The 230686-nt window shown below is 38.2% G+C and carries 194 protein-coding genes and 3 tRNA genes (1 of these 197 running past the window's edge); 101 read left to right on the forward strand and 96 right to left on the reverse strand.

The genetic code is table 11. The features are described 5' to 3' along the window. A protein-coding gene (locus ACE01N_RS08230) for a DEAD/DEAH box helicase (protein WP_380586965.1) crosses the window boundary here: on the forward strand, positions 1-1916 show its 3' portion. Its footprint begins 1063 nt before the window's first position; 1916 of the gene's 2979 nt are visible here — the last part of the coding sequence; its start codon lies off the left edge, out of view; its stop codon occupies positions 1914-1916. 133 nt (positions 1917-2049) lie between these two features. On the opposite strand, the gene ACE01N_RS08235 is transcribed toward ACE01N_RS08230, so the two are convergent. Further along, a tRNA-Pro gene (locus ACE01N_RS08235) sits at positions 2050-2128 on the reverse strand. A 261-nt stretch (positions 2129-2389) separates the two neighbouring features. On the opposite strand from ACE01N_RS08235, the gene ACE01N_RS08240 reads away from it, so the two are divergent. The 3 genes from ACE01N_RS08240 (at position 2390) to ACE01N_RS08250 (ending at position 5491) form a co-directional block, all read left to right on the forward strand. Beyond that, entirely contained in the window at positions 2390-3910 is a 1521-nt protein-coding gene (locus ACE01N_RS08240) for a sensor histidine kinase (RefSeq protein WP_380586968.1), read from the forward strand. Positions 3911-3912: 2 nt separating this feature from the next. After that, positions 3913-4602 (forward strand): response regulator transcription factor RprY, encoded by a 690-nt coding sequence (rprY, locus tag ACE01N_RS08245; protein ID WP_380586971.1) that lies wholly within the window; start codon positions 3913-3915, stop codon positions 4600-4602. Positions 4603-4828: 226 nt separating this feature from the next. After that, entirely contained in the window at positions 4829-5491 is a 663-nt protein-coding gene (locus tag ACE01N_RS08250; protein WP_380586974.1) for a LysE family translocator, read from the forward strand. Positions 5492-5493: 2 nt separating this feature from the next. Here the strand turns inward: ACE01N_RS08250 and xerD are convergent, their stop codons facing one another. Beyond that, positions 5494-6387 carry a site-specific tyrosine recombinase XerD gene (gene xerD, locus ACE01N_RS08255; RefSeq protein ID WP_380586977.1) on the reverse strand — a complete coding sequence of 298 codons (894 nt, stop codon included), beginning with the start codon at positions 6385-6387 and terminating at the stop codon, positions 5494-5496. 130 nt (positions 6388-6517) lie between these two features. Here xerD and aroQ point away from each other — a divergent pair, with 130 nt between their 5' ends. The 3 genes from aroQ to ACE01N_RS08270 all read left to right on the forward strand — a co-directional run bounded on the left by aroQ (position 6518) and on the right by ACE01N_RS08270 (position 9533). Continuing rightward, complete coding sequence (gene aroQ, locus ACE01N_RS08260) at positions 6518-6940, forward strand: type II 3-dehydroquinate dehydratase (RefSeq protein ID WP_380586980.1); 423 nt, start codon at positions 6518-6520, stop codon at positions 6938-6940. A gap of 27 nt (positions 6941-6967) precedes the next feature. Continuing rightward, complete coding sequence (gene pyk, locus ACE01N_RS08265; RefSeq protein ID WP_375728989.1) at positions 6968-8395, forward strand: pyruvate kinase; 1428 nt, start codon at positions 6968-6970, stop codon at positions 8393-8395. A 64-nt stretch (positions 8396-8459) separates the two neighbouring features. Beyond that, positions 8460-9533 (forward strand): NUDIX domain-containing protein, encoded by a 1074-nt coding sequence (locus ACE01N_RS08270; RefSeq protein WP_380586983.1) that lies wholly within the window; start codon positions 8460-8462, stop codon positions 9531-9533. A gap of 3 nt (positions 9534-9536) precedes the next feature. Here the strand turns inward: ACE01N_RS08270 and ACE01N_RS08275 are convergent, their stop codons facing one another. From ACE01N_RS08275 to ACE01N_RS08310, 8 genes are read right to left on the reverse strand one after another with little or no spacing between them, the layout of a single operon-like run. Next, complete coding sequence (locus ACE01N_RS08275; protein ID WP_380586986.1) at positions 9537-10751, reverse strand: DUF4857 domain-containing protein; 1215 nt, start codon at positions 10749-10751, stop codon at positions 9537-9539. After that, entirely contained in the window at positions 10748-11416 is a 669-nt protein-coding gene (locus ACE01N_RS08280; RefSeq protein ID WP_380586989.1) for a hypothetical protein, read from the reverse strand. The genes ACE01N_RS08275 and ACE01N_RS08280 overlap by 4 nt, the downstream gene beginning before the upstream one ends. Then, positions 11413-12135 carry an ABC transporter ATP-binding protein gene (locus ACE01N_RS08285; protein ID WP_380586992.1) on the reverse strand — a complete coding sequence of 241 codons (723 nt, stop codon included), beginning with the start codon at positions 12133-12135 and terminating at the stop codon, positions 11413-11415. Before ACE01N_RS08285 ends, ACE01N_RS08280 begins: the two co-directional genes overlap by 4 nt. Beyond that, positions 12136-13584 (reverse strand): DUF6850 family outer membrane beta-barrel protein, encoded by a 1449-nt coding sequence (locus ACE01N_RS08290; protein ID WP_380586994.1) that lies wholly within the window; start codon positions 13582-13584, stop codon positions 12136-12138. Further along, entirely contained in the window at positions 13577-14773 is a 1197-nt protein-coding gene (locus ACE01N_RS08295; RefSeq protein ID WP_380586997.1) for a DUF4876 domain-containing protein, read from the reverse strand. Before ACE01N_RS08295 ends, ACE01N_RS08290 begins: the two co-directional genes overlap by 8 nt. Next, positions 14770-17472: a carboxypeptidase-like regulatory domain-containing protein gene (locus ACE01N_RS08300; RefSeq protein ID WP_380587000.1), complete on the reverse strand. Its 2703-nt coding sequence runs from the start codon at positions 17470-17472 to the stop codon at positions 14770-14772. Before ACE01N_RS08300 ends, ACE01N_RS08295 begins: the two co-directional genes overlap by 4 nt. Positions 17473-17477: 5 nt before the next feature. Then, the gene (locus ACE01N_RS08305; RefSeq protein WP_380587003.1) at positions 17478-18812 is read right to left on the reverse strand and encodes a T9SS type A sorting domain-containing protein; all 1335 of its coding nucleotides are present in this window, start codon (positions 18810-18812) and stop codon (positions 17478-17480) included. 9 nt (positions 18813-18821) lie between these two features. Next, a complete protein-coding gene (locus ACE01N_RS08310) occupies positions 18822-19235 on the reverse strand; it encodes a hypothetical protein (RefSeq protein ID WP_380587006.1) in 414 nt (137 codons plus the stop codon). Between the two features lie 153 nt (positions 19236-19388). On the opposite strand from ACE01N_RS08310, the gene ACE01N_RS08315 reads away from it, so the two are divergent. Next, positions 19389-20927 carry a YifB family Mg chelatase-like AAA ATPase gene (locus ACE01N_RS08315; RefSeq protein ID WP_380587009.1) on the forward strand — a complete coding sequence of 513 codons (1539 nt, stop codon included), beginning with the start codon at positions 19389-19391 and terminating at the stop codon, positions 20925-20927. A 454-nt stretch (positions 20928-21381) separates the two neighbouring features. On the opposite strand, the gene ACE01N_RS08320 is transcribed toward ACE01N_RS08315, so the two are convergent. Beyond that, complete coding sequence (locus tag ACE01N_RS08320) at positions 21382-23058, reverse strand: hypothetical protein (RefSeq protein ID WP_380587011.1); 1677 nt, start codon at positions 23056-23058, stop codon at positions 21382-21384. A gap of 577 nt (positions 23059-23635) precedes the next feature. Between ACE01N_RS08320 and ACE01N_RS08325 the strand changes: the two genes are divergently transcribed. Then, positions 23636-25771, forward strand: a complete 2136-nt coding sequence (locus ACE01N_RS08325) for a YCF48-related protein (RefSeq protein WP_380587014.1) — start codon at positions 23636-23638, stop codon at positions 25769-25771. 160 nt (positions 25772-25931) lie between these two features. Here the strand turns inward: ACE01N_RS08325 and ACE01N_RS08330 are convergent, their stop codons facing one another. Both ACE01N_RS08330 and sfsA read right to left on the reverse strand, forming a co-directional pair. Next, complete coding sequence (locus ACE01N_RS08330; protein WP_380587017.1) at positions 25932-26237, reverse strand: MTH1187 family thiamine-binding protein; 306 nt, start codon at positions 26235-26237, stop codon at positions 25932-25934. A 15-nt stretch (positions 26238-26252) separates the two neighbouring features. Beyond that, the gene (gene sfsA / locus ACE01N_RS08335) at positions 26253-26969 is read right to left on the reverse strand and encodes a DNA/RNA nuclease SfsA (RefSeq protein WP_380587022.1); all 717 of its coding nucleotides are present in this window, start codon (positions 26967-26969) and stop codon (positions 26253-26255) included. 75 nt (positions 26970-27044) lie between these two features. Here sfsA and ACE01N_RS08340 point away from each other — a divergent pair, with 75 nt between their 5' ends. Next, complete coding sequence (locus tag ACE01N_RS08340) at positions 27045-27461, forward strand: DUF6565 domain-containing protein (protein WP_380587025.1); 417 nt, start codon at positions 27045-27047, stop codon at positions 27459-27461. After that, a complete protein-coding gene (locus tag ACE01N_RS08345; RefSeq protein ID WP_380587029.1) occupies positions 27442-27951 on the forward strand; it encodes a paraquat-inducible protein A in 510 nt (169 codons plus the stop codon). Before ACE01N_RS08340 ends, ACE01N_RS08345 begins: the two co-directional genes overlap by 20 nt. Positions 27952-28467: 516 nt before the next feature. Here the strand turns inward: ACE01N_RS08345 and radC are convergent. The 7 genes from radC to ACE01N_RS08380 form a co-directional block, all read right to left on the reverse strand. Continuing rightward, a complete protein-coding gene (radC, locus tag ACE01N_RS08350; protein WP_375729006.1) occupies positions 28468-29160 on the reverse strand; it encodes a RadC family protein in 693 nt (230 codons plus the stop codon). Between the two features lie 105 nt (positions 29161-29265). Continuing rightward, positions 29266-29517, reverse strand: coding sequence for a 30S ribosomal protein S20 (gene rpsT, locus ACE01N_RS08355; RefSeq protein WP_375729007.1), 252 nt, complete (start codon positions 29515-29517; stop codon positions 29266-29268). Positions 29518-29544: 27 nt separating this feature from the next. After that, positions 29545-29616 (reverse strand) — tRNA-Glu (locus ACE01N_RS08360). Between the two features lie 154 nt (positions 29617-29770). After that, entirely contained in the window at positions 29771-30748 is a 978-nt protein-coding gene (locus tag ACE01N_RS08365) for a dihydroorotate dehydrogenase-like protein (RefSeq protein WP_380587034.1), read from the reverse strand. A gap of 56 nt (positions 30749-30804) precedes the next feature. Continuing rightward, positions 30805-31479, reverse strand: coding sequence for a YggS family pyridoxal phosphate-dependent enzyme (locus ACE01N_RS08370; protein ID WP_380587037.1), 675 nt, complete (start codon positions 31477-31479; stop codon positions 30805-30807). Positions 31480-31592: 113 nt separating this feature from the next. Continuing rightward, positions 31593-32336, reverse strand: a complete 744-nt coding sequence (locus ACE01N_RS08375) for a porin family protein (RefSeq protein ID WP_375729010.1) — start codon at positions 32334-32336, stop codon at positions 31593-31595. Positions 32337-32385: 49 nt separating this feature from the next. Beyond that, complete coding sequence (locus ACE01N_RS08380) at positions 32386-35160, reverse strand: alpha/beta hydrolase family protein (protein ID WP_380587041.1); 2775 nt, start codon at positions 35158-35160, stop codon at positions 32386-32388. A 104-nt stretch (positions 35161-35264) separates the two neighbouring features. Between ACE01N_RS08380 and ACE01N_RS08385 the strand changes: the two genes are divergently transcribed. The 4 genes from ACE01N_RS08385 to ACE01N_RS08400 all read left to right on the forward strand — a co-directional run bounded on the left by ACE01N_RS08385 (position 35265) and on the right by ACE01N_RS08400 (position 40810). After that, positions 35265-36518 carry a DUF2130 domain-containing protein gene (locus tag ACE01N_RS08385; RefSeq protein WP_380587044.1) on the forward strand — a complete coding sequence of 418 codons (1254 nt, stop codon included), beginning with the start codon at positions 35265-35267 and terminating at the stop codon, positions 36516-36518. A gap of 8 nt (positions 36519-36526) precedes the next feature. Then, on the forward strand, positions 36527-37702 hold the full coding sequence (locus tag ACE01N_RS08390) for an MFS transporter (RefSeq protein ID WP_380587047.1): 1176 nt from the start codon (positions 36527-36529) through the stop codon (positions 37700-37702). Positions 37703-38406: 704 nt separating this feature from the next. After that, on the forward strand, positions 38407-39330 hold the full coding sequence (locus ACE01N_RS08395) for a class I SAM-dependent methyltransferase (RefSeq protein WP_380587050.1): 924 nt from the start codon (positions 38407-38409) through the stop codon (positions 39328-39330). A 154-nt stretch (positions 39331-39484) separates the two neighbouring features. Beyond that, positions 39485-40810, forward strand: coding sequence for a sensor histidine kinase (locus ACE01N_RS08400; protein WP_380587053.1), 1326 nt, complete (start codon positions 39485-39487; stop codon positions 40808-40810). Here ACE01N_RS08400 and ispE read toward each other — a convergent pair. Beyond that, entirely contained in the window at positions 40805-41611 is an 807-nt protein-coding gene (gene ispE / locus ACE01N_RS08405; protein WP_380587056.1) for a 4-(cytidine 5'-diphospho)-2-C-methyl-D-erythritol kinase, read from the reverse strand. The two genes, ACE01N_RS08400 and ispE, sit on opposite strands and share 6 nt — an antisense overlap. Positions 41612-41873: 262 nt before the next feature. On the opposite strand from ispE, the gene dnaB reads away from it, so the two are divergent. Further along, a complete protein-coding gene (gene dnaB / locus ACE01N_RS08410) occupies positions 41874-43403 on the forward strand; it encodes a replicative DNA helicase (RefSeq protein WP_375729017.1) in 1530 nt (509 codons plus the stop codon). Between the two features lie 39 nt (positions 43404-43442). Beyond that, on the forward strand, positions 43443-44123 hold the full coding sequence (locus ACE01N_RS08415; RefSeq protein ID WP_380587061.1) for a cell division ATP-binding protein FtsE: 681 nt from the start codon (positions 43443-43445) through the stop codon (positions 44121-44123). On the opposite strand, the gene ACE01N_RS08420 is transcribed toward ACE01N_RS08415, so the two are convergent. Beyond that, positions 44124-44345, reverse strand: a complete 222-nt coding sequence (locus tag ACE01N_RS08420; protein WP_375729019.1) for a DUF3820 family protein — start codon at positions 44343-44345, stop codon at positions 44124-44126. Next, positions 44329-45270, reverse strand: coding sequence for a tRNA (adenosine(37)-N6)-dimethylallyltransferase MiaA (gene miaA / locus ACE01N_RS08425; protein ID WP_375729020.1), 942 nt, complete (start codon positions 45268-45270; stop codon positions 44329-44331). Before miaA ends, ACE01N_RS08420 begins: the two co-directional genes overlap by 17 nt. A gap of 106 nt (positions 45271-45376) precedes the next feature. Here miaA and ACE01N_RS08430 point away from each other — a divergent pair, with 106 nt between their 5' ends. After that, complete coding sequence (locus ACE01N_RS08430; RefSeq protein ID WP_380587066.1) at positions 45377-45937, forward strand: Yip1 family protein; 561 nt, start codon at positions 45377-45379, stop codon at positions 45935-45937. Further along, a complete protein-coding gene (smpB, locus tag ACE01N_RS08435; RefSeq protein WP_375729022.1) occupies positions 45937-46395 on the forward strand; it encodes an SsrA-binding protein SmpB in 459 nt (152 codons plus the stop codon). Before ACE01N_RS08430 ends, smpB begins: the two co-directional genes overlap by 1 nt. Positions 46396-46494: 99 nt before the next feature. Here the strand turns inward: smpB and ACE01N_RS08440 are convergent, their stop codons facing one another. After that, positions 46495-47100, reverse strand: coding sequence for an L-threonylcarbamoyladenylate synthase (locus tag ACE01N_RS08440; protein ID WP_380587070.1), 606 nt, complete (start codon positions 47098-47100; stop codon positions 46495-46497). Between the two features lie 133 nt (positions 47101-47233). On the opposite strand from ACE01N_RS08440, the gene cmk reads away from it, so the two are divergent. From cmk to recN, 4 genes are all read left to right on the forward strand, one after another. Continuing rightward, complete coding sequence (gene cmk / locus ACE01N_RS08445; RefSeq protein ID WP_380587073.1) at positions 47234-47932, forward strand: (d)CMP kinase; 699 nt, start codon at positions 47234-47236, stop codon at positions 47930-47932. Then, positions 47922-48833, forward strand: coding sequence for a 4-hydroxy-3-methylbut-2-enyl diphosphate reductase (locus ACE01N_RS08450; protein WP_380587076.1), 912 nt, complete (start codon positions 47922-47924; stop codon positions 48831-48833). The genes cmk and ACE01N_RS08450 overlap by 11 nt, the downstream gene beginning before the upstream one ends. 173 nt (positions 48834-49006) lie before the next feature. Then, positions 49007-49900, forward strand: coding sequence for a type IX secretion system protein PorD (porD, locus tag ACE01N_RS08455; protein WP_375729026.1), 894 nt, complete (start codon positions 49007-49009; stop codon positions 49898-49900). Positions 49901-49910: 10 nt separating this feature from the next. Further along, positions 49911-51569 (forward strand): DNA repair protein RecN, encoded by a 1659-nt coding sequence (recN, locus tag ACE01N_RS08460; RefSeq protein ID WP_380587080.1) that lies wholly within the window; start codon positions 49911-49913, stop codon positions 51567-51569. Here the strand turns inward: recN and ACE01N_RS08465 are convergent. From ACE01N_RS08465 to ACE01N_RS08505, 9 genes are all read right to left on the reverse strand, one after another. Further along, positions 51566-52435 carry a cation diffusion facilitator family transporter gene (locus ACE01N_RS08465; RefSeq protein WP_375729028.1) on the reverse strand — a complete coding sequence of 290 codons (870 nt, stop codon included), beginning with the start codon at positions 52433-52435 and terminating at the stop codon, positions 51566-51568. The genes recN and ACE01N_RS08465 overlap by 4 nt on opposite strands. A 10-nt stretch (positions 52436-52445) precedes the next feature. Then, the gene (locus ACE01N_RS08470; RefSeq protein ID WP_380587084.1) at positions 52446-53009 is read right to left on the reverse strand and encodes a manganese efflux pump MntP; all 564 of its coding nucleotides are present in this window, start codon (positions 53007-53009) and stop codon (positions 52446-52448) included. A 50-nt stretch (positions 53010-53059) separates the two neighbouring features. Continuing rightward, complete coding sequence (locus tag ACE01N_RS08475) at positions 53060-53917, reverse strand: YitT family protein (RefSeq protein ID WP_380587087.1); 858 nt, start codon at positions 53915-53917, stop codon at positions 53060-53062. 147 nt (positions 53918-54064) lie between these two features. Beyond that, the gene (locus tag ACE01N_RS08480) at positions 54065-54454 is read right to left on the reverse strand and encodes a DUF3859 domain-containing protein (protein ID WP_380587090.1); all 390 of its coding nucleotides are present in this window, start codon (positions 54452-54454) and stop codon (positions 54065-54067) included. An 8-nt stretch (positions 54455-54462) separates the two neighbouring features. After that, complete coding sequence (locus ACE01N_RS08485) at positions 54463-55101, reverse strand: porin family protein (protein WP_375729032.1); 639 nt, start codon at positions 55099-55101, stop codon at positions 54463-54465. Then, positions 55094-55783 carry an SIR2 family NAD-dependent protein deacylase gene (locus tag ACE01N_RS08490; protein ID WP_380587094.1) on the reverse strand — a complete coding sequence of 230 codons (690 nt, stop codon included), beginning with the start codon at positions 55781-55783 and terminating at the stop codon, positions 55094-55096. Before ACE01N_RS08490 ends, ACE01N_RS08485 begins: the two co-directional genes overlap by 8 nt. 88 nt (positions 55784-55871) lie before the next feature. Further along, on the reverse strand, positions 55872-56999 hold the full coding sequence (locus tag ACE01N_RS08495; protein WP_380587097.1) for a DegT/DnrJ/EryC1/StrS family aminotransferase: 1128 nt from the start codon (positions 56997-56999) through the stop codon (positions 55872-55874). A gap of 109 nt (positions 57000-57108) precedes the next feature. Further along, entirely contained in the window at positions 57109-57702 is a 594-nt protein-coding gene (locus tag ACE01N_RS08500) for an RNA polymerase sigma factor (RefSeq protein WP_375729035.1), read from the reverse strand. Further along, positions 57693-58838 (reverse strand): glycosyltransferase, encoded by a 1146-nt coding sequence (locus ACE01N_RS08505; protein ID WP_375729036.1) that lies wholly within the window; start codon positions 58836-58838, stop codon positions 57693-57695. Before ACE01N_RS08505 ends, ACE01N_RS08500 begins: the two co-directional genes overlap by 10 nt. 115 nt (positions 58839-58953) lie before the next feature. Here ACE01N_RS08505 and ACE01N_RS08510 point away from each other — a divergent pair, with 115 nt between their 5' ends. The 4 genes from ACE01N_RS08510 (at position 58954) to ACE01N_RS08525 (ending at position 62221) form a co-directional block, all read left to right on the forward strand. Then, positions 58954-59844 (forward strand): DMT family transporter, encoded by an 891-nt coding sequence (locus tag ACE01N_RS08510; RefSeq protein WP_380587102.1) that lies wholly within the window; start codon positions 58954-58956, stop codon positions 59842-59844. A gap of 67 nt (positions 59845-59911) precedes the next feature. Beyond that, positions 59912-60406 carry a flavodoxin gene (locus tag ACE01N_RS08515; RefSeq protein WP_380587104.1) on the forward strand — a complete coding sequence of 165 codons (495 nt, stop codon included), beginning with the start codon at positions 59912-59914 and terminating at the stop codon, positions 60404-60406. Between the two features lie 47 nt (positions 60407-60453). Further along, complete coding sequence (locus ACE01N_RS08520; RefSeq protein WP_380587106.1) at positions 60454-61266, forward strand: mechanosensitive ion channel family protein; 813 nt, start codon at positions 60454-60456, stop codon at positions 61264-61266. A gap of 115 nt (positions 61267-61381) precedes the next feature. Beyond that, positions 61382-62221, forward strand: coding sequence for a mechanosensitive ion channel family protein (locus tag ACE01N_RS08525; RefSeq protein ID WP_375729040.1), 840 nt, complete (start codon positions 61382-61384; stop codon positions 62219-62221). 77 nt (positions 62222-62298) lie between these two features. Here ACE01N_RS08525 and creD read toward each other — a convergent pair whose 3' ends face one another. The 5 genes from creD to ACE01N_RS08550 form a co-directional block, all read right to left on the reverse strand. Continuing rightward, positions 62299-63594 carry a cell envelope integrity protein CreD gene (gene creD, locus ACE01N_RS08530; RefSeq protein WP_380587110.1) on the reverse strand — a complete coding sequence of 432 codons (1296 nt, stop codon included), beginning with the start codon at positions 63592-63594 and terminating at the stop codon, positions 62299-62301. A gap of 52 nt (positions 63595-63646) precedes the next feature. Continuing rightward, positions 63647-63940 carry a winged helix-turn-helix domain-containing protein gene (locus ACE01N_RS08535; RefSeq protein ID WP_380587113.1) on the reverse strand — a complete coding sequence of 98 codons (294 nt, stop codon included), beginning with the start codon at positions 63938-63940 and terminating at the stop codon, positions 63647-63649. Continuing rightward, positions 63940-64563 (reverse strand): hypothetical protein, encoded by a 624-nt coding sequence (locus ACE01N_RS08540; RefSeq protein ID WP_375729043.1) that lies wholly within the window; start codon positions 64561-64563, stop codon positions 63940-63942. Before ACE01N_RS08540 ends, ACE01N_RS08535 begins: the two co-directional genes overlap by 1 nt. A 404-nt stretch (positions 64564-64967) precedes the next feature. Continuing rightward, the gene (locus tag ACE01N_RS08545) at positions 64968-65459 is read right to left on the reverse strand and encodes a hypothetical protein (RefSeq protein ID WP_380587116.1); all 492 of its coding nucleotides are present in this window, start codon (positions 65457-65459) and stop codon (positions 64968-64970) included. A 3-nt stretch (positions 65460-65462) separates the two neighbouring features. Further along, positions 65463-66167 carry an SAM-dependent methyltransferase gene (locus ACE01N_RS08550; RefSeq protein ID WP_380587119.1) on the reverse strand — a complete coding sequence of 235 codons (705 nt, stop codon included), beginning with the start codon at positions 66165-66167 and terminating at the stop codon, positions 65463-65465. 100 nt (positions 66168-66267) lie between these two features. On the opposite strand from ACE01N_RS08550, the gene ACE01N_RS08555 reads away from it, so the two are divergent. After that, positions 66268-67284: a polysaccharide deacetylase family protein gene (locus ACE01N_RS08555; RefSeq protein WP_380587122.1), complete on the forward strand. Its 1017-nt coding sequence runs from the start codon at positions 66268-66270 to the stop codon at positions 67282-67284. On the opposite strand, the gene ACE01N_RS08560 is transcribed toward ACE01N_RS08555, so the two are convergent. Next, positions 67281-67667 (reverse strand): DUF302 domain-containing protein, encoded by a 387-nt coding sequence (locus ACE01N_RS08560; RefSeq protein ID WP_375729047.1) that lies wholly within the window; start codon positions 67665-67667, stop codon positions 67281-67283. The two genes, ACE01N_RS08555 and ACE01N_RS08560, sit on opposite strands and share 4 nt — an antisense overlap. Before the next feature lie 185 nt (positions 67668-67852). On the opposite strand from ACE01N_RS08560, the gene ACE01N_RS08565 reads away from it, so the two are divergent. The 4 genes from ACE01N_RS08565 (at position 67853) to ACE01N_RS08580 (ending at position 71656) form a co-directional block, all read left to right on the forward strand. Continuing rightward, positions 67853-68548 carry a response regulator transcription factor gene (locus ACE01N_RS08565; RefSeq protein ID WP_375729048.1) on the forward strand — a complete coding sequence of 232 codons (696 nt, stop codon included), beginning with the start codon at positions 67853-67855 and terminating at the stop codon, positions 68546-68548. Between the two features lies 1 nt (position 68549). Further along, positions 68550-70049: a sensor histidine kinase gene (locus ACE01N_RS08570; protein WP_380587126.1), complete on the forward strand. Its 1500-nt coding sequence runs from the start codon at positions 68550-68552 to the stop codon at positions 70047-70049. A gap of 119 nt (positions 70050-70168) precedes the next feature. Further along, the gene (locus ACE01N_RS08575; protein ID WP_380587129.1) at positions 70169-71200 is read left to right on the forward strand and encodes a hypothetical protein; all 1032 of its coding nucleotides are present in this window, start codon (positions 70169-70171) and stop codon (positions 71198-71200) included. 54 nt (positions 71201-71254) lie between these two features. Beyond that, positions 71255-71656, forward strand: a complete 402-nt coding sequence (locus tag ACE01N_RS08580) for a hypothetical protein (RefSeq protein WP_375729051.1) — start codon at positions 71255-71257, stop codon at positions 71654-71656. Between the two features lie 10 nt (positions 71657-71666). On the opposite strand, the gene ACE01N_RS08585 is transcribed toward ACE01N_RS08580, so the two are convergent. Continuing rightward, entirely contained in the window at positions 71667-71840 is a 174-nt protein-coding gene (locus ACE01N_RS08585; protein ID WP_380587133.1) for a hypothetical protein, read from the reverse strand. 368 nt (positions 71841-72208) lie between these two features. Here ACE01N_RS08585 and ACE01N_RS08590 point away from each other — a divergent pair, with 368 nt between their 5' ends. The 5 genes from ACE01N_RS08590 to ACE01N_RS08610 all read left to right on the forward strand — a co-directional run bounded on the left by ACE01N_RS08590 (position 72209) and on the right by ACE01N_RS08610 (position 78819). After that, positions 72209-74656, forward strand: a complete 2448-nt coding sequence (locus ACE01N_RS08590) for a plasma-membrane proton-efflux P-type ATPase (protein WP_380587136.1) — start codon at positions 72209-72211, stop codon at positions 74654-74656. Between the two features lie 128 nt (positions 74657-74784). Further along, positions 74785-75747: a T9SS type A sorting domain-containing protein gene (locus ACE01N_RS08595; protein ID WP_380587139.1), complete on the forward strand. Its 963-nt coding sequence runs from the start codon at positions 74785-74787 to the stop codon at positions 75745-75747. An 88-nt stretch (positions 75748-75835) separates the two neighbouring features. Beyond that, positions 75836-76606: a subclass B1 metallo-beta-lactamase gene (gene bla, locus ACE01N_RS08600; protein ID WP_380587142.1), complete on the forward strand. Its 771-nt coding sequence runs from the start codon at positions 75836-75838 to the stop codon at positions 76604-76606. A gap of 37 nt (positions 76607-76643) precedes the next feature. Then, positions 76644-77576: a hypothetical protein gene (locus ACE01N_RS08605; protein ID WP_380587145.1), complete on the forward strand. Its 933-nt coding sequence runs from the start codon at positions 76644-76646 to the stop codon at positions 77574-77576. A 16-nt stretch (positions 77577-77592) separates the two neighbouring features. Next, positions 77593-78819 (forward strand): ATP-binding cassette domain-containing protein, encoded by a 1227-nt coding sequence (locus ACE01N_RS08610; protein WP_380587148.1) that lies wholly within the window; start codon positions 77593-77595, stop codon positions 78817-78819. An 11-nt stretch (positions 78820-78830) separates the two neighbouring features. Here ACE01N_RS08610 and ACE01N_RS08615 read toward each other — a convergent pair whose 3' ends face one another. Beyond that, positions 78831-79373, reverse strand: coding sequence for a 2'-5' RNA ligase family protein (locus tag ACE01N_RS08615; protein WP_380587151.1), 543 nt, complete (start codon positions 79371-79373; stop codon positions 78831-78833). Next, on the reverse strand, positions 79373-80131 hold the full coding sequence (locus ACE01N_RS08620; protein WP_380587154.1) for a DUF6920 family protein: 759 nt from the start codon (positions 80129-80131) through the stop codon (positions 79373-79375). Before ACE01N_RS08620 ends, ACE01N_RS08615 begins: the two co-directional genes overlap by 1 nt. A 267-nt stretch (positions 80132-80398) precedes the next feature. On the opposite strand from ACE01N_RS08620, the gene ACE01N_RS08625 reads away from it, so the two are divergent. From ACE01N_RS08625 to ACE01N_RS08640, 4 genes are all read left to right on the forward strand, one after another. Further along, complete coding sequence (locus ACE01N_RS08625; RefSeq protein WP_380587157.1) at positions 80399-81106, forward strand: SIMPL domain-containing protein; 708 nt, start codon at positions 80399-80401, stop codon at positions 81104-81106. A 91-nt stretch (positions 81107-81197) separates the two neighbouring features. After that, positions 81198-82805, forward strand: coding sequence for a carboxyl transferase domain-containing protein (locus tag ACE01N_RS08630; protein WP_380587160.1), 1608 nt, complete (start codon positions 81198-81200; stop codon positions 82803-82805). A gap of 86 nt (positions 82806-82891) precedes the next feature. Next, positions 82892-83689 (forward strand): enoyl-CoA hydratase-related protein, encoded by a 798-nt coding sequence (locus tag ACE01N_RS08635; RefSeq protein WP_380587163.1) that lies wholly within the window; start codon positions 82892-82894, stop codon positions 83687-83689. 19 nt (positions 83690-83708) lie between these two features. Next, complete coding sequence (locus tag ACE01N_RS08640) at positions 83709-85664, forward strand: ATP-binding protein (RefSeq protein WP_380587166.1); 1956 nt, start codon at positions 83709-83711, stop codon at positions 85662-85664. A 53-nt stretch (positions 85665-85717) separates the two neighbouring features. Here ACE01N_RS08640 and ACE01N_RS08645 read toward each other — a convergent pair whose 3' ends face one another. Beyond that, on the reverse strand, positions 85718-86479 hold the full coding sequence (locus ACE01N_RS08645) for a hypothetical protein (protein WP_380587169.1): 762 nt from the start codon (positions 86477-86479) through the stop codon (positions 85718-85720). 163 nt (positions 86480-86642) lie between these two features. Next, entirely contained in the window at positions 86643-88031 is a 1389-nt protein-coding gene (locus ACE01N_RS08650; RefSeq protein ID WP_380587172.1) for a YdeI/OmpD-associated family protein, read from the reverse strand. A gap of 191 nt (positions 88032-88222) precedes the next feature. On the opposite strand from ACE01N_RS08650, the gene ACE01N_RS08655 reads away from it, so the two are divergent. The 9 genes from ACE01N_RS08655 (at position 88223) to ACE01N_RS08695 (ending at position 99400) form a co-directional block, all read left to right on the forward strand. Further along, positions 88223-88822, forward strand: a complete 600-nt coding sequence (locus tag ACE01N_RS08655) for a TetR/AcrR family transcriptional regulator (protein WP_380587175.1) — start codon at positions 88223-88225, stop codon at positions 88820-88822. A 2-nt stretch (positions 88823-88824) separates the two neighbouring features. Next, the gene (locus ACE01N_RS08660) at positions 88825-90105 is read left to right on the forward strand and encodes a TolC family protein (RefSeq protein ID WP_380587178.1); all 1281 of its coding nucleotides are present in this window, start codon (positions 88825-88827) and stop codon (positions 90103-90105) included. Positions 90106-90107: 2 nt separating this feature from the next. Then, entirely contained in the window at positions 90108-91010 is a 903-nt protein-coding gene (locus tag ACE01N_RS08665) for an HlyD family secretion protein (RefSeq protein WP_380587181.1), read from the forward strand. Positions 91011-91073: 63 nt separating this feature from the next. Next, positions 91074-91979 (forward strand): ABC transporter ATP-binding protein, encoded by a 906-nt coding sequence (locus ACE01N_RS08670; RefSeq protein ID WP_380587184.1) that lies wholly within the window; start codon positions 91074-91076, stop codon positions 91977-91979. After that, complete coding sequence (locus tag ACE01N_RS08675; RefSeq protein WP_380587187.1) at positions 91972-92718, forward strand: ABC transporter ATP-binding protein; 747 nt, start codon at positions 91972-91974, stop codon at positions 92716-92718. Before ACE01N_RS08670 ends, ACE01N_RS08675 begins: the two co-directional genes overlap by 8 nt. A 115-nt stretch (positions 92719-92833) precedes the next feature. Further along, entirely contained in the window at positions 92834-93940 is a 1107-nt protein-coding gene (locus tag ACE01N_RS08680) for an ABC transporter permease (protein ID WP_380587190.1), read from the forward strand. Beyond that, on the forward strand, positions 93940-95055 hold the full coding sequence (locus tag ACE01N_RS08685) for an ABC transporter permease (RefSeq protein WP_380587193.1): 1116 nt from the start codon (positions 93940-93942) through the stop codon (positions 95053-95055). Before ACE01N_RS08680 ends, ACE01N_RS08685 begins: the two co-directional genes overlap by 1 nt. A 353-nt stretch (positions 95056-95408) precedes the next feature. After that, positions 95409-97490, forward strand: coding sequence for an AAA family ATPase (locus ACE01N_RS08690; protein ID WP_380587196.1), 2082 nt, complete (start codon positions 95409-95411; stop codon positions 97488-97490). Continuing rightward, the gene (locus ACE01N_RS08695; RefSeq protein ID WP_380587199.1) at positions 97472-99400 is read left to right on the forward strand and encodes a UvrD-helicase domain-containing protein; all 1929 of its coding nucleotides are present in this window, start codon (positions 97472-97474) and stop codon (positions 99398-99400) included. Before ACE01N_RS08690 ends, ACE01N_RS08695 begins: the two co-directional genes overlap by 19 nt. A 216-nt stretch (positions 99401-99616) precedes the next feature. On the opposite strand, the gene ACE01N_RS08700 is transcribed toward ACE01N_RS08695, so the two are convergent. Beyond that, on the reverse strand, positions 99617-100504 hold the full coding sequence (locus ACE01N_RS08700; RefSeq protein ID WP_380587202.1) for a LytR/AlgR family response regulator transcription factor: 888 nt from the start codon (positions 100502-100504) through the stop codon (positions 99617-99619). A 145-nt stretch (positions 100505-100649) separates the two neighbouring features. Here ACE01N_RS08700 and ACE01N_RS08705 point away from each other — a divergent pair, with 145 nt between their 5' ends. Further along, positions 100650-101783 (forward strand): DUF6051 family protein, encoded by a 1134-nt coding sequence (locus tag ACE01N_RS08705; protein ID WP_380587205.1) that lies wholly within the window; start codon positions 100650-100652, stop codon positions 101781-101783. Between the two features lie 43 nt (positions 101784-101826). On the opposite strand, the gene ACE01N_RS08710 is transcribed toward ACE01N_RS08705, so the two are convergent. Then, complete coding sequence (locus ACE01N_RS08710) at positions 101827-102828, reverse strand: glycoside hydrolase family 43 protein (protein ID WP_380587208.1); 1002 nt, start codon at positions 102826-102828, stop codon at positions 101827-101829. A gap of 689 nt (positions 102829-103517) precedes the next feature. Between ACE01N_RS08710 and ileS the strand changes: the two genes are divergently transcribed. The 9 genes from ileS to ACE01N_RS08755 all read left to right on the forward strand — a co-directional run bounded on the left by ileS (position 103518) and on the right by ACE01N_RS08755 (position 111884). Then, the gene (gene ileS / locus ACE01N_RS08715; protein ID WP_380587211.1) at positions 103518-106955 is read left to right on the forward strand and encodes an isoleucine--tRNA ligase; all 3438 of its coding nucleotides are present in this window, start codon (positions 103518-103520) and stop codon (positions 106953-106955) included. Positions 106956-106996: 41 nt separating this feature from the next. After that, a complete protein-coding gene (locus ACE01N_RS08720; RefSeq protein WP_380587213.1) occupies positions 106997-107371 on the forward strand; it encodes a TraR/DksA family transcriptional regulator in 375 nt (124 codons plus the stop codon). Positions 107372-107444: 73 nt separating this feature from the next. Further along, positions 107445-107999: a signal peptidase II gene (locus tag ACE01N_RS08725; RefSeq protein WP_380587216.1), complete on the forward strand. Its 555-nt coding sequence runs from the start codon at positions 107445-107447 to the stop codon at positions 107997-107999. Beyond that, a complete protein-coding gene (locus ACE01N_RS08730) occupies positions 107999-108850 on the forward strand; it encodes a DUF4296 domain-containing protein (protein ID WP_380587219.1) in 852 nt (283 codons plus the stop codon). Before ACE01N_RS08725 ends, ACE01N_RS08730 begins: the two co-directional genes overlap by 1 nt. Continuing rightward, positions 108847-109359 (forward strand): hypothetical protein, encoded by a 513-nt coding sequence (locus tag ACE01N_RS08735; RefSeq protein WP_380587222.1) that lies wholly within the window; start codon positions 108847-108849, stop codon positions 109357-109359. Before ACE01N_RS08730 ends, ACE01N_RS08735 begins: the two co-directional genes overlap by 4 nt. 349 nt (positions 109360-109708) lie before the next feature. Continuing rightward, positions 109709-110014 carry a nucleotidyltransferase family protein gene (locus ACE01N_RS08740; RefSeq protein ID WP_380587225.1) on the forward strand — a complete coding sequence of 102 codons (306 nt, stop codon included), beginning with the start codon at positions 109709-109711 and terminating at the stop codon, positions 110012-110014. Continuing rightward, positions 110004-110336, forward strand: coding sequence for a HepT-like ribonuclease domain-containing protein (locus tag ACE01N_RS08745; RefSeq protein WP_380587228.1), 333 nt, complete (start codon positions 110004-110006; stop codon positions 110334-110336). The genes ACE01N_RS08740 and ACE01N_RS08745 overlap by 11 nt, the downstream gene beginning before the upstream one ends. Before the next feature lie 295 nt (positions 110337-110631). Continuing rightward, complete coding sequence (locus tag ACE01N_RS08750; protein ID WP_380587231.1) at positions 110632-111033, forward strand: GFA family protein; 402 nt, start codon at positions 110632-110634, stop codon at positions 111031-111033. Between the two features lie 80 nt (positions 111034-111113). Beyond that, a complete protein-coding gene (locus ACE01N_RS08755) occupies positions 111114-111884 on the forward strand; it encodes a hypothetical protein (protein WP_380587234.1) in 771 nt (256 codons plus the stop codon). 135 nt (positions 111885-112019) lie between these two features. On the opposite strand, the gene rocD is transcribed toward ACE01N_RS08755, so the two are convergent. Further along, complete coding sequence (gene rocD / locus ACE01N_RS08760) at positions 112020-113228, reverse strand: ornithine--oxo-acid transaminase (protein ID WP_380587237.1); 1209 nt, start codon at positions 113226-113228, stop codon at positions 112020-112022. 368 nt (positions 113229-113596) lie between these two features. Between rocD and ACE01N_RS08765 the strand changes: the two genes are divergently transcribed. The 6 genes from ACE01N_RS08765 to nspC all read left to right on the forward strand — a co-directional run bounded on the left by ACE01N_RS08765 (position 113597) and on the right by nspC (position 120357). Continuing rightward, positions 113597-114829, forward strand: a complete 1233-nt coding sequence (locus tag ACE01N_RS08765; protein WP_380587240.1) for a hypothetical protein — start codon at positions 113597-113599, stop codon at positions 114827-114829. A gap of 9 nt (positions 114830-114838) precedes the next feature. After that, entirely contained in the window at positions 114839-116065 is a 1227-nt protein-coding gene (locus tag ACE01N_RS08770; protein ID WP_375729091.1) for a quaternary amine ABC transporter ATP-binding protein, read from the forward strand. Further along, a complete protein-coding gene (locus tag ACE01N_RS08775) occupies positions 116062-116877 on the forward strand; it encodes an ABC transporter permease (protein ID WP_375729092.1) in 816 nt (271 codons plus the stop codon). Before ACE01N_RS08770 ends, ACE01N_RS08775 begins: the two co-directional genes overlap by 4 nt. 10 nt (positions 116878-116887) lie before the next feature. Beyond that, complete coding sequence (locus ACE01N_RS08780; RefSeq protein WP_380587245.1) at positions 116888-117754, forward strand: glycine betaine ABC transporter substrate-binding protein; 867 nt, start codon at positions 116888-116890, stop codon at positions 117752-117754. A 215-nt stretch (positions 117755-117969) separates the two neighbouring features. Continuing rightward, positions 117970-119160 carry a saccharopine dehydrogenase family protein gene (locus ACE01N_RS08785; protein ID WP_380587248.1) on the forward strand — a complete coding sequence of 397 codons (1191 nt, stop codon included), beginning with the start codon at positions 117970-117972 and terminating at the stop codon, positions 119158-119160. A 57-nt stretch (positions 119161-119217) separates the two neighbouring features. After that, positions 119218-120357 (forward strand): carboxynorspermidine decarboxylase, encoded by a 1140-nt coding sequence (gene nspC, locus ACE01N_RS08790; RefSeq protein WP_380587251.1) that lies wholly within the window; start codon positions 119218-119220, stop codon positions 120355-120357. Positions 120358-120460: 103 nt separating this feature from the next. On the opposite strand, the gene ACE01N_RS08795 is transcribed toward nspC, so the two are convergent. The 11 genes from ACE01N_RS08795 to atpB all read right to left on the reverse strand — a co-directional run bounded on the left by ACE01N_RS08795 (position 120461) and on the right by atpB (position 130775). After that, the gene (locus ACE01N_RS08795; RefSeq protein WP_380587255.1) at positions 120461-121279 is read right to left on the reverse strand and encodes an ABC transporter permease; all 819 of its coding nucleotides are present in this window, start codon (positions 121277-121279) and stop codon (positions 120461-120463) included. Continuing rightward, on the reverse strand, positions 121276-121869 hold the full coding sequence (locus ACE01N_RS08800; RefSeq protein WP_380587258.1) for an ABC transporter ATP-binding protein: 594 nt from the start codon (positions 121867-121869) through the stop codon (positions 121276-121278). The genes ACE01N_RS08795 and ACE01N_RS08800 overlap by 4 nt, the downstream gene beginning before the upstream one ends. A 97-nt stretch (positions 121870-121966) precedes the next feature. Further along, positions 121967-123244 (reverse strand): hypothetical protein, encoded by a 1278-nt coding sequence (locus tag ACE01N_RS08805; RefSeq protein ID WP_380587261.1) that lies wholly within the window; start codon positions 123242-123244, stop codon positions 121967-121969. 44 nt (positions 123245-123288) lie between these two features. Next, positions 123289-124518 (reverse strand): Kelch repeat-containing protein, encoded by a 1230-nt coding sequence (locus ACE01N_RS08810; RefSeq protein WP_380587264.1) that lies wholly within the window; start codon positions 124516-124518, stop codon positions 123289-123291. A 2-nt stretch (positions 124519-124520) separates the two neighbouring features. Further along, positions 124521-125651, reverse strand: a complete 1131-nt coding sequence (locus tag ACE01N_RS08815; RefSeq protein ID WP_380587267.1) for an outer membrane beta-barrel protein — start codon at positions 125649-125651, stop codon at positions 124521-124523. Between the two features lie 287 nt (positions 125652-125938). After that, the gene (gene atpG / locus ACE01N_RS08820; protein ID WP_380587270.1) at positions 125939-126811 is read right to left on the reverse strand and encodes an ATP synthase F1 subunit gamma; all 873 of its coding nucleotides are present in this window, start codon (positions 126809-126811) and stop codon (positions 125939-125941) included. 3 nt (positions 126812-126814) lie between these two features. Further along, complete coding sequence (gene atpA, locus ACE01N_RS08825) at positions 126815-128404, reverse strand: F0F1 ATP synthase subunit alpha (protein WP_380587273.1); 1590 nt, start codon at positions 128402-128404, stop codon at positions 126815-126817. Between the two features lie 16 nt (positions 128405-128420). Next, entirely contained in the window at positions 128421-128960 is a 540-nt protein-coding gene (atpH, locus tag ACE01N_RS08830; RefSeq protein WP_380587276.1) for an ATP synthase F1 subunit delta, read from the reverse strand. 2 nt (positions 128961-128962) lie between these two features. After that, positions 128963-129457 (reverse strand): F0F1 ATP synthase subunit B, encoded by a 495-nt coding sequence (gene atpF / locus ACE01N_RS08835; RefSeq protein WP_375729107.1) that lies wholly within the window; start codon positions 129455-129457, stop codon positions 128963-128965. 3 nt (positions 129458-129460) lie between these two features. Further along, positions 129461-129670: an ATP synthase F0 subunit C gene (atpE, locus tag ACE01N_RS08840; protein ID WP_375718714.1), complete on the reverse strand. Its 210-nt coding sequence runs from the start codon at positions 129668-129670 to the stop codon at positions 129461-129463. Positions 129671-129701: 31 nt separating this feature from the next. After that, positions 129702-130775 (reverse strand): F0F1 ATP synthase subunit A, encoded by a 1074-nt coding sequence (gene atpB / locus ACE01N_RS08845; protein WP_380587281.1) that lies wholly within the window; start codon positions 130773-130775, stop codon positions 129702-129704. A gap of 202 nt (positions 130776-130977) precedes the next feature. Between atpB and omp85 the strand changes: the two genes are divergently transcribed. Then, a complete protein-coding gene (omp85, locus tag ACE01N_RS08850; RefSeq protein WP_380587284.1) occupies positions 130978-132318 on the forward strand; it encodes an Omp85 family outer membrane protein in 1341 nt (446 codons plus the stop codon). 67 nt (positions 132319-132385) lie between these two features. Here omp85 and ACE01N_RS08855 read toward each other — a convergent pair whose 3' ends face one another. From ACE01N_RS08855 to ACE01N_RS08870, 4 genes are read right to left on the reverse strand one after another with little or no spacing between them, the layout of a single operon-like run. Then, a complete protein-coding gene (locus tag ACE01N_RS08855; RefSeq protein ID WP_380587287.1) occupies positions 132386-133354 on the reverse strand; it encodes a DUF4340 domain-containing protein in 969 nt (322 codons plus the stop codon). Next, entirely contained in the window at positions 133347-134861 is a 1515-nt protein-coding gene (locus ACE01N_RS08860; RefSeq protein WP_380587290.1) for a GldG family protein, read from the reverse strand. Before ACE01N_RS08860 ends, ACE01N_RS08855 begins: the two co-directional genes overlap by 8 nt. 13 nt (positions 134862-134874) lie before the next feature. Continuing rightward, a complete protein-coding gene (locus tag ACE01N_RS08865) occupies positions 134875-135597 on the reverse strand; it encodes an ABC transporter permease (RefSeq protein ID WP_375729112.1) in 723 nt (240 codons plus the stop codon). 21 nt (positions 135598-135618) lie between these two features. Beyond that, positions 135619-136548, reverse strand: coding sequence for an ATP-binding cassette domain-containing protein (locus ACE01N_RS08870; protein WP_380587294.1), 930 nt, complete (start codon positions 136546-136548; stop codon positions 135619-135621). Positions 136549-136705: 157 nt separating this feature from the next. On the opposite strand from ACE01N_RS08870, the gene ACE01N_RS08875 reads away from it, so the two are divergent. Then, positions 136706-137332: a class I SAM-dependent methyltransferase gene (locus ACE01N_RS08875; protein ID WP_380587296.1), complete on the forward strand. Its 627-nt coding sequence runs from the start codon at positions 136706-136708 to the stop codon at positions 137330-137332. A gap of 70 nt (positions 137333-137402) precedes the next feature. Here ACE01N_RS08875 and ACE01N_RS08880 read toward each other — a convergent pair whose 3' ends face one another. The 3 genes from ACE01N_RS08880 to ACE01N_RS08890 are packed head-to-tail and all read right to left on the reverse strand — an operon-like array spanning position 137403 to position 138512. Beyond that, the gene (locus ACE01N_RS08880) at positions 137403-137792 is read right to left on the reverse strand and encodes a NifB/NifX family molybdenum-iron cluster-binding protein (RefSeq protein ID WP_380587299.1); all 390 of its coding nucleotides are present in this window, start codon (positions 137790-137792) and stop codon (positions 137403-137405) included. Positions 137793-137799: 7 nt separating this feature from the next. Further along, complete coding sequence (locus ACE01N_RS08885) at positions 137800-138102, reverse strand: NifB/NifX family molybdenum-iron cluster-binding protein (RefSeq protein ID WP_380587301.1); 303 nt, start codon at positions 138100-138102, stop codon at positions 137800-137802. Then, positions 138099-138512: a DUF134 domain-containing protein gene (locus tag ACE01N_RS08890; protein WP_380587304.1), complete on the reverse strand. Its 414-nt coding sequence runs from the start codon at positions 138510-138512 to the stop codon at positions 138099-138101. The genes ACE01N_RS08885 and ACE01N_RS08890 overlap by 4 nt, the downstream gene beginning before the upstream one ends. A gap of 155 nt (positions 138513-138667) precedes the next feature. On the opposite strand from ACE01N_RS08890, the gene ACE01N_RS08895 reads away from it, so the two are divergent. The 3 genes from ACE01N_RS08895 (at position 138668) to ACE01N_RS08905 (ending at position 143996) form a co-directional block, all read left to right on the forward strand. Beyond that, positions 138668-141853 (forward strand): MBG domain-containing protein, encoded by a 3186-nt coding sequence (locus ACE01N_RS08895; protein ID WP_380587308.1) that lies wholly within the window; start codon positions 138668-138670, stop codon positions 141851-141853. 258 nt (positions 141854-142111) lie between these two features. Then, a complete protein-coding gene (locus ACE01N_RS08900; RefSeq protein ID WP_380587311.1) occupies positions 142112-143011 on the forward strand; it encodes a hypothetical protein in 900 nt (299 codons plus the stop codon). A gap of 97 nt (positions 143012-143108) precedes the next feature. Beyond that, complete coding sequence (locus tag ACE01N_RS08905; protein ID WP_380587314.1) at positions 143109-143996, forward strand: diacylglycerol/lipid kinase family protein; 888 nt, start codon at positions 143109-143111, stop codon at positions 143994-143996. Between the two features lies 1 nt (position 143997). Here the strand turns inward: ACE01N_RS08905 and ACE01N_RS08910 are convergent, their stop codons facing one another. The 9 genes from ACE01N_RS08910 to ACE01N_RS08950 form a co-directional block, all read right to left on the reverse strand. Next, positions 143998-144981 (reverse strand): tocopherol cyclase family protein, encoded by a 984-nt coding sequence (locus tag ACE01N_RS08910; RefSeq protein WP_380587317.1) that lies wholly within the window; start codon positions 144979-144981, stop codon positions 143998-144000. 78 nt (positions 144982-145059) lie between these two features. Beyond that, on the reverse strand, positions 145060-146109 hold the full coding sequence (locus ACE01N_RS08915) for a mechanosensitive ion channel family protein (RefSeq protein ID WP_380587320.1): 1050 nt from the start codon (positions 146107-146109) through the stop codon (positions 145060-145062). A gap of 29 nt (positions 146110-146138) precedes the next feature. After that, positions 146139-146987, reverse strand: coding sequence for a DUF6263 family protein (locus ACE01N_RS08920; protein WP_380587329.1), 849 nt, complete (start codon positions 146985-146987; stop codon positions 146139-146141). 88 nt (positions 146988-147075) lie between these two features. Further along, positions 147076-148071 carry a recombinase RecA gene (gene recA, locus ACE01N_RS08925; protein WP_380587336.1) on the reverse strand — a complete coding sequence of 332 codons (996 nt, stop codon included), beginning with the start codon at positions 148069-148071 and terminating at the stop codon, positions 147076-147078. Between the two features lie 146 nt (positions 148072-148217). After that, positions 148218-148685: a thioredoxin-dependent thiol peroxidase gene (gene bcp, locus ACE01N_RS08930; protein WP_380587339.1), complete on the reverse strand. Its 468-nt coding sequence runs from the start codon at positions 148683-148685 to the stop codon at positions 148218-148220. Between the two features lie 52 nt (positions 148686-148737). Further along, entirely contained in the window at positions 148738-149223 is a 486-nt protein-coding gene (gene msrA, locus ACE01N_RS08935; protein WP_380587342.1) for a peptide-methionine (S)-S-oxide reductase MsrA, read from the reverse strand. Between the two features lie 8 nt (positions 149224-149231). Next, positions 149232-149615: a methionine-R-sulfoxide reductase gene (locus tag ACE01N_RS08940; protein ID WP_380587345.1), complete on the reverse strand. Its 384-nt coding sequence runs from the start codon at positions 149613-149615 to the stop codon at positions 149232-149234. A 330-nt stretch (positions 149616-149945) separates the two neighbouring features. Continuing rightward, positions 149946-151226, reverse strand: a complete 1281-nt coding sequence (locus tag ACE01N_RS08945) for a sensor histidine kinase (protein WP_380587348.1) — start codon at positions 151224-151226, stop codon at positions 149946-149948. A gap of 243 nt (positions 151227-151469) precedes the next feature. Further along, positions 151470-153248, reverse strand: a complete 1779-nt coding sequence (locus tag ACE01N_RS08950) for a T9SS type A sorting domain-containing protein (RefSeq protein ID WP_380587352.1) — start codon at positions 153246-153248, stop codon at positions 151470-151472. Positions 153249-153454: 206 nt separating this feature from the next. On the opposite strand from ACE01N_RS08950, the gene ACE01N_RS08955 reads away from it, so the two are divergent. The 3 genes from ACE01N_RS08955 to ACE01N_RS08965 all read left to right on the forward strand — a co-directional run bounded on the left by ACE01N_RS08955 (position 153455) and on the right by ACE01N_RS08965 (position 158533). Further along, entirely contained in the window at positions 153455-155293 is a 1839-nt protein-coding gene (locus ACE01N_RS08955) for a DUF3857 domain-containing protein (RefSeq protein WP_380587355.1), read from the forward strand. A gap of 3 nt (positions 155294-155296) precedes the next feature. Continuing rightward, positions 155297-157261, forward strand: a complete 1965-nt coding sequence (locus ACE01N_RS08960) for a DUF3857 domain-containing protein (protein ID WP_380587358.1) — start codon at positions 155297-155299, stop codon at positions 157259-157261. 174 nt (positions 157262-157435) lie between these two features. Next, a complete protein-coding gene (locus ACE01N_RS08965) occupies positions 157436-158533 on the forward strand; it encodes a fatty acid desaturase family protein (protein WP_380587361.1) in 1098 nt (365 codons plus the stop codon). A gap of 31 nt (positions 158534-158564) precedes the next feature. Here the strand turns inward: ACE01N_RS08965 and ACE01N_RS08970 are convergent, their stop codons facing one another. Continuing rightward, positions 158565-159248 carry a hypothetical protein gene (locus ACE01N_RS08970; protein WP_380587364.1) on the reverse strand — a complete coding sequence of 228 codons (684 nt, stop codon included), beginning with the start codon at positions 159246-159248 and terminating at the stop codon, positions 158565-158567. Positions 159249-159371: 123 nt separating this feature from the next. Here ACE01N_RS08970 and ACE01N_RS08975 point away from each other — a divergent pair, with 123 nt between their 5' ends. The 3 genes from ACE01N_RS08975 to ACE01N_RS08985 all read left to right on the forward strand — a co-directional run bounded on the left by ACE01N_RS08975 (position 159372) and on the right by ACE01N_RS08985 (position 163842). Beyond that, positions 159372-160277: a response regulator transcription factor gene (locus tag ACE01N_RS08975; protein ID WP_380587367.1), complete on the forward strand. Its 906-nt coding sequence runs from the start codon at positions 159372-159374 to the stop codon at positions 160275-160277. Between the two features lie 71 nt (positions 160278-160348). Continuing rightward, entirely contained in the window at positions 160349-161338 is a 990-nt protein-coding gene (locus tag ACE01N_RS08980; protein WP_380587370.1) for a tRNA dihydrouridine synthase, read from the forward strand. 74 nt (positions 161339-161412) lie between these two features. Continuing rightward, positions 161413-163842, forward strand: a complete 2430-nt coding sequence (locus ACE01N_RS08985) for a DUF5916 domain-containing protein (protein WP_380587373.1) — start codon at positions 161413-161415, stop codon at positions 163840-163842. Here the strand turns inward: ACE01N_RS08985 and ACE01N_RS08990 are convergent. Continuing rightward, positions 163839-164012: a hypothetical protein gene (locus ACE01N_RS08990; RefSeq protein ID WP_380587376.1), complete on the reverse strand. Its 174-nt coding sequence runs from the start codon at positions 164010-164012 to the stop codon at positions 163839-163841. The genes ACE01N_RS08985 and ACE01N_RS08990 overlap by 4 nt on opposite strands. A gap of 6 nt (positions 164013-164018) precedes the next feature. Then, positions 164019-165056 carry an endonuclease/exonuclease/phosphatase family protein gene (locus tag ACE01N_RS08995; protein WP_380587379.1) on the reverse strand — a complete coding sequence of 346 codons (1038 nt, stop codon included), beginning with the start codon at positions 165054-165056 and terminating at the stop codon, positions 164019-164021. A 141-nt stretch (positions 165057-165197) separates the two neighbouring features. Here ACE01N_RS08995 and ACE01N_RS09000 point away from each other — a divergent pair, with 141 nt between their 5' ends. From ACE01N_RS09000 to ACE01N_RS09010, 3 genes are read left to right on the forward strand one after another with little or no spacing between them, the layout of a single operon-like run. After that, positions 165198-167942, forward strand: coding sequence for a hypothetical protein (locus ACE01N_RS09000; protein ID WP_380587382.1), 2745 nt, complete (start codon positions 165198-165200; stop codon positions 167940-167942). A gap of 46 nt (positions 167943-167988) precedes the next feature. Then, positions 167989-169710: a DUF5689 domain-containing protein gene (locus ACE01N_RS09005; protein ID WP_380587385.1), complete on the forward strand. Its 1722-nt coding sequence runs from the start codon at positions 167989-167991 to the stop codon at positions 169708-169710. Between the two features lies 1 nt (position 169711). Next, positions 169712-170740, forward strand: a complete 1029-nt coding sequence (locus ACE01N_RS09010) for an endonuclease I family protein (protein WP_380587388.1) — start codon at positions 169712-169714, stop codon at positions 170738-170740. 103 nt (positions 170741-170843) lie between these two features. On the opposite strand, the gene ACE01N_RS09015 is transcribed toward ACE01N_RS09010, so the two are convergent. From ACE01N_RS09015 to ACE01N_RS09025, 3 genes are read right to left on the reverse strand one after another with little or no spacing between them, the layout of a single operon-like run. Continuing rightward, the gene (locus ACE01N_RS09015) at positions 170844-171617 is read right to left on the reverse strand and encodes a TlpA family protein disulfide reductase (protein WP_380587391.1); all 774 of its coding nucleotides are present in this window, start codon (positions 171615-171617) and stop codon (positions 170844-170846) included. A 19-nt stretch (positions 171618-171636) separates the two neighbouring features. Continuing rightward, positions 171637-173133 carry a DUF6029 family protein gene (locus ACE01N_RS09020; protein WP_380587394.1) on the reverse strand — a complete coding sequence of 499 codons (1497 nt, stop codon included), beginning with the start codon at positions 173131-173133 and terminating at the stop codon, positions 171637-171639. A gap of 1 nt (position 173134) precedes the next feature. Further along, positions 173135-173608, reverse strand: a complete 474-nt coding sequence (locus tag ACE01N_RS09025; RefSeq protein WP_380587397.1) for a TlpA disulfide reductase family protein — start codon at positions 173606-173608, stop codon at positions 173135-173137. Positions 173609-173790: 182 nt separating this feature from the next. Here ACE01N_RS09025 and uvrA point away from each other — a divergent pair, with 182 nt between their 5' ends. The 3 genes from uvrA (at position 173791) to ACE01N_RS09040 (ending at position 177663) form a co-directional block, all read left to right on the forward strand. Beyond that, positions 173791-176589, forward strand: coding sequence for an excinuclease ABC subunit UvrA (uvrA, locus tag ACE01N_RS09030; protein WP_438826946.1), 2799 nt, complete (start codon positions 173791-173793; stop codon positions 176587-176589). A 183-nt stretch (positions 176590-176772) separates the two neighbouring features. Continuing rightward, positions 176773-176848: transfer RNA gene (locus ACE01N_RS09035), tRNA-Lys, on the forward strand. 218 nt (positions 176849-177066) lie between these two features. Then, on the forward strand, positions 177067-177663 hold the full coding sequence (locus ACE01N_RS09040; protein ID WP_380587403.1) for a hypothetical protein: 597 nt from the start codon (positions 177067-177069) through the stop codon (positions 177661-177663). 142 nt (positions 177664-177805) lie between these two features. Here ACE01N_RS09040 and ACE01N_RS09045 read toward each other — a convergent pair whose 3' ends face one another. The 7 genes from ACE01N_RS09045 to ACE01N_RS09075 form a co-directional block, all read right to left on the reverse strand. Further along, positions 177806-179602 (reverse strand): glycoside hydrolase family 2 protein, encoded by a 1797-nt coding sequence (locus ACE01N_RS09045; RefSeq protein WP_380587406.1) that lies wholly within the window; start codon positions 179600-179602, stop codon positions 177806-177808. Positions 179603-179935: 333 nt separating this feature from the next. Next, positions 179936-180730, reverse strand: coding sequence for a hypothetical protein (locus tag ACE01N_RS09050; protein WP_380587409.1), 795 nt, complete (start codon positions 180728-180730; stop codon positions 179936-179938). A gap of 5 nt (positions 180731-180735) precedes the next feature. Next, the gene (locus ACE01N_RS09055) at positions 180736-181650 is read right to left on the reverse strand and encodes a hypothetical protein (protein ID WP_380587412.1); all 915 of its coding nucleotides are present in this window, start codon (positions 181648-181650) and stop codon (positions 180736-180738) included. Positions 181651-181695: 45 nt separating this feature from the next. Further along, the gene (locus ACE01N_RS09060; RefSeq protein WP_380587415.1) at positions 181696-182652 is read right to left on the reverse strand and encodes a hypothetical protein; all 957 of its coding nucleotides are present in this window, start codon (positions 182650-182652) and stop codon (positions 181696-181698) included. A 214-nt stretch (positions 182653-182866) separates the two neighbouring features. After that, on the reverse strand, positions 182867-183514 hold the full coding sequence (locus ACE01N_RS09065; protein WP_380587418.1) for a response regulator: 648 nt from the start codon (positions 183512-183514) through the stop codon (positions 182867-182869). 64 nt (positions 183515-183578) lie between these two features. Beyond that, positions 183579-185480, reverse strand: a complete 1902-nt coding sequence (locus ACE01N_RS09070) for a tetratricopeptide repeat-containing sensor histidine kinase (RefSeq protein ID WP_380587421.1) — start codon at positions 185478-185480, stop codon at positions 183579-183581. A 227-nt stretch (positions 185481-185707) separates the two neighbouring features. After that, positions 185708-187645, reverse strand: a complete 1938-nt coding sequence (locus ACE01N_RS09075) for a tetratricopeptide repeat-containing sensor histidine kinase (RefSeq protein WP_380587424.1) — start codon at positions 187643-187645, stop codon at positions 185708-185710. A 176-nt stretch (positions 187646-187821) separates the two neighbouring features. Here ACE01N_RS09075 and ACE01N_RS09080 point away from each other — a divergent pair, with 176 nt between their 5' ends. From ACE01N_RS09080 to ACE01N_RS09095, 4 genes are all read left to right on the forward strand, one after another. After that, positions 187822-190011, forward strand: a complete 2190-nt coding sequence (locus ACE01N_RS09080) for a CotH kinase family protein (protein WP_380587427.1) — start codon at positions 187822-187824, stop codon at positions 190009-190011. Between the two features lie 295 nt (positions 190012-190306). Then, entirely contained in the window at positions 190307-191161 is an 855-nt protein-coding gene (locus ACE01N_RS09085) for an SDR family oxidoreductase (protein ID WP_380587430.1), read from the forward strand. A gap of 465 nt (positions 191162-191626) precedes the next feature. Beyond that, positions 191627-194899, forward strand: coding sequence for a S41 family peptidase (locus ACE01N_RS09090; protein WP_380587433.1), 3273 nt, complete (start codon positions 191627-191629; stop codon positions 194897-194899). 211 nt (positions 194900-195110) lie between these two features. Beyond that, positions 195111-196151 (forward strand): serine hydrolase domain-containing protein, encoded by a 1041-nt coding sequence (locus ACE01N_RS09095; RefSeq protein WP_380587436.1) that lies wholly within the window; start codon positions 195111-195113, stop codon positions 196149-196151. A 577-nt stretch (positions 196152-196728) separates the two neighbouring features. Here the strand turns inward: ACE01N_RS09095 and ACE01N_RS09100 are convergent. The 6 genes from ACE01N_RS09100 to ACE01N_RS09125 all read right to left on the reverse strand — a co-directional run bounded on the left by ACE01N_RS09100 (position 196729) and on the right by ACE01N_RS09125 (position 207287). After that, positions 196729-197382 carry an HAD family hydrolase gene (locus ACE01N_RS09100; protein WP_380587439.1) on the reverse strand — a complete coding sequence of 218 codons (654 nt, stop codon included), beginning with the start codon at positions 197380-197382 and terminating at the stop codon, positions 196729-196731. Between the two features lie 4 nt (positions 197383-197386). Then, a complete protein-coding gene (locus ACE01N_RS09105; RefSeq protein ID WP_380587442.1) occupies positions 197387-198319 on the reverse strand; it encodes a diacylglycerol/lipid kinase family protein in 933 nt (310 codons plus the stop codon). A 2-nt stretch (positions 198320-198321) separates the two neighbouring features. Then, positions 198322-199047 (reverse strand): lysophospholipid acyltransferase family protein, encoded by a 726-nt coding sequence (locus ACE01N_RS09110; RefSeq protein ID WP_380587445.1) that lies wholly within the window; start codon positions 199045-199047, stop codon positions 198322-198324. 262 nt (positions 199048-199309) lie between these two features. Beyond that, complete coding sequence (locus ACE01N_RS09115) at positions 199310-203803, reverse strand: right-handed parallel beta-helix repeat-containing protein (protein ID WP_380587448.1); 4494 nt, start codon at positions 203801-203803, stop codon at positions 199310-199312. Positions 203804-204256: 453 nt separating this feature from the next. Next, positions 204257-206272 (reverse strand): polysaccharide lyase family protein, encoded by a 2016-nt coding sequence (locus ACE01N_RS09120; RefSeq protein WP_380587451.1) that lies wholly within the window; start codon positions 206270-206272, stop codon positions 204257-204259. Between the two features lie 13 nt (positions 206273-206285). After that, the gene (locus ACE01N_RS09125) at positions 206286-207287 is read right to left on the reverse strand and encodes a pectinesterase family protein (RefSeq protein WP_380587454.1); all 1002 of its coding nucleotides are present in this window, start codon (positions 207285-207287) and stop codon (positions 206286-206288) included. A gap of 180 nt (positions 207288-207467) precedes the next feature. On the opposite strand from ACE01N_RS09125, the gene ACE01N_RS09130 reads away from it, so the two are divergent. Then, entirely contained in the window at positions 207468-207914 is a 447-nt protein-coding gene (locus tag ACE01N_RS09130; protein ID WP_380587457.1) for a hypothetical protein, read from the forward strand. Here the strand turns inward: ACE01N_RS09130 and ACE01N_RS09135 are convergent. Further along, positions 207907-208953 (reverse strand): agmatine deiminase family protein, encoded by a 1047-nt coding sequence (locus ACE01N_RS09135; RefSeq protein ID WP_380587460.1) that lies wholly within the window; start codon positions 208951-208953, stop codon positions 207907-207909. The two genes, ACE01N_RS09130 and ACE01N_RS09135, sit on opposite strands and share 8 nt — an antisense overlap. Before the next feature lie 142 nt (positions 208954-209095). Here ACE01N_RS09135 and ACE01N_RS09140 point away from each other — a divergent pair, with 142 nt between their 5' ends. Continuing rightward, positions 209096-210028: a ketopantoate reductase family protein gene (locus ACE01N_RS09140; RefSeq protein ID WP_380587463.1), complete on the forward strand. Its 933-nt coding sequence runs from the start codon at positions 209096-209098 to the stop codon at positions 210026-210028. 149 nt (positions 210029-210177) lie between these two features. Here the strand turns inward: ACE01N_RS09140 and ACE01N_RS09145 are convergent, their stop codons facing one another. After that, positions 210178-210834, reverse strand: a complete 657-nt coding sequence (locus ACE01N_RS09145; RefSeq protein ID WP_380587466.1) for a DUF2202 domain-containing protein — start codon at positions 210832-210834, stop codon at positions 210178-210180. A gap of 224 nt (positions 210835-211058) precedes the next feature. Here ACE01N_RS09145 and ACE01N_RS09150 point away from each other — a divergent pair, with 224 nt between their 5' ends. The 7 genes from ACE01N_RS09150 to ACE01N_RS09180 all read left to right on the forward strand — a co-directional run bounded on the left by ACE01N_RS09150 (position 211059) and on the right by ACE01N_RS09180 (position 220789). Continuing rightward, entirely contained in the window at positions 211059-212522 is a 1464-nt protein-coding gene (locus tag ACE01N_RS09150) for an aminotransferase class V-fold PLP-dependent enzyme (RefSeq protein WP_380587469.1), read from the forward strand. A gap of 104 nt (positions 212523-212626) precedes the next feature. Continuing rightward, the gene (locus ACE01N_RS09155; RefSeq protein WP_380587472.1) at positions 212627-214291 is read left to right on the forward strand and encodes a thiol protease/hemagglutinin PrtT; all 1665 of its coding nucleotides are present in this window, start codon (positions 212627-212629) and stop codon (positions 214289-214291) included. Between the two features lie 90 nt (positions 214292-214381). Then, the gene (locus ACE01N_RS09160) at positions 214382-215623 is read left to right on the forward strand and encodes a T9SS type A sorting domain-containing protein (protein ID WP_380587475.1); all 1242 of its coding nucleotides are present in this window, start codon (positions 214382-214384) and stop codon (positions 215621-215623) included. Positions 215624-215808: 185 nt separating this feature from the next. Next, positions 215809-216147, forward strand: coding sequence for a 30S ribosome-binding factor RbfA (gene rbfA / locus ACE01N_RS09165; protein ID WP_375729197.1), 339 nt, complete (start codon positions 215809-215811; stop codon positions 216145-216147). Between the two features lie 2 nt (positions 216148-216149). Then, positions 216150-216971: a class I SAM-dependent methyltransferase gene (locus tag ACE01N_RS09170; RefSeq protein ID WP_380587479.1), complete on the forward strand. Its 822-nt coding sequence runs from the start codon at positions 216150-216152 to the stop codon at positions 216969-216971. Continuing rightward, positions 216971-218188: an FtsX-like permease family protein gene (locus tag ACE01N_RS09175; RefSeq protein WP_380587482.1), complete on the forward strand. Its 1218-nt coding sequence runs from the start codon at positions 216971-216973 to the stop codon at positions 218186-218188. Before ACE01N_RS09170 ends, ACE01N_RS09175 begins: the two co-directional genes overlap by 1 nt. 123 nt (positions 218189-218311) lie before the next feature. Continuing rightward, positions 218312-220789 carry an endonuclease MutS2 gene (locus ACE01N_RS09180; RefSeq protein ID WP_380587485.1) on the forward strand — a complete coding sequence of 826 codons (2478 nt, stop codon included), beginning with the start codon at positions 218312-218314 and terminating at the stop codon, positions 220787-220789. Positions 220790-220988: 199 nt separating this feature from the next. Here the strand turns inward: ACE01N_RS09180 and ACE01N_RS09185 are convergent, their stop codons facing one another. Next, positions 220989-223499: a DUF3160 domain-containing protein gene (locus tag ACE01N_RS09185; RefSeq protein ID WP_380587487.1), complete on the reverse strand. Its 2511-nt coding sequence runs from the start codon at positions 223497-223499 to the stop codon at positions 220989-220991. A 393-nt stretch (positions 223500-223892) separates the two neighbouring features. On the opposite strand from ACE01N_RS09185, the gene ACE01N_RS09190 reads away from it, so the two are divergent. From ACE01N_RS09190 to ACE01N_RS09210, 5 genes are read left to right on the forward strand one after another with little or no spacing between them, the layout of a single operon-like run. Beyond that, on the forward strand, positions 223893-224510 hold the full coding sequence (locus ACE01N_RS09190; RefSeq protein WP_380587489.1) for a TetR/AcrR family transcriptional regulator: 618 nt from the start codon (positions 223893-223895) through the stop codon (positions 224508-224510). A 17-nt stretch (positions 224511-224527) separates the two neighbouring features. Then, positions 224528-225949, forward strand: a complete 1422-nt coding sequence (locus tag ACE01N_RS09195; protein WP_380587492.1) for a TolC family protein — start codon at positions 224528-224530, stop codon at positions 225947-225949. 22 nt (positions 225950-225971) lie between these two features. Next, positions 225972-227066, forward strand: coding sequence for an efflux RND transporter periplasmic adaptor subunit (locus tag ACE01N_RS09200; RefSeq protein WP_380587495.1), 1095 nt, complete (start codon positions 225972-225974; stop codon positions 227064-227066). A gap of 24 nt (positions 227067-227090) precedes the next feature. Continuing rightward, positions 227091-230234 carry an efflux RND transporter permease subunit gene (locus ACE01N_RS09205; protein WP_380587498.1) on the forward strand — a complete coding sequence of 1048 codons (3144 nt, stop codon included), beginning with the start codon at positions 227091-227093 and terminating at the stop codon, positions 230232-230234. Between the two features lie 13 nt (positions 230235-230247). Next, positions 230248-230556: a PG0541 family transporter-associated protein gene (locus ACE01N_RS09210; RefSeq protein ID WP_380587501.1), complete on the forward strand. Its 309-nt coding sequence runs from the start codon at positions 230248-230250 to the stop codon at positions 230554-230556. Positions 230557-230686 lie beyond the last annotated feature (130 nt).

Consider the following 230686-nt stretch of genomic DNA (forward strand, 5'->3'; position numbering starts at 1 on the left):
TTGGTTTTGAAATTGACCAGAGCCACTATAAAACCACATTTTATACCGGGAATATTGATTTGACGATGGATATGTCGGATACCATTGACTGGTTTGAATTGTACGGGACTGTAAAACTTGGAGGTTATACCATTCCGTTTATCAGGTTTAAAAAGCATATTTTAACCGGCACACGCGAGTATCAGCTACCAGATGGTGAGGTTGTGGTTTTACCGACAGAATGGTTTACACGCTATCAGGAGATTTTTAAGTTTAGCAAAGAGAAAGAGGATAAAATAGTTCTGGATAAAATCCATTTTAATCTGCTACAGAATCGTGATGTAAGGCAGGTTGACCGGGAGGTACTTGAGGATGTATATTCACACCGGCCCGATATTAATATTCCGGTTCCAGAAAGTCTTAATGCCACATTAAGAAGCTATCAGAAAGAAGGATACTCATGGTTAATGCACCTGCGAAAAAATGGGTTTGGAGGCTGTCTGGCAGATGATATGGGACTGGGAAAAACATTGCAGGCCTTAACCGTATTGCAATACATATATGAAGGTAGCTTTGGAACCAAAAAGAGAAGGGTTGTCAACAGGATCATTGATGATACCAAACCGAAGGAACAACTCAATCTTTTTGATCAGAACCTGAATGATGAGCCTGAAACAGAAGCTGAAGCACACCGGTTACCGGCCAGCATTATTGTAATGCCTAAGTCGCTGCTTCATAACTGGCAGAACGAGATAAAGAAATTCTGTCCGGGTATGTTGGTGTATACTTACACAGGTAATAAGCGGTTGAGGTCGATGGATATCTGGAAAATATTCCGTCATTTTAATGTGATCCTGACATCTTATGGCGTTGTCCGTAATGACCTTGAATTTCTTAAAACGTACCAGTATCATTACCTGATTCTGGATGAAAGTCATTTTATTAAAAATCCGTCATCCAAAATATACCGGGCGGTGAATCAGCTTGATGCGAAACACCGTTTAGCCATTACGGGAACACCCATTGAAAATTCGCTGCAGGATCTGTGGGCACAGTTTAATTTTATCAATCCCGGGTTGCTGGGATCACAGAATTATTTCAGGAATCATTTTGTAATTCCTATCACAAAAAATAAGGACGAGAAACGTGAAGAGCGTTTACAGAAAATTATTCAGCCTTTTATTTTGCGTCGAACCAAACATCAGGTTGCAAAGGATTTACCACCGTTGCATGAGCAGGTTTTATATTGTGCGATGACGGATGATCAGAAAAAATTATATGAGAAAGAAAAATCGGGAATACGCAATAATCTGCTACAAAATATTGAGAGCGCCGGAGTTGACAAAACCCGCTTACTGGCACTTCAGGGACTTATGCGGTTGCGTTTGCTGGCCAATCATCCGGTTCTTGTAAACAAAGAATATGAGGGAGATTCCGGTAAATATGACCGGATCAAACGAAACCTGAAAAACCTGAAAGCTGAGAAACATAAGGTGTTGGTTTTTTCGTCGTTTGTAAAACATCTGAAGATACTGGAAAAGTATTTTATTAAAAAGGAATGGAAATACAGCATGTTAACGGGCGCTACAGAAAACCGGGAACAGGTGATTGATGCATTTATGAATGATCCTGATAACCATGTATTTCTGATCAGTCTGAAAGCAGGTGGTGTCGGTTTGAACCTCACCGAAGCTGATTACGTATTTATTATTGATCCGTGGTGGAACCCGGCGGCAGAAATGCAGGCAGTAAACCGTGCGCACCGGATTGGTCAGGATAAGCATGTGATGGTTTACCGGTTTATTACCAGCGATTCCATTGAAGAAAAGATCAGCAAACTGCAGGAAAAGAAAAGCGAACTGGCCAGTACATTTATCAATACCAATAATCCCTTCCAGAACCTTTCTCAGAAAGAAATTGACGAGTTGTTTAAATAAAGCTGTGATTTATAAATTGGAACACTGTCTTAAGAATAAGCAGGGATGACGAAATACATATTTAAAGATACAGGTTTGTAACAAACAAAATGAAAAAGGGACTAACTATAATAGTTAATCCCTTGATATTCAATGGTCGGGATGACTGGATTCGAACCAGCGACCCCACGCCCCCCAGACGTGTACTCTAAACCGGACTGAGCTACATCCCGCTGCTATTAAAAAAGAACGTTTTTCTTTTTATGAGCCGCAAATATAGCAAAATCATTTTTTTGTTTACATTTTTTGGTTTTTTAATTTTTCACCTAACATGTATTTAGTCAGTTATGTGGATTTAACATTATCTCAAAATGTTAAAAATCAAATAATTAATGATTTTAACAGATTATAACATTTTGATTATTAGCAAGTTGTGCCTGTTAAACTTTGTTAATACATATTGCAATGCAAAGGCAAGATGTATATTTGTGTCCATGAAGAGATTTTACATATGGATTTTAGCATCTGTGGTGGCGATCTGTTTTATCGGGTTGCTGTTTATTCAGTTTGTCTTTGTAACCCGTATGGTTCATGAGCGTAACGATCTTTTCAACCAGATAGTAAATAATTGCATTACCAGGGTAATTCAGACATTGGAAACGGAGGAGATGCTGGCAGAAGATACTGTTAGCGAAGCTAATCCAGTCCTTGGAAACGGGCAGATTTCCATTAATATTCAATCAGAACGGTTTAATTACGAGATTAAAAAGGAAAATGGTGAGCCTAAGGTGGTCGGGACGTATGAAAAATCGGTACAAAATCTGTCAAATAAACCACAGTTAAATCTTAATTCAAATAAACCTGAAACATTTGCTTCAAGGCAGATGCAACTTAATGAGAAGATAAACGGCAGGGTGAAACAGAAGCGGGACAGGTTAACGCATATTCAAAAACTACTTGACATTGAGGACCGGCCTGTTATAGACCGTATAAATTTAAGTAAGTTAAAAAGTGAATTAAATAATGAGTTTTATGATAATGGGATTTATTTACCGTTTTTTGTAACTGTAGTCAATAATGAAGGAGATACGGTGTATACAGATGATCCTTCATCTGTAAAAAATATTAATGCTGTCTATAAAAGACATTTGTTCCCCAATGACATTCACCCTAAAGCTCATTTTGTTTCCGTTTATTTTCCTACAAAAAAGAGCTATATATTCCAGTCTATGCGATTGGCTACACCTACGCTCATCTTTGCCACAATTCTTATTTTGTCTATCGCATTAATGATCTATATTCTTTTTAAGCAGAAAAAACTGTCGGAAATAAAGAATGACTTTATAAATAATATGACCCACGAATTTAAAACACCTATTTCAACTATTTCTTTGGCGTCGCAGATGTTAAAAGATACAGGTGTTTCAAAGACTCCTCAAAGTCTTACACATATATCAAGGGTCATACATGATGAAACCAAACGCTTAGGTTTTCAGGTGGAAAAGGTCTTGCAGATGGCAATATTTGACAAGGACAAAAGCCGTTTGAAGCTAAACGAATACGATATAAATGAGTTGATCCATTCCGTGGTAACTAACTTTTCGCTGAAAGTTGAAAGTAAAAATGGTCATATTGAAGAAAAACTTGAAGCTGAACAAAGTTATTTAGCAGTAGATGAACTACATTTTACCAATGTTATTTTTAACTTACTCGATAATGCATTAAAGTATTGTCACAGAGAGCCTCAACTGGAAATTAGAACGTGGAATGAAAAACAAAAGCTCTACATAAGTGTTAAAGATAATGGTATAGGTATTAAGAAAGAAAATTTGAAACGCGTATTCGAGAAATTTTATCGTGTGCCGACCGGAAATGTTCATAATGTGAAGGGATTCGGACTTGGACTGGCATACGTGAAAAAGATTATCGATGACCATAACGGAACAATTCGCGTTGAAAGTGAAGTAAACACAGGTACAACATTCATAATTTGTTTACCCTTAAATAACCCATAGTGATGGAAGAAAAATTCAAAATTCTATTAGCCGAAGACGACGAAAATCTTGGCATGTTATTACGGGAGTATCTCATGGCAAAAGGTTTCGAGACCGTCTTAAAACCGGATGGTGAAGCTGCATATGATGCTTTTATGAAGCAAAAATATGATCTTTGCATTTTAGATGTGATGATGCCTAAAAAGGACGGGTTCTCTCTGGCACAGGATATACGAGTACTGAATTCCGAAATTCCGATTATCTTTTTAACAGCAAAATCGCTTAAAGAAGATATCCTGGAAGGTTTTAAAATAGGTGCAGATGATTATCTGACTAAACCTTTCAGTATGGAGGAATTACTCTTCAGGATTGAAGCGATTCTTAGAAGAACTTCAGGAGTAAAACAAAAAGAGCAGCAAACTTATCAGCTCGGTAAGTTTTCATTCGATACACAAAAACAAACGCTGTCAGACGAAAGCAGTACAGTTAAACTTACTACAAAAGAATCTGAGCTGCTTAAGCTTTTGTGTTCACATGCGAATGATGTTCTGGAAAGGAATTATGCATTAAAGAAAATCTGGATTGATGATAATTACTTCAATGCCCGAAGCATGGATGTTTATATTACGAAACTAAGAAAGCATCTTAAAGATGAACCGGGAGTTGAAATCATCAATATTCACGGAAAAGGTTATAAGCTGATTATTGGCTGATAATTTTTTGAATAAAATCGGGACTGTTCATAAAGCATTCTTCGAATTGTTGAGAGCGCAACAAAATGCGAACTACAGAGCATATTCGTAAATGTCTTTTGGAGCAGTCTTTTTTATGCATACCTTTTGATCTATATCTTAGAGGCCTAAAAAAAATACTAGAAAAAGAGTCTGAAATTTGTGCCAATGTTTTAGTACGTATTTAATTTTTTTGATCTTTGCGGCCATGTTGTTTGAAAAATTTTATGACGGTATACTTATAGGGCTTTTAGCATCTGTTCCGTTGGGGCCGATTGGCGTCTTAATTATACAACGTACTATGAATAAAGGGCGGCATTCGGGATTAGCTTCCGGAATTGGGGCTGCTTTTTCTGATATGATCTACGCTATCATTGCTGGTTTCAGTATTTCTTATATCATTGATTTTGTGAAAGAACAACAAAGCTGGATTCAACTTTTTGGAAGTCTGGTGATGATAGTATTCGGGTATTTTACCTTCAGATCCAATCCTGCTGTTCAGCTACGTAAGGCGCAAAAGCAATCGGGAACAGGAACCTATGTTCAGGATATGATTACCACTTTCGGACTTACAATTTCCAATCCTCTGTTGATTTTTGTGTTTATTGGCGTTTTTGCCGGATTTAAAGTAATGCAGGGCGGAGGTATGGCAGAACGGTTAATTGTGATCCCGGGAATTTTTTCCGGTGCTATTTTATGGTGGTTTTCATTGTCTTTTATCGTAAGTCTGTTCCGAAAAAAAATCAACCTGCGGGGGCTGTGGCGTTTAAACAGGATAACAGGCCTTATTATTATAGCTCTTTCAGTGATTAGCCTGGTATACGCTATTCTTGAACTGACTGGAGTATTATTACCGGAAATTGTAGTTTGATCCTATTTTCGGGGATGAAATTCCTCTATTGTGCTTTTCAGGGTTTCCTTGTTTAAATGGGTGTAAATTTCCGTGGTCAGAATGGATGAATGCCCCAGCATTTCCTGTATAACCCTTAAGTTAGCCCCGTTTTCCAAAAGATCAGTGGCAAAGGAATGTCGGAATGTATGAGGTGAAACCGTTTTATGTATGCCTGCCATTTCAGCCAGATTTTTTATAATGGTAAAAATCATCACTCGCGTAAGCTGCTTCCCGCGGCGATTAAGAAAAACAAAATCTTCATGACCTTTTTCAATATCCAGATGAACACGGTCAGTCCGGAGATAGAGCATAATTTCATTCAGTGCCCTTTTATTTATGGGGACCAATCTTTGTTTATCTCCTTTTCCAATAACCCGGATAAACATCTCATCAAAATAGATTTCCGATATTTTTAGATTGATCAGCTCCGAAACACGCAATCCGCAGCCATAAAGTGTTTCTAATATGGCTTTATTGCGTTGTCCTTCCTGCTTTGAAAGATCAATGGCTGCAATCATACTATCTATTTCGTCCAGGCTCAGTACATCCGGTAATTTTCTACCTGTTTTAGGTCCCTCGATTAACGCTGTAGGGTTATCATCTATTACCTTTTCAAGAACCAGAAACTTATAAAAGGATTTGATTCCGGAAATAATGCGTGCCTGCGTGCGGGGTGATATTCCAAGGTCCGCGAGTGATTCAATGAAAAGACTCAGATCTTTGTATGAAAGTTTTGAGGGTAACAGGTTGGCATCTTCACAAAACAGTGTCAGCTTCTGGAGATCGGCCATATATGCCATAACAGAATTCTCAGACAAGGACTTTTCAAGCCTGAGATACATTTTAAAGTTCCTTAAAATAATCTCTTCTTTCAATACAAATAAATTTGATCTAAAATAATGATATTTCTTAATTTATTCAATCTGTAATCTATTTGTTGTACAAATTCAGAATATTTGCATTACTTTTGCAGAGCAGATAAGCTAAATTTATAAAATATTATAAATGAGGATATTAATAATAAACGGACCGAATTTAAACCTGTTGGGAGTCAGAGAAAAGAATATCTATGGCAACCAGAATTTCGAAGTTTATTTTGAAAAAATTAAGCAAAAATTCAAAGAATTCGATCTGAGTTATTTCCAATCAAATTCTGAAGGGGAATTAATCGATAAATTGCATGAGGTAGGGTTTACTTACGATGGGATCGTATTAAATGCCGGCGCTTATACGCACACTTCGGTTGCTATTGCAGATGCAATTTCAGCTATTAATTCACCTGTTATAGAAGTCCATATCAGTAACATTGCCAAACGGGAATCCTTCAGACATCATTCTTTTATAGCACCGGTCTGCTACGGTTCTATAAGTGGATTTGGTCTCGATTCCTACCGGCTGGCTCTTGAAAGTTTTAAAAGCAGAGACTAACAGTATCAGAAATTCCATTATTATATTATGAAGCATACAAAAATTGTAGCGACGATCTCAGATCTTCGTTGTGACGTAGAATTTGTACGTTCGTTGTACGAATCAGGAATGAATGTAGTAAGAATGAATACCGCTCATATGGATCATGAGGGTATTAACAGAGTTATTACAAATGTGAGAGAGGTATCTGATGATATTGCTATCCTAATGGATACAAAAGGTCCCGAGATAAGGACAACTGTACTGGATAAGTCGCTCGAAATTTCTTTGGGACAAAAGTTAAAACTAAAAGGTGCGCCGGGAGTAAAAAGTTCACCGGAATGTATTTGTGTATCTTATGATAAAATTGTTGAAGATGTATCTGTAGGCAGTAATATTTTAATTGACGACGGTGAAATAGATTTAAAAGTTGTTGGTAAAGATGAGGAATATTTATATTGTGAAGCACTGAATAATGGAGAATTAGGCAGCCGCAAAAGTGTTAATGTTCCGGGCGTAAGGATTAATCTTCCTTCTTTAACAGAAAAGGATATCAGTAATATCGGTTTTGCAATAGAAAAGGATATTGATTTTATAGCACATTCATTTGTTCGATCTGCCCAGGATGTTCATGATATCCAGAAATTGCTTGATGCCAAAAACAGTAAGATCAAAATTATTGCCAAAATTGAAAACCAGGAAGGTGTTGAAAACATTCACGAAATTCTTGGTGTGGTGTATGGTGTAATGGTGGCTCGTGGTGATCTGGGAATTGAAATAGCACAGGAGAAAATTCCTGGAATACAGCGTCATCTGATAAGAGAATGTGTTTTGGCAAAGAAACCGGTTATCGTTGCTACACAAATGTTGCATAGCATGATAAAATATCCGCGCCCAACCAGGGCTGAAGTTACGGATATTGCGAATGCAATTTATTACAGAACCGATGCTTTAATGTTAAGCGGGGAAACAGCATATGGTCAGTTTCCAGTGGAGGCCGTAAAAACCATGGCGCGTATTGCAGAAGAGGCCGAGAAGACAAAAATGGCAGCAAATGATATTCGTATTCCTTTTTCTCACGATGATCATGATGTTACTGCATTCCTGAGTAAACAGGCTGTAAAAGCCGCATCCAGGGTAAATACAAAAGCTGTACTTACCGATAGCTCAACAGGGAGGACAGCACGTATACTGGCAGCATTCAGAGGTAGAAACCCGGTTTATGCACAATGTTACAATAAACGTACAATGCGTGAACTGGCCCTTTCGTATGGCGTTTTTGCCAGCTACCTGCCGGCCGATGAAAACAGTAAGGAATATATCTGTTCCTTTGTAAAGGATCTTATTGGAAAGAAACTGATAACTGAAAAGGATCTTGTTCTTTATCTTGGGGGAAGTGTTGGTATAGGTGGTGGAACATTTATTGAATTATTTGAAGCTGGTAAGCCCCTGCAGTCTCAAAAAAGCGATAAATAAGAAAAATCAGAACAAAAGGCACTGTTTATTGTTTTTCAAAATGAAAAAGATGAATAATTAGCAGATGCTGAATCTTAAAAGTTTACTGATAAAATTTTTGCCCGGGTTTATTCCCATTATATTGTTTGTAGTTGCAGACAGTATATGGGGAATAAAGACGGGGCTTTATGTTGCAGTAGCTTTTGGTGTGTTACAGTTTGTGTATGTACTGGTAAGGCATCACAAAACAGACTTCTTTATCCTGGCCGATACTTTGTTACTCATCATTCTTGGTGTTATTTCTCTGATGCTTCATAATGATGCATACTTTAAGTTAAAGCCCGCAATGATAGAAACGATATTTGCGGTTTTAATCGGAATATCTGTCTTTTCAAAACATAATATTATGATGCAGATGTCTCAAAGGTATCTGCGTGATGTGAAGTTGACAGAGGGACAGATGAAAGAGTTTAAAGCTAACCTCAGAGTTACCTTTTATATTTTTCTTATTCATATTTTAATGGTCATTTACTCTGCTTATTTTATGAGTGAAGAAGCCTGGGCTTTTGTAAGCAGTATATTACTGTATCTTTTATTTGGTGGCTATTTACTGTTTCAGGTTATCAGGTATCGTATTATTAGAAACAGGATGAAGTTGGTGGAATGGTTGCCTATGGTAGATGCCAAAGGTGGCGTAAAGGGTAAGATCCCGAGATCAGAATGTCATGGAAAGGAGAAAATCATGCATCCGGTAGTACATCTTCACATCATCAAAAACCGTTCAGTTTTTTTACAAAAACGACCTTATGATAAGCTTATTCAACCAGGGAAATGGGATACTGCAGTTGGAGGACATTTAAATTACGGTGAAGATATAGAACAGGGATTGCGAAGGGAAGCATTTGAAGAAATTGGACTTAAAGATTTTACACCTCGTTTTTTGGTCAAATACGTTTGGGAAACTGACATGGAAAAGGAGTTGGTCTATTGTTTTATTTGTAATGACCATGAAAATATTTCAATAAACAGGGAAGAGGTTGATGATGGTAAATTCTGGCCGATTAATCAAATCCGGGAGAATATGGGAAAAGAAGTATTTACGCCTAATTTTGAAAAGGAATTCGAATTCCTTGAATGTATTTATTTTGGTTCGGAATAATGCTTAATTTTTCCGGATAACCAAGAATGTAATAAAGGCAGGCAGACCCGCAATCAGGGTAATTAGTGCGGCTATGTACGGCTTTTCTTTCTTTCTGATAAAAAAGAACATGACAGCCATTATAAGATTAAACAACAGAAATGTTAGGCCGTCTGATATTTCAAAATGTGGCTTGATTACCTGGTTTTTTCTGAAATTAACAGTGATCCTTACCGGAATAATGAAGTCTTTGAATGCATCATATGTTTGGAATTTTTTCGGGCTTCTTTTGTACTGAAACGATCTGAACGTCTTATAGTTATCATTGATAACATTAAGCCGTACTTCCCGGTCATTCTGAAAAAGAAAGGTTTTGTTGAACTGGTTGCCAAAAATAAGTAGTTCATCCACGGCCGGATTATAACCATTAATATCCGTTTTTATAACGGTATTCGTGGTACCCAGATGAAGGTATATTTCATTTTGTTGACTAACGATTACAGCCAGGATTTCCATGTTTACAGGGTCAGTACAAAAAATAAACTTAACGGTCATGTCTTTGGGAAGTGGAATGATTTCAGTAACCGCTTCTCCTCTGACCATCTTTAGGTTAAACAGATGATTCTGTGCGTCAAGCAAATAATACCCGTTATCAAAATTCTTTTGTACCCGGATATCACCAAAAATACGTTTGGCAGGAAAAACAAATCCGGATTTCACCAGGCTGTTTGTGAATTTTCCGGACTTCCCGGTATCTTCTTCTCCTGTATAAACATCAATAAACTTTATTCCATGTTTAAAACTGAAGAAATCGCCCGGAATACTATAATGTGTTGCGTCATCAGTATTTTCAAACATTGGCAGTAGAACGGGTTGTACCTCATCTGCTATTCCCTTCTGCAGCCTGAAAAAATAACTGTGTCTTTTAAGATTGCTTATAATCAAAGGTTCACCCTTAATTGAATCGGGCAATGTTCCATCTTTTTTAAGTTTTCTGTAATAAAAAACCGGTAGTCGGCTGTAGTAAGTTTCCCTACTGATTTGCTGCCCATCGGCAGTTGAGTATAGAGTTGTTGGTCCATGTTTCTTATTCAAAAGGAATTCATCTCTATACGTGCTGTATGTAATTAGTATATTTTCTGGCAGAGGTCTGAGTATCAGATCAAACAGCAAAGGAATTAAAAACATCAGAGTCAGGATGGAAATAATTATGACAATATTTTTACTTAATCTGATCATTGTTTTCCTTTTCTTAAGCGGTTGAGCGTAAAATAGGGTATAGTATAAGACAGCAAGACATATGCTAATATTACAAAATTCAGTTGATGCGTTGTAAAATTTTCAGTTTGCCATAGCGACACACTAATAGCGGTGAATCCAAGTGAAGAAAGAAAAATCCTGTATATCCATCCTGGTTCAAAAAGTACAGTTGTTATCCAGGTGTAAGTTAGATAACCTGACAGTATCCAGGTAATAATATTGGCTAAGGATGCCTGAACCAAAAGAATAGGTAGAAAATGATTACTTATTATGAAGAATGCAGAAATCAGGAGAATAGTGAATCCGGTGTAAATAAGGTAGCCATAACCGGTCATTAGCGCAAAAAGTTTTATTTCATTCGCAGGTAACAGCAGGGTCAGTCTGTATTTATGGTTGTTAATTTCAGGTACAAACTGAAAAAGCGCAAGTATAAGAGCAAAAATTGCCGGCATAAAGTGTAATGGGTTTTGGTACATTTTATTATTTATGGCGATTAAATAGATATTCTTAATAAACTGCTGACCGGAAAATTTAGCGTTGAGTATCTGAAACCAAATAAATAAAAATAATATAACCATTAACACCCCAACAATGATAAACCATTTGGTTTTTAACCATTCTTTATAGAAAATACTCTGTATCATATCTTATCTATAAAAAGGTTAACAAAAATATCTTCCAGGTTCGATCCCAGATTTTTATGTTGATTTTTAAACTCCTGTAACAATAAAGGAGGCATAAAATCATGAAATCCAAGAATTGCTACATCGTCTACCAGCTTTTCCATATCCTGAATAATATGGGATGTTGCCAGTACAGTTTTTCGGTTTGACCGGGCATATTCAGACAGGTCGTTGATAAACATTTGCCTGTAAACCGGATCAAGGCCCATGGAAAAATCATCGAGAATAAGCAGGTCCGGATTTTGTGCCATAATAATGGCAAGTGCTACTTTTGAGCGTTGCCCACGGGACATCGTGCTAATTTTTTGCTTCATTCCGATTTTAGCATTGGTTATATAGCTGATATACAGACCAGAATTCCATTTTGGATAAAACCTGGAGTAAAATTTTTCTGCTTCATTTACATTCATAAATGTGTACTGTATATGGCCTTCTATCAAATAACCGGTTCTTCTTTTGCTTAGAACAGATTGTCTGTTATAAGGTTCTCCGAATATAAATGCTGAACCTGAGTTTGTTTCCAGAAATCCGGTCAGGATATTAATAAGCGTTGATTTTCCAACACCATTCGGCCCCAATAATCCAAGTATTTTTCCTTGCTGAAGTGAAAATGAAACATTGTTCAACACTTGTTTTGTGCCGTAACCAAAGGACAGATTATGTACTTCAATAACATTCATCTAAAAATCAAGTTGTAATGATATTTCAACTACAGAACGCATGCTTTGACCGTTCTCAGGTATTATAAACTTACTGTTTAAACCAATATAGCCGGCTCCCCCAGATCCAAACAGTTTATGATATTTCCCAAATGTACCATTAAATCTTAAAATTCCGGCATTGCCGTTAAAATATTGAATCTCTTTATGGTAAACGTAGTCAGCAGCTATGCCATCCAGAATATCATTTTCGGATAACGTAAACAGCTGTTTTGAAAAACCGGCTTCAAGAGAAAACATATTTTTTGAACATTGTTGTTCAAATGATAATAGAAGAAAAGGACTGAGCAGTTTATAACTGTATTTGTATACATTAATAATACCTGCATATTTTTCCTTATGTATTAAGGATTCTAATCCACTATTTACACTGAAGCTGCTTTGACCTTGTTTGAAATTCAGGGTATAAGCAAACTTTTGAAACCTGTCGTTTTGCTGGTATTTATAAACCGTTCCGTAAATTTCCCAGTATTCACTGACAATAAGACTGTCATTGAACTTTCTTTTAATGTATTCCTTTCCGGTTTTATTTTGCCCTGTAAATGTGTAGGACAGAGTATGTGTAAATCGGTTGTCTATTAAGCTTATATTTGGTTCTAATGAGAATACTGATGATTTTATCGATGCCTCAGGGATTAAAACACTCCAGCTTATATTGCTTTGGTTTACTTTCGAATTATTTTGGTGGACTCCAACTTTCAACATTGCCTGGATACGCTTTCCTGTATATGCTATATCGCCGTCCATCCCCATTTTTCTCTGCGTTATTTCTCCTGTATAAGAGTCGTAGTCAAAAACATTTTCAGTAAGTCCCAGACCAAGCAATTGATAGATCTCAACAGGGTATAAACCCATTATCTGCATATTAATTTCATTACCCGAATTAATGAAGAATGGTTCAAGGCACAGCTTTAACTGATAGAAACTAATATTAATAACTGGTTTAAGATCCAGGATATATCCGGTAATTTTAAATCGGGGATCGATTTTGCTGTATCTAATTGAATTGGTATATGAAATACGAGCTCCTAAATTTATATTTTTTGTCAGATCATGATAATACCCGCCATAAAAGCTTATGTTGTTATTGTAAAAAGACTTTTTACTCTTCTCGAAAAGGAGATATGGATAAACATCAGGAATGTAATAGGGGCAGTAAGTATTTTTTTGTTCTATACTCTGATAAGATAGACCTCCTTCAAGCTTTATATCTTTAAACAATTGAAATCCGCTATAAAATATGCCATAACGATTTTCATATTCCGGTTCATTCCAGTTAAAATATTCTCCGCTACTGAACCGGGAAAAAAGATTGAGGTGCGAATTAAAGGTTGATACGGAATCCGCCTGGCCAAACAAATGTCCTGTTAGAAAAATGTGAAATAATATGATGGTTCTTATCTTATTCATTCAAACCCGGATTAGGAACCTGATGATTTAAAAAATCATAGGTGGAATTATTCGTATCCCTGAATATTTTCCGTCCATCAACATCAGAAACCAGTTTTCTTGATATGCATGTTCCACTACCTGAAGCCCCATTATAGATAAACCCGGCATCGAGTGACTCGGGAAACCGTTTGAAAGCTTCAGAATTTTCATTTTCCAGCACATCAATAGCATCAATAATCCAGCTATTGGGTATATACACAACGTATCGAATACGTCCGTTCGGATAGGTTATTTTTTCTTTGTGATCTGTGATAAATGCTTCAATATTGTCTGTTTTGGGATCAAGTATCATTAAACCTCCACCAAATCTGACATAAAACGTAATGTCCTGACTAGGTGTCTTCGTAAATAATTCGAGCAGATTCTCTGCCGGAGAATCCAAATCCGGTTTGTCCTCGTAAATGACATAGAATTCGAAATTGGCATCTGAGAGGTCTACCGGAGAATTGATGTTTCCATTGGGATCAGTTTTATGATTAATGGCATCGCGCGCGATAACGACACTTTTGCCCGGTGAAAGAAGGTTTTGGCTTGTTGTTTCAGGAATCTGCCACAGCATATCCACAACCACGCTGTCTTTAACGTTGCTCCATGGATTAAAACCATAACCTACTGATTCATGTTTTGCAATAATAATACCACTGATGTCAACGGTCCTGTTGCTGTTATTATACAGCTCAAGATACTGATCAGCATAATAAAGATTACCTGAAGTACTGCGGGAACCGGAATAATAGAATTCACGAATTATCAGATCACTCTTGAATGCAGGAACTACTATAAGTGTGTCTTCTGTAGATTCGAGTACTGAAATGATTTTATTTGCATTAAGTACGAGAGAATCGCTAAAATGTTCCTGCGATATCATCTCTGCCTGCTCCGGCGATATTGTAACACTTGTAGATAAACTATAAAAACCCGGATCAAGATTTTCGAATACCAGCTTGCCATCCGAGCTAGCATAGACCGTAATAGATACATCTTTCTGAAGGTGTCTGAGTTTAACCGGAATATTAGCAACAGCAACTGATCCGAACTGGTCATTAAAATTAACCTGCAGGGACAGTGAAACAGGATTTCTGTCAAATTCATCATTACAGCTTATTAACCACAAGGTGATGAGCGTTATGTAAATTAATTTTTTCATTTTATTATGTAAGATAATTCAAATCCAAAATATAAAGGTGTATTAACCCGAATCAGGCTGTTGCTTATTTTCTGCTCAACCAACGGTCTGTTGTTAAATATATTATTGGCCAGAAAAGACACCTTAAGCTTTTGTCTGATCTCTTTTGATAATTTCATATTGATCTGTGAAATAACCGGAAATGATTCCTTTAAATAATGCGATTCCGAAGGCGTTTGAATATAACTTGCAAAATACGGATCGCGTAGCATTTCATTTGTAAAATCAGAGATGTTGCCTTCGCGGTCTATCAGGGCAACCGGTATTTCTATTGTTCTCAAAGGCAGATACGAATATAACCAAATGGTTTGAACAGAAACTGAGAATATAAGCTGAACCCTGGGAATGTGGGTTATAAACCTTAAGTTAGAAGATAACCTCTCTGATAATTTACCTCGACTCCCATTGTAAATTCCTATGTAGTCAAACTGAGAGCTTGTACCGTAATAGGGCATATCATATACGGTTCCGGAATTAGTTATGGTTTTAGTTCTGAACCATGCTCCGGTTAAATTAATATAGGTCTGAACCGGTTCAATTTTGTCTGTTTTTACACTGTATTCAATTCCTTCTTTCAGGGTATATACTCCGTTTTCTGGGTAGTAATATTTATTATAGAAATTAGTAATAGTATAACTCAAATTTTGATCTTCAGGAAGAAGTCTGGTATCTACAGTTTGTCCCGGATCATACACCCGGTAAGTTGAATTGATATAGTTAGGAGCAATGAAAATACCATCAGAATGCACCTCCTTAAATGCCGTAATTACAGCGTGTAAAATATGATTATTAAATGTGATCCCAACTTCTGCTTTCTTGCTTTTTGCAGGAAGAAGATCCGGATTTTGAGTGGATAGTTTTTGGGTCGTAAAAACGAGGTAACTGTTATCGGGATTTGACGTGTTGTATTGATTGTAACTGATCATATCAAACCAGGCATTGTCAGGGTGCAGGTACTTGAGAATGGGAATTTTGTACTGTACACCATATCCTACATGAATGGCTAACCAGGCATTTTTGTTTATTAAATATTTATATGATGCATTCAGTCGTGGTTCGGGAAAGGTTTTAAACCCTACGCCATGAGAACTATAAAACGTTTGTCTTAGTCCCAGTTGTGCATCTATTCTGTGACGACCTTCTGTCTTATTAATGGTTTCTTCAAGATAAACCGCACCATGGTATAAAGCCGGTATTTCTGAAAAATTTTGTTTTCGTGGTGTAAATTCAGGTCTTACAGGAGGATATTTACCTTTATATTCAAAACCTTTCCCCAGGTTTTGCTCAAAATTTAAATCAGTTCCTAATAAAGCACAGGTGTTTACTGTTGCTATGGATCTGCTGAATCTGATATTTGAATTTAAACCTAGAGAGAAAGGGATTCCATTGAAACTGTATTTTGACAAAAAATCAAAAGGAATAATACGGCCTATATTTTCACCGTTTGTTGTACTCGTTGAAATTGCAGTTGCTTCGCGATATGTAAGATATTCCTGTATCCTCATCAACTCCCTGTCAATTCCTGATTTAATTGAAATGTCAAAATGATTCATAAATTTATCTGAATTCCATAACTGGTATTTCAGAATAGCTCTTAACCCTGAATTATCTTCAGTATAACTTTCATTATCAACAATCAGATCACGATCACTTCTTTTCTTGTCCAGTGTGTAGTAGCCTGAAATTTTGCTCGTTAAAAGTTGGTTTCCTTTAAACATATGTCGTGATCCAATTGCAATATTTAATCGTTTATAGTGTGATAACGGTATGCGTACATCTTCAGTTGATGATGTATAAGAAATGTTACCACCTACCGTATTGTTTGCATTTAACTTAAATCCTTTGGAGTATCCTGCACTTGTAATATTGGGGTTGTATTTTAATTTTGCCTTAGAATTCAGAGAATAAATATTCGTTTTTATTTCAACTACAGCATTCGTTAAATCACCATATTGTGCTGCAGGAATACCTTTGATAATATTTACAGACTCGATGTTATCGGTAGAAAGGGCCCGCAAGTCATTTCCTTTGTCAAACGGGAATTCCCTCATATTTATAAAGGATACTCCCGCGTATCTATTGGCTGTAGTCATAGTCTGCATCTTTGCATTTGTCGAAATCTGCATTCCGTCTATAATTAATGCAGTCCCCAAAGAGCTGGTGTTATTGTAATCGATTTCCCGGATCAGGGGAGCATTAAATTTTGAAAGATCAGGATTTTCGGTAATATTTCCGGGTAAAAGTTGAAAGACATCTTTTAGCCCCGCCGGTTGTAAATACGAAAGGGCAGTTTCACCAATATAGGTACTGTTTTCTGTTATGGAATTTTCTTCTCCTGAAACAGTAACCGTTTGTAAATTATACGATTCCTTTTTGAGCGCAATACTATCTGCAGCCTGTTTTGCAAAAATCTCAACAGTTTTATAACCGATATAAGATATAACTATTCGCGAAGAATCAGAGAAAGTGCTGATTGTAAATTTACCATGCTGGTCAGTGATCACCATAAAATAGTCATCCGCATTTATCACGGTTGAGAATGGGAGTGGCTTTTTTGTTTCCGCATCCGTAACTGTGCCGGACACACTCTTTATCTGGGCTGTTACGGTTATATAAATAACAGAAAACAATATGCCCAGAAATAACCTGCCTGGCCGCATTGAAACTACTGAATAATTAGCTTATGGACCGAGATACGATTGTCAATATCGGTAGTTCTGAAGATATAAATGCCACGACTTAAGGCATTCAAATCAACGGTTGTACTTCCGGAATATATAAAATCACTGATCAATACCTTACCATTCAGATTATACACATCATATTTTGCCTGCACTTTTGAATTTACAGTGAAAATATTGTAACCGGTCCTTAACACATTTATATCACTGTTATAAATTGCATGATGATATGAATCAGGAAGATCCATATCTGTAATATTCATTGTAAAAACAAAATCACTTGCCAGTGCATAAATTGAATCCCCAAGAATACCTCCGGCATCAAAAATAGTTTCACCTGGAGAATATGCATCCCAGTTTTGTCCCCAGTCTGTTGTTAAAGCAGTTTTCGAAACGGATCCTACAGCCAGTATGTTTTGCTGTCCCAGATAGAACAGATCGTTGCATCCTACCGAACTGAGCTTGGAAAAGCTGTCGTCTTCACGGAAATAATCATAAATACCATCACTTGTTGTTGCTATCAGATAATGATTATTGTCAGCCTCAACGATGTTATATACATAAAAATTTGCGTCGTTTTCATTAGCCGTTACCAAACCTGCAGTTATGTCTACCCATTTGCCATTTTGAGTTGTGTATAATGTTTTATTGCCTCCCAGAAATCCAATAGTATCCTTAAAAAATATCGATTTGATACTTGTTCCCTCAAAGTCTGAGTTAAAGATATTCTTCCAGCTTTCACCAAAATCAGAAGATGTGAAAAATGCACTGTGTTTATTTTGTTCTGTTCCATTTGTTTCGACCCAGTTAGCGTAGGTATAGATATTCTTTTTGCCATCCATGGCAACATTAATAATATCAATGGAATAAGAACTATCTGCAAATGCATCTGTTGCCGGAATATTGGATGCATCGCTAATGGCAGCATAATTGAAGATATTCCAGTTTGTCCCTTTGTCGTACGAAATCAGTAACATAGAATTGACATAATCTTCCGGTTTTGCATCGTCCGTAAGTTTAATCCTTTTCAGGCAGGTGAGAAGAGTATCACCGTATACAGCCAGATCATAATAGTCTAAAGCCTCAGGATCAAATTTACCAATGGAGTCGGGAAGGTTAACATCATGCCAACTCTGCCCGCCATCTGTTGTTTGTTTAATTACTGAATTTAATCCCACAATAACTGCTGTATTTTCATCTACAACTACCATTTTTTGCAGGTTGGATCCATCCGCAATTTTTTTTTGGTTCCAGGTAACTTGTCCGCTAATGGTGTTTAAGGCTAAAACACTAACCAGAATAAATAATGATAAACGCATAGTACTAATTTATAATTCAAGGAGTAATTTATGTTGGTTTAAAAAATCTTTTGCATCGGTTTCTGTTTTAAAAATATCCTGTGGCGCATCAAACCATATCTCATCTTTTTCAATACCAATTTTATAACAGTTAAACTGGTCAAAAAGAGATACTTTCTCAAGTGCTTTACATCTTACACCTCTTAAAGAAACATCTAAAATTTCACAATGAACAGGTTTTCCAAACATTGCCTTTCCACCTTTAGCGTATACAACAAGCCCCCAGGCATCCACACCTTTTTTTAACCATTCAGGATTTGTTTTGACGATCGGATCATTTAAAATAATAAACCGTTCATCGTTATTTACCGCTTCCGTTTTTTGACATGACGTATTGGTAAATACAATGACAATGAAGAAAATATATAATGTTAAAAATTTCATTCTTTGTTTAAAAAAAGTAAAAATATAAAAAATGGCCAGTTCATGCCAATAGAACACTTATAAATAAGCAAAGGACTCCTGTTTTAACATTTGATTTGCAAAACAGCGCAGAAATTTGTTTTTTTATAATACCGAAACACTTAAAACTAAACCATGCTCGTAAAAACTTATGCCTCTGCTGTTATTGGTATTGATGCGAAAACAATCACCATTGAAGTTAATGTTTCAAAAGGAATAAAATTTTTTCTGGTTGGTCTGCCGGACAGTGCTGTGAAAGAAAGTCATGAACGCATTGTATCTGCCGTAAATGAAATAGAACTTAAGTTACCCAGAAAACAGATTATTGTAAATATGGCACCAGCCGATATTCGTAAGGAAGGTGCCGCTTACGACCTTCCGCTCGCCATTGGTATTCTAGCCGCATCTGAGTACATCAATTCCGACAGACTGGAAGAATATGTAATGATGGGAGAGTTGTCACTTGACGGACGGTTAAAGCCAATAAAGGGTGTTTTGCCCATGGCTATAACAACGCGTCATGAAGGATTTAAAGGGATTATTGTGCCTGTGGAAAATGTGAAAGAAGCCGCAGTAGTTGACGGGATAGAGGTTTACGGTATGGAAACTCTGAAACAGGTGGTGGATTTTGTAAATGGTGAGTTTGATCCTGATCCTGTTAAGGTTAATACACGGGAAGAGTTTTTCCAGCATCTTGGAACAGGCGAGCTGGATTTTTCTGATGTGCGCGGACAGGAAAATGTAAAAAGGGCTTTGGAAGTTGCAGCTGCCGGTGGGCATAATATAATTCTGGTTGGACCTCCTGGTTCCGGAAAGTCCATGTTGTCCAAACGAATTCCATCTATTCTGCCACCGTTTACATTGCGGGAAGCGCTTGAGACGACCAAGATACATTCTGTTGCCGGCAGGTTGGATTCGGGTACGTCTTTAATGACTACACGGCCATTTCGCTCACCTCATCATACAATTTCAAACATTGCACTGGTCGGAGGTGGAACCTATCCACAGCCGGGTGAAATATCACTGGCACACAACGGCGTATTGTTTTTGGATGAGATACCAGAGTTTCAGCGTACGGTACTTGAAGTGATGCGGCAGCCACTGGAGGATCGTAAAATTTCCATTTCACGGGCAAAATTTTCAGTGGAATATCCAGCCAGTTTTATGCTGGTAGCTTCTATGAATCCATGTCCATGTGGGTATCACAACCATCCGGAACGGGAGTGCGTATGCGGACCCGGAGCTGTTCAACGCTACCTCAGCCGCATTTCGGGCCCCTTGCTTGACAGAATAGATATACACATTGAAGTGGTTCCGGTATCGTTTGATAAAATGGCTGATAAACGGCCATCGGAACACAGCGCATTAATACGGGAACGGGTGATGAAGGCAAGACAGATTCAGGATGAACGTTTTAAGGATAAAAAAGATGTGCACTGCAATGCGCAAATGAGTTCTAAAATGATCCGTAAATACGTGGAACTGGACGAAGCAAGCCTTGCCATGCTGAAAAATGCCATGGAAAAACTCGATCTTTCTGCCAGAGCATACGATCGTATTTTAAAAGTTTCCCGGACCATTGCTGATTTAGCCGGTTCAGAAAATGTACTGGCAGAACACATTGCCGAAGCCATTCAATACCGTAACCTTGACCGGGACAGCTGGAGTGAATAATTTCTCTCTTCGTATAAAACCTTTTCCAAAGTTTTTACCTTTGTAAAAGCTAGCTTTCAAAATAGTGGAAACCGGACTTGACGGTACTATTGTTCGGCGTAGCGTTTTACGCTACATCTTTAAATCGTTAATGTTTATCAGCCATACCTTCATCGTGGGTATTCGCTTTGCTATAAAGCCTGACATTGCATTTCATGAGTAATTGGTCAGGTTTTCAGTCTGTATTTGTCGTTGAACAAATTGTAATTGGTTTACAGTGTAAAAGCCGTAATGTTTTAACGTGTTTTGTATCCAGTCCGACGGACTGAATACACTAACCCGGTACACCGTACCGGGAAGTAGCCAAAGCGCAGCATTAGCCTGAAGGTCTGAAGTGAGATCAGATTAAATTTTTTTATAGATGTTGTATTAACCACAAATCATGTGAATATTATTTATTTATAATGCGGCATACCTAAAATGTCCTTTTAAAGAATAAAATGCTTCGATCTGAAGTGTTAACTGCAATTAGTCTTCCCTGATTATCGATAACAATGCCATTGGATGATAACTGGTTTTCACCAATTTTTGCAAGAATTTTACCCTCAGCATTAATCTTATAAATACCGTTTGATGTACCCATATATATATATTCACCTTCCTTTATCATATAATTTACTCTAAAACCAAAATCCCAGGTTTTAATAAAAACACAATCGGAAGTATACCATTTAACAACATTGTCATCCGAAACAAGTAATTTATTATTATAGCATAATATGCCCCGGGGATAAGTAAAAAGATAGTCTCCCACACCTTTGGAACCCCATGAATGCACCTGATTATAGTTATTATCGAATTTGAACACTCTGTTCATATTAATATTGGATACATAAATATTTCCATTCTGGTCTATATCAGCGTCGTTAAATGTTCCACTATTTTCGAGCCATTTATGAATAATTTCACCCTTTCGGTTTAAAAGAGTCATATTTTTATAAGTGTCAGCAACAATAAGGTTGCTGTCCTTTGTCCATACCATTCCTCTGGGTTCGTCTAATGTGGCAAATATTTTGATAAAATTTCCATCTTTATCAAAGATTTGAATCCTTTCATTTCCTCCATCCGATACATAGATATTATCGTTTTTATCTACGACAATGTCATAGTGAAAGTTAAAATTACCTTCTTCACTTCCTCTTTCACCTATACTTTTGATTAGCTGCCATTTTTCATAAACATATCCATTTCTTATTTCTGAAAAGTTAGTATAACCAACTCTTTTATTATATGCCTTCAATTTATAGAAACAATCAATTCCTGGTTGTAATTCAGAATCTTCAAAAAGCAATTCCGTATCGGTTGAATCTATAATTTCAAACATTAAGGTATCGGAGATGGATTTATATAAATAATATTTTTCGGCTCCCTTTATTTTTTCCCAGTTAAGAATTATGGAACTTGTACTGTTGTTTACAGTTAGATCAAATGAATGTATTTCCTTGTCAAATGGACTTTTGAAACCACTCGCAACTTCACTGAATTCACTAAATTCCTTTTCTGAATTATAAATTCTGATTTTGTAGAATGTGTCATCAAAATTCTCACAATCAAAATCTTCATAGTATTTATTTTGTGTTTCTCCAATTTTTATATAATTATTAGTAGTTATATTATATTTATAGATTTCAAAAGTATTGTTAGCAGGTTCAGAATTCCATGTAATTTTAATTCTGTCCACATAGTCTCCTTTACTGGCAATTACTTCAATTGGACGGGATAAAGTTGCGGTATAGTTTTTAATAATATAGCCATAATCATATTCACTGAACTTGCTATAACTTCTATCGGAATTGAATACTCTCACCCTGTAATAGAATTTTCTGTCAGGTTCTTTTATTGTGGTATCAGAAAAAAAATTGTCCGAAAGCTCTTTAAACATGATATAATCCTTATTCAAACTATCATATCTGAAAATCTGATAGTTTTTTGCTTCCTCGACTATATTCCAACTAATATTAATTTTATTCGTGAATTCTCCTTTCGTCACATTAAAATTTGAAGGTATCTCTAAATTTGGCAGATACTCATCTTCTTTACATGAAGTAAGGATGGCAATAAAACAGATAATTAAAATTTCAATTTTTTTCATTAGGACTTTTTTTAAAATAATTATATAAAGTGTAAAATCAACAAACCAAAACAAATATATAGTTTTTATAAAAACTATAAGTACCATATTTAAGATTTGTTGAACTTGCGTCTTCGGATATCTTATTACCCGGATATCTTCATTCGGTACAGGTTCTATCTTCGTCTATAAGTAATCTTAATTATTTTCGCGTAGCTTCTCGTACTTAGTATTTTTGTTTCTTCCAGTCATCCTATGTTTTGCATAATACTTTTTGTGAAATTCCTTCGTTCGTCAATCGACGGATACTTCCTTTTTAGAAATCTTAGATTTTTGATGTATTCTTAGATAGTATGGAAAGATTTAAATTTGAGATATTAATATAAACTCAAAAAGAAAACCGGTAAGTAAACTATTCCTCTGGTTAAGCGATAGTCCAATCTCCATAATTAAGTTTTACCGGTCTTTCAAGAAATAAAAAACTATATAAAAATTTAGTCTTTTGCAATAAAGGTTTTTAGGATTATTTCAAATTCCTATGATGACATTTTAAGTGTTTTCCGATGTCATATAAATTATGATAGTAAAACTATTAATTATGGCATCACATAAAATTATCAAACACAGATTGTTATTGATATCTGCCCTGGTGTTTATGCTTGTTTCAAACGTGGTATTGGCACAATGGAGATATCAAAATCCTAAGCCTCAGGGCAACACGCTTAATTCGGTATTTTTTACGGATGAAAATACCGGTTACGCCGTTGGTTCAATCGGTATTATTATGAAAACAACAGATAGTGGTGTAAACTGGGACTATCAGATGAGTGGAGTGTACAGCGCTCTTACTTCAGTTTTCTTTACGGATGAAAATACCGGCTATGCGGTTGGAGCTGATGGAAATATAGTGAGTACAAAGGATGGTGGATCAACCTGGGTGAAATACGATGGTTACGGCGACTGGTTATTTGCTGTGTTTTTTGTGAATAATGATATTGGTTTTGCTGCCGGAGAAAACGGTACCTGCAAAAAGACTACCGATGGAGGCTTAAGCTGGAATGCAGTGAATATTAGCCAGGGAGGAACAGTGTATGACCTGTTCTTCACCAATGCTCAAACCGGGTATGCCGTAGGTGTAGCCGGTCTTGTTAGTCCGCATGGTTTTATTTATAAAACTGAAGATGGCGGTGCAACCTGGGTCGCACAAACAGAAGATGGCAGCCGGCTTAACTCAGTATGTTTTACAGATGATAATACCGGATATGCTGTAGGTTTGGGAGGAAGAATATTAAAAACCGCGGATGGCGGTGAAACATGGCTTGAGAAGGGAGGCAGCACAACATCAACGTTTTCAACCATAGGCTTTACGGATAAAAACACAGGTTTTGCCGTTGGTGGAGGTCAGGTGTTTAAAACGAATGATGCCGGAGAAAGCTGGTTTGAAGTTACAAATCAGGTTGGAGGTAATTCTGCTTCTTTCGTAAATAATGCAGGTTATGTGGTAGGTTCGTACGGAAGTGTGTATAAAACCAAAGATGCCGGATCAACCTGGCTGAAAGCATACAACAGTGTTACGTATTATGACATCAGTTCGATACACTTTTATAATAACGTCGGTTATGCAGTAGGAGAGGAAAATACCATTCTGCACACTACAGACGGAGGCGAAGAGTGGATCAAACAGTCAGTCCCCGTCCATTCAGATTTGAACGCTGTTTTTACCGTTGATGAAAATAATGCCTGTGCCGTTGCTGGTGCAGGTAAAATATTCACCACATCGAACGGAGGAGATGAATGGGTATGGCAAAACAGCAACACGTCAGAATGGCTCACATCTGTTTATTTTATTGATAGCGATAATGGTTTTGCAACCGGCAACAACGGAACCTTAATGAAAACTACGAACAAAGGAGCCGATTGGGAACAGATAGCGCTGGAAACAACAAATGATTTGAACTCTGTGTTCTTTGCAGACAAGACTAATGGCTTTATTGCAGGTGATGACGGCACACTACTTAAAACGTCTGATGGTGGGATCAGCTGGGTCTCACAAAACAGTGGAACAGACGCCACACTTCGTTCAGTTTATTTTACTGATCCGGTTTCAGGTTATGCTGCGGGAGATGATGGAACCGTGCTTAAAACAACAGATGGTGGTGTTACCTGGCGCAGTTGCTCAGATGGCATTAGCGAATTTGTATCCTTCTATTCGGTTTATTTTACAGATGCAGGAATCGGATATGCCGGTGGGTTCGATTATAGGGATGGAAATTTTATTGGCACCCTTTTTACAACAAATGATGGTGGGAACAACTGGCAGGAAATAATACTGGGATTCAGTGGCTGGATAAATTCCATCTGTTTTAGTGATAATAAAACAGGTTATATTGCGGGGAGAAACGGGGTTATTCTTAAAACTACAAATGGTGGAGGAATAACCTTAGCGAATATAATACCGGATGGGGAAAATACCAGTTTGTTTCCAGAACCGAACTATCCTAATCCCTTCAGTTCAGAAACCAGAATCACTTACAGAAATCCTGAGACCGGTCCTGTATCGCTGAAAGTGTTTGATGCCTCAGGCAAAGAAATTTCTGTTTTAGTGAATCAGAAAAAATCGGCAGGATTGTATGAGATAAGTTTTAATGCCGCCGATTTGGATGACGGAGTTTATTTTTACCAGATCAAAACAGCCGGTTTTACTGAAACGCGTAAAATGGTATTACAAAAATGATGATTTAGAAGTTGAAATAGTGATAAATCAGAGTCAGCGTTACCTGGCATTACGGAATTAGCTTCAATCATCAGATTGATGTGCATTGCCAAACTGTAACCGGTTAGGCGTACAGCCTGATATTGTATTATAAAATCTGAAATATATAACTTGAAATAGATTATACCTCACCGATTTTATCGCGAATAGATTGCATCTTTTTTTTCATCCGACCAGGTTCACCCTTGCGAATGTCAAATTTCAATGATGAATAAATACGGTTGCAATCCGGCTCCAGTTGGTCGTAGCAGGTTTTGATCATAACCAGTGCTTCATCCATTGTTTCAGTTTCAATTACTGTTCCCATAGGTGTAAGCTCATAGGTCGCTCCACTGTCCCTTATCACCTTTAGTAAACGACTCACATAATGACTCACACTTTCCCCCTTATCGGTTGGGAACATCGCAAATTCAAGTAACACACTCATTTTAGTATATTTTTATTAAACATTTTCTGTTATTTCCGGCTCAAGAATATAATGTAAAATTTTATGACTCACGATTTCCTCCGGGGTCACTTTAACCTGTAGCGGAATAATCTCAACACCTTTCTTGTGTGCCTCAACAAGTTTCCGGGCATAGTCAGGATCAATATCCCGCGCCGGTTCAAAATGATTCACATCCAGGCGCTGTATGATGTAAAGCATCACGGCTCGCATACCGTTTTCTTTTACATCCATTAATGTCTGAAGATGTTTTAAGCCTCTTGTGGTAACCGCATCCGGAAATTTAGCAATTCCGTCTTCGTTCAATGTTACATTTTTGACCTCAATAAAACAGGTTTCACCTTCTTTTTCAGTCATGATGTCAAACCGGCTGTCCTTGTATTTCACTTCTCTTTTTACAGATGTATATCCGGTTAATCCTGCAATGCGGTCTGCACCGATCTCCTCAAAGGCGAATTTGTTTGGGTTCATGGTGTTGATCCCGACCCAGTCACCATTAATTTGTATCATTTCCCAGGTAAACTTTGTTTTTCTGTTCGGATCTTTTGCCGGTGAAAGATAAACATCGGCGCCAGCTTCCAGACAACTCTTCATGGTTCCTGAATTGGTGCAGTGAGCAGTTATGATTTCGCCGTTTTCGAGTTTTACATCAGCAAGAAAACGTTTATACCGTTTTATGAGTGTACCTTTGATTAATCTGGTTTCAAATTTCATTTTATAGTAATTCGGTGTAACTTTATAAAGGATTTTTACGTTCTAAAAATACTGTTTAACTTAAGATTAAAACGAATGAAGACCTCTAAAGTTTTTTTTGTCATCAGTGTTATGCTTATTTCTGTACTGAATAGTTGTTCGTTTGAGCCGCGATCCAAAGATGCCTATCTTGCCCTGTTCAACAGTTTTGTTGAAAATGTGGGAGAGTCGTATAAAGACTATACGGATGAAGTGTGGGAGAAAAAGGATAAACAGTTCAATAAATTTACGGACGAATGGTATTTAACGTTTAAGGAGGAACTGGACGTAAAAGAACAAATTACCGTAAAAAAACTGGCCATAAAATATGCACTCTATCGCAATGGAAATGACCTGAAAGGAGGGCTGGAAGAAGGACTTAAAGCGTTGAAGGAGATTGGCGAGGAATTTTTGAAGATTCTTGATTCAGATTCAACAGACGATAAAACAAAGATTGAAATATCGATTGAATAGCAATGGAAAGCCTGATTTAAGGTGGTACCTTGCTGCTATGTTGTTAATGCTGGCAGTATTTTTCTTTTATCTGGGACTTTCACTGCCCATTATGTCGACCAAAAAGCAGCTGATTATTTCTTTTGGTTATACCGAAACAACATTATGGGACTCAATTGTATACTTCTGGCATGGGAAAGAATATTTTCTGGCTTCTGTTATTTTCTTTTTTACTATTGTGTTTCCCATTGTTAAATTTATTCATCTGGGAGCTTCTCTCTTTTATCCGCCTTTTAAAAAAATGAAGTTGTTTAATCTTTCACACTATATTTCTGATAAATGGAGCATGCTTGACGTATTTATTATCGCATTGGTTATTTTTCATATTAAAATGAATTCGCAGGTTGTTGTGACCAGTCTGAAGCCGGGAACCACATTTTTAGCTCTTTCTATCATTTTAAGAATGTTGTCTAATGAGCTGGGCATTAAGCGCATTATAAAAGAAACCTGAATAATACGCTGTGCAATTATATACACATTTTTAGAACTTTTTTCATTCTTCAAGAATCATCCTTTCAGAACGAAGGGAGTTTGATTTTATGTACCAGCCTGATTTTTTATTGTTGAATCCTGATGTATTTATTATCAATTTAAGATTAATTAATCTTCTTCAAATCACCTGATTATACGAATAAATGCGATTTAATTATTAATTATAAGTAAAATAAATGCATTAAAAATTAGGATTTAGTATTAATATAATGTAAATTTGTTTTGTGATTGCTTAATTTAATATTAAAAAACAATTGTTATGAAGACGGTCAACGCTATTAAACAAAAACTCTATAGAGCTTTCATAGGGTTTGGCGAGCTGATTATCAGAGTTAAAGGTTACCGGTATGAGTAACCATTAACTAAATGTTCTGTTTTGCAGGTTCTTTTCTTAGTAATCTCAAAATGGATTTGTTAAGTTAAAAAAAGGTGCCTTTTCAGACACCTTTTTTTATGTCTATAACTGGAGTATGTTTTAAATTATTCCCTCATCAGCCATGCTGTAATACGAGCTTTCGCAAATAATCAGGTGATCCAGTACCGAAATGTCAAGTACTTCTCCTGCCTTTTTTAACTTTTTTGTAATCTGAATATCAGCATCGCTTGGAGAATTATTTCCTGATGGATGATTATGACAAAGGATGACACTGCTGGCCAGTACTTCCAATCCAGGCTTAAATACAAGTCGTGGATCGATTACAGTTCCGCTTACACCGCCCTGGCTTAGCCTTCGTTTCGAGATTATTTTATTAGACCGGTTCATGTACAGTACCCAGAATTCCTCATGGTTTAAATCTGCCATAACGGGCTGAAACAGTTTGTACACATCTTTACTTGACGTGATTTTTTCCGTTTGGCTTACTTCGTGCAGATTTCTTCTTTTGCCCAGTTCCAGAGCAGCGACTATTGTTATTGCCTTCGCAGGTCCTATGCCTTTAAATTTTTTTACAAGCTCATCCACACTGAGCTTTCCAAGTTTAGGAAGATTGTTGTTCGCTTCGGCCAGAATTTTTCTTGAAAGTTCTACCGCAGATTCTTTCCTGGTACCGGAACCTATTAGAATGGCAAGTAGTTCGGCATCGGAGAGGGCAGAGGATCCTTTATAAAGCATCTTTTCGCGTGGACGATCCTCCAGTGCCCAGTTTTTAATGGTGATGTTGGAGCTCATTTTAGTTTGGTTTGGGTATTTATCAAACCAAATTTAAGAAATCTTAGGGCACAAAAAAAGCCTTTCAAATATTTGAAAGGCTTTAAAATATCTTTAAAGCGGTCCTTAAAGAGCGTTCACGTGTTTTGTTAAACTCGATTTTAAGTTACCTGCTTTGTTTTTGTGGATCAGGTTCTTTTTAGCAAGCTTATCAAGCATTGAAGAAACTTTAGGTAACAACTCTGCAGCTTCAGTTTTGTCAGTAATGCTTCTCAACTTGCGAACTGCGTTACGCGCAGTTTTTGCATAATATCTGTTATGCAATCTTCTTGCCTGTGTCTGACGAATTCTTTTTAATGCTGATTTGTGATGTGCCATTAATCTGTTCTTTAATCTTTTAATTTGTAGCCCGTAGGGGAATCGAACCCCTGTTTCAAGAATGAAAATCTTGCGTCCTAACCCCTAGACGAACGGGCCAACATGTGTTTTTTTGCAAACTTTTTTCTCGTTTGCGGCTGCAAATATAGACTGTTATTTTAATCGCACCAAATATTTTTTTAAAAAAATATGAAAATTATTCCGGTGTGTTAAGAACAGATTGATTTACAGCAAAATTCAATACTGAAATTCTCTATTTATGCGATGAATAGTACTTCATGAACTGTACACGCTCGTAAAATGCAGGGTCCTCACTATTGCTGTAGTTCAGTTTCCCTCTGAAATCTTTCAGGGTATTAAATCCCTTTTGATTCATCCATTCTTCAAGTGCAGTGGTCATCTGTGAAACAATACCATTTCCGTTCTTATAAAGAGCTGAACAAACCTGTACGGTTTGAGCACCGGCCAGAATAAGTTTTATGACGCTGTCCCAGTCATGAACACCAGTGGATGCTGAAATATCGATATGGTCTGTCTGCCCTGATGTAATGGCAACCCAACGTAATGTATTGTGAAGGTCGCTTGGAACACTAAATATATCTGAAGCGGTAAGTTCCAGTTTATCAATGTTTATATCAGGCTGATAGAACCTGTTGAAGAGAACTACCCCTTCTGCGCCTTCTCCTTTCAATCTGTCTACCACTTTTACAATATTATTGAAATAGTAGCTTATTTTAACCGATACCGGGATGCTGACTACTTTTTTAACCTTACGTACTATTTCATAGTGTTTGTCATCGAATGATGAATCATCCTTTAAAGATGCGTTCATGATAAACACATTCAATTCGAGCGCATCAGCTCCTGCTTCTTCAATGCGTTTTGCAAAATCCACCCATTCACCACCCGAATAGCAATTAATGCTTGCGATAACAGGAATGCTAGTCTGTTCGGAACATTCCCGTACCAGCTTCAAATAGTTTTCAAGATTTTCTGACCGCACATAATTTTTTACATAATCATATGCTTCAGGATAATCCTGACTTTGGTCCATGGCGTTGCCCGCATTCATATTAATCTGTTCTTCGAACAACGATTTTAATACCACTGCTCCAATGCCTGCTTTCTCAAGTTCCAATACTTTTTCTACGGAGTTGGTGAGGCCGGAACTACTAGCAATAAGTGGGTTCTCAAGCTCAAGGCCTAAATAAGAAGTCTTTAAACTTATCATCTGATATAATGAATTTTATAAAGCAAATATAACTATTCTTGGCTGTGTACCAAAAATCATTTTTTATACTCCCGTTCGCCAAATATAGAACTGCCGATCCTAACCATGTTGCTCCCGTTTTTTACCGCAAGTTCATAGTCTCCCGACATGCCCATGGAAAGGATTGTAAAGTCCGGATCGTTGCTGAAAAATTCGTGCTTTAATGTACTGAAAAAGCTTTGCAGGGATTTAAATTCCCGGTTAATCTGATTTTCATCTTCAACGTATGAAGCCATTCCCATCAGCCCATTAATTTTTACATTCTGAAGCGCTTTAAATTCGTCTGATCTAAGAATGTCGTTGATTTCATCTTTTGATAAGCCAAATTTTGTCTCTTCTTCAGCAATTTTAAGTTGAAGCAAACAGGAAATGATTCTGTTGTTCTTTTCACCTTCTCTATTTATTGTATGTAATAATTTAAAGCTGTCAACACCATGAATTAAATATACAAAAGGGGCTATGAATTTAACCTTATTGGTTTGAAGGTGTCCTATAAAATGCCAGTGAATATCTTTGGGCAGGTGGTCATGTTTTTCCGTCAGATCCTGTACCTTGTTTTCACCAAAATCAAGATGTCCGGTAGCATATGCTTCCATAATCATGTTTTCGGGTTTGGTTTTTGAAACAGCTACCAATGTTACATTTTCTGACAGTGTGGATTTTATCGTTTTAATATTCTCAGCAACCTGCATACAATTAAATTTTACTACAAAAATATAAACCTGCAATGAAATATCGAAAATTAATGCAGTTATAGTTCTTCCGAGGATGGTATAAAAAAAGCCTCCGAAGAGGCTTGAATATTTTAAAAGAATTTAAAGCCGACTGAAAACATCAGCATATTGGTTTTTTGAACAAAGTCGAGTTTGGTTATATCGTTCAGTCCATATTCATATCTTACATCCACATAAAAATTTGCGATATCAAGGCCTGCGCCAACCTGCCAGTTCCAGTTTGCGGTTTCCAGCTCCTGAGCCAGATCAAACCCGTCTTCAAATGGTTTATTAATGGAAACACCTTTCGATTCAATGGTTTGATCTGTTGATACATTAAATTTTGGTGTCAGGTCGATTTTTTCATTTAATATAATGGAAGCTGATGGTCCTGTAAACAGGTTCAGTTTTAAAACTTTAAGGTCAAGCGCTTTTATTCCGAACAATACGGGAATATCCAATGTGGACAATTGTATGCCCTGTGTAACTGCAGTTAAAACAGTTGCATTTTCGGTGCCGGTATTCACCTGGGTATCCACAACGTCCAGGTTCATTTTACCGTTACGAACCACAAAGTTTGCTTCTGGTTGTAAAAAGAGCCGCTTCATTTTGAGCCTCGCAAATAAGCCGATACTTAATCCATTGGACGCATCCTGTATAAATTCACTACCGCTGTATGTAAGCTTTTCGTTACCATAGTATATATTCTGTACTTTGTCAATTGTAAACGTTGATGAAGTAATTCCACCTTTTATGCCCAGATCCAGAGGAGATTCAGCAACCATGCTACTTATAAGAAATACAAGTAATACTCCTGACGAAATTATTCTTTTCATATCTGACTTTCTGTTATTTTGTGCAATATTATTAAATATATGATTAATATTAAAACCCTTTCATTAAATCTTTGTCAACTGCCTTTACACCGTTGATCATCCAGTCAGGAGCCTCTTCGTCCTTCAGATAATGATCAAAAAACTGTTTCATCCTCGTCGACAGATCCATTCTGTTACCCCAGCTGGATGGCTTCAGATTATGTGGTTCGTTATTGTAAGACAGCATCCACACCGGTTTATCCAAACGTCGTAACGCAACAAAATATTCTATTCCCTGATACCATGGAACGGCTCCGTCATTGTCGTTATGCATAATTAATAACGGAGTTTTAACTTTATTCGCATAAAAAAGTGGAGAATTTTCTATGTAAAGCAGCGGTTTTTCCCACAGTGTTCCACCAATCCGGCTTTGGGTATGTTCATACTGAAACATCCTGCTCAATCCGGAACCCCATCTTATTCCACCATAAGCACTGGTCATATTGCTTACCGGGGCGCCCGCCATTGCTGCTGCAAACATATTGGTTTGGGTCACCAGGTAAGCAGTCTGATAACCTCCCCAACTTTGTCCCTGAAGTGCCATATGGTCGGCATCTACCCAATTATGCCTATCAATAAGACTTTCAACTCCACTTACAATGCATTCATATGCGCTTTGACCCGGATAGCCAATTCTGTACTTTATGTCGGGAACAAAAACAAGGTACCCATTGCTGGTATAAAGTGTTTTATTGATGGTTGAATAACTCGGGTATATCGAGTTGAACCTGTTGAGATTATCCGCGTTGCGTTCATAAAAGTAAACCATCATTGGATATTTTTTTTCGGGATCAAAGTTTTCGGGTTTATAAAGCAGACCTTCAAGTTCGTCACCATTGAAAGAACACCATTTTACAAGCTCTACGGTATTCCATATAAAATCATTTTTTTGAGGATTTGCATCCGATATTTTTTTGTTAAAAGTCATCTCCCGGTTACAAACCCATAAATCGGGGTATTCATTACAGTCTTGTCTTGTATAGTACATACGGTCAGAATCGTCTGCTTTTACGGGATTGCTGTAATATTTGGCGTCAAAAAATATGTTAACTGGTCCGCTGTGAGCTTGTAGATCCAAATTTGCATAACCTGAATCCTTGGTTTTTTCATCAAAGACTTTCAGGAGTTGTTTCTGTCCCGGGTCCATGTAGTCATGATCCTTATCCAGATCAATAAATCTGTAACTTGTTTTTGATTCCCTGCCGTTAGTTAGGTTGATCGGATCAGTTTTGCCTTTAGGGTCAACCTGCCAGATGTCATATCGATCGTACAAATAGATGTATGCATCATTTTTGCTCCAGCCTCCAATGCCATAATTTCCCGGATCAAAGGGAATATCATTCTCCTCGTTAACCAGCATGGTTGAGATGCTTTTATTAAGAATGTGCGATTTTCCTTTTCTGATATCGATGATATAATAGTTGCTATCAGAAGGCTGAAAGTATACCGCATAATTTTCGTCCGGAGAAATATTGACTCGATCTTTGGCTTTTACTAAAAGTTTACGTTCCCCCGTATTTATATCCGATAGATAATAATCGTTAATGAATTTACCGGTCCAGTTGCTTGCACGCAGATAAGGATCTGCCGTATATAATAATGCATATTTTTTGTCCCATTTTGTACTGTATCGCACATATTTAAGGTTTTTATCTGCCAGTTGAACCACCTTATTTTTATCTACCAGATAAACAGCAGCATAAGTCCTGTTTTTATCACGTTTAAGATTTAATTTTTGCCGGGGTTGTAGCTCCAGATCATTCCATGACCAGATATCCAAACTAACCTTTTCGCCGTTTAACAGCGTATCCTTAGGTTCCTGAACAGGTTTTGGTGCTGATCCGAAATATAACCTTTCGCCACTTTCTGAGAAGGAAAGTCCGGAATGTTCTGAAGGTGCCCAGCCTGTTGGTAAGGCCTTGGAAAGTGTATCTGCTATGATACTTACCTTATTGTCTTTGATTGAATAAAATTCCAGTTGCCACGTTTTAATTTTAAGGGTATCGGTGGAACTTAGCCAGGCCATTTGCTCCCCGTCATCATCCGTTGTCAGTTTAGTCACTTTACCTGTAATTGTATTTACGGTATGCTTTTGCCGTGTTTTCGGATCAAAATAATGCACGGATGAAGTTGTGACGGAATCTTCTTTTTCAACGGCATAAGCAAGTATATTTCCCGCTTTTGACCAGTGAAAATCCGTAACATTTCGTATCAGGATAGTATCCAGAGTTGAACCGTTAAAAATGACCAGGTTATTTCCTCCCTTTGGCAGCTTAGGTTTTTTAGTCTTAAGAGAGTCGGCTATTGTAGTATCTTCAGGAGGTAAATACTTTTCTTCAGTAGTAAATGCCACCCAGTTTCCATTTTTTTCTGGGATGTCAAAATTCTTCAGTTTTGGAAATTTAACCATTGAATCTTTTGCGAAAAGGTAAATGCCAAGAGAATCTTTTGGCTGTTTAGCCTTAGGTTTCTCCATTTTTTTTGCCTCACGTTCCTGTTGAAGAGATGGTTCAATTTTAAAGGCAGCTAGATTTGCATCTCCACTGAATTTCAGGCCGGTAGATAGATGAAATGTATCTGGTTTATCTTTATTTACATCGTAAACGATGGTTCTGGAATCACCCTTTCCTGGTTTAAGCCGGTAGGCAATTTTATTACCACTATTTGAAAGTTTTATTTCAGTTATAGAATTCCAGTTGTTAAAATCTGAAATCTGAACGGGTCTTTTTTGAGAAAATGAAAATGTTGAAATCAGTAAAAAAAAGAGTATAAAATGTTTTTTCATTTGAGTATGTGTTAAGTATCGTGCTAAAATACAAAAATCATGCAAAACTTCAGGTTGGTTTTATCAATGTCTTCCGTTATCTTTGGTTTTCAAAGAAAGAATCCATGGATAAAAAGAGTGAAAATCAGGTTTCCTGCCCCAATTGTGGATATGCGATTGATGTAAATGCAATTCTGTACAGGCAGATGGAAGAGGATTTTAAACATAGGTACCAGAATTATTTAAGTGAAGAACGGAAGAAATTCAAAAAACTTCAGGATGATGTTGAAAACGAACGCAAACTGATTGAGGAACAAAAGGAAAATATAGAGAGAAAGGTTAGCGAGGATGTAAAGAATAAGTTGAAAAGTGAACGGGAAAAACTGGAAGCAGAACTTAAAAAGTCACTGAAGGAGGAACAGGAAGAGGTTTTTGAATCCATGCGTAAAGAATTGCTTGAGAAAAGCGAAAAGGTAAAGGATTTGAATAAAAAACAGGCAGAAATTGAAAAACTGAAGCGGGAGAAGGAAGAACTGCGAGATGTTGTGGAGGCGGAAGCTCAGAAAAAGATAAATGAAGAAATTGCAAAGGAAAGGGAGCGGCTTGAAAAAATGGCCATTGAAAAAAGTGAGCTTCGGTTGAAAGAAAAGGACACACTTATCAATCAGTTGAAAGAGCAGGTGGATGAGATGAAGCGCAAAGCTGAACAGGGATCTATGCAGATGCAGGGTGAGGTTCAGGAATTGGCAATCGAAGAGTTTTTGCGGGAACAGTTTCCACTGGATACAATTGAAGAAGTTCGAAAAGGTGTCCGGGGCGCGGATTGTAAACAGATTGTAAATACCCGTTCGCATCAGAATTGTGGCGTGATTTATTACGAGAGTAAGCGAACCAAGGATTTTCAGCCTGCGTGGATAGAAAAATTCAGGAACGACATGCGGGATATGAATGCCAATATTGGTGTAATTGTAACCGAGGCCATGCCAAAGGATATGGACCGGATGGGTATGAAGGACGGAATATGGATTTGTAATTATGTAGAATTTAAAGGCCTTTGTGCGGTATTACGCGAATCATTGGTGCAACTTAGTCAGGCCGTGGCATCGCAGGAAAACAAGGGTGATAAGATGGTGATGCTATATGATTATCTTACCAGTAATGAATTCCGGTTGCAGATTGAAGCTATTGTTGAAGGATTTACTGAAATGCAAAACGATCTGGACAGAGAGCGCAGGGCTATGGAAGGAGCCTGGAAGAGAAGAGAAAAACAAATTCAGAAAGTATTACTGAATACCAACCATATGTATCATTCCGTAAGAGGTATTGCAGGAAATGCTATTGCTCCGGTTCAGGCGCTGGAAATGCCTGAGGAAGAATAAGTTTAAGTATGAATCAATCAGTTTTAAAAGACTCCAGGCTTTATATAATTTTCGGGATCACCTTGTTCGGTGTCTCAGGTGTGGCAAGTTTAGCCCCGGCATTTCCGGTTATCATGGAACAGTTTGGTTTGAATGAAACACAGGTCGGATACCTGATTACTGTTTTTACCGTACCCGGAATAGTTTTAACACCTGTAATGGGTATTCTTGCAGATCGTTACGGACGTAAGACAATTCTGATCCCTTCTATGGCATTGTTTGGTATAGGCGGTTTTCTGTGTGCCTTTCAGGAAACTTATCAGATGCTTCTGGTTATGCGTTTTATTCAGGGCGTGGGAGCTTCAGCTTTGGGATCCTTAAATGTTACGTTAATTGGGGATCTTTTTGAAGGCAAAAGAAGAGGGGAAGTGATGGGACTTAATGCCAGCGTTCTGAGTATTGGTACGGCCTCTTTTCCCGCAATTGGGGGCGCATTGGCAGCGATTGACTGGCGTACTATTTTTTATATTCCTGCATTGATAATTCCGCTTATTGCTATCGTTTATTTTAACCTGAATGTACCTGCCTTAAAAGGAAAGGTGAAGTTCAGGGACTATCTTACCCGTGTATGGAATACCATTAACCGGAAAATTGTCTGGGGACTGTTTATTTCAAATATTCTTGCTTTCGTAGTACTATATGGCGCTTACCTTACATTTTTGCCATTAATGGTTAAGGAAAGATTTGATGTAGGTACTCTGACCATCGGAGGTATTATGTCGCTGATGTCAATCACCACGGCATTAACTTCGTCTCAATATTCCAGGATTGTTGAAAAATTTACAACATACAAAATGTTGTATGCTAGTTCGGTTTTATATGCGATAAGCCTGTCAGTTTATGCGTTTGCCGACTCGTGGCCGCTTCTTATCCTGGCAACAATTTTGTTTGGTCTGGCACATGGAAGTTTTATTCCTAACGTGCAAACAATGTTAGTCGGATTGGCACCATTATCTGAAAGGGCAGCATTTATGTCAGTAAATGGCATGGTACTCCGGATTGGTCAATCCATAGGTCCCGTTTTTGCTGCTTTCTTTTTTATCGGCGGCCATTTTAGTTATGTATTTTTAGTCAGTGCTTTTTTGGCATTATCAATTTTCGTATTTGTGAAATTTATGGTACTTCCAGAGCCTCAAAAAACTTAGAGTATCTCTGAGAATTCGTAGGAACCGGATTTTTTTAAGACCAGTTTGTATGTTTTAACAGCATTATTTGCTGTATTATGCACCTGAAAACAGCTGACTGATACTTTTTTTCAAAAAAAAAATCCCAAAAAATTATTGGCCATTGAATTTTGTATTTAAATCAATTCTTAATTCACTAAAATTGAAAATAGTTTCATAAGAATAAGTGTTCTGAATGCCTTTTTTAATGCACTTTTCAACCTAAAAGGGTTTATTGCAGTATGTTTTAAGTGTCAAGTATACAGTTGTTTAAGTGGTGTGTCATATAGCTGGTTTTTGATTCAGAATAGGGAATAAATGTTAAATTTTTCAAGTATTCGGTATCCTTTTTTATTCTAAATAAGAAAAGAAAAGGTCGCAAAATATTCAATTTGAATTTGTTATGTAGATATAAAGTAAGTAGTATATGTTAAAAATTTTAGCAAATTGCTTTATTTTTCAAATAAATATTTCAATATTTGTAACTGTTCATAACGCGTTAATTAATGTATAACCCCAAAATTTGTTATGTCCATAATTAAAGCCGTTGAATAATTGGAACAGGTAATATAACCTTAGATATTTAGCAACATTATTGATTTTAAATGTCATTATTAATCGCTTGTGATTATTGTATTATGAAAGGCAAATTAAATTACATATATAACCCTCAATTCTAATTCCCCATGGATGCAAAAATACTATCTCAATCGGTAACAAAGTCTCAGTTGATGGAGCAAGTGGAGTCTATATCCAGAAAAACTATTACGGAAGGTGACTTTAAATTAATTGATAAGCTTATTACGAGGATTGGTAATGCAGTTCGAAGTAATGATCTGGATAAATCTGATTTAGCATATTTAAGTAGGTCATTTGGCGAAGAGTTCTTGTATAATACTATTCAGGGATATGGACTAAGAAAACCTCAGGGGTATGCAGGAGATTATTTAATGATTGATAAAATATATACCTATCATCATTCAGATATTGAGAAATACAAAGTTTGGGATGAATACTTTCATTCTCAGTCCGCTCCTAAAGCTGTAAGAAACAGAAAGAAATATTTCAAGTCAAAGTTAAAACATAAGTTAAGCATGTCAACGGGAAAAATTGATCTGCTTAATGTTGCCAGTGGCCCTGCACGTGATATTTTGGAATTATATCAGGAAATTGATTCTCCAAATCAGCTTCACACAACGTGTGTGGAAATTGATGAGAATGCTATAAAGTATGCAAGTAATTTGGTAAATGGTTATTCAAAAAACATCGAATTTGTAAAAGCAAATGTGCTTAGATACAGGACTGAAAAGAAATTCGATGTTGTATGGTCAGCAGGATTATTTGATTATTTCAATGAAAAAGCATTTATAATGGTTCTATCCAGGTTCAAGGATTTTGTTAAGCCTGGTGGTGAAATAATAATTGGAAATTTTAATGAAAGACATAATCCAAGTCGTGATTATATGGAAATTATGGGTGAATGGTTCTTGCAACATAGAACTGATGAAGAATTGGTAACCCTGGCAATGAAGGCAGGATTTGATTTTACTCAAATTAACATTGGGCGTGAGCCGGAGAATGTTAATCTTTTTATGCATATTAAGTGCTAATATTCTTAATTTAAGTTTTTTACATCATATTAAGCTTGATTATTTAACAATAGTCAAGCTTTTTCTATTGAATTTTAACCTATAATTAACTTTTTTGTGATTTTTTGGTCCGTATTATTAAATTTTGTTTAAATTTGGGGAATAAAATTTTACAATGTCAGGATCACTAGAAAGGAAGCCTAAAATAATGAATGGCATAGACCTTAAAGATATAAGAATTGGTCTTATGTCAGCTTTATTTATTTATGGACTTTTTGGAATCCTTGATCCGTTTATGATGCCAATAAACTATAAATCAGCATGGTTTATTAGATATGTAATTATATTACCCGCAATAGTACTTGTTTGGATTTACACATACCACAAAAGTTTTACGAAAAGAACTAATGAAAAGTTATTACTACTCCTCTTGGCTGGCCAACTGGGAATAATTTCAATGATTGCCGTTTCTGAACCAGGAGAAATGTCCTTTTGGGGATATTATGCAGGATCTATATTAGTCTTTCTCTGGGCTGGATTTGTATTTAAATTTTCATTCATTTATTCAACTATCGTATTTTTTGTTGTAGTTTTTTCTTACGACTTTGTTGCTGTTTTTGATCAACATTTACTAAGTCACGGATTACATTCAGAAGAATTTACCTGGTTTTTGGGAAATAATTTCTTTCTAATTAGCTCTGGCATTCTCGCTGTAATTGGTTCAAACAGATTACAGCAATCAAATATGAAAATAGAAGAGGAGAATCTTAAATATAAACTTGCAAAGGAAAAAGCGGAAGAAAGTGATCGTTTGAAATCGGCATTTTTGGCTAATATGAGTCATGAAATACGGACCCCGCTGAACGCCATACTTGGATTTTCTCATTTACTAAAGGATGAGGAAGCTGACGAGGAGGAAATAAAGCAGTTTCTTGGATTAATAAATAATTCAGGGAATAATCTGTTACGAATCATTAACGATATTATTGATATCTCCAAAATTGAAGCTGGTCAGCTCAGTGTAACCAAGTCGCGTTTTAATGTAAACGAAGTTCTGCGGAATGTATCGCAAAAGTATCAGAGTCTGGATATTTATAGTGCAAGTGGGAATATTGATTTTATAATCAATACACCTGCTAAAAATGATGATTTGCAGATACGAAGTGATATTCAACGCTTGGAACAAGTATTGGATAACCTGATTAACAATGCCTTTAAATTTACCAAACAAGGCAGTATTGAAGTGGGATATAAGGTGAAATCCAAAGATGGCTCAGGTTATCTTGAATTTTACGTTAAAGATACAGGAAAAGGCATTCCTGATGATAAGCAATACATTATTTTTGAGCGGTTCAGACAAGTTGAAGAAGACATATATCACGAAGGTGCAGGATTAGGTTTAAGCATATGTAAAGGTATTTTAAAGCTGCTTGAAGGTGATATATGGTTTGAATCGAAAGAAAACAAGGGAACAGCTTTTTACTTTACGCTGCCTTTATAACAAACAGGAAAAATAAAACATATTCCTGAACTCATTTTCAATATCAACTTCCTTTTCAAACAAACCGTAGAATGTTGAGCCGCTGCCCGACATTGAAGCGTAAAGTGCTCCGTTGGCATACAATTTCTCCTTAATAACTTTAAATTCAGGAAATGATTTAAAAACAGTTGTTTCAAAATCGTTTTTAAGTTCATACTTCCATGTACTTAAAGGTTGTTCCAGTATTTCAGAAATTTTCTTTTTGGGTCTGGAAGGTACAATGTTTTTATATGCCAATGGTGTGGGAACACCAACATCCGGTTTTACCAACACCAGAAAATAATCCTTCAAACTAAAATCTACAGGTTCAATTATATCGCCAATGCCTGAAACCATAGCCGGTTTATTGTATATAAAAAAAGGACAGTCGGCTCCAATCCTGGCTGATAGTTCTGCGAGCTGAGTTTCGCCAATATTTAAATTAAATAAGCGGTTTAAACCATTGAGACAGTAGGAGGCATCGGATGATCCACCACCTAAACCACCACCAAAGGGAATAGACTTGTGTAAATGTATGGCGACAAATGGTAGCCTGAAATTATTATTAAGCAGATGATATGCTTTAAGAACCAGATTTTCTGAAGGATCAGAATCCAGTTTTATACCTGATTCTGTGAATTTGAATGCATCGGCAGGTGTTATTTCAAGCCTGTCAGTTAGCGGAACCGGATAGAAAAGTGACTCCAGATTATGATAGCCATCCGGACGTTTTTCAATAATATCCAGTCCGATATTTATTTTGGCATTGGGGTGCAGAATCATTGGATCAGTTTTAAACAAAAATAACTATACAAAATGAATTATTTTCACTTTAGCTGCAATTACGGAAGGCAGTATATATATATTCACAATTTATAAACAAATATGGATCCCTTATGTTTTTGACTCATAGCCCAATAAAGAAGTCGTCAACAAACTGAGATTTCGAATCTGATTTCTGCATTGTGTTTATTAAATTTGACGTCAGTTTCTACCTGGGGAAACCTATTAATTTATATAACTTCTACGTATAAACAGGAATATTATGGCTCAGAAAAACACGAGGTCTGCACAATACAAACCGACAGTCCCGGCAAATGAATTTGGGAAACTGCCACCACAGGCGATAGAACTTGAAGAGGCAGTTCTGGGAGCGCTAATGCTTGAAAAAAGTGCGTATCCTGCTGTTGGGGATATATTAAGAACAGACTCGTTTTATAAAGAAGCCCATCAAATTATTTATTCTGCGGTTGTTGATTTGTTCTCAAAAGAAGAACCGATCGACTTGCTTACTGTAACTGAGCAACTAAAAAAGAAAGGTCAGCTGGAGGAAATTGGTGGTCCTGTGTATATATCTCAGTTGACCACAAAGGTAGCCTCAGCAGCTCACATTGAATACCATGCAAGGATCATCGCTCAAAAATATCTGCAACGTGAACTGATTCGTGTTTCAACTGAAATTCAGAACAATGCTTACGATGAGAGTCTGGATGTGGATGAATTGCTTGAAAGTGCTGAAAACAGCATTTTTGAAATTTCCCAGGTTGGCGTTAAAAATGAAACAACACAGATCAATCCGATTATTGAAGAGGCAATTCATAATATTGAGGAAGCATCAAAACAGAAAGAAGGATTGAGTGGTGTGCCGTCAGGTTTCCGGAAACTGGATAAAATTACATCCGGTTGGCAAAATTCAGATCTTATTATCCTGGCTGCCCGTCCTGCGATGGGGAAAACAGCATTTATATTATCCATGACCCGAAATATTGCACTTGATTTTGATCGTCCAATAGCAATTTTCTCTCTTGAGATGTCGAATGTACAGTTGGTTAACCGACTTATTTCAAGTGAATGCGAAATTGAAGGGGAGAAAATTAAGAACGGTCGCCTGAGCCATGAAGAATGGGATCATTTGAATCATAAGATAAAAAATCTTCAGGATGCGCCTATTTTTGTGGATGATACTCCCGGGTTGTCAATATTTGAGCTCAGGGCTAAGTGTCGTCGCCTGAAGCAAAAACATAACATCTCAGCAATTTTTATCGATTACCTTCAGTTGATGAATGCCAAAGACATGAAACCGGGGAGCAGGGAGCAGGAGGTGAGTTTAATATCGCGTTCATTAAAAGGATTGGCCAAGGAACTGAATGTACCTATCGTGGCACTTTCGCAGTTGAACCGTGGTGTAGAAGGACGAACAGGTTACGAAGGTAAAAGACCTCAGCTGGCTGACCTTCGCGAATCCGGAGCAATAGAACAGGATGCAGATATGGTATTATTCATTCATCGTCCTGAATACTATGGTATAACGGAAGATCCGGACGGAAATGATTTAATTGGTGTAGCTGAAGTTATCATAGCAAAACATCGTAATGGTGCCACCGGTACGGTACAGATCAGGTTCAGAAAAGAGTTGGCTAAGTTCATTGATCCGGAAGATGATTTTACCGGTAACTATCCGGGAGCAGGAGAGCCAATTACACTCAGTTCAAAAATGAACAGCTATGAAGATGAGTTTAATTCACAATCAAACGATTTTAACAGGTCCGGAGGAGGAGATTCCCGTCCGTTTTAATTCGCTGTAAATTTTAGTATCTTCGGAAAAAATTTTTCTATGGATAACGAAGAAGTTGTCATACGGTTGCAGGATGCAGAAATAAGTCACAGGGAACTCGTAGTTCTGAAAAATGTAAACCTTGAGGTTAAAAAAGGTGAGTTTATCTATTTAACAGGTAAAACCGGAACCGGAAAAAGCAGCCTTTTACGTACACTTTATGCCGATATTCCACTTTTGAATGGAGAAGGAGAAGTAGCAGGCTACGACCTGAAAAAACTTAAGAACAGAGAAATTCCTTATTTGCGTAGAAAAATAGGCATTGTTTTTCAGGATTTTCAATTATTGTATGATCGCAACGTAAGTGCCAACCTGGAATTTGTTCTGAAAGCTACCAACTGGAAGGATAAAAAGAAAATTGAAAACAGGATAAACGAAGTACTGGATCATGTAGGGATGAAGAATAAAGGGTATAAAAAGCCACATGAATTATCGGGTGGTGAGCAACAACGCATTGCCATTGCAAGAGCACTTTTAAATAAACCGGAACTTATCCTGGCGGATGAACCAACAGGTAACCTTGATTTTGAAACTTCGACCCAAATTATGAAAATACTGAAGCAAATCAGGGATGAAGGCACCACAATACTAATGGCGACGCATAACTCCAGCCTGCTTGAAGTATTCCCCGGAAGGGTAATTAATTTTCAGGAAAGTATCCTGGTCGATAATGCTGGATGATCATCTTCTGATAAGAGGGCGTATTAAACCTTCGAGACCATTGACTTTAATTTCATACATTTCTTTAAGCATATCACCAAGTTTACCTTCAGGGAATCCCTTTTGGCGGAACCAAACCAGATAAGGCTCCGGAAGATCAACCAGGAACCTGTTTTTATATTTTCCGAAAGGCATGCGCGTATTAGCCAGTTTAACCAGATGATCTTTATCGAACAGTTCCATAAAAAAGTGATTTAACTTTTTCAATTTTTTCATTCAGTGGCTGGTTTACATCAATCCAGTGAATTTTAAAGCCACGTCTTTCCATGCCCCTGAACCAGGTCATTTGTCGCTTTGCAAACTGATGTATGGCTATTTCAAGCGATTCAAACATTTCATCATATGTAAGCTCACCAATAAGATACTGGGTGACAAACTTGTATTCCAAACCGTAATAAATTAAATCTTCGGGAGTAATGCCTTTTTCAAGCAAGGCCTTTACTTCGTCTATCATCCCTTCTTCGAGGCGGGTCTTAAGCCTTGCCGTAATTTTTTTTCTTCTCAGTTCCCTGTTGATTGAAACTCCGATCAGTAAAGAATTTATCTCAGGATAATCAGTGTCATCAATTTGATTAGTGGAATAGTATTCCGCAATCTCGATAGCCCGGATTGCTCTTCGTTTAGTATCTGTATCGGTGCTGTTATGTAATGACTTATAGCTTTTTAATATATCCTCCAGTTCGTGCAATGTCTTTTGTTCCAAAGCTGATCTCAGTTTCGGGTTTTGCGGTACATTAACAAGTTTATATCCTTTTAATACAGCCTCTATATACAAACCGGTTCCGCCACACAACAGCGGGAGTTTTTCTCTACCGGAAATATCTTCGAATGCCGAAACAAAATCGCGCTGATATTCATATACATTATACTTGTATCCCGCATCTACGATATCAATCAGATGATAAGGAATTGTTGTGCCGTCCAATGAATATTCCACCAGATCTTTGCCAGTTCCAATATCCATTCCTCGGTAAAGCTGGCGGCTGTCTCCGCTAATGATCTCTGCATTCAGTTCTTTGGCCAAAGCGACAGCAAAACCTGTTTTCCCGGAAGCTGTAGGGCCGATTACCGTAAGCAGATTATATGTTGAATCCGGGTTCTTATTCATATTCCGGGTCAAAATAACAAAGAAAAAAGTAATATTAGTTAACAGTTCACTTTAATTTGCAGGCCATGTATAAAAATGTTTAATTTTGCGCTCATAAACGCATTGTATGAGTTACAAATCCTTATTTAACCGCTTAAAAAATATAATCATTTCTCCTTCTGCGGAATGGAAAGAAATTCAAAAGGATGAGCTGACCGGTCTGAATGTTGTACATCAGTTTGCATTACCGTTAATTGCTTTGTCTGCTATTGCTGCTTTTATTGGAACTGCAATATATTTAGAGGGATTTAATGTGGAGGAATCGCTGAAAAAAGCGTTGCTCGTTTTTGTGAGTCTCTTTGCCAGTATATATGTCAGCATGGGGGCGATTTATTTTCTGATGCCTAAATTTAATCTTACACAGGACAGGAACAATGTGTTTCGCTTTGTTGCCTATTCATCTGCAGTAATCTTTGCCATAAAATTTGTTACAGAGCTGTTTCCTGAACTTTTCTTTCTGAAGATACTCAACTTATATACAGCTTATATTATCTGGGAAGGTGTGACGCCTATATTTAACGTAGATGAAAAAGATAAAGCCAGTTTTGTGGTGTTTTGTTCATTTGTGATCATTGCAGGAAACTATGCTGTTTTTAGCTTATTGCGTATTTTAATGCCTGGATTTTAATGGAAAAAAAGCAGAATAATATTAATATTAAGAACAAGCGGGCAACGTTTGATTATGAGCTGATAGAAAAGTTTACAGCTGGAATCGTTCTGACCGGAACCGAAATTAAATCGATTCGTAACGGCAAAGCAAGCCTTGTCGATTCTTATTGTTATTTTGCAAATGGTGAGTTATGGATTAAGTCAATGAATATTTCGGAATATTTTTATGGATCCTATAATAATCACAATACCACACGCGACCGTAAATTATTGCTTCAGAAAAAAGAATTGCGTAAACTGGACCGGAAAATCAAGGAATCCGGGCTTACCATTATTCCTGTGCGACTGTTCATTAATGAGAAGGGATACGCAAAACTTCAGATAGCACTTGCAAAAGGTAAAAAGGAATACGATAAGCGTCAGACCCTAAAGGAAAAAGATGACAAGCGGCATATGGATCGTTTTATGAAAAGGTGAGTTTAGATACAAGAACCAGGACGTAGGATTTAAGATTTTGGACTTAGACATAGATTAGTTGGAAATTGGTTTTAATTGATTACTCTAATTTTTCACTCTTCAGACGATTTCTCCGGCACCTTCTCTGATGACTTCAGGTTCGGGCAGTGTGCAATCAATTACAGTAGATGGAGTATTGTTGCCATAACCACCATCAATGACCAAGTTCACCAGATTTTCGAATTTTTCATGAATAAGTTCAGGATCGGTTATGTATTCCTGTACCACATCATCGGAATGGATGGATGTTGCAACCAGGGGCACGCCTAAAAGCGATGTAATCTCTTTAACTATATTGTTATCAGGAACACGGATCCCAATACTTTTCTTTTTGCTTCTGAATAACTTGGGAACATTATTATTTGCTTCAAGAATAAACGTAAAAGGTCCCGGAAGATTATTTCGCATCAGTTTAAATACCGGGTTGGAAATAGGTTTTGTAAACTGGGATAATTGACTCAGATCACTACACAGCAAGGAGAGATTGTATGATTTATTACGTTTAAGCTGATGAATTTTATCAATGCCTTTGGGGTTGTTTAAAGAACAGCAGAAAGCATATATTGTGTCAGTCGGGACGATGATGACTCCATTATTCCGGAGTATCTCCACAACCTCTTCAACCTGTTTATGGTTGGTATCTTTTTCGTATAGTTTTATTAACATTACTGTTCTTTTATGTGAAAATACTATAAATATGCCACTTTAAGCCATTTGTGGATAAATTTTGTTTAACTAATTCCAAATTCAGAAAAAAGTACAGTTCAAAGTTTTTTATATTTGTTACAAATTAACGATCGTGAGTAAAAGAATAATTATTGCAATTGACGGATATTCATCTTGCGGCAAGAGTACGCTTGCCAAAGACCTGGCAAAGGAGTTAGGTTATGTATATGTTGATACCGGTGCAATGTACCGTGCCGTAACTTACTATTGCCTTGAAAACCATATTATTCAGGATGATAATTTACATGCTGAAAGTCTGAAATTTGCTATGCACGATATTCAGGTCGGGTTTCGTTATGATCCTTTGCATAATGAAAATATTACCTTGTTAAATGGTAAGGATGTGGAGAAAGAAATTCGTTCAATGGAAGTGTCAAAGTATGTCAGTCAGGTAAGTGCCTTAAAATTTGTAAGAGAAGAAATGGTACAGCTGCAGCGTCAGATTGGAAAAGAGAAGGGCATTGTTATGGATGGCAGGGATATCGGGACGGTTGTTTTTCCTAAGGCTGAGCTTAAGATTTTTCTGGTAGCTAAACCGGAGATCAGAGCTAAGAGACGGTTTGATGAATTAAAATCAAAAGATTATGATGTAAGTTTCAAGGAAATACTTGAAAACATAAACCACAGAGATCAGTATGATACCAGCAGAAAGGAAAGCCCTTTACGAAAGGCGCTTGATGCAATTGAGCTGGATAACAGTATGCTGAATCAGAGTCAGCAACTTGACAAAGTGCTTTCCATTGCGCGAAAAAGAATAGCTGATGGCATATAAGATTGAAATTGATGGCGGGTCGGGTTTTTGTTTTGGAGTTGTCAATGCCATTAAAAAAGCTGAAGATGTACTGACCAGGGGAGAAGAACTGTATTGTCTGGGAGACATAGTACATAACAGCATGGAAGTGGAGCGACTCGAAAAACTTGGTCTGAAAACCATTGATTACAATACCTTCAAAACGTTGAAAAATGTTACGGTTTTGTTACGTGCGCACGGTGAACCACCGTCAACTTACGAAACAGCACAAAACAACAACATTACCCTTATTGATGCAACATGTCCTGTTGTGCTACAGCTTCAAAAACGCGTTAAAAAAGGGTTCGAATCGGCAAAGCAGGACAACGGACTTGTAGTTATTTACGGAAAAAAGGGACATGCTGAGGTTAACGGATTGGTAGGGCAGACTGATGATGAGGCCGTTGTTGTGGAAAATGAGGATGATCTGGATGGGTTGAACTTTAATCAACCGATTTATTTGTACTCGCAGACTACCAAACAGGAGGAAGGACTTCTTTCTGTTGAACAAGAAATACTAAACCGTCTGGGAGACAATGGCGTGTTGGAAATGCATAACTCTATTTGTAAACAGGTGTCAAGACGTGTTCCCGGCATTAAACAGTTTGCGAAGAAAAACGATTTAATTTTATTTGTCAGCGGTAAAAAAAGTTCAAACGGTAAAATGCTTTTCGAGGCTTGTAAATCAACTAATCCTGATTCTTATTTTATTTCATCTGTGGATGAACTGGATTACAGCTGGTTGAAAGCGAAGCATAATATAGGCATTTGTGGTGCCACATCCACCCCCAGATGGTTAATGGACGAAGTGGCCGAAAAAGTTAAAGAGCATTTGGATTTACATCAGATGCAGACTGCAGGACACAAGACACAAGATAGTTGATGGTTTAGTTTTCTGTGTTTTGGTAGAAGATGATCGGTTCACAATTTACATCTAATGGTTTCGGTATTAATTACTGAGCAACTTAAAAGGTTTGACTTATAAATTGATTATTTTTGTTCTGAAATAATTCAGATTATCGTTCGTTTTAGTACAGAACGTAAAAGACATAATAGATGAGGAATCTGGTAATTATAGTATTTTTATTAATCTTTGGCACGATGCGGGCTCAGGAGTTTAACTGTAAAGTTTCTGTGACACACCGTTCCATTCAAAGCACCAATGTCGCCATATTTGAGAACATGGAGAAAACCATAAGTGAGTTTATGAATAACCGCAAATGGACTAATGATGAGTTTAAACCGAAAGAAAGGATTGACTGTAATTTTCTGATCAATCTGACCGATATGCAGAATAACGAGAATTTCTCCGGCACACTTACTATTCAGGCACGTCGTCCGGTATATAATTCTTCGTACAATACCCTGATGTTTAATTATATTGACAAGAATTTTGCATTTTCGTTTGTGGAGTTTGATCCGCTCATATTCAATGAGAACACTTTTGATAATAACCTGACAGCTGTATTGGCATATTATGCATATATCATACTTGGAATGGATTATGATTCATTCGCTCCGATGGGTGGGCAACAGTTTTTCCAGGTATCTGAGCACATCGTCAATAATGCTCAGAATGCATCGCAATCAGGTTGGAAGGCCATGGAAAGCAGGACGAACAGGTACTGGTTGATTGAGCAACTGCTGCACGATGATTTTAAACCCTTCAGGATGTTTATATATAACTATCACAGAAAGGGGCTTGATCTCATGGCTGATAATCCTGTAGAAGGTCTGGAAAACATAAAAAAGGCTATTCCAACTTTACAGGACCCGTACAGAAAACAACCTACGGCAATACTGTTCCAGATTTTTGCCGATACCAAATATGAAGAATTTATAAATCTGTTTAAGCCGCATGATGCGGCTACCCGAAGTGAGATTGGTACTATTTTAAAGATTATCGATCCACAGCATATTCAGGATTATGACAGGATGATTTCAGGTTAAACCATACTTTATGCTCAGATCTTTATCGATTCGTAATTTTGCGTTGATCCAAAACCTGAATATCGGGTTTCACAATGGAATGTCAGTAATTACCGGCGAAACCGGTGCCGGTAAATCCATTATGCTGGGCGCTTTAAATATGATCCTTGGTCAGCGGGCCGATTTGTCTGCCATCCTTACCAAGGATGAAAAATGTGTAGTGGAAGCTCAGTTCAGTATTGAGGGCTACGGGCTTGAACCTTTTTTTAAGCAAAACGATCTTGATTTTGATAATCAAACCATTATACGAAGGGAAATTACTCCTGCCGGAAAGTCCCGTGCATTTGTAAACGATACGCCGGTAACGCTTGATATTTTAAAGTTGCTTACAGAATCACTTATTGATATTCATTCGCAACATGAGAACCTGTTGTTAAACGACAGTGGCTTTCAGCTTCAGATCATTGACGGTATGGCTCAGAATACAGCGGTTTATAATGCTTATCAGCAGGCATATCAGTTGTGGTTCAGGCTAAAAAGGGAGTTACAGGAACTAAAAGAAACGGCAGATAAGGCTGCGGCAGATAAGGACTATTTTCAGTTTCAGTTTGATCAGCTGGCAGAGGCCGTATTAACAGATAAAGATGAGCAGGAAATTCTGGAAGCAGAACTGGAAGCACTGACGCATGCTGAAGAAATCAAAATGGCACTCTCACAAATTTCCGGTTCAATTGACGATGAAACTAACGGAGCACTTAACCTTTTGACTGAGGCCCGCAATGCAGCACATAAAATCGGTACATATCTTTCGCTGGCTGAAGAGCTGGAAAAGAGACTGGAAAGTGTGATTATTGAGTTGAAAGATATTGCGGGTGAAGCAGAACTGAAGGCCAATGATATTGAATACCTGCCTGAACGTATTGAAGAGATTACAGACCGGCTGAACCTTTTAAACGATTTGCAGCATAAACACAGGGTTGGAAGCGTTGAGGAGCTGATACTGCTGAAAGAGGAACTGGAGACAAAGCTAACGAATATTTCGGGGTATGAGTATGCGATACTGGATAAGGAGAAGGATGTGAATAAGGCATTTACTACTCTTGAAAAAGTGGCAGGTGAACTGTCCGGATCGCGAAAAAAAGTGCTCCCCCAGCTCGAAAAAAAATCTTCGGAGCTGTTGCAGGAACTGGGAATGCCGAATGGTATGTTAAAGGTTCAGCACGAAACGGTGTCTGCTTTTACCCAGACAGGAAAGGACCGGATAACCTTTCTGTTTTCCTCCAATAAAAAACATGAACCTCAGCCACTTTCAAAAATTGCGTCGGGTGGTGAAAAATCGCGTCTGATGCTGGCTTTAAAAAGTCTGCTCTCTTCCAGCAAAGCACTTCCAACAATTATTTTCGATGAAATTGATGCCGGTATCTCCGGAGGAATTGCTGCCAAAATGGGGAAAATTATGCAACGGATGGGAGAGGCGATGCAGGTTGTTACCATTACCCATTTGCCACAGATTGCAGCCTGTGGATCGCACCATTACAAGGTCTTCAAGTTGGATGGTGACAAGCCTTCCTCTAATGTGGTGGAATTACAGCAGGATGAAAGGTTACATGAAATTGCAACGTTGCTGAGCTCAGAAAATGTTACTGAAACAGCCCTGAATAATGCCCGCGAGCTGATGGAAAATAATTAATCCTGACCGTTGGCTTTACACGGTTCAGGATGTATGGTGGCTTCCATATTCATTTCTTTCCGCACATCCTTTTCAATTTTCAGTGTTATATCATGTGCCTGGTGCAGTGTCATTTCAGGATTCATGCGAATATGAAACGTAATTTCAGAATGCCTTCCGTATTTATGAATGTGAATGTGGTGAACTGTATCGCTTTCTATATACCGGTCGCAAATGGACTTAAGTATTTTTAATGTCCTGTTATCCGGTTCATCACCTAATATCCTGTTAGCACTGTCATTGATTATTTCAATAGCTGCATATAAAATGAGTAAAGCTACTGCAATACTTAAAACAGCATCGGCCCACCAGAAATGTTTACCTAAGAATATACCTGCTAAAACCACAAGCGAAGAGAAGGCATCGCTGCGATGATGCCACCCATCTGCTTTTACACTTCGGGATTCCGTCTTTTTAAAGATCCGGAATGCGTACTGTGCCATTCCTTCCTTCGAAATTATGGAAATAATAGTTACAATAATAGCAACAATACCGAAGTTGGCAGCCTCTCTGTTTTTAAAGCGCGATATTCCTTCCATAAAGAACTCCCAGGCTACAGCCGCCAGCAGGGCTCCAATTAATAAGGCGATGACCAGTTCGGCTCTCCCGTGGCCAAACGGGTGCTCTTTATCGGCAGGTTTTTCAGATAGTTTAGCTCCGAATAAAACCAGAATTGAACTGAAAGAATCAGATAACGTATGCCAGGCATCAGCAATCAATGCAGCTGATGAGGATACGATCCCTGCCCATAACTTTATGCCAAACAGTATAATATTACCGAATACTGATACCCAGCCTTCACGCTGATTGAGTTTTTCCGGAGTCATAATAGATTGTTTAATAAAGTATTGTGTGTTCAATTAAAATTTTAACACCAATGCCAATCAGGACGATTCCACCAATAATTTCAAATGGCAATTTACGGCTTTTTGAAAATCTGGCACCTGTAAATATACCAATTAATGACATAAAAAAGGTGGTAATAGCTATTATTGTAGATGCATTAAAGGGAGCGGAGTTTAGCAGGATTGCAAAGCTTACACCAATGGCAAGAGCGTCAATACTAGTGGCAATGGATAAGCCAAGGATCACATTTAATTTTGAAGGGCAGAAGTTACGTTGTTCTTCATGTTTGGTTCCTTCGTAAATCATTTTAATGCCAAGAAACAGAAGTAATCCGAAAGCTATCCAGTGATCCACAGCTTCAATATGTTCCCTGAAGCTTAATCCAAGGTAGTAACCGATCAATGTCATGCCGCCCTGGAATAGTCCCATGAAAAATGCTGTAATAAAGAAATCCTTCAGGATGATTTTGCGGTGAATTACGCCACAGGATACCGATACTGCAAAGCTGTCCATTGAAAGACCGAAGGCAATAATTATGAGTGTGGCTAAATTCATTTTTGCAAATAAACTGCAAAAATAAGCCTTAGGTCTTAATTACAAAAAAATCAGGCTTTAATTGATTCAAAACCTTCACCGAAAACACCCATTACCGACCCCTGACTGATAAACGCAGTAGGATCAATGTCTTTTACGATCCTGAAAACTTCAAGCGCTTCAGGTTTACGAACTACCACCATCACAATTTTGCGTTCTTCTTTTGAGTACCATCCGGTTGCGTCGATAACGGTAACGCCGCGGTTCATATCGGCATTGATCCGGTCGGCAATCTGCTCATATTTGGTCGAGAATATCATAAACTGAACTGATTGTTTCACACCACTGATAACCAGATCGATGGTGTAAGAAGCTATGGCCATTGCGGTTAATCCATAAACTATGGTCTCAATTTTTTTAAATACAAAGTAGGATGAGCCAATAATTATGACATCGCAAAACAGAATGACTTTTCCTGGACTTGTATGTCTGTATTTGTTATAGATTGACGCGATGATGTCGGTTCCTCCTGTACTGCCACCTCCTGAGAAAACCATTCCGGTCCCTATGCCCGAAAGAATACCTCCAATTACGCATGCCATAAAAGGTTCCTGTACCGCCGGTTCATGAATATAATGCTGAAATAATGCTAGAAAGCCGGTTAGAACCGCAACACCATAGATGGTTTTTAAGCCATAGCCCGGCCCCAGTATTTTAAAAGCCAGAATAAGTAATAATACGTTAACCAACAGGTATGTAAGAGCAACAGGAATTCCTGTAGAAAAATAAATAATTGTTCCAACACCGGCAATTCCACCACCGGTGATATCAGATGGAATAAGAAAAGCCGTCCATCCTATTGAGAATATAAAAAGACCAAAAGTGATGGATATATAAGGCCACAATCTTGTTTGCATTAAACGACTCATAGCTTCAAAAAATTTTTTGCAAAAGTATAACTACGAATCAGAGAAAATACATGAATTTAATCAGGTTTTTATACTGTTTTTATAATGTATGATGTATATGTATAGTTCATTTAAGGTGCATGTTATAAGGTGATTAGCCTGTGTGTTTTAATTTTTTACGACATACAGAGTTTTTTGCGCTACCATTTTGCCTTCCCAGGTAGTCGTTAATGTCCATTTACCCGTTTTATCACCTACCGGTTCCCAGATTGTATCACCCAGAAAGAATTCCCAGTCGTTACTGTTAACATAGTGTTCGCCACGGAAAGGTGCTGCTGTTTTTCCTGATTCATCTTTAAAAGGTGGATGGTCAATTTCAAAGTCCAGTTTTATACCTTTGCCCCGTTTTATTTTAAGCAGATACCCGAATTCAATATCAAGTTCAGCGGGTATTTTGTCCGTGATTTTCAGGATTTTTGGAATATCTCTTGAATTACGGTCCCATTTGGAATAGATTCCATAACTATAAATTTCGAATATTGGTTTCTGCTTTGGCATTGAAACGCTTAGTTCCTGATATCTATGGAATACATCAGGGTTAGTTCCAGTGTTTTATTAAATAAACTCCCGGGATTTATCCACGGATTTGTTCCTACTGCGTTTGTCAGGTCTGCTATAGGAAAAATATCGTTTGTAAATCTCAGGTTCACAGCTAGTTTGTCGCTGATGTGATAACCGGCTCCGAGAAGAAAGCAAAGTTCTCCATAGAAAAATTCGTCCGCCTGGATGGGGTAGTTCTCTTCGTTTAACTTTGTTCCACCTTCCAGAAAGCTGTAATGAAACAGATAACCAAATCCAAAACCACCTTCTAAAAACCATTTGGTCTGCAGGTTATATTGTAGCATTATAGGAAGTTGAAGATAACTCAGTCGTGTTGTTTCACTGATGATACCCTCTTCCGGTACTGGTAGTTTGGCTTTCCCTTTCTGAATATAACGTAGTTCCCCGTGCATAGAAAAATCTTCAGTAATTGGATAACCAACCCAGCCTCCGAATGTAACGCCGGCTTTGTTGTATCCACCAAGAAAATCACCATCTATCTGGCTGGCCAGGAGACCTGCAATGAGACCACCTTCGAATTTCTGAGCCCTGGTATTGAAGGTTATTACGCTCAATAACGCTATAATAAAAAGTGGTTTATACATATTTCATCAGTTTTTGTTTTAATATTTCTATGCCCGCCGCAGCTTTATCGGCAATTACATCCATACTGTACATCAGACTGGCGGGTTCGGGATCCAACAAAAACAACGGAATGCCTTTAGGCGTATAATGGATCAGACTGGCAGCTGGATATACATTCATGGATGTACCAATAACCGCAAAAAGGTCTGCTTTTTCGCATACAGGTATGGCATCTTCAATGGCTGGGACAGCTTCTCCGAAAAATACAATGTGGGGTCTCAACTGAAACCCTTTTTCACACGTATCACCAATGTGTGTGTCAATATTTTCAGGAGTGACTTCATAAATAAGCGATTCATCTCCCGTTGAACGAATTTTCATCAACTCGCCGTGGAGGTGAAGTACCTGTTTTGATCCGGCTTTTTCATGAAGGTTATCCACGTTTTGAGTGATGATCTGTACATTAAAATATTCCTGCAGATCGGCCAGACCATAATGGGCCGCATTAGGTTTTGCATCCAGTAGTTGTCTCCGGCGCATGTTATAAAAGTTCAGAACAAGTTCAGGATCACGGTCCCATCCCTGCGGACTACAGACTTCCATTACATCGTATTCTTCCCACAAACCTCCCATGTCGCGAAAGGTTCTCAGTCCGCTTTCTGCGCTTATGCCTGCTCCTGTAAGAACTACGAGGTTTTTCATTTTGCTTTTACTTTTTGCCTTTTACCTTTTGCCTTTTACCTTTTGCCTTTTTTGTACATCTTGTGTCCTGATACCTGGTATTTGTGTCTTATCTGAAAAACGCTTTTATGCTCTCTGTAATATACAACAACTGATCTTCAGAAAGTTCAGTGTGCATGGGCAATGAAATAACTTCCTTGCTCAGCTGTTCGCTAACCGGAAAGCTACCTTCATCGTAACGCGGATCGATATAGGCTTTCTGTAAATGCAGCGGAACGGGGTAGTAGACCATCGCAGGGATGTCTTTTTTATTCAGAAAATCTTTCAGCTGATCACGTTTTCCGTTTTTTACACGCATGGTATACTGGTGGAAAACATGTGTAGACAGTTGAGAACGACGAGGTATTTGCAATTCATCAATACCTTCAAGTGCTTTGTCATAATAGGCTGCAGCAGAACTGCGGCGTGATCCGAAATCGTCCAGTTGTTTTAGTTTAACATCCAGAATGGCAGCCTGAATGCCATCCAGACGACTGTTTACCCCAACCATATCGTGATAGTATCGAACCATCATACCATGGTTTGCAATGGCTCTGATTTTTGATGCCAGTTCATCACTATGAGTGAAAACAGCCCCACCGTCGCCATAACAGCCAAGATTTTTTGACGGAAAAAACGAGGTGCAACCAATATCTCCTATTGTGCCCGACTGGCAAACCGAACCGTCCTTACTGAAATAAGTTGATCCGATGGACTGACAGGCATCTTCAACCACATACAGATTATATTTTTTAGCCAACTCCATAATGGCATCCAGATCGGCATTCTGGCCAAACAAATGAACAGGAATGATAGCCTTTGTTTTTTCAGTTATGGCAGATTCAACAGCATCAACGGAAATGTTGTAAGTATCCGGATCTACATCAACCAAAACCGGAGTTAATCCTAATAATGCAATTATCTCTGCCGATGCAATAAATGTAAATGTTGGAGCAATTACTTCGTCACCTGGTTTTAGCCCAAGTGCCATTAATGCTATCTGTAATGCATCGGTTCCGTTAGCACATGCAATCACATGTTTTACCCCCAGAAAATCAGCCAGGTTATTTTCGAATCGTTTTACCGCAGGCCCCTTAACAAATGCCGTGGAATCAATAACTTCCTGAACAGCATTATCAATCTCCTCTTTCATTCTTAAATACTGCGACCGCAGATCAACCATTTCAATTTTTTTCATATCTCAAAACCTCATTATATAATGTCTTAAAACTTAAAACTTTTGCCTTTTAACCTTTACCTTTTACCTTTTGCCTTTTGCCTTTTACCTTTTAACTTTTAACTTGTAATTACTGTTCCTTGTGCTCCTTATATAGTTTAGCCAACGAGTCTTTTGCCCGGTAAAGCTGACTCTTAACAGTTCCCATTGGAAGATTTAGTTTTTCAGCAATTTCTTCGTAAGACAATTCATTATAATACCGTAAACGAATGAGTTCCTGCCAGAACGGTTTCAGCTTTTCGATGAGTTTCTCCAGCTTTTTGTATTCCTGCTGGCGTATCATGTTTTCCTCGGGTCCAGGCTGGTCATCCTGAATCACCGAAGTAGGTTCCATACCTGAGTCATCATTATCTTCAATGGAAAGAATCAGTTTTTTTGATTTTCGCATAAAGTCAATGGTATGGTTTGTGGCAATGCTGAACAACCAGGTGCTAAATGCATAGTCGTTTGAATACTGATCCAGCGACTTAAAAACTTTGCCAAAAACTTCAGCTGTCAGATCTTCCGCATCGCTGTAGTTATTAACCATTTTCAGAAGCGTGAAATAAATGGCATCGTAATAGAAATCCATGAGAGAGGAAAATGCAGCACTGTTACCACCAAGTGCCTTTTTTACGAGCTCCTGATCTCTTACTTTCTGTTTGCTGTCCCGGTTTATTTCCATTTAATCCCTTTGGGGTTTCTCATATTCTTAAATGATAGCCAGGCATTTAATAAAGGCATCACAATGTCGAACAACCAGAAGGTAAACAACAGATGTGGTTGTTTGAGTTTTTTAGCGGATAGATTAATAATTAATCCCTGTACAAGGAATCTTAATCCGAATACTGCAATAACTATCCATGTATAAGGGATAAGGATCAATGCCATTATGAACGTTACATAAAACAGAAATCTGGATCCTATTTCTACTCCTAAACGCCATTTGTCGCCAAACCGGTAATACCTACCTGTTGTAAGGTGTCTGCGTTTTTGAATGATCCAGTCTTTCCAACTGTTTTTTGCTTTTGTCAATACATGCGCGTCAGGAGAAATTTCCACAGCACAATTTGTTTTTGTAGCTACTTTGTTGATAAACAGGTCATCATCACCTGACATAAGTTGAATATAAGGAGAAAATCCTTTTTGACTGAAGAATAAAGATTTTTTATAGGATAAATTTCGTCCTACACCCATGTATGGTTTCTTTGCAAGTGCTGATCCCAAATATTGAATCCCAGTGAACACATTATCGTATCGGATCATTCGGTTTATAAATCCCTTGTCCTTTAATACCGGGCTGTAACCAATCACTACTTCCGTGTTGTCGTTGTAGTTACTCACTACACGTCGTAGCCAGTCCTTGCCGGCAGGCATACAATCTGCATCGGTAAACACAAGTATGTCGTTTTGGGCTGCTTTAATACCAAGCGATAAAGCCATTTTTTTACCGTGTTTAAAAATCGGATCAAAATGAATTCTTGTTGTATACAGGTTGGTATATTTTTTCTTCAGTTGTTCCAGTATATCCCATGTTTCATCTTCCGAGCAGTCATCAACCACTACCACCTGAAAATCGGGATAATCCTGCTCAAGTATGGATGGTAGATATTCCGGAAGATTGTATTGCTCATTCTTAGCTGATATTACCACGGATACAGGAGGTAAATTATTTGCGTTTATATCCTTTGAAAGTTTCGTGAATATAATTCTGCTGTAAAACCATAAATAGTAAAATAACTGGACTAAAAGCGTGAACAGCAGAGTTAAAGCGATTATTTGGCTTATTATCGAAAGTTGAGTAAAATGCTCAATTATCATCTAGGTTGATATTTGAATCAAAAATCATAAAAATTATCCAAACCTACAAATCAATTTATGGAATTGAATTAGCTTTACAGTTAAATTTGTTCATACACAAAAAGCAACCGGTTTGATGGGAAAGGACAAGCATATTACCGATGTTCTACATCTTCATTTTATAGTTGTAATTCTTGGTTTTACCGGTGTTATTGGAAAACTAATTTCACTGCCTGCTATTGAAATGGTATGGTATCGTATGTTGTTTGCGTTTATTGGTTTATTTATTTGGTTAAAGTTTACAGGTAAGCTTGTTGTACCAGACCGTAAAAATCTGGTAAAATATTTGGCGACAGGTTTTATTGTGGCCTTTCATTGGGTTGCCTTTTTCGGATCTATAAAATCATCTACAGTTAGTGTGGCTTTAGCCTGTTTTGCATCAACAGCATTGTTTACCAGTTTGCTGGAACCATTATTCAACAAATCAAAAATCAGTTTTCTTGAGTTTTTTCTGGGATTGATTATTATAGGCGCTATTGTTATCATATTTAAATTTGAATCTGAATACACCTTAGGTATCATGTCGGGATTGGCATCTGCTGTACTCGGAGCCCTGTTTATGGTCCTTAACAAGCGGTTTCAGAAGGAATACAAACCTGTGACCATAACACTTTTTGAAATGGTTGGTGGTTTTATTGCATTATCTGTATTTCTTCCGGTTTATGCTGCCTTTACACCAGTGACGTTAGCATTAAATCTGTCTGATTTGTTTTGGCTGCTTATACTGTCGCTGGTGTGCACGGCGTATGCATTTATGGCTTCAATCCATGTCATGCGATCATTAAGTGCATTTCAGGTTGTTCTGACCATTAATATGGAGCCGGTCTACGGAATTTTTCTGGCTTTTCTTATATTTGGTGAATCCGAATTGATGACACCCGGATTTTACTTTGGAACGGTATTGCTTGTTTTGGCAGTATTTACATATTCTCTGTTAAAAAGAAAGCCTCGGACCGTAAATTTGTGATCGAACAAAATAAGTTAACTACTGTTTTACTTATGATTTAAAAAATTAACAGCAAAACCAAATTTAAATGACAGCATTGTTTTATAGCTATACTGCAAAAAAAAGTTCACAAGTAGCAAAACATATTATTGAAAACTGGGGAAAAGGGCTTGAAGTTGTTGATGTGGATAATGCCAAAGGTGAGGATCTTGCCAAATATGATGCATTGATACTGGGTGTACCAACCTGGTTCGATGGTGAGCTACCCTCGTATTGGGACGAAATGGTTCCTGAAATAGAAAATGCAGACCTGAAAGGGAAAAAAGTTGCAATTTACGGTTTAGGAAATCAAAAGGATTACCCTGAAAACTTTGTTGACGGAATTGGGCTCATGGCTGATATTCTTGTGGGACAAGGAGCTGAAGTAGTTGGACATACTTCTTCTGAAGGGTATGAATTTGAAAGATCGGTATCACACAGAAACGGAGAATTTATAGGATTGGCACTGGATTTTGAGAACCAGGCCGGTTTGTCTGAAGAAAGGATTAAAAACTGGGTGGCACAGTTAAAAATGGAATTCTAGTACAACTAGTATAAACCTCGTCTTATTAACTTAATTTAGATTGAAAAATGGAAAAACTCAATTTTAATCCTGAGAAATTCATGGATATGGTCATGGACTATGCGCCGGATTTGTTGCTGGCAATTGTTGTTCTGATAGTTGGTTTGTGGATCATAAAAGGATTTACAAAACAACTGAAGCGAATTATGGAAAAAAGAAATGTGGATGAGTCGCTTCGTCCGTTTCTAATTTCTTTGATCAGTGCAGTTCTGAAAATTCTGCTTGTTATTTCTGTAATGCAGATGGTAGGTGTTGCCATGACATCGTTTGTCGCTATTCTGGCTGCTGCTGGTCTGGCAATCGGTATGGCCCTTTCAGGTACGCTTCAGAATTTTGCAGGGGGAGTTATGATTTTAATTCTTAAACCTTTTAAGGTAGGTGACTTCATTGAATCTTCAGGTCACGGAGGAGTTGTGAAGGAAATTCAGATCTTTCACACCATTCTTGAAACCCCGGATGGCAGAACAATTATTTTGCCGAATGCTCCTGTTTCCAATGGTGCGTTGGTAAATAAAACTACCAAACCGGTTCGTCGTGTGGATCTTACATTTGGTATAGGCTATGATGATGATATTGACAAGGCCAGAAAAGTTATTCAGGATTATGTCGAGTCTGACAGCCGTGTCCTAAAAGATCCTGCTCATCAGATTCTTGTTTCTGAACTTGCAGACAGTTCTGTGAATTTTGCCGTTCGTCTTTGGGTAAATACAGGAGATTACTGGGCCGTAATGTTCGATACTACAGAAAACATTAAGAAGGCATTTGATAAAAATAAGATATCAATACCTTTCCCTCAGAGAGATGTACATATGGTAAAATAGTAAGAAAAATACATTTGCTTAAAAACGCCCTTTGAATAAGGGCGTTTTTTTATGCCGTGTATATAAGATTCACCGTAATTTTTTATTTTTGACCACAAATAATAATATACACCTTATGCAAAGTGAAGCAATTATGGACGCTGAAAAAATTAAAGACCTGTTGGCGTCATTAATTAAATATGCCACAGAATATGGCTTAAAACTTATTTATGCAGTTATCGTATTGATTATCGGCTGGTGGCTGATAAAATTTGTGATGAAAGCTGTAAAAAAAGGGTTTGAACGAAGAAATCTTGATCTTTCATTGCGTGGGTTTTTGACCAGCCTGATCAGTATCACACTAAAAGTAGTTTTATTCATTACAGTTGCAGGTATGCTGGGGATTGAAATGACATCATTCCTGGCTGTTCTCGGTGCTGCCGGTCTGGCAATCGGTATGGCTCTGAAAGGTACCCTTTCGAATTTTGCAGGTGGTGTTATGATCCTTCTCTTGAAGCCTTTTAAAGTAGGGGAGTACATTACCGGTGGAGGATATTCCGGTACGGTCAGCAGTATCTCAATTTTCAATACCACCTTGCTTACATTTGACAATATCATGGTTACAATTCCGAACGGACAGCTATCGGAAACTGCAACCATGAATTATACCCGCATGGATACCCGCAGAGTGGATATTGAATTTGGGATCAGTTATTCTGATGATATCGATAAGGCCAAAAAGGTAATTTCAGACGTATTGAAAGCAGAAACAAGGATTTTGCCTGAACCGGAATTTGTAATTGCCGTTAAATCATTGGGAGATAGTAGTGTAAATATCACAACACGTTCGTGGGTAAAAACGACAGAATATTGGCTGGTATATTTCGACATTGTTGAGAACGTTAAGAAAGCGCTGGATAAAAACAATATAACCATACCTTTCCCGCAGCGCGATGTGCATCTTTATAATAAATAATAAAAAGTGGCTGCCCCTTTAAACAGGTAAGCATTCTGAGATTCAACATAAGACAGGGACAGCCACGGAGTGAAATATTATTTGTCGTTAATCTTTAATTTTCGTGAGACACCCATTACGGTTGTGAGTATTATGAACAGCCCAATATTACCTGCCAGGTATGCATAATCCTTCAGAGAAAGGAGGATGAAAATAAAGACGTAAAACAAAACAAGAATACCGTTCAGGATTAATGCTACTTTGGGACTGTTTATAAATCCGCGTGTAAAGAACCAGATAGCTGATACGATTAGTACTGCTGAAACCAGGTACGCCGCACTGAATCCTATTTGTTCGCTTAACGCCGTCAGTAAAGAGAAAAACAGGATAAGGGCAAAGGCCACCAGAATGTAATGAAAGAGCTGAATTCTGTTGTGGTAAAACAATTCAGAAAAAATGAGGACCAGAAATGTCAATATAATGAACAACAGGCCGTATTTTACACTTCGCAACGACTTTTGATAATGATCTGCCATCAGTAGAAATTCTATTCCCAGGCTCTGTTGATTCACATTATATGCTTTCCCTTTCCATATCTGCGGGAATGTACGGTTCAGTTCTGTGACTTTCCAGTGTGCATCAAAGCCTTCCTTGGTCACCTCTCTTTTATAAGGCAGAAAATCACCTTTAAATGAAGGATCTGCCCACGGTGATTTTATGGAAATATCAGTGCTTTTGCCAATGGGCAAAAATGAGAGTTCATCAGAGCCGTTTAATTCAAGGTTCATGGTGAAGGCCAGGTTTTCCAAAGATGTATCCACCGGCATTTCGAAGGTAATGCCCGATTTAAAAAGGTCGTGATCCGCTACACCGGGTTTCGGTTCAACTGTTTTGTCATTCACCTTCAGTTTCAGATTCCCTTTTATACCGCGGTTATCACTGATCCCAAACGTAAAATAAGCATCTTTCCACTGAATGTGATATCCGGAAAATGAAGAAAGATCCGGTTGTTTGAAATTACCTGAAAGCTGTAAATCAGATGTGTAGACCACGCTTCTGTAAATGCTCTTTTTACGTAATTCAGGTTTAACCGTCCCGTTTATGTTCAGTTCTTCCGGCAAGAGATGTAGAATATTCGTAACCATCACATTTCCGTCTTTGGTCTGTTCATACGTGTAAACCGGTACATTCAATACCGGACCGGAAATAGTCTGCTGCCCGGACCACATTTGTGTAATCTCCTTTTTGGCCTGATCAGAAAAATGAATTCTGTCGCGAATAACATCTTTTACCATTTCCAGTGGAATAAGCAGGATCAACGTCATAAATCCGAGTACCGCCATTTTTACAGTGAATGTCTGATACCATTTTGTTTTTTCATTTTTGTCTTCCATGATTTATTGTATTAAAAGTACTTTGAAATACAAAGTAATTGATTAAAAAAAATTAGCTTCTAAATAATTTCTCAAGTGCATTAATGTGTGCATTGAAAGCACTAAGTCCTGTTTCTGTTATAAAATAGGTCGTATTTGGTTTCCTGCCGATAAATTTCTTTTTCATGGTAATCATATCTTCTTTTTCAAGTGCTTTCAGGTGACTGGCAAGATTTCCGTCAGTAACATCAAGCAACTCCTTTAAGGTGTTGAAATCAACTGCTTCGTTCACGGTAAGCACAGACATGATTCCTAATCTTACCCTGCTCTCAAATGCTTTATTTAAACCATCAATTAAACTTCCCACTATTTATACTTTTTCCACATTACAAATCCGTAGATAATATGCAAAATGCTGAACCCAAAAATGGCGAAAACAAAACTGTAACCTAAGAAAAACAACGAAATAATTCCTGTTGCTATTTCTGATAATCCCAGATATTTTATTTCACCAAGCGTGTATTTGGATGCATTCAGCAAAGCAAGGCCGTAAAAAATAAGAAGGGACGAAGATACAAACATGGTATCGTTATGATACAACATGGCGAGAATAAATAAACCTCCGGCAATAAGAGGAATAAACAGATTGACCAGCATGCGTTTTGCCGTTCTTGTCCAGAATGATTTGTTTTCTCTTTTTGCTTTATTATATGATACTAACCAGGCTGTACTTAATGCAAGGATCAGAACAACCAATGCATCCAGCAAAAGATAAAATAATTCAGTACGGTTGGTTCCAAATCTGAAATAATCGAAAGAATAATCAAGTCCTCTGGCACCACTGTCCAGAATCATGAAATATGCGACAGCTGCTCCTGCCAGGGCATAAAGTCCCGCAAATATTCCGGATAAACCGCTAAGTGTAAGAAATCTCGATGATTCCTCCATCATCTTTCGTATGATCTGAATGTCGTCCTGTTTGTTTTTCATTGCATAGTACTTTGAGATACAAAGTTAAATATTTTTCTTAAACTGAACTGTTTTTAATGAATTTTAACAAACACAACTGTAGTACAGTTTGAAATCTGGCGCAAAGCAGATATTGCCATCTATTATAAACAGATTTAATTAGGAGCCATTGTTGTCCGGCTAAAAATCAATATTACTTAAAGATTCTTCGCTTCATTTTACTACGCTCAGAATGACAATCTTTTAGGTTCATATGGGGCTGGAGGATGGGTTGGTTTGCGACAGATTCGCAAACCAACCCATCCTCCAGCCCAACAACCAGCAAATGCCTGCCATTCCGAGTGAAGCGAGGAATCTCTAACGCTTTAACCGGACAAAAGTAATCAAGAGTATTAAACTATTAATCGGAGATAATAGCTGTATGTCTATTCTTTCAACAGGTTTTTGCTGTGCTTAAATCCTTTCAGGATAAGTTCATTTATATCTTCCGTTGTGTTAAAGTTATTTCTTGTGCCGCAAAGCCAGAGTTCAGAGAACGGGTCGGAGTCAATAATATGATTCAGGAGTTCCTGGGGTGATGGTGCATGATCAAAGGCTGCATATTCTTCGTATGTATAGGTGGTAAAGGCAGTATTCGGGCCGATTCCCATATTATCCAGCAGGTATCCGTTTTTAAGTTGTGTTGGTAGTGCAGGATCACCATCAAATGTCAGATCTCCAGGCGCCGGATACGATATGATCCTGTCTTTTGAGTCATTTAGCAAAACCGGAACATATTTGCTGTAATCTGCTTTTGTTTTATATACTACCAGTGGAACAGGAACATTCATAATTTGATTGGATTGTTTATCTGTTTTACAAGCCGTAACCATTATGGTTAAAACAATTATCAAAGTTACCTGGATTAATTTCATCATTTTTTATTTACCTAAAACAAAAATAGCAGGTTTTTTGTGCATATCAGGTAGCTTACTTTTCCATTCCGCAATGCGTTTGGTTTTAATAAATTCCTGTGGTGTTGATATATCAACAGCAATACACAGCCTTAGGTCAGGGGAACACATTCTGAGCAGATCTTCAGCCAGTTTCATGTTTCGGTAAGGAGCCTCAATAAATACCTGCGACTGGTTTTCATGCATGATCCGGCGCTCAAGTTCCTTCAGTCTGTTTTGCTTTTCATGGGGTTTAACCGGCAGATAGCCAACAAAAGAAAAATTCTGACCATTCATTCCGGCTGCCATAACAGACATTAAAATGGACGAGGGACCAACCAAAGGAACAACGGTGATGTTTTTTTCATGTGCAAGTGCCACCACATCAGCTCCCGGATCAGCTACTCCCGGACAACCCGCATCGGACATTAGTCCTACATCGTTTCCTTTAAGCAGTGGTTTTATAAGCCGTGATGCTTCCTCTGGTGTGGTATGCTCATTGAGCAAATAAAAGGTGAGTTCATCTATTTCAATGGACTTATCGACGGTTTTTAAAAAGCGGCGCGCACTCCGAAGATCTTCAACAATAAAGTGTTTCAGCGTTTTAATAAGTGCAATGTTTTTTGCTGGTAACACATCTTCTGCTGCAGTGTCTCCCATCAAACTTGGTAATAAATACAGGTGTGACGCCATCTTTTTTAGCTCAAAAATAAAGAATTCGGCGGGATAAAACGATTCAGGATAAAACCGATTTTTCAATAACTGCAAAATATGTATCTTCGGTGAACGGATTATGAAGGATTTTCTTTTAAAACTGGCCCCTGTCTGGCGCCTGAAACCCTTAGGTCTGCTGACCTTATTCACCGGACAAAAACTGGTGATGCCATTTTATCATGCGGTTGAGGATGAGCCAAAGCCGTATCTGAAGCACGCCTATCCGGTTAAATCAGTGAAATCCTTTGAAAAGGATCTTGATGAGATATTGCATCATTTTGAACCCGTTGACACCGAAACTCTGATCAATTGGGTTCAAACTGGAAAGCAACCATCAAAACGTTCTTTCTGGTTATCGTTCGATGACGGATTAAGTAGTTTTTACCATTTTGCTGCGCCGGTTTTAAAACGTAAGGGAATACCGGCTGCGTGTTTTGTGAATACGGCTTTTATAGATAATAAAGATCTGTTTTTCAGGTATAAAGCCAGTTTGGTTATAGAACAAATTAATGGGTTGGAGAATGCTGTGATTAAAAAGATTACGGGAAAGCTGGAGGTAGAAACCGATTTTCAGGTGATAAAAGAGCGTATTGAAAATGTAAAATATGCTGAAAAAAAGGTTTTAGATGATATTGCAGAAATAGCAGGTATAAGTTTCTCCGAATTTCTTAAAACTGAACAACCATATTTAAGTACGGTTCAGATTAAATCATTACTTAAGGATGGTTTTACCATAGGAGCTCATAGTCTGGATCACCCGAAATTTTCAGAGATTCCTATAGAAGAACAGGTAAGACAGACAGGGCAATCTGTGGGAAACCTTGTTAAAGCCTTTGATATAAAGACGCCGTTGTTTTCATTTCCGTTTACAGATGATAAGGTTAGTAAAGCGTATTTCGAAAGGATCAGAAATAATCCCGTATCTCCGGTCCTTACCTTCGGAACAGCCGGATTGAAACGAGATCAAATTTATACAAATCTGCAACGCATTCCGGTGGAACTTGGCCATGCCTCAGCGATGGACATCATAAGAATGGAATACGTATATTACGTACTAAAATCCTTTATCGGAAAAAATACACTGAAACGTTTTTAAACCTTATCCAATACCCGTTTCAATATATCTCCCACTTCGATGGCAAAAGTATTGAGTTTAGCATTGTCTATGGCCTGCATTGATGCTACAGGATTAATAGCTGCAATCTCAGTTTTCTCGTTATCCAGGCGTTGAACGATAAAGTTACATGGTAGCATCGTTCCAAGCTTGTCATCTTCCTGCAGAGCTTCGTAGGCAAATTTGGGATTGCACGCCCCAAGAATTCTGTAGGGCCTGAAATATACATCAAGTTTTTCATGAAACTTTTCCTGCACATCCATTTCTGTCACAATACCGAAGCCCTCAGGCTTAAGTTCAGCTTTAAGCTTTTCAATTGTATCTTCAAATGAATAATCGACTGTTTTTGAATAATAGTAGTTCATAATTTTCTAAAGTTTATCATAAAACCAAGACGTACAATAATATGTTCAGATATTTAACATGTTGTGATGTTAATTAACTTACTCAAAAAACATTCCTGTTTTCATATTATCACGGTTCTTTGATGATTTTGTGATACTTCTGTGATGAACTGTTCCTAACTTTGTTCTGTTTTAGAATAAAAACGATGGATAAAGTACTTATAATAGAGGATGATAAGGATATATCCGAATTGATTTCCATTCATGTAGGAGATATGAATTTTGAGGTGGATAAGGCATACGATGGTAAGGACGGCCTTATGAAAGCCCTGAATAATTCCTATAGATGCATATTGCTCGACATAAGACTTCCATTGATGGATGGTTTCGAGGTTTGTAAGCGCATTCGTCAGGAAAAAATTACGACACCGGTTTTAATGTTGACCTCCAAATCGGAAGAAATAGATAAGGTACTCGGGCTTGAAATTGGCGCTGACGATTATATAACCAAACCGTTCAGTATCAGGGAGCTGATTGCCAGAATAAAAGCTGTGTTGCGCCGCATTGATATGTCTCAAAAGCTAGTTGATGATAATGAACTGGAAATCAGAAGCGGCAACCTCTATATCAATGAATCCATGCGCATTGTTGAAATCAATAAAAAACGCGTGGAACTGAGTCCCAAAGAGTTTGACCTTTTATTGCTTTTGGCATCCAATCCGGGTAAAACATTCTCGCGCATGACCTTACTTAATCAGGTTTGGGGATATGAGTTTGAAGGTTTTGAGCATACGGTGAATTCGCATATCAACAGGTTGCGGTCAAAAATTGAATCCAATCTCAATAAGCCGGAGTACATATTAACAACGTGGGGAGTAGGATATAAATTCAGAGAAAACTAGTATGAGTCAGGAAAGATCACAAACAGATTTGAAAAAGCCCGGAGTATTCAGCCGTTTATTCTGGCAATTGTCCGCCATATTTTTATTTGTGCTTGTGCTTTTTGCAGCCATTGTGCTCTACATTTCCGTTCAAGCGGCAAGAAGTTATTCTGAGGAAGTGAACCAGAAGCTGAACCGGGAGCTGGCATCCAATATGTTGGGTGTAATTCAGCCGCTTGTTGCCAAAGATAGTTTGAATAAAGCAGCATTGGGAGACATTATGCATTCCATGATGGTTATTAATCCCAGTGTTGAAGTTTACATTTTAAATCCGGACGGGAAAATTTTAAGTTATGTGGCTCCCGATAAGGTAGTGAAACTTGAAAATGTATCTCTGGATCCGATCCAAAAATTCCTCACCGATAATTCCAAAGGAATAGTCATGGGTGATGATCCGAGGAATCCGGGAGAATCCAAAATCTTTTCTGCCACACGGATCATTGAAGATAACAAGTTGATAGGCTACATTTATATTGTACTGGCCAGTCAGGAATATGCTTCTGCTTCGCATACCGTGCTTGGAAGTTACATTCTGGGAATTTCAATCAGGTCAATGATCGTTATTTTGCTGATTGCAGCCATGACAGGGCTGATCGCTTTCTGGTTCCTGACTAAAAAACTGAACAATATAACAAAAGGTATTCTGGCATTCAGGTCAGGACATTACGATGCACGGATTGATGTACAGGATAAAAGCGAGCTTGACAGGATTGGTTTGGTTTTTAATGAGATGGCTGATACCATTGAGAAAAATATTGAGGAACTGAAGGGAGTGGATAATCTGCGTAAAGAGTTGATAAGCAATGTGTCTCACGATCTGCGTACGCCTGTAGCGTCCATACAGGGCTATGCGGAAACGTTGTTGCTGAAGCAGGGAAAACTGAAAAAGGAAGATGAGAAAAAATATCTGGAGACCATTGTCAAAAGCAGTGAGCGTTTGAAAAAACTTGTATTTGAATTGTTTGAACTTTCAAAGCTGGAAACCAATCAGATTAAACCCGATTTTGAACCACTGGTGATCGGTGAGCTGGTTTCTGATATTGCAGCAAAATTCAGAATTCTTTCGCAGAAAAAAGGGGTGAGCATCAATACAATTCTATCGAAAGATCTTCCTATGGTGGAAGCTGACATCTCTTTGCTTGAAAGGGCTTTACAAAACCTGATAGATAATGCCATTAAATTCTGTAACGATGGCGATACGATCAATATTGAGGTGAATATGAAGGATGTTGAAAAAGTGCAGGTACGGATTTCAGATTCGGGTCAGGGAATAAAAAATGAGGATATTCCACATATTTTCGATAGATATTATAAAAGTCACGAATATGCTGACAGTACAGGATTAGGGCTTGCCATAGTGAAAAAGATCATGGAGTTACATCATTCGGATATTAAAGTAGTGAGCCAGTATGGGAAGGGAACAACATTTTCATTTAATCTCCCGGTGGCACAAATTGCCTGAGGATTCTTACAGAAGAGATAATTTTATTAAACCAGTTAAATACCCAAAGTTTAGTGAGGGAGTTTGCGGCGGCAGATTCCCTCTTGCATTATAAAAACAGGGCTGCAATCAAAGCTGATATGCAATATTTTATTTCCTTTGTATCTATGCAATTAAAGATCAGACTTTATCATATAATATGCTCGCTATGTATTGTTTCGGGCTTTCAAACGTTTGCTCAGCAGTTAGAGTACGATGTTCAGTTTTATGGATTTGGCGATAACCGCGAGTATGATGGGTATGACAAGGCCATTTCTCAAACGATGCTTGGTGAACGAACCAGTTTTGCATTGGGGACAACGCTGGAAGGGAATAATAGTTTCCGTTTTGGACTGGATCATTTATTTGAATTTGGAAGTGGGCTGAATGAAAAGCTTCCCAAACTGATTGCCTATTATCAGTATGAAGACGACAAAAAGACATTTTATTTTGGTGCTTTTCCACGAATGAACCTTATAGATTTTCCCCTGGCTCTGATTACAGATACGTTTAATTATTACCGTCCTAATATTGACGGGTTTTATGCCGATTACAGATGGAAATGGGGGCATCAGGCAGGATTTGTGGACTGGACCAGTCGTCAGACGGATAATCGGAGGGAAACGTTTATGGCTGCACTTAACGGGGAGATCCGGGGCGGTTCATTCTTCTTTCAGAATTACCTTACGCTGTTTCATTATGCCGGAAAGGGGATCAGGCTGGAAAATGAATTCGTGGAGGATAATCTTGCCCTTGCTTTATATTTAGGATCCGACCTGGATGAATTATTGCCGCTACAAAAGGGATATATCAGGACTGGTGTATTAGAATCAACCTACAGAAACAGAGGTGAAGGAAATACCTTCCAAAAATCCTGGAGTTTTACCGCAGAACTCTATGCCGAAATTAAGTACTTTGCACTAAGAGCAAATATTAGCCAGGGTGACGGACTGCATATAACTAATGGTGACAGGTATTACGACCTAAAAAGCTATCTCAGAACGGATGTAATCTGGAAATTCCTACAGAAAGAACACGTTGAAGGCCACTTTAACCTGTCGTTTCATCTCCTTAATTTCTCCGTTTTGGATCAATCGCAACAACTTGCTTTGGTTTACAGATTTGGGAAATAGGTGATATGCAACCTTTTTTTATTTGACTTCCTCTATTGTACAAAATCAGAATAAATGAAACTGAAAATATTTATGTTGGTCGTTTTGATGGTTTTAATTGCAGCCTGCACAGAAAAGGAGCCAATTGGGAAATGGGGTGATATTATAAAACTTTCAACTAAATCTTTAAATTTTAGTTCTAATGGCGATTCAGCTACTGTAACCACTGAAGGTGACTGGTGGTGGATAACGGATGTAGCTGTTGATACGGTATGGTTTTATCATTTTGATGTGAATCAGGAATATGTAAGCGAATATGTTATTCAGGACAGTTGTTTTTATCTGGAAAGAAAAGACGCACGGAGTCTGTTTATAAAAATTGATCCTAATCCGACAAATTCAAACCGGATAATAAGAATCGGACTGGAAGCAGGTGACTATTTTGATGGGATAACTATTACTCAGGAAGGTAAATAAAACTGAGAACCTATTTGGGTTCCCAGTAACAACGCTTAGGTGATACAATGGCATCATCTGTTTTTAATTCTTTCATAGCCTTATCTATCTCTTTTTTATCCAGACCGGAGGCATCGGCAATTTCCCCGGCTTTTAATGGTTTGCCGGCGGCCTTAAGCACTTCTAAAACTTTTTCTTTGCTCATAACAGTGTTATTGTAATTTAAAATGGAAAGATAAATTTTATTTCATTTTCTCCCAAATTACAAATTGGATTATAGGTATAGCCAGGTCTGTTAAATTTTATTTCCCCGGTAGGTTCTTCGTTTAACGAAGTTTAAAATACGTCCGGTTTGGGATAAAAAAGTATAATTACAGAGATATTCCCGGTTGTGATATGTTGTTTAGTGTGATTATGTAATTGGAATTAAGTATTCATACATTATGACACCATTGAATACATCACAAAAAGCTTACATATTTCAGGTCATTCTTCCCGAAATCAAATTTTTTAACACTATACGGAATAGTAATATTTCACCCTTAATTGTGGTATCTCTAAAATTTGTCCACTATGAAACACTTTGACATTGACGCTTTTAAAAAAATGACCATTGATGAGGTCTGCGAGAATCTGGAAACTGGTCTCAAAGGATTACAGGATGATCAGGTTAAGGAAAGAGAAAAAGAGTTCGGTCCCAATGAACTTGAAGAAAAGAAAGTAAACCCGGTACTAAAATTTTTAGGTTACTTCTGGGGACCCATTCCATGGATGATTGAAGTGGCAGCAGTCCTGTCTGCGGTCATCCATCACTGGGAAGATTTCTGGATCATTTTTATTCTGCTGCTTTTGAATGCACTGGTTGGTTTTTGGCAGGAATATAAAGCAGATGATGCCATTAGTCAGTTAAAGAAAAAACTGGCACTGAACGCCCGCGTATTTAGAAACGGAAAGTGGGGTGAATTAGCTGCAGCAGGTCTGGTGCCGGGAGATATGGTAAGGCTTAGGTTGGGGGATATTATTCCGGCAGACGTAAAGCTGGTTAAAGGCGATTATCTGACAATTGATGAATCTGCGTTGACTGGTGAATCGCTGCCTGTAGAAAAGCATACAAATGATGTGGCTTACTCGGGATCTATAATTCGTCAGGGTGAAATGGATGGCCTGGTAGTGGCTACCGGTCAGAATACGTATTTTGGTAAGACCGCTAAACTTGTAGCTGAGGCTAAAACAATCAGTCATTTCCAAAAAGCAGTCATTAAAATTGGGCATTACCTGATTGTACTGGCTGCCATAATGATCGCCATTATTTTTCTGTTGTCCTTGTACCGTCATGAAAACTTTCTGGATACCTTACAGTTTGCTTTGGTGCTGACCATAGCCGCCATTCCTGTGGCATTGCCTGCAGTGCTGTCTGTGACCATGGCTGTGGGTGCATCTGCGCTGGCTAAAAAGAAAGCCATTGTGAGTAAGTTGGTTGCCATTGAAGAAATGGCTGGAATGGATGTTTTGTGTTCAGACAAAACCGGAACCATAACAAAAAATGAACTGACCCTTTCCGAGGTTAAACCATTGGGGAAATTTAAACAGGAAGATGTGTTGCTGTACGGGATGCTCGCTTCCAGGGAGGAAGATAAGGATCCGATAGATTCGGCCATTATACAGGATGCAAAAGCAGACGCAGCAGTCAACAAACAATATGAAGCTTGTCAGGTCACAGATTTTAAGCCATTTGATCCGGTTATAAAACGTAGCGAAGCCAGTGTGACCAAGTCTGGAAAGGGGAATTTCTCTGTATCAAAAGGGGCGCCGCAGGTTATATTAAGTTTGCTATCTGCAAAATCTTCTGCAGCTATTTCAAAAGCCGTCAATGATCAGATTACTGAATTTGCATTAAAAGGATTCAGAGCACTTGGTGTAGCTGTTAAGGAAGAGAATAGTGACTGGGAATATGTAGGTCTGATACCTTTGTTTGATCCACCACGTGAAGATTCCGCAGAAACCATTGCCATGGCTGAAAAAATGGGTGTGAATGTGAAAATGATTACAGGGGATCACCTTGCCATAGCCAAACAAATCGCTGGTAAAGTCAACCTTGGTGACCATATAAGTGAAGCTACCGAGTTTCTGGATAAACCGGATAAAGAAGCTGTAGAAATTATAGAGAATTCAGATGGATTTGCCCAGGTATTTCCTGAGCATAAATACCGGATTGTAGAATTACTACAGGAACAAAAACATATTGTGGGAATGACAGGTGATGGTGTAAACGATGCTCCGGCGCTTAAAAAGGCGGATGCTGGTCTGGCTGTAGCCGGAGCAACGGATGCCGCTAAATCTGCCGCTGACATTGTGATAACCTCTCCTGGATTATCGGTTCTGATTGATGCCATAAAAGAGAGCCGGAAGATATTCCAGCGCATGAACAGTTATGCGATTTACAGGATTGCTGAAACTATCAGGGTTTTGTTTTTTATCACATTGGCAATCATAGCATTTAATTTTTACCCCATCACTGCTATTATGATTGTGTTGCTGGCATTATTTAACGATGCTCCGATAATGGCCATTGCTTACGACAATGTAAAATATTCCAATGAACCCGAACGATGGAATATGAGGGTCATTTTAAGCATGGCAACGTTTCTGGGTATAATAGGTGTCATCAGTTCATTCGGAATATTTTATATTGGGCAGCAGGTTCTGGATTTAAGCAAGGATCAGATACAGACGTTTGTATTTTTAAAGCTTGCTGTTGCGGGCCATTTAACCATTTTCCTGACCCGGACAAAAGGACCGTTCTGGTCCATTAAGCCAAGTGCAACCATGTTCTGGGCGGCAGTCATTACAAAAATACTCGCCACGTTTGTGGCTGTTTATGGCTGGTTCATTACCCCAATATCATGGACGCTGGCGCTGTACATATGGGGTTATGCCATAGCAGCATTTTTAATTACAGACTTTTTGAAAGTAAGAATATACAAGGTACTGGATCATGAAGATATGATCTTTAAGAAATAGCTCAACCATAGAGTCTTGGTTTTACATTTGGACACGTCCCGGCTGACTCATAGAGCCGGGACTTTTTTATTGCCTTTAGCTGTTATTTTTTATAACTTTATCTAACCTATTATTAATTTATTTGAACCATGAAAAAGATTTTTGTTCTTATAGTTATAGCTGTTGTTATTTTTAATATTCAGGCCCAACGAATTGAGGGTGTTTGGGATATATTGTCGTTTGAAAATAATTATGAGTATCTTAAAATTGATACATCTCAGCAAAATATTTGGCAGATAGGCAAGCCTCAGAAACCATTATTTGATAACGCTTATGATGGAACCAATGCTATAGTAACTGATACCATTAATTCCTACCCTGTAAACAATTACTCATATTTTGATTTAGTATTAGGGGAATTTAATTTCAGTTACCACTTCCGTGAATCAATTGCATTGGAGTTCAAACATAAATACAATACAGATTCCTTATTTGATGGAGGATATTTAACTATTTCGTATGATAATGGAGTATCCTGGACTAATATTTTTAACGATACAGCGGGTTTATACATGGTGACTCCAAACATACTTGAAAATGATTATTATAGTTGTATTACAACTAAACTCAGTAATGATGAAATTGGATTTTCAGGAAATTCGAACGGTTGGTTAACTGTAGATCTGTCATGGTATGTTTTAACCTGTGGACTAAAGAGCACTAGATATAATCCTCAAACGGTTGATACTGTCATTATCCGTTTTAATTTTATCAGTGACAATAATGATACCGGTAAGGAAGGATGGATGATTGATGATATTAAGTTGTATTCAGTTGATGTAGGTGATCAAATTCGAAATCCTGATTTGAATGAAGTAGTAATCGTCTATCCAAATCCATCTTCTGACATCCTTAATATTCGTTTGAAGGCTTTATTCAAAAAGGTACAGGTTGATGTTTATGACCTGACAGGAAAAATGATATTGAACGAAATTTTTAACGATAAAAATGAAGTGGCGCTTTCCGTCAATAACTTATTACCGGGGACTTATATCATAAAAGTAACTCCAGACAATGAAATCTCAGCATTAAAATACTTTGCGGTGCAATAATTGAACATGATTATGTTATTCAATTTGTTGTTTTAGTTATATTTGATTGTTTATCAATATGATTCACTTTATATAACAATTTGTAACTATGAGAAGCTCATTTCTTTTTGTTTTTTTTCTCGCTTATTCTTTTTTTGCAATAAATGCACAGTCAGTACCTGTTTTGAGTGATGCAAAAGGTTTTAACAATAAAACGATAAAAATATCAGACGATGTAAGCCTTATTCAAATATCTGATGATGCTTACATCCATGTTTCTTTTACCGATGTGGAGGGTTATGGCAGGGTAGGAGCCAATGGATTAGTACTAACAGATAAGAGCAGAGCCTTTTTGTTTGATTCTCCCTGGAACGATGCACAAACAGAAATTCTGCTGAATTACCTGAAAGATTCTCTGCATTTAAAAGTAGTCGGTTTTGTTCCTAATCACTGGCATGAAGACTGTATGGGTGGATTAAAGTATATTCAGGATCAGCACATCCTGTCGTATGCAAATGAACAAACCAGGGAAATTTGCCATAAAGAAGGGCTTCCTGTTCCTTTGTTTGGATTCAGGGATTCTTTGGTATTAGCGTTCGGTAGCAAAACAATAAAATGTTTTTACCTTGGTGCTGCTCATTCACTGGATAACATTGTGGTCTGGATTCCTTCGGAACAAATTTTATTCCCCGGATGTATCGTTAAAAGTCTAAATTCCCGAAACCTTGGAAATACAGCTGATGGTGACCTGAAAGTATATCCTGAAACAATCAGAAAACTTCAGAAGCAGTTTCCTGAAGCAAAAATTGTTATTCCCGGACATGGACAATATGGTGGAATGGAATTGATTAAGCATACCCTGGAATTGGCTGTGCAATAAATTTAGCAGATGATTCATTATACATGAAGTATTAATTATGAATAAGATTTTTATTAGGAATGCTTTTATTTTAGAAAGATCTTTAATATTTGGGACTATAATTAACTTTGAAATTGAACGATTTGAAGAAAAGAACGAGTTTTTAATAGATGAAACGATTTGTTATAGCTTTCAAATTAAATTTACTGGATGGGTATTTAGAAAATGGGATATTTCACAGGATATTTCAGATGAAGATTTAATAAAATTAGCTTTCCCATATGTAGTAAAGGAAGTATCTAAAAGACTTAATGAGGATGGTTTAAAAGATGCTGAGATGGTCAAGATCGAATATAATTCTGTAGGAGAAGAATATCCTTATGACCTTTCAAAAATCAAACAAATTATAGGATATGAATTTCTTGTAGAAGAACAAAAACAAGAGAAATTTGATTTAATTGATTACTTAATGCAAGCAGCTTTTCAGCTCCAGGGAAACCATAAAATTATATTAAATACTGAGGATAGTAGAAATTCTTTCATTAGCAATATTTTAACTAATAAAGGTGTAATCTCAAAGGATCAGTCACGATGGGGAAAATCAGAAAGCGGTAAAAAACAAGGTGAGTTAGATATTAAAATTGAGGATGAAAATGGTTTAACGTTATCTGTCTTTGAAGGAATGAATCTAAAAAGTTTAGATAAAGGTAAGATCGAAAGTCATATAAGTAAGATATTTAATTATGACCCCAATGGCCTGAAAAATAACTTTTTGTTTGTGTATTCTGACTCAAATTCATTTTCAATTTTATTCAAAAAGTATTATGAATATTTAAATGAATTATTAATTAGTGGTTATAATTTTAATATTGTTAAAGATGTTTCTAATGAATACTCTAAAGGTGCTGAAATTAAGGTGTTAAGGACGGGGTATGAAAGACAGAATATTACTTGTAATTTATATCATGTACTGATAAATCTAAATTTATAGGCATATTTATAGTTTTATGAACATATCACACGCAGCATTTTATATTTCCAATAACGATAATAAGGAGCAGTTGATAGATAACCTGTTTAACGGGATTATCATAAAGTCTCTTTCAGAATTAAAAGGCGAACTTTTCTCTGATCTTACGCTGAAAAAAATAATTGCAGAGGAAATCAGACACGAACATTTCGGTATTATTCAAAGTCCGAAGAACAGTTTTCAGAAATACTCGGAAGGTGAAAAGAAGAAATTATTGTTGCGGTGGATTATCGATCAGGAGCCTGATTACATCATTGTAGATAATATTTTCGATCATCTGGATGTAGCTTCACAGGAAAGCATTGCAAAAAGGCTTATTGAGTTAAGCCAAACAGTTTTAGTTATTCAGATAGCCAACCGGAAGGATGATATTTTGTCTTTTATTGATAAAATATATGTTGATACTGATGGAACTTTTACAGAATACGACAGATCTGTTATTAATAATCCAGACAGTACCACGTATTTTGTAAACGCTGTTCCACAACCAATCCAAACTTATTCGGATTACGATAATCCTTTGATAGAATTTAAAAACGTCAATGTGTCATACAATGGGCGACCAATCGTAAAAGATATTTGCTGGCGTATCAACACTGGCGACTTTTGGCAACTGAAAGGGCCTAATGGTTCAGGGAAAAGTACCTTGTTGTCATTGATTAATGGCCACAATTCCAAAGCATACGGACAGGATATTACCTTGTTCGGTGTAAAAAAGGGAAGTGGCGAAAGTATCTGGGAAATTCGCAAAAAAATCGGGTACTTTTCGTCGGATATGGCACAGCAGTTTTCCCGAACTGACTCTGTTGAACGCATGATAATTTCTGGCTTTCTGGATTCCATAGGTTTATATGTCAAGCCTACCGATATTCAACGGGAAAGAGCTCAGGAATGGATGAACCTGCTAAAAATGGGGCATCTGAAAAAGACTTATTTTCAGAAACTTTCTTTTGGTCAGCAACGGCTGGTTTTGCTGGCCAGAGCCATGGTTAAACATCCGCCGTTACTTATTCTGGATGAACCTACCGTTGGACTGGATGATGAAAACGTTATGTTATTTAATCAACTGATTAATAAAATTGCAGAGGAGACGTCGACAACCATCTTGTTTGTATCACACCGCAAAGAAGCCGGACTGGTGCCAAGGCAGATTTATGAACTGTTTCCATCTGTAACAGGTTCTGCAGGAAAGCAAACATTGTAGTTTTTTACTTTTCATTTTTCATTAAACCCAAACTCTCTGTAAATATCCCAGAATTTTTCGTTGTGCTTTAGGAGAAATATGCTTTCAATGTTGAACTCAGCATTAAATGTTCGTTTTTCATATTCCGGCCAGGCTTTGTAAAACTGTTTTGCTTCCAGATCACGTGTTGCAAGCGTCATATGAGGCGTGACGTTTTGAGTGACTTCTTTTTGGTCAAAGCTAAGTTTTGTAATCAGTTGCTTTTTAAGTCCTGCATGAAGGTGCTGTAGAGGGGAAGGATTTTCCACATCAATATAGATGACCCTCGGTTTAAAGCATCCAAAATTCTTAAGATGCAGTTTGAATGAAGACTGTTTTGTTGCAAAATTTTTCAAAACTTCTTCCAGTTCATGTTCAAATTCTTCATTTCGTTTAAATGGCATTTGCAAAGTAATATGAGCCGGAGATTTTAAGGCATGTTTTGCATTAAACCGTTGTTGAATCTCCAGTTTCATATTTTTTACTTTTTCCATAAGAATCTCATCCGGTATGACCGCAATAAAATAAAGGTTCATCAGAATTGTTTTGGGATGTTATATTCAATTTTTTTTATGTTAAAACGGGCATAACTGAAGTCTCCTTCTTCCAGGTTCCACGATACCTCGCATGATATCGGTATCAACATACCATTTACTTTCTGATAGTTTTTATAAACCCCTGTCCAGTTATTTAACGTGTCATTGTTGAACCGTTTTGCCTGAAGCTTCGTGATTTCTCCCTTGCTATTAATATGAACCCTGGCATCAACATCTATACCTTCAGAGGTGAATATAATTTTACATTCGGAGTCATTTACTTTTTCCCATGACAGGTTTTTGGAGGGAAGCAATGCTGTTGGATACCACGGAGCCTCAGCAAGCCAGCGCAGTAGTTCACCCTGATTTATTTTCTCATCTTTCTTATTAATGATCCTTATGGTTTGAAAAAGACGGATTTGAAGATTGCCCTGCTTATTAATAAAAAGGTCGGTGGCACTCATAAAAGGAACCTTTCCCCGCCAGACAAAGCCAGGTGGTTCAATGGTAAAGTATTCTTCGCCTTTTATTTTTGACCATTTCTGGTTTGGATTGACTCTGAATTCACCATCATGAATTAACCGGGCGGAGCTGAGGTAGCTTTGGTTTTTAACAAGTACATGTTTGAAATATCGCTGGGCCGGTGTCGGTAAACTATCAAAAAGCCCTGGGGCAATATACGTGTCATGAATAGCCTCCGAGAATGCATAAAGCCTCTTGATATGCCGGCTGAAAGAAGAAAATGGATTGGAAAACATATATCTGTTTTTAGCACTTATAAAGGTAATATTTACCGATATGCATACAAAATCTAAAAAAAATTAAAAACTCTCTTAGCATTTATGGAAATTCTATCTTTATACGTCTTATTAATAAATATTGAATCATAATGAGCATAAATTTTCAGTATACAAAAATGTACGTGCTGTGGATAATTTACATTTTGCATTAGCGAAAAATCCCTGAACGTATTTGTGATCCTGATTTTAGGCTGGATTTATTTATAAATTTAAATTTTTAAACACATGAAAAAACTTGTATTCTTATTCCTCCTGTGCTCCGGTTTTGTACTTAGGGCTCAAAACGGAGAAAAAAACTTTATCGATCAAAATTATATCGAAGTTACGGGCAAAGCTGAACTGGAAGTCATTCCGGACGAAATTTATCTTAAAATACTTATTAACGAGGCAGATACAAAAAGCAAGGTAACACTTGAAGAGAAGGAACAGAAAATGTACGGTGCACTTAAAAAGATTGGAGTGAATGTGGATAAGGATCTGGCCGTGAAGGATTTTGCTAGTAATTTTAATGATCATTGGCTGAAAAAAGATGAGATAAAATCTAGCAAGGAATATCAACTGATTGTGCATGATACCAAAACCCTTAGCCTGGTATTTATTGAACTGGAAAAAATGGATATTTCCAATATTACCATCGATCATGTGGATCATTCGCAAAAAGCAGAATTCCAGAAGCAGGTTAAGATCAATGCCATTAAAGCAGCCCGCGAAAAAGCAGATTATCTGGCAGAAGCGATCAAACAGGATGCCGGCAAAGCCATGTTTATTCAGGAACAGAATTTTACCTATTACAGACCGAATACATTGAATAGTAACATAATGATCCGTGGTGTTTCAAGTGTAAAAAAGGAAGCCCTTCCTGAAATAGAATTTGAAAAGATAAAATTTGAAAGTACGATGCTGGTTCGGTTTGAGTTGAGTAATTCAAAATAATGTATTATTATTCCTTAATAAAAGTTAAAGATCGAACTGACAATTTGTAAACAAAAAGGCGCTGCGCGTGTTTCTTTACTGTATTACAAACGTGGAGAAGCTAACATCACATATTATTTCCGGATCTAAAAGCTTTACCGAAAACACAAAGGCTTTTGAAGTGCTCATGGAGGAGTACAGGACCCGATTAGGTGCAGTACTGCAACGCGATAGCGAAAAACCTGTTATCAGGCACAGAGAACGTGGTAAACTCACAGCACGAGAACGCATAGATCATTTGATTGATCCGCATACCTCTTTTCTTGAGTTTTCAGCATTGGCTGCAAACGGGCAGTACGACGATGGTTTTCCGTCAGCAGGTATCATTACAGGTATTGGTTTGATACGGGATATCGAAACCGTTATTATTGCTAACGATGCAACGGTAAAGGGTGGAACCTATGTAAAAGAGACCATCAAAAAACATATCCGGGCACTGGAAATCGCATTGGCAAATAATTTGCCCGCGGTTTTTCTTGTAGATTCGGGTGGTGTATTTTTGCCGGAACAGATTAATGTTTTTCCTGACCGTGATCATTTCGGACGCATTTTTTATCTGCAATCGCAGCTTTCGTCGAAGCAAATTCCACAGGTGGCCATAGTAATGGGATCGTGTACTGCTGGCGGAGCATATATTCCGGCAATGAGTGATGAATCCATTATTGTGCGGAACCAGGGAACGATTTTTCTCGGAGGTCCTCCTTTGGTAAAAGCGGCTACAGGCGAAGATGTTTCTGCAGAAGATTTGGGTGGAGGCCATGTACATACGTCCGTTTCCGGGGTGGCAGATCACCTGGCAGAAGATGATCTGGATGCGCTGCGTATCTGCAGGGATATCTTTTCAACATTAACTCCTCCAAAGAAACATCAGGTGCGTATGGCAGAAGACGTTTCACCTGCGTATGATCCCTATGAACTTTATGGAATTGTACCAGCCCGCCAGACCAGGCAAATGGAGATGTATGAGGTGATTGCCCGTGTGGTGGATGGGAGTAAGTTTCAGGAATTTAAAGCTAATTACGGTAAAACATTAATAACCGGGTTTGCCAGTATTCACGGATATACGGTAGGTATAGTAGCCAATAATGGCATACTTTTCCCTGAATCTGCATTGAAAGGAACCCACTTTATTGAATTGTGTAATTACCGTAAAATACCTTTGGTGTTCTTCCAGAATATAACGGGGTTCATGATCGGAAAGGATTATGAACATAAAGGGATTGCAAAGGAAGGTGCAAAAATGGTTCATGCAGTGGCAACCAGCAATGTGCCTAAGATAACTGTTATTGTTGGTGGTTCGTATGGAGCCGGAAATTATGCCATGGCTGGTAGGGCATACGATCCTGATTTTCTGTTTATGTGGCCTAATGCGCGTATTGCGGTAATGGGCGGAACACAGGCCGCGAATGTATTGAGTACGGTTAAAGTTCAGCAAATGCAGGCATCAGGAAAACCTGTGGACATAGAAGAACTGGATAAGTTTAAAAAAGAGATAACGGACCGTTATGATCTGGAAAGTTCAGCGTATTTCAGTACATCCCGGTTGTGGGACGATGGAATCATCGATCCTGCGGATACAAGAGATGTGCTTGGCATGGCCATTTCTGCTGCGCTTTGTAAGAAAGTGAAGGATCCGCAGCCCGGAGTATTCCGGTTTTAACAGGTTGTTTGTTGAATGAGAAATTAAGGATGAAACGTTTCTCATGCTGTCTTTTTAAGGTGGAAGTTGATAAAATTTCGTATAAAATGATGAATTATCAAACGATAGAAGTTGAGGAAATTCTGGGAAATCAGGTGGCGCATATCCGGCTGAACCGGACAGATGTGCACAATGCTATGAACCTGCAAATGATTACCGAATTGTTGGAATGCTTCTCTGAGATTGAAAAAAATGAAAGCTTCAGAGGCGTAATTCTTTCCGGTAATGGTGGTTCATTTTGTGCCGGTGCTGATATTAACTGGATGAAAGAATCCGGGCAACAGGACTATGAAACAAGTCTGGAGGACAGTCATCAGTTGGCTGATTTATTTAAAACGATCTATCGTTTTCAGATTCCGGTTATAGCCGTGGTTCATAACAATGTATATGGAGGAGGTTTGGGATTAATGGCGGCCTGTGATGTGGTATATGCTGAAATGGACAGTCAGTTCAGGTTTTCTGAGGTGCGACTGGGGATCACTCCGGCAACCATTATGCCATATATTCTTAAAAAAATTCCGGTTTCAGTTGCTAAATCTAAAGTTTACACGGCCGAAAGGTTCAATGCTTTTGAAGCTTTACGAATTGGTATTGTGGATGAAGTAAAGAAAAAGAGTGAAGGAATTGAAGCCGCTACAGTTTTTATGAGCGAAGTTGTTAAAGGCTCGCCCGTTGGTGTGAATATGTCCAAGGAACTTATCAACGATTTATCGGATGGTGTTTTGGACGATGCCATGATTAACAAAACCTGTGAAATCCTTGTTTCTGCAAAGCAGACAGAAGATGCGTATGAAGGAATGAAAGCATTTTTCGAAAAGCGAACTCCAAACTGGAAGGGGCGCTGAGGTACTAAAACAAGAGCAGATGAAAACGTTTAACAGGATTTTAGTTGCAAACAGGGGCGAAATTGTTGCGCGCATCATGAAGACTGCACACCAGATGGGTACGGAGATTGTGGTGTTATATACCGACGATGATACCGGACATATTTACCTGAAGGAAGCTGATGTGGCTGTACTCCTGGATGGAAAATCGTTGTCAGAAACTTTTTTGAATAAAGAGCGCATTATTGATATTGCTCTGGCCAATGGTGTGGATGCCATCCATCCTGGTTACGGATTTCTGTCTGAAAATGCAGAATTTGCTCAAATGTGTAAGGCTGTTGGGATAACATGGATTGGACCATCACCTAATGTTATCAGGTTGATGGGATACAAAAAAAGTGCGCGGGAATTTGCTGAAAAGTTGGGCATTCCTGTTTTGCATGCCAGATATGGTTCATCTGATGAGCTCGTTAAATATAAGGATGTACTGCAATATCCGGTAATGATCAAAGCCCAGGCTGGTGGTGGTGGAAAGGGAATGCGTGTTGTCAGATCTGCCGGTAATTTTGAAGATGCTTTGCATATCACAGGAAAAGAGGCCGGAATGTTCTTTGGCGATGAGTCGCTCTATGTGGAAGAATTTATTGAAGATGCACGGCATATAGAGGTGCAGGTTTTTGGAGACAATTTCGGAAATGTGATTCATATGCATGAAAGGGAATGTACGGTTCAACGGCGGCATCAAAAAATTATTGAAGAAGCACCGGCTTACGGAATCAGCGATGCGCTGAGGAAGAGTTTACATCAAAATGCCGTAAAACTGGCTAAGGCAGCGAAATACAGAAATGCCGGAACTGTTGAGTTCATTGTAGACCGGCAGGAGAATTTTTACTTTTTGGAAATGAATACACGAATTCAGGTTGAACATCCCGTCACTGAATTTGTTACTAATGTTGATGTTGTTAGAGAACAACTGTTAATTGCTGCGGGTAATGAGTTTGCGTTCACACAGGACGAAATCATATGTAGAGGGCATGCTTTGGAATGCCGGTTGTATGCTGAAGATCCTGAAAAAGGCTTTATGCCTCAAAATGGAACGCTTACTCTCAATGCAGCTCCCGAATTGAAATCCGTAAGGGTCGATGGCTCCTTTGAAAGAACGGCAGTTATGTCATCTGCGTATGATCCCCTGATTGCAAAGGTGATTACAGGTGGACAAAGTCGGTTGGAAGCCATGAGTAATATGATTGGAGCCCTTGAGGATTATAAAATTCAAGGTGTGAAAACCAATAAAGGTTTTCTCACCAATCTTTTAAAATCTCCTGTTTTAATCCAAAATAACATACATACTCAATATTGTGATCTGTTTACAGACAGACATATTGATATGCCTTTGAAACCAGATGAAAGGTTTGGTGTATCATGGTTTTTTCTGAATGCAGGGATACAGACCGGGAATGGATCTGTTTGGTCAAAACTGGGTAACTGGCGCCACCAACAGAAAAATAATATTACTGCAGGCGATCATCTGTATGCTGTTTCCGGCTATAAGGTCAACGAAAAAGAATGGCAGATTACAGTGAATGATAAGACTTATAAATGCAGTTTGGTAAAATTAAACGATTACGAGTTGCATTTTATTTTCAATAATGAGCCGGTAAAAGTTATCTGGTCAAAAAAAACGGAACGGTCATATTTTATTGAAATTGATCATGCCTTATTTTTGGTTCAGCCTCACATAGTAAGGAGAGAATTATCACCTGCCAACGAACAACAGATCAAGGCCAGAAATGTGTTGTCACCATTGCCCGGAAGAGTGATGAGGGTGTATGTAACGCCCGGTGAAAAGGTGGTGAAGGGTAAGGCCATGTTGGTGATAGAATCTATGAAAATAGAGAACCGTATTGTAGCTGATCACGATTCAATCGTAAAGAGCGTGCTGGTTAGTGAAGGGCAACAATTGAACGGAAATGATCTGGTTATTGAGCTGGAATAAAAAATCCCCTGCCAAACAGGCAGAGGATTAAAATCAAAGTATATTGAGAATGACTATTTTTCACGGGCATCGTAATCGTATACCTGGCTTTCGAGTGCTAAGAATACGCCTGATTTACCAGCTCCGGCAGCTCCCGATACCATGCTTTTAAGAAAAGCCTTTCCGCTTTTTCCTTCTCCGCTTTCTTTGGCAGCATTCAAATCCATATTATCCGGTATATTAAAGAAAATAACCAGTGTTGGTTCTCCGTTTAAAACTTCAGATATTGTTGTTGAATTGCCATCAGTATCGCTAAGATTAAATTCAGGGAATGAATAGCCGACCATAAAATCTGATTTTTTAAGTTTCATTTCCTTTTTTTCGGCTTTACCGGTTTTCCCTTTTTTTACGCAGTCCTTGATATGATCAGCTAAAGGTTTTTTATCTGTACAAAGTCTTGACGCAATATCTCCCTGTTTGTCTACATCATAGCCTTGTGCCACACATAGTCCGTTTTTGTCAAACAGCATAAATGCCTCATCGATGTTTTTATCATTCCAAATATTTTTAAGGAACTCCGGTTGTCCATCATAGGTAAACTTAACAGCTCCGGAAAGGCTGGCGGCTGCATTTTGTGTTTCTGTTGCATTCTTTACTGGCGTTAATTCCGGCGTGTAATAAATTTTCAGGTGAGGATACTGTGCCTCGTTAAATGTTGGATTTTTTGCTCCGATACCAATCAGGACTACCTTGGGAGGCATCTTTGAAAGTTTCTGAGCATTTACACTCAATACCAAACTTAATGCAATAACACAAATAGAAAAAAACTTTGTCATAGTGGTTAAATTTTAATTATAAATAATACTTAATTGCAAGTAGTTCGAAAAATAACCATAAATGTTAAAAAATGAAAATTTTTTCCATACTAATAGCTTATATGTGCTGTATAATATTTTTTGTGCGTAGGTTATTTAAGTATTTCTTCTGTGTAAAATAATCCTAAATCATACCGGGTTTTTTGTTTTCTTTCAGCAACTGAAGCGAGGTCTTAATTCGTTTATTTCGTGTGGTATCGGTTTTAGCGGCGGTGATCCAAAGGATATACTGACGTTTGTAGCTGTCTGCCAGGTTAGTGAAATTTGTCCATGCCGGTTCGTGTTGCTTGAAAATGGTTTTGATATGATCCGGAATATCCGGTATCTTCTTTTCCATTTCACTTACTGTGACCTTATTCCAGTCTGGTTGGCCTGTTGCAGGATCAATTGGCAGTGTTTTTAACCCAGATGCTTCAACCATACCTATGTTAAGCATTTTTTCAACACGTTTTATATTTGTAGGCGACCACCTGGAACGAAGATTTCTGGGCGTAAATTTCCGTGTATATATGTCATCATTAACCCGCCTCACAAGGCTGTCAATCCAACCAAAACAGAGGGATTCTTCCACAGCATCATTATATTCGATGTTAGGTTTGCTCGTATGCTTCTTATAAAAAACCATTCTGAATCTATTGCATTTGTCGTGGTTAACCAACAACCATTCCCTGTAGTCCTTTCTTGTTTTAAACCAAAGGAAAATATCGCCTTCAGTTTTTGATTCCGGTACAAAATGTATTTCATTTAGCGTCCTTATAATGTGTTGTCTTAGCTCTGATTCAGCTTCTGAAATTTTTTCGGTATTCAGTTGAAGCTTAGGAAATGTCGATTCAAATTCTTTTAATTCATTCTTAAAAACGACAATATCATGCCAGCGTCCAATAATTCTCCCGAGCGCGTTTACGGTTTCCATATTAATTCCGGGAACAAAAACATGACTGTTGCTCAACCAGGTAAGGGCAAAGTCGATATCTTTCAGGTAGCGTCGGATTTTATGAAGCGGGATTATTGCATCAGGTTTCTCTGTCAGCATTTTAATCTGATCCGATCTTTCATTTAAGCTCTTTAAAATAATTTGAGTAAGAGTGGTGAAATCAGTACTGTTAATGAATGTGCTTATGCTTTGGCAACATTTCTTCAGATCCGTTTCATTAAGGTTTTCAATTTGTGGTTTCAACTCCTTTTCTGCCTCAAAAACTTTCTTCTGCAAAAAGTTATTGAGTTCTGTGATTTCGGTAAGGTTAAATTTTTTAGTCAGTTTGAGATTAACCTTTTGCTCCCGAAGGGAACCTGCTGTTTTGAAAAGGGGAATAAGCTGGTTGTATATGGCCTGTTTATCAATTTGAACAGAGTTTTCGCTCTCCAGTATCTTCAGGATGGATTTTATGGACTTTATGGAAAGACGCAGTTTATGTATGTTTTTATTGCTTTGTTTTTCTTTTGTCAATTCAGAATTTCTGGATAAGAGAACTGTTTGATCATGAAAAAACAAAGCCAGAGAATTTAATGCCATTATAATCCGGTTATGTAATACCGGTTAAATTTACTGGTTTTATTTCTGGAAATCAATAATTTGAAATGAATTCACAGGATTCTGGAAATTCAAAGTTTAACCATTTGGTTAATTTTTAACATTATTTATTTGGTCGGTAAAAAAAATGTATTTTATATTTGCCATATGGTTTAACCAAACAGTTAAATTAAATGGTTAAAAAAGATCAAAATACTGAAAAAAAGATTCTTGATGCTGCTAAAAAAGTTTTTGAAAGCAAGGGTATGTATGGGGCCCGGATGCAGGAGATAGCAGATGAAGCAGGAATTAATAAAGCCCTTTTACACTATTATTTCAGGTCGAAAGAGAAATTGTTTGAAGCCGTTTTTGAGGATGCGTTTACAAATTTCTTTCCAAATCTGGTGGAGATTTTTAATACGGATAAAGACATCAGGGAAAAGTTGGAAATGATTATTGATCATTATTTTAATATGATATCAAAAAATCCTTTTCTGCCTATTTTTCTGATTACTGAAGTCAACCGTGAACCTGAATGTATGAAAAGCAGGTTGCAGAAAATGGGACTTGATATTGAAAAGCTGCTTAAAATTCTTAATGCACTGAGAGATGAAAATATTCTTCCGGATATTGACCCGCGGCAAATAATAGTAAACCTTATTTCGCTTACAATTTTTCCTTACCTGGCAAGGCCTCTTTTAAAACCACTATTATTTGAAAACAATGCGGAAGAAATGAACACCTTTCTGCTTGCGCGAAAAAAAATGATATTACAAATGTTATTAAACCAATAGTCATGTTATTAAAAAGGATTTTTCTGATCTTTTTATTCGTGCCTGCGGCATTACTGGGTCAGCAGGTAACACTGCAGCAATGTTACAGTGACGGGTATTATCATCATCCGTCATATGATAACATGCGTTTGCTGCTTAAAATAGGAGAGTTGGAAAAGGAGAACAGTGGGGTAAGCAATCTGCCTCAGGCCACTCTGAAAGCCAACGTATCCTGGCAAAGCGATGTTACGAGTGTTAATCTTCAGATTCCGGGCGTAACGATTCCAAAACTGGCTCAGGACTGGTATAAACTTTATATCGATGTGACCCAAACCATTTACGACGGTGGTCTGTCTAAAAGTAAGAAAGCTGTCGCCGATGCGAAGACTGAAGCAGATGTGCAGCAGCAGGAGGTTAATCTGTACGCAGTAAAGGGAAATGTAAACCTTGCTTATTTTTCAGCGTTGAACCTTCAAAATCAGATTAAGATACTGAACCTTAAAAAACAAGTGTTGCAGGATCAGAGTAAGGTGGTTGAATCTGCCGTTAAAAACGGTGCAGTAAACAGCAATGAACAGAATAACCTGAAAGCCGAAATGGTTTTGCTGAATCAGCAGATTATTGAACTGGAAAGTCTGCATAAAGCGTCACTGGATAATCTGTCGCTGATAACAGGAAAGACATTCAATGACAAAACAGAATTGGTTTTGCCGGCTGATCCGGTGGCTGACAGCACATCAATTCCGGTGAACCGTCCGGAGCTTGACTTAATAGAGGCGCAGAAGGAACAACTGGATAATCAGAGTGATCTGCTTCAAAATACGCGCAAACCAAGAATATACGGATACGGACAGGCCGGTTACGGTCGTCCGGGGCTGAATATGTTCAATGATAATTTTGCCGACTGGTACATTGTAGGTGTCGGATTGCAGTGGAAAATATATGACTGGAAAGAAACCAGCCGCAAAAAGGAGCAGATTGAACTGCAAAAAGAAATTGCAGATAATCAGAAGGAAAGTTTCCTGTATCAGCTGGATTTGCTGACCCGTTCTAAATGGAATGAAATTGAAAAGCTGAACCGGATCATTGCTACAGATGAAGAACTTGTAACCCTGAGAAAAGATGTGGCTGATAATTCGGCATCACAACTAAAAAACGGCGTGATAAAGTCAGCAGATTATATCCGCGACCTGAACAATTATTTTGTAGCGCAACTAACCAATGAAAATCATCAGGTTGCATTACTAAAGGCCAAGTATGAGTACATAACATTAACCGGAACTGAAAAAGATAATAATAAATAGTGATGAAAAATAGAATACACAATTTGTTTATGCTGTCATGGATGATAGGATTATCCGTGATGCTGGCATCATGTAACGGGGATTCTGACAGAGCTGATGCTTACGGTAACTTTGAAGCAGTGGAGACCATTGTTTCTTCAAAAAGTACAGGTGAAATAATGGCCATGTATCACGACGAAGGAGAAACCGTAAAAGCCGGTGATCTCTTATTGCAGGTTGATACAACGGACCTTGTGCTTCAGATGAAACAACTTTTGGCCCAGAAAAATTCGGTATTGGCAAACCGTGCTCAGGTAAAAGCAAGCATGTCGGTTCTGGAAGAGAATATTTCGGGTGCTGAAACAGAAAAGAACAGGGTGGAGAATCTTTATAAGGATGGCGCTGCAACGCAGAAGCAGAAAGATGATGTGGAAAACAGGATAAACGTGTTGTACAGACAAAGAGGTGTATATAAGGCTAACCTGTTATCTATAGACGAACAGGCTATGGTGTTTGATGCACAAATGAAGGTGCTCGATAAAAAAATAAGCGATTGTACAGTTACTGCTCCTGTTGACGGAACCATACTGGAACGCTATGTGGAAAAAGGTGAACTGGCTGTGGCCGGTAAACCACTGTTTAAGCTTGCAGATATCTCTAACATTAACCTTCGTGTGTATGTTTCAGGTCAGCAGTTGGAAGCCGTAAAGCTGGGCAGAAAGGTTAATGTGAAGATTGATGCCATTGACGGTACAATGAAAAATTATGAGGGTACAGTCATCTGGGTTTCTTCGGAAGCGGAATTCACCCCAAAGGTTGTTCAGACCAAAAAGGAAAGGGTTAAACAGGTATATGCTACAAAAGTGCGGGTCAAAAATGATGGCTCCATAAAAATCGGTATGCCCGGAGAAATGTACTTTCAATGAACAGTTAACAATGAATAATGAAAAATTATTCACTGTTCATTATTCATTTTTCATTGTAAAATTATGATTGAAGTTAAACATATATCAAAATCGTACGGTGAAACAGAGGCACTGAAGGATGTTTCACTGAAGGTGCAGACAGGTGAGCTGTTTGGACTGATAGGTCCGGATGGAGCGGGAAAAACAACCCTGATGCGCATTTTGATGACCTTACTCCTGCCGGATAAGGGAGAAGCTGAAATGATGTTTCACGATGTGGTGCAGGCCCATAAAATAATACGGAATATAGCAGGATATATGCCCGGACGGTTTTCGTTGTACCAGGATTTGACGGTGGAGGAGAACCTTGCATTTTTTGCCACTGTTTTCGGAACTACGATAGAAGAGAATTACGATCTTATCAAGGATATATATGTTCAGATTGAACCATTTAAAACACGTCGTGCGGGTAAATTGTCGGGAGGAATGAAGCAAAAGCTGGCACTGTCCTGTGCATTGATCCATAAACCGGAGGTTTTGATTCTGGATGAGCCTACCACCGGTGTGGATGCGGTTTCCCGTAAGGAATTCTGGGATATGTTAAAACGATTGAAAGCATTGGGCATTACCATTCTGGTGTCAACGCCTTACATGGATGAAGCCGAACAATGTGACAGGATTGCGTTGATTGAAAACGGAACCATACTTGGAACCGATACACCTTCGGGACTTAAACTGGGTTTTAACGGAAAATTATGGCAGTACAGCACACAAAAACTGTATCAGTCATTAAAGCTGATAAGGGAAATTGAACAGGTTGAATCGGTGCATACATTTGGACAGTTCCTGCATCTTACCACTGCCAATGATATGACGGAAGAAAGTCTGGAAGAGGTTTTAAGATCCAGGATTCAAGATGCTTTTTCGGTAAAACGAATGGAGCCCGGAATAGAAGATGTATTCATGCAAAAAATGGCTGAACATGAATAGCGATAATGTGATAGAAGTTAAAAACCTGGTAAAGAAGTTCGGATCATTCGTTGCCAATGATAATCTGACATTCAGCGTAAAACAGGGTGAGGTTTTTGGTTTTCTTGGTGCTAACGGTGCAGGAAAAACGACGGCTATCCGTATACTGTCGGGTTTGTCGAGGCCAACATCCGGCGACGTGATGGTGGCCGGAGTGGATGTTAGCCGCAGACCTGAGCGGGTGAAGCAAAATATCGGGTATATGAGCCAGAAGTTTTCATTGTACGAAGACATGACCATTCATGAGAATATCAGGTTTTATGCCAGTATATACGGAATCAGGGTGAAAGAAAGGAAACAACGCGAAGAAGAACTGATCAGGCGTCTGAACCTTGAGGAGGTAAAAGACCGAAAAATTGCAGATCTGCCTTTGGGCTGGAAACAGAAACTGGCATTTTCTCTGGCCATCTTTCATAAGCCGAAGGTTGTATTTCTGGATGAGCCGACTGGCGGAGTTGATCCGGTAACGAGGCGTCAGTTCTGGGAAATGATATACGAATCGGCTTCACGGGGCATTACTGTATTTGTTACTACGCATTATATGGATGAAGCGGAGTATTGCGACCGGCTTTCTATAATGGTAGATGGTAAAATTGTGGCTCTGGATACACCGCTGAACCTGATGAAACAGTATAGTGCGGCTAATATGGATGAGGTATTTTTAAAACTCGCCCGATTAAGAAAAAACAATGATGAATGATAATGAACAATGAACAATGAACAATTAATGATGAAAAATAATTCATCATTCACTTTTCACTATTCATTAAAAATGAGTCTTATGTCTTGGTTCTTATATCTTAAGTCTTAAATAGATGAAACGTTTTATAGGATTTGTAAAAAAAGAATTTCTGCATATTTTCCGCGATCCACGGACAATGATCATTTTGTTTGGTATTCCCGTGGTTCAGCTGATTCTATTTGGGTTTGTGCTGACAACCGAAATAAAAGATGCTAAAATAGCCATTCTGGATCAGGCACACGATGATGTGAGCACAGCGATCACCAATAAAATAGCGTCCAGTGGTTTTTTTGCCATTGCTGCTGAGCCAGAGAATGACAGCGGTTTTGATGAGTTGTTCAGGAAGGGAATTGTTAAAGCCATTGTGGTATTTGAACCCGGATTTGGTGAGAAAATGGTACACTTCGGGAATGCTCAGATGCAGATCATTTCCGATGCTTCTGAACCCAATACGGCGACGCTTATAACAAATTATATCACTGCCATTGTCAACGATTATATGTCGACAGAGCTGATGAAGGGCAAGGCTGTCACAGGCGTCCAGCCGCAGGTGAGAATGTTGTACAACGAAGAACTGAGTAGCTCCTACATGTTTGTTCCGGGTATTATTGCCGTGATCCTGATGTTGATATCCGCCATGATGACCTCGGTGACCATCGCACGTGAGAAGGAGCTCGGGACCATGGAGATTTTGTTGGCATCACCTTTAAAACCATCTCAAATAGTTTTGGGTAAGGTGTTTCCATATCTGATCCTTTCCATTTTAAACGCGGGTATGATTCTGCTTCTTGGAAACCTGATATTCGGCGTGCCAATAAGAGGGAGCGTTGTATTTATGATGCTGGAGGTCATCCTGTATATTTTGGTCGCCTTAAGTCTGGGTGTACTGATTTCCACTATTGTTGATAAACAGTTGCTGGCTATGATGTTATCCGCATTTGCACTGATGCTGCCAACCATGTTATTATCTGGTTTTATTTTCCCTATTGAAAATATGCCTGTTGTACTACAGTATTTGAGCAGAATATTCCCACCCCGGTGGTTTATTGAGATTATAAGGGCTGTGATGCTGAAAGACGCCGGATTATTAATCGTCTGGAAACAGACAGCCATTCTGATATTCATGATTGCGGTCATACTTGGCGTCAGCGTAAAGAAATTTAAAACACGGTTAGAGTAATGCGTACGGTACTATATATCATTCAGAAAGAGTTTCTGCAGATTCTCAGAAACAAATCCATGTTACCCATCATTTTTATGTTGCCGGTAGTGCAGATGATGATCCTTGTGTTTGCTGCAACATTCGAAATGAAGGAGATAAAGCTACAGATAATTGACAGGGATAATTCCACCTTGTCACGTGAATTGATCTCTGATTTCTCTGGTTCTCCGTTCTTTAAAATCGTGGCGCTTGATCCGGCCGTAAAGGATCAGGAAGCGATGCTGTTGAAGAATCAGGCAAATGCGGTATTGGTGATCCCGAATAATTTTGAGAAGGACTATTACAACTCAATGACCGGAGAAGTGCAACTGCTGGTTGATGCCATAAACGGTACGGCGGCAGAACTGACCTATGCATATTCAGGAAATATATTACAGCGGTATAATACACAAATTGCAGCCAGAGTTCTGCAGGCTGATATGCAAAATACATTACCGATAACCATAAAACCCCGGTTTTGGTATAACGAGGTACTGGACTATAAGTACTATATGGCTCCGGGAATTCTGGTGGTTCTGGTGACCATTATCGGTATGTTTCTGGCTGGTGTTAATCTGGTGCGTGAGCGGGAAATCGGGACCATAGAGCAGATTAATGTCACACCCATAAAAAAGTGGCAGTTTCTGGCTGGTAAACTGATTCCATTCTGGATTATTGGGCTCTTTGATCTCCTGCTCGGTCTGTTTGTTGCCTGGGTGGCATTCAGGATACCGATTAGAGGCAGTATACCGGTATTGTTATTATTTGCCAGTGCTTATCTGTTGTTAATTCTTTCTCTGGGCTTGTTGGTCTCAACTTTAAGTAAAACACAGCAGCAGGTTGCCTTAATGGGCTTTTTCTTTCTGATCGTATTCATTCTGATGAGCGGACTCTTTACTCCGGCAGAAAGCATGCCGCACTGGGCGCAGGTTGTCAATTATCTGAATCCCTTGTTCTATTTTGTAAAGATCATGCGGCATGTGGTGTTAAAAGGTTCGGGTGTGATGGACCTGTGGCAGGATTTGGTAATTCTTACCGGATACGGAACTGTCATGTTATCTGTGGCGGTCAGAAGTTTTAGGAAAACAGCGTAGAATAGACACAAGAATCAAGAACCAAGACATACGCAGGATTTTCTGCGGGATCATTACATGAGTCTGAGCACCCCTTTTTGTTACTTTTGGGCTGATGGGTAAGTCATTATACTTTGCAAACACAAAACTTCCTTAAGTTCTTTCAAAAAAGTCCGGACTTTTTATGCAAAATGTCCTGAGTTTTTAGGTAAAATGTCTGGACTTTTTTGATTCAATTTTTTTGATCTCCTATTTTAAACTTAGTTTCTTTTGTTTATTTCTTATTTAATTGATAGATTTAGAGGTTATTATTAAAGGATCTCATTCCTGTTTGGAATTTCCGAATTAGATGTATTAATGAACCTAATTATGTTATGAATATATTCAAAATTCAGGTCGGGAACTATAGACTATTAAAAGATTTCTCAATTGATATTGAAGAAGAGCTATCTCTGGTTATTGGAAAAAATAACACAGGAAAAACATCACTACTTTTGGTATTAGAAAAGTTTTTGAATTCTCCCAGCAGCTTCAAATTTGATGATTTTAACATCGAATTTAAAAAAGAAATTAAAGACCTCTTGGAAGCTGGTTTAATCGCAGAAGAAGAATACATACCAAAGTCAATAAAACTAAAGATTTTTATCAAATATGGAGAAGATGATGACTTATCCAATATCAGTCGCGTAATGATGGATTTGGATCCTGAAAACAATGTTATTGTTCTTGGATTTGAATTTGCCCTCCATTTTGCAAATTATGAGCGAATGAAAGGCGAGTTAATTGCATTCAATGAAAAGGAAGCACAAAAAAAAGCCGAAGATGAAAATTATAAAGTAAAAAGCACATGTGATTTTATTGAGAGGCATTTGAGTTTTTTTAAGTCCAGAAGATATTCATACGAATACAATAGAACAGAAAATCTAGCTAATGAAGATGTATATGTCGATTTAGATGATGAAAAGATTAGTGTCAAAGACATTATTTCTTTTAAATATATAAGTGCCAGGAGGGACGTAACGAATAAAGAAGCAGATAAAACCCTATCTGGTCAAACTTCTCAAATTTATGAAAGAACGGAAGAAAATGATGAGCAATCAAAAGCTATAGAAGCCTTCAAGGATCAGTTAATTGATACTGATGATAATTTGAGTAATATTTACACAAATCTTTTTGAAGACATCGTAAATAAGGTCGAACTTTTCGGTGGCATAAAACCCAATGAATCTGAAATAAAAATTATTTCCTCACTGCAGCATCGGGAATTATTAAAAGGTAATACTACTGTTATATATAGTCATGACGCTGATAATCAACTGCCGGAATACTACAATGGGCTGGGGTATATGAACCTAATCAGTATGATCTTCGAAATTGAAATTAAGCGGCAGGAATTCAAAGGAGATAAAAACAAAAAGCCATCAGATATTAATTTGCTGTTTATCGAAGAACCGGAAGCCCATACTCATCCTCAAATGCAGTATGTATTTATTAAAAATATAAAAAGCTTACTTAAGGATGGCATAGTAAGAGAGGATGGGCAAAATAGAAAATTACAATATATCATCAGTACCCATTCTTCCCATATAGTTGCCGATAGTGAATTTGATGACATAAAATACCTGAAGAAGATTAGTCTGAACAATGTAATTGCAAAAAACTTAAAAGAACTGAGCCTTGAATACGAAGAAACCCCAAACCAATATCAATTTTTAAAACAATACTTAACAATTAGTAGAGCTGAAATTTTCTTTGCGGATAAAGCTGTTCTCATTGAGGGGGATACTGAGAGAATACTTCTCCCCACAATGATGAAAAAGGTCGATATTGAAGAGACGCAAAGGTTTCTCGAATCTGGGGGAAATGATCCATTCTTGCCCTTATTATCACAAAATATTTCAATTATTGAAGTCGGTGCTTATTCTCAAATATTTGAAAAATTCATAGAATTTTTAGGCATAAAATCGTTAATAATAACCGATTTAGATGCTGTTGATGCTGATGGTGAAAAATGTGAGGTTCAAAATGGAGTCAGTTTTTCAAATACTGCTCTTTCGTTCTTTTTTAATAATAAAACCTTAGATGATCTAAAAGGATATGATCTCAATAGCAAAATACTTAAAAAAGGTAATGGAACTTGGACAAATGATCCAGAGGGTTCCCTGTTAGTTGTTTATCAAACTAATGAAAATGGTTATAATGCGAGAAGCTTTGAGGATTCATTTATCCATCTGAATAAAGCCTTTGTCAATGATAATAAAGATAGTTTCAAGGGACTAAAAAACAGAGAAGATTTTGATGACCCAGTAAAAAACGCTTACGCTCTTGCAAAGAGTTGTATCAAAAAGAAAACTCATTTTGCCTTAGATATTTTGTTTTTTAGCAGTGCCAATCTAAATAACTGGCAAATACCTGAATATATTAAAGAAGGATTGTTATGGTTGAAGGAAGACTAATATTAGAGCCAGAGGTCCAAGAAATATTCAAGCATATCGACAACGGACAAAACTTTCTGTTGAGTGGCGGTGCTGGAAGTGGAAAAACCTATTCTTTGGTTCAGGTTATTAAACAAGTCATAGAAGAAAATCCAACTTCAAAAGTTGCCTGCATGACATATACAAATGCAGCAGTTAAAGAAATTGAAGAACGTGTAAACCACAATAATTTAAATGTCTCAACAATTCATGATTTTCTCTGGGACAATATAAAACACTTTCAGAAAGAGTTAAAAGCAACAATTATTGCCCTTGCTAATGATGAAGCAATTACCAGAATAAAAATTGACGATTTAGAAATAGTTCCAGATGATTATTTTAATAACCTTGAAAACAAGATTCAATACAAAGAATATGTAAGAATAAGAGAGGGGATTATCTCTCATGACGAACTTCTACTTGTTGCAGAGTATATGTTTGAGCATTATTCCAAATTGAGTGATATTATTAAAGATAAGTATCGATTCATATTTATCGATGAATATCAGGACACAAATAAGGCGGTTATAGAATCTTTTTTAACTCACTTTGCCCAAAGTCGGAAGAGAAGTATTATTGGTTTTTTTGGAGATGCGATGCAGTCCATTTATGACGATGGAATTGGAAATTTAGCTACGTATAAAGGTGAGGAAGACGGAAAAGTAAAAGAGGTCAAGAAGGAACAAAACAGAAGGAATCCGCAGCGTGTAATTGATTTAGCGAATAAGCTAAGAACTGACGGAATAAACCAAATACCGTCTGTCGATGAATCTGCTCCAAACATGTTCAATGGTGAGGTAAAAGAGGGAAATGTTTTATTTCTTTATTCAGATAACGATAGTGTTGAAAATATTAAGGTTTATTTGACAGAGAATGAAGGATGGGACTTTAATAATTCAAAAGATACAAAAGAATTAAATCTGACTCATAACCTAATAGCAGATAAAGCAGGTTTTAGAACATTAATGGATGTTTATGATAAGGATCCAGTAATATCATTGAAAAATGATATTCTCGCCAAAATAAAATATAATAAAAAGAATAACCGTCCTAAAATTGAAATATTAGAAACTGATTCATTCGAAACAGTAGTTGATAAGTTTCAGTTAAAAAACAGAAGTAGAGAACTCAAAAAAGATGTTCTAACAAGTGACCCTATAAATGTAACTTATTTTAATATGCTAAAGGATAGGGCATTCTCAGATGTTAAAAAGATATATCTTGATAAAGATTCTTTGCTTGATGATAAAAAGCAGGATGAAGATGATGATAATAAAAAAGGTTCAAGACGTGATGATTTGATTAAACATCTATACAAAGTTCAAAGAAACATCCATTTATATCAGAATAAACAATACAACGAATTTTTGAGAGTTACAGATTATAGAACTAAAGTGAAATCAATAGAGGATAAGAGAAATCTCAGAAACAATATAGAAGAATTAGTTGATGTTGGGGATAAAACAATTGAAACAGTGATTAACGAGGCAAATGAAAAAGGAATCTGTTTAATTGACGAAAGATTGGAACGTTTTGCGAATGAAAAACAATATGTATATGATAGAGTAAAATCCGTTCCTTTCTCTGAATTTCAAAAATTGTATGATTACTTAGAAGGAAAAACTCCGTTTTCAACACAACACAAAACCAAAGGTACTGAGTTCAATAATGTGTTGATGATTCTTGATAATGGTGGATGGCGAAATTATAATTTTGAGAATCTCTTTATAGGAGGAGGTTCTGAAAGCGTTTTGGAACGCTCTCAAAAGATTTTCTACGTGTGTTGTACTAGAGCGAAAGAGAATTTGGCTGTATTCTATTACAATCCTTCAGAAGTGGTCATTGAAAAAGCAATAGAATGGTTTGGCAACGAAAGAGTTATAAGGATTTAGGTATTTTTAAAAAGATAATTTTTCTATCCAAATAAGAATTGTATCTCGCTATGAGATCAGTTGGCACTATAAAATGAGTTTGGTTCGGTCATACGGTCGGGATCTTGTTATAAGTTAATGTTTTTGGCCCTTTGGACTTAGAATTACGTTAGCAAACGAAGTTCATACTCACATTGAAAGTACAAAATCTTGATTCTTGGTTCTTGATTCTTGTATCTAATTCGTAAACCTCCGGATCACATTATCAATATATGTTTTTGAAACGGGAATGCGGATGACAGGTTCAGTATCCAGTTCCAGAAAAACACCTTCTTTTTCTCGTTTTATGGTATTAATCAGCTTCATGTTGATCAGGTAGGAGCGGTGGCACCTGATAAAGATATCTTCAGGAAGTTCTGCTTCAAGTTTCTTTAATGTATTGCGCAGGAGGTAACTTGTAGGTATATTATGTTCGTTGTAATAGACCTTTACATAGTTGTCTGCAGATTCAATGTAAAGTAAATCGCTTTGTTTTACTGACAATCTTAATGTTCCGCGTTCATCTTTAAATGATACCAGGTTACCGGCATCCAGACTAAAATTACCGCTTTCAAGCTGTTCCAGTTTATGCTTTTTGTCGTGCCATGAGAAATAGAGCCATAAAACAGAATAAGGCAGCAGCAAAACAAGGGCAGTATTCTCAATGGACAGTTTCAGCATATCCATAAAAAACCGTTCATCTTTCAGGATGAGGCTCTCGAATAATGCATAAAATAAAGCCATACAGAAGACTTCTACTGCCACCCATGCAAGGTAGCTCCACAATTTTATAGGATGCCTTTTTGAATAATGGTACATGATGATCCGGCTCACCACAACAACGAGTACACCGGTGAGTATAATCAGACTGGAATAGGCCAGGAGTCCCCATTTTCCTGCATTAAACCAGTATTCAACACCGAATGGGGCATAGATATTAATGAACACCAAGGCAAAAAGTGCTGTAAACAGAATGAGTTTAACAATATTTTGTTTCAGAACTAAATAGCGGGGTATGGGTTGGTTCAAATCTGCCATCACTGTAAATTGAACTACAAAAATAGATAATCCTGCCTGATATTCCATTTTTAATATAAATCAGCCTTAAAATTTTACCCCAACATAGCCAATTTTACCCCCAAATATGACTTTTTGTCCCAGTATAAGGGTGTCTGTAACATTTTTTTTCTGATGACGGAAATCTTCTTTTGATTTGCACAAAACTCAGGAAATGGACTATAACGAAATACAATATGTAACGCGTTCTGCCCGGATGAACAATGCAGCGGCAATGCCCATTCCGGGAACTTCTCTCTCCTTTACGGAACGTGATTTTATATCTGCCCGTCGGGAATTATTCAGTATCGACCAGTCAGACAATTTTTATAACATTTCTGACGGGCAGATTCCTGAAAACGATCGGTTCACATATCCTGTTATTAAGCATAAGGATCAGGCCGATGGTGTTATCGTTTTATTACACGGACTGAATGAACGTGACTGGGATAAGTATATGTCCTGGGCTTATGTGCTGGCAGAGAATACAGGTAAGGATGTGATCCTGTTTCCCATCAGTTTTCATATGGGCCGGTCACCTAAAGAATGGATCAACCCCAGAAGCCTCATGGAAAAGCTGGAATCCAGAAAGCAGAAGTTTAGTGATGTGAAAATGGCGTCTTTTGCAAACCTGGCGTTGAGCGAAAGGCTGACATCCCATCCAGAACGGTTTATGCTGTCGGGTTATCAGAGTGCCATGGATATACTGAAACTGGTATCGGACATAAAATCAGGCAATGATCCGTTATTCCATTCCGGTACGGATATTGACTTTTTCAGCTACAGCATTGGAGCATTTCTGTCTCAGATTTTATTTTTGAGCAATCCGAATGGTATATTCGATGCATCAAAACTATTTATGTTTTGTGGAGGTTCGGTGTTTAATCAAATGGATGGTGTTTCAAAATACATTATGGACAGTGTGGCATTTGACCGGGTCATAAATTATTACGGAGAAGCCATAGATGAAAACAGGAGTGAAAATAAGTCTGTCCGGCAGATTTTAAAGAATACACAACTGGGCGAAAGCTTTTACAGCATGACCAGTCTGGATCGGTTGAACCGGATCAAAAAGGATGTCTTTTCAAAAATACGCGATCAGATTCAGGTACTGGGTTTGTTGAAAGATAAGGTAATTCCGTCAGAATCAATCAAAAAAACATTGAAGGGCTGCCGGATGTCTTTCCTGAATCCGGACTATAATTATACACACGAAAATCCGTTTCCGGTGGTTAAAAATCAAAATTCCGGAATCATCAACAGAACATTCAATATCGTAATGGAGCAGGCTGCAGGTTTCCTGGCATAGTTGTAAGGACTGCTACCTTTAATATTTTTTCCAAAAATTTGGTTTAATCTCCCGTTTTCTGCATAAAGTCAGGGAAGCCACTTCTTGTCCAGCGAATAGGTCTTGCCCGCATAGCACGGTTCGGATCGGATAATTCGTGTCCCTGAATCTGTTTGTAATCACGGGCATGATAGATCATTACATCCGTTTTACTATCTTCAGCTACCGTGAAACAGTTATGACCCGGGCCATATCGTTTCAGGTCTTCGTTTGTAAAAAATACAGGGCCCGGAGATTTATGCCAGTTAGATTCATCCAGCAGATCTGCATTTTCATCAATCCACAATAATCCCATGCAATAGTTGTCGTTTGTAGCGCTTGCAGAATAGCTGACAAAGATCTTCCCGTTTCTTTTAATCACTGCAGGTCCTTCGTTTACATGGTATTTTACACGTTCCCAGTCAAATTCAGGTTCAGTAATTACAACTTCGGGACCCGTCAGGGTGGTCGGATTTTTCATTTCTGAAATCAGCAGACCGGTGTTATCTCCCTGCCTCACACTTTGCGCCCAGATCAGGTAATTTTTACCTTTGTGCTCAAATGTTGTGGCATCCAGTGAAAATGATTCTCTTTGGGTTTTAATCTGTCCTTCTTCCTTCCATTCACCGGTAGTCGGATCATTGGACGCATTGGATAAAGCCCACATTCTTATATTCCAGATATGTTCCGCTTCTCCTGCAGCAAAATATATATACCATTTCCCGTCAATACGATGTAATTCCGGAGCCCAGATATGATGTCCCATTACACCGGTTTTATGTTTGCGCCAGATGACTTTTTCTTCTGCATCTTTTAGTCCGTTTATAGTGTTTGCTTTCCGAATAATGATCCGGTCATATTCCGGTACGGTGGCGGTCATATAATAGGTGCCATCATCAGCTTTAAAGACCCACGGATCAGCCCGTTCTTCGGCAATTGGGTTATTATACTTAATATTTTGTGCATAAATCTGCATCGAAAACATTACTGTCAATGTTATTGTGCTGAGCATCTTAAGGAAATTCATATTCAATCGTTTTTTTATACAGTGAGCCAAAATACAAAACTTACGCCAAATATAATACCCGGTAACCACATAAAAGTATTTTTAAAGGTTCGTCAGAGATTTTCTGTTTAGGCAAAAACAAAAAATTTGACCTGTTTTCAGATTTTCGTCCACGCCTTCAGCGTGGGTATTCGCTTCGCTCATCAGCCTGACATACAATGTCAGGCTGGAATCGGTAAGGCTTTCAGCCTTGGATCTAACTTGCATGGTTGTTAAGTTTCAGTCCAACAAACTGGCAGTAAAAATCTGGAGCAACGCACCGAGGTAAAAGGTCGGAGTTGGAAATCCAATCTGTAAGACTGGAAGTAGTAAACCCGGTACGTAGTGCCGTTTGATGGCAGGCGTGGAGGCTCAGTCTGTAGGACTGACTGAAAACATCCTTAATGTACAATTCCGTTAATCGTAGCGTATACTGTTCAAAATTGTTTGTGTTCAAAACATAAAGAGGAAATTATTCACATAATTTAATGCTAATTTATATCCTTTTAAAGGATTGAAAAATAGCTTTTTAAAGAAATATTTTATGCGGAAAACCATTATGAATTATATTTCTCTTTATCCCGCTATTCAACTGCTTTTCTCCACCAAAGATTTTTACTATATTCGCACTCAATTTTTTTAGAACCGATAAAAGGAGTAGATACTGACATATGAGCAGGAAATTTGCTGAATATAAGGGACTTAATTTGTCAGAGGTTAACAGGGAAGTCCTAAAGGATTGGGATGAAAAAGATGTTTTTCATAAAAGTATGTCAACCCGTGAAGGCAGGCCTACCTTTGTTTTTTATGAAGGGCCTCCTTCGGCTAATGGTATGCCCGGTATTCACCATGTAATTTCGCGAACCATTAAGGACATTTTTTGCCGTTATAAAACACAGCAGGGATTTCTTGTGAAACGTAAGGCTGGTTGGGATACACACGGGCTTCCGGTGGAGTTGAGTGTGGAAAAAAGCCTTGGGATCACCAAGGAAGATATCGGTAAAACCATTACAGTAGAGGAATACAATAATACCTGCCGCAAAGAGGTGATGAAATACACTAACATGTGGGAGGACCTTACTCATAAAATGGGATATTGGGTCAATATGGATGACCCGTACATTACTTACGACAACCGCTACATCGAAACGTTATGGTGGTTGCTGAAAGAGATGTATAAGAAAGGTCTGCTGTACAAGGGATACACCATTCAACCTTATTCCCCGGCTGCCGGAACCGGGTTAAGTACTCACGAACTGAACCAGCCGGGATGTTACCGCGATGTGAAGGATACAACCTGCACGGCTCAGTTTAAGGTGATTCGTGATGAGGCATCCGATTTTCTCTTTAAAGATGTGGATGGTGATTTGTTTTTCCTGGCTTGGACGACTACACCCTGGACACTTCCATCCAATACTGCATTGGCTGTTGGACCCAAAATTGAATACGTTAAAGTAAAAACATACAATCCTTACAGCAGTGAACCGCTTACGGTAATCCTGGCCAAGGATTTGGTAAAGGCTTATTTTTCACCGGAAGGTACAGAACTTGATTTCGATGCATACAAAGAAGGAGATAAGAAGATTCCTTATGTTATACTGGATCATTACAAAGGAACAGAACTGACCGGCGTATCTTACGAACAACTTATTCCGTTTGTAAAGCCTGAAAAGGAAGCATTTAAAGTTATTCCGGGCGATTATGTAACCACCGAAGATGGTACAGGTATCGTACACATTGCACCAACCTTTGGTGCGGATGACGACCGGGTGGCCAAACAGGCCGGTATTCCGCCACTTATCCTGATAGACAAAGACGGTATGCGTCAGCCTATGGTGGATAAGACCGGTAAATTCTATAAGCTGGAAGATCTGGATACTGCGTTTGTGGATCAGTACGTGGATAAAGCGTTCTATGGTGAGTATGCCGGACGTTTTGTGAAAAATGCATACGATGAATCCATTCCTGAAGATGCGGCATCGCTGGATGTGGATTTGGCCGTTATGCTGAAGCTGAATAACAAAGCTTTCAAGATAGAGAAACACGTGCATAATTATCCGCATTGCTGGCGTACTGATAAACCGGTGCTTTACTATCCATTGGATAGCTGGTTTATAAAAACAACAGCTGTGCGTGAGCGGATGATGGAACTGAATAAAACCATCAACTGGAAGCCGGAATCAACAGGTACTGGTCGTTTTGGAAAATGGCTGGAAAACCTGGTGGACTGGAACCTGTCACGTTCGCGTTACTGGGGAACACCATTGCCCATCTGGAGGACGGAAGATGCTTCGGAAGAGCTGTGTATCGGCTCCGTGGAAGAATTGTACAATGAAATAGAAAAGTCTGTGAAGGCAGGCCTGATGCCAGCCAATCCGTTCGCCGGTTTTGAAGTTGGCAATAACGCAAAAGACAATTACGAAAAAATAGATTTGCACCGCCATGTAGTGGATGATATTGTGCTGGTTTCACCATCTGGAAAACCGATGCAGCGCGAATCTGACCTGATAGATGTGTGGTTCGATTCAGGTGCCATGCCATATGCGCAGCAGCACTATCCTTTTGAACACAAAGACGAATTCAGTCAGCTTTATCCGGCAGATTTTATTGCCGAAGGTGTGGATCAAACCCGCGGATGGTTTTTTACTCTGCATGCCATAGCTACCATGTTATTCGATTCGGTGGCTTATAAAAATATTATATCCAATGGACTGGTACTCGACAAAAACGGCAATAAGATGTCGAAACGTTTGGGTAATGGTGTAGATCCGTTCGAAGTGCTGGAAGGGCAGGGAGCCGATCCTTTACGCTGGTATATGGTAACCAATGCTCAGCCCTGGGATAACCTGAAGTTCGATATGGAAGGTGTGGAAGAGGTGAAGCGTAAATTCTTCGGAACGCTTTATAACACCTATTCTTTCTTTTCGTTATATGCCAATGTGGATGGATTTTCGCACAAAGAGGAAGATATTCCTGTGGAAGAGCGTCCTGAAATTGATCGTTGGATCATTTCGTTGCTGAATTCATTGGTTAAAGAAGTTCGTGATCATTATGAAAATTATGAACCAACCCGTGCGGGGCGTGCCATCCAGGAGTTTGTGACGGAAAACCTGAGCAACTGGTATGTTCGTCTGAACCGGAAACGGTATTGGGGTGGTGATTATGATAAGGATAAAATCGCAGCCTATCAGACTTTATATAAGTGTCTGGATACAATCGCAAAAATTTCGGCACCTGTTGCTCCGTTCTTTATGGACAGGCTGTTCCTTGATTTAAATAAGGTAACTGGTCTGGATAACTCGGAGTCGGTTCATTTAACCATATTCCCGGAATACGATGAAGCACTGATCGATAAAGAACTGGAAGAGCGTATGGCGATTGCGCAGACGGTTTCATCTATGGTGCTTGGTTTAAGGCGCAAGGTGAATATTAAGGTGCGTCAGCCGCTGAATAAACTGATGTTACCTGTTCTGGACAGTTCGTTTGTGGATCAGTTTGAAAAAATAAAGGACCTGGTGCTGAACGAGGTGAATGTAAAAGAAGTGGAATACCTTCATGAAACGGCCGGAATTCTGGTGAAAAAGATAAAACCAAATTTTAAAACACTGGGACCAAAATTTGGAAAACAGATGAAGCAAATTTCTGCATGCATTAATGGAATGAGCCAGGAAGATATTGCTGAGTTTGAAAAGAACGCAGGAAAGAACATTGAAATTGAAGGTCAAAGTATAGAACTGACAATGGCTGATGTGGAGATTCTGAGTGAAGATATTCCGGGATGGTTGGTTGCAACCGAAGGAAAATATACCGTGGCTCTTGACGTTACAGTTACTGAGGAATTGAAACAGGAAGGCATTGCGCGTGAGTTTGTAAACCGTATTCAAAATATCAGAAAAGAGTCGGGACTGGAGGTTACAGATAAGATTAACCTGTACATTGGTAGTCATTCTGAGATTGATGCCGCGGTTAATGCTCATAAACAATATATTGCCTCCCAAACACTGGCTACCAGTGTGGAATTGGTCCCCTCTGAAACCCTTAAAGACGCACGGGAAGTAGAGATAGATAAAGGAGTTGAGACAGTGATTAAAATTGAGAAACAACTTTGATTTTAACAAAATAAATTATACTTTGGTGAAAATTTAATCTTATGGCTGAAAAAACTAGATACACGGACGAGGAACTTGCTGAATTTAAGCAGATTATCCTTGAAAAACTGGAGAAAGCTAAAAGAGATTATGATCTTTTAAAGGCCAACATTACTCACAGTGATGATAATGATACCCAGGATACCTCTCCAACGTTTAAGGTGCTTGAAGAAGGTGCGGCTGTATTAAGTAAGGAAGAGTCCGGAAGACTCGCACAGCGCCAGTTAAAATTCATTCAGCATCTTGAAGCTGCATTGGTCAGAATAGAAAATAAAACATATGGAATTTGCCGTGTAACCGGCAAGCTGATTCCAAAAGAAAGATTACGCGCTGTTCCGCATGCTACGCTGTCTATCGAAGCCAAACAGGGACAGTAAATACACAATGAAATAGTATTAATTGATATTTGGAGGGTCGCTATGACCCTTCATTTTTTGTAAAAAAGAAACAATGTCAAAAAAAGGGTGGATTTCAATTTCTCTCATTTTGCTTATCCTGGTGTTCGACCAGATTATTAAAATTGTTGTTAAGACCCAACCGCTTTCCTGGATTCATACCTTACCATTTATCGATTATACCGAAAATAACGGTATGGCGTTCGGCATTGAACTGCCGGGGAAGGGAGGCAAGTATTTTCTTACTATTTTCCGGTTGATCGCGAGCGTAGTCATCGCAGTTTTCCTGGTAAAAATGGTTCGCAAAGATGTGAAGACCGGCATTATTGTAGGCTTTTCTTTGATTCTTGCCGGTGCATTGGGGAATATTATTGACAGCGTATTCTATGGTGTAATTTTTGGCTATGCGCCGATTTTACACGGCAGGGTGGTTGATATGTTTCATTTTAACCTTTTCCACTTCTTCTGGCCCAAATGGATACCATATTTTGGCGGTAAGTATTTTGAATTCTTCGCGCCCATATTTAATGTGGCGGACTCTTCTATAACAGTAGGTATTGGATACATGTTAATTTTTCAGCGGCGTTTCTTTAAGGAAAATAAGCTTTAATGAACCGTGTATTTCTGCACATATTGTTGCTGTTGATTCTTATTCCCGGATGTAAAAAAAATACGTATATCATTCCGCAGGATGAATTGGTTGAGATTCTTTCTGATATCCATTATGCCGAGGGCATAACGAATACCAGCATGCGCCAGTTCCTGACCACCCAGGACCGCAGTAAGGCTATTGAACGTGTTATTGAAGCTAACGGTATTGAACGGGCAAGGTTCGATTCTACCATGCATTATTATGCGCTGCATACGCGTAAGTACGAAGTGTTGTATGATAAGGTCATTCAGGAATTAATGATACGTGAATCCAGGGTGAAGGCCGGACAATTTGATAGGAGCTATATTTATAAAACCATGAATCTTATGAAGGATTATCCTGAAGATTCTGTATTGCGCGATTCTGTTCTGAAGGAATTCTGGTGGGGTGACCGTAAGGTGGTGGTGGACGAAGTTACCAGTTGGAAAGGTGATTATGATAAGGTCTATCTGGATTCTGTTCCACATAAGGGCTTTGTTCTAAAAGCGGATATAAGACTTTTTCCAAATGATTCGTCACTAAATCCGCGAACTGTTTTTCAGGTAGAATACCTGACAGATTCTGTTACGGGTGATTCCATTTTGTCGGATACCTGTTTTCTGTACCGGGATTCACTGGTGTCCTGTAATCTATACCTCCATACGTCTGATTCTCTTCCCCTGCATAAACTGAATATCATGTTTCTGGATCAGGATTCGACCTTAGTCAGAAAAAATGCCATTCTCAACAATATAAGGCTTTATGAATTAGCTGATCCGGATGATCCCGCCCTTCAGCTCCCGGAAAAATTCATAAAACAGCAGCCATGAATCTGGAACACCGAATTCTTTCGCATAAAATATTTACAGGACAGGAAGTTATTAAAAAAGGCATTATCAGGTATATGCCGGATAAGATTATTACGGCTGTTGAACCAACGCATTTAAAACATGCAGAAAGTGCCAGAACGCAGTTCTACAGCGGCATTATTGTTCCTGAAATATACAATCAGCCTTTTGATGCCGTTAAGCTGAAGGAAATTCTTCATGAAAATATGGATCCAAACGAATTTGAGGTGATTGATGCATCCGGTTTAGGATACACAAAGCTACTACAGCTACTACAGCAACTTCAGGCAGAATATAATCTTTATGGGAGAGATTTTCTTGAATTCTGGAATAAGATCTCTGTGAGTGCTGCCCAACAAAATGGTGAGGATTATTCAATAAAGCCGGGAAACCGAATCAGAATTGTGAATCTTCGTGGTCTTGATCCTGAAAGTTATGCAAGTTCTGCACATTCCAAAATTATCCCAATAGAACGTAATTTATTGCTGTAATTATCGTCCCACTTATTCAAAAGGGGGTGCCAATGGTATGCGATTGGCAGGGGATTTTAGTTCCGTTACTCATTCGACGATCCGAAGTTCATCGAATGAGTAATATTAGGAATATTCTCCTGAAATACTTACATTTAATCCGCTAAAATTGAACCGGCCCTGTTCTGAAAAGAACAAGCTTGATGAAAATATTCTGTTAGTGAAAAATCTGATTTTTATGAAAACAATGCAGAAATAACTTCAATTATGGAGATATACAAATGTTGTAACCAATTGCATGAAAGACTTAAACCATAACCATATTGCTAATATCCATTTAGATTGCTAAGTTTGTATAAATTGAAAAACGATGAATAGACTACTCAAAGAAAATATGGATAATATCAAAGCATTATGTATTACACATAATGTAAGTAGTCTTTTTGCATTTGGTTCTGTATGTACTGACAAATTTAATGATGATAGCGACATTGATCTTTTGATTTCTTTCAAACCAATGGATTACGGTGACTATGCTGATTCATATTTCGAATTGGCTGATAAGTTTGAAACAATCTTAAAAAGACCTGTTGATTTGATTACAGACAAATCACTTTCAAATCCTTACTTCATAGAATCGATTAACAAGACAAAGACCTTGATTTATGGAGCTTGAAATTAAAAAGTACTTATTTGATATTAAAGAATCTATTGATTCGATTGAGAGTTATCTTGGAGGAAAAAGAGATTTTGCCATTTATATGTCTGACAAAATGTTGAGACGAGCAATCGAAAGAGAGTTCGAAATTATTGGTGAAGCGATGACAAAACTCGATCGACTGGATAACACACTTGAAATTTCAAGTAAAAGACAAATTATTAGCATGAGAAATCGAGTCATTCACGGATATGATAAAATTGATCATGAAATTATTTGGGGAACAATTGTGAGACACTTACCTATTCTAAAGAAAGAAATTCAAGAATTAATCAAATAAAAAACAACTGATTACAACACACGGTATTAGTGCATGCGATTTTGTTTTAACCAGCAAATCCACATTCCGTATGCCGTCGTTTTCGGCTTGACAGTCTCCACTTCGTGGGACAGTCAACCGCACGACACTATACCGCGGGAACGTTGCGCTTAATTAAAGTAAGCGAACTGCTATTTATCCTGAACTTAACTAAAGGAGAGATTAAAGAGTGTTAATTAGAAAAAATACGAAGTTTAGATAATGTGGGGGAAAGGATTTCTACTAAATTCGTAATTCTAAAAAAGTGATTTATTAAATGGAATACCTGGGATCGTGTTTGTGCAAAGGCATTAAGTTTAAAGTTACAGGTGATTTTGAGAGTTTTTATTTGTGCCATTGCAGATATTGCAGGAAAGATACCGGCTCTGCTCATGCCGCAAATTTATTTTCGTCAACCGCAAAACTGGAATGGATAAAAACGGAAACCAAAATCAAAACATTTCAACCTCCCAAAAGCAATCATGTGAAAGCCTTTTGTACAAATTGTGGATCAGCATTGCCCAATTTACAAATGGACGGTAAATTGTTAGTCGTTCCGGCAGGATGTTTAGATACTAAACTGGAAAAACGGCCTGATGCACATATTTTTGTCTCAAATAAAGCAAGCTGGGATGAGTCGCTGGAAAAAATAAATAAATTTGACCGGTTTCCTGAATAATCTGGAAATTATAAGACTAATGTTGGCTTACACTTAAAACAGGCCAGATGCGTTTATTCATTTATTTAATTATTACTAATATGAAACCAATACTTTTTATTCCCTTTTTATTTATCCTGTTATCCTGTAGTAATAAAGACAATTTTTATGTTGGAACATGGGACCTCAACAAAGAAAACGGGGTTAGTACCGTAACTTTTTCCGAAAACAAAAAATTGAACTGGGATATAATTGGGACGAGAGTCATGGATAATATGGATTTTGAAGCAGTTAAGTTAGCCCCAAATGAATATAGTATAACATCCTTGTCAGGTGATGTTCCTGTAAAACTAACTCTGCAACGACTGAGTAAAAATCAATGCATTGGATGTAATTATAAAAGTTATGTTGATGAGAATATGATTGATGAAGTTTTCATTGCCAGAAAGAATCAACATCCTATGGAGCCCATCCCGAAACCAGATCAGGAAGTTATTATTTTACCCGAAGATTACGCAGGAGATTTTTTTATTGTTTATCAGTATTTGACAGATAAACAGACAGAAGAAATAAAAATTGATGATAAAGGAATAGGAATTAATCAGGGTAAACCGGATCTGAAACAGTTGTTTAATGCTAACAGGATTTTCAGGTTCGAAGGTCAGAAAACGAATATTACCATTGCCAATCCAAATAATTATGGGAACTCCTTAAATACAAATATCGACAGTTTATTTAATGATGAAGACGTCGTAATTATACAGAAAGGATTTAATCAGTCCGGAAGAGCTGAATGGAATAAAGAACATGAAGAGGATGTAAAAAACGCTTCAAATATTGAATATTTTGAGGTTAAACGGATAAAAAAGTAAATTACAGTGAAAAATGTTATGCGTCTTGATTCTTGTGTCTTGATACTTGTATCTGACATTAAAAAACAGTTGTCCGAATAAAAATGCATATCCGCTACTTTACACATCTTATCCGGACAGCCGTTCGTTAAAATATCACAATTGCTGTATTGTATTTTTTATGATGGTTATGGCTTCGTCAAGCTGATCTTTTGTAATAACCAGCGGTGGTGCAAACCGGATGATATGCTCATGCGTCGGTTTTGCTATCAGCCCGTTTTCTTTAAGTGCCAAACAAACATCCCAGGCTGTCTTACCATTAGTTGGCTTGATCACAATAGCATTCAGCAGACCTTTACCGCGAACCAATTCAATAAACGGAGAATCAATTTTTCTCAATTCTTCCCTGAAATACTCTCCAAGCACTTCCGCATTTTCAGCCAGCTTTTCGTTCTGAATGACCTCAAGGGCAGCTATAGCAACCTTGGCGGCTACCGGGTTTCCTCCGTAAGTTGACCCATGTTCGCCGGGTTTGATTGTCAGCATGATGTCATCATCGGCAAGGACACACGATACCGGATAAGTACCTCCTGAAAGCGCTTTTCCCAGAATGAGAATGTCCGGACGAACGCCTTCGTGATCACACGCCAGCATTTTTCCGGTTCGTGCCAAACCAGTCTGAACCTCGTCAGCAATGAACAACACATTGTTGGCTTTACACATTTCGTAGGCAGTTTTCAAATAGCCATCGTCCGGCACATACACACCCGCTTCACCCTGAATAGGTTCAACCAGAAAGCCAGCTACATTAGGTTGTGATAATGCTTCCTTAAGTGCGTTAATATCATTGTATTTAACTACCTTGAATCCTGGTGTATAAGGTCCGAATCCTTTGTAGGAATCCGGATCCGTTGACATGGAAATAATGGTGATGGTACGGCCGTGGAAGTTCCCTTCGCATACCACTATTACGGCTTCGTTTTCTGGAATCTGCTTAACGTTATATGCCCATTTACGGCAAAGCTTAAGGGCTGTTTCGTCGGCTTCAGCTCCCGAATTCATGGGAAGCACTTTATCGTATCCAAAGAGTTTGGTCACGTATTCCTCAAATTCTCCCAGCACATTGTTGTAAAAGGCCCTGGATGTCAGTGCGAGTTTTTTGGACTGCTCCACAAGTGCATTAACAATTGATGGATGGCAATGTCCCTGGTTAACAGCAGAATATGCTGACAAAAAGTCGAAATAACGCTTTCCTTCCACATCCCAGACAAATACGCCCTCTCCGCGTTCCAGTACCACAGGCAGGGGATGATAGTTGTGTGCACCGTACGTATCTTCGCGATCAATATAATATTGTGTATTCATAGTAAATGATTTTCCGGTCAAATTATCACTTTACCCCAAAATACTAAATGACAATAATCATAATCAAGATATCTACTGGGATTATTTCAAAATATTGGCGAAATACACAATACAGGATTAGTCACAGTGAACTTTGCTTTTAGCCATAAGTATCACTACCTTTGCATTTCGACAAAAGATTTTGTGTTATCGGGTTAGCTGAAAAACAAAATACCGTAAAAATCATGCTGCTGCATTCGCTGGCAGATGGACTTCCTGGTTTTTATTTTTAATTGTGAATAAAGGTTTTAACTGGAAGGTTATTGTCTAATTTACATTCATTTGACCGAATTAATCCGGATCAATTCATTTTTAATTTAATATACATTATGCAAAAGTCTACAAGTAGAACTTATTTATTTATTTTTTTAATTGTGTTTTCAGCGCTCAATTCCGCCAGAGCGCAGGATGAGAAAGAGAATTATGTGAAATTCGGTGGGGCATTACGATTTAATATTTTTAGTAAAAGCTGGGTGTCGAATCAGACACAGCCTGAAGCAACTCTGGATACGTGGAGATTAAATGTTAAAGCACGTACAGCGGGTATAGACCTGAATTTTGAATACCGTTTTTATCCTACGTTTGGTACACATTTTATGAAACAGGGTTGGCTCGGATATGGCTTATCCGACGACGTCTATGTGAAATTGGGTGTATCACAGGTTCCCTTTGGTATCACCACTTATGCATCGCATTCATGGTGGTTTCAGGCGCCATACTATGTTGGCCTCGAAGACGATTACGATATGGGGCTGAAGTTTGATATTTCAAGCATCGAAAATCTGGATCTTGCCGTGGCATATTTTCGTCAGTCAGAACCGGAAGGGCCTGTATATGGTGGTGATGTCACCTTTGGAAACTCCGGTGCAGGGCGATATTCGTACGATCTGGTACCCTCGGACGGAGCATCAAACCGTGAACTGGATCAGTTTAACCTGAGAGCCGCTTACCATCTTTGTGATGGATTGGAGATTGGTGTTTCGGGACAGACCGGTGGCATATACAACAGCGTTTTAAACAAGCGAAAAATGTCTACCGCTTTTGCCGCTCATGTAGTGGCCGATGTGGCTGGTTTCAATTTCAAAGGAGAGATTGTCTCATATAACTACAATGCATTCGCTGATGATGGTTCTGAACTGGAAACGGTTACCATGGGAGCTTATGGATTCCCTTATGAGGTTGCTACAAAGGCTAATATGTATGTTGCTGGTCTGGCTTATTCAATTCCTGTTAAGTTAGGTCCTGTAAGCAATATTCAGGCTTATGTGGATTACACATACGTGGATAAGGCAAATAAAAATTTTACGGATGCACAGCATCTGATTCCCGGCTTTTTAATTACAGCAGGAAATATATACACATACGTTGATTTTGCACTTGGGAAGAACCAACCATGGCTGACCCCAACCTTCGGAACCGGATTTGGAGAAGGGCAGACATACAGCGACGATCCGGCTTCAAAATATTATACCAGCGATCCAACTGCGCAGGGAACACCTGTACCTATGGATCAGCTTGACTGGGAACTTAGGTTCAACATTAATATTGGATATTATTTTTAATCTGTTAACATGATAAAAGTTAAAATAGAGGATCTGTCTTTGATTTTCGGAAAACGAAAAAAAGAAGCATTGAGCTTGTTGAAACAAGGTGCTTCAAAGCAGGAAATCCTTGAAAAAACCAACTGCACGATGGCAGTAAAAAATGCTAACCTTGAAATAAAGGAGGCAGAGGTATTTGTGATCATGGGATTGTCCGGAAGTGGTAAATCAACATTACTGCGTTGCATTAACCGGCTTATCAATCCCACCGCTGGTGATATCTGGGTCAATGACAATAACATCACCCGGTCGTCGGACAAGGAACTTCTTGAAATACGCAGAAAGGAGTTTGCAATGGTGTTTCAGCACTTTGGACTTTTGCCGCACAGAACGGTAATGAGTAACGTGGCTTTTGGCCTTGAATTACAGGGCGTGGATAAAGATACAAGAAACAAAAAGGCTCTTGATACGATAAAGCTTGTTGGTCTGGAAGGCTATGAAGATATGAAGGTAAGTGAACTCTCGGGAGGTATGCAACAACGTGTCGGACTGGCCAGAGGTTTAGCGAACGATCCTGAGGTATTGCTGATGGATGAGGCTTTTTCTGCACTGGATCCTCTCATAAGGGCTCAAATGCAGGATGAATTGTTGATCCTTCAGGAAAAGATGAAAAAGACCATCATCTTTATTACACACGATCTTGACGAGGCTATAAAAATAGGAGACAGGATTGCGATAATGAAAGATGGAGAGATTGTTCAGGTTGGTACATCTGAAGAGATTCTTACAGATCCGGCTAACGATTATGTCCGTGATTTTGTGGAAAACGTGGACCGTGGTAAGATTATTACGGCTGGTTCTGTTATGTTCCGAAAACCTACAATCGCCAGTATGCACAGGGACGGACCTGAAGTTGTCATAAAAAAGATGCGGGACAAAGGTCTGGATTCTATTCCTGTAGTAAGAACAAACCGAACTTTCGTTGGGGTCGTTACAATTCAGGATGCCTTGAAATGTAAAAAAGAAGGGAAAAAATCTATTGAATCTGTAGTAAATGCCGATGTCCCTTCTGTTAATGAGGATGCAACAGTAGAGGATATGTTGCCATTGGTAACTGAATCGGTTCACTCCATACCCGTGGTTGATGAGGAAAATCATTTGCTGGGGGTCGTAACGCATACATCCATCCTTGTGGAAGTAACAGGTAAAGATAAGAAGGAAATACAGGAAATCATTCAAAACGCAATTGACTTATGATTCATATAGGTGACTACATAGAAAAGATAATTAACTGGATGACAGATAACTTTTCGGGTTTGTTTGATGGAATAAACACCGGAATGTCGTCTATCATCAGCGGTATTGAATCGTTCTGGTTATGGGTACCTTTCTGGGTAACCATACTCGTATTTTCAGGATATGCATTCTGGAAAGTAAACAAGGGAACAGGTGCACTAACATTGCTGGGATTCCTGCTTATTTACTATATGGGATTTTGGGATGAGACCATGGAAACATTCTCGCTGGTTCTGGCATCTGCCATAGTTGCATTGGTTATCGGTATACCTCTTGGTATCTGGAGTGCCAAAAGCAATACGGCAAACAGTATTATACGACCCGTTCTGGACTTTATGCAGACCATGCCAGCCTTTGTATATTTAATTCCTGCGGTCTTGTTTTTTGGTCTGGGAACTGTACCCGGAGCATTTGCGACCATTATTTTCGCCATGCCTCCGGTTGTAAGATTAACCTCGCTCGGTATTAAGCAGGTTCCGGGAGATATTGTAGAGGCTACACGGGCATTTGGTGCGACACCTCGTCAACTTATGTTTAAGGTTCAACTGCCACTGGCCATGCCAACGATTCTTGCAGGCGTGAATCAAACCATAATGATGGCATTATCCATGGTGGTGATAGCAAGTATGATCGGTGCCAAGGGATTGGGTGAAATCGTACTTCAGGGAATCAGTCAGCTCAGAATAGGACTTGGTTTCGAAAGTGGTCTGGCGGTCGTGCTGTTAGCCATTATATTAGACAGGATAACACAAAATTTTGGAAAACAGAAATAAATAGAAAAGTATGAAAAGTTTAAAGATTATCAGTGTTTTTGCAGCATCGTTGATGCTGTTTTCTTGCGGAAACAAGAAGAAGGATTCCGCGAGCGAATCAAAAGGAGAAGTTAAAATTGCCATGGTAAACTGGATTGAATGCATTGCAGACACGTACCTGGCAGAAGCAGTACTTGAGGAGAAAGGGTACGAGGTGGAAGTTGTCAATGCAGATGTGGCACCTGTTTTTGCTGCTGTTGCAAAAGGTGATGCAGATCTGTTTATGGAGGTATGGCTGCCGGCAACTCATAAACCATACATGGAGAAATTTGGAGATAAACTGGAAAAAGTAGGAACCATTTATAAAGAAGGTAAAGTAGGACTTGTTGTACCTACATATGTTACCATTAGTTCTATAGACGAATTAAATGCGAACAAAGGCAAATTCAATGGTCAGATTATCGGTATTAATCCCGGAGCTGGTATCATGAAAACCACAGAGAAAGCAATTAAAGATTATAATCTTGACTTTGAACTTGTCGCTTCATCCGAAGCCGGTATGCTGGCATCATTGAAAAAGGCGTACGATAAAAAGGAATGGATTGCCGTTACAGGTTGGAAACCTCACACAAAATTTGCTAAGTGGGATCTTAAGTTTCTGGATGATCCTAAAGGTGTATACGGACAGGCAGAGACCATTTCTATTTATGCAACAAAAGGATGGTCTGCTAAACATCCTGACCTGGCTACCTTCTTTAGCAACTTTAAAATGAACGATGCAAATCTCGGTACTTTAATGGTTGCCATGGAAGAGAATCCCGGCAAAGAGGTAGAAGCTGCCAAAGCCTGGTACCAAGACCACAAAGAACTTGTGGATGGTTGGTTCAAGGCTAACTAAGAGAAATTGAAATTTTCCATATTAGGGCATTTACGGATATACCTGTCTCTTGAATCATATAAAGACAGCTGTGTATTGGTAAATGCCTTTTTATCTCTAAAAAACTGAGAAATGGGGTGGAAAAAGTAAATTTTTATTTTTAATATTTGCACTTGTAAATTAACTTACAGGTAAATTGGTGTAATAATCACAAAAACAACATCTTAAATTTAAAAATGGGTAAAGTATTAATTATTGGTGCAGGTGGAGTAGGAACTGTAGTGGCTCACAAGGTTGCTCAGAATCCTGAAGTATTTACGGAGGTAATGCTCGCTTCACGAACCGTTTCTAAATGTGATGCTATTAACGAGGCATGCGGTGGTACATTTAAAACTGCTCAGGTAGACGCTGATAATGTAGGCGAGCTGGTAAACCTGATGAATAATTTTAAACCTGATCTGGTCATTAATGTGGCTTTGCCATACCAGGATCTTCCAATTATGGATGCATGTCTTGAAGCAGGTGTAAACTACCTCGATACAGCCAACTATGAACCCAAGGATGAAGCAAAATTTGAGTATTCATGGCAATGGGCTTATCAGGATAAATTTAAGGAGAAAGGCCTGACCGCAATTCTGGGCTGTGGCTTTGATCCGGGCGTAACCAGCATTTTTACGGCATATGCAGCTAAACATCATTTTGATTCCATTGAATATCTCGATATAGTGGATTGTAATGCAGGTGATCATGGTAAGGCATTTGCTACCAATTTCAATCCTGAGATTAATATCCGGGAGGTAACCCAGAAAGGTAAATACTGGAAAGACGGAAAGTGGGTATTGACAGAACCTCATGAGATCCACCAACCGGTAAACTATCCAAATATCGGACCTAAGGAATCTTACCTCATTTACCATGAAGAACTGGAGTCGTTGGTAAAAAATTTTCCTACCATTAAGCAGGCACGTTTCTGGATGACTTTCGGACAGGAATACCTGACACATTTACGTGTGATCCAGAATATTGGCATGGCCGGTATCGAGCCGATCAAATTTAAAGGTATAGATATTGTTCCTTTGGAGTTTTTAAAAGCGGTTCTTCCTGATCCGGGTGAACTGGGAGAAAACTACACTGGTGAAACATCAATTGGTTGCCGTATAAAAGGACTGAAAGACGGAAAAGAAAAATCATATTATGTGTATAACAACTGTAGCCACCAGGTAGCTTACGAGGAAACCGGTGCGCAGGGTGTAAGCTATACAACCGGCGTGCCTGCCATGATAGGAGCCATGATGTTCCTGCAGGGAAAATGGAAAAAGCCGGGCGTATTCAATGTAGAAGAATTTGATCCCGATCCGTTTATGGATCAACTCAATAAGCAGGGATTGCCCTGGCATGAGTTGCATGATGTTGATTTAGAACTTTAAAATATATTTAATCAGTGGTGCCCTAAACACCACTGATTTTTTCTTATATCCTTTATTATGACTGACTATTCTTCCATTCCTTCACCGTGTTTTGTACTTGAAGAAACCAAATTCAGGAAAAACCTGCAATTGATTGCGGACATTGCCAAAGCTGCAGATGTGGAGTTTATCCTGGCATTCAAGGCTTTTTCCATGTGGAGCGCTTTTCCAATTGTCAGGGAATATGTAAAAGGTGCTACAGCCAGTTCCGTGTTTGAAGCGCAGCTCTGCTTTGAGGAGATGAAATCATTGGCGCACACCTACTCACCGGTTTATTCCGAAAAGGATATTGATAAAATTCTTGAATTCAGCAGTCACATCACATTTAATTCTGTGGAACAGGTTAAACGTTTTATGCCAAAAGTTAACTCTGCTGATCACAAAATATCCTGTGGGCTGCGTGTAAACCCGGAATACTCTCAGGTGGAAACAGCGCTTTATAATCCCTGTTCTCCCGGTTCGCGGCTTGGTGTTACAGCAGATCAGTTAAAGGACGGTTTACCTGATGGAATTGAAGGTCTTCATTTTCATGCGCTTTGTGAATCCAATTCATTTGATCTTAAAAACACGTTGAATGCGTTGGAGATGAGATTCGGTCATTTGTTTGGCCGGATTAATTGGATCAATATGGGTGGAGGACATCTGGTGTCTCATAAGGATTATGATGCGAATCATCTGATTGAAACCCTGAAGGATTTTAAAGCCCGTACAGGTTTAAAAGTCATTATGGAACCGGGCAGTGCTTTTGCCTGGGAAACCGGTTTTTTGAAAACCACAGTTGAGGATATTGTTGAAAACAAAGGTATCAAAACCGCCATTATTGATGCCTCTTTTACCTGCCATATGCCGGATTGCCTGGAAATGCCATATAAACCCAAAATTCGCGGTGCGTATCATGAACCGGTAAAAGGCAAACCAACGTACAGAATAGGAGGAAACAGCTGCCTTGCCGGCGATTTCATGGGCGACTGGTCATTTGATAAACCATTAATGATAGGGGATACCCTGATTTTTGAAGATATGATTCATTACACCATGGTAAAAACAACCATGTTTAACGGTGTGCCACATCCATCCATTGGCATTATTCACAACGACGATAACTTTGAACTGATCCGGACGTTCAACTACCAGGATTTTAAATCAAGATTATCATAGTTCTGTCTCGCGCTTGCAATACTTGGCATATGTTTACCGTCATTCGTTTGTAATGAGTGTTAAAACAGGAGTGCTATATTTTTAACAGATTGATAGTCTGGTCTTAGTCTGAATGATTTTTCGATGAACGTTTTGAAAAAACTTCATCCGATTTCAGATTATTATATTCATCAAATACAAAGCGTTTTGAAAACATAATGCTTAAAAACAGGTTGATGGAGCAGCCGGTAAAAATGGCCAGCATAATCATGATCTGATACTTGATTGCTATAGCAGGCGAACTTCCGCCAAGTATCTGACCGGTCATCATACCGGGTAAAGATATAAGCCCAATTACGGACATGGTAGCAACCAATGGATTCAACGCCTGTTTTACGGCTTCTGCAACAAAAGGACGTAATGATAATTGTATGCTTCCTGTATTAGTGAGTAAAAACTGGTATAAACCTGCTTTTTCGGAAAGTTCTTTGAAATATGTCCTTAAACCGACAATGTTGTGGCGTAAAGCGTTCCCAATCACCATGCCGGTTATAGGAATAAAATACTGGGCATCAAACACGTAATCCAGTTTAATTACAAAACCCAGAAAAAACGTGTCGATGATTAACAATGATGTCAAGGCTGAAATGAATAAGGGAACAACAAATCGCTTCCAGTTCAGGGATGCTCTTTTAATGGTCGTGAAAACGCCAACAAATATCATAATAAACACCCAGAGTGAATTTAACCAGGCACTGTTTTTATCGAACACCCATTCCAGATATACCGCCACAAGCGAAAGTTGTATAACCATTCTTAAAGCAGCAATCAGGGTGCTTTTTACCAGTTTAATCCGGTAATAGAGCAGAAATGCAATGGGGAGAATCAGGATCAGAAATCCAGCCATTAAACGAAATATATTAATGTCCATCGCTGATTTCATAACTCAAATGTTTTATCTGCGGATTTGATCCATAAAGGATGGTGAGAGGCTGATACTACCGTTGTGTTTTTAAGTTTGCTTATGGTATCAATCAACTGTTGAATGGAAGTTTCATCCAATGCCGCAGTAGGTTCATCCATTAGTATGATTGGTTTATCCAATGCAAGACAAACGGCAATCACCACACGTTGTTTTTGTCCAATGCTTATTTTGTTGAAATCTTTATCCAGCATTTCAGGTTCAAGGCCAAGCTGATCCATAAAATCTAAAATACTGGTGCGCCCTTCTTCTTTCCCCATCATTTTAACCAGCTCAAAGCCATTCTGAACCGGCATATTTACGTTTTGCGGGATCCATGTTATCAGGTTTCGTATAGTTTTGATATTGGATGCTTTCAGGGAGATATCATTAAAATTGATTGTTCCTGAATTGGGAATAACATATCCCTGTAGAAGTTTCAACAGTGTTGACTTTCCTTTGCCTGATGCGCCACTAAAACACAAATGTTCACCATTCGCAACCTTAAAGGACAGATTTGTTAAGACTGGTTTCTCATCAAACTTCACATTTATGTTTTTGCATTCAATCATAAATTAATTCAAATGAATGATTTACAATAAAGATAGTAAATTTTTAAATTTTGTCAGTTTTAGAGTAATCTACAATTATAATGGTTATTATATAAGGTTAAATCTTAAATCCATAACCGAGAAATAACTGTACTGAATTTATTCGCTGGTAGTCTAAAAAGTGTTCTCTTGATATAAATGGAACTCTGTATTCATATTGTCCCTTTATGAAAAAATAGTTTGTATTTTTCATAAAATATCTAAATCCTATACCTGCCATGACCCCCATGTGATAGGTGCTGGATTTTGGTTCTGCAAAAAATTCCGTATATATTGGATGAAAATATTTGTCATGCGTAACTCTGATATAGGATACAGAATATCTGTGATAAAAAATTATTGAATTACTAAGTCCGGTGAAAAGAGTTGGTTGAATTTTTTTATTGAGCGGAATATTATATTCAAGAATCAAAGGTACATTTAAAAAAGAATAATTTGCTGACACATTTGCGGGATACGTTGTCCTAGGTATTATTTTTTCAATTCCATCGGCAGTAACATGATAAAACAGTTCTTCAACAGAGCTAGTATATGTTTTATTAATTTTGGTGTATGAGTATAACAGGCTAATGTTATAATTTATAAGGTGCAATGATGTACTGGGTATAATTCTTAAGTTACAACCTATTGCTGGGGTCTTATTATCAGTGTAATCGTTGGATATTGCGATTTTAATTCTTGAAAAAATACCTCCTATAACTGGCTCAAGATAAATACTGGATTTTACGTTTTTAGTATAGTCAATACATTCATAATCAGTGCAGACTTTATTATGATAATCTTTTGTAAACCTGATTAATGATTTGTTGGAGTAGGGAATAAGAAGTGCTTTTTTTCGTGATTTAGGATCATCTTGAAAAAGAAATGATAGTATTCCTTTATACTTTTCTGAAGGTTTAACTTCCAATCTTCCGTTTGGATAGGTCTTAATCTCATCATTAGATAACTGATACATTTTACCTTCCTTTTCCACATAGTAGTAATTACTGCCTTCATGTTTAATAAAATACAAATCCACGATGCCATCTACTAAGTATTCTAAAAATACATTTTGAGTTGTATCATTTAATGGGATTTGTTTTGAAATAAAGTGTTTTTTACCCGTTATAACATAAGCTTTAATATCGAATGGGTATAGTTCCTGGTTGTTTTTGGAGTCAATATTTCTAAAAATACATTTTTGGCTGTTTTGAATGCTTGTCCCCAGATTAATTGTCCCCGATACAGTATCATTTTCCAGAGTTATTATATATCCAGGAAGAAAGTCTTTTTGTGCGTTTGATCTGAGAACAGTAAGAATACAGAAAAGCGTTAGGAGCAAAATCGTTTGTTTCATTTATAAAAAGTTTTATATAATGTGGTAGGCAAAGATTTGATAGATTAATATACGGGTATTTTTTCTTCAGAGAATTTCCATAGGTTATACCGTCTGTTCCCATAATTATATGCAGTACAATATCCTAAATATCCATAATTTTCTATTGCTATACAGAAAACAAGTTCCTTTGTATGCCTGTATGGGATACTTTCCGTCTTAGTCCAGGATTTTGTGTTAACAGAATATTGCCAAAAGTCGGAAGATGCCTCTGTTTTTGTTGAATTAACATCATAACTAAAACCGTAATACAAATTATCTCCTATCCTGAAACTAACGATATTATCCAGTAGTGTATCAGGGTATGTAGTTTCCATTTGCCATTTGTCTTCTTCCTCTGAAAATTTCCAGATAGATTTATTACGTGTAAATACATATGCGTTATGATTTACTGTTTCAGATGAGAGAATTGAACTTAATACCTGATCATCACTTTTTTTCTCCCAGTTGTCAGAGGATTTTTCATATTGATAAAATGTGTCATTCGATACATAATAGCCTTGGTTATTTAATGCAAATGCAGTAAAGCCATCTTCCCCAGGCATGAAGGGTAATGCGTTTAGTTTAACCCAGTCATTTAAGTCAATGCGGTATTTGTAAAACTCAGAGGAATTATTTTTTATAATATATATTTCCTCATCAATAATAAAAAATGAGGCAGAATGCAAGGTGTGTCCCGGATAGTCTTTCAATCTTTGAATGATACACGTAGCCGGATTAAAAGTATAAAATTCCATACTTGACATTAACAGATATCCCAAGTTGTTTATAGACGTCGTAAAAATGTTTTCATACCCCACAAATGTTGTTTGTAAATAAAAGTCCCATGGAAAATTTTTACATCCCTGGCTATTAAATTCAACGGTTGGTCCTGTAACATCATAAGATAAAGTTTTAGCATATGCTTTAACGTTATAAGTTACATTATTTGATAGCTTATGATCTGCGTTCAGGGAAAAAGCTCCGGAGCCTTTCAATGTGGACTGGAGCATGATAGTATCATACATATTTGAAATGTCTGATCCAACCGGATAAAAAACGAAGCCGTATTCTATAATATCGTCTATTCCGGATTGAAGTACCTCCCCGTTAAAGGTAACACCGTTTGAGCTAATGTTAGTGACATCCAGTGTTTGAATCGCAGGATACGGCTTTTTTACAAATTCTGCATTTTTACTGCAGGAAAAGCAAACGAATGAAACTGTTAGTATGAGATAACGGTAAGCTTTCGACATAATTAAAAATTTATTCCTGTAATGAATTCGAAACTATTTTTACCCAGCAGTGATGCAGAACCAAACGAAAATTCTTTGTTATAACGTACTTCTATAAATATAATCCTCCTATAATTAATATGATATTGAATCCCCCCTCCATATGCAAAACCATAAAGGTTGTCATCCATCAACTTTTCATTTGTTGGAAAGTCAAATTCGATAATACTTCCTGATATCTCAGACTTATAAATCGTAGTTTCATTCTTAAGGTTATTTGAAAGTGACAAACCCGCATTAGCATATGCCTTTATTCTTTTTGTTGGAAGCGTATATCTTAATAATATTGGCAATCTCAGCGTATTTTGCTCAATAAGCATATCATAAATTGTAGATTCTGATTTAGAGGAACCTGAATATGCACTTTGGTAATAGCCTAAACTAAGTAATAAACTGAAATTGCTTTGATTTATGGGTAAATCTGCAAAAAAACCACCATACAAACTGTTTGCAGAGCTTACATTAAAGTTTTTAAATATTTCATCCTCATTGTTTGCATTTAATGTTGGGGATGTTGTGATTCCTCCCAAAAAGAACCCATACTTTAAAAATGGATAATTTGTTATTTTGCATTGATTGTAGCCAGTAAAGAATTTTGATAAAGACTTCTTATTATATTTAACGAGTTTGTAGTTCTCAGAATTTATGTGGCAATCCGAAATTAGATTACCTAACTCGTTTTTATAATCATTCCTTTTTTCATTTGTTTTATAAATACAGTTTAATACAGAATCCCTTTCTGTAAAAAACAACCTGTTATTTGAATCTTTATAGAAGTAAAGGGAGGTTTTCCCATTTACCAGTCTTTCTAAAAATACTCTTTTAACTGAGTCATTTAAATGGATATCTTTTGCTATGTAAACCCGACCATCTTCAAAACCATATTCTTTAACCTGATAAGCTGTGTATTTAATAATATGATTTCCTTCCTTGACCCTACAATACGTAGAATTTATAATATCATTTCCATTTAATAGGTTTATGGCATACGACGCTGAACTATCCGTGATAAAGTAACTGATCTGCGCATTGGCCAATAAGCTTGATATAACTAATAAAAATAGTGTAAATATGTATTTGCTGGTATGTTGCATAAATAAATTAAACGGACAATAATAATTCTTATTCCTAAATTACTATGTCAGTTATGGATGTTTTAATAATGATAGATAGTAATTTCATTCATTATTTACAGGTTTTAGTTGGTACTAAAGTAGAATAATTCTTTTATTACTGCAAGAGCATAAAATATGTTTTTCAACCTTAATAGCAGCCATTTGAGGTGTGTTTTGATATGGATATAAGGATTGAGCAATCCTGCTAGCACAGAAAAAATGTCCTAAGATCATGCAAAAACAGAAACTAAATTTAATGATATAATCTACGAATTCTTCAGGGCTTCTGCGCCACCGGTTATTTCAAGAATTTCGTTGGTAATGGAAGCCTGACGTGCCTTGTTGTAAGTTAATGTAAGATCACGCAATAATGTTTGAGCGTTATCGGTAGCCTGTTGCATTGCCTGCATTCTTGCCGCATGTTCTGAAGTAAAGGAGTTCAACAATACCATATAGGCATGCATCTGTAAAGCTTTAGGAATAATATCGTACAGAATTTCTTCCTTGTTTGGTTCGTAAATATAATCGTGGTTAAGCGTGTCACCGTTTATCTCTTCAGGTTCAACCGGTAAAAAGTTTTCAAAGGTTACATCCAAACGTCCGGCAGATACAAATTTTGTGTAGGCAAAAATAATCTGATAATAAGTGTCATTCAGAAAATCAGATGTGATTTTTTTTGATAAATCATTCAGTGATTCAAACGTAAGATCATCAAACAATTCATCATGAGTTTCAATTGGTTTAATTCCCCTGGTTTTAAGCAGCTTTGATCCTTGTTTGCCAATGGAAATATAGTCAATGCTACTACCTGGAAATTCTGTCCTTACATGCTCAAGAGTAGCTTTTACCAAACCTGAATTAAATGCACCACACAGTCCTCTGTTTGAGGTTACGACTATCACGAGTATATTATCCGATTTTGGTTCATCAACGAGATACGGGAATTTGGTTCTGGTTTCCTCATCATCCAGCAGATGTGCCAGAATTTCTTCCAGTTTATTTGCATACGGACGGGAACTCAGCAAAACATTTTGTGCTTTTTTAAGTTTGGCAGCCGAAACCATCTTCATGGCACTGGTCACCTGCATGGTTGTTTTAACCGTGTTTATCCTACCGCGTATCTCCTTTAAACCAGCCATTTATTATTTTTTATAGCCCTGTGCAACTTCCAGTGCAACAGTTTCAACGGTTTTTACAATGTCATTACCTTTTTCTGAAGGCCATTCACCACCGGCAATTCTGTCCAGAATATCTTTATGTTCCCGTTCCATTGTATCCAGAAAATCTGCTTCAAAGGCTTTCACATCTTTTATAGGAACATCTCTGAGAAGCGCATTCACGCCACAATAGATAATCGCAACCTGTTGTTCGATCCGAAGTGGATGGTATTGCAACTGTTTCAGAATTTCAACGTTCTTGGCTCCTTTATCCAATATACGCATGGTTGCCGGGTCAAGGTCTGATCCAAATTTGGCAAATGCTTCCAGTTCTCGGTACTGTGCCTGATCTATTTTCAGTGTACCCGCAATCTTCTTCATCGGTTTGATCTGTGCATTACCACCAACCCTTGAGACCGAAATACCTACGTTGATAGCCGGACGGATACCCGCATTGAAAAGGTCTGCTTCGAGGAAGATCTGACCGTCGGTAATTGAAATTACGTTAGTTGGAATATAACCTGATACATCACCAGCCTGCGTTTCAATGATGGGAAGTGCTGTTAGCGAACCTCCACCTTTCACAATTGGCTTTAATACGTCCGGCAGGTCATTCATTTGTTTGGCGATATCATCTGAATCAATGATTTTGGCAGCCCTTTCCAGCAGTCTGGAGTGGAGGTAGAATACATCTCCCGGATATGCTTCACGTCCTGGTGGACGACGGAGCAGGAGGGAGACCTCACGATAAGATACCGCCTGTTTTGATAAGTCATCGTAAATAACCAGTGCACTACGACCGGTATCTCTGAAAAACTCACCAATGGTTGCACCGGCAAAAGGTGCATAATATTGTAATGCAGCAGATTCTGATGCTGTTGCAGAAACGATTACAGTATAATCCAGCGCACCATTATCTTCAAGCGTTTTGGCAATATTGGCTACGGTTGAACCCTTTTGTCCAACGGCAACATATATACAGTAAACCGGATTCCCTTTTTCGTAAAACTCTTTCTGATTGATTATCGTATCAATTGCTACAGCTGTTTTACCTGTCTGACGGTCACCGATGATCAACTCACGTTGGCCGCGACCAATTGGGGTCATAGCATCAATTGCCTTGATACCGGTTTGCAATGGTTCTTTTACGGGTTGACGGAAGATAACACCCGGAGCTTTTCGTTCCAGTGGCAGATTGTAGAACGGGCCTTCCAGGGCTCCTTTACCGTCTATAGGTTCACCAAGCGGATTGACAACACGTCCCAACATGGATTCTGTTACGTTAATGGAGGCAATCTTTCCCGTTCTTTTAACGGTATCACCTTCCTTTACATATTCCGCAGATCCCAGAAGTACAACACCTACATTATCTGTCTCCAAGTTCAATACGATGCCCATCATTGATCCGAAATCAACGAGTTCGTTGGCACCGGCATTGTTTAAACCGTAGATACGGGCGATGCCGTCACCGACCTCAAGTACGGTACCTACTTCTTCAAGATCAGATTCATTAGTGAATCCTTCCAGTTGTTTTTTTAGTAATTCAGATATTTCTGACGGTCTGATTTCTGCCATTTCTGCACAATTTTTATCAGCTGTTGATCAGCGACTTTTTAATTTTTGCTAATTTACCACTAATGCTGGCATCCAGTTGAAGGTCGTCCACACGAAGAATAAATCCTCCGATGATTTCCGGATCAACTTTTTCTTCAAACTCAAGTTTGGATCCCATACTCTTTTCCAGTTTCTGATACAGTTTTTTCTTGAAGCCCGGATCAATATCAACTGCTGTTGTTACAGTAGCTTTCCGGATTCCCTTTGCCAGCCTTGCCGATTCGATGTAATGATAAACGATGGTCAGCAACATGCTTTCACGTTCATAATCGAATACAAGGTCGAGAAAACTAAGTGTTAAAGCGTTCAGCTTGCCTTTAAAGAGCGCATGCATTACAGTTTTTTTCTTGGATGGGGTAAGGGTGGTATTTTTAAGAAACTTTCTGAAGTCTTCCGATTCCTGAATAACACGAAGCAACTGCTTCATGTCTTGCAGGATCGCATCCTCAAGCTTCTTTTCCACTGCCAGTTCGTGCAGCGCTTTACAATACCTTACTCTTACTCTGCTGTTATCCATGCTCAGTTAAAATTAGCTTTATCCAGCATTTTATTAATTATCTCTTCATGTTTCTTTTTGGTATCAATTTCTGATTCCAGAATTTTTGATGCCATATCAATAGAGATAACCGCAAGTTGCTGTTTCAGGCTTTCCACAGCCTTTTGTTTTTCAGCTTCGAAATCCTTTTTAGCTGATTCAACAATTTTTTCTGCTTCTTTTTTTGCTTTTACCTTAGCTTCTCTGATTATTTCAACCTGGGTGGCTTTGCCCTCATCAATGAGTTTGAGTTTTTCACTTTTTGCCTCACGTACAATCATTTCCTTGTCCTGCTCAAGAGATGCAAGTTCAATACGTGCCTGTTCTGCCGCTTTTAAACTGTCGTTTATATTAGCTTCACGCGTATGAACTGCTTTTAAGATAGGTTTCCAGGCAAATTTACCCAGTAGAACCATCAGAAGCAGAAAGACGATTGTGGTCCAAAAAATTAACCCTATGCCAGGTGTTATCAGATCCATGGTTTACGAATTCAATAACGCTACTACAACTGCAAATAAAGCCACACCTTCAATAAGTGCTGCAGAAATAATCATCGCTGTCTGGATTTTACCGCTGGCTTCAGGTTGGCGTGCAATACCTTCCATTGCAGAAGAACCAATTTTACCAATTCCATAACCGGCTCCTATCGCTGCCAGTCCGGCTCCAATTGCTGCTAAACTAATTCCGTCCATAATTAAAATTTTAAATATTTAAGTTATATAATTAATGATGTTTTTGTACTGCCATTCCAATGAACAATGCCGAAAGCATTGTAAAAATAAAAGCCTGTAAAAATGCAACCAATATCTCCAGAAGGCTCATGAATAAACCAAATGGAACAGAAACAGATGCAAATACCGTAGACTTAAAAATAAATATAATGGATATTAAGCTTAAAATAATGATATGGCCTGCTGTGATGTTTGCAAATAAACGAACCATCAGGGCAAAAGGTTTGGTGAAAATACCAATGATCTCCACAATAATTAATATTGGTAATACAAATACTGGAACATCGGGAGTTGCAAAGATATGCTTCCAGTAATCCTTGGATCCATTAATATTAGTTATTATGAGTGTAAATAATGCCAGGGTCATCGTTACCGCTATATTCCCGGTAACATTAGATGCCCCGGGGAAAATCGGGATTAGCCCCAAGAGGTTGTTTATAAGGATGAAAAAGAAGACGGAAAGTAAATATACAATATATTTATCCGCATCTTTTTTACTCATGTTCGGTAGCACAATTTCATCTCTGACAAAAAGGATGACCGGTTCAAGAAAACCTGCGAGTCCTTTAGGTGCAGTATTTGGGTTTTTACGGTAAAACCGTGCAACTGAAATAAAGATCCACAATAACAGCAACGAGCTGATCAATATGGCGGCTACATTTCTTGTGATGGAAAAATCCAGCGGTTTTTCATCCAGTTCACCATGATCGGCATGTCCGTTATGCAAAACATATATGGTTTCATGGTGCAATACATATGTTCTGTCTCCTTTGGTCACAGGTTCTTCGCCATGATGGAAATCAGAAGACATAAAAATATCCAGATGTCCGTCATAAAGAAGTATAACCGGTAATGGAATGGCCACATCATGTTCTTCACCTTCCTTATCTTTATAAGACAGAATATGCCAGCTGTGAGAGTCTTTGATGTGATGCATGATCACGTCATTAACATCAAACTCAGCCTCTTCATCCCCTATAGAAAACTCCTCCTGATCAGACGCATAGGTTGTGCTTCCGAAAAGCAGTGATAATAAGATAAAAATGGTGACTTTTAATCTGTTCAATTCTAACAAAGTTTCTAAATATTGACTGAGCAAAAATGCTAAAAAATTCAGTTAATAAAAAATTAAAAACGTAAATTTTTCAGTAATTCAATTCTCCTGATTATACCTGGTTAAATTATTGATTATGCTTTTGTCATGTAGAACAAGAATATTGTCATTTTGTTAATTTAATTATCTTTGAATTGCTAAAAAAAATTAAACAATGAGAAAAAATCTACTGTTAATTCTGGTTACTGTTCTCTTCGTGAGTGTTTTATCAGTAAATGCTCAGGATGAAGAAAATTCTGATTCCAAAGTCAAAAAGGGGTGGAATTTTGGTGCCTTACCTGCCATTACATACAACACGGATCTGGGCTTTCAATATGGAGGTCTTGTAAATTTTTTCAATTATGGTGATGGATCTGAGTATCCGGACTATTTGCATAATATATATCTTGAAGTATCACGTTTTACGAAAGGAAGCGGAATTTACAGACTTTCGTATGATTCGGAATATCTTATTCCAGGCATGCGGGTAACTTCTGACCTCGCTTATCTGCCGGATATGGCATTTAACTTTTTTGGTTTCAACGGATACGAGGCAGTATATAATCAGTCATGGATTGATGATGATCCTCTGAATAGTGCTTATAAAACCAGGATGTTTTATAAAATGCAAAACAATACATTCAGGTTTAAAACCGATCTCCAGTTTCCGCTTTCAGGTAAGAAATTGTTGGGGCTTGTCGGTTTTAATCTACAGCAGTATACTATCTCAACCGTGGATATAGACCGTTTGAATAAAGGTAAGTCAAGTAATCTTCTTCCTGATACTTTAACGCTATATGATGAATATGTGAATTGGGGAATTATTGGGAATGATGAGAAGAATGGAGGTTTTATTCCTTTGTTAAAGGCTGGTCTGGTGTATGACACCAGAGATAATGAACCGAATCCGATGCATGGTATCTGGACAGAGGCATTTATTTTTGGTGCACCAAAATTTCTGGGTGCTGAATCCGGCTTTTTGAAATTTAATATAACGCACCGGCAATATTTTACGCTTATTAAACGGGATCTTTCATTCGCGTATCGTATAAGCTATCAGGGAACTTTGGCAGGAAAGGTACCGTTTTACTACCAATCGCAAATAGAGACTTCTAAGATGAAAGACCAGATTGGCCTTGGAGGAAGTAAAACTTTACGCGGCATACAGCGTGCACGGGTTATTGGCGATGGTTTTGTATATGGGAATGTGGAATTGCGTTGGAAACCGGTTCATTTTAACTGGATTAATCAGAAGTTTTATATCGGACTTAATGCTTTTTCTGATTTTGGTCAGGTGGTGCAGAAAGTTGATGTGGAGAAAAATTTTATGACTTGGAGCATGCCTTTGCCACAGGGTTATTTTGATTTTGGAGCTGAATCACTACACGTAAGTTACGGTCTTGGATTAAGAATCGCCATGAATGAGAATTTTGTGATTGCCGTGGATTTTGGAAAAGCAGTTAATAAGCAGGATGGAAATACAGGTTTATATATCGGATTGGATTATTTGTTTTAATGAGATGTAACGAGTCAAGATACAATATAAAGCATAAAAAAGGCTGCCCTCAGGCAGCCTTTTTCAATCATTTCACATCCGGTCGGGACTGGAACAGCTTATGAAACAGCTTATCCGTTCCGGATTCAAAGTATGTGTTTTTATTTTCTGATGTACTGATTATATGTTTTGAATCTACCGTATAGCCCTTTATCTCTATCGGATTAGTCTTAGATCCACTACCTTCGATCATCATGGTGTAAGTGGGTTGAGATACAACAGAATCATCAAAAAAGTTGTGCGAACTTATGTTCTGAAGGCCACGAAGATACGTCACAACGGATGCCGAATCTGTCGTCTGGCCATTCAGCAACCATGTATTGCCCTGTTTTTCAAGTGTAAAGGAACTGTCAGAAGGAGCCGTTACGGTAATTTTATTCCAGTCGTTAAAATTACTTTTAATGATAACCGGATCACGCATATATTTTATATCGCGGTCAAACAACATTGATAAATAACCGTCTACAGCATAGATTTCCTTGCTATTTCCTGATCTTACAAAGGAGGTCATCGTTCCCTGCTGTTGCCGGTATTGGTTTTGTCCCTGATTTTTTGGCTGGCTATAACTGAATTTACCAATATAAAGATCCGCAAGTTCTTTACCATTCTTGTCATTAATAATGACTCGGGTTGCCAGGGAATCTGATACTTTGTATTCATTCCATTTATCTTTGCTATTTGCTACAATCCGGTCGGCTTTAACAGTGCTGATCTGATTTAGAATTGCATTTATGGCATCTGGTGCGGCATTGTATGATATCCCTTCGCTTTCAAAATTCCAGCGATCATCATTTTTTGTAAACGTGACAGGGACTTCCGGTTTATTTTTTGTGTATAAAATAAACGATCCTATATTGTCCTGATCCACAGCAACAATATTACTGTTAAATGAACTGTTGGTTTTGTCTTTGCTGTCAAAAACTTCAACTGCCAATACTATTAAAAGAAGGATCACAAAGATTCCAAGCAGTTGTTTCAGGTTGAATTTACTAAACATAATCTTCCTCCATTCTTTTAATCCGGCGTATCCGGTTACGTTGAGACCTGAAAATTCCGTAAATCACAATCAACAGAATCGGAAGCAGGAAGTTTAACCACTTCAGCAACGATTTTGTACTGTCATCCACCTGGTCAAGTAAGCGGGCGGTAATTCCTTTAGTACGTAAATCAATTAATCCGGTATCATCGCTTAACCAATCCACTGAATTAACCAGCAGGTTCACGTTGTCTGCATTGATCTGGCGTTGACGTTGTCCATCACCATTAATCGGAAATTCACCATCCGTGAATACTATCATTTTAGATGGTGTATTGCCTGATAGTTTGCCCGAAAAGATACCGCCGATAGGAATATTAGCTTCAGGAAAATCCTTTTCTGACCATTTTTTCTCGATATTAAAATATACCGGTGTTGGTACGGCATTACTTTTATTCCCGGTCATTACAATTGGCGTAAAGGTTACAGTTGAGTCGCCATTGTAGTTTAATGGACTTACAAACTGAAATATTACGGCTTCAAGTCCTGATGTAATCGGATTATCTGCGAATTTATTTACAATAGGGAAATACGGGAATTTTACCTGTGAGCTAAAAGTCATAAAACCGTTGTTCTGCTGAACCGAAATATTTCCACATGTTGCATCGGTAATCATATCTGCCGGAACCTGGATGCCTTTTTTAGCCAGCCATGTTTCAAGACCCGTTGTCTTGGCTTTTCCCATAACAGATTGAAAATCTCCTTCTACACGATCAAACGCAATTAAAAGGTTCCCACCTTTTGCAAGATAGTTATCCAGCATATCGAACTGTGTTTGTTTGATAGAATCTTCGGGACGAACCATAACGAGTGTCTTGTATATAGACAGATCCGTGGAATCAGTCATATTAACCGGTTCAATTTGATAAAGCACATCCAGCTCTTTAACGGCCTGAACCATAGATGATATGGAAGCTTCTCCATGTCCCTGTAAAAATCCAATGACAGGTTTATCGGTCGCAATAAGTTTCTTAATAGAGGTGGAGAGGTCATATTCCATGGCTGAACCCGATTGAATGACCGGGATCACCTCTGTTTGATCCTTATAGGAAACCACAGCTCCCAGGTAGGCTTTTTTCTGTACCGCCTGGTCCTTTTCGCGTTGCTGGATCAGAATAGGTTGAATGCCTTTCTGCATGGCTTCGCGTTCAGTTGCGTCATCTTTGCCGGGATTTTTAAACTCGTACGCTATATTTCCACCGGAACGGTTTACGTATTCAATCAGCATATCCTTAAATTCCTTTCTTACTTTTCCTACTTCAGGAGGAAGGTCCTCCGAAAAATATGCTGTGATTGTAATTGGTTCAGGAATCTCCTTTAAAATATTTTTAGTTGCATCGCTAAGTGTGTAGCGCTTATCGGCAGTAAGGTCCATACGAAAGAAAAACCGGCTTGCCAGAATGTTAATAAGGATAAGCACCCCAAGAATGATCAGCAATGAGTATATAGTTTTACTTTTCTTATTCATGATGCATTTCTTTTTAATTTGTGCTTCGTTTTGCCAACATGGATTCTGCTGCTACCAGACCACCAAATATTAAGGTCAGGAAGTAAATAATATCCTTGCTATCAATGACTCCTCTTGTTATGGATTCGTAATGGGTATTCAAATCCAGATAGTTGAATATCTCAGCTGTCATACCGGATGTCGCACGGGTGAGAAATCCAAAAATAATATGAAACAGAATTCCGATGGCCAGTGCAATCAGGATGGCCACAATCTGGTTATTTGTTAAACTACTTGCAAAAATGCCGATGCTAATATATGCAGCGGACATCAGCAACAATCCAAGATAACCGCTCCATACTTCTCCATGGTCAATTTGTCCCAAATTGGCGACAGTAATATAATATGGTATGGTAAGTGCCAATGTGATGGCTATCAACAAAAATGTGGATAAAAATTTGCCGGCAACAACCTGCCAGTCACTAACATCTTTGGTTAACAGTAGCTCAATTGTACCTGTTTTCTGCTCTTCCGCCAGTAACCGCATAGTTAACATGGGTATAAAAAAGAAGAGCGACCAATAGGCAATATTAAAAAATGCGCCCAAGCTGGCCTGATTGATGAAGAAGATATCTGAACCACTTATCCAGGTGAAGAAGCCTGTAAAACCTAAAAATAGTATGATCATTATATATGCCATGAGAGAATCGAAGAACGACCGCAATTCCCTTTTGGCAATGATCCATATTTTATTCATATCAAAATAGTTTTTTAATTTCTAATTCATGGTTACTTCGCGGAAAACGTCTTCAAGTTTTGTTTCAATCGGTGTCATTTCGGTCAGGATCCAACCTTTTTGGACACACAGATTGAAAATGGCTTTGCGTGAAGACATGTCCGGTTTACTCTGAACTTCGAAGGCCTGATCATTATCTGGTATAAAATCGCATACCTGAACCGAAGAGAGTTCTTTCAATGCCTTGAATACCTCATTTTTATCACCTTCTTCTATCGCAACTTTTATGATTTCATTTCCCTGAGCCTGCTTTCTAAGTGATTCTGCTGTTCCATCGGCAACAATTTTACCATTGTTAATAATCAGAATTCTGTCGCAGGTGGCTTCAACTTCGGCCAGGATATGGGAGCTAAGAATTACGGTTTTTTCTTTTCCTATCTGTTTAATTAATTCCCTGATCTCTACAATCTGATTAGGATCAAGGCCTGTGGTTGGTTCATCAAGAATTAATACGTCCGGATCGTGAATAAGTGCCTGTGCCAGGCCAACACGTTGTCGGTATCCTTTTGACAGTTCCCCGATTTTTTTGTGTTTTTCATGACTCAGGCCACATACACGGATCATTTCCCTGACCCTGTCATTGATACCCGATTTTACCACTCCCTGCAGTTCGGCAACAAATTTCAGATAGTCAATAACGCCCATTTCGAGGTAAAGCGGATTATTTTCAGGCAGATAGCCGATCCGTCTTTTTACTTCGTCAGGTTGTTCATTTACTGAATACCCTCCAACTTTAATAGTACCCTGGTTCGGTGTGAGATAACAGGTGATAGCTTTCATTGTGGTTGTTTTACCTGCGCCGTTTGGCCCAAGGAAACCGAGTACTTCACCTGTGTGAACCTTAAAAGAGATGTTGTCAACTGCTTTTTGGCTACCATATACCTTGGTAACATTTTCAACAGTAATGTCCATAATATCTAAAGGTTTTTTAAACAAAATGCGACCGAAATTATTAAAAATTGAAACTTAATATTTTTGGTTTAACTTAAATTAACTACTTTCAGGCAATAAGCGCTTATTTAAATAATTTTTAGGCTGAGATGCCTTATTTTAGCAGTTATTTAGATTTATGAAATGCAGATTGTGCCACTCAGATACAGAGAAATCTTTTGCGTTTAGGGAACGTGTTTTTTACCAGTGTGTTAACTGTAAATCGGTTCAGGTTGATCCGGATAATCTTCCCTCCGCCGAAGTTGAAAAGGAACGGTATAGTTTGCACAATAATAGTATAGCAAACAAAGGTTATGTGGATTTTCTTATGCCACTTATTGATGCAGTCAGGAGATTTCATACGGTTGAAGAGAAGGGGTTGGATTTTGGTTCGGGACCAGAACCGGTTCTGAGTCAGATTCTTAGAAATGAAGGGTTTTCGGTAGAAGCATACGATCCTGTTTTTCGTAATAATCCTGAGTTATTGGATAATAAATACAATTATTTAGTCTGTTGTGAGGTTATTGAACACTTCCATAATCCCTCGAAGGAGTTTGAGTTATTAAGTAAAATGATGAAATCAGGCGGAGAATTGTATTTTAAAACAAACCTGTTATCCAGGGACATTGATTTTGACTCATGGTGGTATAAAAATGATATCACCCATGTTTTTTTCTATTCTTCTAAAGCACTGGAGTATATACGGGATAACTTTAATTTCTCTGCGTTGCGGATTGAGGAGGAATATTTTATTTTAAAAAAATAAACGGAGAAGCCCTATGCTTCCCCGTTATTTACTCCGGTCATATTTTATTATAGGGTTGGAGTTTAATTATTTAATGGTTACAACTATGTTCATGGTTGTGTCCATGTTCATGATGGTGTTGGTGACTTTCACATCCAATTCCGGAATCAATTAAAAATCCGGCAAGGTAGGCTTTCATAACTTCGTCAGGATTTCCTTTGCATCCGCGAATAACTTCAATACCAGCATTTTTTAGTTTGTTTAAGGCTCCGTCCCCCATATTTCCCGCCAGCATTTTGGTCACGCCCTGCTCGTTCAGTAACTGGGTAAGGTTCGATTTGCATCCACATCCCTGTGGAGAATCCATTTGAGTTTTGGATTCTATTTTACCATCAATAATCTCATAAACAGAGAAAAAATTACACTGTCCAAAGTGATCGTCTATTTTTTCTCCCCTTGTTGGAACTGCTATTTTCATCATCTTTACTTTAGAATTTTAATGCTTCAATTTTTATTTTATTTGTATCCACTATAATCAACTGAATATTTTGTTTTCTGGCTTCTTCCTGTACATGAACTCCAAAATCTCCTGCAACTAATTTTGTTACACCAATTCCTTTAAGGTAATTAATGGCTTGAATGCCTGCATCTTCTACAATCATGTGATACGGATTTGTTACCGTTTCCCGGGTTTTATTCCGGGCATCAATAATCATGAATTTCCGGCATCTCACAAAGTGATCACTGACCCTGTTGTTATATTTATCCGAGACAGATATTGCTGTTTTCATGAAGTCTGTATTGAAAGGTTTGAAACATCAGTGGTCATACATACAGGGCATGGAACAGAAGGATCTTTCTGGGGCAGATTAAAACGCGAGTTACAATTCCTGCATTCATACCAGTCGTCAGCGAAATATGCCTGCCCACCTTCAATCTGTATTTGCCTGGCTTCTGTGAACGATATGGCAATTTTTTTACGGGCGCTGTCATAAATTCTTGTTAATGTTGGTCGCGATACGTCCATTAATTTCGCTGCATCTTCCTGGTTCATCCCTTCGTAGTCCAGTAATCTTATGGCTTCATATTCTTCATGATAGAGTTGAACCGGATCTTTAAGCGCTCCGTAGTATCCAAAAGGATTCATCCCCTTTATGCGGGGTGGGTTACTGATTTTTCGCAATCTTTTTGGTCGGGACATACATTTAATTTTTTACAAATATAATGAACATATGTTCATTACACAATATTTTTGAATATCTTTTTATCTGGCGGAAATTATCTTTTAAATAACTTGATATTAATAATAAATTAATATATATTTGTTATTGGTTTAATTTGAGTTAAATTTAAGTAATGTCGAAGAGACTTTATATTGTGCTTTGTTACCTGGCTTTGTGTGGTCTTTTTAGTGTGACCGCTAAAGCTCTTAATAAATCTGTTTGTTTCACAGGTAATGGTTATATATCTCCAGGAGCATTTTATATAGAATCGAATGTTGCAACCGTGGAATTCTGGACATTTAAGGAAACATGGCAGGTATCAAGCCAGGAAGTGCTTTTATCAAATTTCGAGAATGGAGGGTGGGAGTTTGCAGTTAATAGCACATCGGTAATGCTTAAAGCTTTTCTTGATGGAGTGCAGCAAACCATTTCATTTCCTGTTTTGGGAATGACAGGAGGTTGGCATCATTTTGCAATGACTTTTGACGGAAATTACCTAAGGTTTTATATGGACGGTTATCAACGCGGATATGTTTTTGATTTTAAATCTGTATTGACGAAGCCATTATCCGATACATGGCTTTCAATTGGTTGTGAATCAATGGTCAATGGTGCAACAGGGCAAAATTTTAATGGGGAAGTTGATGAGGTGCGAATATGGAATAAATGTTTATCATCTTCTGATGTTCGGAATTGGATGCACCGGGAAGTTACAGATTCTATAAAACCGGATTATATTCAAAATCTCGTTTTGTATTATCCGTTTAATGAACCTGATATTTATCTGGATAATAACCAAATTTTAAATTCAGTTACCGGATATAATCTTGAATTGTATCAGAATATCATTTCTGACATCAGTTCGGTACCTGTTATTCTTTCGGATGACGAATTGCAGAGTACCCGTGCACTTTGGAGTGCATTTAGTCAGGGTACATATTCTGAACCATCAGGTGGATTAAATCTTGGGATCACTGATTATAATGAATTTGATATTCGGGAAGCTGATATATTTGGTCATGACGGAGGAACAGGAATAATTACAGTTGGAACAAATGATGGGGTTGATCTTCAAGCTAACAGGGTATGGAAAATTATTACAAATCATGATGATGAACACCCTTCCTTGAGATTTCAGATTTTTGATGCAGGAGCTGGTGCACTGTTTTATGACTGCCTTCCTGTAAACAACTATAAATTAATGTATAAATCATCGGTGGAAGATACTTTCATGATTATAGATGAAGCAGATAATATGGAAGGGAATCTGATATTTTTTAACAACATTGATGTAAAAAGTGGCTATTTTACGATTGCAAGAGATAATGATATACCTACGGTAATTTCAGCCACGGAAGTTCTGAATATTTCAACTACTTCTGCGGACTTTGGTGGAGCAGTAGGTTGTGACGGAGGGGCAAACGTATCAGCATTCGGTGTATGTTGGAATACTTCAGGGAGTGCAACGTTGGATGATTCCTATACAATAGACGGAAGCGGAACGGGAGAGTTTACCTCACATCTGGATTCGCTGGAACCTGGTATTGTATATTATATCCGGGCTTATGCCACAAATTCAGAAGGAACGGCTTATGGTGAGGAAATGGTTTTTCAGACCAATAAAATGTACCAAAGTGTAGTATTCCCGGAAATACCTGTGAAAGAATATGGTGCACCTGACTTTGATCCCGGCGCATTTGCCAGTTCAGGGCTCCCGGTTATATATACATCTTCTGACAGCGATGTTGCCACAGTTACTGATGAAGAGAAATTGCATATTACGGGTATCGGATCAACTACTATTTGGGTTTATCAACCCGGAAATGATAACTATAGTCCGTCTTCATATAAAAAAATGATACTGACTGTTAATAAAGCTATCCTCAAGGTATCAGCGGATGACAAAACAATTACTTATGGCGACTCTTTACCGGCACTAACCTATACAATAACAGGCTTTGCCGGTAATGAAGATACATCGGTTTTAACTAGTATGCCTCAAATAAACTCAAATGCTCAGGATATGGCTGATGCAGGAAATTATACCATTTCGACAAGTGGGGGCGAAGCTGAAAATTATACATTTGAACATATAAATGGTACGTTAATCGTTAAGAAAGCAGAACTGGATATAGAGGCACTTGATCAACATATTACTTATGGTGACTCACTACCTGAAGCTCAATACCTTATTTCAGGATTTGTAAATGGAGAGGATACGACAGTATTAGATAGTATTCCGGAAATAAGTTATGTTGCTGCAGAGTTAATCCCGGAGGCCGGAACGTATGAAATTGCTATAACAGGTGGTGGTGCTTTGAATTATGAACTAAATTATAATAATGCAACATTAACTGTTGATAGGGGGCTTCTAAACGTTTCGGCTGAGAATAGTCAGATTGTTTATGGAGACAATATTCCTGAATTAGAGTATGCAATTTCTGGCTTTATTCCCAAAGATACCGTTTATGAACTGGACGTACAGCCTGAAATTACCACCGATGCAAGTCTGTTTAGTGATGCAGGGGTCTATCCAATAACTGTCACCGGAGCCATAGATAAAAACTATGATTTCCGTTATGAAAGTGGGAATCTCACGATCAATAAGGCAGTGATAACCGCTAAGGCAGAGGATACAACTATAGTTTACGGAACTGAGCCGGATAGTTTTTCATATACGGTATTGGGGAAAATTGAAAGTGATCCCAATCCTGTATTTGAATATTCTCCTCAGCTTACAACAGATGCAGGAGATTACTGCAATGTTGGTTCATATAATATATTTATTGGCAGTGGCGTTTCGCAAAATTATGAACCGGAATATATAAATGGTGTACTTACAGTAATAAAAGCCATACCTGAGATCTCAGAACTGCCTGAAACAACTCCCATAGCCGAAGGTCAGTCTTTGATAAGTGCCCAAATACTGGGTGGATTGACTACAACCAATGGATCGTATAAATTTTCAGATCCGGAATATGTACCGGACAGTACCGGGGAGGAAGTAGATATACTTTTTATACCGGAAGATACATTGAATTATACAACGGTTAAAATGAAGGTTGGAATTATTATCTCGACAAAGACATCCGTAATTTTACCCAAAAATAATGCAATGGCTGTTCAACCTAATCCGGTTTTAAGGTGTTTTATGTTATCAAATGTTGAACCGGGAAAAATAGTTCAGATCTTTGACATATACGGAAATTTACGTAAGACTATCTATTGGGAAGGTAACGTTATAGATGTTAGTGAATTTGATCCTGACATATATATGGTATCAACTGAAAATCAAATGATAAAATTTATCAAGCAATAACAATATGTCAGTTGACGTTATAAAACAAAGTTTATACTTGAATGTTGTTTATGATGATAACAGGATGAAAATACTATGAGAATATGACCGGTTTTTGAGATTTAACCTGAAAATTTTCTCGTGAATAGTACGTGAAAAGCAATATTCAGGTGTTTAAATATTTAGAGTTTAAATTATGTAAATTTGTTAAAAAAGCCTACTTTTATATTCATAGTATTTACATTTTGTAAATAATCCAATATAAGTAAATGATGTGTTATGAATTTTAAAGCCAAAACCATTCGATTTCTAGTTGTTTTACTTTTTTTTATATTCATAGGGCTGATATTCAGATTTGCCATTCAACCATTTTTATCAACCTGGGGTTCCTCTGATGAAATTGCTGAAATGGCCTTACCTGGAGATTCTTTAGTAAGTTCACCGTCATATGTTGCAACCAGAACTATTACAATTGCAGCCAAACCATGGGAGATTTATCCATGGCTGGTGCAGATGGGCAAGAAGAAAGCCGGTATGTATGGTTGGGACTGGTTTAATAACGGATTCAAGCAAAGTTCCTATAATATTATTCCTGCATATCAGAAACTTGATACTGGTGATGTTGTTAGGGTCAGAACAGGCCTTGAGATGGAAATACAGGACTTTAAAAAAGATACATTTATTGTTTGGAAGGGGATTAGTAAATCATCCGATGCTTCTGTAACGTGGATGCTTACGCCTTCGGGAAAGCGTGAAACAAAACTGGTTTGCCGCATGCGTATTAAATATCATTATGTTAACCCGGTAACGCTAATCAATTTGGGATATGAAATTGTAGATATGCCCCTGAACCGGGCATCGTTAAAAGGTATTCAGAATCGGGCAGAAGCACTGGGACAGAACAATATGTCAACCGAGATAGCGCGTGCCGTCCTGCTTTTATTTCCGCTCCTTGCGATGTTTATATTTCTTTTAAGGGTTTTCAAAAAGGAAAAATACTGGGAACCTTTGTACATGGTTGGAATTATGCTGGTATTCTTTCTGTTTTTGCTGTATGTATCTTTGCCCATGTGGGTATTGGTAATTGTGGCATTCATTGTATTGCTTACGCTCATTGGTACTGCTGCTGAGAGTGCGGCATTAAAACAGCAACAGTCAACAGAAAATCAAACGACATAGATATTTTATTTATTATAGTTTAAGTGTGATTTATTAAATCACACTTTTTTTTGCTCTTTTTTTCAGATACATTTGTAATTCTGTGATTGTAAACTGTATGCTTGAAAAATCTGACCAATTAAAAACATTATTACTTGTTAATCCTGTTGCAGGCATAAGTAAGAAGAAGAAAGTATTGCATGATTTGAAAACGACATACAGCAACATTGATTATATAATTACAGAATTTCCCGGTCACATTCGTAATATTTTTAAAGAGAATAAGTCAAAATATGACCTTTTTGTTGCCGTTGGGGGCGATGGTACGTTTAATGAACTGATCAGCGAAGCCATTGGAAGTGATAAGCTTGTTGCCGTACTGCCATATGGTTCCGGAAATGGTTTTGCACGGGAGTTTGGTTTTAGTAAAAGTCTGAAGAAACTCCTGAAAGCCATTCATAAAGGGGAGTATTTAGAGGTGGATTCCCTGGATGTGAACGGCAGAATTTCAGTCAATGTTACAGGGACTGGATTTGATTCAAGAATTGCTCATGTTTTTCACAGGATGAAGCGGAGAGGATTCTGGAGTTATTTTTATTCTACACTTAAAACCATTACTTTTTTAAAATCAATTGATGCAGATATTATAACTGACCAAAAAAGCTGTTCAGGAAAATATTTGCTTATTTCTGCTGCCAATAATAAACAATACGGGAACAATGCCATCATTTCACCTAAAGCCAGCCCGTTCGATGGCAAATTCGAATTACTGTTATTCAGGCCTTTTCCCAAGATTCTGTTTCCATATTTTGCAATTCAGGTTTTTTTAGGTTCTCTCCGGCAATCACGATATGTGGAATATATTCAGGGACTTGAACGTGCTGTGATTCATACAGATTTTAATCAGTTTCATATTGATGGTGAAGCTGTTGAAATGGATAGTCCTGTTGAAATTGTGATAAACCCTAAATCACTGAAAGTCTTAAAAACGGATAAATTCAGGTGATTTATAATTTTTGCGTAATCAGTTCAGTAAGTGATTCAACAAAGTCGTATTCTGCATGTTCTCCTTCGGTAGAGAGTATAAGTTCATTGTTAACAAAGTAGTTCAAATGCAGTGTTGAGTCTGCACTTTCAGAAACGTATCTGTTATCGGTTGCAGAAGGTATTTTAATTTTACCTTTATTTCTTGGTATTAATGAAATTTCAATTCGGTGTTTTTCTTTGGTAATCTCAAACAATAATACTTTACCCTGATGATCAAATTTTGTAAATTTGGCTTTAGTGTAAAAACTAACATTTATCAGTTCTCCTTTATGATAAAAATATCCAATATTAGACAACATCTTAGTGAATACAAGGTTAATGGTGGATGCTGTCATAAGGAAAAAAGTATCTGGTAAGGTAAACGTATTACACCCTACATATAGCCAGCTCTCAGGATAATACTTTCCCCATGTTTTTTCAATAAAACCGGTTCCGTTATCAAAATTAAGTGTTTGATCATTTATTGAAATGGATCCATTAATTTTATGCTGCATAGATATTACCGCATAATAAATATGTTGAAATGGTAGAAAACTGAAGTATCCCATCAGGTTTCGTCTCAATCCTTTCGATGGATATTTCTTAAACTCACCAAACCTAATATTGCCAGAGCCTTTTAATCCTTTTTGATCAACTCTGATTTTAATACCCTTTTCAGAAAATGAATTCTCTCCAAAACTGAAGTCCATTTCATATTTTGATGTAATCAATTCAGAAAGGTCATAATATGCCACACAGGTTTCACCTGTAATTCCATTTAGAAACTGAACATAACATCTTTGATTTGAACCAAGTTCCATAACCGGAATGATAACAAGTACGGAATTCCTATCTTCCGAAACAAGCTTGAATAACCAGTTTTCAAAATACTTCCTGTGATTTTTACGCGATTGAAAAAATTCAGGATGGAAAACTTTAGGTAATATTCGCTTGGTTATTTTCATTACACTAAGGGAGCTAAAATTTAGGTTCAACTAATTTAAGCATATTTTAAAAACATTTGCCTCAAAAATAAGTCAAATTTATTTTTTTTCGCTATCTGAACTTTTTTTATTTGCAATTTTGAAATTCGGGAGAAAATCAGGATAATCCTGAGCAATAAAGTTAATAATTTTTTCGCGAAGGAAAACGCGCAGATCCCATGCAGAAGGTGAATCCGAAGCACTGACAAGAATTCTCAATTCCATTGTCCTTTCGGTTGCATCGGTTACCTGTAATACATTAACCTTCCCATCCCATTTGTCAGTTTCCTTAAGTAATTCTGCTATTTTATCCCTTAACTTATCAACCGGAAAACCATAGTCCACATACATGAATACTGTACCAAGTATGTCTGCATCATTTCTGGTCCAGTTCTGAAATGGTTTTTCAATGAAGTAATTGATGGGGACTATTAAACGTCTTTTGTCCCAGATTCTTACAACAACGTAGGTCATCGTAATTTCTTCTATCCATCCCCATTCACCTTCTACTATGACAACGTCATCCAGTCTTATGGGTTGCGTTATAGCAATCTGAAAGCCAGCAAGTACAAGTGATATGGATCGTTGTGCAGCAAATCCGATTATGATTCCGGCCACACCGGCTGAAGCCAGAAGGCTGTAACCAAATTCACGTATTTTGTCGATGCTCATCAATGCGACTGATACAGCAACAACTATGACAATAAAAATCATCAGGTTTTCGAAATACCTGAACTGAGTGTGAATTTTACGGGCTTTCAGGTTGTCTTTGGTTGATATATCATATTTTGTGAGTACAATATATTTTATTCCTTTAATGCTGTTAATCACAAGCCAGCTTATGGAAAAAAGGAACAGAAAAAACATGATTCTTTTCTGATTGACCGGAAGATCCAAATCATTCCAAACCGGTTGCGTAACGTAAAGACCGAGTACAAACCCTAAAAAGAGTACGGGGTCTTTTATGAGCTTTACAATATTCTCCCAGTAGTCATTTTTAGCTTTGCGCGCTATAACGAATAATCTTTTTCTGACAATAAAAGAAATAATCAAGCCCAGAAGAGCTCCTCCGATGGCTATAAATAAAATGGTTAAATCTGTTTGTTCCATAAAATCTGCTTTTTAAATTAAATGGGATTTTATTTGCTGATTTTAAGGTTAGTGATCAGTTCAACTGATTTATCTTCTGATATTTGTTTTATTTCTACTTTGTTTGTTTTTAACCATCCGGTTTTTGAATCTATTTCAATGGAACTATCCGACGATCCCATCAGGTTTAATTTAAATTCCGATCCGGATAAGTTAAGTGTTGTTTTTTGATTTTCTATGTAGTCAGCACTTTTAATTTTAAGTGCATCTCCCACTTCGGTTAGTACATAGTTGGTGGTTATTTTTTGATTTTTTGAGCCAAAATACCTGGAAGCTGTTTGCCAGCCATCGTTAGCCTGTAGTTTGATGTCCGGATATTCAGGGAACAGATAATGAGCAAGTTCTGTAATTCCCTGTTTCGAAAATGTATATAATAAAATTCCTTTCATCGAATGGCTAATATCCATTTCCTGAATAAAAGACTCCAGTCCTTTTTTTACAGACACTTTGCCTTTGGTTGAGATCTCAACAACCATATCCTGATTTATCATTCTTCGAAGCATGCCTGCTTCTTTTGTATTTTCTCGTGTATTAATTCTTGAAATGGACTGCTCACCTGAAAAAAAATCACATACCATCATGGGAATACTGATATTTAGAATGATATTTCCTTCTTTGGTTTTATCTGCTACTTCAACGTGCAGATCAAAGGTGAGATGAATGCGGTTCTTTTCTCCTATTCCCTGGAATATGTAGGTATTGTTTTGTTTCAGATCCAGATGGTATAATACACTCTGACCCGGTTTAAAGTGATATTCCAGGTTATATTTTTTTGCTGAGACAGAACCTGTCATCAGCAGCAAAACCAAAACGGGTATAAGATTAATCAGGTTTTTCATATATACAGAAACTGCCTTACAGGTACAAAGTTCGCATTATTCAATATACTTAACAAACGTTTGTAGGTATAAGACAGTTTCAAAAGCATTATTGCTTTATGAATTCAAGAATTTTTGCCTCCAGCTCATCGCAAAGCTCAGGATTATCAGCCAGAACCTGTTTAACAGCCTCGCGTCCCTGTCCGAGTTTGGTTTCACCGTAACTAAACCATGAACCACTTTTTTTGATGATATCTTTTTCAACGGCAAGATCAAGTACTTCACCTGTTTTTGAAATACCACCACCGTACATCATATCGAATTCAGCCTTACGGAATGGAGGTGCTACTTTATTTTTTACAACTTTGACCCGAATGTGGTTGCCTGAAACTTCCTCTCCATCTTTAATCTGTCCAATGCGACGTATATCCAGGCGAACGGAGGCATAAAACTTCAGGGCATTACCACCGGTTGTTGTTTCCGGGTTTCCAAACATTACCCCGATTTTTTCGCGCAACTGGTTAATAAAAACGCAAACAGTATTTGTTTTATTTATGCTGGCAGTAAGTTTACGCAAAGCCTGTGACATTAACCTCGCCTGAAGTCCCATTTTGCTGTCACCCATATCACCTTCAATTTCAGCCTTTGGTGTAAGTGCAGCAACGGAGTCAATAACGATAATGTCAATGGCAGAGGAACGGATTAACTGGTCGGCAATTTCCAGTGCCTGTTCTCCGTTATCCGGTTGAGAGATTAACAGGTTATCAGTGTCTACACCAAGCTTTTCAGCATAAAAGCGGTCAAAAGCATGTTCCGCATCAATAAATGCTGCAATTCCCCCTTTTTTTTGCGCTTCTGCGATGGCATGAATGGCCAGGGTTGTTTTCCCGGAAGATTCAGGTCCGTAAATTTCCACAATTCTTCCTTTGGGATATCCTCCTACACCAAGTGCGATATCAAGACTTAAAGAACCTGATGAAATACTGGGAACGTCCATTACAGATTGTTCTCCCATTTTCATAATTGTGCCTTTCCCAAAGTCTTTTTCAATTTTAGACATGGTAAGCTGCAATGCCTTAAGTTTTTCCTTATTTGGTTCTGTCATATAATTAAGAGTTTTAATATGCTGATTATCAATTCAGGGCTAAAAAATGCCGAATGGGTGCAAGTTACTACTTTTTTGGTTTGATTGGAAGAATTTGCGAGGAGGGGAAAGGGTATTTATTAAAGTTTTATCAACAAAAAAGGGGATTAAGAAATCCCCAGTTCTGCATAAATTTGTTCGGTGTGTTCTTTTGTTTTTACCTTATCGAAGATTTTGACTATCGTACCGTTTTCATCAATTACATAGGTCTTTCTGAGTACACCCATGTAGCTTTTGCCATACATTTTTTTCTCACCCCATGCATTATATGCCTGTAAAATTTCTTTTTCGGTATCAGAAATCAGTTGAAATTTAAGATCGTATTTGGCAATAAAATTTAAGTGTGATTTTGTACTGTCGGGACTTACACCTACAACCTCAAACCCTTTGCCGGTAAGATCCGAAAGATTATCGTTCAGGTTACATGCTTCCGCAGTACAACCAGAAGTATTATCCTTTGGGTAAAAGTAAAGTATCAGCTTTTTTCCTTTGAAATCTGAAAGTGAAATTTCCTTTCCATCCTGATTGATTCCTTTGAAATCCGGGGCTTTCACGCCTTCTTTTAATTCAGCCATTGTGTTGTATTTTTAGTTTATGTAATTAAAAACGAGATTCGCCTCAAAATGTTTAAAACAGTTTATGATAGCCGTGACAATAGGGAAGTGTTCCTTTGTGGTCGTAATAATCCTGATGATAATCCTCTGCTTCCCAGAACGTTGGTGCAGGTGTAACTTTTGTGGCAATATCGTAACCTTTATTTTTCAGTTCAGTGATGAGTTTTTCTGTAATTTCCTTTTGTTCCTCGTTCAGGTAAAAAACTTCTGAACGATACTGTACTCCAATATCGGGACCTTGCCGGTCTACCTGGGTAGGGTCATGTGTTTCAAAGAATAATTTGCAAATTGTTTCAAAGTTTGTTTTTTCAGGGTCATACCTTACCTGTACTGCCTCGGCGTGACCTGTAGTTCCTGTACAAACCTCTTTGTAATTAGGGTTGTCCACATGGCCACCAACATAGCCAACGGTAGTGGATATAACACCTTTTGCCTTCTGAAGGTAATATTCAACACCCCAGAAACATCCGGCAGCAAAAATTGCGGTTTCCTGTTTCATATCTGATATCAGTGTTTATTTTCAGGTATAAATTTTAATGATATTGAGTTGACACAATGCCGTGTATTTTTGGCAGTAAAGCCTTCGCCAATAAATACGTGACCTAAATGCGCTCCACAATTGGCACATAGTATTTCTGTGCGTCTGCCATCCTTGTCGGTTTGTCTTTCTACAGCTCCGGTAATTTCATCATCAAAACTGGGCCAGCCACAACCGGAATCGAATTTTGTTACAGATTCGTATAAAGGTGCATTGCATTGTTTGCACACATATGTGCCTTTTTCATAAAAATCATAATATGTCCCGGTGAACGGGCGCTCTGTTCCTTTATGAAGAATAACATATTCCTCATCTTTTGAAAGATCGTTATATGAGTTATTCTGTTTATCCATGTGCATTTTATGGTTTGCATAATTACAAAAAAATCTTCATGTTGCCTTCTGACTTTCAACTTTAGCTCTAATTATGCCAGGTAAGTTTTGTGTAAGATTTTTGAACTTAAAGTTAAACCCGGTTTGCAGGTATTTTGTTGTATGCCTTAACCCAATTTAAGATTGTAAAAATGCTGGTTAAACTAAACAAAAGAACAGAAGAAAATTACTAAAGGTGTAATACACCGCAGAGAGTTTGAAAAAATCCTTGAAGGGATTAAATCAAAATTTAACAAGCGCCATAACCGGTTAAAAACGGAACTGATGAAAAAAGGGCTGATTTAATTTATTCTAGTACAGTTTCTCGATCGTAAAAATAAATTTAGTCCCTTTGTTTTTATTGCTTTCAATCCGTATATTCCCACCTAGAAGTTCTACGTAGGATTTTGAAATGGTTAGTCCAAGCCCGGTTCCTCCATATTGTGAACTGATGGTAGCATCTTCCTGTTGAAAACGTTCAAATATTTTATCCAGGGCTTCTTTCTTTATTCCTATACCACTGTCTTTGACAAAAAATTCGATTTCATGTTCCTTAAATGTATATCCAAACGTAATTTCTCCTTTACTGGTAAACTTAATGGCATTGTTTAAAAGGTTGGTCAGTATTTGTCTTAGCTTTAGTTCATCGGTTTTAATGACAATATCTTTATTTGTACTTTCTGTGACCCAATTAATGTTAACATTGCGATTTTTTTGCTTTGAGCGGTAAATCTCAAGCAATTCTGCCATAAGTTTGTTAAGATCAATGAACGAATAATTTAAGGTAACCTGTTTGGTTTCTATAAAGGAAATAGAAAGTACATCATTAATCAGATCAAGCAACTGGAGCGAGCTGTTATAGATTATATCGGTATAGCCCTTTACTGTGTCTATTGGTGTATCAGGATCGTTGATTAGTTCTGCAAAACCACAGATGGCATTTATCGGGGTCCGTAGTTCCTGTGACATATTCTGCAGGAATGCTGTCTTTAGTTTATCATTTTCTTCGGCTTTTTCTTTGGCTTTTACCAGTTCATCTTCCATCCATAAACGTTGAACCAGAATAGCAGCCTGATTAATTAACGGTTCAAGCATAGGTTTATAGGGTGTAAGATCCTTGTCTGAAAGTATCATTAATCCACCGTAATGAATATTTTTTGAAACAAATCCCATTGTATATAGATCCTTTACTTTCAGAATTTTTTCCATGATCCTGCAAATGGTTTTTGGTATTTTTCGGGCTCCCAGAGCATATAAACCACCTTCCAGTTTTTCAATGTGACCACTTCTGAATAGCTTCAGCTCTTCTGGTGTAACAGCCGAAATTGGAACTACGAGTTTTAAAGGATCAAATCCAATCGCTTTTATGAATTTATCAAAAGGCATTTCCAATCCTGCATATGCTTCAACTTTAAATGATTGAGATTCTTCGTATAAAATAGATGTGAATACAATACCAAATCCCAGAATTTCTCTTATTTTTTCGGGTATAACTCTGTAAATTTCAAATTTATCAGTCGTCTGAAGTAATTTAATTTGTAGTTCTGAGATTATTTCAGCAGTTCTGGCATCTACAACATAGTCTTGTCCCATAAAGAAAAATTATGAAAGCGAATCATTAAATTGCTTGTGATTAACAGGATTCCGTTTATACATTAAATAATAGGGGTAAAGATTCCCCAAAATTTGATAAATATCAAATCTAAGGTAAGGTTTTTATAAAAAAAACACTGCATTGCAGTGCTTTTTAGACAAAGTATTTTTTATAAGGATAGCTTTAGATAATTAGAGATGAAAATACGTAGCTATCCGGGAAAATTTATATCAGATATAAATTTATTCATTTAAAAATAGTATGTCTCTGTATACCGGGGTGTTATCTACTGAAATTAAAATAACATATGCACCGGATGGGACATTCAAAAGCAACGTTTTACTTATATCTCCCTTTTGGACAAGTTTGCCGGATAAGCTATAAAGTGCATATTCTCCAGAGGCAAATTCTTCGGAATATTCCAATGAAATCTGTCCGTTAGTGGGATTTGGATATATTCTGGGACTTTGTTGTTGTGTATTTTCTTGAGCCAGATTCAGTCCGCAGTCAGGATATTCAGGATTATGATAGATTAGATTCCCGGATAGGCTGCAACAGGCAAATTCTGTAAAACAGTAGTTTGTTGGAACCGGTTGCCAGTAAAACAATGGATTATAAAGGTCTCCGATTCCTTCAACCCATATTCTGTTAATCAGTCCTGTTAAAGCCGGATTACCGTGCAGGTAAAGTGTTTTTCTAATGCTACCATCCTCATATTCCAAATACTTTGTTGAATCAACATATAAATACACATTTGTATTTGGTTCAACCAATATCGAATCTTCAGCGTTTAATGTAAAATCATATATCAGGAACTTCTCGTTATCGTTGTAATACACCCTTCCGTTTTCTTCGCTATAATAAACATTTGTGTTTCCATATGGATAGAACCGCATAGCATACGGATTATCTTCAAAATTTGATGTGTCAATCTCAAAGCTGGATCTGGTGTATCCGGGTTCTTCACTCAATTCACCGCAATGTGTTACATATGCCCATTCTTTGCCGTCTTCAATGAAGAAGTTATATGGAGGTCTTTCTCCACATTCCGGATAGTCAGAATCCTGATATAGCAAGGAGTCATTTATATGACAGCAGGCCAGCTTGGAATAACTGCCGTCAATAAACAGGCTTTTTTTACTCTCAAATATGCCTCTTAAATCACCTATACCTTCAATCCATTTTGTTACAGGATTTGGCAATAAGGAAGATCCTGAAGGATAAGGTTGCGATATGTCGCTAAGGATCCAGTATCTTCGTCCGGTTTCTTCATCAATTCCTTTTTCATTTACCTCAAAAGGAATACTATCATAACCCAGATATACAATATCTCCGGCTTTGGCAGTGAAATCATACAGCAAAAATTCATTGCAGCCGTCAAAAGCTAAATCAGAGGAGTCAAGCTGATATATTTTGCCGTTTTCTTCGCGGATATATTTCGGAATAGTATCATAAACGTTTCCATCCGATGGTGTTAATAACGATGTGTTTACTTTAAGATAGCTTTTACCGTTCCAGCAGAAGGAGTGTCCATCGCCTTTATCTATGGAATATTTCAACGACTTAAAGAAGGAATTCTCAAGTCCGGGGATTAGATCCATAACATTCCATTTTTTTCCTACCTGAACTAGTGGCCTGTAATCTTCATCGAGGATCTCATAATTTTTACCGTTAAAATTTACAGTTTCGGTTTCTGAATTCTTAATTCCTGCACTTATTCTGATTTTAAACGTGCACATACAGTCACATAGAGCCAATGAAGTATCGCTCATTTGAAGGAATATAGTATCATTTGGTTCTGAATTTATTTTGAGAGAAAATTTAGCACAACATTGCTCGGACCAAAGTATATCCAGAATAACAGAATCCTGATGTGTATAAACGATAACCTGATTGGAATTGTCGTATGAAATGTCACTGCATTTTGCAGTAAAGTTATAGTAATCGGAAAACTGAATCTGGGAAAAAACATTGGTTATGTAAAAAAAAGAAACTGTGAGTAGAACGTAAAAGGATTTCATAATGGTAAATTTTGAGGTAAACGAATCATTATTTATTGATATACTTATTTGCTTGATTAGGGGAACATAACTACGTAAATTTATGAAAATTAGAGCTTGATTTTTGTAATGAATCTATATTGGAGGTTTTGGTTGCATGTACTATGTTAAAATTTTTTAATTTATTTTGAAATAATTACTTTAGTTCCGTTTTAATTGTCTGTTGAATGAAAAATTACTTTTTAATTGTTTGTTTGTTGCTTTCATTGCGTCTGATGGGGTCCGATTCCAATGCTATTCTGCTGAATTATTCAACGAGAGTAGAAGTGAAGGGGACCCGAAGTAATGTGACGAATCATATAAAGATAATGATCCTGAATCGTTCCGGTGATGATTACAGTTTAATAGCAATACCTTATTCGAAATCAAACAAGGCAAAGTTGAACTATGCTTATCTTAAAGACAGCGACGGAAAAGTCTTAAAAAAATTTTCAAACAAGGACTTCTTCTTGCAAAGTGATATATCAGATTTTTCGTTTTTTGAAGATGATTATCTCAAACTCTGTCCGATTAAACATAGCAGCTATCCATACATAATAGAATATGAATATGAAACGAATTCCACTACATATCTTTACCTGGCTTGGTGGACTCCGGTTATGGATGATGAAGTACCAACGGTGTCAGCCAGTCTGGATGTTTATATTCCCCTGGATTATGCGGTTCACTATGTCGCATCACATACTTCAGATTCACTGATTGAAATTACCGGTAAACAAAAGCACTTGAAATGGGAAGCGAGCTATATTCCTGTCAGTAGTGAATATTTTTCCCCTCATAAATCACAGATTTTTCCAAATGTTAAGATTGTGCCTGATAAATTTCACTATATAAAAAAGGGTTCCACAGTCAATTGGTCTTCCTATGGTGAATGGCAAAGCAGCATTCTGGAGGGATTAAATGATTTAAGTCCCACGGAAAAAGTAAGGATTCAGAAGATCATTCGGGATTGTAAAACAGATGAGGAAAAGATAAAGGCATTATACGCCGATATGCAGAATACAAAACGCTATGTTAATATATCACTTGCCACAGGTGGTCTATTACCTCATAGTGCCTCGTATGTGTGTGAAAATGGCTATGGTGACTGTAAAGCTCTGACCAACTATTTTAAGAGTATTTTGGAGCTTGCCGGTATAAAGTCTTACTATACAAAAGTTTACGCAGGACGAAAAATTCGTCCGGTAGACCTTAACTTTGTGTCTCAACAGTTTAATCATATCATTCTGTTTGTTCCGCTTAAAGCCGATACCATTTGGCTGGATTGTACAAGTAAAGGGCCCTTTAATTATTTAGGTTCATTTACTCAAAACCGCTGGGCATTTGTTGTAGATGGATCCAATAGTCATTTTGTTCAAACACCTGCATTTAAGCCTAAAGATGTATTGGAGACCCGAATTGGAAACGTAGAAATTAATTCATCGATGTTATTGGCGGATTTTACCTCAAAATATAAGGGACGAATGTTTGAAATGTTCGATAATATGAGCACTAATTTTACAGATAAGGATGTGGAGGAGTTGATATTTGATAATCTTGCAGATGAAGGATATATGCTTGAAAGCTATTCTCTGAAGCCTGTTGATAAAGAAAATAAGCATGTTGAAATTTCGTACAAAAGCTCCTCTAAGAAAGCGGTAATAAAAAGCAACGATGAATTGCTTGTCAGGCAATTTAAAATATATATTCCAGAAATGGAGGAACCGAAGGAGCGAAAGTTTCCTCTTCAGATTGACTACCCCTATTATAAAATTGACTCTGTTTATTATTTTTATCCTGAAGGTTATGAACTGGGGATGGAAAATGACGATTTTAACATGAGTTCGCCTTATGGTGCGTTCATGTATGAATTCGTTCCCATGAACGACCGGGTACTAATTGTTCGTAATTATAAACTTTATGCAGGAAATTATCCTTTGGATATTTATCCGGAGTTTTATGCGTTTATGGATTCAATTCGGCAATTTGAGAAAAAGAATTTTTTAGTATTTAAGCTTAAACAATAAGAAATGAAAAAAATTATCCTTTTAACACTTGTGGCCTTAACAGCACTGACATTACATGCTGAAAAGATTATTATGGAAATGGGAAGTGTAAGTATGTCTGAATTAAACATTATAAAATATGACAAAGACCCGGATGCTGAAGCACTGAAGATTTTTGATCTGGGGCAGTCCGAGTTTATTCAGGAGGAAGGACAGGGATTTATTTTACGCTTTAGGCGTCAGACAAGGATTAAGATTTTGGACGAGGCAGGGCTTGACTATGCTGAGGTTGAGATACCGGTATTTCGTACACGGGATACATATGAGTCCGTTGAGCAGATTAAAGGAGCTTCATACAGACTTGAGGATGGGCAACTTGTGAAATCCGAACTGGATAAAAAAGATGTACATATAGAAAAAGTAAATGAGTATTGGAGTATGTATAAGTTTGTAATTCCTGATGTAAGAAAAGGTTCAGTTATAGAGTATTCCTATGAGATCTATTCCCCACGAATCTTTTATTTAAAGGATTGGGAGTTTCAGTCCAGGATTCCAACCATGTACAGTGAATATATTACAAAGATGATACCGTTTTATGAATATGTTTATATATTAAAAGGCGCAACATCATTTGATGTGTACGAAAATAATGTGTCTTCATCAGAGAGGTATTTTGCCGGACTTAAATTTAAAGATAATATTTTTAAAGTTGGAATGAGAAATGTACCTGCTTTTCGTGATGAATCATTTATAACAACTAAAAATGATTATATATTATCACTTGATTTTCAGCTTGCCAAGATAAATTTTCCTCAGGGAGGAACCAAAGAAATCATGACAACCTGGGAAAAGATGGTTGAGGAATATGAAAAAGATCCGGAGTTTGGAAAGTTTATTACCAAATGTCAGAAATACGCGTCTAAAATACTGGACATGGACAAGGTGATGGCCATGAATCCGGAAGACAGGTTTGAATATATTGTAGATTATGTTAAATCAGGATACAGTTGGAATGGGTTTATTAGTAGATATGCATCGAAAAAGGTTAAAGAACTGGTTAAAGAAAAAAGAGGAGATGTTGCAGATATAAACCTGTTTCTGACCGGTTTGCTGAGAGCCAGTGGATTTGAGGCATATCCCGTATTTTTAAGTACAAGGGACAACGGTAAAATACACAGCAAATATCCATTTACTGATTTCTTTAATCACCTGGTTGTTTATGTTAAGGACGGTGACCTTTCTTACATGACTGATGGTACTGACTATCTGTGTGATGACCGTAGGATTCCGGAACGCTGTTTAAATGACAAAGGGTTAATTATAAAAAAGGGACCGGTTGAATGGATTAACCTGAATTCAAAGATTGAATCAGAATACCGCAGGAACCTCACTCTGAATGTTGATCCTGATTCAAGTAGTGCAGAGGTCATTATTATAGCGTCGGAATATGAAGCGTTGAGGTTGAGGAAAAAGATTGGCGGAGATGAAGATAAACTAAGAACTTATTATGAAGATGGTTTTGGTAACGATATTGACTCTGTTGTATTTATAAAAAATGCAAAAGAGAGAAATAAACCTTATCTGGCAGCATTTAAAAGTGACATAGAACTAACACAACTCAACGATAAAATTTATGTCGCACCTTTCCTGGCTTTTGCAGGGTCGGATAATCCTTTCAAACAAAAAGAACGAAAGCTACCTATTGATATGGTAAAGATCAGCAGGAATGAGTTTACATCAACCATAAAAATTCCTGATGGGTATGAAGTAGACTTTGAACCCATGAATAAAACCGTTGATAACAGTTTGTTTGAGTTCGATTACTCCATTCAACACGATGATAAAGCAAAGGAACTTAATGTAAAAATGATTTATAAATTTAAAGAGAAGGATTATCCTGCCACAGATTATAATAAGCTTAAATCATACTTTGAGATTATACTTGAAAAAGCGAATGAAAATATTGTGTTGAAAAAGTCAGAGGTGTAATGCTTCGTTTAAAACCTGGTTCATTAAAAATAAATTAGGTTATTTATTGATAAAATTATTCATTTCACAAAACATGCTGCGTTTTGGTGTGTTATAGTTGTGGACAGAGCAAAACTTCACATTTTTTTTTAAGATAAAGTTTTTGTTAGGTTTTAAACTAACACATCATTTTTTATGAGTAACAGCAGAATTAATTATGCAAATCATACTAAAACGGATTTTATTGATGATTTGCGATCACAGGTAAATGAGTATTTTAAAAACAGAAATATTTCAAAATTTGGAAATACAGGGATTAAAATTAAATCGGTTTTAATGATGGTACTCTATGGCGTTCCGTTTGTCTTAATGCTTTCAGGACTAATTACTTCCGTCTGGTTAATGTTATTGTTCTGGGGAATTATGGGAATAGGAATGGCCGGATTGGGTATGGTTCTGATGCATGATGCCAATCACAGAACATATTCTAAAAATCAGAAAATCAATGCATTCTTAGGAAATTCCCTATACCTGTTGGGTGGATTTCCGGCAACATGGAAATTTCAGCATAACACCTTACATCACGGTTATACTAATATTGATGGCTTTGACGGAGATATTCATACAACCGGTTATCTGCGCTTTTCACCTAACCAGCCGCATCATAAAATTCACAGAATTCAGCAATGGTATGCATGGTTTTTCTATACCCTGATGACAATATCATGGATCACAGTAAAAGATTTCCAGCAGCTATGGAACTGGAGAGATAATGAGCTCTTTGTAAAGAGTAATAAATCATATTCAAAGCTCTACAGGGACCTGATCGTTTCAAAAGTACTGTATTATGGTATTGCATTGGCTTTACCGATTATACTAATTCCTTTTGCCTGGTACTGGGTTTTTATTGGATTTTTGGTTATGCATATTGTGGCCGGATTTTCACTTACTATTATTTTTCAAACTGCACATGTGATGCCGACATCATCATTTCCGTTACCTGATGATAGCGGCAATATTGAGAACAGTTGGGCAGTGCATCAGTTGATGACAACAACTGATTATGCACCGAACAGCAGAGTATTTAGCTGGTTAATCGGAGGCTTGAATTTTCAGGTTGTACATCATTTGTTTCCGACGGTAAGCCATGTGCATTATAAAAATCTGTCGGAAATAGTTAAAAAAACAACGCGTAAATATCAACTACCATATCACGTTCAGTCCAGCTTTTTAAAAGCTGTTTACAGCCATTTTCTAATGCTTAGAAAACTTGGTAGAAATGTGTCTGCCTGAACTAAACTGTTTTTAGACGATCAGTAGTTGCTTATTCAAAATCATATTCTTCGGGAAACAGTTCCGGATGCTGGTTTAATGCACCCTGATACATGGTGGCAAAAGCAGCACTAACCCAAATAGAAGCCGGAAATACACCAACTATAAGCATAATAAGTCCGAAAATGATGATGAAAACAGATAGGAAGGCAAGCCCGAAAATGCGCCATCCAAATCCACGGGTAAGTTTCCAGCTGGTTTCAACAGCTTCGATGGCATCCATATTTTTATCCATCACAAGATAGGATACAAAAGCAAGCCGGCACGCTACAACAATACCCGGGATAATCAGCAAAATTGTTGCCATTCCTACCAGCATTGTTTTTAGCAGGTTCGCCAGAACAACATTCCAGTACCGGTCGAACCCCCTAACAATGTCTCTGATTTCAACTTCACCATCTCTTATGGCCTGAATATATATATAGTCGGCGCTGTAATGAAATGCAGGCCTGAGCAGAAAAAAGTAGACTGTTCCCACAATTATTCCAAAGAATTCTATGATAAACGGAATGTTCCAGTTTTCATGTTTGGCTGATGCATTTACCGGTCCGTCAATCAGCATAATTATAATAGAGACCAGAAATAAGGGCAGAAAGTATTGGAGCATTTTTTCCCATCCTTTTGATAAACTAAAGGAAACAGAAGGGTAGTACGATTTATAATCTATAATTTCCATGATTTTTTATTTCAAACTTAGGCTAAATTATGTTTGAGTTTTAACGACCAAAGTAGTGATTTACAAAAAAACTACTTTAGTAGTGTGCTCAATTGTAATATCTTACATACTTTTAGCTCATCAATGAATTATGAGTTACTGATCATATGGTTATTGTTTGTGTTCTGTGCTGCGTTATCAGTTACAGGAGTACTTTTGTTATTCCGGCTGAAACAAAAACATGAGAATGCTGACTTCAGACAGATACATTATGCGATGGTGCTGTTATATACATTCGGATTTTATGTATTGTGGGGAAGGCTATTTATCCGGATCATTTTACCGGAAACAAATTACGCAAACGACTATGATATTATTCAAAATGTGAATCAAGCCTTAGGAATTCCGTTTATGTTTGCTGGTTTTATATTGTTGGTTTATTGGATATTCAGCAATTCGGAGATTAAAAGAGGTACGTTAAAGTTGCTCATAGGTATACTGTTAATTTTAAGTCTTGCCGCTGCGCATTATTATGTGTATCACTATGATTTTTTCAATAATACGGTTCAGATTAACCAGGTATTAATTGCATTATTTGCGCTTTGGACTTCCTTGTCACTCTTATTTTTCTGTAAATGTATTCATTTCAATTTGCGTATAATTAATGCTGCCGGTTATGCATTGGTGGCTATAAGCAATCTGCTTCTGGTTTTTATATTCAGCGATCTGTTGATTGTATCTGTCGTTAACTTGTTCTTTTTCCTGGTAATGACGAGTTTTACAGTAGCCGTTTACTATGGTTTAAATATTAGGGTTGAACCGAAAGTTTCAGGGACATCTTCTGAGAGGATTTTTGCTAAGTTTGGTGTAACCCAACGTGAAAGGGAAGTGATTTGGGAAATTCGGAACGGGCTTACCAATCAGCAGATAGCAGATAAATTGTTCGTTACACTACAGACCGTAAAAGATCATAATTCAAGGATTTATCAGAAACTTGGTGTTAAGAACCGGACGCAACTGGTCAAACTTTTTAACGACGAAAAACACTGAAGCATTTTGTGTTTCAAACCATTCTGTATTTTAGTTGTTGATAATGACCTGAAACCGTATTTTTGCATCCCGTGAATAATTTCTGGAAAGACATAACAAAACCGGTTTTTGCACTGGCTCCAATGGAAGACGTAACCGATACAGCTTTCCGCGAGCTGGTTATGCGTATTTCCGAACCGGGAAAACTGCATATTCTTTTTACTGAGTTTACATCTGTAGACGGTATGAACCATCCTGTTGGACGGGAGAGGGTAGCCGAACGACTTGTGGTAACTGAAAGTGAACGACAGTGGTTGAAAAAAAGTGGTGTAAAACTCGTGGCACAGATCTGGGGTAAGGAACCGGAATTGTTTAACCGGGTCACGAAATACATCACGGAGCATTACAACTTTGACGGGATCGATATCAACATGGGGTGTCCTGTAAAAAATGTGGTGAAGAATGGTGCCTGTTCAGCGCTTATTGATCAACCGACACGGGCACAGGAGATAGTTTTGGCTGCAAAAGAAGCAACAGACCTTCCGGTCAGCGTTAAAACCAGAACCGGAATACGGCAGCATGATACGGAACGTTGGATCACGCAACTTTGTGAGGTAAAACCTGCAGCCATAACCTTGCATGGCCGTACACAAAAAATGATGTCAGAAAAACCGGCAGACTGGAACGAAGTGGCAAAAGGTGCGAAGGTTAGAAATCAGTTGGCGCCGGATATTCCTTTCCTTGGAAACGGTGATGTCTGGAGTTATGAACAGGGCGAAGAATACTGCAAGACCTTTGGCACTGACGGTATTATGATTGGGCGTGGTATTTTTCATAATCCATGGTTTTTCAATCCATCCAAAACAGATACTTCCAAAACAGAAAAACTGGAAGTGTTACTGAAACATGTTGATCTGTATGAAGCAGCTTGGCAGGGGAAACGAAACTTTAATATTCTGAAACGGTTCTTTAAAATTTATGCTAACGGCTTTGATAATGCTTCTGATTTGCGGGCACAATTAATGGTTTGTAATGAACCTGATGAAGTCAGAAAAATCATATTTCCTTTGCTGAATCACTAAGCCAAATTATGATTTATTTTCATCTCGTGTAACAATTTTACAGTGTGTACGTATTTAACTATGAACACACTACAATGAAAAAACTACTTATACTAATCCTCTCATTTTTTTTGGCATTGTCATATGCTGCAAATCCGGTTGATACAACTAAAAGAGTGGAGGCGCATTTAATTGAAAAGCCTTTAAAAATTGATGCGGTTCTGGATGAGGATTGTTACAAACAAGCCGTGCCTGCAACTGACTTTCTTCAACTCATGCCGTTTAACGGCAAGCCTTCCATGCAACCTACAAAGGTTTGGTTCTTTTATGATCAGACAGCAGTTTATCTGGGAGCTATGTTGTACGATTCAGCTCCGGATAGCATTTACAATTACGTGACGGAACGCGATAATATTGGGATGTCAGATTATTTTGGTGTGTATCTTGATCCGTATAACCAGGGACAACTGGCTTATGGATTTTTTATAAATCCAGCCGGTGTACAAACTGATATTAAAGCCATTAAAAAAGAACATGACAATGAGGACGGAAGCTGGGATGCCGTATGGGAGAGTAAAACAAGGATTACGGATAAGGGATGGATTGTGGAAATGAAAATTCCCTATTCGGCTTTACGGTTTCCGGAGCATAATACGGCCGACTGGGGAATGAACATGTTTAGACGAATCCGGCGATTCGACTCCAATAACTCATGGAATTTTGTGGATAGAAATGTCAGCGGTTTTATTCATCAGCAGGGCAGATTAGGGGGTATACAAGATATTAAGCCACCTGTGAGATTATCCTTTTCTCCGTATGCGGCAACCTATCTTGAATTTTCAGGATCAGAAAAACCTCACTTTTTGTACAAAGGTGGCCTTGATCTGAAATATGGCTTAAGTGAAAGTCATACGCTGGATATGATGGTTATTCCGGATTTTGGACAGGTACAGTCTGATGATCAGGAGCTGAATCTGTCTCCATATGAGCTTTATTTTGATGAGCGGCGTCAGTTTTTTAACGAGGGAACCGAGCTGTTTCAACGAGCCGATATTTTTTATTCCCGCAGGATAGGAGCAGCTCCTATTTTTGGAGATAAGGCAGGCGATGTGTTAAAAGAAAACGAAGTTGTAAATTCTTTACCCACCGAAACGCAACTTGTAAATGCGACCAAAATAACCGGACGTTCACCCAAAGGTCTGGCAGTCGGTGTTCTGAATGCGATGTCGTTGCCATCTGATGCTGAAATCCGTGATACGATAACGGGCGGGACAAGAAAAACCCGTGTTCAGCCTTTCACAAATTACAACGTGGTAGTTTTGGATCAGTCGCTAAAAAACAATTCTTACATCAGTTTTATCAATACCAATGTATCCATGGGAGGAAATCCGTTTTATGCCAATGTCAGCGGCACACAGTTCCTTATCCGCGACAAAAGTAAAACCTATGCGGTACAGGGATCAGCAGCGGTAAGCAACCGCCTGGAAGACGGAAAAACACAAACCGGTTTTAAAGCAAAACTGCAGCTTGAGAAAAACAGTGGAAAATGGCAGTATACGCTGTTGCAGAAGGTGATCGATAATAAATTTAATCCTAATGATTTGGGCTATCTGCGTCGCAACAACGAAGTGCATACCGAGCTCATGCTGCAACGTAACATTATTGAGCCATTCTGGATTTTTCGCGAAATGTTTACCCAAACCTGGTATTTTCATTCCAGAATTTACGACCCCTTTGTGCCGGCAGGAAATGAATGGGGCATTTACAATTCTGAGCAGTTTAAAAACTACTATTACATGGAATGGAATACCGGTTATAATTTTAAACACAACGATTATTATGAACCCAGGGTTGATGGTCGCTATTTTACCGAAGCGGGACATGCCTGGTTCAACCTGTTTCTAAGAACCGATAACCGGAAAACATTCACTTTTTGGGGTAGTATAAGTAATAGCAGGTACATAAAAAGCGATAAAAGAGAGATGGGGTATGACGCAGGTGTTAATTTGAAAGCCGGTAAAAGGCTGAACCTGGAATATGAGCTGGAGGTGAATAATATCTGGAATGACAGGGGGTATGTGGGGCAGAGCGAAGATGAGAGCTCTGTCTGGTTCGGGCGGCGCGATGTGGCGGAAATAACAAATACGCTGTCGGCTTCCTATGCGTTCAATAATGAACTGTCCATGCGTTTCAGAGCCCGGCATTACTGGTCATGTGCAAATTATCTGGATTACTATCTACTGAATACTGACGGTTCTCTGTCAGCCGATCCATCTTATTCCGATAATGAAGATGTTAATTTCAATGTCTTTAATATTGATATGTCGCTTCGTTGGGTATTTGCCCCCGGAAGTGAAATGTCTCTGGCCTGGAAGCTTAATTCACTGGATATATGTGATGATCTTATGAAAAGTTATTTTTCAAATCTTGATCATACGCTGAGCCTTTCTCAAACCAACAGTATTTCCCTAAAGGTGCTGTATTATATTGATTATAATACACTGGCTAAAAAGCACTACAACTAAGGATCCAGAGAAGCTTTTATCTCAGAAAGTCTATGTATCAGTGGTAAAATTGGAGCAATGGCTGCAGGGGCACGATAACCAAAGCGGATGTAATGGGATTTATTGTCCATTTTAACTTCAATCCATCTATCACAACCGTCTGAAGAAATATATACCCTTAAACGTTGCACAGAGTCTTACTTAACATATCTTTTCAACAAAATAAATACAGGAAAGTGGTCGCTGTAGCCATTAAGATAAGCTCCTCCCGCATGAGTACGCAATGGATAACCCTTATAGCGTCCTTCCTGTTGTTTCAGGAATTCTTCGTTATAAATAAAAGCCTTCTGAAATTCCAGTGAATTATCTTTGGGCTTGTACAATCCCGGAGAAATAATGATTTGATCAAACAGATTCCACTGATCTCTGTAAGCCAGAGATCCCATTCCCTTATTGAACAAAGTCAGCATAGGATTGTATAGCTGATCATTTTTCAGGTTTTTACTGTCAGTTGTATTCAGATACTTATGCACACTTTCGTTGATGGGATCATCATTGAGGTCACCCATAATTATGATTTTTGCTTCCGGATTATCCTTCATGATACTGTCGGAAATATGCCGTGTAAGAACTGCAGCACTGTCTCGCAAAGGACGACTGGATAGCTCTCCGCCGTAACGCGATGGCCAGTGGTTTACGATGATATTTATTTTTTCATCCAGTAAAAGCCCGCTGATAAGTAACTGATCCCTTGTTTTAAAATTGGGTTTGCTCTTTAAATGATACGGGTAGGGGTGAATATTGGTGGGCATGAAATATTCCGAACGGTACAACAGTGCTACATCAATTCCGCGTCTGTCAGGCGAATTGAAGTGAATGATCTTCCAGTTTTGCTGACTTAACGGTGCTGTATGAATGAGATCTTCAAGTACTTTTCTGTTCTCTATTTCACTGACACCCATAATGACCGGATGGCCATTTTTAACATTATCACCTATTCTTGATATGGCATAAGCCATGTTTTTCAATTTATTCTCGTACTTTTCTTCCGTCCATTTCATTCCGCCTTCTGGAAGGAACTCCTCATCATTGATGGTGGTGTCGTTTACGGTATCAAACAGATTTTCAAGGTTATAAAAACCTATGGAGACACGTTCAATCTTTTTTTGAGCGTTAGCTGACTGAACTGATAAGAAAAATCCTGCAGACAGGATAAGTGTTAAAATCCTAAACATGACTTATATTCGTTTTGTGTGCGATAAAAATAGTTATTTTCGTATGTTTTTTTAAAGATTCAAACAAACAATTTGAAAAAAGGTTGTTATTGTATAATTTAGTTCTCTTTTTTTAGAATACACTACTAATTAAATACACGTATGAGATTTTATTTTTTATTCCTTTCATTTCTCAGTCTGTCAATCCTATCAGCTCAGAACAGGGAGATCTCGGGAAAAGTTATTGACAATGAAAGCAGGCTTCCTGTTGCCTATGCCTTTATCACAATTGATGGAGTAGGCGATGTTGTTGCATCAGAGGATGGAACCTGGCAAATGAAAACAGATCAGGCCGGACAGCTTATTGTCTATGCAGAAGCCAGGGGATATACCCGGAAAACACTTATTCTGCCTGCTGATGAGAATTTTTTACTGATTGAGTTAACCAAAGATGAGTTTGCTGATATTTCCAAAGTGGATATGTCGCAGGTTGTGGTAACCGATGATGAAGATGAACTTGATAACCAGCAGTCAGCAAGTGGCATCCTTACATCTTCAAAGGATGTTTTTGACAAAGTCAGTTCGTATGAATTTGGAGTGATGCGTTTTAATGAACGTGGTCTGGATTCAAGGTATTATAACCTATGGTTTAATGGCGCGCCGATTAATGATATGGAAAGCGGGCGGGCTACCTATGGAATATTTGGCGGCTTGAATGATGCTGTACGTAACCAGGAAGTTGTAGGAGGAATGGCGAATTCCGATTTTGATTTCGGCCAGCTGGGTGGTTCAGGGTATATTTATACATCACCGTTTTTATATCGGACGGGACTAAAGACCACGCTTTCATCAGCCAACAGAAATTATCGTAACAGGGTAATGATGACGTATTCAACCGGAATGTTGAAAGGTAACTGGGCACTGACCGCTTCTTTATCTAAACGTTGGGCTGAAGAAGGATATGTTCCCGGAACATTTTACGATGCCTATGCAGGATTCCTGAGTGTTGGAAAAAGGTTCGGAACTAAACACGATATTACATTTACTGCATTTGCAGCTCCCTCCAGGAGTGGAAGAAATTCGGCCATAACAAAGGAAGCAGCTGAACTGACAGGTACAAACTATTATAATCCATATTGGGGTTACCAGAACGGTGAAAAAAGAAATACAAGGGTTTCTTCCTATTTTGAGCCAACCGGAATACTGAACTATAAATGGCAGATCAGTGATAAAACAAAACTGACTACCGTGCTTTCTTATGCTTGGGCCAAAAATGGTTACAGTGCTTTGAACTGGTTGAGAGGAAAAGATCCCAGACCTGATTATTACCGGTATTTTCCGAGTTATTATAAGGATAATGAGATCAATTATAACATTGTTCGCTCTTACTGGCTAACACAACCGGATGTGACGGGACAGGTTAACTTTCAGAATTTGTACGACATTAACAGACGTGCAACAACTATTTCCGGAGTAAACGGGAATCCCGATGAAACGTTCACTGGTCTGGTTTCAAGTTATATCATAGAGAACAGAGTAACCGAAAAGAATACGGCCTCTGCCAATATGGTTTTAAATCATGAGCTTTCAGAACGTTTAAAACTAAATGCCGGAGCCACTTACAGGTATTACGATGGTCGCCATTACAACGTTGTGGAAGACTTACTGGGAGGAGAATATTTTTATGATATAGACAAGTTTGCGGAACGCGATTTTCCTGATCCGCAAATTGCGTACAACGACCTGAATAATCCAGGACGTTTACTTAAAGTAGGCGACAAATATTCTCACGATTATTCAGCTAATGTAAGAAGCTGGGAAACCTGGGGAGAACTGGCTTATAATTCAATTAGCATTGATGCTTTTCTTTCGGCAAAGTTATCAGGGACTGAATTCTGGCGGACCGGTTATACGCGTAAAGGTTTATTCCCGAATGACTCTTACGGAGACAGCAAACATTCCAGTTTCCTGAATTATGGTATCCATGGTGGAGTGGATTACAAGATAAACGGACGGCATATTTTACGTGCCAATGCTATGTATATGACGCAGGCGCCATATGTAAGAAATGCATTTGTTTCTCCAAGAACCCGAAATCAGATTGTGGACGGGCTGAAAAGTGAGGTCATTTATGGTGGAGAAGCTTCGTATATTTTCCGTCTGCCTTCACTCACAGGTAGGATCACAGGATATTACAACAAGTTCGAGGATAATACAGAAGTTGTGTCCTTTTATCACGATGCTTATCAGAACCTGCTGAATTATATTTTAACAGGCATTGATTCCCGTCATCGTGGCATGGAGTTGGGATTTGAATATACCATTACAGATGGCTTAAAAACCAGTGCAGTGGTTTCTTTAGGTGAATATATCTATACTTCAAGACCTACAATCCAGGCGTATGTAGACAATCAGGCAGCACTTGTGGAAGAAGAATCAGGTGTAGTTTATGCCAAGGGATTTTATGTGCCGGGAACACCGCAGACTGCTGCATCCTGGGGTATGGATTATCGTGGATCCAAAAACTGGTGGGCAGGATTTAATGTCAATTACCTGGCAGACCGCTATCTTGATTTTAATCCGGCCAGAAGAACAACAAATGCGGTTCAGGGCTTGAATTTGAATGATCCGGCCGATTATGCACTCTATCATCAGATAATTGATCAGGAAAGGATTAGTGATGCATATTATACCAATGTCTTTGTTGGAAAATCATGGTATTTGGGTAAATATTACCTGATTGCTTCCCTGAATGTCTCAAATGTATTTAATAATCAGAATATCGTAACGGGAGGTTATGAACAGTACAGATTTGATTATGCAGGAAAAGATCCGAATAAATATCCAAATAAATATTACTATGCTTACGGGCGCAACTATTTTTTAAATGTTAGCCTGAGCTTTTAGTTAAGACATAAGACAAAAGATTTAAGACGCTGAAAATATTAGAACAATGAAAAACTATAAAACACAAATGAAACAGGTTATCTTCATGACATTACTGGCTTTACTGTCATGGTCGTGTATTCACGAGAATTTTGATGAGCCGCCGGTTGCAAAAACTTATGATTTTGAAGCGAATACCACCATTGCTGAACTGAAGGCAATGTACGATGCTGATAAGGATACCAACCAGATTGAAACAGATGTCATATTAAAGGCAACAGTTATTTCCAGTGACGAATCTGGAAATATTTACAAAAAACTTATTCTGCAGGATTCAACCGGTGGAATAGAATTTCAGATTGACCAATATGATCTCTATATAGAATATCCGCTGGGTGCAGAGGTGCTTGTAAAGTGTAAGGGATTGTATATTGGTAATTATGCCGGTGTAATCCAGATGGGGAGTTCTGTTGAAACTTCCGGTAACTTTACAAATATTGTAAGAATGCCTCCCGTTATGCTTCCTGATGTATTTTACCTGACCGGTACATATTCCACGCCGGTTCCTGATACCTTAACCTTAAGTCAGTTATCTGATGAGAATGTCAATACTTTAATTGCATTGAAGGATATGCAGTTTATTGATGGTCAGGCAGGAAATGCAACATATGCAAATGCGGTTGATCCAACAACATCAAGAAATCGCAGCGTGGTTGAAAATAAAACCGGCAGTACTATTTTACTGCGAAATAGTGATTTTTCTTCTTTCGCCGGAGATACTTTACCTGAAGGAAGCGGCGTTCTGGTTGCTGTATATGGTGTATTTAATGCAGATCAGCAGTTATTCATCAGAGATACCAAAGATGTGCAGTTTGATCAGCCTCGCTATACCGGATCTACCGGTGGAGGTGAAGAACAGGGAACCGGAACAAAAGATGATCCGTATAATGTGCAGAAAGCCATCAACAATCAGGGCAGTACTGTTTGGGTTGAAGGTTATATCGTTGGGTGTTTAAATGGGCTTAATACAAGCACTGCGGCGTTTAGTTCTCCATTTGAGGTAAATTCCAATATTTTATTAGCCGACAATCCTGATGAAACAGATGTTAACAATTGTGTGCCAGTACAGTTACCTTTTGGCGATATTCGTACAGCATTGAATCTTTCTGATAATGCAGGCAATCATAAAAAACAGGTGATAGTTAAAGGTGAATTGACAGCATATTTTGGTGTTCCTGGCATTAAAAATGTAAACGGTTACTGGATGGACGGTGCCGGTATTGATCCGGATTATGTACCGGAAGGACAAATCTATAGTCAGACTTTCTCCGGTAATATAGACGCGTTTACGGCGTTTAATGTATCAGGTTCAGCAGAATGGAATTATGGTACATTTGACGGTGGTTGTGCTGTTGCAAATGCATATCAGCAGGGAGCTAATGAGGATTGGCTTGTTTCTCCTGCCATTAATACAGCAGGTTATGCTACCGTGACGATACAGGTGCGTCAGGCAATGAATTATATTAAAACGAATGGATGGGGCGATTGTCAGGTTTTAGTGTCGAATGATTATGATGGGACATCAAGTCCGGATCAGCAGGGAACATGGAATCTGATAGAATTCAATACTAAACCTGCAGGTAGCGACTGGAATTTTGTGGATTCAGAGAATGTTGACATTACTTCGTATTCAGGCGGAAATATCTATGTAGCACTAAAATATTTATCTACTGCAACCGAGGCTGTGACCTGGGAAGTAAGTACTGTATCGGTTAACGGATCGAATTAAAATGCGAAGAATTGTTTTATTGGGGGTATTGCTGGTAGGATTGAGTTGGGTTCAGGCACAAATACCCGCCGGTTATTATGACGGAACTGACGGTTTATACCGTGAAGCTCTGCATAGTAAACTGCATCAGATTATAAAGGGGAATAAGGTTTTTACTTATGGCGATGCCCGGTATATTCTGGATGAAACGGACAGAGATCCGAATAAAAGCAGCAATATCATATTGGTATATGGTGGATACAGTGTAAGCAGCACCTGGGATTACGGGAATACCTGGAATAGAGAACATGTATGGGCCAAGTCGCACGGCGATTTTGGTACCGATGACGGACCCGGATCGGATCTGCATAACCTGAAACCCGCTGACGCTACGATAAACGAGGACCGCTCCAACAAGGATTTCGATGAAGGAGGGTGGCAGGAAAGTGACTATTCTCCTCCTGCAGGTTATTCAACGCCTTATAAAACGGATTGCTATACAACCGATCAGACCTGGGAGCCCCGCGATGAAGTGAAAGGAGACATTGCCAGGATTATTTTTTACATGGATGTGCGCTACGACGGCGATGATGGGTTCCCTGATTTACAGGTCGTGGAAAAAGTGCCTTCGATCACTGCCATTACGCCAAATCAGCCTTATCACGGTAAGTTGAGTACCTTACTGAGGTGGAATGAAGAGGATCCGCCGGACGATTTTGAACGTAACCGGAATGATGTGATCTACAGTTATCAGAATAACCGGAATCCGTTCATAGATCATCCTGAATTTGTGAATGCAATCTGGGGCGAAAATGCCGCTGTTGATCAGTTGGAAAAATCGACCGACAGGGTTTATTATTCAAGAGGTAACGTGGTATGTGAAAATAACAGCATTGAATCCAAATCGTTACAGGTCTTTAATCTGGCAGGAAAACAGATTTATAGTTCCAGTATTGCCGCAGGGAAGACTGCTGATATTCCAACATCGGGATTTCCTGTACTGGTTATTGTAAAGCTGGGTGCTAAAGCAACGAAAGTAGTTATTGATTAAAATTATAAATTCAGGGTGCGACTTAATGTTGCACCCTGATTATTATTTCAAATGGTAAACAATAGTCCCCTCGTTGCAATCAGAGGGAGTAAATAACAACTTTTTATCTTACCGACATCAGTCTGGATTCTGATCTGTCTCCGGATCGGATACGGTAAAAATAAATGCCGGATTTCAACCCATCATTTTTAAATATGACTTTATGGTCACCAGCCGGATAATATGCCTCCGTTAATGTTTTTATATTTTTGCCGGACAAGTCAAACACCTCAATTTTAACATCATTTCCGGTTTCCAGCTGAAAAGGTATTGTAGTGCTTTCCCTGAACGGATTTGGATAGTTCTGTTTCAATGCTTCTGATGTTGTCTCTTTTACTGGTGTTGCCTGATTATTCAATGCTTCCTGTATGGCACTTTTCGTTTGTGTGATAGTGCTGCTGGCACCGGACGTTCCAATATATTTGAATTTACCGTCGGCACCGATAACAATAAGCCTGTCATACGTTGTTTCCCAGCTGCTTGCAACCGGACCACCCTTTAGAAACATGGTCATATCCAGTGAAGTTGAATTTTTAAAATTCTGAACCTGTGCAGCACTTCCGTTCCAGGTATCTATTCCGATGGCTACAAAGTCCGGATTATCCTTAAAAGCTTCAAGGATTTGTGATTTCACCTGTGGTGCAGCACCAATACAGTAGGGACAGGCATAACCGAACATGAATACAAAAACAACCTTCCCGTTGTAATCCGTTAACATGCCGTTACCACCGGTAAGTTTATCCAATGTAAAATTAGGTGCGGTTGATCCGATATCTTTAGCCGGCAGCGATATGCTCACCAGAAAGATAATTGTAAAAAGTAAAGCTAAACGTTTCATAATGTATTAATTTTAAATGTTATAATTTTAATATCCATCGTAATTCAATACCTTTAAAATCCAGCACTTCGTAACAGATTCCTGCGGTGCAGGCGGGACCGCCACGTCGTTCTCCCGCAAAAAGCTGAAGGATGTTTCTGCGGTCAGGCCGGTACGACAGGCTCAATCCCGGGAAAAAGTGACTGGTTTCTATTTCTGCTGTATTGGAACGGTCCGCAGCAACCGGATCATCCGTATATTCCAGGACAAACGTGGCAGAAAATGTGGTTGACATATTTACCGCCAGACTGCCAAACAGATTATGGTACATACTGGCAGCGCTGTTTGGAAATTGCCGCTTCAACCACTGTGCTTCCGATTCGAAGGACAGGCTCCATTCTGAACCCAGATAGTGTGTATAATATATTCCTGTGGTATAGCGTTCCGGTTCAAACCTGATTTCATCTCCGGAATAATCTGCAAATAGCTTTAGTTGGTTCGATTTACATAGTGTAGCATACCATTCCACAAAATATTCAAAGGAACTAAAGTTGTCGTAGAGTTTATTGATGGTTCTGGAATGGTTCACCGTAATTAATTGCTGGTCAGCTGGTGCAAAAAACAGTTCCACCTGATAGCCGCTTTCATTATTCAGATCCGGTACATGGGTGCTTCGGTTCAGTAAACGATAGGAGTGTTCCTTGACTAATGTTGGCGGATCCGAAAAACCGGAACCGATGAAAAAGTTGTGGTAATCCTTTAACTCTGCACTGATCCCGAATCCCGGAATGGAATACGTCACATTAAAATAAGCGCCGTATTGACTGTCCATGGATGTGTTAAAATACGATTGATCCGAACCAACGGCAGATGCATATTCGCCGTAATAACTGATATTTTGCGCAACAGAACCACCGGTATACAGGCTTAGAAAATTTTGGGTCATATCATTGAACACGGAATTCATGACAACAGATCCGAAATAAAACGATTTGTAAAATCCCTGTGCCTCTCCTGCATTTATATAATTTTCCCTACGCTTATCGCTGGTTATGGGCAACTGGTTATTAAGCATTTTCCCTGTCAGGGCTTTTACTGAAAACCACTGATCGGTATAGCCTGCATAAGCACCCAGAAAATCTTTATAAAACCCTTGTTTAACCCGGTAAACCTGATCCTCATAAACGGCATTACTTATTTCATATCCTCTGAAGAGGAGTCCTTTGCCCAACGTTTCGTAATAGTTTCCCAGTTTTATGTCAAGACCACGTCTTCTGTAATTCAGCATAAACTGCGATATCTTTTGGTAATCACCGCTAAGTGAGTCAGGTGAGTAAAACTGTTCAATGCGTAGGCTGGCTTTTAATGGTTTCCAGCGATACTGAAGGCTAAACTGATCATAGAGGGTGTTGAGGTTTTCAGGTTCTGTTCCCGGAATATTGCCATGCTGGTATTCTGCTAAATGATACAGAGACAGCTGTCCGAGCGTTTTCAACGGAAAAGATAACAGCAATATGGGAATAACGAACCTGGCCATCTTACAAATGTTTTTCAATTTCTTCCTTTATTTTTTCCTCGTCACCCGGCGTGAATCCTTCGTGCGTGTAAATCAGTTTTCCTTCAGAATTAAGGATGCAAAGCGTAGGCATCACACTTACGTTCAGTTCATTTTTCAAATCCTCGTCCATATCAAATAGAACAGGATATGTAATTTTAAGAGAACTGAGCAACGGTTTTACTTTTGAATGGTTTCTGGGACTGTCCACACTTATTCCAATTACATTTACACCTTTATTTTTATAGCTTTCATAAATGCTGTTGATCTTTGGCATCGCATTCAGACAAGGCTTACACCAGGTTGCCCAGAAATCGATGATGGTCAGTTTTTCTCCCAGTTGATCCTGAAGATTTACCCACTTATTGTCCGTTGATTTCATTTCTATATCAACGTTTTGAGCCCGTATTTGTGCCGTAAAAAGAAACAGAAACAGGACGATTAACAGTTTGCCCATAAAATATAATTTAGACTGTGTTTAAATAATAGACGTAAGCTGATTGAATTTCTTACAACCAATGGCAATTTTTTTTGAGAGGAAGAGAATATAGTCCTGAAGACGTTTAAACAATAAACCCTTTGGATGTTTTGTACGTTATGAAACCGATCTTAGTTATATTTGTGGTTTATTTCAGGACGATGTCAGAAAACGAAAATCAATACATTCATATAAAGGGAGCAAGGGTTCATAACCTTAAAAACGTTGAAGTTAAAATTCCAAGAAGAAAGCTTATAGTTATTACCGGTTTGTCGGGTTCCGGGAAATCTTCTTTAGCTTTTGATACGTTATATGCAGAAGGGCAGAGGCGTTATGTAGAAAGTTTGTCGTCGTATGCCAGGCAGTTTTTGGGGCGTATGAATAAACCGGAGGTGGATTTCATAAAAGGTATTCCACCGGCTATTGCGATCGAACAAAAGGTGAATACCCGAAATCCAAGATCCACAGTTGGAACCTCAACCGAAATTTACGATTTTATGAAATTATTGTTTGCCCGGATTGGAAAAACATATTCTCCGGTGTCCGGTTCTGAGGTGAAAAAAGATAATGTGGAGGACGTTGTGGATTACCTTATGGCCTTTGATGAAGGCACACGCTTTGCCATCTATTCTCCCCTGATTATACCAAAAGGACGTTCTTATGCCGAACAGCTGGATATCCTGAATAAGCAGGGATACAGTAGAATAGAACGCGGTGGAGAACTTTACAGCATCACTGATGAACTGGAAACTGAAAGCCACAGAACTATTAAATGTTCGGAATGTTTGATCCTGATTGACCGGATGGCTGTGAGCAATGATCAGGATTCTCTGAGCCGTATTCGCGACTCTGTGGAAACTGCATTTTTTGAAGGCAGGAAGAATTGCATTGTAAAGGTATATCAGGGAGATGACATCATTGAAAAACCTTTTTCGCACAGATTTGAAGCCGATGGCATGGAATTTATTGAGCCCACAGAAGAGATGTTCAGCTTTAACAATCCATTGGGTGCCTGTCCCGAATGCGAAGGCTTTGGTAAGGTTATCGGGATTGACGAGGATTTAGTGATCCCCAATAAAAATCTGTCTGTGTATGACGATGCCGTGGTGTGTTGGAAAGGGGAGAAAATGAGTGAGTGGAAAGATGAGTTGGTCTATAATGCTTCAAAGTTCGATTTTCCGGTTCATACACCTGTGTTTAAGTTAACACCAGAACAACGGAAACTGCTTTGGACAGGTAATAAATATTTTCACGGACTGCATAAATTCTTTAAATATCTGGAATCTAAACAGTATAAAATTCAGTATCGCGTGATGCTGGCACGCTACCGGGGAAAGACTACCTGCCCGTCTTGTAATGGCACCAGGCTGCGAAAAGAAGCATCGTATGTTAAGGTTGGCGGTTATGCCATGAACGACCTGGTTAATTTATCCATTCGTGATCTGCATGAGGTGTTTAACAGCATCGAGATTGATGAAAAGGACCGTAAGGTTGCCAAACGCCTGTTACCTGAAATTCAGAACCGTCTGCAGTTTTTGCTGGATGTCGGTTTAGGTTATCTGACCCTGAATCGCTTATCCAATACCTTATCAGGTGGAGAATCTCAGCGCATTAACCTGGCAACATCGCTTGGAAGCAGCCTTGTCGGGTCTATGTATATTCTGGATGAACCATCTATCGGTTTGCATTCACGTGATACCAAACTGTTAATCGGCGTGCTTGAGAAGCTTAAGGAGCTGGGAAATACGGTTATTGTTGTAGAGCACGATGAAGAGATTATTGAAGCCGCAGATTATATTATAGATATTGGTCCGGATGCCGGACGTTTGGGCGGTGAAATCACCTTTCAGGGTGAACCGGATAAATTGACCGGAGTAGATTCCTACACGGCAAAATATATGACGGGAGCCGAGGTTATTCCTGTTCCGGTACATCGCCGGAGGTGGAATAATTTTATCGAAATAAAAGGAGCACTTGAGAATAACCTGAAGGGCATAGATGTAAGGTTTCCATTAGGTGTAATGACTGTGGTGACAGGTGTGAGTGGTTCTGGTAAATCATCGTTGGTCAAAAATATTTTATATCCTGCACTGAAAAAATTGTATGGCGGATCGGCTGATAAAACAGGTGAGCATGCATCCATTGAAGGTGATATTCATATGTTGAAGGATATTGAGTTTGTGGATCAGAATCCCATTGGAAAATCGTCCCGTTCCAACCCGGTAACGTATCTGAAAGCTTACGATGAGATCAGGGCTTTATATGCGTCTCAGAAAGCATCGAAGATTAATGGCTTTAAACCGTCTCATTTTTCATTTAATGTGGATGGCGGACGATGTGATGAATGCCAGGGCGAGGGCGAAATAACAATCGAAATGCAGTTTATGGCTGACATTAATCTGCCTTGTGAAACCTGTGGTGGAAAACGTTTTAAGGAGGAAATTCTTGACGTGAAGTACAACGATTTGTCCATATACGATGTGCTGGAGTTAACCGTTGATGAAGCTATAGATTTTTTCAAATCAGGAAAAGGATCAACCGAAAAGAAAATTGTAAAAAAACTGTTGCCGCTTCAGGAAGTGGGGCTTGGATATATTAAATTGGGACAGTCGTCCAGTACCTTGTCTGGTGGTGAAAGTCAAAGGGTGAAACTTGCTTTCTTCTTATCCAAAGAGAAACCTGATCCAACAATGTTTGTCTTTGATGAACCAACTACAGGCCTGCATTTTCATGATATCAGTAAACTGCTGGAAGCGTTTAATGCCCTGATTCGGAGAGGGCATTCTGTTCTGATTATTGAACACAATATGGAGGTTATAAAATGTGCCGATCACATTATCGATCTTGGTCCCGAAGGCGGTGATATGGGCGGCAGTCTGGTTATAACAGGAACACCTGAAAAAGTAAGTAGGGATGAAATTTCTTATACCGCAAAATTTCTCGCAAAAAAATTGAATTAACAAGATGCTGAAAAGCAGGAATTTAGTTTTGAGTAAGTAAATATTTTCAGAAAAATTGAGAGGATTTATTTGTGAGTAATATGAATTAATATATCTTTGCACCGCCTAACACAAAAAGGGCATTCCGCTTAAAAGCCGTTGTGGCTAAGGAAAGCAAAAAGTGAAGGGTGAAAAAAATGTGTAGACTCAGTAGCTCAGCTGGTAGAGCACATCCCTTTTAAGGATGGGGTCCTGGGTTCGAACCCCAGCTGAGTCACCACACAAAGAGACATTCAAATTTTGGATGTCTCTTTTTTTATGGATTTACCAATGGGGTGAGAAATCTATGCCGACAAAACGAAGTTTTCATCGGTAAGCCTCAGCTGAGTTACGCTAAACAGTGTCTAAAGTAAGTTGAGTTTTGATTTTTTCGTATTTTTGAGAAGTATAAAATGGTTCGGATATTATAGTTAATATAATTCTTTAAAATTTTATCCTATGAAGAAAACTAAACACCTGATTGGAATAATAACCAGTATTTTAATCATAGTTTCTTTAAGTACAAGTATATTGCTTTCATCAATAAATGAATCTTCATTATTAACAGAATATATTTTAAACTTTTGTACTTATTCTAGCTACACTCTAATTTTTGTTCTGCTTAGGAATTTGATTGTTAAGGATTTTAAACATAGGGAATTAAATATTGTAATGATCCTGATAGCGTATTCTTATGGTATCTTTTCAGCATTAAATATCGTTTCCATTTTTATACCCGTTAATACTCTACTTATAATTTTAATGATAGGAGATTCAGTTTTGGTTTTTCTGTTTTATATAATGTTTATTAATAAAATATTTAGAATTGATAAAGCAGAGTTACCCTATATTGAATTTCTTAAAAATTTTGGTTTAATATATTTGGTGATAGTCTTGGGGCAAATAATTATTTCTATGGTAATTGAGTTTTCACAAAGTCATCCTGTGGGTTTTTTAGAATACATGCTTCCGGTTTTTCCGGTATTTTTTTTACTGATGTTTTTTATAAAAATGTATTCCCAAAAAGATGAAGTTGATTATTTTAATAGCCTTTAAGATCAGAATTTGATTTTTCTGCGCAAATCTGCGTACTTTCCGCGAAAATCGGCGAGAACCATTAACTCTAAGGGGTGAACTTAAATCTTTAAAGATTTATGCATGGTTTTTTTCTACCCAGAATCGTAGATATAATGATAATTTATTTGAACTCGTTCTCCTTCTGCTGATAAAACTTCTGCAACACATAAAACGCCTCTTTCTTAATTCCGTTATCCGAGATAATCCCTTTGCGGTTATAGTAATCCTGAATATTGTTAAGAAGGCGTCGGGGAGAGTGGAAGTCCACCAAAATCCATGGACTGGTACCTGAAAATCCTTCTACTTTGTCAAACATTTTCAGGGTTTCTTCGTAAAGTCTCGCCTGGTATTCCTCGCTCCATATTTCAGTTCCGTCACTGTGTTTCCCCTGCAGGGCGCCTGCTCCGAATTCGCTGACGAAAAATGGTTTGTCATATGGGATTTCCCAGTTACGGGTCTTGATATCTTCTATTGAACCGCCATACCAACCCAGGTAACTGTTAAAACTGATAATGTCGACGTACTTATTCATATTGTCTTCCACCTTGCTCAGGTTTTTAGACTGGCCTGTCACTTCCATGGCCATGCTGATGAGTCTGGAATCATCTTTTTTGCGGGCATATTCTGCCAGTCTGGTCAGGAACTGATCGCGGGCATCGCTATGCGGTGTTTCATTCGCAATGGACCAGACGGTGATGGCACAGCGGTTCTTATCACGGTTGATCATATCATCAAGCTGAGTCTGTGCATTGGCATAGGTTCCCGGGTTTTCCCAGTGGATAGTCCAGTAGACCGGAATTTCGGACCATACCATAATCCCCATTTTTTCGGCTTCACGTACCATATGCTCGTTATGCGGATAGTGTGCCAGGCGCACAAAATTGCATCCAAGTTCCTTTGCCCAGCCCAGCAGTACTTTGTCATCATCTGTTGACCAGGCACGGCCGTGTCTGAATGGCGCCTCTTCGTGAATACTAATCCCTCTTAAAAATATTTTCTCACCGTTGAGCAGAATTTCTTTTCCACGGGTTTCAATTTGCCTGAATCCGATCTGATCATTGATTTCTTCTCCATTATATGAAAGGATCACATCGTATAGTTTTGGATTTTCTGGGCTCCATAATTCCGGTTTGGCGTTAATTGAAAAGGTCACGAATCCGTTTTCATCTGTAGAAGCAGCATCCGATATCTTAAGTTCCGGGATATTTATTGCAATATTCTGTCCTGCAACTGCTTTATTCAGCAGCACTTTACCCTTAATTTTGTTATACTTTCCTTTTTCGAGCCGGATAGTATAATCGCGAATAAAAACTTCAGGAACATCAACCAGCATCACTTCCCTGGTGATCCCACCATAATTCCACCAGTCTGCATTTATGGTCGGAACGCCTTCGGGATGGCGCTCATTATTCACCCGGACTACAATGAAGTTGTTACCCTCTTTTACCTTTTCGGTGATGTCAATGTTGAATGGTGTAAAACCTCCAATGTGTTCACCCACTTTCTCACCGTTCAGGTAGACTTTGGCATCGTAATTAACAGCACCAAAATATACATATGTTTTGAACCCTTTTTTAGGGCTGTAAGTGAAATCCTTTTTAAACCATACGCTTCCTTCATAAAAAAACAGTTTTGCATCTCTGGTATTCCAATCCGAGGGAATGACCATTAGCGGGGAAGTATCAAAGTTGTACTCTACAAGGTCGGTTTTACTTTGTGCCTTTTTGTTTTTGAAAAATCCATTGGGATTTTCATTCAGCCGGTAGTCGTAGTAGCCGTTATCAAATGGATCAACAATATATTGCCAGCTTCCATTGAGTGTCTGATAATTCCTTGCGTAAATATTCTGGATCAGTTTGTCCTGTGCAAAATTTGTTAAAGGTATTAAGAGTGCTATTAAAATGATCGCTTTTTTCATTTTACAAATTTTTCTGATTCAACTTCGGATGATTCTTTTTTGTGCAATATACTAAAGGAGCCTGAGAAAATCTTTAAAAATTTTAAATTAAGGGTTAAAACCCTATAGCACATTGTTTTCAGTAACCCCGGTATTGCGCCACCGCCAAAGCTATGGCGACACGCGGTAATGGTGGGATTACTTGTCAAATCCATATTAAAAGACTTTAGTTCTTGTTTTTAAATTGTTATATACCAATATTTTATATTTTAATATCAAGCAAGATAATCTAAAGCTCTAACTTATGGATATTAGTGATTTTATAAAATATTTTTTACTGATATATTAAAAAAGTCAGATTGGAAACCGGAAACCGATCATAAGTTCTAATCTTTGGGTGTTGTTCGGATTATCACCGCGGTTCAACAGAAAGTTGTAATCTATTCCGGTTATAAAACCCCAGCGGGATTGAAGTTCGAGGTTAAGACCTGCAAAATGCGGATTGGGATAATTATCATCGATTTGGGTACCGCCATATTCCAGTTTGGCAGCTCGCCAGAATCCTAAGGAGTAGGAAGCATGAGCCTGAATGAGAAAGTTGCTGTTTATAAGATAATCAAAAAAAGCCGAGGGACCACCGGCAAACCAGTAACCCTGAGGTTCAATCGTTGTCAGGTTGTTGCTTTCCGGATCAAACCGGTAAGAGCTGGTTAAAAAATAATCATTGATATTTCCACCAAATGCCATACAAAACCTGTCTGTTGAAACGACATTCCACCCCAGGCTTAACCAACCCAGTATGCCGGTAGTCAGCCCCGAACTTTCCTGCCTGTAATAGGCCGAACCATCTCCATTGATCTGGTTATTGAGAATCAACAATAAATCGAATAAAAGTTTGTGTTGATAGAGGTATCTGCGTTCACCAGTGCCATAATTTATTTTACGCATATCCAGTTTGCCGGTAAATCCGTTTAGTCTGTGTGCGTTAGCATTTGGTGCTTCGGAGTTCCACAAAAGTGCATATGCAGGTGTTATCAGTAAGTAGGAATCGTAAGCATATTGCTTGTCAAAATACTTGAAGTCGTTTAATGTTTGCGATTTTAGTATGGATGGAATAATTATGCAAAGTATGGCGATCAGCTGCTTCATAATTTTCATTTTACAAAAGTGATCCCGATTCCTGAACTGATGAAATAACCCAGATAGGGTTTTACGCCGGCCTCAAACGTACCACATAATCCAAACATTTTTCCGGTTTTGGATCTTTTGTCAATCTGAAAAAGACGATAACCCAGTCTGAAACCGAGAGGCCCCGATTTGTCATATTGTTTCACTGTTTCTGTTATTTTATTACCATCCAGATCATGAAAACTGTTCACCGGCAAAAACAACAGGTCAATATATACATCGCGACCGATGGAGTTGAACTGAACACCGTATTTGTCTGTATCAATGAATACACTGGTAAGCGTTCGGAAGTTGAAACCCGCGTACAATCCTGCCGAGGTAAATTTAAAGTAGTCAGGCAGAGCATCGGTTTCCAGATAATCAGTGCTGTTCCCGTTGCTTTTTCTGTAAAACCCTCCTCTTACCATTGTTAGTTTTTTCTTATCAGAGGGAATAATCAAAAAGGTTTCAGTCTCAGTATATGAATAAGTAGATTCACCGTGAAGGTTGGTGGAATACGTAGTTCCGCTGTATTCTTTTTTAAGAGTTACCTTGGTATTCTTATTTCTGATTTTGTTTCTGAGCACAAAATATCCTCCAAGTTCAAGTTCCGCATTGGGTGGCATTTTTGCTTCGCCCAGTCTGCCAAGCGCAAACCAGCTATGCCGTCCAATAAACTGAACTCCGACCCTTTCAGGTAACACTTCGTAATGCCCCCAAACCGATGCATTGAAAGACATACCATCGAGGGTATGCTGGAGCACATCAAGCTGGATAAGATCGGTGCTGATACTTAAACGTGGTGTTTGTGGCGGTTCATTCGATAAAACTTTATATGTCACGTTTTGTGCATTTGCGATCATACTGATAAACAGTATGACAAGTACAATTCTTATTTTCATAATTGATGGTTTTATAAGTTAAAGGTTCAGGTTAAGGGTAAATGGTTATAGTTGTGCCTTGATCTCACTCACAATATCTGCCTGAAGCTTCTTAATAATTGATTTAAGCTCATTAACGTATGCTTCAGAATTAGCGGTTACTTCGTAATCGGCAGATCGGGCTAAGCCCAGAAAATCAGACATATCCTTATTGTCCTTACCTTTCACAATACCTTCCGACCATGTTGTGCTGGCCCATACCGGCAGTTTTTTAAAGAAAATTTTACCATACGCACCGCCGGGTGCCATCAGCATGACTTGTGCATTGACAGACATAACCGGCTTGGTTGCCAGGTTTATACTTTTATAACCTTTTCCCCCTTCAAAATTTGCAAAGGCCACATAAAAATGAATGCTGAGAAGATTAAAATTCTCTTTTGTGGCCATATTCTGGTAAAATAAGCCCGAAGTGACAATATTGGATGACGTATACTGATTGGCGTTAGAAGGCGGGAAGGATACATCGCGTGTTACTGCCCAGGCGCCATAGCCAGGAATGGCACCGTCAGTAATTTTCTTCTTGCCTTCGTAAGCCGGATTATCACCTGTTTTACCAATAAATTCGCTATCCTTGATTTTATCCAGACGTTTTTGGGCATAATCTGAAGCAATTGCGTCATCTCCATTGGTAACAATAATTCCGGCTCTTTTCAGGTCTTTTACAAAATCCTGGTAAAGCTCATTCACCATAATCTGATACGTTGCATTGTCAAGACCTGCCAGAGAAACTTCTGAATATACTGCTTTTGTTGCAGATTTTTCGGAGCCTTTCATGGTTGTTGCCTGCGAAACAACATAACTGTTCACAAAGGTTTTGTTTTTCTCCAGTGATTTGGCCGCTTTCCCGGGAATTTTAACTTCCAGTTTGTATTTCTCCGCAAAATCCACTTTGCTCCAGTCTGTTTGGGCAAAAGTGATACCGGATAGTAAAAGTCCGGTACATACTAACATTGTTGATCTCATTTCTTTTGTTTTTGGTTCACAATTAAAATTGAATAATTCTCTATTGTAAAGTTGAGGCAATCAGGCAGGCTATTCAATACGGCATTTGTCGTATTTGAACCTTAAGTAATAAATGAAGAATTTACGATGAACAATGAATAGCGTGTAGCATGTGCTTTAAGATATGAAGGCAATTAGTAGAGGAGGGCAGGAACGAAAAACGGAATCAGTGTCTTCAGATTAAACGCTCTTTGTTGGCAAGATTTACGGCTTCAAGCTTGTTCCGGACCTGTAGTTTTCGGTAAATATTTTCTATGTGTTTGCGCACGGTAGCCGGACTGATAAACAAATTTGCACTGATTTCATTATAATTAAGTCCTCTGCTGAGTTGTTCCAGAACTTCGGTTTCCCGCACACTCAATTCATAGTTTTTCTTTGGAGGTTCTTCGCTGGGTTTTACAGGATTTCGTAATAGCTTTAATGCTTTCAAGGCAATAGACGGAGTCATAGGAGCACCTCCTTCCATGATTTCGACTATGCTGTTATGTATGGTTTCAGCGTCCTCGTCTTTCAATAAATAACCATCGGCGCCGGACTGAATGGATTTAAAAATATTTGCTTCATCATCAAAAACGGTCAGCATGATAATCTTTATCTGAGGATATTTTTCTTTAACGTTTGCCGTAGCTACGATGCCATCCATGCGGGGCATTTGAATATCCATCAAAATGACATCAATATTATGATCCGAATCAAGCTTAGCCAATAAATCATTACCTTCTTTTGCTCTGAATTTAAGGGTAAGGTCGTTGAAGAACGAAATTTTTTCTTGTATGGATTGAGCCAAAAAGTTATTGTCTTCTGCCAGTGCTATTCGAATCATGCTTTCTTTTTTTGCAAAGTTACTTTATGTATGATGACTTCGAAATAAGTCAAACGCCGTATATTCAGGTCTCAAATGTAATGGTGATTTTTGTTCCTTTTGCTTTTTGTGTTTCAATACTGTAAATAAATCCAATATCCGAAATGCGTTGTTCCATATTGCTCAGACCGTTCCCTTCGGTAACAGTTTTGGCATTGAATCCATTTCCGTCATCTTCAATACAAATGCAGTTGGCATCAACAGAAACGGTGATTGTTTCAGCACTGGAATGCTTCACAGCATTATTGATGGCCTCCTGAACTGTTCTGAATATCTGAATGGTTTCATTGGCGGAGAAAATCTTTTGCGATGGTTTTGTTTTCAGGTCAAAGTGAATCAGAGGTTGAGCCATCTTCGCCTGATTTATAAATTCAGCCACACGCGAACACAGTTGATCCATATTTACCTCCCCTGAATTCATGGCCCATATGGTTTCCCGAAGCTGTGTCATTGTATTTTTGGTGAAATGTCCGAGATCTTTGAGCTTCTGCGATCTTCTTTCTTCTGTTTTCAGGTATTTCATATTATCAAGGGTTGAAATCATAAATGTCAACTGTGACCCTATGTTGTCATGAAGATCTCTTGAAATCCTTAATTTTTCTTCCTGTATGCGGTTAATTGTATTCGTTTTTTCGAGCTCAACCTGTTGTACCAGTTGGCGCTGTTTATTTTTTTGATGACTGTAAATAAATCCTGATGAGAGAATAATAATAGCAACCAGTCCGAAAGAACCAATTAACTGAGTATTTTTCTTTTGAACTTTTAGTTTCTGATCTGCCAGTACAATTTTTTGTTCAGCAATCTGGCGTTCTTTTTTCTGCGTTTCATATTTCGTATTCATTTCCTCAATGATCCTGGATTTCTCAATGGAATAAATAGAATCATTCAGTACGTCAGAAATACTATCTTCCATATATGCCATTCTGTAATTTCCGGTAGCACGATAGTAATTGGAAAGGCTTTCATGTGCAAACTTTTTCCTTGAAAGCGAATTTGTTTCTTCTGCCAGTTGAAGTCCGTCAATATAATACTGATAGGCCAGATTCTTTTTGTTTTGCTGCAAATAGGAATTTCCAAGGTTGGAATAAACAATGGCAAGCCCGTGTTTCTCCCCGGTTTTCAGATAAATATTCTTTGCTCTGGTATAATATTCAATGCTTTTACTCAGATTGCCCAAATCCTTGTACATTACACCGTAGTTGATGTATATTCCAGCTTCAAGGTCCAGATAGTTTTTATCCTTTATCATTGTAAGTGATGCATTGTAAAGGGAATCTGATAGTGTATAATTGCCCAGTTCCCGATTGAAGATTCCATAATTCACATTTGCCTTTGCCAGCCCCAGAGTATCTTTCATTTCTTTGGCAATGGAAATGGCCTGTAAAAAGTATTGTTCAGCCTTTTCTGCCTGTCCCAGACTGCGAAAAATATCCGCTATGTTATTGGCAATCATACCGGTTTGCTGAAGCAGATTGTTACGTTCTGTTATTTCCATCGCTTTAAGATAATATGGAATTGCTTCATCCATTTTCCCTAAATCATACAGACAATTGCCAATTTTACTGTAGCTGGAAACCAGACTGTATTCATTTCCGTGATTCAAGCGGATCTTAAGCGCTTTTTGATTGTATTCAAGTGAAGTTTCGTAATTGCTTGTGGCGTAATATGCTATGGCCAGTGCATTGTAAGCCTCTGCAATTATTAGTGAATCACCAAATGATTCAGCTGCGTCAAGACACCTTTGGGCGTATTCCAGTGACAGTTTTGTATCGTAAAAACCAGAATAATAACTTATATCAGACAAAAGCATTATTTTTTCTTTTCCTGTCGCCTGCTCTGACTGCATTATTAAGCTATCAATATCTGGTGCCTGTGAAAACAAGGTTATGCAGCTAAACCATAAAAATGTAAGTAAGATTTTTTTCATCATTAAGAAATTGAATCAGTCCACTTTTTTAGTTCATCTCGTTGTTATATATAATGTTAAAGGATGTAAAAATGTTTAAATCATTAGGATAATTATTAAGACCAACAATAAGATAAGTTTTTATTAAGCCTGTATGTTATTTAACTGCGTGCAGAATTTAGCCGCATCTTTGCAGGATATTCTCTGGTGGTAATTCAATGGAATAAATACAGAACACTGGTTTTTTGTCAGGCAGGTATGTTAAACCAAAATTCGGATCCTTCGCCAGGTTTACTTTTTACGTGAATTGTGCCGCCATGCATTTCAATAAATTCTCTGCACAGGATAAGCCCTAATCCCGTGCCTCTTTCATTTTTAGTGCCTGCCGTACTTTCAATATCCTGTCCGCTAAAAATCATGGTTAGTGTTTCGGTTTTAATGCCAATACCATGGTCTTTTATGGAAACTTTTACATGATCTGGCATCTGTTGCGCTCTCATTTCAACTTTTTCGCCAGTATATGAAAACTTCAGGGCATTGTTTAACAGATTTGCGATAACTATTTGAAGTAGGTTTTTGTCAGCTTTTATAATAAGATTATTCTCTGTTACAATATCTACAGTGATGTTTTTATAGTTGGCCAAATTTTCAAACATTGCATTTACTTCGTGAAGCAAAACAGACAAATCAAAATTCCTTTTATACGGGACAATTCTTTTTTGTTGCGAGCGTGCCCAGCTCAAAAGGTTTGAGATCAACTGAAATGTCCGTTCTGATGTTTGCTGAATAATCTGACCATGGTTCATCGCATTTTCAACGTCATTCTTTTTCAGGTTCTCGATAAGCAACCCCGAAGATCCAATGAGTATATTAAAGGGACTTATCATATCGTGCGAAATGATAGAAAATATTTTATCCTTTGTATCGTTCGATTTGATAATTTCAGAGCTAAGTCTTGATATTTTCTGATTTCTGAAAAAAAGGATTACCGAAAAAATAATAAGGATAATAATAAAAATTATTGCGTATATCTGAACCTTCTTTTTCATTTTTAAAGTTTCGGTAGCCGAGTTCAGTTGACTGGTTATCAGATAACGATCTCTTATATCATTCAATGTTGCATATTGAAGTGCCGTAAAAAGGGAATCATAAACTTCAACATAATTCTCATAATCTTCGGTAGCTTTTCTATACTGGTTCTGTTGCTGATAAAATTGCCCTCTGGTTTTATACACGCTAAGTATATCTCTACTTATACCTGAAATTTTAGCGTTTTGCAGTGCTTTATTAAGGAAGTTTTCTCCTTCAGTTATATTTCCAGATAAAGCCAGTGCTTTTGCCATACCGAGTTGGCTGTTAATTATCCCGGATAGATTATTTCGTGATTTACATAAATCAAGTGCTGTATGGTAAAAATATATTGCGGAATCAATATTGTCAATTTCAAGGTATATTTTGCCAATTCCCTGCATGGAATACGCCATGAAATTAATATTATTCAGTTCTCTGTTTTTTTCGAGGGAAAGACTGTAATTATAGAGTGCGTCATCTTTTTTATCCATTAAAAATAAGGTATGCCCAAGCTCAAGATAGGCAGAAGCAATGCCAATTGAATCGTTCAGTTTTTTGCGGATATTTATAGCTTTATTGAAATAATTAAGAGATGTAGCATATTCCCCCTTCACCCGGTTTAGTTCCCCCATATTAATATAACTGTATGCAATACCACGCTCATTTTTAGTTTTTTGAAAAAGATCCATTGATTTTTGAGTGTATTCAAGGGCTAGCGGAACATTACCGGTGATGTAAAATGCATCACCAAGGTTATTAAATAAATAGGCAATTTCTTCAGAATCATTTGCTTTAATGCAATAAGGCAGACCGAGATCATAGTAATAAATAGCTTTGGAAATATCAAACTTATAATGCTGGTAGATGACCCCGATATAGTTGTATAGTTTTCCTAATTCTTTTGTGTAGCCTTCTTCTTTTGCTATTTTAATGCCTTCCATGCCATATTCAATAGCTTTGTCAGTCTGTTTTTCTCGGTTCTGCCAGCATTGGGTCGCCAGTGAATTTACCTGCTCCCGCTTTGACATAGAATTAAAGCTGTTAGTTTCGCCACTAATTTTCAGTGAAAGAAGCAACAGCATACCGGTGAAAAAACAAGTATATAAACGAATCATAATCAGAAAAATATTCGAGATAAAGATAAAAATTTAGATGTAAACAGTGCATTCATACAATAGTTAATTGATTATAGTTTTTGATCGTTAGTCTGTTTTATTTTAAGAGTTAGGTAATTTCTATACAAATAGTGAAATCAGTATATTTAACATGTTCTGTTTTCTATATTTGTGGTATGAAACCTTATATTTTAGTACTACTTGCAATTTTATTTAGTGTAATTCCCGCTTTTCCTCAGGTTGATCATTATGAGACCATTATTTATGCTGAAGATACATGGCATTATTTTGTAGGCATTTCTGAACCTGCTGCAACCTGGAATACTGTTGATTTTGATGATTCATCATGGGAGCTGGGAAATGGCGGCATTGGTTATGGTGACAATGATGATAATACTGTGATAGCTTCAACCATTTCTTTCTACATGAGAAAATCATTTGAAATTGCTGATAAATCTATTATTGAAACAGCAGTTTTGAATATGGATTATGATGATGCTTTTGTAGCATATTTAAATGGAACCGAAATTGCACGATCGGGAATTGACGGTACACCACCAGCCTTTAATCAAACAGGTTCCAGTCATGAAGCCATAATGAAAGATGGAAATGCGCCTGAAGAATTTGTGATCAACGCTGATATTTTAAACGCAGTATTGAACGAAGGCACCAATGTGCTGGCTATTCAGGTTCATAATACAACAGCAACATCATCAGATATGAGTGCAATTCCGTTTTTGTTGGTAGGAGTTAATATTCAGGATCAAACCTATGGTACAACACCCAACTGGTTCACTGAGCCGACGATCTTTACATCCTCAAATTTACCTGTTGTTGTTATAACTACCGAAAATGGCGTAACAATTCCTGATGAACCCAAGGTGACAGCAAATATGAAAATCGTCAGTCACACCGATGGATCACGAAATAATGTGAGCGATACCGGAAATGAATATGATGGCATTACAGGTATTGAGATTCGTGGTGCAGCCTCTTCCGGTTATCCGCAGAAGCCTTACGGCATTGAAACGCGACTTGCAGACGGTTCCAATAATAATGTGAAGATTTTTGATATGCCTAAGGAAAATGACTGGATCTTACTGGCAAACTATAATGATAAAGTGTTCGTGCGCAATACGCTGGCTTTTAAACTGTTTCGAGAGATGGGACATTATGCGCCAAGAACAAAATTCTGTGAGGTGAGCATTAATGGTATGTATGATGGGATATACATTTTTACGGAGCGTATAAAGCGTGATGATGGAAGGGTGGATATTGCCAAACTGGATGCAGATGACAACGCGGGAGATAGTATTACCGGAGGTTATATTTTTAAAGTAGATTATTTTTCCGATGAGGATAGCTGGGTGGGCGATTATTCACCGGTTGGCAATCCGGGTGCCACCGTTCATTATGTCTATCACGATCCGGAATATGATGAAATAACTGTCGAACAGAAAGCTTATATCCAGGCATTTGTAAGTTCGATGGAATCGGTGTTATACGGAAATAATTTTGCTGATCCAAAAACCGGTTATTCCAGTTACCTGGACGTAAATTCCTTTATTGACTATTTTATCATGGGAGAGCTTACACGGAATGTGGATGCTTATAAAAAGAGTAAATACTATTATAAGGATAAGGACAGTAAAGATGGCCTGATCCATTCCGGACCGGTATGGGATTATGACTGGGCCTGGAAAAATCTGATTGACGGCTGTACCTTGTTCAATGCCACGGATGGTTCAGGATGGGCATACCAGATTGGAAGCATCTGTCATCCAAGACCAACCCCGGCAGGCTGGATTGAACGACTGATGCAGGATCCTGATTTTAAGCAGGATGCCGCAAACCGGTACTGGTATCTCCGTAAAAATATTTTGAGTGAAGATTACCTGTATCATTATATCGACTCTGTTGCTTTGCTGGTTGATGAAGCACAGCAACGGCATTATAAACGCTGGCCAATTCTTGGCATAAATGTAGGATCACCGGAGTCGGATTATCAGCCAACTACTTTTGCCGGTGAGATCATCAAATTTAAGAATTGGATTGGAACACGTCTTAACTGGTTGGATACTAATATGCCGGAAGCGACCAATACTGTAAATCAGGGACTTGTTGTAAACGATTTTATTTTACGGGTTTTCCCAAACCCGGCATCTGGCTGGCTTTATGTAGAATCGGATCAGGCTATACAAAAAGTTGAGATTTGTTCCATGAACGGGGTAATCATTGGTGATTTTCCTGTCAATAATCCTTATTCAGTAAAATGTAAATTAGATGATTTTTCGTCAGGTGTGTATTTAATTAAAATATTCACGGAGGGAAACGGGGTGGCTTACCGAAGGGTGATAGTGGATTAAGGGCGTTCTCAATTTCCACATAACCAGCTCAAAAGGAGCGACATCATGGTAGAAAAACTATAATTCAACTAAAAATGGCCACACAGTGCAATGCAGTTTCCTGAAAAAACTTGTCGCCATAGCTGAATGGCTGATTAGTTAAAAAAAAAGAAAAGGACAGAATGCAGTCTATGGTATAGATATTATTTGATTAATGCGATATCCCATATTACTTAGTGTGTTAATGATTACTAAAAGTAATTAAAGCCGTAATCCAAAGTTCCTTCATAATTGTATTCATAAGAAAATATTAATCATGAAAACTGCAATCACAGGAGCGACTGGTCAGTTGGGGCGCAAAGTTATTGAGCAACTGAAAAAAAGAACGCCGTCGGACGATATCGTAGCATTGGTTAGGAATACAGATAAAGCTTCGGATTTGGGTGTTGAAGCACGTGAGTTCAATTATGATAACCCGGAGAGTTTAGTGGATCAACTTAAAGGTATTGATAACCTTTTATTGATATCTGCCAGTGAAATTGGGAAACGTGTTAAGCAACACACCAACGTAATAAATGCAGCAAAAAAAGCCGGTGTTAAATGGATTGTGTACACCAGTCTTTTACGGGCAGATACATCAACAATTAATCTGGCAGGCGAACATGTGGCGACAGAAAAGGGCATTATGGATTCAGGAATATCTTACACTATTTTGCGTCATGGATGGTACACGGAAAATTATACCGGTTCTCTTGGCAATGCGTTGGCAGCAGGAACTTTGATCGGTAGTGCAGGCGACGGAAAAATTTCATCAGCCACACGCGAAGACTTTGCTGAAGCAGCTGCTATCGTTTTAACCAATGAAGAAAATAAAGGTAAGATTTTTGAATTTGCGGGTGATGATTCCTACACTTTATCTGATTTAGCGGAGGAAGTTTCAAAACAATCGGGGAGAAGTATTCCATATAGCAACTTACCGGAAGATGAATATGCTCAAGTATTGAACCAGGCAGGCTTACCACAGGGTATTTCTGATGCTATCGCAAACTGGGATGTGAGTGCATCGCATGGTGATCTTTACGATGAGTCGCACCAGCTTTCAACCGTTCTTGGCAGACCAACAACGCCGCTTTCTCAGGCAGTGAAAGAGGCTCTGACTGATATGAAATAATAAAGTCTTAAAAAACCTTTCTTCCGCCAGGGAGAGAGGTTTTTTGAGTACATAAAAAAAGTTTCTGCAGATGACGTAGAAATAACTCCGAAGGAGTGGCACTATGATAGAAAAGTTTCAGCAAAATTAAAACCTGGCCGTGCACTTCAACACAACTTCCTGAAAAGGCTCTTGTCGGCCATATCAGCATAGTATATTAGATTTTATAATAATTTTGTTGATACTTTTTGATATAATACGGAGCCTTATTCAAGGCAATAAGTGACGTCAAATTTTCCCTCTTTATCCAAAAGTTTAATTAGCAGCAGATAACCAAATTCCTACAAGTTGTCCGAACCGGGGCAAGTCAGGTAATATGTTTACCCATATTTCAACAAATCATCATTTCCCTATGTTATATCATGTAACATTTACACATATTTCCCGTAATTTTAGAATGTAATCATCACTAACACATACATACAAATGAGAAAATTAATCACATTACTTTTTCTGCTTGCCGTTTATGGTATAGCAGACGCACAGATCAGTGCAAGTTTAATGCAGTATCCTGATGTATCTGATACTCAGGTTTGTTTTGTTTATGGCGATGACGTATGGGTTGCGCCAAAGGCGGGTGGTACGGCAACACGTTTAAGTTCGCCTGAAGGACCTGAACGGTATCCTAAATTTTCACCCGATGGCAGTATGATCGCTTATACAGCTAATTATCAGGGCAACAGCGACGTATATGTCATTCCGGTGAAAGGAGGTATTCCCGAACGTTTGACCTACCATGGCATGGGTGATGTTGTACTGGGCTGGACACCGGATGGGAAATCCGTATTATTTGCTTCATCGCGTGAAAGTGGAAGGCAGAGGTTTGCCCAGTTTTTTACCATTCCTGTTGCAGGTGGATCGCCGACAAAACTGCCCGTTCCTTATGGGTTTTATGCGTCGTTTTCACCCGATGGAAAGAAACTGGCCTTTACAGATATCTCAAGGGTGAACCGGAACTGGAAACGTTACCGTGGTGGCATGGCGCCTGATATCACCGTGTTCGATCTGACAACGTATGCATCAGAAAATATTACCAACAACGATGCCAACGATGAGTTGCCGATGTGGGTAGGAAACATCATTTATTACATGTCTGATGCCGGACCAAATGAAAAGAATAACATCTGGAAATATGATCTGACAACGAAGAAAAATACACAGTTAACCCATTTCAAGGATTACGATATTACCTTTCCGGGAAACAGCAAAACAGATATTGTGTTTGAGGCAGGAGGGAAGCTCTATCTCTACAATATGGCTTCAGAGAAATCGGAAGAACTTAACATCAATGTTGTTTCGGATCAAATCAGCTTGATTCCTCAACTGAAAAAGGCGGATAAATATATTCAGTCAGCTACTGTTTCACCCGATGGAAACAGGGTAGTGGTAATGGCAAGGGGAGAATTGTTTGATGTACCTGCTACCGAAGGCTTTGTTTCTGACCTGACTCAGACACCTGGTGTAGCTGAACGCAATCCAGCCTGGTCACCTGATGGAAACACGCTGGCTTACTGGAGCGATGCATCAGGAGAATACCAGTTGATGTTGCGTGACATGACGGGTAATAGTGAACCCAAAACGGTGACCAGTTTTGCAAATGGTTTCCGTTATGATATTTTCTGGTCGCCGGACAGTAAAAAACTGGCGTTTGTGGATCAGGCCATGAATATGTGTTACTATGATGTGGCCTCTGGAAAAGTAGTAAAATTCGATAAGGGTAAATATATGTACGAAGGTAATCTGCGCGGTTTCCGTGTTTCGTGGTCACCCGACAGCAAATGGATTACTTATTCACGGAGTGTTGATACCCGCTTACTAACGGCCATTTTTGTATACGACATCGAAAACAAAAAGGTATCGCAGCTTACATCCGGATATTATTCCGATGCAAGTCCTGTATTCAGTACTGATGGGAAATACTTATTCTTCAGTACCAACAGGTCTTTCGATCCGGTATATTCCGATCTGGATAATACATTTATCTATCCGAATTCTACTAAAATTGCCGTTGCTACGTTGACGACCGACGGTGAATCGTTGCTGGCTCCTAAAAACGATGTTGCCAAAGCCGATGAGAAAGATGCTAAAAAGGATGACAAAGCTGAAAAGCAGAAAAAAGATAAGAAAGGCGATAAGGAGGAAGAAAAGGAAGATAAGGTTGAGCCTGTAAAAATAGACATGGATGGATTTGAACAGCGTGCGGAAATGCTTGATATTAAACCGGGTAATTTGGGCCGGCTGGCAGCCGCAGAAGGAAAGTTGTTATTTGTTCGCTATCCGAATGCGGGATCAGCCGAAGGAGAAAAACCAGAGTTGAAATATTACGATATCAAGGAGAGGGAGGTAAAGACGATTGTTCCAATGGTGTCTCAGTATACGGTAACGGCAGATGGCAAAAAGATTCTTGTTATGCAGAATGGTAAAATGGCCGTGATCGGTGTGGGACCGGATCAGAAGATTGAAAAAACTGTTCCAACACAGGATATGGCCATGGAAGTTATACCTAAGGAGGAATGGAAGCAGATCTTCAACGATGTATGGCGCATTGAACGCGATTACTTCTACGATCCTAACATGCACGGTGTCGACTGGAATTACATGAAGACACATTATGGAAAGCTTGTGGATCAGGCCAATTCAAGAAATGATGTGAACATTATCATCGGCGATCTGATTGCAGAGCTGAATGCGTCGCATACGTACAATGGCGGTGGTGATATGGACAGGGCATCTCAGATTAATGTTGGCTATCTGGGGGCAGATATGAAAGTTGAAAACGGAGCATTCCGTATTCATAAAATTATTAAGGGTGCTCCCTGGGATATCGAAGTGCATTCGCCATTGGATGAGCCTGGAACAGGTGTTAAAGAAGGCGATTATATCCTGGCCGTTAACGGACAGAAAATGGATGTCACCAAGCCCATTTCGGCTGCATTTCAGGGACTGGCAGACGCAACTGTCCAGCTGACAGTTAACAATGAACCTAATATGAAAGAGGCGAAAAAAGTGGTGGTGAAACTAATGAATGATGAAACCCGCCTGCGCCATCTGGCCTGGATAGAAAGCAACCGCGAGAAAGTGGATAAGGCTACAAATGGCAAAATCGGGTATGTGTATGTGCGCAGTACCGGTGTTGACGGTCAGAATGAGTTGATCAGGCAGTATTATGGTCAAATCGCTAAAGAAGGATTTATTATTGACGAACGCTTTAACAGTGGTGGACAAATTCCGGATCGTTTTGTAGAGCTGCTGAACCGGAAACCTCTGGCATTCTTTGCCGTAAGAGATGGTAAGGACTGGCAATGGCCACCGGCTGCCAACTACGGACCTAAAGTAATGTTGATTAATGGCTTCAGTGGTTCAGGTGGTGATGCCTTTCCGGATTATTTCCGCAAAAGTGGCCTGGGTCCGCTTATCGGAACACGCACATGGGGTGGTTTAATTGGTATCAGTGGGGCACCAACCCTGATCGATAATGGTAGCATTACGGTACCGACATTCCGTATGTACGATCCGGATGGTAAATGGTTTAAAGAGGGCCATGGCGTTGATCCTGATATTAAAGTGCCGCAGGACTATCAGAAACTGGCAAAAGGTGACGATGAACAACTGGATGTTGCTATTAAGGAAGTCATGAAAGAACTGAACAGCCCGGACAGCTTTAAAATGCCTGAACGTCCGGCATACGAAAAACGATAAAGTTCTTTAAAATTAATGTCAGTTCGATATAAGAATATAATTGGGCTGTAACAGTTTATAGCTGTAAAAATCCCCCGTCATGACATTTCGGTCATGACGGGGGATTTCGAAACCTGCAATTCGTAGGTAACAGTCCTCCTTGCCTGAAAGGAGGTGTCCCGATTTTTCGGGACGGAGGATTTTTCACTATTGTGATCTGAATCTTTAACCAATGAAAAAGAAAAAAAGCATTCTTATTATCAGAATAGCACTGGCAGTTGGTACCATTGTCTCTATGTTTTTTGTTCCCTGGATTTTGGTAAGACTCCTTATAACACCAATACCTGACACAGTGCAGGAGCAAATGAATGATGCTGTTAATGAATACGGATTTGATGGTATGATTGTCTATGTGGATGAGGCAGGTAGGGAACCTGCCTTTTACGCTGCAGGATGGAAGGACCGGGAGAATAAGATTCCGGCCGATCCGCATGCCTTATTTAAGATTGCCAGCGTCGGTAAGTTATATGAGGCCGTTGCGATCACCAAACTGGTACGCAATGGTAGTTTGTCCCTTGATAGCACGCTTGCTTTTTATATGCCCGAACTGGTGGGAAGGATTGAAAATGCAGATAAGATAACTTTAAGAATGATGGTGGAGCATCGCAGTGGCATACCGAATTTCACAAACACTTCGAACTTTTGGATCGACCCACCCAAAAACAGCAAGGAAGCGCTTGAACGCGTATTTGATTTACCAGCTAGTTTTGAACCGGGTGAAGGTTATGAATATTCAAATACGAATTATTTGCTTATCTCTGAAATCATAGAAAGGGTATCCGGACTAAGTAACTTTCAGTACATCAGGGAGAAAATTCTTGATCGTCTTGGACTAACACATACATTTGGCTCAATTCATGATGTGAATATGGATGATGTGATGAGTGGCTATTATGTTGGCGTTAGCGAGGATATAAAGGCAGTTGATTATGGTTCAATGGTTGCAACAGCAGAAGATGTGGGTATATTTCTGAGGGCATTAAACGATGGCTCATTATTTGATGAAGGTGAACAGGACATCTATTCCTCTATATACAAATACGGACATACTGGTTTAATTCCGGGCTACCAAAGTATTGCAAAATACCATAAAGACATTGATGCTGTAGTCATTCAGTTTGTAAATACAACAAATTTTGATGGATACGAATGGTCCCTGGCAGAAATTGTCTACAGGCGTATTGTTAAAATTGTGAGAAAATCCCTGCCATAAAAAACCACATACGGTAAAAAAAATCAGCGCTTCCAGTAAAAGTTTTACCCGTCCTGTTTAAATTTTGGGGTTTCCGGAAAAGTGTATAAGGCATCCTGTTAGCTGCTTTTTGCTTCCTGCCGGAAAATTTTTGTTTCCTGTTCATCGTGGAAGAGCTGATTGTGTCACAGGATGGGACACAAGGCCGCAGGAAGGCTCATAATGCCGCAGGATACTGAATTTCATTTCGTTCCGTATTTTCCCTGCGAGCCATAGCCGTCATCACTTCATTTAGGATATTGATTAAATTACTTTAATCGTGCGTTGGCCGCTGAAAAGGGTGCGGATTAAAGCGGAGGAAATCTTGCTAATAAAATGATACGGGTAAGTTGTTGCGGTTCTTTGCAGCAAGCATTTTTGAATACTTTTGATGCGACAAAAGTATTAACTGGGTGAATTCCGATTGCAATGAGGAAGAGGGTGTTAAAACCCTTAAAATAGTTTGTAATAGTTAAATTCAGGTGTCGGATACTGAGCCAGTCGAAGTACGGTGTTAAACCTCGTTTTTTCAAAATATTCTTATATGATCAATGGCATTCTATTCAATCACCCTCCATTTATTATCTCGGGAAAGTTTTAATAAGCGGCTGTCAGGCTGAACACATACCGGATTCCCCACAACATTGAGGGCAAACCTGTCGGACCATGAGTCGCCGTAAAACCAAACGTCCGGTAATTCTACCTTGTACCGCTGGCAATATTCCCTGATCTGTTTTTCCTTTTCATCTTCTATACATACAGGGCCATTGGGCTTCCCCGTATAATGTCCGTTTTCAACTTCCGGATCAGAACAGATATAATCGTCGAATTTTAGATACTCAGCAATTGGTTTTACAATGAAGGTCAGTGCTGCTGAAAGCATGACAATTCTGCCTCCGCTTTTGCGGTGCGTCTGGATCTCTTCCATTATTTCAGGGCGAATAAAAGAAATAAGTTGTTCATCGACTACTTTGTCTGTAAATTCCTGCATAAACTTCGCTTCTGTGCCCTTTAGCCATTTTATCATAGACAGGGAGGAACGCCTGCTGCTTTTTATTTTTAGTTTGTGTAAGACGGAGAGCCAGTAGGCTTTCAATAAATCGCCACGCGACATTATCCCATTCCGGTAACATTCCTTAACCAGAATTCTGCCACTGTTTACAGTCAGAATGGTTTCATCAAGATCAAAGAAAGCGATATAATTTTTATGCATTCACCTAATTGTTTGAATCCGTGAAAAAATGGTTTCCATGAGGATTATAGATAATATTTACTTTCCCAGGCAAAATATCAATTTCAAAACGGGTATCGAAAAACAGTTCACCATCCAGATGATATGCTGATTTCTTATTAACCTCAATAACCATTTTATCGGTTGTATAACAGGTCACCTTTTTGTGATCCAAATGCCTTCCTTTGGGAACTTTCAATAGTATATTTAAACGTTCAGGGAGACTAACCTTTCCAACCATGCAAACATCTAATAACCCGTCGTTTGCAAGTGCTTTAGGGGTAATGAGATAACCTCCGGCAAATCTTCTGCCAATTGCAATGGTATTCATAAAACCAAGTGTTTCATGCATTTCACCATTGGTTGACGTTTTAAAGATCCGTTCTTTATAAAACAGCAGATTTTTTAAAATGTGCCATACGTAAAGGTTTTTACTTCTTTCTTTGACCTGATCCGGAGTGATATAATTTTCAGAGGCAACCTGAGCATCAAATCCAAGTCCCATGCCATTAAAGAACATATTTCCGTTACAACGGCCCACATCCATTTTTTTTGTATTTGCTTCGAAGAAAATATCCCAGTCATTTTCCGTAAAATTCTCGTTTTGACCAATAATCTGAGCAAAATCGTTACCCGTTCCGGCCGGTATCAATCCTATAATAACGTCTGGAAAATTAGTTACTGCACTTCCAACTTCATTAAAAGTTCCGTCACCTCCAACTGCCACAATTATATTAAAGCCTTTTTCAGCAAGTTCTTTAACCAATTTTTTTGCATGGTTTTTCCTTTCTGTTCTGACCAGTTTTGCTTCAATATTTCTTTTTTTCAGCTGGGCCATTAGGTCCTTTTCGACTTCGAGAGAATGTCCGTTTCCGGCCACAGGATTTATAATAAATGCCCATTGATTAGAAATTTCCACAGTTATGCAGTTTTATACGTTGGTAATACTGATTCAATGCGCGACTGAACCAGGTTAGTTATTTCAGTGTCGCTTAATTCTTTTAATTCAGAATAAAGCAGAGGTTTGTGAATTTTAACGGTTAACCTTACTCTGTATCTGAAATAAAAACGGTTTTTGGGTTTGAATTCAAAAAAACCGATAAGGCTAACGGGTAATATGTCCCTTTCACTGGCTTTTAGAACATGCAAAAAACCTTTTCTGAATTTATTGAGTTCTCCGGTGATGGTTCGTGTTCCTTCGGGGAAAATTGCCACGGTGTGATCATGCGTATGACTAATCAACTTACCAACCATTTCTTTGGTATTCCTCAAATCGGTTGTTCTCATGGGAACATAATTTATTCCACGCAACAGAGTTCCGAAAACCGGTATTTTCACAAGATATTCTTTCCCAAACCAGGCCACTCCAGGGAACACTGACATAATTCCCATAATGTCGAACATGCTTGTGTGGTTGGCCATTAATATATACTTTTTCCCTTTTTCAAAGTTTTCCATGCCCTCTGCATGAAGTCGTTTCCCGATGATCAGAAACGATCCTCTTGCCCATAAATGAATAACCGTATTCATGGCCTTATCCATTTTCAGACCATGAAAAAGCAGGCTTAACAAAACACTAACTGCAGTCAGCGTATGTAATACTGCATATGCCAGTACGGTGTATAAATAATGCGGGACAATCTTCATTTAATACACAAAATTTAAACCCTGCAATTTAATATTTTATTTCAATTTAATGTATTTGTTACGTTCAGGGCTTTATTTATGCCCTAAAAAGTGGCATGGTAAACTTCTGATCGGTATTGCGGTTGCTATTAGCTTTTCGATAATACTATTTGGTATCAGCTCGGCTCTTATCATTCGACAAGGTTTCTGATCTTAATAATAAAAAAAACAGCCACACAAATTGTATGACTGTTTTACTTAAAATCAAGATTATTGGAAAGTTTTACCTGTTTAGAATCATTTTTTGTACTGCACTGAACCGGCCAATATTAATCCTGTATAAATATATTCCATCCTGTAGGGTTTCTGCACTGAATGGAACTGTATAGGATCCAGCATCTTGTCTGCTGCTAACCAGTTGTTTAATCAATCTTCCGTTGATATCATAAACTTCCAGTTTTACATAATCTGATACCGGCAGGTCATACTTAATATAAGTTGTATTCCTGAACGGATCAGGATAGTTGTGATACAACATGTAATTTGAAGGAGTTCCTGAATTTACATCATCAAGTCCAACATTCAATTCAACATGCAGTGTAAACGTCTGGGTATCGCTTCCACCATTTCCGTCAGTTACCTCTACTACCACAGTATGGTCTCCTACATCACCTGATGAAGGTGTTCCGGAAATCAGACCAGAAGCATCTACGCCAAGGAATGCAGGCGCTGCAGTCAGGCTATACGACAATTCGTCACCATTATTATCTGTTGCTGTAACCTGATACTCGTAAAGGTGCTGTACTATGGAATTCATAACCGGTTCTGAAGTTATTTCAGGCGCGTAGTTAAGCCCGTAAGTAAATTCATCGGCGCCAATATCCGGTGTTGTCTCATCACGTATTTCACCATCTATATCTGTAGTGACATCTGCCAATGGTATACCTGCACCATCTATGCCCTGGGCTCTGATATGCAAATCAGTGCCGGATATAAACTGCGGATCAATTGATATTGAATTTGCGTCTTTGCTGCTTGCAGACTGGAGATCTGTAAGTGTTGCTTTATTTGCACCCCAATAAGCAACAACAGATCCATTGGAATAAATATCGTTATAATCACTTGTATTTACTGATGCTGCGGTATAAACATAATATGCAAACCCACTATTGCTATTAACAAGTATGTTATTAACGATGTTATTATTACCACCAGAGTAAATATAAAATGCAGTGGAATTTGTATTGCCATCTGTTAAGTTAATACTGTTATTATAGAAATTCTGATTGCTGCTGCTATAAATATAGGTGCTATAATTGTTACCCGAAGTAATAAAATTATTAGCGATGAGTCCGGGGTTGGATTCCAGATTATTACCTCCCGTACAGTTGTAGACATTCAGACCATAGTTTGATGAATAGATCTTATTATTCAGGACTTTGGTTCCACCATGACAGGTATGCATGTAAATACCGTTCCCTGACGGTGCATTTACCATGTTATCCATTATAGATATGCTATCTTCATACTGTACCTGAAGGGCATAGTTACGCTGATTGGTTAATTCATTATTTGAAATAACAGCATTCATACTACGTATATTTCCATTTACTCCCGAGCTGTAAACCCCAAAAGCTCCTCCATTAAAACTGTTGCCTGAAATCAGTCGGGAGTTATATAAAGAAGTTTGTGCGGATAACAAAGCGGCATTGGCACTCGAATTTTGAGAACCGTTAAGTTTACAATCTTCCAGTTTAAAATGGTTTACACCACCGGTAAGGGCTATGTTCCTGCTATATTGCGAGGTATTTGTGTTCCCCGAAAAGCCCAGGTTACGTAAATGAATGAAGTCCGCACCGTGCAAGTGTAAAATATAATTTTGACTGGCGTCTTCGGCATAAATATACAGGGTTACATTATCGCGGTTTTCTGATTCTGACTCGAAAACAACGGGGGCGTCTTTACTTGTTCCGGGAACGGTGTATATAGTCTGCTGGAAGCTATAATTCCCGTTACGGAAATCCAAAAATACAGAATCAGAAACCCCTTTAATGAGAAGATCTGCTACAGCATCAGCCATTGAAGCATAATCAGGGCCGCTTCCTCCGATGGTATAATGTCCGGCAAGAGGCGTTGTATTGGCGGCATCGGGAGTAAATTCATCGGCGCCAATATCGGGAGTTGATCCATCGCGGTTTTCCCCGTCATAATCCTGGGCGACCTCGCTCAGGTGAGTCCCTTTCCCATCCAGCCATGGAGTCATGGTATGCAGGTCGCTGTTTGAAGTATAATGAGGGAACACTGATATTGAATGAGCATCTTTGGTGCTTAGTGCCTGGAAATCGGGCAGATCGTAAACGCCATCATTTCCCCATTCCACAAGGTAATTGCCATTGCTGAAGTAGTTATTATAATCCAGTTCTCCGACAGATGCCGAAGTCTGTATCCGGGCTGCAACGCCATATCCCATATGTACAAAACTATTGTTTACAATGTTGTTATTTCCACCACTATAAATATAGAAGCCAACAGTCCCGCTGTTACCGGAAGTCATATTAATGCTGTTGTTGTAATAATTCTGGTAGTTGCTGGCATACATATAGGTTCCGTAATTGTTATTTGCACAGAACATATTATTGGCGATTAATCCCGGACCGGTCTCTAAATCATTACCGCCGGTACAACTGTATATATTTAACGCATAATCCCTGGAATAAACCGTGTTTTTCAGGACCTTGATTTCGCCATGACATGTATGGAGATAAATGCCGTTTCCTGATGGATCATTAACCACGTTGTCAGTAATTAAAACATCATTTTCGTACTGTACCTGGATGGCATAATTTCTCTGGTCGCTGAACTCATTGTCTGAAATCACAGCATTCATACTATGAATATTTCCATTAACTCCAGAGCTGTAAACCCCAAAGGCTCCTGCGTTGAAACTGTTACCTGAGATGAGCCTGGAGTTATACAAAGAAGTTTGTGCGGATAACAATGCTGCATTGGCACCAGAGTTCTGAGAACCGGCCAGTTTACAGTCTTCCAGTTTAAAATTATTCACACCACCGGTCAGGGCAATGTTTCTGCTGTAAGCCGAATTATCGGTATTTCCTGAAAAACCCAGATTACGGAAATGGATATTATCGGCTCCATGCAAATGTACCATATAATTGTCACCGGTACCTGTAGCATAAAAGTACAGGGTTACATTATCACGGTTCCCTGTTTCGGATTGAAATACAACGGGAATATCCGTAGTTGTACCCGGAATGGTATAGATGGTTTGCTGAACGTTGTAATTTCCATTTCTGAAATCCAAAAATACAGAATCAGAAACCCCTTTAATGAGAAGATCTGCTATCGCATCAGCCATTGACGCATAGTCAGGGCTGCTTCCTCCGATAGTATAATGCCCGGCAAGAGGCGTTGTATTGGCAGCATCAGGTGTAAACTCATCAGCACCAATATCGGGAGTTGATCCATCGCGGTTTTCCCCGTCATAATCCTGGGCGACCTCGCTCAGGTGAGTCCCTTTCCCATCCAGCCATGGAGTCATGGTATGCAGGTCGCTGTTTGAAGTATAATGAGGGAACACTGATATTGAATGAGCATCTTTGGTGCTTAGTGCCTGGAAATCGGGCAGATCGTAAACGCCATCATTTCCCCATTCCACAAGGTAATTGCCATTGCTGAAGTAGTTATTATAATCCAGTTCTCCGACAGATGCCGAAGTCTGTATCCGGGCTGCAACGCCATATCCCATATGTACAAAACTATTGTTTACAATGTTGTTATTTCCACCACTATAAATATAGAAGCCAACAGTCCCGCTGTTACCGGAAGTCATATTAATGCTGTTGTTGTAATAATTCTGGTAGTTACTGGCATATATATAGGTTCCGTAGTTATTGCTGGTATAGATCATATTATTGGCGATCAGTCCCGGACCTGTAACTAAATTGCTCCCTCCGGTACAGCTATAAATATTAAGGCCGTAATCATAACAACTGATTTTATTATTCAAAATCTGCATTTCTCCCTGTGAGGTGTGCAGATAAAAACCATTTCCAGCACTGACTTCATTTCCGGTCAGATGAATTCCATTTTGATACTGCGTATATACAGCATAGTATCCTAAGCTGTTAAATACCGTATTCTGTATGACATTTGATCCGCTCAAATTGCTGCCGTTAACGCCCTGAAGATATACACCAATTGATCCTTCGTTAAATGTACAGTTATCAACAGTCAGATTTTCTATCAATGTATTATTACCTGTAACCAAATATTGATTGGCAGAAGTAGTAGCTGATTCATATCCATTTAATACTGAATTACTAAGTGTAATATGATGGGATCCATTAAATATTTCAACGATACGTGCATAAGTAGTTCCTAATGCAGATAGTGTCAGTGTATTAAAAGTAATATATGATGCTCCATCCAACCTGACGACATAATTATCTCCGCTACCACTGGCATTATGCAGTAATATTACATCGTTAGCATTATCAGTTTGGGCATGAAAAGTTATTGTATTGGATGCACTTGCTCCGCTAATGGCAGGAATAACAATCTGTTCACTGTAATTTCCTGATAAAACATCAAAGGTTACAGCACCGTTTACGCCACTGGTGGTAAGGGCGGTTACTGCATCATTAAAGTTAGCATAATCTCCACCCGATCCAATAGTATATGTGCCGGCAAGTTGAGCAGATGAGTTACCCGTATATAGAAAAATAAAGAATATAAAAAGTAATGGTATGCGATTCATGACTTATCCTCCTGTTTTTTAAAGTTTTAAGGAATTTATTATTGATTAATTTGTTTCTGTGTATGGGAAATTGGTATCAATTTAGTCGCTATTCGACCAGACGTGATCCTGCCTGGCGCCTTATCTTATTGGTTATCATAAAGTTATAAATAATACATTTAAATATTAGGTTATGTATACTGTAAGCATTACAGTTCTGAGAAATTTGATTTGTTTTATATAAAATCAAAAAAACAAATCATTTGGGGCCCTGGTTGAGTAAAATGGGATCTTTTTTGCCTTTCAAATATATGACATTTTTTAGTGATTATAACAATTTTTAGATATGAAATAAAATATCTAAAATATTGAATATGAATAATTTAATAAAGAAAAATTTCCTTATTCTTAAGCGGAGGTAAGCTTTAAATGCAGGTTTTGTCAGGGTAAGGTGAAGTGTTAAAATCAGTGGTGTTACTTCATAACGAAAAGCTTTGTAGTATAAATGTTATGACTGGTAGAAATTTTACAGATATATGTTCCGGAACTGAGACTACCTGTTGTCCAGGAGAAATTAGTTTCTCCCTGAGGAATGGTTCCATCAAAAACGGTATCAATCAGTTTGCCCTGTAGATTCAAAATATCAACTTTAACCGTTTCTGATTCTGAAGCATAATATGAGATGGTTACTGATTCCTTTAATGGATTCGGATAACAATTTAATTTTGTTGAAGGAGTAATTTTCGTTGTACTATTACCTGTAATGAGATTTCCTGTTTCAAGTTTTATACAGTCATACATTACACCGCCACGGTTTCCGACATTGTTCATCCTGAGCCGGATGGTATTGGCGCCCGCATGCAGGTTCGATGCAGAAAACGAAACAGATTTTACCGTGTGTTTTCCCCCGAGCACCGCACTACGGTAAATACTGCCATCATTACTAAAGGACCAGGAGTCTTTTTTGGAACCATTAACGTAAACATCAACTTCAGGACTGTTTGCTGCTCCGGCAATGGAGGCAGTCAGGTAGGCTGTTCCGCCATAGGTTCGATCCAAATTAAACTTTATATCCCAGTTGCCCTCTTTTGTTTGTGCATAATACCAGTTTTTATCCGGTGTACTTGAGCCAATAGTATATGTCAGATTTGCTGGTGGCAGTTCATATAAGCCATATTGACGGATGGTGTCGCTGTATTTATAACCATCAGATAAACGATCGTTTTCACCAATTACCCAAAGCAGATTTTCTCGTTTTTCTGTTTCCCATTCCAGTTCTCCCAGGTTTACAACTGAACCTGACAGTCTGACTTTCCATAAATAATATTCATCTGTTACATCGCCTGATGTAGCATATGCATAAACCGAATATTCTCCTGGACGTACATTCTTAATGCTGAAATTTCCATAGGCATCTGTTTTATCCCAAAACATATATTCCTTGCCCTGTTCATAAATGTCTGAACCGGGTTGAGCCAAAACAACCTGAATACCCTTTTCTGATACTCCCCAGGGTACTTTTATACGTCCGTTTACGGTGCATCGATCCAGGGGATAAAGGTCGTTTTCCAACCAGTTGAACGGCCATTGTGCTTTCTGTACGGCTACCTGGGCTTTGGCATCATTTACCATGGACTCATGTGATTCTCCTGAATTTACATAAATAAAAAAGGGGCCATAAATTTTATTATTGTCTGTTTCGTAAGTTTGTGCTGAGGCCCCAAAGTGTTCGCCCTGCAGCATTTGTAATACAAGCGGTGTTTTGGTTGTAGTATGCACTGTAAGCTCCTGTTTCATAGGGCCACCATTCATATATTCATTACTTACCGGTATGGCCCACAATCCGTATGCATCAGACATGATGCCATGTACGCTGTCGCGAACAATGTAATTTGCCCAGTTGTATTTGGTATATATTGATCCATCCGGAAGGGGATAAGTAGCATCCATTATGGCGTTGGCATCAACAGCTTTCATCACATCAACAGATGGCAGGTAGCCCTGCATTGAGTCATCCACATACCCATAATCGAACTGGTTAGGATCCACACGATAAACAACGCGCATTTCGCGTAATCTGGTAGATGTTGTTGTCCCTTTTACAATGACATAGGAGTACAATCCATTCACCCCTGATCTGAGGATGAATCCCTGTTCCACTTTTATATTTCCCGTTGTATTGGAATAAACAACTTCAGCATAATCATCCGTTTGTTTCTGAATGCGGATGGCATTCGGATTCAGTTCATAATAATCATTCTGGTCGTTGTAACTGAAATAAAATTTCCCTCCATTCGAAACGTATTCATGTCCGTTTAACTTCATGCTGCTAACTTGTCCCTTGCTATTTATTGAAAGGGAAATTGTTTCGTTTGACATGGATGCTGTCCGGCTGCCTGAGTCAATAGTGACGCTAACACTGCTGTGAACAGACAGAACAGATAACTGAAAAAGAAAAATAATAATTGAAAAGTAACGGTATAAAAGCATTATTGTAAACGTTTTAATTTTTTAATGTTGATTTGCATAGCCATGAAAGATCATCCGGCTCATTCTCCATGTCAGAATTAAAAATCTTTTTAATGGTATATTTTTTAGCTTCTTTATTTGATAATTGATGACTCCATGAGACTCTTTCGCTTGCGTTTGCACCTGATCCGGAATTATTATATTCGGCATAATAGGTAGTTGTCAGATTTTCCTTATTGGACCATTGTTTCCATCCTGCTGAGGCAATATGATGGCCCAGATCACAGTTCATAAATACTACTTTTGCATATGGCCGCCAGGGTCTGCCAAGATATGCGCTTTTGACATTTGGTTCAGCCGTTATTTTACAGTTCATAAACACATAACCATATATTCTCCCTTGGGGAGTACTTGCTGCAGTGATATATGAGTTTGATAAATTATGGATGGTGCATGCGTTAAAAACGGCGGTTGCAGCTCCGAAAATGAAATCTGTAGTCCCTTCAATATAACACGAATCATAATACTGTTTGCTGTTTTGACCGGCTGCATATAACGTATCCTGGTTCCCTTTTATTTTACAGTTTTTAAACGTGCAACGGTTGCCTTCTACATGTAAGGCCACAGCCTGCCCAACCTGACCGGCAGAATTTATAATCGTCAGATTTTCCGCATAAAAATCATCCGCTTCTACAAGCAGGGTGTATGTCATAAACGTACTGTTTCTTCCACGATCAATTTTTCTGAAGAAGTCATCGTATGTAATAATAGTATGTTCGGCACTTTCGCCTATCAACGATAGCTTATTATTCCATGAGGGCACCCTGACTTTTTCGTTATATATGCCGTTCTTAATAAAAATGGTTATGCGCTGAGGAGGAAATGCTTTCGTGGCGTCAATCGCTTCCTGTATTGTTGAAAAGTCACCGGATCCGTCCTGCGCGACAACCATTTCATACTTATCAGCAGCAGCAGTTTTAGCACTTATTAAAATTAATACGGTAAGTAATGCAAATAACGTATTTCTTCTGAACATGGCATATTAGTTAGCAAACGCGAAGATAAGCCTAAGATGAGGATATTCAAAAATGCCACCATAATTTATAATCAGTTTTAGGAATAATTAAAAGAATGATCGAACTATTTTTATATCTTTATTGTCTGTTTGAAACGATTACAATTACTAAAAACTAATATTAACTTAAAAAATTGACTGATGAAAAAAATCTTATTTGCAGTCATTGCTGTGTTTTCATTTGCTGTGTTAAATGCTCAGACTTCTAAAAAAGAAACAATTGCAAAACTTTTTACCGGTGTTATGGTTATGTCAGATGCAAATCTGGATGATCAGTTACCTATTCAGAGTGTAAATGAACTGGCTGCCGAAAAAGCAGATAAAACGGCCGAAGTCACAAAGGAAACTCTACCGGACCTTCTTAAAGAGGCTGCAGGATATTCAGCAGTATTTATGACTGTTGGCAATCATACGATTGTAAAAATAACTGATTTGAAAGATTGTCAGGCCTCAGGTGCATGGGGAACCTGTATGCCAAAAGGTGAGGGATACGTTCAAAAGGGTGAACTGCAACCTAAGGAAGGTTATATCAATTTTATTATTGGTGTTCCTGATGGCCAGGTGAGGAAGATATTTATGTTCAAATAGAGAATTTTACCTCTGCAGGATATTGCATGGAAATGCAGTGCAGTGAACCGTGTTGGCGTATTAAAGGGGAACAGTCAACAGGTATAATTGTATGTCCGGGAAAGGCTTTTTGTAAAGCTTTCCCGGCTTCAGTATCTGTGGGTAGGTTGTATACCGGCATCACAACGGCATCATTAATTATCAGAAAGTTAGCATATGTAGCGGGTAGCCTGTGTCCATCGTCTTTATCATAGACTGCCTGTGCCATTGGAAGTGCAATCAAATTATAAGGATTCCCGTTTTCCTGAACAAAAGTTTTTAGTTGTGCTTCCATCTGATTAAGTGCCTGAAAATGCACATCGTTTTCATCGTTGCATTTTACATATGCTATGGTATCCTGAGAGCAAAATCGTGCCAGCGTATCAATGTGACTGTCGGTATCGTCCCCGTTTAAATAGCCATGATCCAACCATAAAATGCGCTCTGCACCAAGGGAATTTTTGAGATAATGTTCGATTTCTGTTTTGCTGTATACGGGATTTCTCGTTGCAGACAGCAAACATTCCGACGTGGTCAGAACAGTGCCCTGGCCGTCTGATTCTATGCTGCCACCTTCCAGAATAAAATCGTTATGATCTTCGTATCTGCAATCTGAAAATGTATTTTGGACCAACAAATTTTGGTTAATTTTATTATCTTCGTTAGCATCAAACTTATTCCCCCAGCCGTTGAATCCAAAATCCAGTAAAACAGGTTTTTCGTCTTCCAGAACCGTAATGAATGCATGATCGCGGGCCCAGGTATCATTTATTTCCGCCTGTACCAAGATCAATTGGTGTGGATCACAATGAGAAAGGAGCGGGGCTGTTTGTTTTGGGTCACGGCAGACCACCAAAAGGCGTTGCCGGTCACTGATGATTTTTGCAATATTTTGATAACACGAGATTACTTCGTCAAGTATGTAATTCCAATCTGTTTTTGCATCAGGCCATGTCAGTTGAATGGCGCTTTGCGAATGCCATTCTGCCGGAAGTATGCGGTTTGACGAATTGCTTTTCATGCTGACAAAAATAGAGATAAACACAATACATTTGCCATTGTTATTTAATAAATGTAAAGAATGTTTAAGGATTGATTTTTATCACTTATTCGAAAAAAGCTTATTGCTTATATTTGTATTCTTTCAAAATAAAATAATAGCAATGAAAATTTGTGTAATTGGAACCGGTGGAGTAGGCGGTTATTTTGGCGGACGAATGGCTCAAGCCGGATATGATGTGACTTTTGTTGCTCGTGGAGAACATTTGAAAGTGATCCAGGAAAAAGGGCTGGATGTGAAAAGTGTAAATGGTGATTTTTTGATTCACCCGGCAAAAGCTACTAATGAGCCCGATATAACCTTCGATCTGGTAATTCTGGCCGTGAAAGTCTGGCAAATTGAAGCACTGGAACCAATGATAAAAAAAATCACAACAGAAGATTCCATACTGTTACCTATTGAAAACGGCATTGATGCGCCTGCTATTTTACAAAAGTGGGTGAGTCCCGGTCAGGTTTTGGGTGGTCTTTGCAGAATATTCAGCTGGATTGATTCTCCCGGAGTGATCAGACACGATGCCTATGACCCTTCTATTACGTTTGGGGAACTGGATAACAGGGTAACATATCGCGTTAAGGAAATCGCAACCATTTTTGAAAAGAGTAATATAAAATACCATATAGCAGAGGATATTGAGCTTGAGATGTGGCGTAAGTTTCTGTTTATTACTTCAACCAGCGCTATAGGAGCTTTAACCCGTGTTCCGTTCGGTGTATTTATGAAACTTCCGGAAACCAGACAGTTATTGACTGATATCGTGAGTGAAATGATTGATGTAGGGCTGGCAAAAGGAGTGAACGTTACAAAAGGTATGATATCGGAAGTCTTGACTTTTTCCGACAAAATGCCTGCTGACGCTACCACTTCCTTACAACGTGATATTATGGACGGCAAACCTTCGGAACTGGAAGGCCAGATAGGAACGGTGGTTCGGCTTGCAAATGAACTTAAAGTAAAGACAGATCATTGCAGATTAGTCTATACTGCCTTACTGGCTCAGGAAAAAGTGGCCCGTGGTGAATTTTATATGAGCTAGTAGGTGTAAAGACGCCACTCATGTCGTCTGATTTTATATAACAACAAAGAAAATGGCAACCGGGAGGCTGCCATTTTTTAAAACTGAATGATAATACCAATTTTAAAACTAATAATAGTAATGTAAGAATGTTTTTGCAATTGGTATATTTAATCCCCATATATAATTGAGCTGTATCTTTCTGCTTCAAGAACCTGAGGCTCATATACAATGCCCCAACGGTTTAGGTTCCTGACAAATGCCCTCAGATGGTTTTCAGAACCTTTTAATAAATTGGAATATACCGTAATTATTGGGTCCTTATCTGTTAGAGCCAGTTCTTCTTCCAGATCCGCTATATCCACTTCTTCAATTAGGGCACCGACTTTTAAAGCCTCAACTTCTGAAATATTTCCCTTAACAATCAGTGAGTCATATAAAGCCTGTAATTCTTCGTTTACGAAAACACCTACAGGATTATCGCCAGCGATATCTTCAATGCCATAATAATCCAGCAATGTTAGTACAGCTTCAGTATGGCGTTGTTCGCTGTACGAAATGTTATTAAATACTCTGAATCCCCATTTTTCGTACAGAGTTACATATACATCATGTGCCAGTTTTTCTTCTTCACGCATAAAAAGTAAATTGCTAACCTCACTACTATCTGCTGCAACAACCGCTGTATCTGTAACCAACGAATCAAGATATGATTCGAGTTCGTAACTTTTGTAATCCTCCATATCCCAGTCTTCCGGTATTTCAGCTCTTGTACATCCAAAAGCTACAAACACCATTAAAACCTGAAACAAAGCTACCTTATTCATAATTATATCAATTTTAGTGAAACATCTTTGACTCATAACCGAACTTAAACAGGTTTACCCTACCTGAAAAATTTAAAAATATAGATAATTATATATGAAAGTTCTGATATAACGTTTAAACTCTTACATAAATCATTAAAAATTAGAAAATAAGCAGGTATCTTAGCGCCTGAACATAACAGGAATAATCTGTAAGTTAAGAAGGTAATAATTTCCTTTAGAATATGGAATTGGAAAAGCATTTTGAAATTTTCAGAGAAAATATAATTGGTCACAATGCTGACTTTGAAACTCCCTTTGGTAAAAAGAAGGTTATTTATGCCGACTGGGTAGCCAGTGGAAGATTATATAAGCCTATAGAAGAAAAATTGTGTCATGACTTTGGACCATTTGTGGCCAATACGCATTCCGAAACCAGTGAAACGGGGATTTTAATGACCAAGGCATACAAGCTATCACATCAGATGATTAAAAAATATGTAAATGCCAACGAAAACGATGTCATTATTACTGCCGGTTTTGGCATGACAGCAGTCATCAATAAATTTCAACGCATACTTGGGCTAAAATACTGCTCGCTGAATAATGGGAAAAAATGCATCAGGGAGCGGGAGCGGCCTGTGGTGTTTATTACCCATATGGAACACCATTCCAACCATACCTCCTGGTACGAGACCAATGCTGATGTTGTAATTATTGAACCGGATGAAAATCTTTTGGTAAGTACCGAAAACCTGAGAAAAAAGCTGGAAGAATATAAGGATCGTGAATTTAAAATCGGATCATTTACGGCATGTTCAAATGTCACGGGAATACGCACGCCTTATTATGAAATGGCATCCATCATGCACGAATACGGTGGTGTTTGTTTCATCGATTTTGCGGCATCTGCGCCATATGATCCCATAGATATGCATCCGGTTGATCTTATGAAGAAGCTGGATGCCATTATGTTCTCACCACATAAATTTTTAGGAGGTCCGGGCTCGTCAGGGGTGTTGATTTTTGATAAATCCATGTATAAAAATGAGGTTCCTGATAATCCGGGTGGAGGAACAGTGGACTGGACCAATCCCTGGGGAAAATATAAGTATGTGGATGATATTGAAGCCCGGGAGGACGGAGGTACACCGGGATTTCTGCAATCTATAAGAACGGCGTTGTGTTTTGAACTGAAGGAGATGATGGATCCCCATAAAATTATGAAAAGGGAAGAGGAGTTGCTGCAAAAGGCATTTGCCGGACTGGATAGGATAAAAGGTGTTCATATTCTCGCCAACAATGAACGTAAAAGATTAGGAATAATTTCGTTTTTTATGGAGAATATCCATTATAATCTTGTAGTTAAACTTCTTAATGATTTGTATGGCATTCAGGTTCGTGGTGGTTGTGCCTGTGCGGGTACCTATGGGCATCTGCTTCTGGAGGTTTCGCATGAGCGCTCTGATTTAATTACACAGAAGATCAACCAGGGAGACCTCACAGAAAAACCCGGTTGGATTCGATGGTCACTCCATCCGACCATGAAAACAGAAGAAGTTGATCTGTTTATTGAAGCTGTTCAGTATATTTCGGATCATGTGATGGAACTGGAAAAAGACTACACATATGTACCCCGGAAAAATGCATATTATCACAAAAATGAACCAGACTCTGATAAAAAAGTTGAAGAGTGGTTCAGATTCTGATTTGTTTGATATTAATATCTAAGGGATTGGGGTTGTTTCTCGGTACCACTAATAATCTGAATAACTTTTCGTAAATTGCTATAAGAAAATATTATCTGTGAGACATGAAACGGATATCTTTAGTGATTTCGGGATTGATATTTGTTTTCTCCGCTTTTTCAGCGAAGGTGGAGTGGGAATTGGCTTCAAAAATAGCTGTAAAATACCTTTCAGGTTTAGGAAATGAAAACATCCGATTCAAAGATATCACTGAAATCTCAAATGAAAATTATCCGACACAGTATATTATTAATCTGGCTCCTGAAGGTTGGGTTATCATTGCGGCTGATGACAGAATAAAACCTGTTTTGGCATATTCAAATGAAGGAAGCTTTATATTGGATAGTATAATTTCACCAGATGTTAAAAGCTGGATAAATGGATATAGTGTTCAGATTTCTTCTGTAGTAGAAGACAACATTAAAAGCAAGAACTCTGAATGGGACAAGTTACAACATGACGGATATGTAGCGTTAAAATCCAGACAAAGCTCAGTTGCTCCTATTCTGGACATTGCATGGGATCAGGTAGCTGGATGGAATAATTTATGTCCCGAAGATGAAGATGGTCCAGGTGGACATGTCAGGGTAGGTTGTGTTGCAGTTGCCATGGCTCAGGCTATGTATAATGTAAAGTTCGAAGCTCCATTAGCTGGTGCTCACCGTTATGTACACGATACTTATGGTGCAATCAACATAATTTTTGAAACTAAAGATCCCTTTGATTGGGCTGCAATGGCTAAAACAAAGCCGAATAAGGAAAATCAACGCTTGCTGTATTATTGTGCTGTAGCAATAAGTACTGATTTTGGTCCAAAAGGATCAGCATCACTGCCATTTAAAATTATTGGTGCAATGAAAGAATACTTTGGATATTCAAGTGACTTAAAATATTATGAACGCTACGAATTTGTTGATAATGACTGGAAAAATCTCATAAAGTCAGAACTGGATAAAAGTAATGTGCTTGTTTATTCAGGAATAGACGAAATCGGACATAGTTTCAATATTGATGGATATGATATTAATGACTATTTTCATATTAACTGGGGATGGAGTGGAAAATATAACGGATATTATTCAATAGATAATTTAAATCCGGGAGGCTTTAAATTTGATAATAATCAAAGCGTCATAGTAGGTATTGCCGATACTTATTATGGACCGACCGATATTACGTTATCCTCTAAAGAGGTTTATGAAAAAATACCGGCTGGGAGTTTTGTTTGTAAGGTTATTGTTAAAGATAATTCAGCAATTGACACATTTACATATAAGCTTGATGGCGGTCCCGATTTTCCATCTGGAGTAAAAGAAGCCCCCTTTTATATAGAAAATGACAGCTTGAAAACGAAATATATATTTGATGCATCAATTAAAAATGAATATGTACTTAATATTCATGTAAAGGATCAGCAGGGTTACGATTATACTAAAGCGTTTATTATTAATATTGTAACTGCAAATTCAATATCGGTAGGCGAACAAATGGTTAATTCATACGGATTTACTGTTTATTACAATAAAAAATTAAATGGTCTAATTCTCAAATCCATATTAAATAAAAAAGTAGATTTTGAACTAATTGATTTGAATGGTAAAAAGGTGATAGATAGGCAAATAACAGAAATGTTCTCCGTTATAAATGTGAATCATTTGAGAAAAGGAATATACCTTATACATTTATCATCTGATGATAATTCTGAGTACAAAAAAATATTGTTGAATTAGAAAGTTGTTTGTATTCAGCATTATATGGTACTATTTAGGCCATAACTTCTAGGAAAGTTTTAAATGGTCATAGTAATAATGATATTAAAAATGATAAGAAGAGGAAAAATAATTACCTTAATTGGTTTTATTATTTCTGCAGCAGTAATTTCATTTGGACAAAGAACACCTTATCCAATCAAGATTTCCGGCTCCCAAAGACTTGACAGTATATATGTTCAGATATTGGATACAGTAAACGGATTCTGGAATATTTATCAGAAAAAAGAATTCACTTATGAAATGGATAGTGGAATAATTTATCAAATAGGATCTATATGGAATAATTATAATAAAAAATGGGTACCTGATATTAAGATTGTATACATACAGGATGAAAATGGGAGTTTAATACATAAAGTTGAATATAAACGCTGGGTAATTGCCAAAAAATGGTTGGAAAGCCAGAAGATGGATTATGTTTACGAGAGTAATAATAAACTGACAGAATTGGTAATATATAAGTGGTTGAATAATAATATTTTAGGTGAATGGCGTTTGTATGGTAAAAAAGATTATTCCTATGAAAATACACAACTTGTAACAGAAAATGAAAATATTTGGGATTCCACTGATAGCACCTGGCAGCCTATGCAGAAAACAGAATATTCTTTCAATCCAGAAGGTAATTTAACAAATGAGAAAAGGTTTAGATGGAATATAGATTTAAATGAATGGAATAAACTACCGCATGAAGAGTACTTATATAATTCTTCGGGAAATGCTATTCTTTACAGACGAGGTACTGGAGTATTTTCAGTAGAAGGAGATTTTTCTTATGATATAAACGGCAATTTATTGGAATATTCGGAATGGTCTAAAAGCAATGAGATAGATTGGCGCTTATTACGTCTAATAAATTATACCTATGATACAATGTTTTCAATAAATAAATTATTATTGCCGCCAAGATATGTGGAACTGGATGAAATGAATACACACCTTTGCTTTACAAATAAATTGACTGAAAGATTATTTTTAGACTATTCATTTTACGGTTATTCAACTAAAGAAACATATTATTATTCGGAACAAAGTGGCACACCTCTCCAAAATACTGTAAATGTAGAATACCGGCTTTATCCAAATCCCGTCAGAGACTTTGTTGAAATTGATATTAAAAGTAATGATAATGTAACGTTTGAATTATATGATTTGCAGGGGCAATGTTTACTTATTGAAGACATATGTTGTTCTAAAAAAGTCTATCTGAAAAATCTTTCGCCTGGATTATATATTTATAATCTTAACGTAAATGGCATAAGGAGATCCGGGAAATTGATGAAAGAATAATCAATTCATAAACCACCAAACATAGTAACTTAAACTATCATCTTTTTCTTTTTCATACAGGGGATATAAGATATTCGATGGAATTTTTCTGTTTTATATTTATTTAAATCCATATAGTTTGGTTTTATCATCTAATAATTACCGTTTAATGCTTATTTTTACTTTTTTTGCATAAATTTTCAGATATGGAATCAACACGGCAGGAAAAGATTGCAAAACTTTTGCAGAAGGATTTGGGAGAGATATTTCAGAGAGAGGCGCAGCTGCATGCACCGGGAAAACTCATTACGGTTACAGTTGTAAGGGTATCGCCGGATTTAGGCATTGCTAAGGTTTATCTCAGTGTATTTCCTTCATCAGGTGCCGCTTCAGTTGTTGAAACAATCAACATCCATAAGGGGCATTACAGAAATCTTCTGGCTAAAAAAGTTAGACACCAGTTAAGAGTTATTCCTGACCTCCAGTTTTACATGGACGATTCAGAAGATTATGTAAGAAATATTGATTCACTGTTAAACGAATAACAATGCAATACGATCCTATTAAACGTTCTTTGGGAAATGTGTTTAATAAAACTCCCTTTTTAAGAAAACTCTTTTACCGTTTACTCGATATTCTTTTATTGCGCACCTGGCATGTAAAAAAGGAACTGCGTCTGTGGAAAAAAAACTATCCAGACAAAGCCATGTTACTGGATGCCGGATCAGGTTTTGGCCAGTATACCTACTATCTTTCCGGGGTGAACCCAAAATGGAATGTGCTGGGTGTAGATGTAAAACAGGAACAGATAGATGACTGTAACCACTTCTTTGAACAGATCAACCGTTCGGACAGGGTGAAATTTGAATATGCCGACCTGACTAAATTCAGCAAACCTGAAACATTTGATTTTATTCTTTCTGTAGATGTGATGGAGCATATTCTGGAGGATGTTGAAGTGTTTAAGAACTTTAATGCATCGCTTAAAAAAGGTGGAATGCTGCTGATAAGCACACCTTCGGATCAGGGCGGAAGTGACACCCATCATGATCACGAGCACGATGAGGTGACTGGTTTTATCGATGAACATGTTAGGGATGGATACGGTATTAAGGAGATTGAGGATAAATTAATAACTGCAGGGTTCACAAAAGTTGATGCCCGCTATAGTTATGGAAAACCAGGCTCGCTATCCTGGAAAATTTCCATGAAATATCCCATCCAACTGCTGAATGTAAGTAAAATATTCTTTATTGTTATTCCGTTCTACTATCTCATTTTATATCCGTTTGCACTTATACTGAACTATTTTGACGTTAAGAATAACCATAAAACAGGAACAGGGCTGATTGTTAAAGCCTGGAAATAATGCGACTGGCCCTCCAAATAGCACGCCGGTATTTATTTGCAAAAAAATCACATACCGTTATCAATGTCATTTCGATGATATCGGTGGCGGGTGTAACTATCGGAACCATGGCATTAATTGTGGTTCTTTCTGTTTTTAATGGGTTTGAAGACCTGATCGGTAAATCTTACAGTGCGTTTAATCCGGATCTTAAAATTCTGCCTGCTTCAGGAAAAGTTTTCAATTATACTGCGCATATTGATTCAGTGCTGGGTAACTCAGGTGCAGAATGGTGGTCTAAGGTTATAGAAGATCAGGCATTCGTGTCATATGACGATAAGCAAAGTCCGGTAATAATAAAAGGTGTAGATCAAAATTTTGTGCGTGTATCTGGCCTTGATACTATGTTGGTTGAAGGCAGATTTACGCTGTGGAACGAAGAGAAACCAACGGCTGTTGTAGGCTATGGGCTGGCAAGAACGTTACGGATCGGACTGAAATTTATTGCACCTATCGTGATTCATGCTCCGAAGCGTGAAAAGCAGGTTTCAATGATTAATCCTGAGAGTAACTTTATCAGCGATTATCTTTATCCAAGTGGATTATTTGTTGTATATCAGCCCGAATATGATATGAATTATATCATACTACCAATTGAAGAAGCGCAAAAACTATTCGACTATACAGATCAGGTTACCCAAGTGGAATTAAAGGTACCGGACAGTAAAGATTTAAAAGACGTACAGTCATACCTGGAAAAGCATTTGGGTTCTGACTTTAAAGTTTTAAACCGTTTTCAGCAACAGGAAGAATTCTATAATATGATGAACATTGAAAAGTGGATCACATATTTAATTCTGATGTTTGTACTTTTTATAGCCACATTTAATCTCATAAGTTCACTATCCATGTTAATGATGGATAAGAAAGATGACATTGATACGCTTAGGAATCTGGGAGCCAATAGTAAATTAATTCGAATGATCTTTGTTTTTGAAGGTTGGATTATTTCTCTTGTTGGCACTATTCTTGGTTTAATTCTGGGAGGAATTTTCGTTCGGTTGCAAATGGTCTACGGATTATTAAAGTTAAGCGGAGGAGGTAATTTTATTATTGAGTATTATCCGGTTAATGTACTTGCAACAGATTTCGTTATTGTCTCTGTTTCTGTTATTGCCCTCGGTTTCCTTGCTTCCTGGTACCCTGTTAGAAGAATTACTTCAAAAATTTTAGGGTGAAATTGATTAATGGCAGGATGAACAATTAATCTAATCATCCTACAAGGAATCTTATAAACGAAAAACTTCCAAACCAATATTATTTAAACAATACATGTTATTTTTGTACTCCATTAATAAATTATGATCTATCCGATTCAGTTTGAAGAGAAAATTGGTTTTGACAGAATCCGTAGGATGCTGAAGGTTGAGTGCATGACTACACTGGGGGAGCAGCTTGTGGATGAAGTTACGTTTTTGACCGATTATAACGCCATTCAGTTACAACTTGGACTGGCATGGGAATTTGTGGTCATACGTAAGGAGGAAGATGGATTTGAAATAGGTTTTTTTACCGATTTGCGTGAACCGCTTGGTGCAGTAAGGCCTCTTGGAACCTGGCTTAGTGAAAAGGTTTTTCATGAACTCAGGAAATCACTGGAAACATTGGGTCGTATTGCCGGGTTTTTTAAAGGTGAACGCAAAGAAAAATACCCGAACCTTTCTGATATAGCGGGTGAGGTTTTACAGTTTCCTGATCTGATCCAAAAAATAAAACGGGTATTCGACGATGAAGGCCGGATGAAGGACAATGCTTCACCGGAATTATTGAAGATTCGCCAGTCGCTCAGGCAGGAGCAGCAGACCTTGTCTCGGAGAATCCAACGGGTTTTGGTTAAGGCAAAAACAGATGGTTTGATCGAAAGTGATGTGTCACCTTCTGTGCGTGACGGGAGACTGGTTATTCCGGTAGAAGCAAGAAATAAACGAAAGATCAACGGCATTATTCACGATGAATCGGCAACCGGAAAGACAGCGTTTATTGAGCCGGCCGAAGTAGTGGAAGCCAATAACCGCATTCGTGAACTTGAAATAGAGGAACGGCGTGAGATCGTAAAGATTTTGATTGAGCTTACATCTCATATTCGACCACATATACAAGAGATCGGACAATCCTTTCATTTTCTGGGATTGATAGATTTTTTAAGGTCAAAATCAATTTTGACTGATCAGTTGAAAGCCATAAAACCTGTTGTTAAGGATCAACAAACGTTTGACTGGAAAGAAGCTGTTCATCCCTTATTGTTTCTTTCGTTTAAAAAAGATGGGAAGAAGGTTGTTCCGCTCTCCTTAAGGTTGAATAATAACAGCAGGATTTTGTTGATTTCCGGTCCGAATGCCGGTGGTAAATCGGTCTGTTTAAAAACGGTTGGTTTGATCCAGTATATGCTGCAGTGTGGCATTCCGGTTCCGGTACATGAAAGCTCAGAGATGGGCATTTTTAATGATATTTTTATCGATATTGGCGATGAACAGTCTCTGGATAATGATCTGAGTACTTACAGTTCCCATCTGCTCAATATGAAACATTTTCTGAAAAACGCAGGATCAAAAAGTCTGTTGCTGGTAGATGAATTTGGTACAGGAACGGAACCGCAAATAGGGGGCGCCATCGCAGAATCTATATTGCAACATATTAATAATACAGGAGCTTACGGTGTTCTGACTACACATTATTCTAACCTGAAACATTATGCATCGCAAACTCAGGGCATCATTAACGGGGCCATGATGTTTGATCAGCAACATTTGCAACCGTTGTTTCAGTTACAGGTTGGTAAACCGGGGAGTTCTTATGCCATCGAAATGGCGCGCAAGATAGGTATTCCGGAATCGGTAATTGAGCTGGCAACGGAAAAAGTAGGACAGGATACACTTGATTTCGATAAGCACCTGCGGGAGATTTTGCGAGATAAAACCTATTGGGAGCGGAAGCGGGATAATATCCGAAAAAAGAATAAACAGGTTGAAGATCTTGAAATTACTTACAAAGAGCAGCTGCAGAAGTTAAAGGGTGAACGGTCTAAAATTCTGGAAGAGGCGAGGAGAGAGGCAGCAAAGCTAATGGATAATGCCAACGCTACAATTGAAAATACAATTCGCAAAATCCGCGAATCGGAGGCTGATAAGCTCAAAACTAAAGATGCACGAAATGAATTTGAGGTGCATAAAGAAGAGATAACAGGCGATTCATCTGATGACAAAGTGCTGCGAGAAATGGAGAAGCTGATCCGGCGGCAGGAACGAAAAAATACTAAGAAACCGGATCAAAAAACTGAGAAGAAACTTAAAGTTCAAAAGAAGGAAGTTATACAAAAAGGAGATACTGTAAAAATCTTATCCCGAAATGCTTATGCCGAGGTGTTGGATATTAAAGGCAAAGAAGCGGAACTTGCGTTGGGGCATCTTAGGATCACAGTCAAACTAAATGATCTGGAAAAAGTAAGTAACAGAGAAGCTAAACGCACTAAAAAGGATAATTACAAAGCATCTGAAACATATCGCAACAGTGATATTCAAAATCGTAAGCTCAGTTTCAGAAGCGATATTGATGTGCGTGGTATGCGCGGAGAAGAAGCCGTTCGGGCCGTGATGAATTTTGTAGATGATGCAGTGATGGTTGGTGCGACGCATTTGCGAATTTTACATGGAACAGGTACCGGAGCCTTACGGCAAATGATACGAGAATACCTGAATACCGTGGAATTTGTGGAAAGTGCCAGAGATGAACATGTTCAACTAGGCGGCGCGGGTATTACCTTAGTGGATCTTAGCTATTAATGAACAATTCATATTGAAGAATGAATAATTTTGTTTCAAATTAGGATTCACGAATAACATATCATGATTTACTTACCAGTCACTTCTTACCTTCATTTTTTTACTTTTGCCTTTTAACTTTTACCCTTTAACCTGTCACACAAAACAAAAAGCCACAGGATGAACGCCGGATAAATATTCACCCTGTGACCTTATGGAATCAATTGAACGAAGTTATCTTACCACTGTAAGTTTTATGATTATTGGTAATTCTGTAAAAAAGGACAGAATTTTCAAAACCTTTGGTGTTTAAAATGCCTGAGTTTGTCATGGTCTTAAATACGAGTCTTCCTCCCGTATCATAGAGCGATACAGATGTATTGATATAATTATTCAGACCGTTGATATGAACCTCATTGTTGTTATACCATACATCCAGTGTTGGTTCATCAGCCGGATCATAATCTGAAGAACCTCCGGTTGAATATAAAGAATCTGTAAATTTAGTTCCTTTTAATTCCAAAGTTGATGTTTTGGTGTTCCCGCCGTTATCAGCCAAATATATATTTGTCCATTCAGGTCTGTCGGGCGTTTGATCCATCCAAAGCATTTCAGTCCATTCTTCATCTTTTTTGCGTTCAAAGTTTTCAGTTATGAATTTGTAATATGACATTACCGGACCGCAAAATAATGTAGGTTTATAATTATTGGCAGGAGCTGGTGCAATAAAAATACCCATATTGAATCTTCCTACCCCGGTATGCAAGACTCTGCCTACCATATTCCCCAATTCATCAGTTGGTTGTGTATGAACATCTGCCACGATAAAATCTTCCTGAGATGCCTCTTCAACGTTCCAGAATAATTTCAACATCCAGCCATCGTACGTTGGCGGTACACCGCAAACACCATACTGTATAACTCTGAGTGCCTGTTGCAAAAACTGAATCTGATCACCGCTAAATGCTTCACCATTGACTTCTTTAAGCGAAATTTCCAGTAAATCATCCGCAACTTCTGCAAAACCTTTCCAGAAGTTTTCATATTTATCAGTGTTAAAACGGTCTTTGTTCATGAATACGGCAGCATCAGACGCAAATTGTTTAAGTGATAAATAGAAAGCTGGATAGGGTTCGATATAGCCGTATGGATAGGAACACGAAATGCCACCTGTGTAAGATTGTTTTGCATATAAAATGTTATCATGCCTTAGTTGAGACCATGAAGCCAGCTGGCTATTGAGTTTTTCGTGTTGCCATGCCACGGTTTTCATAAAGAATGGCGTGTAGTCGTTATTTTCAGCCACGCTTAGATCCTTTATCGATTTGAGCCAGATGTTATACAGCGATTCACTCCAGTATGCATCATCGTAAGCATCAAAAAGGTAACGCATGGCGTCTGCCGCTGAGCTATACGGATACTTATCCAGATCTTTTTCCAAAAGGTGAATGGCATTATTGTTTCCCAGGCAAAACATCACGTCAAGCGGATCGGGCATCATTCGCAAAACTTTTCGATTATTATAAATGATCCGGTCGTAGGTTACGTTATGCAATACATAGGAATCTATTACAAAACGCTGCCCGAATAATTTGTATGATATGGGTAATTGTGCCGGTTCAGAAGAAAAAGGATCTGTCATAATAATATCCGAAAGAATCTTCTGTCCATACATTTCATCAGACTGAAGTTTGTCCTGAAGTTTTTTAAGATTAGCATCATCTGCCAAATCTGAAACTGATGAAAGATTCAGTTCTGTCAGAACAGACTTAAATTCCAGCGGAGTAAGGTTGTCTGATTCACCTACAAAATACTTTATAATTTCATCAATTTCGTTTAGTTCTTCATCTGCACCTGATTTATACAACACATCGTTCACCATTGCTGATAACATAGCCATACGTTTTATATCAGTGCTGTCCATGGTCAAATCTTCTGGTGGTTGTGTCAGAAAGATATTGATAAAACTCAGCCACATCATGCTTCGGAAATACGATTCCTGACCGTCAGTGTAATGGCCTCGGGGCTTGAATTGGCTGAAGTCAATATTTCTGCTATGATATGTAAACAGCGGTGTGGGCTTATAATCAGCATTATACACATACTTTTTAATTGCATCAAAATCTGCCTGTGCACAGTAGGTAGGTTCAATAACCAGGTTGCTGTCCAGTAATACCCGCGCCATCAGGATATAAAGTTCTGCATCGCAAACGGTATATGCTAATTCCTGGTCCGTGTTGTAAGTAGGTGCATCAGCAAGAAACCTGTCGTACATTTTTTTCAGAGCCTTGCTGAGGTTTGCTTCAAGGTAGTTAATTTCAATGTCCTGAAGCATGTTGTCGTAAGAATTATGTAATGCGTGGAGTAGAACATCTGTGGTTATGAATACAGGTAGATCTTTATGATAAACCCGATCCAGTCCTTCCAGTACCGAACTATAAGATAATCGTTCCGTAACCACAAAATGATTCTTTTTTAATAGGTCCAGTTCGTTAGCTGTAAGGTTAAATTTTTGTACTACAGAGTCGTAATAGCAGGAGGTTTTAATATCGAAAGGTCCCTCATCGGCTGTATAGAATTCGCCGTTTTGCGGATAAATACCGTACAATGTTTCTTTCGACATGTTTTTGTGCTGTTCCAGGTAAGTCTGATAAATATCAGGATCAAATCCTTGTGCAAAAAGACTTCCTGCAAACCATAGAGATAACAGAAGAGTAAAGATTGATTTCATATGCCTGTAATTTGTATGTTATAAAGTTATGAATTTAACTCAGAATCATCACATTAACAGAGAGGCTTATTATGTGAAAAAGGTTGTATGAGAGTTAATTTATTTTGTTTGATTTTGTAAAATTATTTCAATAACTATGCACTGCTAATCCTGAATCAAATCCTGACCCGCAATTGAAACTTTTCTTTCGGACCCCGATCGTCCACATTCACCTACAAAAAATGGATGTTGGCTGAAAATTACTGGTTGCGGAGTTATTTTATTCGCTCTTTTGTTGACGTAAAAACCAACAAAACGAAACATATGTTAAAAACTTTAAATACTATGGAAACTTTTATTGTAAATATTGTTTCCTGAGTTTATTTTGGTATATCTTTGCCGAAAATATTATTTATGAGTGAAGAAGAGTTAAATAATATACTTGATAAAGTGAAGGATCTGTTCATGCGTTATGGCATTAAAAGTGTTACGATGGATGATGTTTCACGTGAATTAGGTATATCAAAAAAGACCCTTTATCAGTATGTGTCCAACAAAGAGGATTTGGTTGAAAAGGTACTGGAGTATCTGCATGGCCAGATAGACAAGCGGGACAAGATGTGTGATACAAGGGATAAAAATGCGATTGAGATTTTGATGATGGTTAGCGATAAAGTTAGCTATATGATGAAAAACCAAAATCCTTCCATGCAATATGATCTGAAAAAGTACTATCCTGAAATCTTTAGGAAATTTTATGAGATTCAGCGGGAAGAAATATATAAGTCCATTATATCCAATATTAATAAAGGTAAAATTGAACAACTGTACAGGGATGAAGTAAATCCTGTTTTGGTAGCTAAATTATACCTGAGCAGGGTGGTAACCATTATGGACAGGGATATTTTTACTGAAGATGAGATCCGGACTCCGGGATTCTTTTTATCAATAATGGAGCTTCATATCCGAAGCTTAGCCACATCAAGAGGGCTTGAAGTATTAGAAGAGAAATTAAAAGCATATAACAACTAAAAATCCGATTTAATAAGATGAATACACTTAAACTATTGATTGCATTGAGTCTGTTACCTGTTCTGGCTGTTTCAGCCCAGGACAAAATGGACTTATCGCTGGATGAGGCGAAGTCATATGCGTTGGATCACAACAAAACGATTCAGAACGCAGAACTTGACAAAGAACTGGCAAAAAAGTCCGTATGGGAGGCGATATCATCCGGTTTACCACAGGTAAGTGCATCGTTTGATTACACCAACTTTTTTAATTATGAATTTGCTTTCAGCTTTGGAGGCGGTGGGACTGGCCTTTCCAAGGAACAGACTAGTGGTATAATTAATGATATTTTGACCAATGAATATCCAACCGCAAATCCATCTACTATTCTTGCTTCTTATGCAATAGATAGTGCAATACAGAGCAATATGCCGACTTCATCTATTAGAATGAGGGATCAGGCAAGTGCTAAGTTACAGGTTAGTCAGTTGGTATTCAGTGGTCAGTTTCTTGTAGGAATTCAGTCCGCAAAACTTGCAAAAGAAATCATGAATATGAGTTATAATAAAACCGAAAATGAAGTAACGGATATGGTAATAAGTTCTTATTACCTAACACTAATAACTCAGGAGTCATTGCGTATTTTGAAAGAAAACATTGGCAATTTGGATAAGATGGTAAGCCAGACTCAGGCTATGGTTGACGCAGGAATGGCTGAACAGATTGATGCAGATCAGTTGAAAATAACCAGTGTTCAGTTGAAAAATTCACTCAAGTCCATGGAACGTAACCTGGAGATGAATTACAATATGTTACGTTTTCAGTTGGGAGTTGAACCTGGAACACCATTAAACCTTACTACAACACTGGATGATGTCATCAATAGCCAGGAAGTTATTCAGTCGACACTTGCACCATTCGTAATTGATAATAATATTGATTACCAGTTGTTTAAGGGACAGGAGAAAGTGCAGGAGAAACAGGTAATGCTTCAAAAGAGTGCTTATTTGCCAACCATTTCTGCATTTTATTCTTACAACGCAAAAATAATCACTACTGATTTTGACCTGAATCCACCACATACGATTGGTTTCAGCGTTAATCTTCCTCTGTTTACTTCATGGAATCGTCAGACAAAGGTGCAGAAGGCTGAAATTCAGTTGGATAAGGTAAGAAACAGTAAAGCAATGCTGGAAGATCAGTTGAACATGCAATCCGAACAGCTGAAATATAATCTTAAGACTGCTATTGAAAATTATAATCTGCAAAAGGAGAATGTTGAAGTTGCCAAACGTGTTTACGATACATACAATCGTAAATATAATGAGGGTGTCATTTCCAGTCTGGAACTCACACAATCCAACTCAACCTATCTTGAGGCTGAAAGTAATTATATCCAGTCCGTAATGTCGATGTTACAGGCTAAGCTGGCATTGGATAAACTTAATAATAATTTGTAAAACATAAAAAATCAGATATAAAATGAAAAAGCTACTTTATTTACTGCTTGTCAGTGGTGTTTTTGTGACTTCGGCCTGCAAACCCGGAGAAAAGAAAGAGGAAGAATCCGGTGCTAAAAATACGGAGATGAAAAAAGATGAGGCAGCACCTGAAGTTGTTGCTCCAAAGGATAAGACCTATAATGTGCGGGTTATGACACTGGCCGTAGATACACTGGAAAATACAATTGATTATACAGCTACTCTCGCTGCTTTTGAGGAGGTTCATTTTGCATCTGCTTCACCGGGAAGGATTCAGAAAATCTATGTGGAAGTTGGTGATCATGTTAAAAAAGGTGATTTGATTGCAGAAATGGATAAAACTCAGTTGATGCAGGCCCGAATCCAGCTTGAAAACGCAAAAGTAAACTACGAACGTTTGAAAGCTCTAAAGGAGACTAATAGTATAAGCGACCAACAATTTGATCAGGTCAAGACGCAATACGATGTGACCAAATCAAATGTTGATTTTTTGGAAGAAAATACACGTTTGGTATCCCCGATAAATGGTGTGGTTACCGGCAAGTATTTTGAAAATGGTGAGATGTACTCGGGAGCACCCAACACACAGGCTGGAAAAGCAGCTATTGTTTCGCTGATGCAGATTGATCCGCTGAAAGCTATTGTGAATGTGTCAGAGGCATATTTCCCAGATGTTTACGAAGGAATGAAGGCTGATGTAAAGCTTGATATCTATCCGCAAAAGATGTTTGTTGGAGAAGTTTTCAGGATTTACCCGACACTTGATCCGATGTCCAGGACATTTAAGGTAGAGATCAAACTGAATAACAAAGGTGAGAAACTTCGTCCGGGAATGTTTTCACGGGTAAGCCTTGATTTAGGTACCTATAAATCCATTGTCATTCCTTCTATTGCCTTAATGCAGCAGGAAGGTACAAATGACAAGTATGTATTTATTGCAGAAAACGGTATTGCACATAAAATTAAGGTGAAAACTGGAAAACGTTTTGACGATAAAATAGAAATTATTGCCAACGAAATTAAACCCGGCGTAAAGTTGATAGTAACCGGGCAGGGTAACCTTATGGATCAGTATAAAGTAAAAATCGTTGACTAATAAAACCGACAAAAGAAATTTATCATGAGTATATATTCTAGTGCAGTAAAAAAGCCGATCACCACCTTATTGATATTTGTGGGTGTGATCATATTCGGCCTCTATTCGCTGGTGAAACTACCGGTGGATTTTTACCCGGAGATGGAGTTTCCTGCCATTACGGTTTTTACGACCTATAGTGGGGCAAATGCTGCTGATATTGAGACAAATATAACCAAACCCATCGAGGATGCTTTGAGTTCAATCAGTGATATAAAGGAAATTACTTCGACATCACGCGATAACATGTCTGTTGTGATGGTTGAATTTGAATTTGGGAAGAACCTTGATGAAGCTGCAAATGATATCCGGAATTCACTTTCGTTTATTAAACGTTTCCTGCCGGAAGATGCAGAGGATCCAACCATATATAAGTTCAATACGGCTATGATGCCTATTCTTTTCTATTCTGTTACCGCGAACGAAAGCTTCGACGGATTAGAGAAGATAATGGATGAGAAAGTTATTAATCCGTTAAACAGGATTGACGGAATCGGTAATGTAGGTCTGGCAGGTTTGCCGGGGCGTGAAATAACTGTTGAAGTTGATCCGTATAAACTGGATGCATACAACCTTTCTGTGGAACAGATAGGTAATATGTTACGGATGGAAAACGTGAATACTCCGGCCGGTAATATTGAAATGGGCGAGATTGATTACCCCATACGTGTTGAAGGAGAGTTTGAGCGTAGTGAAGATATCCGGAACATTGTTGTTGGAAATGTGAATGGTCAGTCCATTTACCTAAAAAATGTGGCTGCAGTTCGTGACTCTGCCAAGGATATCAATGCGTCTGAAACGGTTAACGGCGAGAGGGCAGCCCGTATGTTTGTAATGAAACAGAGTGGCGCAAATACAGTTAATATTGCAACTCAGGTAAAAAAACAGATAGAAGAAGCCAAGCAGAACCTGCCGCCGGATGTTAAAATTGAGACCATATTCGATTCGTCGGAATTTATCTCAAATTCAATCTCGAATCTTTCGGAGACTTTCATGTATGCCTTGCTTTTTGTTGTGCTGGTCGTTTTGTTCTTTCTTGGTAGATGGAGAGCAACATTCATTGTGGTTCTGACTATACCAATATCACTTATAGTTGCATTTATTTACCTGGCTAATACAGGAAACTCAATTAATATCATCTCACTTTCCTCGTTATCCATAGCGATAGGTATGGTGGTGGATGATGCGATTGTGGTTTTGGAGAATATTACAAAACATATTGAACGCGGTGCAACACCACGTGAGGCAGCTATATACGCTACGAACGAGGTGTGGCTGGCGGTTATTGTTACAACATTAACAGTTGTAGCGGTATTCTTCCCGTTAACCATGTTAGGTGGTTTAACCGGAACATTCTTCCGGCAGTTGGGATGGATCGTTTCTATAACAGTTGTAACATCAACTATAGCGGCCATTTCACTCACACCGATGTTGTCGTCCAAATTATTGCGTTTGCGTTCAGCCGAAGAGAAGAAGAAAAAAAGAACATTGCATCAGAGATTTATTGAACCATTTCTGGACTGGATGGATAGTTTCTATGAAAGAACGCTTAAATGGGCTATTCATCACAAGGTGACTATCATCATTCTGTCCTCTGTTATATTTCTTGGTTCTTTGTTTTTGGTTACTCAGATTGGCGGGGAATTTCTCCCTGAGACAGACAACAGTAGTATTAGCATTGAAGCGCACATGCAGGTTGGAACACGTACCGATGAAGCTGTGAAACTGGGTGAGAAAATTGATAACTACTTCTCTGAAACATTTCCGGAAATTCAATTGATTTCCAGATCTAACGGTTCAGATGCATCCGCTGGTCTGCAGGCGTTGTTTCAGACTACAGGAAGTAATATTATAAACTATAGTCTTCGACTGGTAAAACCGGAAGAAAGGAATCGTTCCGTTTTTGAAATAGCTGAAGATATTCGTGATTATTTGGGCACGTTGCCGGGATTGGTTGAATATTCAGTCTCTACCAGTAACAATATGGCAATGGGTGGAAATAATAATGTTGAGGTAGGTGTTTACGGATACGATATGGATAAAACCACTGCCTTTGCTAAAATGATTCAGGATAAGATTGAACAGATTCCTGGAGCCCGTGAGGTACAGATCAGCAGAGATGATTTCAAACCGGAACTTCAGGTTCATCTTGACAGGGATAAAATGGCACAGCACGGGTTAACGACTGCCACTGTATCTTCTGCCTTAAGAAACAGGATAGAAGGATTAACGGCAACACGTTTCCGTGAGTTTGGAGACGAATATGATGTAATTGTTAAATTCAAAAAGCAATACAGAAATTCGCTTTCTGACATAAAGAATATCTCAATAGCAACACCAACCGGAAAGTCGATCCGGCTGGAAGAAATTGCAGATATCAGAGAGGAACTGACTCCTCCAAATATTGAACACAAAAGAAAAGAGCGTATTGTTACCGTTTCGGCAATCCCTTATAAAACATCATTAGGGGAACTGGCTAATTCCATCAAGGAGGTATTAAAAACCGTAGATACTCCGCAAGGTGTGATGGTTGAAGTTGGTGGTGCTTACGAAGATCAGGAAGAATCGTTCAGCGATTTGTTTCTTCTGATGTTGCTGAGTTTGGCTCTTGTTTACATTGTGATGGCCAGTCAGTTTGAATCGTTCAAGCTGCCGTTGATCATAATGTTCTCCATTCCGTTCTCATTCTCAGGAGTATTTCTGATATTATTTATGACCCATACAAACATGAGTGTAATTGCTTTACTGGGAGCGGTTCTGTTGATAGGTATTGTGGTTAAGAATGCGATTGTGCTCGTCGATTTTATCGATCTTATGCGTGACAGAGGCTATGAATTGTATGAAGCAATCGTGATTTCCGGAAAATCCAGGTTACGTCCGGTATTAATGACAGCACTGACCACCATTCTGGGTATGACTCCAATGGCGCTTAGCAGAGGTGAAGGTTCCGAAATATGGAGCCCTATGGGAATATCTGTAATTGGAGGATTGGTGTTTTCAACTATCATTACAATGATTCTGGTTCCGGTAATGTACGCATCATTTTCAAAACGCGGTGAACGCGACAGAATGAAAAAAGTGCGTGAGCGTTATAAATTCATGGAGACACCTATTAAAAGTTCAAACTAAAAAACACTGAAAAATGGATAAACCAGCTTTAAAAGCCGTTTTTATAACCTATAATCAGGCATTGACCGAAAAAGTGGAATTTATGCTTGACAGAATGGGGATCAGAGGATATACCCAATGGGAAAATGTGATGGGGCGTGGATCTGTGGAAGGTAATCCGCATATGGGTACGCATACCTGGCCGGAAATTAACAGTTCTGTTCTTACTATTATTGATGCAAGTAAAGTTAGTGATCTGCTCGATAATGTAGTCAGATTGGATAATGTGAATAAGGACGTGGGTATCCGGGCATTTGTCTGGGATGTAACTCAAACAGTATAAAAACCTATAACCGTTAAAATACGTATACGTATTTTATTCATGCAGCTGCAGCAATGCAGCTGCATTTTTTTTATTAATTTCAATCCTTCAGAAAAGGATCATAGTATAAAATTTTTTCAAATAAAATCTT

This window comes from Quyinboa ferrireducens, from assembly GCF_042436675.1.
Lineage (GTDB): Bacteria > Bacteroidota > Bacteroidia > Bacteroidales > UBA5342 > JBHJHP01.

Excerpts from the sequence above, each read along its gene's own strand:
- ACE01N_RS08965 (WP_380587361.1), top strand. The coding sequence starts at position 157,436 with ATGAGTAACAGCAGAATTAATTATGCAAATCATACTAAAACGGATTTT.
- ACE01N_RS08890 (WP_380587304.1), bottom strand. The coding sequence starts at position 138,512 with ATGTCCCGACCAAAAAGATTGCGAAAAATCAGTAACCCACCCCGCATA.
- ACE01N_RS08755 (WP_380587234.1), top strand. The coding sequence starts at position 111,114 with ATGAAACCAATACTTTTTATTCCCTTTTTATTTATCCTGTTATCCTGT.
- ACE01N_RS08675 (WP_380587187.1), top strand. The coding sequence starts at position 91,972 with ATGAATAGCGATAATGTGATAGAAGTTAAAAACCTGGTAAAGAAGTTC.
- ACE01N_RS09050 (WP_380587409.1), bottom strand. The coding sequence starts at position 180,730 with ATGAAGCAGCTGATCGCCATACTTTGCATAATTATTCCATCCATACTA.
- ACE01N_RS08645 (WP_380587169.1), bottom strand. The coding sequence starts at position 86,479 with ATGACAAAGTTTTTTTCTATTTGTGTTATTGCATTAAGTTTGGTATTG.
- ACE01N_RS09015 (WP_380587391.1), bottom strand. The coding sequence starts at position 171,617 with ATGAAACGTTTAGCTTTACTTTTTACAATTATCTTTCTGGTGAGCATA.
- ileS (WP_380587211.1), top strand. The coding sequence starts at position 103,518 with ATGAGCAGGAAATTTGCTGAATATAAGGGACTTAATTTGTCAGAGGTT.
- ACE01N_RS08330 (WP_380587017.1), bottom strand. The coding sequence starts at position 26,237 with ATGAGTGTGTTACTTGAATTTGCGATGTTCCCAACCGATAAGGGGGAA.
- ACE01N_RS09125 (WP_380587454.1), bottom strand. The coding sequence starts at position 207,287 with ATGTTCAGAAGAAATACGTTATTTGCATTACTTACCGTATTAATTTTA.
- ACE01N_RS08915 (WP_380587320.1), bottom strand. The coding sequence starts at position 146,109 with ATGGAACAAACAGATTTAACCATTTTATTTATAGCCATCGGAGGAGCT.
- ACE01N_RS08415 (WP_380587061.1), top strand. The coding sequence starts at position 43,443 with ATGGATAACGAAGAAGTTGTCATACGGTTGCAGGATGCAGAAATAAGT.
- ACE01N_RS08480 (WP_380587090.1), bottom strand. The coding sequence starts at position 54,454 with ATGCCAAAGCAGAAACCAATATTCGAAATTTATAGTTATGGAATCTAT.
- ACE01N_RS09135 (WP_380587460.1), bottom strand. The coding sequence starts at position 208,953 with ATGAAAAGCAATTCGTCAAACCGCATACTTCCGGCAGAATGGCATTCG.
- ACE01N_RS08670 (WP_380587184.1), top strand. The coding sequence starts at position 91,074 with ATGATTGAAGTTAAACATATATCAAAATCGTACGGTGAAACAGAGGCA.
- ACE01N_RS08250 (WP_380586974.1), top strand. The coding sequence starts at position 4,829 with ATGTTGTTTGAAAAATTTTATGACGGTATACTTATAGGGCTTTTAGCA.
- ACE01N_RS09195 (WP_380587492.1), top strand. The coding sequence starts at position 224,528 with ATGAATACACTTAAACTATTGATTGCATTGAGTCTGTTACCTGTTCTG.
- ACE01N_RS08310 (WP_380587006.1), bottom strand. The coding sequence starts at position 19,235 with ATGAAATTTTTAACATTATATATTTTCTTCATTGTCATTGTATTTACC.
- ACE01N_RS09095 (WP_380587436.1), top strand. The coding sequence starts at position 195,111 with ATGAAAAAGAAAAAAAGCATTCTTATTATCAGAATAGCACTGGCAGTT.
- ACE01N_RS08575 (WP_380587129.1), top strand. The coding sequence starts at position 70,169 with ATGCAATATTTTATTTCCTTTGTATCTATGCAATTAAAGATCAGACTT.
- ispE (WP_380587056.1), bottom strand. The coding sequence starts at position 41,611 with ATGATTCTGCACCCCAATGCCAAAATAAATATCGGACTGGATATTATT.
- ACE01N_RS09075 (WP_380587424.1), bottom strand. The coding sequence starts at position 187,645 with ATGATTCGTTTATATACTTGTTTTTTCACCGGTATGCTGTTGCTTCTT.
- ACE01N_RS08780 (WP_380587245.1), top strand. The coding sequence starts at position 116,888 with ATGAAAAGTTTAAAGATTATCAGTGTTTTTGCAGCATCGTTGATGCTG.
- ACE01N_RS08730 (WP_380587219.1), top strand. The coding sequence starts at position 107,999 with ATGAACCGTGTATTTCTGCACATATTGTTGCTGTTGATTCTTATTCCC.
- ACE01N_RS08815 (WP_380587267.1), bottom strand. The coding sequence starts at position 125,651 with ATGCAACATACCAGCAAATACATATTTACACTATTTTTATTAGTTATA.
- ACE01N_RS09150 (WP_380587469.1), top strand. The coding sequence starts at position 211,059 with ATGGAATTGGAAAAGCATTTTGAAATTTTCAGAGAAAATATAATTGGT.
- ACE01N_RS09110 (WP_380587445.1), bottom strand. The coding sequence starts at position 199,047 with ATGAAGATTGTCCCGCATTATTTATACACCGTACTGGCATATGCAGTA.
- ACE01N_RS08620 (WP_380587154.1), bottom strand. The coding sequence starts at position 80,131 with ATGTTTTCCAATCCATTTTCTTCTTTCAGCCGGCATATCAAGAGGCTT.
- omp85 (WP_380587284.1), top strand. The coding sequence starts at position 130,978 with ATGAGAAAAAATCTACTGTTAATTCTGGTTACTGTTCTCTTCGTGAGT.
- ACE01N_RS09190 (WP_380587489.1), top strand. The coding sequence starts at position 223,893 with ATGAGTGAAGAAGAGTTAAATAATATACTTGATAAAGTGAAGGATCTG.
- ACE01N_RS08495 (WP_380587097.1), bottom strand. The coding sequence starts at position 56,999 with ATGAAAAAAATTGAAATGGTTGATCTGCGGTCGCAGTATTTAAGAATG.
- ACE01N_RS08765 (WP_380587240.1), top strand. The coding sequence starts at position 113,597 with ATGCAAAAGTCTACAAGTAGAACTTATTTATTTATTTTTTTAATTGTG.
- msrA (WP_380587342.1), bottom strand. The coding sequence starts at position 149,223 with ATGAAACAGGAAACCGCAATTTTTGCTGCCGGATGTTTCTGGGGTGTT.
- ACE01N_RS08440 (WP_380587070.1), bottom strand. The coding sequence starts at position 47,100 with ATGTTAATAAAACTATACGAAAAAGATACCAACCATAAACAGGTTGAA.
- ACE01N_RS08520 (WP_380587106.1), top strand. The coding sequence starts at position 60,454 with ATGGAAAAACTCAATTTTAATCCTGAGAAATTCATGGATATGGTCATG.
- ACE01N_RS08660 (WP_380587178.1), top strand. The coding sequence starts at position 88,825 with ATGTTATTAAAAAGGATTTTTCTGATCTTTTTATTCGTGCCTGCGGCA.
- ACE01N_RS08950 (WP_380587352.1), bottom strand. The coding sequence starts at position 153,248 with ATGAAATCCTTTTACGTTCTACTCACAGTTTCTTTTTTTTACATAACC.
- ACE01N_RS08490 (WP_380587094.1), bottom strand. The coding sequence starts at position 55,783 with ATGAAAAACCTCGTAGTTCTTACAGGAGCAGGCATAAGCGCAGAAAGC.
- ACE01N_RS08875 (WP_380587296.1), top strand. The coding sequence starts at position 136,706 with ATGAAATGCAGATTGTGCCACTCAGATACAGAGAAATCTTTTGCGTTT.
- ACE01N_RS08945 (WP_380587348.1), bottom strand. The coding sequence starts at position 151,226 with ATGGGACAAGACTATGTTGTAGATGCCAGAACTGCTGAAATAATCTCA.
- ACE01N_RS08615 (WP_380587151.1), bottom strand. The coding sequence starts at position 79,373 with ATGAACCTTTATTTTATTGCGGTCATACCGGATGAGATTCTTATGGAA.
- ACE01N_RS08375 (WP_375729010.1), bottom strand. The coding sequence starts at position 32,336 with ATGAAAAGAATAATTTCGTCAGGAGTATTACTTGTATTTCTTATAAGT.
- rprY (WP_380586971.1), top strand. The coding sequence starts at position 3,913 with ATGGAAGAAAAATTCAAAATTCTATTAGCCGAAGACGACGAAAATCTT.
- ACE01N_RS08525 (WP_375729040.1), top strand. The coding sequence starts at position 61,382 with ATGCAAAGTGAAGCAATTATGGACGCTGAAAAAATTAAAGACCTGTTG.
- atpH (WP_380587276.1), bottom strand. The coding sequence starts at position 128,960 with ATGGATAACAGCAGAGTAAGAGTAAGGTATTGTAAAGCGCTGCACGAA.
- recA (WP_380587336.1), bottom strand. The coding sequence starts at position 148,071 with ATGACAGAACCAAATAAGGAAAAACTTAAGGCATTGCAGCTTACCATG.
- rbfA (WP_375729197.1), top strand. The coding sequence starts at position 215,809 with ATGGAATCAACACGGCAGGAAAAGATTGCAAAACTTTTGCAGAAGGAT.
- ACE01N_RS08290 (WP_380586994.1), bottom strand. The coding sequence starts at position 13,584 with ATGAATAAGATAAGAACCATCATATTATTTCACATTTTTCTAACAGGA.
- ACE01N_RS08885 (WP_380587301.1), bottom strand. The coding sequence starts at position 138,102 with ATGAAAACAGCAATATCTGTCTCGGATAAATATAACAACAGGGTCAGT.
- porD (WP_375729026.1), top strand. The coding sequence starts at position 49,007 with ATGAGGAATCTGGTAATTATAGTATTTTTATTAATCTTTGGCACGATG.
- ACE01N_RS08270 (WP_380586983.1), top strand. The coding sequence starts at position 8,460 with ATGCTGAATCTTAAAAGTTTACTGATAAAATTTTTGCCCGGGTTTATT.
- ACE01N_RS09065 (WP_380587418.1), bottom strand. The coding sequence starts at position 183,514 with ATGATTCGAATAGCACTGGCAGAAGACAATAACTTTTTGGCTCAATCC.
- rpsT (WP_375729007.1), bottom strand. The coding sequence starts at position 29,517 with ATGGCACATCACAAATCAGCATTAAAAAGAATTCGTCAGACACAGGCA.
- ACE01N_RS08340 (WP_380587025.1), top strand. The coding sequence starts at position 27,045 with ATGAAGACCTCTAAAGTTTTTTTTGTCATCAGTGTTATGCTTATTTCT.
- ACE01N_RS08895 (WP_380587308.1), top strand. The coding sequence starts at position 138,668 with ATGTCGAAGAGACTTTATATTGTGCTTTGTTACCTGGCTTTGTGTGGT.
- ACE01N_RS08325 (WP_380587014.1), top strand. The coding sequence starts at position 23,636 with ATGGCATCACATAAAATTATCAAACACAGATTGTTATTGATATCTGCC.
- atpF (WP_375729107.1), bottom strand. The coding sequence starts at position 129,457 with ATGGATCTGATAACACCTGGCATAGGGTTAATTTTTTGGACCACAATC.
- ACE01N_RS09010 (WP_380587388.1), top strand. The coding sequence starts at position 169,712 with ATGCGAAGAATTGTTTTATTGGGGGTATTGCTGGTAGGATTGAGTTGG.
- ACE01N_RS08570 (WP_380587126.1), top strand. The coding sequence starts at position 68,550 with ATGAGTCAGGAAAGATCACAAACAGATTTGAAAAAGCCCGGAGTATTC.
- ACE01N_RS08855 (WP_380587287.1), bottom strand. The coding sequence starts at position 133,354 with ATGTTTAGTAAATTCAACCTGAAACAACTGCTTGGAATCTTTGTGATC.
- ACE01N_RS08985 (WP_380587373.1), top strand. The coding sequence starts at position 161,413 with ATGAAAAAACTACTTATACTAATCCTCTCATTTTTTTTGGCATTGTCA.
- ACE01N_RS09100 (WP_380587439.1), bottom strand. The coding sequence starts at position 197,382 with ATGCATAAAAATTATATCGCTTTCTTTGATCTTGATGAAACCATTCTG.
- ACE01N_RS08635 (WP_380587163.1), top strand. The coding sequence starts at position 82,892 with ATGATGAATTATCAAACGATAGAAGTTGAGGAAATTCTGGGAAATCAG.
- ACE01N_RS09040 (WP_380587403.1), top strand. The coding sequence starts at position 177,067 with ATGAAGAAAACTAAACACCTGATTGGAATAATAACCAGTATTTTAATC.
- ACE01N_RS08640 (WP_380587166.1), top strand. The coding sequence starts at position 83,709 with ATGAAAACGTTTAACAGGATTTTAGTTGCAAACAGGGGCGAAATTGTT.
- ACE01N_RS08960 (WP_380587358.1), top strand. The coding sequence starts at position 155,297 with ATGAAAAAAATTATCCTTTTAACACTTGTGGCCTTAACAGCACTGACA.
- bcp (WP_380587339.1), bottom strand. The coding sequence starts at position 148,685 with ATGGCTGAATTAAAAGAAGGCGTGAAAGCCCCGGATTTCAAAGGAATC.
- ACE01N_RS08485 (WP_375729032.1), bottom strand. The coding sequence starts at position 55,101 with ATGTATAAACCACTTTTTATTATAGCGTTATTGAGCGTAATAACCTTC.
- ACE01N_RS08465 (WP_375729028.1), bottom strand. The coding sequence starts at position 52,435 with ATGACTCCGGAAAAACTCAATCAGCGTGAAGGCTGGGTATCAGTATTC.
- ACE01N_RS08510 (WP_380587102.1), top strand. The coding sequence starts at position 58,954 with ATGGGAAAGGACAAGCATATTACCGATGTTCTACATCTTCATTTTATA.
- ACE01N_RS08955 (WP_380587355.1), top strand. The coding sequence starts at position 153,455 with ATGAAAAATTACTTTTTAATTGTTTGTTTGTTGCTTTCATTGCGTCTG.
- ACE01N_RS08430 (WP_380587066.1), top strand. The coding sequence starts at position 45,377 with ATGAGTTACAAATCCTTATTTAACCGCTTAAAAAATATAATCATTTCT.
- ACE01N_RS08705 (WP_380587205.1), top strand. The coding sequence starts at position 100,650 with ATGGACTATAACGAAATACAATATGTAACGCGTTCTGCCCGGATGAAC.
- pyk (WP_375728989.1), top strand. The coding sequence starts at position 6,968 with ATGAAGCATACAAAAATTGTAGCGACGATCTCAGATCTTCGTTGTGAC.
- ACE01N_RS08505 (WP_375729036.1), bottom strand. The coding sequence starts at position 58,838 with ATGATAATTGAGCATTTTACTCAACTTTCGATAATAAGCCAAATAATC.
- ACE01N_RS08710 (WP_380587208.1), bottom strand. The coding sequence starts at position 102,828 with ATGAATTTCCTTAAGATGCTCAGCACAATAACATTGACAGTAATGTTT.
- ACE01N_RS08900 (WP_380587311.1), top strand. The coding sequence starts at position 142,112 with ATGAATTTTAAAGCCAAAACCATTCGATTTCTAGTTGTTTTACTTTTT.
- ACE01N_RS09005 (WP_380587385.1), top strand. The coding sequence starts at position 167,989 with ATGAAAAACTATAAAACACAAATGAAACAGGTTATCTTCATGACATTA.
- ACE01N_RS08920 (WP_380587329.1), bottom strand. The coding sequence starts at position 146,987 with ATGAAAAACCTGATTAATCTTATACCCGTTTTGGTTTTGCTGCTGATG.
- ACE01N_RS08285 (WP_380586992.1), bottom strand. The coding sequence starts at position 12,135 with ATGAATGTTATTGAAGTACATAATCTGTCCTTTGGTTACGGCACAAAA.
- ACE01N_RS08870 (WP_380587294.1), bottom strand. The coding sequence starts at position 136,548 with ATGGACATTACTGTTGAAAATGTTACCAAGGTATATGGTAGCCAAAAA.
- ACE01N_RS08735 (WP_380587222.1), top strand. The coding sequence starts at position 108,847 with ATGAATCTGGAACACCGAATTCTTTCGCATAAAATATTTACAGGACAG.
- recN (WP_380587080.1), top strand. The coding sequence starts at position 49,911 with ATGCTCAGATCTTTATCGATTCGTAATTTTGCGTTGATCCAAAACCTG.
- ACE01N_RS09200 (WP_380587495.1), top strand. The coding sequence starts at position 225,972 with ATGAAAAAGCTACTTTATTTACTGCTTGTCAGTGGTGTTTTTGTGACT.
- ACE01N_RS08610 (WP_380587148.1), top strand. The coding sequence starts at position 77,593 with ATGAACATATCACACGCAGCATTTTATATTTCCAATAACGATAATAAG.
- dnaB (WP_375729017.1), top strand. The coding sequence starts at position 41,874 with ATGGCTCAGAAAAACACGAGGTCTGCACAATACAAACCGACAGTCCCG.
- ACE01N_RS08395 (WP_380587050.1), top strand. The coding sequence starts at position 38,407 with ATGGATGCAAAAATACTATCTCAATCGGTAACAAAGTCTCAGTTGATG.
- ACE01N_RS08750 (WP_380587231.1), top strand. The coding sequence starts at position 110,632 with ATGGAATACCTGGGATCGTGTTTGTGCAAAGGCATTAAGTTTAAAGTT.
- ACE01N_RS08500 (WP_375729035.1), bottom strand. The coding sequence starts at position 57,702 with ATGGAAATAAACCGGGACAGCAAACAGAAAGTAAGAGATCAGGAGCTC.
- ACE01N_RS08690 (WP_380587196.1), top strand. The coding sequence starts at position 95,409 with ATGAATATATTCAAAATTCAGGTCGGGAACTATAGACTATTAAAAGAT.
- ACE01N_RS08275 (WP_380586986.1), bottom strand. The coding sequence starts at position 10,751 with ATGATCAGATTAAGTAAAAATATTGTCATAATTATTTCCATCCTGACT.
- creD (WP_380587110.1), bottom strand. The coding sequence starts at position 63,594 with ATGGAAGACAAAAATGAAAAAACAAAATGGTATCAGACATTCACTGTA.
- ACE01N_RS08605 (WP_380587145.1), top strand. The coding sequence starts at position 76,644 with ATGAATAAGATTTTTATTAGGAATGCTTTTATTTTAGAAAGATCTTTA.
- ACE01N_RS09140 (WP_380587463.1), top strand. The coding sequence starts at position 209,096 with ATGAAAATTTGTGTAATTGGAACCGGTGGAGTAGGCGGTTATTTTGGC.
- ACE01N_RS09185 (WP_380587487.1), bottom strand. The coding sequence starts at position 223,499 with ATGAAATCAATCTTTACTCTTCTGTTATCTCTATGGTTTGCAGGAAGT.
- ACE01N_RS08450 (WP_380587076.1), top strand. The coding sequence starts at position 47,922 with ATGGCATATAAGATTGAAATTGATGGCGGGTCGGGTTTTTGTTTTGGA.
- ACE01N_RS08975 (WP_380587367.1), top strand. The coding sequence starts at position 159,372 with ATGAATTATGAGTTACTGATCATATGGTTATTGTTTGTGTTCTGTGCT.
- sfsA (WP_380587022.1), bottom strand. The coding sequence starts at position 26,969 with ATGAAATTTGAAACCAGATTAATCAAAGGTACACTCATAAAACGGTAT.
- ACE01N_RS08400 (WP_380587053.1), top strand. The coding sequence starts at position 39,485 with ATGTCAGGATCACTAGAAAGGAAGCCTAAAATAATGAATGGCATAGAC.
- ACE01N_RS09090 (WP_380587433.1), top strand. The coding sequence starts at position 191,627 with ATGAGAAAATTAATCACATTACTTTTTCTGCTTGCCGTTTATGGTATA.
- ACE01N_RS09175 (WP_380587482.1), top strand. The coding sequence starts at position 216,971 with ATGCGACTGGCCCTCCAAATAGCACGCCGGTATTTATTTGCAAAAAAA.
- ACE01N_RS08560 (WP_375729047.1), bottom strand. The coding sequence starts at position 67,667 with ATGAACTACTATTATTCAAAAACAGTCGATTATTCATTTGAAGATACA.
- atpA (WP_380587273.1), bottom strand. The coding sequence starts at position 128,404 with ATGGCAGAAATCAGACCGTCAGAAATATCTGAATTACTAAAAAAACAA.
- ACE01N_RS09025 (WP_380587397.1), bottom strand. The coding sequence starts at position 173,608 with ATGGGCAAACTGTTAATCGTCCTGTTTCTGTTTCTTTTTACGGCACAA.
- radC (WP_375729006.1), bottom strand. The coding sequence starts at position 29,160 with ATGAGCTCCAACATCACCATTAAAAACTGGGCACTGGAGGATCGTCCA.
- ACE01N_RS09055 (WP_380587412.1), bottom strand. The coding sequence starts at position 181,650 with ATGAAAATAAGAATTGTACTTGTCATACTGTTTATCAGTATGATCGCA.
- ACE01N_RS08795 (WP_380587255.1), bottom strand. The coding sequence starts at position 121,279 with ATGAAATCAGCGATGGACATTAATATATTTCGTTTAATGGCTGGATTT.
- ACE01N_RS08315 (WP_380587009.1), top strand. The coding sequence starts at position 19,389 with ATGCTCGTAAAAACTTATGCCTCTGCTGTTATTGGTATTGATGCGAAA.
- ACE01N_RS08655 (WP_380587175.1), top strand. The coding sequence starts at position 88,223 with ATGGTTAAAAAAGATCAAAATACTGAAAAAAAGATTCTTGATGCTGCT.
- ACE01N_RS09120 (WP_380587451.1), bottom strand. The coding sequence starts at position 206,272 with ATGCTTTTATACCGTTACTTTTCAATTATTATTTTTCTTTTTCAGTTA.
- ACE01N_RS08785 (WP_380587248.1), top strand. The coding sequence starts at position 117,970 with ATGGGTAAAGTATTAATTATTGGTGCAGGTGGAGTAGGAACTGTAGTG.
- ACE01N_RS08580 (WP_375729051.1), top strand. The coding sequence starts at position 71,255 with ATGAAACTGAAAATATTTATGTTGGTCGTTTTGATGGTTTTAATTGCA.
- ACE01N_RS09045 (WP_380587406.1), bottom strand. The coding sequence starts at position 179,602 with ATGAAAAAAGCGATCATTTTAATAGCACTCTTAATACCTTTAACAAAT.
- ACE01N_RS08745 (WP_380587228.1), top strand. The coding sequence starts at position 110,004 with ATGGAGCTTGAAATTAAAAAGTACTTATTTGATATTAAAGAATCTATT.
- miaA (WP_375729020.1), bottom strand. The coding sequence starts at position 45,270 with ATGAATAAGAACCCGGATTCAACATATAATCTGCTTACGGTAATCGGC.
- ACE01N_RS08725 (WP_380587216.1), top strand. The coding sequence starts at position 107,445 with ATGTCAAAAAAAGGGTGGATTTCAATTTCTCTCATTTTGCTTATCCTG.
- ACE01N_RS08240 (WP_380586968.1), top strand. The coding sequence starts at position 2,390 with ATGAAGAGATTTTACATATGGATTTTAGCATCTGTGGTGGCGATCTGT.
- ACE01N_RS08685 (WP_380587193.1), top strand. The coding sequence starts at position 93,940 with ATGCGTACGGTACTATATATCATTCAGAAAGAGTTTCTGCAGATTCTC.
- ACE01N_RS09145 (WP_380587466.1), bottom strand. The coding sequence starts at position 210,834 with ATGAATAAGGTAGCTTTGTTTCAGGTTTTAATGGTGTTTGTAGCTTTT.
- ACE01N_RS09205 (WP_380587498.1), top strand. The coding sequence starts at position 227,091 with ATGAGTATATATTCTAGTGCAGTAAAAAAGCCGATCACCACCTTATTG.
- ACE01N_RS08320 (WP_380587011.1), bottom strand. The coding sequence starts at position 23,058 with ATGAAAAAAATTGAAATTTTAATTATCTGTTTTATTGCCATCCTTACT.
- ACE01N_RS09160 (WP_380587475.1), top strand. The coding sequence starts at position 214,382 with ATGATAAGAAGAGGAAAAATAATTACCTTAATTGGTTTTATTATTTCT.
- ACE01N_RS08970 (WP_380587364.1), bottom strand. The coding sequence starts at position 159,248 with ATGGAAATTATAGATTATAAATCGTACTACCCTTCTGTTTCCTTTAGT.
- ACE01N_RS08665 (WP_380587181.1), top strand. The coding sequence starts at position 90,108 with ATGAAAAATAGAATACACAATTTGTTTATGCTGTCATGGATGATAGGA.
- ACE01N_RS08475 (WP_380587087.1), bottom strand. The coding sequence starts at position 53,917 with ATGAGTCGTTTAATGCAAACAAGATTGTGGCCTTATATATCCATCACT.
- ACE01N_RS08590 (WP_380587136.1), top strand. The coding sequence starts at position 72,209 with ATGAAACACTTTGACATTGACGCTTTTAAAAAAATGACCATTGATGAG.
- ACE01N_RS08555 (WP_380587122.1), top strand. The coding sequence starts at position 66,268 with ATGAAGGATTTTCTTTTAAAACTGGCCCCTGTCTGGCGCCTGAAACCC.
- ACE01N_RS08720 (WP_380587213.1), top strand. The coding sequence starts at position 106,997 with ATGGCTGAAAAAACTAGATACACGGACGAGGAACTTGCTGAATTTAAG.
- atpG (WP_380587270.1), bottom strand. The coding sequence starts at position 126,811 with ATGGCTGGTTTAAAGGAGATACGCGGTAGGATAAACACGGTTAAAACA.
- ACE01N_RS08940 (WP_380587345.1), bottom strand. The coding sequence starts at position 149,615 with ATGGATAAACAGAATAACTCATATAACGATCTTTCAAAAGATGAGGAA.
- ACE01N_RS08380 (WP_380587041.1), bottom strand. The coding sequence starts at position 35,160 with ATGAAAAAACATTTTATACTCTTTTTTTTACTGATTTCAACATTTTCA.
- ACE01N_RS08550 (WP_380587119.1), bottom strand. The coding sequence starts at position 66,167 with ATGGCGTCACACCTGTATTTATTACCAAGTTTGATGGGAGACACTGCA.
- ACE01N_RS08370 (WP_380587037.1), bottom strand. The coding sequence starts at position 31,479 with ATGCAGGTTGCTGAGAATATTAAAACGATAAAATCCACACTGTCAGAA.
- ACE01N_RS09155 (WP_380587472.1), top strand. The coding sequence starts at position 212,627 with ATGAAACGGATATCTTTAGTGATTTCGGGATTGATATTTGTTTTCTCC.
- ACE01N_RS09080 (WP_380587427.1), top strand. The coding sequence starts at position 187,822 with ATGAAACCTTATATTTTAGTACTACTTGCAATTTTATTTAGTGTAATT.
- atpE (WP_375718714.1), bottom strand. The coding sequence starts at position 129,670 with ATGGACGGAATTAGTTTAGCAGCAATTGGAGCCGGACTGGCAGCGATA.
- ACE01N_RS08420 (WP_375729019.1), bottom strand. The coding sequence starts at position 44,345 with ATGGAACTGTTCGATAAAGATCATCTGGTTAAACTGGCTAATACGCGC.
- ACE01N_RS08770 (WP_375729091.1), top strand. The coding sequence starts at position 114,839 with ATGATAAAAGTTAAAATAGAGGATCTGTCTTTGATTTTCGGAAAACGA.
- ACE01N_RS08700 (WP_380587202.1), bottom strand. The coding sequence starts at position 100,504 with ATGGAATATCAGGCAGGATTATCTATTTTTGTAGTTCAATTTACAGTG.
- ACE01N_RS08595 (WP_380587139.1), top strand. The coding sequence starts at position 74,785 with ATGAAAAAGATTTTTGTTCTTATAGTTATAGCTGTTGTTATTTTTAAT.
- ACE01N_RS08910 (WP_380587317.1), bottom strand. The coding sequence starts at position 144,981 with ATGAAAATAACCAAGCGAATATTACCTAAAGTTTTCCATCCTGAATTT.
- ACE01N_RS08880 (WP_380587299.1), bottom strand. The coding sequence starts at position 137,792 with ATGATGAAAATAGCAGTTCCAACAAGGGGAGAAAAAATAGACGATCAC.
- uvrA (WP_438826946.1), top strand. The coding sequence starts at position 173,791 with ATGTCAGAAAACGAAAATCAATACATTCATATAAAGGGAGCAAGGGTT.
- ACE01N_RS08280 (WP_380586989.1), bottom strand. The coding sequence starts at position 11,416 with ATGATACAGAGTATTTTCTATAAAGAATGGTTAAAAACCAAATGGTTT.
- smpB (WP_375729022.1), top strand. The coding sequence starts at position 45,937 with ATGGAAAAAAAGCAGAATAATATTAATATTAAGAACAAGCGGGCAACG.
- ACE01N_RS08365 (WP_380587034.1), bottom strand. The coding sequence starts at position 30,748 with ATGATAAGTTTAAAGACTTCTTATTTAGGCCTTGAGCTTGAGAACCCA.
- ACE01N_RS08390 (WP_380587047.1), top strand. The coding sequence starts at position 36,527 with ATGAATCAATCAGTTTTAAAAGACTCCAGGCTTTATATAATTTTCGGG.
- ACE01N_RS08865 (WP_375729112.1), bottom strand. The coding sequence starts at position 135,597 with ATGAATAAAATATGGATCATTGCCAAAAGGGAATTGCGGTCGTTCTTC.
- ACE01N_RS08810 (WP_380587264.1), bottom strand. The coding sequence starts at position 124,518 with ATGTCGAAAGCTTACCGTTATCTCATACTAACAGTTTCATTCGTTTGC.
- ACE01N_RS08515 (WP_380587104.1), top strand. The coding sequence starts at position 59,912 with ATGACAGCATTGTTTTATAGCTATACTGCAAAAAAAAGTTCACAAGTA.
- ACE01N_RS08680 (WP_380587190.1), top strand. The coding sequence starts at position 92,834 with ATGAAACGTTTTATAGGATTTGTAAAAAAAGAATTTCTGCATATTTTC.
- ACE01N_RS09020 (WP_380587394.1), bottom strand. The coding sequence starts at position 173,133 with ATGGCCAGGTTCGTTATTCCCATATTGCTGTTATCTTTTCCGTTGAAA.
- ACE01N_RS09070 (WP_380587421.1), bottom strand. The coding sequence starts at position 185,480 with ATGAAAAAAATCTTACTTACATTTTTATGGTTTAGCTGCATAACCTTG.
- ACE01N_RS09130 (WP_380587457.1), top strand. The coding sequence starts at position 207,468 with ATGAAAAAAATCTTATTTGCAGTCATTGCTGTGTTTTCATTTGCTGTG.
- ACE01N_RS09060 (WP_380587415.1), bottom strand. The coding sequence starts at position 182,652 with ATGAGATCAACAATGTTAGTATGTACCGGACTTTTACTATCCGGTATC.
- ACE01N_RS08650 (WP_380587172.1), bottom strand. The coding sequence starts at position 88,031 with ATGGCATTAAATTCTCTGGCTTTGTTTTTTCATGATCAAACAGTTCTC.
- ACE01N_RS08540 (WP_375729043.1), bottom strand. The coding sequence starts at position 64,563 with ATGAAAAACAAACAGGACGACATTCAGATCATACGAAAGATGATGGAG.
- ACE01N_RS08860 (WP_380587290.1), bottom strand. The coding sequence starts at position 134,861 with ATGAATAAGAAAAGTAAAACTATATACTCATTGCTGATCATTCTTGGG.
- ACE01N_RS08385 (WP_380587044.1), top strand. The coding sequence starts at position 35,265 with ATGGATAAAAAGAGTGAAAATCAGGTTTCCTGCCCCAATTGTGGATAT.
- ACE01N_RS08585 (WP_380587133.1), bottom strand. The coding sequence starts at position 71,840 with ATGAGCAAAGAAAAAGTTTTAGAAGTGCTTAAGGCCGCCGGCAAACCA.
- ACE01N_RS08545 (WP_380587116.1), bottom strand. The coding sequence starts at position 65,459 with ATGATGAAATTAATCCAGGTAACTTTGATAATTGTTTTAACCATAATG.
- ACE01N_RS08740 (WP_380587225.1), top strand. The coding sequence starts at position 109,709 with ATGAATAGACTACTCAAAGAAAATATGGATAATATCAAAGCATTATGT.
- ACE01N_RS08305 (WP_380587003.1), bottom strand. The coding sequence starts at position 18,812 with ATGCGTTTATCATTATTTATTCTGGTTAGTGTTTTAGCCTTAAACACC.
- ACE01N_RS09115 (WP_380587448.1), bottom strand. The coding sequence starts at position 203,803 with ATGAATCGCATACCATTACTTTTTATATTCTTTATTTTTCTATATACG.
- ACE01N_RS09000 (WP_380587382.1), top strand. The coding sequence starts at position 165,198 with ATGAGATTTTATTTTTTATTCCTTTCATTTCTCAGTCTGTCAATCCTA.
- ACE01N_RS09210 (WP_380587501.1), top strand. The coding sequence starts at position 230,248 with ATGGATAAACCAGCTTTAAAAGCCGTTTTTATAACCTATAATCAGGCA.
- ACE01N_RS08470 (WP_380587084.1), bottom strand. The coding sequence starts at position 53,009 with ATGAATTTAGCCACACTCATAATTATTGCCTTCGGTCTTTCAATGGAC.
- aroQ (WP_380586980.1), top strand. The coding sequence starts at position 6,518 with ATGAGGATATTAATAATAAACGGACCGAATTTAAACCTGTTGGGAGTC.
- ACE01N_RS08565 (WP_375729048.1), top strand. The coding sequence starts at position 67,853 with ATGGATAAAGTACTTATAATAGAGGATGATAAGGATATATCCGAATTG.
- ACE01N_RS08295 (WP_380586997.1), bottom strand. The coding sequence starts at position 14,773 with ATGAAAAAATTAATTTACATAACGCTCATCACCTTGTGGTTAATAAGC.
- ACE01N_RS09180 (WP_380587485.1), top strand. The coding sequence starts at position 218,312 with ATGATCTATCCGATTCAGTTTGAAGAGAAAATTGGTTTTGACAGAATC.
- ACE01N_RS08805 (WP_380587261.1), bottom strand. The coding sequence starts at position 123,244 with ATGAAACAAACGATTTTGCTCCTAACGCTTTTCTGTATTCTTACTGTT.
- bla (WP_380587142.1), top strand. The coding sequence starts at position 75,836 with ATGAGAAGCTCATTTCTTTTTGTTTTTTTTCTCGCTTATTCTTTTTTT.
- ACE01N_RS08905 (WP_380587314.1), top strand. The coding sequence starts at position 143,109 with ATGCTTGAAAAATCTGACCAATTAAAAACATTATTACTTGTTAATCCT.
- ACE01N_RS09170 (WP_380587479.1), top strand. The coding sequence starts at position 216,150 with ATGCAATACGATCCTATTAAACGTTCTTTGGGAAATGTGTTTAATAAA.
- ACE01N_RS09085 (WP_380587430.1), top strand. The coding sequence starts at position 190,307 with ATGAAAACTGCAATCACAGGAGCGACTGGTCAGTTGGGGCGCAAAGTT.
- ACE01N_RS08775 (WP_375729092.1), top strand. The coding sequence starts at position 116,062 with ATGATTCATATAGGTGACTACATAGAAAAGATAATTAACTGGATGACA.
- ACE01N_RS08995 (WP_380587379.1), bottom strand. The coding sequence starts at position 165,056 with ATGTTTAGGATTTTAACACTTATCCTGTCTGCAGGATTTTTCTTATCA.
- ACE01N_RS08625 (WP_380587157.1), top strand. The coding sequence starts at position 80,399 with ATGAAAAAACTTGTATTCTTATTCCTCCTGTGCTCCGGTTTTGTACTT.
- ACE01N_RS08800 (WP_380587258.1), bottom strand. The coding sequence starts at position 121,869 with ATGATTGAATGCAAAAACATAAATGTGAAGTTTGATGAGAAACCAGTC.
- ACE01N_RS08695 (WP_380587199.1), top strand. The coding sequence starts at position 97,472 with ATGGTTGAAGGAAGACTAATATTAGAGCCAGAGGTCCAAGAAATATTC.
- nspC (WP_380587251.1), top strand. The coding sequence starts at position 119,218 with ATGACTGACTATTCTTCCATTCCTTCACCGTGTTTTGTACTTGAAGAA.
- rocD (WP_380587237.1), bottom strand. The coding sequence starts at position 113,228 with ATGAATACACAATATTATATTGATCGCGAAGATACGTACGGTGCACAC.
- ACE01N_RS08300 (WP_380587000.1), bottom strand. The coding sequence starts at position 17,472 with ATGCGGCCAGGCAGGTTATTTCTGGGCATATTGTTTTCTGTTATTTAT.